The 230,686-nt window shown below is 42.7% G+C and carries 232 protein-coding genes, 2 tRNA genes, 1 other RNA gene and 6 pseudogenes (2 of these 241 running past the window's edge); 46 read left to right on the top strand and 195 right to left on the bottom strand.

Features of this window, described 5'->3' with window-relative positions; translation table 11 throughout:
• The 3 genes from glmS to AB1F57_RS05875 form a co-directional block, all read right to left on the bottom strand.
• A protein-coding gene (glmS, locus tag AB1F57_RS05885; RefSeq protein WP_367986263.1) for a glutamine--fructose-6-phosphate transaminase (isomerizing) crosses the window boundary here: on the bottom strand, window positions 1-762 show its 5' end (the start). The gene continues 1,050 nt to the left of window position 1, outside the view; 762 of the gene's 1,812 nt are visible here — the first part of the coding sequence; its start codon is at window positions 760-762; its stop codon lies off the left edge, out of view.
• A 187-nt stretch (window positions 763-949) separates the two neighbouring features.
• Window positions 950-1,492, bottom strand: coding sequence for a signal peptidase I (gene lepB, locus AB1F57_RS05880; RefSeq protein ID WP_105138012.1), 543 nt, complete (start codon window positions 1,490-1,492; stop codon window positions 950-952).
• A 52-nt stretch (window positions 1,493-1,544) separates the two neighbouring features.
• Complete coding sequence (locus tag AB1F57_RS05875; protein WP_105138013.1) at window positions 1,545-2,162, bottom strand: GDSL-type esterase/lipase family protein; 618 nt, start codon at window positions 2,160-2,162, stop codon at window positions 1,545-1,547.
• 84 nt (window positions 2,163-2,246) lie between these two features.
• Here AB1F57_RS05875 and AB1F57_RS05870 point away from each other — a divergent pair, with 84 nt between their 5' ends.
• Window positions 2,247-3,353 carry an NAD(P)/FAD-dependent oxidoreductase gene (locus AB1F57_RS05870; RefSeq protein WP_367986262.1) on the top strand — a complete coding sequence of 369 codons (1,107 nt, stop codon included), beginning with the start codon at window positions 2,247-2,249 and terminating at the stop codon, window positions 3,351-3,353.
• Window positions 3,354-3,441: 88 nt separating this feature from the next.
• On the opposite strand, the gene pyk is transcribed toward AB1F57_RS05870, so the two are convergent.
• The 3 genes from pyk to AB1F57_RS05855 form a co-directional block, all read right to left on the bottom strand.
• Window positions 3,442-4,947, bottom strand: coding sequence for a pyruvate kinase (gene pyk / locus AB1F57_RS05865; RefSeq protein WP_105138015.1), 1,506 nt, complete (start codon window positions 4,945-4,947; stop codon window positions 3,442-3,444).
• A 64-nt stretch (window positions 4,948-5,011) separates the two neighbouring features.
• Window positions 5,012-6,022, bottom strand: coding sequence for a 6-phosphofructokinase (pfkA, locus tag AB1F57_RS05860; protein WP_318829835.1), 1,011 nt, complete (start codon window positions 6,020-6,022; stop codon window positions 5,012-5,014).
• A 79-nt stretch (window positions 6,023-6,101) separates the two neighbouring features.
• Window positions 6,102-9,212, bottom strand: coding sequence for a DNA polymerase III subunit alpha (locus AB1F57_RS05855; RefSeq protein ID WP_367986261.1), 3,111 nt, complete (start codon window positions 9,210-9,212; stop codon window positions 6,102-6,104).
• Between the two features lie 149 nt (window positions 9,213-9,361).
• Here AB1F57_RS05855 and AB1F57_RS05850 point away from each other — a divergent pair, with 149 nt between their 5' ends.
• Genes AB1F57_RS05850 through AB1F57_RS05840 form a run of 3 tightly spaced genes read left to right on the top strand, consistent with a single transcriptional unit; the run spans window position 9,362 to window position 11,235 of the window.
• Window positions 9,362-9,736 (top strand): GntR family transcriptional regulator, encoded by a 375-nt coding sequence (locus AB1F57_RS05850; protein ID WP_367986260.1) that lies wholly within the window; start codon window positions 9,362-9,364, stop codon window positions 9,734-9,736.
• On the top strand, window positions 9,729-10,436 hold the full coding sequence (locus tag AB1F57_RS05845; RefSeq protein WP_167785247.1) for an ABC transporter ATP-binding protein: 708 nt from the start codon (window positions 9,729-9,731) through the stop codon (window positions 10,434-10,436). The genes AB1F57_RS05850 and AB1F57_RS05845 overlap by 8 nt, the downstream gene beginning before the upstream one ends.
• A gap of 16 nt (window positions 10,437-10,452) precedes the next feature.
• Window positions 10,453-11,235, top strand: a complete 783-nt coding sequence (locus AB1F57_RS05840; RefSeq protein ID WP_367986258.1) for an ABC transporter permease — start codon at window positions 10,453-10,455, stop codon at window positions 11,233-11,235.
• A 96-nt stretch (window positions 11,236-11,331) separates the two neighbouring features.
• Here AB1F57_RS05840 and AB1F57_RS05835 read toward each other — a convergent pair.
• Window positions 11,332-11,419, bottom strand: a tRNA-Ser gene (locus AB1F57_RS05835).
• A 2-nt stretch (window positions 11,420-11,421) separates the two neighbouring features.
• Window positions 11,422-11,771: a transfer-messenger RNA gene (gene ssrA / locus AB1F57_RS05830) on the bottom strand.
• A gap of 105 nt (window positions 11,772-11,876) precedes the next feature.
• Between ssrA and AB1F57_RS05825 the strand changes: the two genes are divergently transcribed.
• The gene (locus AB1F57_RS05825; RefSeq protein WP_167785245.1) at window positions 11,877-12,470 is read left to right on the top strand and encodes a TVP38/TMEM64 family protein; all 594 of its coding nucleotides are present in this window, start codon (window positions 11,877-11,879) and stop codon (window positions 12,468-12,470) included.
• A 60-nt stretch (window positions 12,471-12,530) separates the two neighbouring features.
• Here the strand turns inward: AB1F57_RS05825 and AB1F57_RS05820 are convergent, their stop codons facing one another.
• The 6 genes and pseudogenes from AB1F57_RS05820 to AB1F57_RS05795 form a co-directional block, all read right to left on the bottom strand.
• Window positions 12,531-12,701 (bottom strand): IS3 family transposase, encoded by a 171-nt coding sequence (locus tag AB1F57_RS05820; protein ID WP_367986257.1) that lies wholly within the window; start codon window positions 12,699-12,701, stop codon window positions 12,531-12,533.
• On the bottom strand, window positions 12,695-13,951 hold the full coding sequence (locus tag AB1F57_RS05815) for an ISL3 family transposase (protein ID WP_167785830.1): 1,257 nt from the start codon (window positions 13,949-13,951) through the stop codon (window positions 12,695-12,697). Before AB1F57_RS05815 ends, AB1F57_RS05820 begins: the two co-directional genes overlap by 7 nt.
• Before the next feature lie 69 nt (window positions 13,952-14,020).
• Window positions 14,021-14,862, bottom strand: a pseudogene (locus tag AB1F57_RS05810) (IS3 family transposase); the annotation flags it as partial.
• A 61-nt stretch (window positions 14,863-14,923) separates the two neighbouring features.
• The gene (locus tag AB1F57_RS05805; RefSeq protein WP_367986256.1) at window positions 14,924-15,841 is read right to left on the bottom strand and encodes a hypothetical protein; all 918 of its coding nucleotides are present in this window, start codon (window positions 15,839-15,841) and stop codon (window positions 14,924-14,926) included.
• The gene (locus tag AB1F57_RS05800) at window positions 15,838-16,647 is read right to left on the bottom strand and encodes a hypothetical protein (RefSeq protein ID WP_170239134.1); all 810 of its coding nucleotides are present in this window, start codon (window positions 16,645-16,647) and stop codon (window positions 15,838-15,840) included. The genes AB1F57_RS05805 and AB1F57_RS05800 overlap by 4 nt, the downstream gene beginning before the upstream one ends.
• A 6-nt stretch (window positions 16,648-16,653) precedes the next feature.
• Window positions 16,654-17,433: a hypothetical protein gene (locus AB1F57_RS05795; protein WP_170239135.1), complete on the bottom strand. Its 780-nt coding sequence runs from the start codon at window positions 17,431-17,433 to the stop codon at window positions 16,654-16,656.
• A 169-nt stretch (window positions 17,434-17,602) separates the two neighbouring features.
• Here AB1F57_RS05795 and AB1F57_RS05790 point away from each other — a divergent pair, with 169 nt between their 5' ends.
• On the top strand, window positions 17,603-18,484 hold the full coding sequence (locus AB1F57_RS05790) for a hypothetical protein (RefSeq protein ID WP_170239136.1): 882 nt from the start codon (window positions 17,603-17,605) through the stop codon (window positions 18,482-18,484).
• Window positions 18,485-18,666: 182 nt separating this feature from the next.
• Here AB1F57_RS05790 and AB1F57_RS05785 read toward each other — a convergent pair whose 3' ends face one another.
• The 13 genes from AB1F57_RS05785 to dnaG all read right to left on the bottom strand — a co-directional run bounded on the left by AB1F57_RS05785 (window position 18,667) and on the right by dnaG (window position 30,859).
• A complete protein-coding gene (locus tag AB1F57_RS05785; RefSeq protein ID WP_280921708.1) occupies window positions 18,667-18,858 on the bottom strand; it encodes a transposase domain-containing protein in 192 nt (63 codons plus the stop codon).
• Between the two features lie 170 nt (window positions 18,859-19,028).
• Entirely contained in the window at window positions 19,029-19,235 is a 207-nt protein-coding gene (locus AB1F57_RS05780; RefSeq protein WP_105108462.1) for a hypothetical protein, read from the bottom strand.
• A gap of 104 nt (window positions 19,236-19,339) precedes the next feature.
• Entirely contained in the window at window positions 19,340-19,639 is a 300-nt protein-coding gene (tnpB, locus tag AB1F57_RS05775; RefSeq protein WP_170239137.1) for an IS66 family insertion sequence element accessory protein TnpB, read from the bottom strand.
• A complete protein-coding gene (locus tag AB1F57_RS05770; RefSeq protein ID WP_167785862.1) occupies window positions 19,620-19,805 on the bottom strand; it encodes a hypothetical protein in 186 nt (61 codons plus the stop codon). Before AB1F57_RS05770 ends, tnpB begins: the two co-directional genes overlap by 20 nt.
• A gap of 126 nt (window positions 19,806-19,931) precedes the next feature.
• Window positions 19,932-20,807, bottom strand: a complete 876-nt coding sequence (gene aguB, locus AB1F57_RS05765; RefSeq protein WP_170239138.1) for an N-carbamoylputrescine amidase — start codon at window positions 20,805-20,807, stop codon at window positions 19,932-19,934.
• A complete protein-coding gene (aguA, locus tag AB1F57_RS05760) occupies window positions 20,804-21,907 on the bottom strand; it encodes an agmatine deiminase (protein WP_170239139.1) in 1,104 nt (367 codons plus the stop codon). The genes aguB and aguA overlap by 4 nt, the downstream gene beginning before the upstream one ends.
• The gene (gene nspC, locus AB1F57_RS05755; protein ID WP_170239140.1) at window positions 21,904-23,031 is read right to left on the bottom strand and encodes a carboxynorspermidine decarboxylase; all 1,128 of its coding nucleotides are present in this window, start codon (window positions 23,029-23,031) and stop codon (window positions 21,904-21,906) included. The genes aguA and nspC overlap by 4 nt, the downstream gene beginning before the upstream one ends.
• On the bottom strand, window positions 23,032-24,291 hold the full coding sequence (locus tag AB1F57_RS05750) for a saccharopine dehydrogenase family protein (protein WP_367986255.1): 1,260 nt from the start codon (window positions 24,289-24,291) through the stop codon (window positions 23,032-23,034).
• Window positions 24,288-25,148: a polyamine aminopropyltransferase gene (gene speE, locus AB1F57_RS05745; RefSeq protein WP_024392685.1), complete on the bottom strand. Its 861-nt coding sequence runs from the start codon at window positions 25,146-25,148 to the stop codon at window positions 24,288-24,290. Before speE ends, AB1F57_RS05750 begins: the two co-directional genes overlap by 4 nt.
• Before the next feature lie 2 nt (window positions 25,149-25,150).
• Window positions 25,151-26,599, bottom strand: a complete 1,449-nt coding sequence (locus tag AB1F57_RS05740; protein WP_172016397.1) for an aminotransferase class I/II-fold pyridoxal phosphate-dependent enzyme — start codon at window positions 26,597-26,599, stop codon at window positions 25,151-25,153.
• Window positions 26,600-27,127: 528 nt separating this feature from the next.
• Entirely contained in the window at window positions 27,128-27,451 is a 324-nt protein-coding gene (locus AB1F57_RS05735; RefSeq protein ID WP_170239349.1) for a metal-sulfur cluster assembly factor, read from the bottom strand.
• Window positions 27,452-27,947: 496 nt separating this feature from the next.
• Complete coding sequence (rpoD, locus tag AB1F57_RS05730) at window positions 27,948-29,066, bottom strand: RNA polymerase sigma factor RpoD (protein ID WP_170239348.1); 1,119 nt, start codon at window positions 29,064-29,066, stop codon at window positions 27,948-27,950.
• A 2-nt stretch (window positions 29,067-29,068) separates the two neighbouring features.
• Entirely contained in the window at window positions 29,069-30,859 is a 1,791-nt protein-coding gene (dnaG, locus tag AB1F57_RS05725; RefSeq protein WP_170239347.1) for a DNA primase, read from the bottom strand.
• A gap of 196 nt (window positions 30,860-31,055) precedes the next feature.
• Here dnaG and AB1F57_RS05720 point away from each other — a divergent pair, with 196 nt between their 5' ends.
• Window positions 31,056-32,009, top strand: coding sequence for a DDE-type integrase/transposase/recombinase (locus tag AB1F57_RS05720; protein ID WP_367986254.1), 954 nt, complete (start codon window positions 31,056-31,058; stop codon window positions 32,007-32,009).
• A 102-nt stretch (window positions 32,010-32,111) separates the two neighbouring features.
• Here the strand turns inward: AB1F57_RS05720 and addA are convergent, their stop codons facing one another.
• Both addA and rexB read right to left on the bottom strand, forming a co-directional pair.
• On the bottom strand, window positions 32,112-36,200 hold the full coding sequence (gene addA, locus AB1F57_RS05715) for a helicase-exonuclease AddAB subunit AddA (protein WP_167786404.1): 4,089 nt from the start codon (window positions 36,198-36,200) through the stop codon (window positions 32,112-32,114).
• Window positions 36,172-39,540 carry an ATP-dependent nuclease subunit B gene (gene rexB / locus AB1F57_RS05710; RefSeq protein WP_245170009.1) on the bottom strand — a complete coding sequence of 1,123 codons (3,369 nt, stop codon included), beginning with the start codon at window positions 39,538-39,540 and terminating at the stop codon, window positions 36,172-36,174. Before rexB ends, addA begins: the two co-directional genes overlap by 29 nt.
• 125 nt (window positions 39,541-39,665) lie before the next feature.
• On the opposite strand from rexB, the gene AB1F57_RS05705 reads away from it, so the two are divergent.
• Together AB1F57_RS05705 and AB1F57_RS05700 are read left to right on the top strand one after the other, a co-directional pair.
• The gene (locus tag AB1F57_RS05705) at window positions 39,666-40,577 is read left to right on the top strand and encodes a neutral zinc metallopeptidase (protein ID WP_167786403.1); all 912 of its coding nucleotides are present in this window, start codon (window positions 39,666-39,668) and stop codon (window positions 40,575-40,577) included.
• 217 nt (window positions 40,578-40,794) lie between these two features.
• The gene (locus AB1F57_RS05700) at window positions 40,795-41,406 is read left to right on the top strand and encodes a TVP38/TMEM64 family protein (RefSeq protein ID WP_167786402.1); all 612 of its coding nucleotides are present in this window, start codon (window positions 40,795-40,797) and stop codon (window positions 41,404-41,406) included.
• A 150-nt stretch (window positions 41,407-41,556) separates the two neighbouring features.
• On the opposite strand, the pseudogene AB1F57_RS05695 reads toward AB1F57_RS05700, so the two are convergent.
• The 3 genes and pseudogenes from AB1F57_RS05695 to AB1F57_RS05685 all read right to left on the bottom strand — a co-directional run bounded on the left by AB1F57_RS05695 (window position 41,557) and on the right by AB1F57_RS05685 (window position 47,616).
• Window positions 41,557-43,334, bottom strand: a pseudogene (locus AB1F57_RS05695) (reverse transcriptase domain-containing protein).
• Between the two features lie 699 nt (window positions 43,335-44,033).
• Window positions 44,034-44,612: an NADPH-dependent F420 reductase gene (locus AB1F57_RS05690; RefSeq protein WP_167786401.1), complete on the bottom strand. Its 579-nt coding sequence runs from the start codon at window positions 44,610-44,612 to the stop codon at window positions 44,034-44,036.
• Between the two features lie 259 nt (window positions 44,613-44,871).
• Complete coding sequence (locus tag AB1F57_RS05685; RefSeq protein WP_167786400.1) at window positions 44,872-47,616, bottom strand: HAD-IC family P-type ATPase; 2,745 nt, start codon at window positions 47,614-47,616, stop codon at window positions 44,872-44,874.
• Between the two features lie 195 nt (window positions 47,617-47,811).
• Here AB1F57_RS05685 and AB1F57_RS05680 point away from each other — a divergent pair, with 195 nt between their 5' ends.
• Both AB1F57_RS05680 and mscL read left to right on the top strand, forming a co-directional pair.
• Window positions 47,812-48,765: a DDE-type integrase/transposase/recombinase gene (locus AB1F57_RS05680; RefSeq protein WP_367986253.1), complete on the top strand. Its 954-nt coding sequence runs from the start codon at window positions 47,812-47,814 to the stop codon at window positions 48,763-48,765.
• A 152-nt stretch (window positions 48,766-48,917) separates the two neighbouring features.
• Complete coding sequence (gene mscL / locus AB1F57_RS05675) at window positions 48,918-49,286, top strand: large conductance mechanosensitive channel protein MscL (RefSeq protein WP_105138035.1); 369 nt, start codon at window positions 48,918-48,920, stop codon at window positions 49,284-49,286.
• Window positions 49,287-49,362: 76 nt separating this feature from the next.
• On the opposite strand, the gene galE is transcribed toward mscL, so the two are convergent.
• From galE to AB1F57_RS05620, 11 genes and pseudogenes are all read right to left on the bottom strand, one after another.
• Entirely contained in the window at window positions 49,363-50,376 is a 1,014-nt protein-coding gene (gene galE, locus AB1F57_RS05670; RefSeq protein WP_167786440.1) for a UDP-glucose 4-epimerase GalE, read from the bottom strand.
• A 115-nt stretch (window positions 50,377-50,491) separates the two neighbouring features.
• The gene (gene rpsU, locus AB1F57_RS05665) at window positions 50,492-50,668 is read right to left on the bottom strand and encodes a 30S ribosomal protein S21 (protein ID WP_000048054.1); all 177 of its coding nucleotides are present in this window, start codon (window positions 50,666-50,668) and stop codon (window positions 50,492-50,494) included.
• Window positions 50,669-50,738: 70 nt separating this feature from the next.
• Window positions 50,739-51,395 (bottom strand): TIGR01906 family membrane protein, encoded by a 657-nt coding sequence (locus AB1F57_RS05660; protein WP_167786439.1) that lies wholly within the window; start codon window positions 51,393-51,395, stop codon window positions 50,739-50,741.
• Window positions 51,385-52,158 carry a TIGR01457 family HAD-type hydrolase gene (locus AB1F57_RS05655; protein WP_167786438.1) on the bottom strand — a complete coding sequence of 258 codons (774 nt, stop codon included), beginning with the start codon at window positions 52,156-52,158 and terminating at the stop codon, window positions 51,385-51,387. The genes AB1F57_RS05660 and AB1F57_RS05655 overlap by 11 nt, the downstream gene beginning before the upstream one ends.
• 9 nt (window positions 52,159-52,167) lie before the next feature.
• Window positions 52,168-52,497: pseudogene (locus AB1F57_RS05650) on the bottom strand (NUDIX domain-containing protein); the annotation flags it as partial.
• Between the two features lie 110 nt (window positions 52,498-52,607).
• Complete coding sequence (locus tag AB1F57_RS05645) at window positions 52,608-54,047, bottom strand: recombinase family protein (protein ID WP_167786437.1); 1,440 nt, start codon at window positions 54,045-54,047, stop codon at window positions 52,608-52,610.
• Window positions 54,040-55,656, bottom strand: coding sequence for a recombinase family protein (locus AB1F57_RS05640; protein WP_167786436.1), 1,617 nt, complete (start codon window positions 55,654-55,656; stop codon window positions 54,040-54,042). The genes AB1F57_RS05645 and AB1F57_RS05640 overlap by 8 nt, the downstream gene beginning before the upstream one ends.
• Complete coding sequence (locus AB1F57_RS05635; RefSeq protein WP_174852873.1) at window positions 55,656-57,230, bottom strand: recombinase family protein; 1,575 nt, start codon at window positions 57,228-57,230, stop codon at window positions 55,656-55,658. Before AB1F57_RS05635 ends, AB1F57_RS05640 begins: the two co-directional genes overlap by 1 nt.
• Window positions 57,231-57,328: 98 nt before the next feature.
• Complete coding sequence (locus AB1F57_RS05630) at window positions 57,329-57,469, bottom strand: hypothetical protein (RefSeq protein ID WP_000416124.1); 141 nt, start codon at window positions 57,467-57,469, stop codon at window positions 57,329-57,331.
• 270 nt (window positions 57,470-57,739) lie between these two features.
• Complete coding sequence (locus tag AB1F57_RS05625) at window positions 57,740-57,964, bottom strand: helix-turn-helix transcriptional regulator (RefSeq protein ID WP_167786433.1); 225 nt, start codon at window positions 57,962-57,964, stop codon at window positions 57,740-57,742.
• A 148-nt stretch (window positions 57,965-58,112) separates the two neighbouring features.
• Window positions 58,113-58,685, bottom strand: a complete 573-nt coding sequence (locus AB1F57_RS05620) for a lysostaphin resistance A-like protein (RefSeq protein WP_367986251.1) — start codon at window positions 58,683-58,685, stop codon at window positions 58,113-58,115.
• Between the two features lie 29 nt (window positions 58,686-58,714).
• On the opposite strand from AB1F57_RS05620, the gene AB1F57_RS05615 reads away from it, so the two are divergent.
• Window positions 58,715-59,562 (top strand): IS630 family transposase gene (locus AB1F57_RS05615; protein WP_367985866.1). Its coding sequence is split into 2 segments (ribosomal slippage): window positions 58,715-59,018 and window positions 59,018-59,562, totalling 849 coding nucleotides; the frame shifts between segments, so codons are not numbered across the junction.
• Between the two features lie 402 nt (window positions 59,563-59,964).
• On the opposite strand, the gene AB1F57_RS05610 is transcribed toward AB1F57_RS05615, so the two are convergent.
• Genes AB1F57_RS05610 through AB1F57_RS05585 form a run of 6 tightly spaced genes read right to left on the bottom strand, consistent with a single transcriptional unit; the run spans window position 59,965 to window position 64,937 of the window.
• Entirely contained in the window at window positions 59,965-60,549 is a 585-nt protein-coding gene (locus AB1F57_RS05610; protein ID WP_367986250.1) for an accessory regulator AgrC, read from the bottom strand.
• Window positions 60,546-61,262: an ABC transporter ATP-binding protein gene (locus AB1F57_RS05605; protein ID WP_367986249.1), complete on the bottom strand. Its 717-nt coding sequence runs from the start codon at window positions 61,260-61,262 to the stop codon at window positions 60,546-60,548. The genes AB1F57_RS05610 and AB1F57_RS05605 overlap by 4 nt, the downstream gene beginning before the upstream one ends.
• Window positions 61,263-61,264: 2 nt before the next feature.
• A complete protein-coding gene (locus AB1F57_RS05600; RefSeq protein WP_001098119.1) occupies window positions 61,265-62,008 on the bottom strand; it encodes an ABC transporter permease in 744 nt (247 codons plus the stop codon).
• A complete protein-coding gene (locus AB1F57_RS05595; RefSeq protein ID WP_167786431.1) occupies window positions 61,998-62,921 on the bottom strand; it encodes an ABC transporter ATP-binding protein in 924 nt (307 codons plus the stop codon). The genes AB1F57_RS05600 and AB1F57_RS05595 overlap by 11 nt, the downstream gene beginning before the upstream one ends.
• A complete protein-coding gene (locus AB1F57_RS05590) occupies window positions 62,918-63,811 on the bottom strand; it encodes a lantibiotic ABC transporter permease (protein ID WP_245170013.1) in 894 nt (297 codons plus the stop codon). Before AB1F57_RS05590 ends, AB1F57_RS05595 begins: the two co-directional genes overlap by 4 nt.
• The gene (locus AB1F57_RS05585) at window positions 63,798-64,937 is read right to left on the bottom strand and encodes a ThiF family adenylyltransferase (RefSeq protein ID WP_167786430.1); all 1,140 of its coding nucleotides are present in this window, start codon (window positions 64,935-64,937) and stop codon (window positions 63,798-63,800) included. Before AB1F57_RS05585 ends, AB1F57_RS05590 begins: the two co-directional genes overlap by 14 nt.
• Before the next feature lie 553 nt (window positions 64,938-65,490).
• Between AB1F57_RS05585 and AB1F57_RS05580 the strand changes: the two genes are divergently transcribed.
• Entirely contained in the window at window positions 65,491-66,078 is a 588-nt protein-coding gene (locus AB1F57_RS05580) for a TetR/AcrR family transcriptional regulator (protein WP_167786429.1), read from the top strand.
• 129 nt (window positions 66,079-66,207) lie between these two features.
• On the opposite strand, the gene AB1F57_RS05575 is transcribed toward AB1F57_RS05580, so the two are convergent.
• From AB1F57_RS05575 to AB1F57_RS05490, 18 genes and pseudogenes are all read right to left on the bottom strand, one after another.
• Window positions 66,208-68,091, bottom strand: coding sequence for an SAG1250 family conjugative relaxase (locus AB1F57_RS05575; protein ID WP_167786428.1), 1,884 nt, complete (start codon window positions 68,089-68,091; stop codon window positions 66,208-66,210).
• Window positions 68,078-68,443 carry a plasmid mobilization relaxosome protein MobC gene (gene mobC / locus AB1F57_RS05570; protein ID WP_017768985.1) on the bottom strand — a complete coding sequence of 122 codons (366 nt, stop codon included), beginning with the start codon at window positions 68,441-68,443 and terminating at the stop codon, window positions 68,078-68,080. The genes AB1F57_RS05575 and mobC overlap by 14 nt, the downstream gene beginning before the upstream one ends.
• A gap of 2 nt (window positions 68,444-68,445) precedes the next feature.
• The gene (locus AB1F57_RS05565; protein ID WP_024376479.1) at window positions 68,446-68,808 is read right to left on the bottom strand and encodes an SAG1252 family conjugative relaxosome accessory protein; all 363 of its coding nucleotides are present in this window, start codon (window positions 68,806-68,808) and stop codon (window positions 68,446-68,448) included.
• Window positions 68,809-69,153: 345 nt separating this feature from the next.
• Complete coding sequence (locus AB1F57_RS05560; protein ID WP_167786427.1) at window positions 69,154-71,172, bottom strand: ATP-dependent helicase; 2,019 nt, start codon at window positions 71,170-71,172, stop codon at window positions 69,154-69,156.
• Window positions 71,173-71,175: 3 nt separating this feature from the next.
• The gene (locus tag AB1F57_RS05555) at window positions 71,176-73,449 is read right to left on the bottom strand and encodes an AAA family ATPase (protein ID WP_167786426.1); all 2,274 of its coding nucleotides are present in this window, start codon (window positions 73,447-73,449) and stop codon (window positions 71,176-71,178) included.
• Between the two features lie 12 nt (window positions 73,450-73,461).
• Window positions 73,462-74,232, bottom strand: coding sequence for a type II toxin-antitoxin system toxin PezT (pezT, locus tag AB1F57_RS05550; protein WP_170238744.1), 771 nt, complete (start codon window positions 74,230-74,232; stop codon window positions 73,462-73,464).
• Entirely contained in the window at window positions 74,232-74,708 is a 477-nt protein-coding gene (gene pezA, locus AB1F57_RS05545) for a type II toxin-antitoxin system antitoxin PezA (RefSeq protein ID WP_167785800.1), read from the bottom strand. The genes pezT and pezA overlap by 1 nt, the downstream gene beginning before the upstream one ends.
• A gap of 369 nt (window positions 74,709-75,077) precedes the next feature.
• Entirely contained in the window at window positions 75,078-75,362 is a 285-nt protein-coding gene (locus AB1F57_RS05540) for a hypothetical protein (protein WP_367986247.1), read from the bottom strand.
• Between the two features lie 44 nt (window positions 75,363-75,406).
• On the bottom strand, window positions 75,407-75,796 hold the full coding sequence (locus tag AB1F57_RS05535) for a DUF5945 family protein (RefSeq protein WP_170238745.1): 390 nt from the start codon (window positions 75,794-75,796) through the stop codon (window positions 75,407-75,409).
• Window positions 75,793-76,029 carry a DUF5965 family protein gene (locus tag AB1F57_RS05530; protein WP_167785803.1) on the bottom strand — a complete coding sequence of 79 codons (237 nt, stop codon included), beginning with the start codon at window positions 76,027-76,029 and terminating at the stop codon, window positions 75,793-75,795. The genes AB1F57_RS05535 and AB1F57_RS05530 overlap by 4 nt, the downstream gene beginning before the upstream one ends.
• A 57-nt stretch (window positions 76,030-76,086) precedes the next feature.
• Window positions 76,087-77,175: a toprim domain-containing protein gene (locus AB1F57_RS05525; protein ID WP_167785804.1), complete on the bottom strand. Its 1,089-nt coding sequence runs from the start codon at window positions 77,173-77,175 to the stop codon at window positions 76,087-76,089.
• 43 nt (window positions 77,176-77,218) lie between these two features.
• Entirely contained in the window at window positions 77,219-77,857 is a 639-nt protein-coding gene (locus tag AB1F57_RS05520; RefSeq protein WP_167785805.1) for a peptidylprolyl isomerase, read from the bottom strand.
• 101 nt (window positions 77,858-77,958) lie between these two features.
• A complete protein-coding gene (locus AB1F57_RS05515; protein ID WP_167785806.1) occupies window positions 77,959-78,258 on the bottom strand; it encodes a DUF5966 family protein in 300 nt (99 codons plus the stop codon).
• An 11-nt stretch (window positions 78,259-78,269) separates the two neighbouring features.
• Window positions 78,270-78,569, bottom strand: a complete 300-nt coding sequence (locus AB1F57_RS05510) for a DUF5962 family protein (protein WP_167785807.1) — start codon at window positions 78,567-78,569, stop codon at window positions 78,270-78,272.
• Between the two features lie 70 nt (window positions 78,570-78,639).
• Window positions 78,640-85,407 (bottom strand): SNF2-related protein, encoded by a 6,768-nt coding sequence (locus AB1F57_RS05505; RefSeq protein WP_167785808.1) that lies wholly within the window; start codon window positions 85,405-85,407, stop codon window positions 78,640-78,642.
• Between the two features lie 202 nt (window positions 85,408-85,609).
• Window positions 85,610-86,161 (bottom strand): hypothetical protein, encoded by a 552-nt coding sequence (locus AB1F57_RS05500; protein WP_170238747.1) that lies wholly within the window; start codon window positions 86,159-86,161, stop codon window positions 85,610-85,612.
• Entirely contained in the window at window positions 86,145-86,339 is a 195-nt protein-coding gene (locus tag AB1F57_RS05495; protein ID WP_167785810.1) for a calcium-binding protein, read from the bottom strand. The genes AB1F57_RS05500 and AB1F57_RS05495 overlap by 17 nt, the downstream gene beginning before the upstream one ends.
• Window positions 86,340-91,249: pseudogene (locus AB1F57_RS05490) on the bottom strand (SspB-related isopeptide-forming adhesin).
• Window positions 91,250-91,458: 209 nt separating this feature from the next.
• On the opposite strand from AB1F57_RS05490, the gene AB1F57_RS05485 reads away from it, so the two are divergent.
• Window positions 91,459-92,553, top strand: coding sequence for an Abi family protein (locus AB1F57_RS05485; RefSeq protein WP_167785812.1), 1,095 nt, complete (start codon window positions 91,459-91,461; stop codon window positions 92,551-92,553).
• A 254-nt stretch (window positions 92,554-92,807) separates the two neighbouring features.
• Here the strand turns inward: AB1F57_RS05485 and AB1F57_RS05480 are convergent, their stop codons facing one another.
• The 17 genes and pseudogenes from AB1F57_RS05480 to hemW form a co-directional block, all read right to left on the bottom strand.
• Complete coding sequence (locus tag AB1F57_RS05480) at window positions 92,808-95,612, bottom strand: phage tail tip lysozyme (RefSeq protein WP_170238749.1); 2,805 nt, start codon at window positions 95,610-95,612, stop codon at window positions 92,808-92,810.
• A gap of 1 nt (window position 95,613) precedes the next feature.
• Window positions 95,614-97,950 carry a VirB4-like conjugal transfer ATPase, CD1110 family gene (locus AB1F57_RS05475; RefSeq protein ID WP_349308120.1) on the bottom strand — a complete coding sequence of 779 codons (2,337 nt, stop codon included), beginning with the start codon at window positions 97,948-97,950 and terminating at the stop codon, window positions 95,614-95,616.
• A complete protein-coding gene (locus AB1F57_RS05470) occupies window positions 97,907-98,260 on the bottom strand; it encodes a PrgI family protein (protein WP_167785814.1) in 354 nt (117 codons plus the stop codon). Before AB1F57_RS05470 ends, AB1F57_RS05475 begins: the two co-directional genes overlap by 44 nt.
• A gap of 189 nt (window positions 98,261-98,449) precedes the next feature.
• Window positions 98,450-99,304: a type IV secretion system protein gene (locus AB1F57_RS05465; RefSeq protein WP_167785815.1), complete on the bottom strand. Its 855-nt coding sequence runs from the start codon at window positions 99,302-99,304 to the stop codon at window positions 98,450-98,452.
• 16 nt (window positions 99,305-99,320) lie between these two features.
• Window positions 99,321-99,563: a hypothetical protein gene (locus tag AB1F57_RS05460; protein ID WP_167785816.1), complete on the bottom strand. Its 243-nt coding sequence runs from the start codon at window positions 99,561-99,563 to the stop codon at window positions 99,321-99,323.
• Window positions 99,564-99,581: 18 nt separating this feature from the next.
• Window positions 99,582-101,399, bottom strand: a complete 1,818-nt coding sequence (locus tag AB1F57_RS05455; protein ID WP_367986244.1) for a VirD4-like conjugal transfer protein, CD1115 family — start codon at window positions 101,397-101,399, stop codon at window positions 99,582-99,584.
• Window positions 101,399-101,887 carry a hypothetical protein gene (locus AB1F57_RS05450; RefSeq protein WP_167785818.1) on the bottom strand — a complete coding sequence of 163 codons (489 nt, stop codon included), beginning with the start codon at window positions 101,885-101,887 and terminating at the stop codon, window positions 101,399-101,401. The genes AB1F57_RS05455 and AB1F57_RS05450 overlap by 1 nt, the downstream gene beginning before the upstream one ends.
• An 82-nt stretch (window positions 101,888-101,969) precedes the next feature.
• Entirely contained in the window at window positions 101,970-102,551 is a 582-nt protein-coding gene (locus tag AB1F57_RS05445; RefSeq protein ID WP_167785819.1) for a CPBP family intramembrane glutamic endopeptidase, read from the bottom strand.
• Window positions 102,552-102,553: 2 nt separating this feature from the next.
• Window positions 102,554-102,787 carry a transcriptional regulator gene (locus AB1F57_RS05440; RefSeq protein ID WP_167785820.1) on the bottom strand — a complete coding sequence of 78 codons (234 nt, stop codon included), beginning with the start codon at window positions 102,785-102,787 and terminating at the stop codon, window positions 102,554-102,556.
• Window positions 102,788-102,809: 22 nt separating this feature from the next.
• Entirely contained in the window at window positions 102,810-103,181 is a 372-nt protein-coding gene (locus AB1F57_RS05435) for a hypothetical protein (protein ID WP_170238751.1), read from the bottom strand.
• A gap of 10 nt (window positions 103,182-103,191) precedes the next feature.
• Complete coding sequence (locus tag AB1F57_RS05430; RefSeq protein WP_167785822.1) at window positions 103,192-103,611, bottom strand: hypothetical protein; 420 nt, start codon at window positions 103,609-103,611, stop codon at window positions 103,192-103,194.
• On the bottom strand, window positions 103,595-104,947 hold the full coding sequence (gene dcm, locus AB1F57_RS05425; protein WP_167785823.1) for a DNA (cytosine-5-)-methyltransferase: 1,353 nt from the start codon (window positions 104,945-104,947) through the stop codon (window positions 103,595-103,597). The genes AB1F57_RS05430 and dcm overlap by 17 nt, the downstream gene beginning before the upstream one ends.
• A gap of 99 nt (window positions 104,948-105,046) precedes the next feature.
• Window positions 105,047-105,844, bottom strand: coding sequence for a replication initiator protein A (locus AB1F57_RS05420; RefSeq protein ID WP_167785824.1), 798 nt, complete (start codon window positions 105,842-105,844; stop codon window positions 105,047-105,049).
• A complete protein-coding gene (locus AB1F57_RS05415) occupies window positions 105,841-106,014 on the bottom strand; it encodes a hypothetical protein (protein WP_167785825.1) in 174 nt (57 codons plus the stop codon). Before AB1F57_RS05415 ends, AB1F57_RS05420 begins: the two co-directional genes overlap by 4 nt.
• Window positions 106,015-106,179: 165 nt before the next feature.
• Window positions 106,180-106,470: pseudogene (locus tag AB1F57_RS05410) on the bottom strand (NUDIX hydrolase N-terminal domain-containing protein); the annotation flags it as partial.
• Window positions 106,457-107,197: an acyl-ACP thioesterase domain-containing protein gene (locus AB1F57_RS05405; RefSeq protein ID WP_367986242.1), complete on the bottom strand. Its 741-nt coding sequence runs from the start codon at window positions 107,195-107,197 to the stop codon at window positions 106,457-106,459. The pseudogene AB1F57_RS05410 and the gene AB1F57_RS05405, both read right to left, overlap by 14 nt.
• A 14-nt stretch (window positions 107,198-107,211) precedes the next feature.
• Window positions 107,212-108,348, bottom strand: coding sequence for a radical SAM family heme chaperone HemW (gene hemW / locus AB1F57_RS05400; protein ID WP_367986241.1), 1,137 nt, complete (start codon window positions 108,346-108,348; stop codon window positions 107,212-107,214).
• Between the two features lie 94 nt (window positions 108,349-108,442).
• Here hemW and AB1F57_RS05395 point away from each other — a divergent pair, with 94 nt between their 5' ends.
• On the top strand, window positions 108,443-109,015 hold the full coding sequence (locus AB1F57_RS05395; protein WP_167785828.1) for a VanZ family protein: 573 nt from the start codon (window positions 108,443-108,445) through the stop codon (window positions 109,013-109,015).
• Between the two features lie 56 nt (window positions 109,016-109,071).
• Here AB1F57_RS05395 and ltrA read toward each other — a convergent pair whose 3' ends face one another.
• The 14 genes from ltrA to AB1F57_RS05325 all read right to left on the bottom strand — a co-directional run bounded on the left by ltrA (window position 109,072) and on the right by AB1F57_RS05325 (window position 122,876).
• Entirely contained in the window at window positions 109,072-110,349 is a 1,278-nt protein-coding gene (ltrA, locus tag AB1F57_RS05390) for a group II intron reverse transcriptase/maturase (protein ID WP_367985804.1), read from the bottom strand.
• Between the two features lie 674 nt (window positions 110,350-111,023).
• Entirely contained in the window at window positions 111,024-113,291 is a 2,268-nt protein-coding gene (locus tag AB1F57_RS05385; protein WP_167785156.1) for a glycogen/starch/alpha-glucan phosphorylase, read from the bottom strand.
• Window positions 113,292-113,471: 180 nt separating this feature from the next.
• The gene (locus AB1F57_RS05380; RefSeq protein WP_245169936.1) at window positions 113,472-113,738 is read right to left on the bottom strand and encodes an HIRAN domain-containing protein; all 267 of its coding nucleotides are present in this window, start codon (window positions 113,736-113,738) and stop codon (window positions 113,472-113,474) included.
• 156 nt (window positions 113,739-113,894) lie between these two features.
• Window positions 113,895-114,608: a purine-nucleoside phosphorylase gene (gene deoD, locus AB1F57_RS05375; RefSeq protein ID WP_167785165.1), complete on the bottom strand. Its 714-nt coding sequence runs from the start codon at window positions 114,606-114,608 to the stop codon at window positions 113,895-113,897.
• 73 nt (window positions 114,609-114,681) lie between these two features.
• Window positions 114,682-115,326: a LemA family protein gene (locus tag AB1F57_RS05370; RefSeq protein WP_167785157.1), complete on the bottom strand. Its 645-nt coding sequence runs from the start codon at window positions 115,324-115,326 to the stop codon at window positions 114,682-114,684.
• 68 nt (window positions 115,327-115,394) lie between these two features.
• Window positions 115,395-116,204: a purine-nucleoside phosphorylase gene (locus AB1F57_RS05365; protein WP_167785158.1), complete on the bottom strand. Its 810-nt coding sequence runs from the start codon at window positions 116,202-116,204 to the stop codon at window positions 115,395-115,397.
• 11 nt (window positions 116,205-116,215) lie between these two features.
• On the bottom strand, window positions 116,216-116,572 hold the full coding sequence (locus AB1F57_RS05360; RefSeq protein ID WP_167785159.1) for an ArsC/Spx/MgsR family protein: 357 nt from the start codon (window positions 116,570-116,572) through the stop codon (window positions 116,216-116,218).
• Window positions 116,572-117,783, bottom strand: a complete 1,212-nt coding sequence (locus AB1F57_RS05355) for a phosphopentomutase (protein WP_105136917.1) — start codon at window positions 117,781-117,783, stop codon at window positions 116,572-116,574. The genes AB1F57_RS05360 and AB1F57_RS05355 overlap by 1 nt, the downstream gene beginning before the upstream one ends.
• Before the next feature lie 91 nt (window positions 117,784-117,874).
• Window positions 117,875-118,549: a ribose-5-phosphate isomerase RpiA gene (rpiA, locus tag AB1F57_RS05350; protein WP_367986240.1), complete on the bottom strand. Its 675-nt coding sequence runs from the start codon at window positions 118,547-118,549 to the stop codon at window positions 117,875-117,877.
• Between the two features lie 23 nt (window positions 118,550-118,572).
• Window positions 118,573-119,115 (bottom strand): DJ-1 family glyoxalase III, encoded by a 543-nt coding sequence (locus tag AB1F57_RS05345; RefSeq protein WP_105122533.1) that lies wholly within the window; start codon window positions 119,113-119,115, stop codon window positions 118,573-118,575.
• Window positions 119,112-120,350, bottom strand: a complete 1,239-nt coding sequence (locus AB1F57_RS05340) for an FtsW/RodA/SpoVE family cell cycle protein (RefSeq protein WP_367986239.1) — start codon at window positions 120,348-120,350, stop codon at window positions 119,112-119,114. Before AB1F57_RS05340 ends, AB1F57_RS05345 begins: the two co-directional genes overlap by 4 nt.
• Before the next feature lie 194 nt (window positions 120,351-120,544).
• Complete coding sequence (locus tag AB1F57_RS05335) at window positions 120,545-120,805, bottom strand: type B 50S ribosomal protein L31 (protein ID WP_105110411.1); 261 nt, start codon at window positions 120,803-120,805, stop codon at window positions 120,545-120,547.
• A 111-nt stretch (window positions 120,806-120,916) separates the two neighbouring features.
• Window positions 120,917-121,945 (bottom strand): FAD:protein FMN transferase, encoded by a 1,029-nt coding sequence (locus tag AB1F57_RS05330; RefSeq protein WP_170239102.1) that lies wholly within the window; start codon window positions 121,943-121,945, stop codon window positions 120,917-120,919.
• Window positions 121,932-122,876 carry a bifunctional oligoribonuclease/PAP phosphatase NrnA gene (locus tag AB1F57_RS05325; protein WP_367986237.1) on the bottom strand — a complete coding sequence of 315 codons (945 nt, stop codon included), beginning with the start codon at window positions 122,874-122,876 and terminating at the stop codon, window positions 121,932-121,934. The genes AB1F57_RS05330 and AB1F57_RS05325 overlap by 14 nt, the downstream gene beginning before the upstream one ends.
• 95 nt (window positions 122,877-122,971) lie before the next feature.
• Here AB1F57_RS05325 and AB1F57_RS05320 point away from each other — a divergent pair, with 95 nt between their 5' ends.
• The 3 genes from AB1F57_RS05320 to AB1F57_RS05310 all read left to right on the top strand — a co-directional run bounded on the left by AB1F57_RS05320 (window position 122,972) and on the right by AB1F57_RS05310 (window position 125,271).
• Window positions 122,972-123,424, top strand: coding sequence for a flavodoxin (locus tag AB1F57_RS05320; protein ID WP_105110414.1), 453 nt, complete (start codon window positions 122,972-122,974; stop codon window positions 123,422-123,424).
• 394 nt (window positions 123,425-123,818) lie between these two features.
• A complete protein-coding gene (locus tag AB1F57_RS05315) occupies window positions 123,819-124,094 on the top strand; it encodes a chorismate mutase (RefSeq protein WP_105136911.1) in 276 nt (91 codons plus the stop codon).
• Window positions 124,087-125,271 carry a chloride channel protein gene (locus tag AB1F57_RS05310; protein ID WP_170242263.1) on the top strand — a complete coding sequence of 395 codons (1,185 nt, stop codon included), beginning with the start codon at window positions 124,087-124,089 and terminating at the stop codon, window positions 125,269-125,271. The genes AB1F57_RS05315 and AB1F57_RS05310 overlap by 8 nt, the downstream gene beginning before the upstream one ends.
• A gap of 364 nt (window positions 125,272-125,635) precedes the next feature.
• Here the strand turns inward: AB1F57_RS05310 and AB1F57_RS05305 are convergent, their stop codons facing one another.
• From AB1F57_RS05305 to AB1F57_RS05055, 51 genes are all read right to left on the bottom strand, one after another.
• Complete coding sequence (locus AB1F57_RS05305; protein ID WP_367986235.1) at window positions 125,636-126,844, bottom strand: hypothetical protein; 1,209 nt, start codon at window positions 126,842-126,844, stop codon at window positions 125,636-125,638.
• Window positions 126,845-126,853: 9 nt separating this feature from the next.
• Window positions 126,854-128,107 (bottom strand): N-acetylmuramoyl-L-alanine amidase, encoded by a 1,254-nt coding sequence (locus tag AB1F57_RS05300; RefSeq protein ID WP_367986234.1) that lies wholly within the window; start codon window positions 128,105-128,107, stop codon window positions 126,854-126,856.
• A gap of 90 nt (window positions 128,108-128,197) precedes the next feature.
• The gene (locus AB1F57_RS05295; protein ID WP_367986233.1) at window positions 128,198-128,440 is read right to left on the bottom strand and encodes a phage holin; all 243 of its coding nucleotides are present in this window, start codon (window positions 128,438-128,440) and stop codon (window positions 128,198-128,200) included.
• Between the two features lies 1 nt (window position 128,441).
• Complete coding sequence (locus tag AB1F57_RS05290; RefSeq protein WP_367986232.1) at window positions 128,442-128,720, bottom strand: hypothetical protein; 279 nt, start codon at window positions 128,718-128,720, stop codon at window positions 128,442-128,444.
• Between the two features lie 3 nt (window positions 128,721-128,723).
• Window positions 128,724-128,876, bottom strand: coding sequence for a hypothetical protein (locus AB1F57_RS05285; protein WP_367986231.1), 153 nt, complete (start codon window positions 128,874-128,876; stop codon window positions 128,724-128,726).
• 19 nt (window positions 128,877-128,895) lie between these two features.
• A complete protein-coding gene (locus AB1F57_RS05280; RefSeq protein ID WP_367986230.1) occupies window positions 128,896-129,435 on the bottom strand; it encodes a hypothetical protein in 540 nt (179 codons plus the stop codon).
• The gene (locus tag AB1F57_RS05275) at window positions 129,432-129,611 is read right to left on the bottom strand and encodes a hypothetical protein (protein WP_367986229.1); all 180 of its coding nucleotides are present in this window, start codon (window positions 129,609-129,611) and stop codon (window positions 129,432-129,434) included. Before AB1F57_RS05275 ends, AB1F57_RS05280 begins: the two co-directional genes overlap by 4 nt.
• Before the next feature lie 9 nt (window positions 129,612-129,620).
• Window positions 129,621-132,890, bottom strand: a complete 3,270-nt coding sequence (locus tag AB1F57_RS05270; RefSeq protein WP_367986228.1) for a phage tail spike protein — start codon at window positions 132,888-132,890, stop codon at window positions 129,621-129,623.
• Window positions 132,891-133,613 (bottom strand): phage tail protein, encoded by a 723-nt coding sequence (locus AB1F57_RS05265; protein WP_367986227.1) that lies wholly within the window; start codon window positions 133,611-133,613, stop codon window positions 132,891-132,893.
• Window positions 133,610-137,800 carry a phage tail tape measure protein gene (locus AB1F57_RS05260; protein ID WP_367986226.1) on the bottom strand — a complete coding sequence of 1,397 codons (4,191 nt, stop codon included), beginning with the start codon at window positions 137,798-137,800 and terminating at the stop codon, window positions 133,610-133,612. Before AB1F57_RS05260 ends, AB1F57_RS05265 begins: the two co-directional genes overlap by 4 nt.
• Window positions 137,801-137,914: 114 nt before the next feature.
• Window positions 137,915-138,160, bottom strand: a complete 246-nt coding sequence (locus AB1F57_RS05255; protein ID WP_367986225.1) for a hypothetical protein — start codon at window positions 138,158-138,160, stop codon at window positions 137,915-137,917.
• A gap of 320 nt (window positions 138,161-138,480) precedes the next feature.
• The gene (locus tag AB1F57_RS05250; protein WP_367986224.1) at window positions 138,481-138,786 is read right to left on the bottom strand and encodes a hypothetical protein; all 306 of its coding nucleotides are present in this window, start codon (window positions 138,784-138,786) and stop codon (window positions 138,481-138,483) included.
• A gap of 45 nt (window positions 138,787-138,831) precedes the next feature.
• Window positions 138,832-139,413 carry a major tail protein gene (locus AB1F57_RS05245; RefSeq protein WP_367986223.1) on the bottom strand — a complete coding sequence of 194 codons (582 nt, stop codon included), beginning with the start codon at window positions 139,411-139,413 and terminating at the stop codon, window positions 138,832-138,834.
• 15 nt (window positions 139,414-139,428) lie between these two features.
• Window positions 139,429-139,818, bottom strand: coding sequence for a hypothetical protein (locus tag AB1F57_RS05240; protein WP_367986222.1), 390 nt, complete (start codon window positions 139,816-139,818; stop codon window positions 139,429-139,431).
• Window positions 139,818-140,231 (bottom strand): hypothetical protein, encoded by a 414-nt coding sequence (locus AB1F57_RS05235; RefSeq protein WP_367986221.1) that lies wholly within the window; start codon window positions 140,229-140,231, stop codon window positions 139,818-139,820. The genes AB1F57_RS05240 and AB1F57_RS05235 overlap by 1 nt, the downstream gene beginning before the upstream one ends.
• Window positions 140,224-140,583 carry a phage head-tail adapter protein gene (locus tag AB1F57_RS05230; RefSeq protein WP_367986219.1) on the bottom strand — a complete coding sequence of 120 codons (360 nt, stop codon included), beginning with the start codon at window positions 140,581-140,583 and terminating at the stop codon, window positions 140,224-140,226. Before AB1F57_RS05230 ends, AB1F57_RS05235 begins: the two co-directional genes overlap by 8 nt.
• Complete coding sequence (locus AB1F57_RS05225; protein ID WP_367986218.1) at window positions 140,570-140,770, bottom strand: hypothetical protein; 201 nt, start codon at window positions 140,768-140,770, stop codon at window positions 140,570-140,572. The genes AB1F57_RS05230 and AB1F57_RS05225 overlap by 14 nt, the downstream gene beginning before the upstream one ends.
• On the bottom strand, window positions 140,739-141,047 hold the full coding sequence (locus tag AB1F57_RS05220; RefSeq protein ID WP_367986217.1) for a phage gp6-like head-tail connector protein: 309 nt from the start codon (window positions 141,045-141,047) through the stop codon (window positions 140,739-140,741). Before AB1F57_RS05220 ends, AB1F57_RS05225 begins: the two co-directional genes overlap by 32 nt.
• 2 nt (window positions 141,048-141,049) lie before the next feature.
• Window positions 141,050-142,177, bottom strand: a complete 1,128-nt coding sequence (locus AB1F57_RS05215; RefSeq protein ID WP_367986216.1) for a phage major capsid protein — start codon at window positions 142,175-142,177, stop codon at window positions 141,050-141,052.
• 14 nt (window positions 142,178-142,191) lie between these two features.
• Window positions 142,192-142,923: a head maturation protease, ClpP-related gene (locus AB1F57_RS05210; protein ID WP_367986215.1), complete on the bottom strand. Its 732-nt coding sequence runs from the start codon at window positions 142,921-142,923 to the stop codon at window positions 142,192-142,194.
• Entirely contained in the window at window positions 142,904-144,058 is a 1,155-nt protein-coding gene (locus tag AB1F57_RS05205) for a phage portal protein (RefSeq protein ID WP_367986214.1), read from the bottom strand. The genes AB1F57_RS05210 and AB1F57_RS05205 overlap by 20 nt, the downstream gene beginning before the upstream one ends.
• A 5-nt stretch (window positions 144,059-144,063) precedes the next feature.
• A complete protein-coding gene (locus AB1F57_RS05200; protein WP_367986212.1) occupies window positions 144,064-144,261 on the bottom strand; it encodes a hypothetical protein in 198 nt (65 codons plus the stop codon).
• A gap of 268 nt (window positions 144,262-144,529) precedes the next feature.
• Window positions 144,530-144,805 (bottom strand): helix-turn-helix transcriptional regulator, encoded by a 276-nt coding sequence (locus tag AB1F57_RS05195; RefSeq protein WP_172043531.1) that lies wholly within the window; start codon window positions 144,803-144,805, stop codon window positions 144,530-144,532.
• A gap of 1 nt (window position 144,806) precedes the next feature.
• On the bottom strand, window positions 144,807-145,163 hold the full coding sequence (locus AB1F57_RS05190; RefSeq protein ID WP_367986210.1) for a type II toxin-antitoxin system RelE/ParE family toxin: 357 nt from the start codon (window positions 145,161-145,163) through the stop codon (window positions 144,807-144,809).
• 35 nt (window positions 145,164-145,198) lie between these two features.
• Window positions 145,199-146,845 carry a terminase TerL endonuclease subunit gene (locus AB1F57_RS05185; protein WP_367986208.1) on the bottom strand — a complete coding sequence of 549 codons (1,647 nt, stop codon included), beginning with the start codon at window positions 146,843-146,845 and terminating at the stop codon, window positions 145,199-145,201.
• Window positions 146,838-147,167: a P27 family phage terminase small subunit gene (locus AB1F57_RS05180; protein ID WP_318824131.1), complete on the bottom strand. Its 330-nt coding sequence runs from the start codon at window positions 147,165-147,167 to the stop codon at window positions 146,838-146,840. Before AB1F57_RS05180 ends, AB1F57_RS05185 begins: the two co-directional genes overlap by 8 nt.
• An 87-nt stretch (window positions 147,168-147,254) precedes the next feature.
• Window positions 147,255-147,584, bottom strand: a complete 330-nt coding sequence (locus AB1F57_RS05175) for an HNH endonuclease (RefSeq protein WP_367986207.1) — start codon at window positions 147,582-147,584, stop codon at window positions 147,255-147,257.
• Window positions 147,585-147,797: 213 nt separating this feature from the next.
• Complete coding sequence (locus AB1F57_RS05170; protein ID WP_367986206.1) at window positions 147,798-148,388, bottom strand: tyrosine-type recombinase/integrase; 591 nt, start codon at window positions 148,386-148,388, stop codon at window positions 147,798-147,800.
• Window positions 148,389-148,483: 95 nt separating this feature from the next.
• On the bottom strand, window positions 148,484-148,894 hold the full coding sequence (locus AB1F57_RS05165; RefSeq protein WP_367986205.1) for a DUF1492 domain-containing protein: 411 nt from the start codon (window positions 148,892-148,894) through the stop codon (window positions 148,484-148,486).
• A gap of 76 nt (window positions 148,895-148,970) precedes the next feature.
• Window positions 148,971-149,501, bottom strand: a complete 531-nt coding sequence (locus AB1F57_RS05160) for a helix-turn-helix transcriptional regulator (protein WP_367986204.1) — start codon at window positions 149,499-149,501, stop codon at window positions 148,971-148,973.
• A complete protein-coding gene (locus tag AB1F57_RS05155; protein WP_367986203.1) occupies window positions 149,498-149,704 on the bottom strand; it encodes a hypothetical protein in 207 nt (68 codons plus the stop codon). The genes AB1F57_RS05160 and AB1F57_RS05155 overlap by 4 nt, the downstream gene beginning before the upstream one ends.
• The gene (locus tag AB1F57_RS05150; RefSeq protein WP_167786250.1) at window positions 149,697-149,894 is read right to left on the bottom strand and encodes a hypothetical protein; all 198 of its coding nucleotides are present in this window, start codon (window positions 149,892-149,894) and stop codon (window positions 149,697-149,699) included. Before AB1F57_RS05150 ends, AB1F57_RS05155 begins: the two co-directional genes overlap by 8 nt.
• 3 nt (window positions 149,895-149,897) lie before the next feature.
• Window positions 149,898-150,263, bottom strand: a complete 366-nt coding sequence (locus AB1F57_RS05145; RefSeq protein ID WP_367986202.1) for a YopX family protein — start codon at window positions 150,261-150,263, stop codon at window positions 149,898-149,900.
• A 123-nt stretch (window positions 150,264-150,386) separates the two neighbouring features.
• On the bottom strand, window positions 150,387-150,923 hold the full coding sequence (locus AB1F57_RS05140; RefSeq protein WP_367986201.1) for a DUF1642 domain-containing protein: 537 nt from the start codon (window positions 150,921-150,923) through the stop codon (window positions 150,387-150,389).
• Window positions 150,916-151,107 carry a hypothetical protein gene (locus tag AB1F57_RS05135; RefSeq protein WP_367986200.1) on the bottom strand — a complete coding sequence of 64 codons (192 nt, stop codon included), beginning with the start codon at window positions 151,105-151,107 and terminating at the stop codon, window positions 150,916-150,918. The genes AB1F57_RS05140 and AB1F57_RS05135 overlap by 8 nt, the downstream gene beginning before the upstream one ends.
• Complete coding sequence (locus AB1F57_RS05130) at window positions 151,107-151,673, bottom strand: hypothetical protein (protein ID WP_367986199.1); 567 nt, start codon at window positions 151,671-151,673, stop codon at window positions 151,107-151,109. The genes AB1F57_RS05135 and AB1F57_RS05130 overlap by 1 nt, the downstream gene beginning before the upstream one ends.
• On the bottom strand, window positions 151,666-151,914 hold the full coding sequence (locus AB1F57_RS05125) for a hypothetical protein (protein WP_367986198.1): 249 nt from the start codon (window positions 151,912-151,914) through the stop codon (window positions 151,666-151,668). The genes AB1F57_RS05130 and AB1F57_RS05125 overlap by 8 nt, the downstream gene beginning before the upstream one ends.
• Complete coding sequence (locus AB1F57_RS05120) at window positions 151,883-152,131, bottom strand: hypothetical protein (RefSeq protein WP_367986197.1); 249 nt, start codon at window positions 152,129-152,131, stop codon at window positions 151,883-151,885. The genes AB1F57_RS05125 and AB1F57_RS05120 overlap by 32 nt, the downstream gene beginning before the upstream one ends.
• The gene (locus AB1F57_RS05115) at window positions 152,128-152,427 is read right to left on the bottom strand and encodes a DUF1372 family protein (protein ID WP_367986196.1); all 300 of its coding nucleotides are present in this window, start codon (window positions 152,425-152,427) and stop codon (window positions 152,128-152,130) included. Before AB1F57_RS05115 ends, AB1F57_RS05120 begins: the two co-directional genes overlap by 4 nt.
• The gene (locus tag AB1F57_RS05110; RefSeq protein ID WP_367986195.1) at window positions 152,409-152,660 is read right to left on the bottom strand and encodes a DUF3310 domain-containing protein; all 252 of its coding nucleotides are present in this window, start codon (window positions 152,658-152,660) and stop codon (window positions 152,409-152,411) included. The genes AB1F57_RS05115 and AB1F57_RS05110 overlap by 19 nt, the downstream gene beginning before the upstream one ends.
• Complete coding sequence (locus tag AB1F57_RS05105) at window positions 152,657-153,220, bottom strand: helix-turn-helix domain-containing protein (protein WP_367986194.1); 564 nt, start codon at window positions 153,218-153,220, stop codon at window positions 152,657-152,659. Before AB1F57_RS05105 ends, AB1F57_RS05110 begins: the two co-directional genes overlap by 4 nt.
• Before the next feature lie 3 nt (window positions 153,221-153,223).
• The gene (locus AB1F57_RS05100; protein WP_367986193.1) at window positions 153,224-153,391 is read right to left on the bottom strand and encodes a hypothetical protein; all 168 of its coding nucleotides are present in this window, start codon (window positions 153,389-153,391) and stop codon (window positions 153,224-153,226) included.
• Entirely contained in the window at window positions 153,391-153,606 is a 216-nt protein-coding gene (locus AB1F57_RS05095) for a hypothetical protein (protein ID WP_024399038.1), read from the bottom strand. The genes AB1F57_RS05100 and AB1F57_RS05095 overlap by 1 nt, the downstream gene beginning before the upstream one ends.
• Window positions 153,607-153,798: a hypothetical protein gene (locus tag AB1F57_RS05090; RefSeq protein WP_367986192.1), complete on the bottom strand. Its 192-nt coding sequence runs from the start codon at window positions 153,796-153,798 to the stop codon at window positions 153,607-153,609.
• The gene (locus AB1F57_RS05085; RefSeq protein ID WP_367986191.1) at window positions 153,785-154,666 is read right to left on the bottom strand and encodes a replication initiator protein A; all 882 of its coding nucleotides are present in this window, start codon (window positions 154,664-154,666) and stop codon (window positions 153,785-153,787) included. The genes AB1F57_RS05090 and AB1F57_RS05085 overlap by 14 nt, the downstream gene beginning before the upstream one ends.
• The gene (locus AB1F57_RS05080) at window positions 154,659-154,814 is read right to left on the bottom strand and encodes a hypothetical protein (RefSeq protein WP_367986189.1); all 156 of its coding nucleotides are present in this window, start codon (window positions 154,812-154,814) and stop codon (window positions 154,659-154,661) included. Before AB1F57_RS05080 ends, AB1F57_RS05085 begins: the two co-directional genes overlap by 8 nt.
• 2 nt (window positions 154,815-154,816) lie before the next feature.
• Entirely contained in the window at window positions 154,817-155,071 is a 255-nt protein-coding gene (locus tag AB1F57_RS05075; RefSeq protein ID WP_367986188.1) for a hypothetical protein, read from the bottom strand.
• Window position 155,072: 1 nt separating this feature from the next.
• Entirely contained in the window at window positions 155,073-155,261 is a 189-nt protein-coding gene (locus AB1F57_RS05070; protein WP_367986187.1) for a hypothetical protein, read from the bottom strand.
• 4 nt (window positions 155,262-155,265) lie between these two features.
• Window positions 155,266-155,529, bottom strand: a complete 264-nt coding sequence (locus AB1F57_RS05065) for a hypothetical protein (RefSeq protein WP_172045093.1) — start codon at window positions 155,527-155,529, stop codon at window positions 155,266-155,268.
• A 62-nt stretch (window positions 155,530-155,591) separates the two neighbouring features.
• Entirely contained in the window at window positions 155,592-155,936 is a 345-nt protein-coding gene (locus AB1F57_RS05060) for a hypothetical protein (protein ID WP_367986186.1), read from the bottom strand.
• Window positions 155,937-156,191: 255 nt separating this feature from the next.
• Complete coding sequence (locus tag AB1F57_RS05055) at window positions 156,192-156,404, bottom strand: hypothetical protein (protein WP_024381154.1); 213 nt, start codon at window positions 156,402-156,404, stop codon at window positions 156,192-156,194.
• A gap of 61 nt (window positions 156,405-156,465) precedes the next feature.
• Here AB1F57_RS05055 and AB1F57_RS05050 point away from each other — a divergent pair, with 61 nt between their 5' ends.
• Window positions 156,466-156,672 (top strand): hypothetical protein, encoded by a 207-nt coding sequence (locus AB1F57_RS05050; protein WP_024404519.1) that lies wholly within the window; start codon window positions 156,466-156,468, stop codon window positions 156,670-156,672.
• Window positions 156,673-156,683: 11 nt separating this feature from the next.
• On the opposite strand, the gene AB1F57_RS05045 is transcribed toward AB1F57_RS05050, so the two are convergent.
• Window positions 156,684-156,884 (bottom strand): hypothetical protein, encoded by a 201-nt coding sequence (locus AB1F57_RS05045; RefSeq protein WP_367986184.1) that lies wholly within the window; start codon window positions 156,882-156,884, stop codon window positions 156,684-156,686.
• 608 nt (window positions 156,885-157,492) lie between these two features.
• Between AB1F57_RS05045 and AB1F57_RS05040 the strand changes: the two genes are divergently transcribed.
• The 4 genes from AB1F57_RS05040 (at window position 157,493) to AB1F57_RS05025 (ending at window position 160,014) form a co-directional block, all read left to right on the top strand.
• Window positions 157,493-157,858 carry a helix-turn-helix domain-containing protein gene (locus AB1F57_RS05040; RefSeq protein WP_155971656.1) on the top strand — a complete coding sequence of 122 codons (366 nt, stop codon included), beginning with the start codon at window positions 157,493-157,495 and terminating at the stop codon, window positions 157,856-157,858.
• Window positions 157,859-157,864: 6 nt separating this feature from the next.
• A complete protein-coding gene (locus AB1F57_RS05035) occupies window positions 157,865-158,251 on the top strand; it encodes an ImmA/IrrE family metallo-endopeptidase (protein ID WP_367986183.1) in 387 nt (128 codons plus the stop codon).
• Window positions 158,252-158,273: 22 nt separating this feature from the next.
• Window positions 158,274-158,804 (top strand): hypothetical protein, encoded by a 531-nt coding sequence (locus tag AB1F57_RS05030; protein ID WP_367986182.1) that lies wholly within the window; start codon window positions 158,274-158,276, stop codon window positions 158,802-158,804.
• A gap of 121 nt (window positions 158,805-158,925) precedes the next feature.
• Window positions 158,926-160,014, top strand: coding sequence for a tyrosine-type recombinase/integrase (locus AB1F57_RS05025; protein ID WP_367986181.1), 1,089 nt, complete (start codon window positions 158,926-158,928; stop codon window positions 160,012-160,014).
• 89 nt (window positions 160,015-160,103) lie between these two features.
• Here AB1F57_RS05025 and AB1F57_RS05020 read toward each other — a convergent pair.
• The 3 genes from AB1F57_RS05020 to ccpA form a co-directional block, all read right to left on the bottom strand.
• Window positions 160,104-160,175, bottom strand: a tRNA-Arg gene (locus AB1F57_RS05020).
• 47 nt (window positions 160,176-160,222) lie between these two features.
• Window positions 160,223-160,897, bottom strand: coding sequence for a hydrolase (locus AB1F57_RS05015; protein ID WP_105160575.1), 675 nt, complete (start codon window positions 160,895-160,897; stop codon window positions 160,223-160,225).
• A 236-nt stretch (window positions 160,898-161,133) separates the two neighbouring features.
• The gene (ccpA, locus tag AB1F57_RS05010) at window positions 161,134-162,135 is read right to left on the bottom strand and encodes a catabolite control protein A (protein WP_280921716.1); all 1,002 of its coding nucleotides are present in this window, start codon (window positions 162,133-162,135) and stop codon (window positions 161,134-161,136) included.
• 204 nt (window positions 162,136-162,339) lie between these two features.
• On the opposite strand from ccpA, the gene AB1F57_RS05005 reads away from it, so the two are divergent.
• Complete coding sequence (locus tag AB1F57_RS05005; protein WP_174852878.1) at window positions 162,340-163,425, top strand: Xaa-Pro peptidase family protein; 1,086 nt, start codon at window positions 162,340-162,342, stop codon at window positions 163,423-163,425.
• 54 nt (window positions 163,426-163,479) lie between these two features.
• On the opposite strand, the gene AB1F57_RS05000 is transcribed toward AB1F57_RS05005, so the two are convergent.
• From AB1F57_RS05000 to tgt, 3 genes are all read right to left on the bottom strand, one after another.
• Window positions 163,480-164,825, bottom strand: a protein-coding gene (locus tag AB1F57_RS05000) for an IS3 family transposase (RefSeq protein WP_367985732.1) whose coding sequence is annotated in 2 segments (ribosomal slippage) — window positions 163,480-164,384 and window positions 164,384-164,825 — 1,347 coding nt in all. Because the reading frame shifts where the segments join, the coding sequence is not laid out codon by codon here.
• Window positions 164,826-164,920: 95 nt separating this feature from the next.
• Window positions 164,921-166,258, bottom strand: a complete 1,338-nt coding sequence (locus AB1F57_RS04995; protein WP_367986180.1) for an Ig-like domain-containing protein — start codon at window positions 166,256-166,258, stop codon at window positions 164,921-164,923.
• A 72-nt stretch (window positions 166,259-166,330) separates the two neighbouring features.
• Window positions 166,331-167,473, bottom strand: a complete 1,143-nt coding sequence (gene tgt, locus AB1F57_RS04990; protein ID WP_167786359.1) for a tRNA guanosine(34) transglycosylase Tgt — start codon at window positions 167,471-167,473, stop codon at window positions 166,331-166,333.
• 141 nt (window positions 167,474-167,614) lie between these two features.
• Between tgt and AB1F57_RS04985 the strand changes: the two genes are divergently transcribed.
• Window positions 167,615-168,469 carry a DUF975 family protein gene (locus AB1F57_RS04985; RefSeq protein WP_105136905.1) on the top strand — a complete coding sequence of 285 codons (855 nt, stop codon included), beginning with the start codon at window positions 167,615-167,617 and terminating at the stop codon, window positions 168,467-168,469.
• A 71-nt stretch (window positions 168,470-168,540) separates the two neighbouring features.
• On the opposite strand, the gene AB1F57_RS04980 is transcribed toward AB1F57_RS04985, so the two are convergent.
• From AB1F57_RS04980 to AB1F57_RS04945, 8 genes are all read right to left on the bottom strand, one after another.
• A complete protein-coding gene (locus AB1F57_RS04980) occupies window positions 168,541-168,975 on the bottom strand; it encodes a CoA-binding protein (protein ID WP_105136904.1) in 435 nt (144 codons plus the stop codon).
• A gap of 44 nt (window positions 168,976-169,019) precedes the next feature.
• On the bottom strand, window positions 169,020-169,241 hold the full coding sequence (locus tag AB1F57_RS04975) for a hypothetical protein (protein WP_153050956.1): 222 nt from the start codon (window positions 169,239-169,241) through the stop codon (window positions 169,020-169,022).
• Between the two features lie 30 nt (window positions 169,242-169,271).
• Window positions 169,272-170,048 carry a glucose-6-phosphate isomerase gene (locus AB1F57_RS04970; RefSeq protein WP_367986179.1) on the bottom strand — a complete coding sequence of 259 codons (777 nt, stop codon included), beginning with the start codon at window positions 170,046-170,048 and terminating at the stop codon, window positions 169,272-169,274.
• The gene (polA, locus tag AB1F57_RS04965) at window positions 170,035-172,671 is read right to left on the bottom strand and encodes a DNA polymerase I (protein ID WP_167786361.1); all 2,637 of its coding nucleotides are present in this window, start codon (window positions 172,669-172,671) and stop codon (window positions 170,035-170,037) included. Before polA ends, AB1F57_RS04970 begins: the two co-directional genes overlap by 14 nt.
• 108 nt (window positions 172,672-172,779) lie before the next feature.
• Window positions 172,780-175,977 carry an ABC transporter permease gene (locus AB1F57_RS04960; RefSeq protein ID WP_174852879.1) on the bottom strand — a complete coding sequence of 1,066 codons (3,198 nt, stop codon included), beginning with the start codon at window positions 175,975-175,977 and terminating at the stop codon, window positions 172,780-172,782.
• 9 nt (window positions 175,978-175,986) lie between these two features.
• Entirely contained in the window at window positions 175,987-176,688 is a 702-nt protein-coding gene (locus tag AB1F57_RS04955) for an ABC transporter ATP-binding protein (RefSeq protein ID WP_105136900.1), read from the bottom strand.
• Between the two features lie 88 nt (window positions 176,689-176,776).
• Window positions 176,777-177,112, bottom strand: a complete 336-nt coding sequence (locus tag AB1F57_RS04950) for a helicase BlpT (protein WP_105136899.1) — start codon at window positions 177,110-177,112, stop codon at window positions 176,777-176,779.
• Between the two features lie 225 nt (window positions 177,113-177,337).
• Window positions 177,338-178,210, bottom strand: a complete 873-nt coding sequence (locus AB1F57_RS04945) for a helix-turn-helix transcriptional regulator (protein WP_105136898.1) — start codon at window positions 178,208-178,210, stop codon at window positions 177,338-177,340.
• Window positions 178,211-178,368: 158 nt separating this feature from the next.
• Here AB1F57_RS04945 and AB1F57_RS04940 point away from each other — a divergent pair, with 158 nt between their 5' ends.
• From AB1F57_RS04940 to AB1F57_RS04925, 4 genes are read left to right on the top strand one after another with little or no spacing between them, the layout of a single operon-like run.
• Window positions 178,369-178,659 (top strand): hypothetical protein, encoded by a 291-nt coding sequence (locus AB1F57_RS04940; protein ID WP_153050955.1) that lies wholly within the window; start codon window positions 178,369-178,371, stop codon window positions 178,657-178,659.
• 49 nt (window positions 178,660-178,708) lie between these two features.
• Window positions 178,709-179,926: a hypothetical protein gene (locus AB1F57_RS04935; protein WP_105136897.1), complete on the top strand. Its 1,218-nt coding sequence runs from the start codon at window positions 178,709-178,711 to the stop codon at window positions 179,924-179,926.
• Between the two features lie 2 nt (window positions 179,927-179,928).
• Complete coding sequence (locus tag AB1F57_RS04930; RefSeq protein ID WP_167786363.1) at window positions 179,929-180,789, top strand: ATP-binding cassette domain-containing protein; 861 nt, start codon at window positions 179,929-179,931, stop codon at window positions 180,787-180,789.
• Between the two features lie 12 nt (window positions 180,790-180,801).
• Window positions 180,802-181,683: a hypothetical protein gene (locus AB1F57_RS04925; RefSeq protein ID WP_105136895.1), complete on the top strand. Its 882-nt coding sequence runs from the start codon at window positions 180,802-180,804 to the stop codon at window positions 181,681-181,683.
• Between the two features lie 33 nt (window positions 181,684-181,716).
• Here the strand turns inward: AB1F57_RS04925 and AB1F57_RS04920 are convergent, their stop codons facing one another.
• From AB1F57_RS04920 to AB1F57_RS04910, 3 genes are all read right to left on the bottom strand, one after another.
• Window positions 181,717-182,973, bottom strand: a complete 1,257-nt coding sequence (locus tag AB1F57_RS04920; protein ID WP_167785830.1) for an ISL3 family transposase — start codon at window positions 182,971-182,973, stop codon at window positions 181,717-181,719.
• A 200-nt stretch (window positions 182,974-183,173) separates the two neighbouring features.
• A complete protein-coding gene (tpx, locus tag AB1F57_RS04915) occupies window positions 183,174-183,659 on the bottom strand; it encodes a thiol peroxidase (protein ID WP_105136894.1) in 486 nt (161 codons plus the stop codon).
• A gap of 75 nt (window positions 183,660-183,734) precedes the next feature.
• Window positions 183,735-186,185: a heavy metal translocating P-type ATPase gene (locus AB1F57_RS04910; protein WP_367986178.1), complete on the bottom strand. Its 2,451-nt coding sequence runs from the start codon at window positions 186,183-186,185 to the stop codon at window positions 183,735-183,737.
• A gap of 155 nt (window positions 186,186-186,340) precedes the next feature.
• Between AB1F57_RS04910 and AB1F57_RS04905 the strand changes: the two genes are divergently transcribed.
• Genes AB1F57_RS04905 through AB1F57_RS04895 form a run of 3 tightly spaced genes read left to right on the top strand, consistent with a single transcriptional unit; the run spans window position 186,341 to window position 187,707 of the window.
• Window positions 186,341-187,090 carry a tRNA1(Val) (adenine(37)-N6)-methyltransferase gene (locus AB1F57_RS04905; protein ID WP_367986177.1) on the top strand — a complete coding sequence of 250 codons (750 nt, stop codon included), beginning with the start codon at window positions 186,341-186,343 and terminating at the stop codon, window positions 187,088-187,090.
• Complete coding sequence (locus AB1F57_RS04900) at window positions 187,080-187,349, top strand: GIY-YIG nuclease family protein (RefSeq protein ID WP_367986176.1); 270 nt, start codon at window positions 187,080-187,082, stop codon at window positions 187,347-187,349. The genes AB1F57_RS04905 and AB1F57_RS04900 overlap by 11 nt, the downstream gene beginning before the upstream one ends.
• A complete protein-coding gene (locus AB1F57_RS04895) occupies window positions 187,339-187,707 on the top strand; it encodes a potassium channel family protein (protein ID WP_170239560.1) in 369 nt (122 codons plus the stop codon). The genes AB1F57_RS04900 and AB1F57_RS04895 overlap by 11 nt, the downstream gene beginning before the upstream one ends.
• An 11-nt stretch (window positions 187,708-187,718) precedes the next feature.
• Here the strand turns inward: AB1F57_RS04895 and AB1F57_RS04890 are convergent, their stop codons facing one another.
• The 3 genes from AB1F57_RS04890 to AB1F57_RS04880 form a co-directional block, all read right to left on the bottom strand.
• On the bottom strand, window positions 187,719-188,330 hold the full coding sequence (locus AB1F57_RS04890; RefSeq protein WP_167786368.1) for an NAD(P)H-dependent oxidoreductase: 612 nt from the start codon (window positions 188,328-188,330) through the stop codon (window positions 187,719-187,721).
• Between the two features lie 122 nt (window positions 188,331-188,452).
• A complete protein-coding gene (locus tag AB1F57_RS04885; RefSeq protein ID WP_167786369.1) occupies window positions 188,453-188,860 on the bottom strand; it encodes a GNAT family N-acetyltransferase in 408 nt (135 codons plus the stop codon).
• Between the two features lie 127 nt (window positions 188,861-188,987).
• Window positions 188,988-190,568: a DEAD/DEAH box helicase gene (locus tag AB1F57_RS04880; RefSeq protein ID WP_167786370.1), complete on the bottom strand. Its 1,581-nt coding sequence runs from the start codon at window positions 190,566-190,568 to the stop codon at window positions 188,988-188,990.
• Window positions 190,569-190,918: 350 nt separating this feature from the next.
• Between AB1F57_RS04880 and rplS the strand changes: the two genes are divergently transcribed.
• Entirely contained in the window at window positions 190,919-191,266 is a 348-nt protein-coding gene (gene rplS, locus AB1F57_RS04875; protein ID WP_105110440.1) for a 50S ribosomal protein L19, read from the top strand.
• A gap of 100 nt (window positions 191,267-191,366) precedes the next feature.
• On the opposite strand, the gene AB1F57_RS04870 is transcribed toward rplS, so the two are convergent.
• From AB1F57_RS04870 to AB1F57_RS04860, 3 genes are all read right to left on the bottom strand, one after another.
• Complete coding sequence (locus AB1F57_RS04870) at window positions 191,367-191,582, bottom strand: dihydrofolate reductase family protein (RefSeq protein ID WP_249338997.1); 216 nt, start codon at window positions 191,580-191,582, stop codon at window positions 191,367-191,369.
• A 12-nt stretch (window positions 191,583-191,594) separates the two neighbouring features.
• Complete coding sequence (locus AB1F57_RS04865; RefSeq protein ID WP_249339105.1) at window positions 191,595-191,867, bottom strand: hypothetical protein; 273 nt, start codon at window positions 191,865-191,867, stop codon at window positions 191,595-191,597.
• 143 nt (window positions 191,868-192,010) lie between these two features.
• Window positions 192,011-193,348, bottom strand: coding sequence for a hemolysin family protein (locus AB1F57_RS04860; protein WP_167786371.1), 1,338 nt, complete (start codon window positions 193,346-193,348; stop codon window positions 192,011-192,013).
• 126 nt (window positions 193,349-193,474) lie between these two features.
• Between AB1F57_RS04860 and AB1F57_RS04855 the strand changes: the two genes are divergently transcribed.
• The gene (locus tag AB1F57_RS04855; protein ID WP_167786372.1) at window positions 193,475-194,257 is read left to right on the top strand and encodes an ABC transporter ATP-binding protein; all 783 of its coding nucleotides are present in this window, start codon (window positions 193,475-193,477) and stop codon (window positions 194,255-194,257) included.
• Window positions 194,258-194,314: 57 nt separating this feature from the next.
• Here AB1F57_RS04855 and AB1F57_RS04850 read toward each other — a convergent pair whose 3' ends face one another.
• Genes AB1F57_RS04850 through AB1F57_RS04840 form a run of 3 tightly spaced genes read right to left on the bottom strand, consistent with a single transcriptional unit; the run spans window position 194,315 to window position 197,423 of the window.
• Window positions 194,315-196,315 carry a sodium:proton antiporter gene (locus AB1F57_RS04850; protein ID WP_170242308.1) on the bottom strand — a complete coding sequence of 667 codons (2,001 nt, stop codon included), beginning with the start codon at window positions 196,313-196,315 and terminating at the stop codon, window positions 194,315-194,317.
• A 37-nt stretch (window positions 196,316-196,352) separates the two neighbouring features.
• Window positions 196,353-196,895, bottom strand: a complete 543-nt coding sequence (locus AB1F57_RS04845) for a class I SAM-dependent methyltransferase (RefSeq protein ID WP_167786373.1) — start codon at window positions 196,893-196,895, stop codon at window positions 196,353-196,355.
• 9 nt (window positions 196,896-196,904) lie between these two features.
• The gene (locus AB1F57_RS04840; protein ID WP_024419426.1) at window positions 196,905-197,423 is read right to left on the bottom strand and encodes a TetR/AcrR family transcriptional regulator; all 519 of its coding nucleotides are present in this window, start codon (window positions 197,421-197,423) and stop codon (window positions 196,905-196,907) included.
• Window positions 197,424-197,544: 121 nt separating this feature from the next.
• On the opposite strand from AB1F57_RS04840, the gene AB1F57_RS04835 reads away from it, so the two are divergent.
• Genes AB1F57_RS04835 through nadE form a run of 4 tightly spaced genes read left to right on the top strand, consistent with a single transcriptional unit; the run spans window position 197,545 to window position 201,416 of the window.
• Window positions 197,545-198,363 (top strand): cation diffusion facilitator family transporter, encoded by an 819-nt coding sequence (locus tag AB1F57_RS04835; RefSeq protein ID WP_105110446.1) that lies wholly within the window; start codon window positions 197,545-197,547, stop codon window positions 198,361-198,363.
• Between the two features lie 52 nt (window positions 198,364-198,415).
• Window positions 198,416-199,060, top strand: coding sequence for an A24 family peptidase (locus tag AB1F57_RS04830; RefSeq protein ID WP_367986175.1), 645 nt, complete (start codon window positions 198,416-198,418; stop codon window positions 199,058-199,060).
• 59 nt (window positions 199,061-199,119) lie between these two features.
• Complete coding sequence (locus AB1F57_RS04825; protein ID WP_367986174.1) at window positions 199,120-200,580, top strand: nicotinate phosphoribosyltransferase; 1,461 nt, start codon at window positions 199,120-199,122, stop codon at window positions 200,578-200,580.
• 11 nt (window positions 200,581-200,591) lie between these two features.
• Window positions 200,592-201,416, top strand: a complete 825-nt coding sequence (gene nadE / locus AB1F57_RS04820) for an ammonia-dependent NAD(+) synthetase (protein WP_367986173.1) — start codon at window positions 200,592-200,594, stop codon at window positions 201,414-201,416.
• Window positions 201,417-201,643: 227 nt separating this feature from the next.
• Here the strand turns inward: nadE and AB1F57_RS04815 are convergent, their stop codons facing one another.
• From AB1F57_RS04815 to AB1F57_RS04785, 7 genes are all read right to left on the bottom strand, one after another.
• Window positions 201,644-202,162, bottom strand: coding sequence for a VanZ family protein (locus tag AB1F57_RS04815; RefSeq protein WP_167786377.1), 519 nt, complete (start codon window positions 202,160-202,162; stop codon window positions 201,644-201,646).
• Window positions 202,159-203,271, bottom strand: a complete 1,113-nt coding sequence (gene rlmN, locus AB1F57_RS04810; protein WP_105123534.1) for a 23S rRNA (adenine(2503)-C(2))-methyltransferase RlmN — start codon at window positions 203,269-203,271, stop codon at window positions 202,159-202,161. The genes AB1F57_RS04815 and rlmN overlap by 4 nt, the downstream gene beginning before the upstream one ends.
• Before the next feature lie 8 nt (window positions 203,272-203,279).
• On the bottom strand, window positions 203,280-203,951 hold the full coding sequence (locus AB1F57_RS04805; RefSeq protein WP_167786378.1) for a YutD family protein: 672 nt from the start codon (window positions 203,949-203,951) through the stop codon (window positions 203,280-203,282).
• A 143-nt stretch (window positions 203,952-204,094) separates the two neighbouring features.
• Window positions 204,095-205,132, bottom strand: a complete 1,038-nt coding sequence (locus AB1F57_RS04800; protein WP_167786379.1) for a SepM family pheromone-processing serine protease — start codon at window positions 205,130-205,132, stop codon at window positions 204,095-204,097.
• The gene (gene coaD, locus AB1F57_RS04795) at window positions 205,119-205,607 is read right to left on the bottom strand and encodes a pantetheine-phosphate adenylyltransferase (protein ID WP_167786380.1); all 489 of its coding nucleotides are present in this window, start codon (window positions 205,605-205,607) and stop codon (window positions 205,119-205,121) included. Before coaD ends, AB1F57_RS04800 begins: the two co-directional genes overlap by 14 nt.
• Window positions 205,597-206,136: a 16S rRNA (guanine(966)-N(2))-methyltransferase RsmD gene (gene rsmD / locus AB1F57_RS04790; RefSeq protein WP_105136872.1), complete on the bottom strand. Its 540-nt coding sequence runs from the start codon at window positions 206,134-206,136 to the stop codon at window positions 205,597-205,599. The genes coaD and rsmD overlap by 11 nt, the downstream gene beginning before the upstream one ends.
• Before the next feature lie 368 nt (window positions 206,137-206,504).
• Window positions 206,505-206,861 (bottom strand): MFS transporter, encoded by a 357-nt coding sequence (locus AB1F57_RS04785; RefSeq protein ID WP_167786381.1) that lies wholly within the window; start codon window positions 206,859-206,861, stop codon window positions 206,505-206,507.
• A 419-nt stretch (window positions 206,862-207,280) separates the two neighbouring features.
• On the opposite strand from AB1F57_RS04785, the gene AB1F57_RS04780 reads away from it, so the two are divergent.
• Both AB1F57_RS04780 and AB1F57_RS04775 read left to right on the top strand, forming a co-directional pair.
• The gene (locus AB1F57_RS04780; protein ID WP_367985527.1) at window positions 207,281-208,483 is read left to right on the top strand and encodes an IS110 family transposase; all 1,203 of its coding nucleotides are present in this window, start codon (window positions 207,281-207,283) and stop codon (window positions 208,481-208,483) included.
• Between the two features lie 515 nt (window positions 208,484-208,998).
• Window positions 208,999-209,223 (top strand): annotated as a pseudogene (locus AB1F57_RS04775) (transposase); the annotation flags it as partial.
• A gap of 91 nt (window positions 209,224-209,314) precedes the next feature.
• Here the strand turns inward: AB1F57_RS04775 and AB1F57_RS04770 are convergent.
• The 8 genes from AB1F57_RS04770 to AB1F57_RS04735 all read right to left on the bottom strand — a co-directional run bounded on the left by AB1F57_RS04770 (window position 209,315) and on the right by AB1F57_RS04735 (window position 222,746).
• The gene (locus AB1F57_RS04770; protein WP_367986171.1) at window positions 209,315-213,991 is read right to left on the bottom strand and encodes a MucBP domain-containing protein; all 4,677 of its coding nucleotides are present in this window, start codon (window positions 213,989-213,991) and stop codon (window positions 209,315-209,317) included.
• Window positions 213,992-214,689: 698 nt separating this feature from the next.
• The gene (gene mutY, locus AB1F57_RS04765) at window positions 214,690-215,841 is read right to left on the bottom strand and encodes an A/G-specific adenine glycosylase (RefSeq protein WP_167785641.1); all 1,152 of its coding nucleotides are present in this window, start codon (window positions 215,839-215,841) and stop codon (window positions 214,690-214,692) included.
• A 73-nt stretch (window positions 215,842-215,914) separates the two neighbouring features.
• Entirely contained in the window at window positions 215,915-217,645 is a 1,731-nt protein-coding gene (locus tag AB1F57_RS04760; RefSeq protein WP_367986170.1) for an ABC transporter ATP-binding protein, read from the bottom strand.
• Window positions 217,632-219,368, bottom strand: a complete 1,737-nt coding sequence (locus tag AB1F57_RS04755; RefSeq protein ID WP_367986169.1) for an ABC transporter ATP-binding protein — start codon at window positions 219,366-219,368, stop codon at window positions 217,632-217,634. Before AB1F57_RS04755 ends, AB1F57_RS04760 begins: the two co-directional genes overlap by 14 nt.
• 4 nt (window positions 219,369-219,372) lie before the next feature.
• On the bottom strand, window positions 219,373-220,359 hold the full coding sequence (gene pta / locus AB1F57_RS04750; protein WP_167785644.1) for a phosphate acetyltransferase: 987 nt from the start codon (window positions 220,357-220,359) through the stop codon (window positions 219,373-219,375).
• A 20-nt stretch (window positions 220,360-220,379) separates the two neighbouring features.
• A complete protein-coding gene (locus AB1F57_RS04745) occupies window positions 220,380-221,273 on the bottom strand; it encodes an RluA family pseudouridine synthase (protein ID WP_167785645.1) in 894 nt (297 codons plus the stop codon).
• Window positions 221,273-222,091, bottom strand: a complete 819-nt coding sequence (locus AB1F57_RS04740) for an NAD kinase (protein ID WP_170243575.1) — start codon at window positions 222,089-222,091, stop codon at window positions 221,273-221,275. The genes AB1F57_RS04745 and AB1F57_RS04740 overlap by 1 nt, the downstream gene beginning before the upstream one ends.
• A complete protein-coding gene (locus AB1F57_RS04735; protein ID WP_105138207.1) occupies window positions 222,075-222,746 on the bottom strand; it encodes a GTP pyrophosphokinase family protein in 672 nt (223 codons plus the stop codon). The genes AB1F57_RS04740 and AB1F57_RS04735 overlap by 17 nt, the downstream gene beginning before the upstream one ends.
• A gap of 81 nt (window positions 222,747-222,827) precedes the next feature.
• Between AB1F57_RS04735 and AB1F57_RS04730 the strand changes: the two genes are divergently transcribed.
• From AB1F57_RS04730 to AB1F57_RS04705, 6 genes are all read left to right on the top strand, one after another.
• Complete coding sequence (locus AB1F57_RS04730; RefSeq protein WP_167785647.1) at window positions 222,828-223,403, top strand: CYTH domain-containing protein; 576 nt, start codon at window positions 222,828-222,830, stop codon at window positions 223,401-223,403.
• 112 nt (window positions 223,404-223,515) lie between these two features.
• Window positions 223,516-224,508, top strand: a complete 993-nt coding sequence (locus AB1F57_RS04725) for a ribose-phosphate diphosphokinase (RefSeq protein WP_167785648.1) — start codon at window positions 223,516-223,518, stop codon at window positions 224,506-224,508.
• Window positions 224,509-224,523: 15 nt separating this feature from the next.
• Window positions 224,524-225,639, top strand: coding sequence for a cysteine desulfurase family protein (locus AB1F57_RS04720; protein ID WP_167785649.1), 1,116 nt, complete (start codon window positions 224,524-224,526; stop codon window positions 225,637-225,639).
• Between the two features lies 1 nt (window position 225,640).
• Window positions 225,641-225,985: a DUF1831 domain-containing protein gene (locus tag AB1F57_RS04715; RefSeq protein WP_105110632.1), complete on the top strand. Its 345-nt coding sequence runs from the start codon at window positions 225,641-225,643 to the stop codon at window positions 225,983-225,985.
• Window position 225,986: 1 nt separating this feature from the next.
• The gene (locus AB1F57_RS04710; protein WP_167785650.1) at window positions 225,987-226,187 is read left to right on the top strand and encodes a DUF4649 family protein; all 201 of its coding nucleotides are present in this window, start codon (window positions 225,987-225,989) and stop codon (window positions 226,185-226,187) included.
• Window positions 226,188-226,398: 211 nt separating this feature from the next.
• Window positions 226,399-227,040, top strand: coding sequence for a redox-sensing transcriptional repressor Rex (locus AB1F57_RS04705; RefSeq protein ID WP_125265833.1), 642 nt, complete (start codon window positions 226,399-226,401; stop codon window positions 227,038-227,040).
• Between the two features lie 44 nt (window positions 227,041-227,084).
• Here the strand turns inward: AB1F57_RS04705 and radC are convergent, their stop codons facing one another.
• The 4 genes from radC to gyrA all read right to left on the bottom strand — a co-directional run.
• Entirely contained in the window at window positions 227,085-227,765 is a 681-nt protein-coding gene (gene radC, locus AB1F57_RS04700; RefSeq protein WP_105122590.1) for a DNA repair protein RadC, read from the bottom strand.
• A 111-nt stretch (window positions 227,766-227,876) separates the two neighbouring features.
• Complete coding sequence (locus AB1F57_RS04695) at window positions 227,877-229,133, bottom strand: ISL3 family transposase (RefSeq protein ID WP_174853283.1); 1,257 nt, start codon at window positions 229,131-229,133, stop codon at window positions 227,877-227,879.
• 130 nt (window positions 229,134-229,263) lie between these two features.
• On the bottom strand, window positions 229,264-230,007 hold the full coding sequence (locus AB1F57_RS04690; protein WP_367986168.1) for a class A sortase: 744 nt from the start codon (window positions 230,005-230,007) through the stop codon (window positions 229,264-229,266).
• A protein-coding gene (gene gyrA / locus AB1F57_RS04685; RefSeq protein WP_174853091.1) for a DNA gyrase subunit A crosses the window boundary here: on the bottom strand, window positions 230,007-230,686 show its end. Its footprint extends 1,777 nt past the window's final position; the window shows 680 of its 2,457 coding nt (coding positions 1,778-2,457); its start codon lies beyond the right edge, outside the window — the gene reads right to left on this strand; its stop codon occupies window positions 230,007-230,009. The genes AB1F57_RS04690 and gyrA overlap by 1 nt, the downstream gene beginning before the upstream one ends.

The raw sequence follows: 230,686 nt of genomic DNA, 5'->3' as shown, positions 1-230,686 counted from the left end.
TTTGAGCATGTAGTAAGGATAGGTTCCCTTACCGATATCAGACTGATCAAGCTCAGCAGTATAGCTTCCACGTTCGATAGCATTGCCGTCGTAGTCCATAACTTGAACACTGTCTTTTTTCACGATAACCAATTCTTTGTCGTGAATTTCCATATATTCACTGGTTTCACGAATCATAGCCATGGCATCGGAGCAGACCATGTTGTAGCCATCACCCAGACCAATCAAGAGCGGTGATTTATTCTTAGCAACGTAAATCGTATCCGCATCTGTCACATCAATCAAAGCAAAGGCATAAGAACCTTGGATGATATGAAGTGCCTTTTTGAAAGCCTCCAAAGTTGACAAACCTTCTGAGGCAAATTGTCCAATCAAATGAACAGCAATTTCAGTATCCGTTTGCCCTTTAAAATCATGGCCTGCCAGGTAGTCTGCCTTGATTTCAGCATAGTTCTCAATCACACCATTGTGGACCAGAATATGGCCAGCTGTTTGGGATGTATGAGGGTGGGCATTGTTTTCAGTTGGCTTGCCATGGGTAGCCCAGCGTGTATGGCCGATACCAGCTGTGCCATCTGTCTTATCCCCTACCTTAGCGGACAGTTCTGCAATACGACCCACAGCCTTAACCAGGTGGTCTTCTGAACCACCGGTTACAAAAATACCAGCTGAATCATAACCACGGTATTCCAATTTTTCCAAACCTTGAATCAAAATATCAGTCGCATTTGTATTTCCTACAACACCAACAATTCCACACATATCCTATCACCTCGGTGTTTTCTCCACCGACTTTCATTCATTTTCAATAAATTGGTCTAGTCAGATTTTCAGCTTAAAAGACCGGTAAAAACAGTATATAACAGACTTATAAACTTGTCAATCATTAAATTGGTATAGTCAACTTTTAATTTTCGATGAAAATTCTTGAAAATAAAAGAACCAACCTCTATTGGGTCAGTCCTGTTTCAATAAAGCCAAATTCTGACAAGGGGCTGATTCTAAAGCTCAAGCGCCCTATAATGTCACTCTGATCAATCAAACCAAAGCTGCGGCTATCATTCCGGTCCATTCGATTATCATTTAAGACCAGAATCTTACCTTTGGGAATAACCTGAAACTCCCCGCCTGTTAGGGTTTCAATCGTCAAGTCTTCCGTATAATACTCCTGCTCCGGGATAAGCTCCAAATAATCCTCACGCACAATCTTTTGGTTGCGGTAGAGAACATTATCTAGATAGGTCGCTGTTTCCTCTTCGAGGGCGATAATCCTGCTAACATATTCCTTGCTCTCGTGTTCGTATAGGACAAATTCCCCATGCTTGAGTTCTGTATTCTTTAGGGCGATAATGACATCATTTCGCTTAATGTAGTCATTGGCCATGGTTGAAGTAATACGCACTGGTTCAAACAACCATACCCTCAGCCCAATAATTCCTAAAATCAGCAATACCAACAATAAGAGTTGGCGAAAAAGGTCTCTCTTTACCATAATCTCTCCAATCTCTATTAGTATAGCATATTTTCATGAAAATACTTGACATTTACCCTTGGAGGTGACAATAAATTTCCTGGGCAATGACCTGATTGCCCAGCGGACTGAGATGAAGACCGTCGCTATAGTACTCCAATTTCCCCTTGGTTACGGGATAGAGATTGATGACAGGCAGGCCCAGCTCCTGACCGATTTGAGGAATGATAGCCTGCAACTCTTCCTCGATAATCTGGTTATTGAGGCCGAAGCGGCTGGTTGGCACGAAAGGCGGGATAACCAGGTAGACGTCTGGCTGGCTGGGCAAATTCATATAACGCTCTGCCATTTCCTTATACTCTCGCTGAAAGCCTTCCTTGTTCCAGTAAGGTCCCCGGCTATCATTACTACCAATCATGATGATGACGATGTCAGCCTCGCTCTCCAAGGACAGTTGGGCATTTTCTTCCTTGAAATAGGGAAAATCTGCTGTCGATTGTAGGGAACGACCGCTGAGACCAAAGTTGGACACCTGGTAGTGGTGACCCAATTTTTCAGCCAAAATAGACGGATAAGCATCCTTTTCACGATTGTCCAGCCCATAACCATAGGTCAGACTGTCTCCCACTGTTGCTACTTTGACGGCTCCGCTCCCAAGCGTCAGAACCTCTGGATACATAATATCAGACACAATCTCTCTCCTTGATTTCTAGATTCTATTGTAACATGGGGGAAAAAATAAATAAACTCCTAAATTTGTGATATAATGAACATTATGAAGAAACATGTCATCATTATTGGTGGAGGCATTGTTGGTTCAACCGCTGCCTTCTACCTTTCTCAAGATAGCAATATTGACCTGACCCTGATTGACCACGGTGTTGGTACAGCTACCCGTGCTGCTGCTGGCATTATCTGCCCCTGGATGGCCCAGAAGAAAAACAAGGACTGGTACCGCCTGACCTCACAAGGTGCTGTCTTCTACCGCCAGTTGGTAGCTGATTTGGAAAGTGCAGGAGCCAAGGACATCCCCTTCAAGCAAACTGGAACCATTGGCCTCAAAAGCAAGCCCGAACTCCTGGACAAAATCAAGAAAATCGCAGAAGACCGCAGGCTAGACACCCCTACCATTGGAGACATCACTACTCTTGAAGGACAAGAAGTCAGCAACTATCTACCACCACTCAAGCCTGATTTCTACGGTATCCACCTGGAAGGCGGCGGCCGTATCGACGGTGGAAGACTGATTGACTTGTTACAGGAAAAGTTTTTGGAAAATGGCGGAGCTCTATTGCAGGGACAGGCTAGACTGATAGATAAAGGAACTGTTCAGCTGGATAGGCGAGAACTAACTGCCGACCACATTATCCTAGCGACCGGATCCTGGTTGCCAGATATGCTGGAACCTCTCGGCTATCAGGTAGATGTCCGTCCACAAAAAGGTCAGCTTCTGGAATTGGATACAGATTTTGATACCAGCGACTGGCCAGTCTGCATGCCCTATGGTCAAATTGACATCCTGCCGTTTGAGGATGGAAAAATCATTGTCGGGGCCACCCATGAGGATAATATGGGCTATGATTTGAGCCTTGACCCTGCAAAAATCCAAACCATGCATGAAAAATCTGCGGAATTTATGCCTGATTTGGCCAACTACCCTGTGGTCCGCACTCGTATTGGTACCAGGGCCTATACCTCCAACTACGCACCATTTTACGGAACTGTTCCTGAAATGGACAATATCTGGGTGGCCAGTGGTCTGGGCTCTTCTGGGCTGACTAATGGACCCTTTATCGGCTGGCAAATTGCCAAAGAAATTCTGGGCAAGGATACGAATTTTGACAGAAGTCCTTATGAGCCTGCCAATTATATTAAAAGATAATACGACAATCCTGCCAAATGGTAGGATTTTTGATTTGGTTCATGCAAAAAAGTCTATCGCTTTCGCAATAGACTTCTCAATTTAATTATTATTGTACGGTGCGCACACGCATTGTGTTTGTAGAACCTGCTACACCTACTGGTACACCAGCAACGATTACAATGTTATCACCTGCAACAACAAGTCCTTCTTCCTTAGCAATACGCTCAGCCAATTCAAACATATCATCAGTTGAGTCTGGTCTTTCAGTTACTACTGGAATAACACCCCAGTTCACCATCAATGATTTTTGAACTTTCTCTGTGAAAGTAATTGCAAGAATGTCTGCATCTGGGCGGTATTTAGAAATTTGACGAGCTGAGAAACCAGTTTCTGTAACTGTTACGACCAACTTGATATCCATTGAGTGGCAAGCATCTTTAACTGCAGATGCGATAACTTCAGTTTTAGAAGCACGGTTAAAGTGATCTGAAGTCAAACGACCGTATTCATTCAACAATGTTTGAGCATTCTTAGCAACAGTTGCCATAGTGCGAACTGATTCAACTGGGTATTTACCGTTAGCTGACTCACCTGAAAGCATAGTAGCATCTGTACCGTCGATAACAGCGTTGAAGACGTCAGAGATTTCTGAACGAGTTGCACGTGGCTTGTCAGTCATTGTTTCCAACATGTTTGTAGCTGTGATAACTGCTTTACCAGCTGCATTGACTTTCTTGATGATCATTTTTTGGTAAACTGGAACCATTTCAAATGGTACTTCGATACCCATGTCACCACGCGCAATCATGATACCATCTGAAGCTTCGATGATTTCATCAATATTGTCGATACCTTGTTGGTTTTCGATTTTAGAGAAGAGTTGTACGTGTTCGTTACCTGTCTCTTTCAAGATAGCACGAACTGACTCAACGTCTTGTGCAGTACGAACGAATGAGATAGCGATGAAGTTAAGACCTTGTTCAAGACCGAAACGGATATCCGCATCGTCACGCTCAGCAAGCGCTGGGAAAGGAATCTTAGTGTAAGGAATGTTTACACCTTTTTGCTTAGCAATAACGCCATCATTCTCAACACCAACGATAAATTCACGTTTTTCTTCATCTTTGGCAATAACAGTCAAACCTAGTTTACCATCGTCAACAAGAATTTGCTTACCAACTTCAACGTCGTCGAAGATGTCCAGGCCACCAGCAACGTTCAAGGCAATTACTTCTTGAGTTGACTTGATACCTTGTTTTGTGGCAACACGCAATTGGTCACCAGTCTTATAAGCGTACTCACCTTCGCCTGATTCGAACAATTCAGTACGGATTTCAGGACCTTTTGTATCAAGCAAGAAACCTACTTTTTTGCCAGCGATTTCTTCTGCGCGACGTACAGTTGCCATACGTGCACCTTGCTCAGCATGGTCACCATGTGAGAAGTTGAAACGGAAAACGTTAGCACCTTCAGTAATCAATTGAGCAATTTTTTCAGCTGATGCTTCAACATCCAACTGCTCACCCCAGTAGCCTGACTCACCGAATTTCTTACCACCGCGGAATTCTACCGCAGGTCCAAGGGTTGCAACGATTTTAACACGTTTGTTCATCTTAACTAAACTCCTTCTTATTTCTGGTCTTATGACCTTAATAACTAATTTTCTAGACTATCTATTAGATAGACAAGTTACGGTTCAACTCAGCCATTTCAAGGTCTGCTTTATGCGGATTGTTAACGACAATCTTACCTTCTGCAGTGAGGCTAAACAAGGCACCTTCTTCGGCAGTACCAAGGATTGGGTTTTCCACCATTTGCTCATTGCGGATACCGACAGCAAGTCCACCACGGCCTTCTTTGAGCAATTTAACAGCGTGAGCACCCATACGTGACGCAAGAACGCGGTCACGAGCTGTTGGTGAACCACCACGTTGGATGTGACCAAGTTCAGTCACACGAAGGTCACTTGTATCACCAGCTGCTTTCAATTCTTCAGCAAATTGAGCTGCTGGCATAACACCTTCTGCCAAGACAATAATGCTATGTTTCTTACCATTGTCATAACCTGCCTTGATGCGAGCAACAATATCCTTGATGTCAAACTCTTCTTCCGGCACAACGATAACGTCCGCACCTGAGGCGATACCTGACCAAAGGGCAATGTCACCTGCATGGCGACCCATTACTTCGATCACAAAGGTACGACGGTGACTAGAAGATGTGTCACGAATCTTATCAATGGCATCCATAGCTGTAGTCACAGCTGTATCAAAACCGATGGTAAAGTCTGTTCCTACGATATCATTATCGATTGTTCCTGGCAAACCAATTGCTGGGAAACCATGCTCTGTCAGACGCATCGCACCGTGGTAAGAACCGTCACCACCGATAACAACAACGCCTTCAATACCATGTTTTTTCAGCTGTTCAATCCCTTTTAATTGACCTTCCAATTGGGCAAATTCAGGATAACGAGCTGAGCCGAGGAAGGTACCACCACGAGAAATGATATCTCCTACTGAGCGTGCAGACAATTCATGGATATCTCCGGCAACCATTCCAGCATAGCCTTCATTGATACCGTATACTTCCATTCCTTCTGAGATTGCTTGGCGAACAACTGCACGAATGGCAGCATTCATACCAGGTGCGTCACCGCCACTGGTCAAAACACCAATACGCTTCATTATATGCTCCTTCAATTTTCAATTTAACTGCCTTATTATAACACACTTGACTAGATCTTGCTCGTCTTTTTACGCTTTTTCAACGAAAAACCGTTTTCATAGCAAATTCAGCCAACTCTTGCTCTAATTGAGGCGTTTTCATCACTTGAAACTGGTCTACCTGAATGGTCTGATTGCTGTCTTGGTAATGCAGAACGACAGGAATTGATCCCTTATATTTGGCTAAAATTCGAGCAACTGCATGGTCATGCTCCCGGTTTTCCAGTAAAATCCACAGCTTTTCCAGACTGACTATTTCTAACTTGTCAGCCACCAGTTGTAACTGTCCCTCCCTTTCCTGGACCTTGCCAGTTACATAGAGGATATCTCCCTCCTTCAAGAACTGCCCTGTCTGTTGGTAGAGTTCCGTAAAGACCGTGACTTCCGATTTATCTTTCATATCGGTCACTTGTAGAAAGGCCATGGGCTGACCCGAATTCTTGGTCCGAATCCGGCGGATAGACTGAACTTGTATCAGTATGCTCACTCGATTTCCAGCCACCAAATCGCCTAAATCGGTCACAGGTCGCTGGGTCTCCTGTCGGAGCTTAATCAGAGGATGAGGACTGATACCGATACCTAGCACGGCCTGTTCCAGCTGGTATTTTTCAATATCATTAAAGTCGTCCGACTGGAGCCAGCTATAGGTCTCCTCCGCAAAAAAGCTACCAAAGGCATCTGCAAAGACAAAGAGATTGTCCAGATTTTCTACTATCTTCTTGCGATTGGACTCAAATTCATCAAATAAACCGATGTGAATGAGTGGAGTTAGCAAATCCTTCTTTTTATACTGGGCAGGCAGTTTCAAGATAAAATCTTCGACCGACTTGTAGGGACGGTTTTCAATCAACCAGAGGGAGAAATCCTTGGGCAGACCCTTGATATTTTTCAAGCCTAGATAAATCTTGGACTTGTCGAACTTGTCATAGTAGGGAATGGTGTTCATCGACAACCTAGCCACCTGAAAGTCAAATTGCAGGGCATCCGTGATATAGGTACTGCTAGAGAAATTCAGCATGACATCAAAGAAGATGTCCGGATAATGGGTCTTGAAATAGGCCATTTGGAAGGCCAGGGCCGAATAGGCGTAGGCATGACTGCGGTTAAATCCATAACCTGCAAACTTGGCCATCATGGCAAAAATCTTCTTGGCCTTGGTTTCCTCATGTCCATTGGCTAGCGCTCCTGCCAGAAAAGCCGCCTCCATGGCCTGCATCTCCTCTGCCTTTTTCTTGGACATGGCCCTACGGAGCAAATCGGCTTTCCCCAGAGTAAACCCAGCATAAACCTGGGCTATCTGCATGACCTGCTCCTGGTAAAGCATAATGCCATAGGTTGGTCGGAGAATGTTTGCAATGGACGAATCCAGCAAATCTATCTCTTCCTGACCTTGCTTGCGTTTGACAAAATTATCGATATAGTCGCTGGCACCTGGTCGGTTGAGACTGGTTGTGGCTACCACATCTTCAAATCGGTTGGGCTTGACCCTCTGGAGGAGATTGATAGCTCCCGGTTGTTCAAACTGGAAGATCCCCTTGGTTTTGCCAGCAGCAAAGAGCGCCAAGGTGGGCGAATCTTCCAGGTCAATACCGGCAATATCAATAATTTTCCCATATTTATCAGCCACAGCTTGGGCCATTTTTTGGACAAAGGTCAGGTTACGCAGGCCCAAGAAGTCCATTTTCAACAGACCATTGGCCTCGACAGCATGGGCATCATACTGGGTAATCAGCATGTCCTCACCCATTTTTAGGGGAATAGTATCCGTCAGCTCTTCATCACTCATAACGACACCGGCTGCGTGGATAGAGGTCTGGCGAGGCTGCCCTTCAATCTGCTGGGCAATAGCAAAGGCCTTCTGGTACTCTATTTTACTGTTGATGAGCTGGCGGAAGGAAGCATTGCGCTGATAGGCTGATGCAAGACTGTCTTTAAAAGAAATCTTGCGGGTAATGTTGGTCAACTCGTATTCGGGCGTGCCAAAGCGTTTGAAAACATCCCTTATAGCCTGCTTGGCCCCAAAGGTCGAATAGGTCACAATTTGGGCAGCATGGGTCGAGCCATAACGGTCACGAACATAGTGGATAAAGTCTGGTCGATGAATATCCGGAATATCGATATCAATATCCGGCATGGAATAGCGTTCTTCATTTAGAAACCGTTCGAAGAGCAGATTGTGCTTGACCGGGTCAATGCCTGTGATATTGAGAGCATAGGCCACCAAGCTCCCTACTGCAGACCCCCGTCCCATTCCCATATAGTAGCCCTGGCTACGTCCGAAGCGCAAGAGGTCCCAGACGATAAGGAAATAGTCATCAAAGCCCATCTTGTGAATGACAGCCAATTCCCTATCCAATCGCTCTTGATAAGCCGGCTCAAATAAGCCTTTTTCTCGCAAGCCTACCTCAGCCTGCTCGCGGAGTTCTTCTACTGCCGACCGTTGTCTGTTGAAACGTGGTAATTTGAGACTTTTGTCCAAATCATAGGAAATACCTTGAACCAGTTTTTCCAGATTGACCACTGCCTGTGGAAAGCGGCTGCTAAACAAGTCTTTCAGACTATCTGCCGATAAAAGGACCTGGCCTGGCTCCAAGTCAGGGACTTGGTTGAGCTGGACATTATCCCGAATTGCCCTCAGCACCTGGAGGGCCTGAGCCTGCTCTCGGTCAAACAAACGAACGGGATAGAGAGGCAAGATAGGTCGTGTAAACTCTTGGACAGGGGTTTCCAGGCCCACGCCGATATAAAAATCCAGCCCCAGGTCTAACCGGTCAATTCCTGGAAAATAAGGCAGGATAAGGGCCACATCTTGCAGATACTGACGAATGCTCTCAAAATCATCCTGTCCCAGCATCTTGGCCGTTGATATCTTAAGGAGATTGCGATAGCCTGTCGTAGACAGGGCTACTAATTTCGTGGCAATTGGATGCTCATAGCCAGCCAAATCCCAGTCGCACTCACAACCAATGACAGGCTGTAGACCAACTAATTGACAACTTTCCATAAAACTGTAGGCTGCATAGAGATTATCCCTATCCATCATCCCAATGGTCCGATAGCCCAGCTCTTTGGCCTGCTGGACATAGCGGTCAATGGTGACCATGCTATCCATAAAGGTATAGACGGTTTTGGTATCTAATTGTGCTAGCATGGCTACCTCCTTTTTCTATATTATATCAAAAATTCCTTCTAATTTTTTTCAAAATATCGTCTCTTTTCGCTTGCATTCTAAAAAATATTATTGTATTATGTAATCATAACAAGAACACAGGGAGCCTGTCTCCCGGAAAGGATTCTCTTATGGCTTGGAAATTTGATAACAACATGCCCATCTATATCCAAATCACCAATACAATTAAATTACAAATTGTAGCCAATCAATTAAAACCTGGAGATAAGTTGCCAACCGTGCGAGACCTGGCTGAAATTGCCGGTGTCAACCCAAACACGGTCCAGCGGGCCCTGTCCGACTTGGAGGCAGAAGGTTTTGTCTACTCCGTCCGCACAACAGGCCGCTATGTGACAGACAACCAGGAACTGATTACTCAGACCCGCCTCCACCTGGCGCAAAAGGAATTGGAAAACTTTGTCAACAATATGTTGGACCTCGGTTTTAGCCAGGACGAATTGACCGAACGATTGGATGATTATTTGAAAGGAATTAGCTATGAATAACCCATATACTTTAGTCGAACTGCAACAAGTTTCAAAATCTTATGGCGGAGCTGTTGCCCTCAACAATGTCAACCTGAAATTAGGCACTGGAAAAATCATCGGTCTCTTAGGACCAAATGGTTCTGGTAAGACGACGTTAATCAAACTCATCAATGGACTATTGCAACCTGAGTACGGTCAAGTCCTTATCAACGGCCGCACTCCTTCACCAGAGACCAAGGCTATCGTGTCCTATCTGCCAGATACGACCTATCTGGACGAGCATATGAAGGTTTCAGATGCCCTCACATTCTTCACAGATTTTTACGCAGATTTTGACAAGGAACGGGCCATTCATCTCTTGCAGGACCTGGGAATTGACCTCAACGCCCGCATGAAACACCTGTCAAAAGGAAACAAGGAAAAGGTGCAGTTGATTTTGGTCATGAGCCGCCAGGCCCAGCTCTATGTCTTGGATGAGCCAATCGGTGGTGTAGACCCTGCAGCCCGCGACTACATCCTCACAACCATTGTCAACAACTATTCGCCTACTTCTTCTGTCATCATCTCTACCCACTTGATTTCAGATGTAGAGCAAATTTTGGATGAGGTCATCTTTCTTCATTATGGAAGTGTTATTCGTCAAGGAAATGTCGACGATTTGCGGATTGAAACGGGTGAGTCTATCGATCAACTCTTCCGTCAAGACTTTAAGGCTTAGTTAGAAGGAGATTGCTATGTTTAAGAAATTAGTCAAATATGAATTTCAATCCGTTGGAAAATGGTATTTAGGAATTTATGTCGGGGCATTGGTCCTATCTGCCATACTTGGATTCTGGTTACAAGCTTTGACCTTACGGGCACAAGCTGGAAGTACTGAACCTGGTGGTGCTGAAATGGTTCTTTTCGGTACATCCTTCATGACCTTCGGTATTCTGATTGCTGCCCTCGGCTTATCAACTTTTTTCATGGTCATCAATCGTTTTAGAAAGAATGTCTATGGTCGTCAGGGCTATTTAACCATGACCCTACCAGTTTCAAGCCATCAGATTATCCTCAGCAAACTTGTAGCTTCATTGGTTTGGTACTTTTTGGCAGGAGTTACCACTGTTCTTTCAATCGGAATCATTTTAGCTGTTCTCATGCTCGGAACTGAGGAATTCATGATTCCTGAATTGCATACAGTTGTACAAGCATTAGACTGGCCTGTCATATTTGCACATCTATTCTATATGCTGATTGAGTCAATAACGGGAATCTTGCTGATCTACTTTTCCATCTCTGTCGGACAGCTTTTCAAAGATCACCGTCTACTGTTTGCCATTTTGACCTATATTGGCATTTCAATTGTAGTTGGTGTGTTTAGAACTCTCGTTTTTACCAATTATCTAGAGAACCTTTATAATGCCGCGCTACCATTATACCCAAATCCTATCTTGGCCTTGGTCAATATCATTCTGGCCTTCGCCTACTACTTTGGTACCCATTACATCATGACCAAGAAATTGAACCTGCAATAAGAAGAAAAACGCTCTCTGCCAGTTACTTTTGTAGCTAGTAGAGAGCCTTATTTTGCAAAAGAAAAAGAACAGTCATTGCTGTTCCTTCATTCTATACGGAAGACATGGGATTCGAACCCACGCACGCTGTTACACGCCTACCGCGTTTCCAACACGGCCTCTTGAGCCTCTTGAGTAATCTTCCATATATGGAGCTGGTGGGAGTCGAACCCACGTCCAAACACCTGCTAACTTATTCGTCTACAACCATAGGTTATGCATTTACTTTAATCAGACTGACGAGACATAACTCAACTCTTCAGCTGACGAGCCTATGAAACTCTTTTGATTTAGCTAGGCAATAAATCAACGTAGCTTGCTATTTTAAGACCAATCAACAAAGGCAAGCACTCTGCGATTGGTCACGCAGGCAGGTTATTAAGCTGCTAATGCGTAAGTGTTTGTATTTTTTGCAGTTATATTTAACTGGCATTTTTACATCTGCCGATGAGTTGCAGAACAAGCCTCATAATGCCTGTCGAATCCGTAACAACCCCTTAGGTTTGATACTTGGTTAGTATAACAGATTTTAGTAAAAATTGCAAGACTGCAATCGCTTAATTTCATTTTCAAATTTTCTAGAAATATGGTAAAGTAATATCATGTACAAATTCTCTCAAAAAGCCATCCAGGTCCTAAGCGTTCTAACCTTGATTGGAACGGCTGTTTTCCTCTTTTGGCTCTATAAAATCGGGATTCTAAATGACCAAAATGTCCTCAGTCACTTCATCAAGAGTCAAGGGGCACTGGGTAGTCTGTCCTTTTTATTGCTACAAATCATTCAGGTTGTTTTCCCTATTATTCCCGGTGGCGTTACTACTGTTGTTGGCTTTTTAGTATTTGATTTTTGGTGGGGATTTTTGCTCAATTACATTGGTATTTGTGTCGGCAGTATTATCCTCTTCTGGTTGGCCAGACGCTACGGCAAAAAATTCTGCCTGCTCTTTATGTCTGAAGAAACCTTCAACAAATATGAAAGCAAGATTGACAACAAGCGCGGTTACGAGATATTCTTTATCCTCTGTATGCTATCGCCCATTTCGCCTGCGGATATCGTTGTCATGATTACAGGATTAACCAGTATGAGCTACCGAAAATTCATTCTCATCACCCTCCTCTGCCGTCCGGTTTCCATCGTTGCCTATAGTTATTTTTGGATTTACGGCAGCCAATGGCTAAATCATCTTCTTGGATAAATCAACCCTAGTTCTCATTTGAACAGCTCCCTGTCAAGTGGGCAATGAAATAATAAAAGATTAGGCGACGGCCTTGTTCCTCATTCCAAGAGGGGCAAGGCCGTTGTTGCGTTCTTTAAAACGTTGGTGATTGTAAAAATAGATGTAGGCATCAATATCTGAAACTAGCTCCTCAAAAGCCTTATATTTCGGCTCTTTGTCAACTGTAGTGGGTAGATGAAAAGCTAACACCTAGAGAGGACGAACTTCGTTCTCTCTTTCTTTATGTTCAAAGCAATCAAAATTCGTTTTTTAAAGTTTTCAAAGTTCCTGAAACCAAAGGCATTTCTCTTAATGACTTTGATGAGATTATTGGTAGCTTCCAGTTTGGCGTTGGAATAAGGCAATTCTAGGGCATTCAAAACCTTGTCTTTATCCTTTAGAAATGTCTTAAATACCGTCTGGAAAATAGGATTAACAGTGGCTATTTCCTGTTCGATGAGACTGAAGAAATGATCTGAGTTTTTCTCTTGGAAATGGAACAAGAGAAATTGATAGAGTTGATAGTGTTGTCGTAGTTCCTCTGAAAAAGACAGTAGTTTTTCTAGGATTTCCTTATTAGTCAAATGCATGCGAAACATAGGGCGATAAAATCGTTTATCATTGATTTTACGGCTATCTTGTTGTATCAATTTCCAGTAGCGTTTCAAAGCACGGTATTCGTGCGATTTTCTGTCGAATTGATTCATAATTTGAATACGGACACGGTTCATAGCACGGCTAAGGTGTTGTACGATATGAAAGCGATCAAGGACGATTTTGGCATGCGGAAAAAGCTGTTTAGCCAATTGGTAGTATGGGCTATACATGTCCATAGTGATGACTTTAACGCGGTTTCTAACCTTTCTAGGATAGCGTAGAAAGTGGTTTCGGATGGTTGCTTGAGTTCTTCCGTCAAGGATAGTAATGACGTTTAGGGAGTTGAAATCTTGTGCGATAAAGCTCATCTTCCCCTTCTTAAAGCCATATTCATCCCAGCTCATCACCTCAGGTAAGATATTCCAATCTGTTTCAAACTTGAACTCATTAAGCTTTCGACTAACTGATGATGTTGAGATAGATAGCCTGTGTGCAATATGTGTCATTGCTTGATTTTCGATGAGTAACTGGGCGATTTTCTGGTTAACAGCGACAGAGATTTGGTGGTTCTTCTTGACAAGAGGAGTTTCAGCGACAGCCATTTTTCCGCAATCTTTACACTTGAACCGACGCTTTTTAAGGCGGATGAGGAGTGGATAACCAGCAGTTTCTAGGTAGGGGATTTTGGAGGCTTTTTGGAAATCGTATTTAGCCATTTGTCCCTTACAAGAAGGACATTTAGGGGCTGTGTAATCCAAGTGACCATGTAGTTCTAAGTGAGTTCCCATATCATATTCATCAGTGATAAGGATATTTTTGTCTTTAATTCTGAGAAAATTTGTGATAAAATTTAGTTGTTCCATATGAGCCTTTCTAATGTGAGTTTGGTTGCTTTTCATTATAGGTCATATGGGACTTTTTGTATATACTTAAAAAGCTCCATAATCTCCACGGTGGTTTTACCCACTACAGAAATTATAGAGCCTATATTTCTTCAAATCATTGCACTCCGTCTTAAAGTGCCCAAAGAAACTCTCAATTGGTGCATTGTCAATACACTTACCAACACGAGACATAGAGCGTGTCATCTGATACTGAGTCGTTAGACGATAATAATCTTTCGAAGTATATTGTGAACCTCGGTCGCTGTGAATTAATGGCGTCGCATCAGGGTTAGCTTTCCGTGCTTTACGAAGTGTCTCTAACACCAATTCGTTATCATTAAACTGACCAACCACATAAGCGATAATAGAGCCGTCGTAAAGATCCTTAATAGCACTCAAATAGGCTTTACAGCCGAGACCATACTTCAAGAAAGTCACATCTGTACACCATTTCTGATTTGGAGCAGTAGCTGTAAAATCACGATTGAGAATATTCTCCTCCACATTGACAAAGCTGGTCTTGGTACAGTAGCCATTGGCTCTTCTGATAATCGAGCGAATACCTAGAATGTGCATCAAGCGACGAATCCGTTTCTTGTTGTAGCTTGTTCCAAGTTTGCGATTGACAAATAGCGTCATACGACGATAACCAAGAATACCATTATGCTGGCTATGAAGGTCCTTGATGACATCCATCAAGCCTAAATTTTCCTGTTCAGAAGTTGTTTCTTGATGTTGTAACCACTTGTAATAGCTTGGGCGAGACACATTCAAGAGATGACACAAGTGGCTGATAGAAGCCTCTAGTTTATCAGATACAGATTTTGGACTTCTTTTGGACATTATAAAACTCCCCTTATAGTTTCTAGTGAAAATTTTTATTTTTTCACTGTCCACTATATAGGGAGTATATCATTATGTGATGATAGATGAGATTTTTTTATGGGTAAATTAATTTGAAAAGGTTCCATTTTTTGCGTAAACTCTGTAAATCCCATCTTTTTGTTTAATAAAGCGAAAATCTACGAATGATTGCTTTGAACCCGAGCCATTTTTGTAAAAAATTTGCAGTTCTTTTTTTTCTTCCCAATAAAAACCTCCACCATAAGCAAAAACAGAAGCTTCATATGGAAGACCTCCCAAAGCAATCACCTCTTCATAGCTCATCCCGCCTTGTCCTGTATTGCTATCTCCCACGATAACTTGCTGAAACACTTCTTTGGTCCACAAATTCGTATTTGGATCTGCTTCCTTCGTTGGGAATTGCTCGTCTGGTAAGTTGTAGACATCCTTACTTGATAAATAGTATTCTGAACCATTTTTATAGAAGGCTAATTCAAGCCATCGCCGATCTGCATAAATATCATAGTCAGAAGGAGCATAAGTTAAAAATAAGTATTCTTCTGAATATTCACCGAATCTAGCTGATGAAGGTTTCCCATATTTCTCAATGATATCCGACAAACTGTCCCCTGTAGCATCCTCTTTCATCCCAATTACCAAACTATCATAGTCTTTCAGTGTCCAATTAAAACTAAATTCTTCTTTTGTAGCAGTCAATCCGCGCGTAAAGTCAGTCACGCCTTTGTCACTAGCTTCTGTCCAAGTTTGACTAATCGTTGATGATAACTGTAGATCCGTACTCTCAGAACTTGGAGAATAGGTGGCAACTTCTTCTTTTGCAGGTTGTTGGGCAGTCCACACTAACCCTGCTAATACCAACAATACGAACGCTATCAAAAGATAATAAGTAGCCTTCTGCTTTTTCTTGAGCGATTCTTGGTACTCTCTTTCAAACTCTGCTTTCACTGCTTCTGATAGTTTGGTATAGGTATCCTGTTTTACACTCCTTTTTTGTTTGTTCTTCAATCTCTAAAGACTCCTTCCTTGGATTTTAATCTATATTCTCCTTGATCATTTTGCATAAAAACTAAATGGACGGAATTTATAGTAGATTCTGGATCATTATCTTCCTGATACAGCATCCCTAATTGACGATAGTCTTGCATCCCATTTTGTCGAGCATAGGTCGGCAATCCAAATTGTTCTATAATCTCTTCAGGACTTTGATCCAAAACTAGTTCGTCGATTGCAGCTTGATCCCACTTAAATACAAAATTTTCATCCGTAGCTTCTGGATAGTTTTCATCCACTAAACTATAGAAACTTTTTTGATAAATTCGATAAGCTCCATTTGACATGTTGAACCAAAAAGTAACGTATTGACCAAAATCTTCACTGTGGTAAGTAGCTGTAACAACTGAACTACCATCACTGATCATGGTAGACTCTTCATAACTATTCGCTTGCCCATACTCATGTGTAAATTCTGACAAGGTCATGGAACTCTCTTTCTCGTCTGCAATCTTCACATCATCATATTTCCTAACAGTCCAATCAAATGTATCAGCTGGCTTTACCCCTTCAATCTCATCTAGGTAAGAATGCGTTCGTGAAACAGATTCAACAATCTGATCCTCAACCAGATCTTCTTGGTTAGTTGTTGCAGTCAATTTCCCAATCAATAGATAGAGAATGGCTACACTAATCAATATTATCGGTAGACCAATTTCAACCCATCTCATCCACTGATTACTGGCTGACTGATCTACCGTATTCTTACTAACCCGCTCCAATTCTTCTTCTATTTTCTTAAATCTCGTATTCTTTGTCATTTTTTCCTAATCCCTAATATTTCCTGTTTTTTGAGATAAATAGTATTCCCCTTCCCCATCTTTTGTAAAGCTAAGTGTAATGTTATCACCTTTTTCATCATTTAAATACTGGATCTGGATAGTCCAATAGTCAACACTGCCGAAACTATTTGCAGCAGCTACGGGGCCATATGTAGAAAGTACTTCATCAAGTGAGATACCACCCTCACCATTACTTGCACCAACACGTAAGTCATTAAACTCCTGACTCGTCCAATCATGACTATTCTCACCAACAATATTTTCATAGGGTTCAGGGAAAAGATTACTACTAGATTTTGTAGCTAAAGTCAATTGCTCCCCAAAATCAACAAACAACAATTCTACCTGACGAAATGGTTGCTCTGCTTGGTATATTAATCTCAGTGAAGCATATTCACTGGAGTAGATAGAGGTTTCAAGCGATGTTGGTGCCCCATATTTTTTGATAACTTCCTCAACTTTTGTTTTTGAAACTGTCGAATGATGTGCATCAAGTGCTTCAAATTCCTCGAAGGTCCAAGAAAATGGTTTAGATTCTACCCGCCTGATACTTTCAACATAACTTGCTAAATCTTTATATGTCTCTACAGGTGTATCAATACTCTTGTAGAAAAATCCACAAATTACTAAGACCAGAAAGCCAATCGTCAAAAACAAGTAGCTGGACTTACTTTTCTTATCATCTAGCTCTTTTCTTTCTAGATATTTCCCAAGTTCACCTTCTAAATGCTGAAAATTATTTTCATTCTTTCTATCTTTAGACATTCCAATCTCCTTCACTTATCATTATTATAGCATATTTTCAATTGTTAGACTATGGTCCTAAAGAAATCAAGTCTTGTATCATTACTTATATTCAATAAAAAACACTTGTCATAAGGATAGTTTATAGGATACAATGGAATATATCTACACCCTCTAGAAAGGAAAATCCATGGCTAAGAAACTTCCCTCGATTCGCCACCACGAAACCAATCCAAAACAGACTAAGACAAATAACAATCTATTTGTTGGCCTCGGTCTACTCGGTGGAATTTCCATCCTAAGTGGCCAGACTCACTTTTTGTTTCCTATACTAGTCCTTTCAGCCCTGGCTTATGGTGCGTTTTTTCTTATCCATCGTAACACTGCCAGGTCTACAAAGAATACAGCTCTTCGATTGCAAAATCTTAAGGAGAGCATTTCACATATCGAGCAGGAATTGAAACAACTGAACAACTATTTAACATCAAAAAATTATAGTCAGTATGCGCTTCTTGCCCAAGAGTTGTTACCTCAGTTAACAATGATTAGAGAGGAAACATCGGAACTTAAATATCAGTTGGATACCGATATTTCTTCGGCGATTATCCAACAAACCATTCAAGAAGAGGAAAAAATTTTAAAGCAGTTAAAACTACTTGATTTGATAGCTCCTTCTTCCTTCATTTCAGAAGAAACGAAAAAAATTCTAAGTATTGCACCTGAATTAGCTACTACCTATCAGAATGTCCAAAATGATCATATTGAAATTCTTGAACAATTGAAGAATCTTGAAAATGCGGAAGAATTGAGAGTCATCCACGAAATTAATATGAAACATTATAACGATATTCTCGATGGCTATCTCAAAATCAAGGAGAATCCCAAAAATTTCTACTCGGCAGAAGAACGCTTGGCTCAATCAAGACTTGTACTTGAAAAATTCGATGCTGATTTAGATGAAACCTTACGAAAACTCAATGAACGGCAGTTGAATGAATTTGAGATTAGTCTAAGAATGATGGGAAAAGAAGAAAATATTCAACATCTCCAAACGGTGAACAATAATAAATAAGCAATACCCTAAAAAAAGGTCTCGCCTAGTTTATTATCATACGATTACTTTGTAAAGCCCTCAAGTATGACTTTACGAACATTAGTAGGTGCCCAATAACAAAGTATATTGAAAAACGTTCCAAAGTCGATGATTGACTTTAGAACGTTTTTCTATTTGCATGTTTCCTGAATATGTTCAGCCTATGGTAAATAAGCCTCTAGAACTTCTTTTTTTTCGAGCGTCTCCTCGTTAGGTAAGTGTTCTAGAAGATAGGTCATATATTTATCTGCATCAAGGCCATGCCTCTTGGCTGTTTCTAAAAGACTCAGAATGACAGCTGTTGACTTGGCTCCCTCAAAGCTCTGAGAAAACAGCCACCTTCGCTTTTTCATTTCTAGGCTCAGGCTGAGGCTGGGCAAAAAGCCTAGCACCACTTTTCAGAGTTCGTGTCAACCACTGCGCTGAGATGTTGACACGAACTCTGAGAAGTGACACTAAGCGAGAGCCTTAACCCTGACGAACTCCTTTAGTTTTCTTGCGTTTATAGGTGATGGTCTCTGTTTCAACTGGGTAAGTCAGCTTCTTCTTCAGGCAGGCTTTCCTCCCCAAACAAGCTTAGCTGACCGGGTTGATAGACAACCTTCTCTGATGATTTTCCGTAGAGTTTCTGTCTCAGATACTCAACCTGCTCACGAAGGAGGGTCAACTCGTTGGTAAGTTGTTCAATCGTTGAGGTCTGTTGTTTAATAATTGCCAATAACTCATCCATACGATTGAGCCTCCTTCTTTTTATCGCATTATACACAAAGAAAAGCCATGATTTCAATGGAAATCACGACTTTTTGAAACATTTATTTTTGGGATGATAGAAAATCATTTCATGAGCCAGTCCACCTGCTCGGAAGTGAGGACTTTAACCTCCTCTTCATTGCTTGGCCAGGTCAATTTCCCATTTTCAAAACGTTTATACAATAACCAAAATCCCTGTCCATCCCAGTAAAGAACCTTGAATCGGTCTTTTCGACCTCCGCAGAAGAGATAGACCTGACCGGAGAAGGGATCCAGATTGAATTGACTTTTGACAAGGTAGGCGAGAGAATCAATCCCTTGTCGCATATCCGTTTTCCCGCAAACCAAGTAGACTTGACCTAAATCACTGAGTCGGATGGTCATAATGCAGTACCTTATCCAAGATTGTTTCCATTACTTCAGGATTGATAGATTGGAAGAATGAGACTTCCGTTTTTCCGAAACGAATTTTCATCAAAATATCGTTTCTGCTTTTCTTTTCAAAGCAGCGAGATTTGGGAATAGTCAATGGGACGATGGGCTGTGACATAAAAAATCCTCCAGTTTGTTTTTATAACAGTATACTGGAGGAATGAGTGATTGGATAGGTACCTTGTTATGGGGCGCTTACCTATCAACCAAGTTTTTTAGTATTTTGAAAAATTCTTTCTGTCTTTTATTCCGAAATACGTCGATACATATGTGGTCTGCGGTCTCTAAAGAGTCCCCAATCCAAACGTTCACGCGCTCCCTTATCCAAATCATACGTTGCAAGCAGGACAACTTCTTCATCACGTCCCGCCTTTGTTAAAAGTTCTCCTGTCTCATCAGTCAAGAAAGAGGAACCATAGAAACACAAGCTAGAAGACTGTCCACCATTTTCGTCAGATGGCTGCACTTCTTCCAAGCCAATTCGGTTAGCTGCAATAACTGGCATGATATTGGCCGCAGCGTGTCCTTGCATGGTACGTTGCCAATGTCCTTGGCTATCTGTATCCAAAATTGGCTCTGAGCCGATAGCTGTTGGGTAAAAAAGCAATTCTGCCCCGTTCAAAGCCAGGCAACGAGCCGTTTCTGGAAACCATTGGTCCCAACAGATGCCAATACCAATCTTGGCATAGCGGGTTTCCCAGACCTTAAACCCAGTATTTCCCGGTGTGAAGTAAAACTTTTCCTGATAATAATGATCGTCAGGAATATGAGTCTTACGGTAAACTCCCAAAACATTACCATCCGCATCAATGACCGCAATGGAATTGTAGAGGCTATTTCCATCTTTTTCATAGAAGGAAATAGGCAATACCACCTGTAATTCTTTGGCGATAGGAATAAAGTGCTGAACAGCATCATTTTCCTCTACAGACTTGGCATAGTTATAATAATCATACTGGCGTTCTTGACAAAAATAAGGACGCTCAAAGAGTTCCGGCAGAAGAATAATCTGCGCTCCCTGACCAGCAGCCTGTCTGACCAAACGCTCTGCAGTTGCCAGATTATCCGTCACCTCTTGACTGCACTGCATCTGCACAGCTGCTACAGTAACATTTCTCATTTGTTTTCCTTTCTAAATCGGGGAATCTGCTGGGTGATACAGTGAATATTCCCACCTCCTAGCAGGATGTCGCGGGCTGGTATGCCGACGACTTTTCTGGTTGGAAAAAGCTGCGCTAGGAGATGCAGTGCCTGCGCGTCATGCTCATCTTCAAACCGGGGCACTAAAACCGCACCGTTGCTGACGTAAAAATTCACATAGGAAGCCGCCAAGCGTTCGCCAGCAGTCCGTTCTTCTTCCCCTTCTTCATAGATATAGCCTAGCAAATCCTCTTCTGTTACTAGAATAGGATGTTTTGGAATAGGCAGTTTATGGACGGTCAACTTTCTGCCCTTAGCATCTACTTGCTCATCCAAGTAGTCCAAATCAGCCTTGGACATGGCATATTGGGGGTCTGCCTCATCATCTGTCCAGGCTAAAACTATCTCAGCTGGACCAACAAAGGCCGCAACATTGTCCACATGCTCGTTGGTTTCATCATTGAAAATTCCGTATGGAAGCCAGAGAACCTTTTCAGCACCTAGACTATCTAGAAGCACTTGCTCAATCTGGTCCTTGGTTAGATGAGGATTGCGACCTGGGCTCAGTAAACAGGATTCTGTCACCAAGATGGTTCCCTCACCGTCGCTATGGATGGCTCCGCCTTCTAGGACAAAGGGATGGGCATCGTGGACTGGCAGACCGATGGCCTGACTAAATTGACTAGCCACCTGATCATCTGCCTCATAATCCTGATAAAGACCATCATAGCTTCCTCCCCAAGCGTTAAAGGCCCAATTGACAGACAAAGCTCTGCCATTTTCATGGACCAAAACCGTCGGACCTGTATCCCGCGCCCAAGCATCGTTGGTGGGGATGTCCAGGTAGGTGATGCTAGCCCCCAACATGGATTGAGCCTCCTCACGGTGTGCCTCATCCACCAAGAGATATACCTGCTCACTTTCAGCAATGGTTTTTATGACCTGGCTAAAGGCTTTTTTAGCCCCCTGACCATCAAAGGGCCAGGATCCTGGGCGAGTCGGCCACACCATGAGGGTACCATGGTGGAGCTCATACTCAGCAGGCATGCGGTAGCCAGCCACTTTTGGACTTTCTATCATGACAACCTCCCTTTGAAATCTTCATATCCAAATTCCTTGATAATACGGCAGTCGCCAGCCTTGTCCATGATGGCTAGGCTAGGTAACCCAATGCCATTGAAGGTATTGTTTTTTACAAAGGAATAAATAGCCATATCTTCAAAATAGAGCTTGTCACCAATCTCCACTGGCTTTTCAAAGGAATAATCGCCGATGATGTCGCCCGTCAGACAGGTATTGGAAGATAGTCTGTATGTATAGGCCTTTTCACCTGCCTCAAAGCCATGACGAAGCGGTGGGCGATAAGGCATTTCCAAGACATCAGGCATATGGCAGGTGGCTGATGCGTCTAACACTAGCGTTTCAATACCATTTTCAACGATATCTAAAACTTCTGTCACCAAATAGCCTGCATTGAGGGCAATGGCTTCACCAGGCTCAATGTAGACTTCTAATCCATAGGTTTCCTGCATGTGCTGAATAGAGGAAATCAGCAAGTCCAGATCATAATCCTCTCTGGTCACATGATGGCCTCCGCCCATATTGAGCCATTTAATACGGTGTAGATAGGGACCGAATTTGGCCTCAACAGCACCCAAGGTTGTTTTCAAATCATCCGAATTTTGCTCACAGAGGGTATGGAAATGCAGACCGTCCACCAAGTCCAGCAGGTCTTCTGAAAAGTGGTCAATACGAACACCGAAGCGAGAACCTGCTGCGCAGGGATCGTAGAGGGCATGGTCACCTTGGGTCGAGCACTCTGGATTAATCCGCAGGCCAACACTGACTCCAGCTGCTCGACATTTGTCCACGTGCTTGCGGAGTTGGCGCTCTGAGTTAAAGACGATATGGTCCGCAATTTCCAAAATCTCCTCCAAATCCGCATCCTTGAAGGCTGGAGCAAAGACATGGACTTCGCCCCCAAACTCCTCACGACCCAGCTTGGCTTCATATAGTCCTGATGCAGTTGTTCCAGCTAGGTATTGGCTGATGAGCGGATAGGTGGCATACATGGAGAAGGCTTTTTGGGCCAAAAGGACCTTACAGCCTGTGCGCTCTTGGACCGACTTGAGAATTTCTAAATTGTTGACCAGCTTGGCCTCGTCAATGACATAAGCTGGTGTTGGGACTTGATCAATTCTCATTTAGTCCACCAAAACTGGATTTTCTACTACCTGCCAAGGCAATCCGTATTGATTGAGCAAGTCCATGAATGGATCTGGATCCAATTCTTCCAAGTTATATACACCTGGTTTTTTCCAGGTTCCATCCATGACCAGCTTGGTTCCAATCATAGCAGGAACACCAGTTGTGTAAGAAATAGCCTGTGAACCGACTTCCTTATAGCACTCTTGATGGTCACATACGTTGTAGATGTAGATGGTTTTCTCCACACCATCTTTGACCCCTGTGAAAATACAACCAATATTGGTTTTCCCAACAGTACGTAGGCCAAGGCTGGCTGGATCAGGCAAGAGGGCTTTGAGGAATTGAATAGGCACTACTTCTTGTCCATTAAAGTTGATTGGGTCAGTCCGCAAGAGACCAACATTTTCCAAGCATTTCATGTGAGTCAAGTAGGATTGACCGAAGGTCATAAAGAAGCGAATCCGCTTCACACCTGGAATATTTTTAGCTAGAGATTCAATTTCTTCATGGTGGAGAAGATACATGTCTTTCTGACCCACTTCTGGGAAATCATATTCTCGCTTGATGGACATGGCTTCGACTTCCACCCATTTTCCATTTTCCCAGTAGGAACCTGGTGCTGAAACCTCACGCAAGTTGATTTCAGGGTTAAAGTTGGTCGCAAATGGGTAGCCGTGGTCTCCTCCATTACAATCTAAGATATCGATATAGTGGATTTCATCGAAATAGTGTTTCAATGCGTAAGCAGAAAATACACTGGTCACACCTGGATCAAATCCGGAGCCCAAAAGTGCTGTCAGCCCTGCTTGTTCAAAACGCTCCTTATAAGCCCACTGCCATGAGTAATCAAAGTAGGCTGTAAAGCCCTCTTCAGCACAACGTTTTTCGTAAATAGCACGCCATTCAGGATTTTCAGTATCTTCACTTTCATAATTGGCTGTATCAATGTAGTCCACACCAGTCGCCAAGCAAGCGTCCATAATGGTCAAATCTTGGTATGGGAGGGCAACGTTCAAAACAGCTTTTGGCTGGTAGCTTTCAATCAAAGCGATTACTTCTTCCACCTTGTCCGCATCCACTTGAGCAGTTTCGATTTTTACCGAAGTTTTTCCTTCTAAGGCAGCCTTCATATCATCACACTTGGACTTGGTACGGCTGGCAATCATGACCTCCTTGAAAGTATCTTCTGCCTGACACACCTTGCTGATGGCAACTTGGGCTACACCACCGCAACCAATGACTAATAAACGACTCATTTTCTTTTCTCCTCTTCTTCTAAAATGTCTTCAACATAGCGGGGCAAGAGAAATGCTCCCACATGAAGGTTAGCTGTATAATATTCTGTAAAAAGCTCGCGCGCTTTCCATTTTTCCTTATCATAATCTTCAATTGGATGGTATTTTTTAGAAGCAAATCCAAATAACCAATAACCTGCTGCTGAAGTTGGAATATGGGCTTGATAGACACGACTAATGGGAAATGATTGACTAGCCTTGCGATGCATGGAACGAAAAGCCGACTCATCTTCATCATAGAATGGCGAACCATGTTGGTAGACCATAATGCCATCTTCCTTCAAAGCCCTGTATGCATTACCGTAAAATTCCTTGGTAAACAACCCTTCCGTGTGTCCAAATGGATCTGTCGCATCATTGATGATAATGTCATATTCATTTTCACAATTGCGCAAGAACCGCAGGCCGTCCTGCAAATAAACCTCTACACGCTCATCTTCAAGTCCTGATGCATAGTCTGGGAAATACTGACGACACACTTCAACCAATAACTCATCTGGCTCTACTACATCAATGCGTTCGATTTCAGGATACATACTGAGAACTTGAGCAACTCCACCATCTCCACCACCTAAAATCAAGATTTTCTTAGGATTTGGATGAACTGCCATTGGTACATGTACTGCCATCTCATTGTAAACAAAGTCATCAGCATCCGAGAATAAAACACGACCATTAAGAGTTAAAATTTTTCCAAAGGCTGGCGAGTCCAACACAGCTATATCTTGGTATTCGCTTTTTCCAGCATAAAGTTGTTGACTGGTGCGAATGGACAATTTTACATCAGGTGTTTGAACTTCTGAAAACCACATTTCCATGCCTATTTCTCCTTAATCACATTGATAAAATTAACATCTGGATCCTCTGTTCCTTGAACAGAACAGCCACGTTCCTTGGCAAAAATAATATAATCTACAATTTCTTGGGTCACTCGTTCACCTGGTGCCAAAAGCGGAATGCCAGGCGGGTAGCACATAACAAATTCCCCACAAACCTGTCCAACAGCATCTTGTAGCGAGAGACTCTCACGTTCTGCATAAAATGCTTGCTGAGGGGATAAGACCAATTGAGGCTGGATGTATTCCCCTGAAATTAAATCAGAACCATCACGTGAATACAAGCGCTTGATATCCGCTAAAGCACCCACCAACCGCTCAATATCTTGCAAACGGTCTCCAATTGAAATATAGGCCAAGATATTTCCAATATCACCAAATTCAATCTGAATATCATATTCATCTCGCAGAAGATCGTAGACTTCGATACCAGTTAAGCCAATACCTTGTGTGTAAATAGAAAGTTTTGTCACATCAAAATCATACACAGACTGTCCATCAATCAATTCTTTTGAATAGGCATAATAACCGCCAATTGCATTGATTTCACGACGAGCATATTCAGCCATTTCAATGACTTTTTCAAAAGACTCTTTCCCACGGAGAGCCAGATTTCTCCTTGAAATATCTAAGCTAGACAAAAGTAAGTAAGATGCCGAAGTAGACTGAGTTAGGTTGATAATTTGACGAACATATTCAACATTCATTTCAGGCCCTACCAACAAAAGGGAACTTTGTGTCAAACTACCACCTGATTTATGCATGGAAACAGCAGCCATATCGGCACCAGCATCCATAGCGGATAAAGGAAGTTGATCAGAAAAATGCAAGTGAGCCCCATGAGCCTCATCCACTAGAACTTTCATACCAACTTTATGGGCCATCTCAGTGAGAGTTTTTACATCCGAACAAATACCATAATAAGTTGGATTATTTATCAAAACTGCGACTGCATCTGGATGCTCAACAATCGCCCGTGCAAATGCATCGTTCTCCAGTCCAAGAGCAATTCCAATCCTTGGCTGAACGGTCATATCAACATAAACAGGAATAGCCCCACATAAAACCAAAGCATTCAAGGCTGATTTATGAACATTTCGAGGAAGGATAATTTTATCCCCTGCCTTACATGTTGCTAAAATCATGGTCTGGACTGAAGATGTAGTTCCTCCAACCATAAGAAAAGCATGACTGGCTCCAAATGCTTCCGCTGCCAATTCTTCTGCTTCACGAATGATCGAAACAGGATGCCCTAAATTATCTAAGGGTTTCATGGAATTGACATCAATGCCAACACACTTTTCACCTAGAAGCTCAACAAGCTCTGGATTTCCGCGTCCCCGTTTATGACCCGGAACATCAAAAGGAACTATCCGTTTGCGTCTTAATTTGACCAATCCCTCATAAATTGGGGCCTGGTATTGATTTTTCATGTAGAAAAACTCCTTTGCTTTTACTTATAGTACAACATCTTATCTTTGCCCTTTTTAAACAAGTAAAAAGAGCAGGGTAAAATCCTGCTCTACAATCGTTATTGACGTTTTTTATTCTTCTCTTGAGTTTATGTGCCTACCGTTTCCTACTCTCCAGTGCAAATATATACGTACTTTATTGACCGTTTCACAAGATGACGTGTGCTTTCACCACACTAAAATTTGATGTAAGAATTAGGGTAAACCCTAAAATCAACTTATAAAATTTGAGCTTTTAACTCAATCAATAATGTGGCTTTCGCCACGCTTCGGCATTCGACCCGCCTGTCCGTAGGCTTTGGTTATGACAATTTTCTGTCCCATATAGGTCTGATATTTGCTAGAATAGGTATCGCTACTTTTCCTAGGCCTGTTTATTGTAACACGGAAACTGCCCTTTGACAAGTAGAATTTGTAATATATTATTCAAAAACAACCAACATTCTTTAAAAAATGGTTTCGAACGTTCGAAACCATCACATATCTATATTACTTAATTCCTAATGCAATACGAGCATAACGACTCATTTTTTGAACAGTCCAAGCCGGTGACCAGACCAGTCTCACATCCACTTCAGTCACTTCTGGGACATCTTTTAAAACATCATGTATTTGATCTGTAATCAAATCAGCTAAGGGACAGCCCATTGTGGTCAAAGTCATATCAATTTCAGCTTTGCCATCAATAAAACGAATTTCGTAGACCAAACCAAGATTGATAATATCAATCCCAAGTTCTGGGTCAATCACATCTTCAAGAGCTTGAAAAATACGCTCCTGAACGTCTTTAATCTGATCTTCTGTATAAGCCATTTTCAATCACTCTCTTTCTTTGCTAAAAATATAACTGGTATCAACAGCCCGGGGAAATAAGACTAACGGAAGTCAGTCTGAGTTTGTAGACAAGGTCTCTTTTGGGCTCCACTCACAAAATAAACTAAATTTTGATTTTTTCTTAGCAGAGCTACTTACTTTATTTACCTAGAACATATTTTGTCTACGTTCTAAGACTAACGGAAATCAGTATCCTTGTAGTTCACCGGACATTAGCACACTATCTTATTTTCGGGCGGGTTTCAACAGTCTGGGGAGAGACTGTTGAAAGTGGGAAATAAAACTGACGAAAGTCAGCATCCTCGCGCTAAACATCCATTAGACTCATCTCGCTCTCGAGTTTTAAGCGAACGACCTGATAAGTACCAATGGCATACGCTCCTTTTCCTATTTCAAGGGGAGCGGTTGATCTTGTCTCCCAGACAGCCTGCTCTCTTATTTTCAAGCAGGCGTTAAAAACCTCCCCCGGAGGTTTTTAATCCTCAATAAAATCTCTAAGTGGTTTACTGCGGGATGGGTGGCGGAGTTTGCGGAGGGCTTTGGCTTCGATTTGGCGGATGCGTTCGCGGGTTACGTTAAAGACTTTGCCCACATCTTCCAAGGTGCGCATTTTTCCATCATCCAGTCCAAAGCGCAGGCGGAGAACATTTTCCTCGCGGTCAGTCAAGGTATCCAGAACCTCGTCCAATTGTTCACGGAGAACGACGCGGGTTGTGTAATCAACTGGATTTTCAATTACTTCGTCCTCGATGAAATCCCCCAAATGGCTGTCATCTTCCTCACCAATTGGCGTTTCCAGAGACACAGGCTCTTGAGCAATTTTCAAAATTTCACGCACTTTTTCAGGCGTCATATCCATACGCTCAGCAATTTGTTCTGGCGTTGGGTCTTGACCAAGTTCCTGCAAGAGGTTGCGTTGCTCACGGACCAACTTGTTAATGGTTTCCACCATGTGCACAGGAATACGGATGGTACGAGCCTGGTCCGCAATGGCGCGGGTAATGGCCTGACGAATCCACCAAGTCGCATAGGTCGAGAATTTGAACCCTTTCGAGTAATCAAATTTATCAACGGCCTTCATCAAGCCCATATTGCCTTCTTGAATCAAATCAAGGAACTGCATACCACGACCAACATAACGCTTGGCAATAGATACCACCAAACGCAGGTTGGCCTCAGCCAAACGTTGCTTGGCCTCAGGATCGCCCGCCTCAACAGCAAGCGCCAATTCCTGCTCTTCTTCGTTGGTCAAGAGGGGAACAACACCGATTTCCTTGAGGTACATGCGGACTGGGTCATTGACCTTGGCAGAGTTGCTGCCAAGTAATTCCTCATCAGAAAGTTCTGGCTCTTCCTCTACCTGCATAGCACGCGCAGAAGGATTTCCTTCCTTATCCACAATAGAAATTCCTGCGTCTTGGATACGCTGAAGAAGGTCATCGATCCCGTCCGCATCCAAGGTGAAAGGAATGACAAGCTGGTCATTGATTTCGTCATCTGACGCAGAACCCTGCTTTTTATGGTTGCGGATAAATTCTGCAACTTGGACATCAAAAGTGGTCACTTCGTTTTTCTTGTCTTTTTTATTTGTCATCTTTACTCCATTTGTTTTCTTCGATTGAGGAGTTCTTGCAACTCATCAAGGGCAATGTCTGTATTTCCCACATGGGAATGCTCACGAATGGCTCGTGCAGCATGCTGGTTTTCTTTTTTTAGCAATTCTCGATCCCGACTGACCAGTAATTCCTCTACTTCATGAGTAGCAACCTCCTCTGGCAAGCGTTCTTCCAGGACCCGGTACCAGGCCTGTTGGGCACTATCACTGACTTGGGATAAATCAAAGCTGGAAATCTCACCATTCTTCTTCAAGAGCTGAAAGAGTTCCTCCAAATCAGGCGTCGCAAAGGCAAAATCCTCTCTCAGCCGAAATTCGTTGAGAATGTAGGGATGTTCAGCCATCCGATAGAGCAGGTGATTTTCTGTCCGAACCAGGCTAGTCACTCGCGGAACAACCTGCAGGCCCGGCAATTTTTTTGCCTCAGAAAAGGACTGTTGGGCCTGCTGACTGCGTTGCTGGCGGTGCGTGAGGCGAACGTTGTTGACCGCCTGCTCCACCTGACCATAGTCAAAATCAGACAAGAGGTCTGCTACCTTGTAGATATAGGAATTCTGGGCCGTAATAGACTGAACCTTGGCAATGATAGGGGCAATTTTTTCCACAAAATCAATCTGCATCTGCAAATTATCAGGATTATCCGGCTTGAGATAGTTGATTAAAAACTCAACCGCACTAATGCGCGATTTGGTCAAAACCTGCTCAAGAGCCACCTCAGAGTTCTTCTGCAAAAACTCATCGGGGTCCATATTATCTGGCAGACTGACAATCTCCACTTGGAAATCCTGCAATTCGTCCAAAGCCTTAATGGTAGCAGCCTGTCCCGCCTTATCACCATCATAGGTCAGGACAATCTTCTTACAATACTTAGACAGGTGGGTCACGTGCTCACTGGTCAAAGCCGTTCCCATAGAGGCTACAGCATTCTCAATTCCTGCACGATGGGCCGCAATAACATCCAGAAAGCCCTCCATCAGATAGACCTCGTGCTGTTTCTTGATGACAGCTTTTGCCCTATCCAAATGATATAGTTCGTAACTTTTATTGAAAATTGCAGTGCTACGCGAATTTTTGTACTTGGACAGCTGCTTATTCTCCCGGTCCATCTCTGTCCAGACACGACCAGAAAAGGCAATAACCCGACCGTATTCGTCGGTCAAGGGGAAAATAATTCTACCGTGGAAGGAATCATAGATTCTATTATGGTCACCAGGATGGAAAAGACCCGATTGCAAGAGGGCCCCTTCCTCAAACTGGCTGGACAATTTTTGATAGAGGATATTTTGCTGGTCAGGGGCCAGGCCTATTTGAAAGGTTTTGATGACTTCATCTGTCAGGCCACGCTGGTGGAGATAGTTTCTCGCTTCCTCTCCCATCTTGGTCGTCATGAGCAAGGCATGATAAAACTTAGCCACCTCAGTGTGAATATCGTATAGAACCTGGTTGGGATTGGCAACTTTCTCAGCCCGCTGAAATTGCGGACTGGTTTCTAGGACAATTCCCGCCTTTTGAGCGACAATCTGTACCGCATCCCCAAAGGTCACGCCCTGGATTTCCTCGATAAACTTGAAGACATCCCCTGACTTTCCGCAGCCGAAACAATGATAGAATTGCTTGTCCTCCACCACATTGAAGGAAGGAGTTTTCTCACCGTGGAAGGGACAAAGTCCCAGAAAATTGCGTCCAGCCTTGGTCAGGGCAACCGACTCACCGATAATATCAACAATATTGACAGCCTGTTTAATATCATTGATTTTTTCTTTTGATACCATCGGTCACCTCCTTACAAATACAGAGAATACACACATTTTAACATTCTATATTGTATAACAAATTTCTAGAAATGTAAAATGTTCGAGACATATTACTTGAATGTAGCGTTACAATAGATGTGAGACTTCTAGAAGTCAAAAAGAAGATTCCCTGATATGATAAGAGTACCACCACTCATCAAAAAGGAATCTTCTCATGACTAGTATATCACAAAATCTTCGCTATTTACCACATACTCTAGAAACACGCTACCACGCTGTTAAAACCTACCAAAATGGTGCCTCTGTCGCCTTCATCTGTCGACGTTACAAAGTTTCAAAAGCCTCTCTCATGCGCTGGAATAAGCGATTTGATGGAACTAAAGAATCGTTGAAAAATCGATCCCATCGACCTCTAACACCTCACCCAAAGGCTCAAACCGAGCAAGAGCTAACATGGATTAAAAACTGCATCAAAAGAAATCCAAACGCAACCCTCATCGAAATTTTTTACAAGCTCAAAACGAATAAGGGATATGATAGACACCCTTGCTCACTCTTTCGAATCTTGAGAAAACTGGACTTCTTCAAATCCCCTAAAACAAAGAAAAAACCTTATGTCCCAAAACCATATGACACGCCGACTAAACTCGGTATCAAGTGGCAGATGGATGTCAAATACGTCCCGACTCACTGCTACACAGGAAAACTACCTGACAAATTCTACCAGTATACCGTCATTGATGAGGCCAGTCGAGAACGCTTTATATTCCCTTTCAAAGAGCAGTCGTCCCACTCAACGGTTCAATTTCTCAAAATGGCTATTAAACACTTTGGATACAAACCAAAAATCCTCCAAACGGATAATGGCTTTGAGTTCACTCATTTCAAAGAAACCAAACAAGTTCACCCACTAGACTTATTTTGTCAGGAACTGGGCATTGAGCACAAGCTGATTCGTCCTCGAACACCCAGACATAATGGTAAGGTTGAACGCAGTCATCGAAATGACAATCGACGTTTCTATCAGCACTTGACCTTCTATTCCTATGACGATCTGATCAAGCAGATGAAAACCTATCTTTATCGTTCTAATCGGCTCCCTATGCAAACTTTAGGATGGAAATCTCCTATCGATATCAGAAAAGCTTTACTAGGAGCTAGCTCCTAGTAAAGCTTAACAAATGGATAGCTTCAAAATAACATTTTAGGTCTCACATCATTGACAAAGGTACATAGCCTCGGTCATCACCAATAACATAATATCCTAAGATTAGTCAACCAAGACAACCTCCAAACGCTCACCTCCAAACAAAATGAGGTAGGTTTCAATGGTTTTAATAGAATAAGCTTGTTTTAGGGCTTGTTCATACAGTGCCATTTGGTCGCGGTAGCGGTCAACGATGACCTCTTTGTCCTGATACTTATCTGTTTTATAATCAAATAAAATAGCGCTATCTCCCAAGAGGAGGTAACCATCTATAATCCCACGAATCACAAAAGATTCACCACTGGCCACATCATCTGTTAACATCGCAAAAGGCGCTTCACGATGAAGTTGCTCGCGATGAGTTAACAACTCTTGTCCCAAGTGGGTTTCAAAGAATGCCTCAATTTTGCGGACTGGCATTTTGTCTAAAATGTCACGCCTATCCGTCATCTGATGTAGCGCCTGTAAGATCCGATTAGTCGTTACTCTTTGGGTCAAGTCCAAGCGCTGCATGAGATGATGTAGGGCAGAACCTAGTTCCGCAGAACTTAGTGGCCTATCAGCTGCAAAATCTGGCAGTTGAAAATCCGGTAAGACCTTTTCTGTCGAAGCCGAACTCACAGCAGTCAACTCAACACTTTCCTGGTCGAACAACTTAGCTTTCTTAAGCTGACTAGGCGTTCTTAAGCTAGGCAATTCTATACCCGCAGCATGTAAATCGTTATAAGCTTGAACTTGTTTCAGATTGTCGAGAGCCTTGACAATGTCTTCAGATTGCCGATTAGACCGTAGGTCTTCTAAATCAAGAGTCGTTTCCTCTGACATCTGTGGAACTGCCACCGTGTCATAAACCACGTCAATAACTTGTGAAAAAGCTTGAGGATAGGCTTTGTATAAGCTTAGAAGCCAGTCTTGGAAAGAACGTCCCTTCTCGCGTAACCCTAGAGGTAATACAGGCTCTTGGTAATCACTAGAACTGATGTGATCTGTTTTTTGAGCAGTCCCCACCAAGTACAATTGCTTAACTGCCCGAGTCATAGCAACATATAGGAGTCTCATTTCCTCTGAAAGACTAGCCTTCAAGATCAGATCTCTGTTCGTTTGAAAAGGCAATGTTTCGATACTCACCTTGAGAGGAAGTCCAGAGAGCTGAGTCAAACGCTCATCATTAGTAAGATCAGCTTGGTAAAGCATACCTACTCCCTGCTTGGGATGAGCAATTGCTTTGGTATGAGAGACCTCTTTGAGATTAAATTTTTGGTCTAAGTTGAGCACAAAAACATAATCAAATTCCAAGCCCTTACTCTTGTGAATGGTCATCAAGCGCACAGCATTTTTAGGGAGGGCTACCACGACATCAGCCAAATCATGGTCATGTTCTAAAATATGATCAATCTTGGCAATGAATCGCGTCAGACCACGATAACCATTTTGTTCATAATGATGAGCGCGCAGTGCCAAACTGTAAAGATTCGCTTGCCTCTGCAAACCATTAGGCAAGGCCCCAACATAATCTAGATAGAAGCGCTCATTGTATATTTTCCAAATTAACTCATGGATCAAGTGTGTTCTAGCATAGTCGCGCCAAGAATTGAGGCAATTTAAAAACTGGTCTAATTTTTGAAAAAGACCCGCTGAAATAAGTTCAGGGTGATCGCCAGTTTTTTGGTGAGCCTGCAAGACTTTCTGGTAGAAATCACTCATCCGGTTCTTTTGGATTTGAACAGCGATCCGAGCTAGATCATCTTCATCAAAGGCAAACATAGGAGATTTTAGAAGCGAGACCAGCGCATAATCATTCAAGGGATTATTAATCGTGCGCAAGGTTTCTAGCATAATCATAACTTCTGTTGATTTCAGATAATTCATCACACCATCATCAGCCACCAAGGGAATACCTGCTTCTGAAAAACGCTTCAAAATACTTGTATTTCGCGTTCGTGAGGGAACCAATAAGGCTACACTAGAGAAATCAAAGTCTGCATCCGCAGCTTTCAAAGCCATTATTTCGCGAATAACCAGATCGATCTGACCTGCTGAAAGTTCCGTTTCTGGGGTGTCTTCTGAACTGGTGACATCCTCTTGTGCATCCTGCGAAGAGTCATAAATTAAAAAGCGTGTCTTGAGTTCAGGAGATGCTACTTGTTTTTTAGGATCTCCTGCTACAAGTTCTTGACTGGCATCATAATGGATCTCACCAAGGTCTGGATCCATCAAATGGCTAAACACCATATTGACACTTGCTACAACCTCTTGATGGCTACGAAAGTTTTCTTTTAAAACAATCAATTTCCCAGCTTGAGGGTCTGATTGGTAAAGGGTAAACTTATCCAAAAAGATCATGGGATCAGCCTGCCTAAAGCGATAAATTGATTGCTTCACATCACCCACCATAAAACGATTATACCCATTGGCTAAGAGCTCCATCAAACGTTCTTGAATAGGACTATTGTCTTGATATTCATCAACCATGACTTCAACATACTGCTCTTGAAAGGCTTGTCGGACAGTGTCATGCTCTTCTAAAATCCTAATCGCCACATGTGCAATGTCTGAAAATTCAAGACTAGCTTCCTGAACTTTCAAAGCAAAATAATGCTCACTAAAATCCCCTAGAAAGGCCACCAGCACCTCTAATAAGGAAATAGCTTTAGGCTGTTCATCATAGATAATGCTAATCATCGCATAAAGTCGCTGAAAGCTTTGAATGTTGGGAAACTGGCTTTCCCACTCTTTTTTCGTAAAGAAACGGTCAAAATGCTGATGGAGGGACTCCTCTAATGATACAAATTGCGTTTCAAAATCTTCAGGAGATACCTGACTCACATCGTCTAACATCTCCTGTAAGCAAGTATCTATCTGACCAAATAAGGTATCTAATTGGCGCTCAATGACTGTGATATCACTGGGGATAATATCATCTTCTGTCAAATCTGAAAAACGGTAGTGGTTTAAAAAATGATCCAGTTGATAGGTTTTTAGATGTGTTGCTGCAAAACCAATTTGATCAAAAAGGTCAACGAATTTTGTCATCTCACCTTGGTGTAACAACTTCAATAAGGAAACTTTTTGACCAGCCAAGGTCTGTACTTGACTTGAAACCTTGTCTAGTTTTCCTGCTTTGGTCAGACTAGGTGGACGATTGAGTAAAGCCTCTATATTAGCCTCTATTGCTAGTAGCGTATCAGCACTAACCTGTGATGGATCCACAGCAATATTTTTATAGCGCTCCAGCAGAGTCATCGCTTCAACGTAGTCACTTTTAGCACCAAGTACAGTCGCCTTAAAAGCGATCTGTGTTAAAACTTCGTATGCCAATGCCATCTGTCTTTGTCCCAAGGCCACTTTTAGCTGACTTAATACCGTTTGATAATAGAGTCGTGCTTGCTCAAGGTCGCCAGCAACAGTTTCTAAGGCATTCTTGGGATAGTAACTTCTAGCTTCATAAGCAGAGCGGTTAATAAAGACATCTCTTAACCATTTTTGAGGATCATCTGTGGCTTGCAAAAAGGCATAGAGCTGATAGACCACGTCACGAAAAGCGCGGTTTGATTTAGCGCGTCCCGTCAGGTTTTTCACCAAGTCATTAAAGACCGTTTGATGATGAGAACTTGTCCGATACCTTTCAAATAAATCGTCAAAAACCTTATCCTTGAGCATCACTTGCTCCGTCTCATCTTGCAAGATTGAAAACCGTGGTGAAATTCCTAGTAAGTACCCATATCGCGTCACCAATTTTTGCGTAAAAGCATCCATCGTCCCAATATCTGCTGTCTGAATTTGAGACAATTGCAAGGTTAAATGAGCTTGTAGAACCTGATTATCGGTGCTAGCCAGAACATTTTGCAGTTTGTTTTCAAGCCGCTCTTTTAACTCTGTCGCCGCCTTAACGGTAAATGTTGAGATGAAAAGCTGATCTACATTGATCCCTCGCATTATCATATCAACAATGCGCTCAACCATAACAAAGGTCTTACCAGAACCAGCGGAAGCAGATACTAAGATATTTTGACCATGACTATAGATGGCTTCAATTTGCTCAGGTGTTCTGCGCTGAACACCCTGAGGAAGCTCCTGCTCCTTTTCTTGTAGAGCCAAGACATCTTCCGGTTTTAAATAGGGCTTAAACACGGAAATCACCTCCATTTTCATTCACTGTCTCTTGAATTTTGTTCATTATTAGCTGCCGCTTTTGAGAAGGATTTGCGGTCAGTGTCTCCAACCGTCGAGATTGTCCTAAATGTAGATCTGCTTCAAATCCCGTTAGAGCATTCAGCTGCTCTCCGGATACTGTCTTGCCATCTCTTGTGTAAGGATTTATAGCAAACTCCCCACGTAAAATGGCTTCTGCTGCTTGCTGGTACTGCCATTTGACATAAGCGATTAGAGTTGCCAATTCGGCTTCATCATAAACCACTGCTTGACGGTTCCGACTGTACTTATAATCTTGTTGTGGAAGAAAGTCTAAAAATTCTTCACGAAATAAACCATCATAACGCAACTCTTCCTTAATTTTTTGAGGAAGTTTACCAAATGCCGAAAGTTCTTTTAAGGTCACCGAAGGTTCTTGCATCTGCAAGTACATAGCTCCAAAATAATCCAAACGAGGAAACAAGGTGTTGCCTTGTCGGTCTTTACCTTCTTGTAAGGCGAGGAGATAGGTCATCAATTGTGGGCTCAAACCATTGTAAAAATCGTCTAATCTAAAGCGCTGATGACTCGATTTGTAATCAATGACGCCATAGGCAACCGGCTGATCTCCTGTATAAAGTTGATCCACACGATCAATAATCCCTGTGACGACGATCTCACGATTCTTTAAGGCATGACTAGAACCCGCTAAGGACAATTGAAAAGGGGCTTCCTGTCTGCTCACACGGATATGATCATTGTGCCCAAACAGTGATCCTGTTGCACGAGCGATTCCTTCTAGAAGTTCCCGCGAATAGAGGCTGCCTTGATCTTTCGTATAAATGGCGTTAAAAGTAGGATCTTCCCGCGTCTCCCTAAGCGCTGCTTCTAATTTATCATCAAAAGAGCCTACTTCCTGGTTAGCCAGAGCGCGTTCGAACACCTTATGTAAAAAGTTACCATGACTTCTCGCATCTGGATGGATACTTTCTTGTTGTTGAAGCCCTAAGACCTTCTCAACAAAATAGAGATACTGATTATTGTAGAAACGCGCCAAGCTAGATGCAGACAAGGAGACTGGCTTTTCAGGAGGAAAGAGGACCTCTAAAACATCCTGTGACAAAGGTCGAGAGGACACCTCTTTCGAAATGGCAGTTCGCTTAATACCGTTAGTAGCAAGCTCTTTACTAATCACGCGCCCGAGAACACTCCAGTAAGTCACCTCCTCAGGTGAGAGGCGATCTAACAATTGCGAACGATTAAGCACCACCAAGCGAGCGAGCACTTCCTTATAAGATCCGAGATCGTCGGGCTCAATCGTTTGAAGAGACCTTTGTTTTTTTGTCAGAGGTAGTCCCAACTGTTCAACAAGACGCTTCAAATAAGGAGAAACAGTATCTTGACTCTCACCGATCAACTGAGGATAAGACAGAACCAAGCCTTTTTCAGCCGCATTGAGAAGAGAGATGGCAACAAAATGGTTCTTTTTAAGGTTATCGCTTGTTACAATCTCTAAACGCCCCGTACTCGTTGTTCTTTCATTAATGATATGACGGTCAGCATCGGACAGAAGGCTATTGTTTTGGACAATTTTAGGAAAATGGGCCTGTGTCAACCCAATCGCATAAACATAGGGACTGGAGTGAGGAGCAATCAAATCATAGGAACGCACCTTGACGACATTTACGGTTGCTGGAATTGTACGGTAGTGACTACTTTTCAGGCCATCTGATAAGAGGGTGATCAATTCTGGTATAGACATCTCATGTTTGTTAAAGATGCGCCTTGCCTGCTCTAATAAACTGACAAAGCTCTTCCAAACTTGCTCGTGTTGCTCTAGTTCTTGAACAGTAGTATCTCTGACCAAATGTTTAAAATTGGACACCAAATCAATGTCACCAAAGAAAGTCATTAGTGCGCCAAAGAGATCACGATCATCTTGGTCTGTCATTAGTTTGAGAAGTGGGCTAATGATCTGCTTTCGTATCTGATTTAATCGCGCCAAATCATATTTAGCTACTTCTATTGTCTCACCATTAGCCTCTCTAAGGCGCTGATGGCTGTTGTGTTTGAAAGGCTTCTGAAAGTGTTTCCCTGAAACATCTGCAAAATGACAATAGTCTTCAAAGACATCCACGTCCCGCTGAGAAAACATGCCAAAAAGACCAGATTTGATCAAGTTTAAAACATCATCTCGCTGAAAATAGTAGGTCACAACACGTTCCAAAGTCATCAAAAAATGCGCTAATGGGTGATTAACCATGGCTTCTGAGCGTCCCCAGTAAAAGGGAATGTCAAATTGTGCAAAGATACGCGCTAAAGGTAGTTGATAGGAGGACTCGTCACCTAATAACAGAAGAAAATCTTTGTAATCAGCTCCTTCTTCTCTCATTTTGCGACGAATGTCCCTAGCAACGGCTTCAATCTCATTTTTCTGATTGGGTGCTTCCCAGATCTGTAGAGCCTCTTTCTCTGCCTTTGTCCAGGCCGGGTGCTTGTCTTCTGCCAAAAAGGTGTACGACTGCTCAAAGGCCGTAGAAACCCTTGAAAATAGCGTGTCTTTTGCGCCACCTAGGGGACTAGGTTTAACACCATATTGTACAGCTAAATCTCTTAAAAAAGAAACAGAGGCTTCGTACACATTTCCCGACAGCATATGTGCTTGATAGGCCTTCTCACTAGCATAAGTTCCAATGATGATATCGGCAGCTTTGGGGTGTAAGTGCTCGATGAGACGTTCTTCTTCTTCAGAAAAACGCGTGAACCCATCAATGATAAAAACCACATCTTTGAGTTGATCATCTAAGGCATCACCTGACAAAGACCGTAAGAAAAATTGTAACTTACTGTCTGATGCCAACTCTTCCTTATCCAGCTCTCCCAAGAAAGCCCCTAAAATCATTTTTAGCTCTGAGACTTTGTCTAATGGAGAATTTTTATCAACCAAAACATCAAGATCATCAAGGCTTAGTTGGCTATTAGCTAATTCTTTGTATAGATCCAGAAGTTGCTCAATAAATCCCGGATCATTTTGAATACGCCCAAAGACAGGTAGCTTTTGATCAGGTAATTGTCGTAGGACACGATACAAGAGCATACTAAGCCCCGAATCATCCAGGGCTTCACCTTCCCCTTTTTTAGGTAGGATAAAATAATTAGGGATTTGACCAAAGCGCGTGACCAACATCTGAAAAGTCGCTTTTTGAGGTAGGTACTCTAAAACCTTCCGTTCTTTTTCAAAAGACAGCGAGTTGGGGGCAATATAAAAGACTCGCTTTCCCTCAGTTATATATTGGTTAGCTTTTTGTGTGAGTAATTCAGTCAAATCAGTTGAAATCGGAGTATAAAATAATTGCATCATGTCTCCTAAATTAGTAATCTGCTCTCATTATAACAAAAATTCCTGGTATTTCATGGCGGAAAGAGAGCTATTTAGACAGACTTTTGATACAATGACAGTAGATGAAAAAGTAAAGGATAAGCAGTATGAAAATTGATAATTTACGTAAAAGTAAAAATATTGATGATCGACGAGGTCAGCCATCTTATGGAACCAGTCGTGGATCCGTAGGAGGGGGCGCCCTCCTATCCATTCTCTTCTCAAGAGGATCTTGGAAAAGTAAGCTCCTAATGATCTTTCTCCTTGTCCTACTCGGAGGTGGTGGTACCCTTTCTGGGATCTTTACAGGTGGTAATAGTCAGTCTTATCAGTCCAATCAAATCACCAAACAAAAGGACACCACTGTTAGCGATGCAGATGCAGAGTTTGTGAGTAAGGTTTTAGGATCTACAGAAGATTACTGGAATCAACAGTTTCAAGCAGAAGGTTACGGAAACTACACAGAACCAGAGCTTGTTTTCTATACTGATCAGACAACAACTGCCTGCGGTGTTGGGCAAGCCTCATCTGGTCCTTTCTACTGCCCAGCTGATGAAAAAGTCTATTTAGACCTCACTTTTTATGATGAACTTTCTAATCGTTACGGTGCAGCAGGTGATTTTGCTTTGGCTTATGTTATCGCTCACGAGGTTGGTCACCACGTTCAAAACGAACTAGGCACCATGACCGAGTACAATAAGACTCGCCAAGGATTGTCAAAAGCTGAGGCCAACCAATTAAACGTTCGCTTGGAGTTACAGGCCGACTATTATGCGGGTGCCTGGGCTAACTATGTCAAAGGTGAAGGATTACTTGAGCAAGGAGATGTCCAAGAAGCCATGCAAGCCGCGCATGCCGTTGGAGATGATACACTACAAGAGCAAGCCTACGGTCGTGCCGTCCCAGACAGCTTTACGCACGGAACCTCCGAACAACGCCAACGTTGGTTTGATAAGGGGTACCAATATGGTAATATCAAAAACGGTAACACTTTCTCTGGCGCTTACGGCGACTTATAAGAAACCAAATATTCCTCAATTAACCACTCAAACACAAAAAAGCAAGACCAAAAGGAGAAACTTTCCCGATTCGGTCTTGCTCTTTTTATTATGATACTGCACATGTCCTAGCAACCATTTCTATCCACAATCAGTCTAAGGTCTGATGCCAAATACACCTTCTCCTGATATGATTGATACAAATTAACCCCTATTTTGTAGAACAAGAGGTCTCTTCATGCTAAAAACAGGTTTCCCACTTTCAAACCGACAAATGATCCAAATAATCAGTATTCTTGGCATTCTTGTCAGCTTGATCACCCTCTTTTACGTCAAAACACATTCACAACTTTTTGTTGTCGGTGGCCCTTTTCAGTCCTTCATTAGCCAAATGGGTCTGTTCGGACCTTTGATATTTATCCTACTACAGGTCATCCAAGTGATTTATCCTGTGATCCCTGGAGGGATGACATGCGTTCTTGGCCATGCTATCTTTGGACCTGTTTATGGCTTCATCTATAATGTGATCGGTATTTGTTCAGGATCTCTATTGAGCTTTTACCTCTCAAGACATTATGGCGAAAGCTTCGTCAAATCTTTTGTATCCGACCAAATCTATCAGAAATATATGGCTAAACTAAACCACGGACGTCACTTTGAGTACTTTCTCATAGCTGCCTTTGTCCTACCTGGCTTCCCCGATGATTTTTTATGTATGGTCGCAGGACTCAGCAAGATATCCTTTAAACGCTTCTTCTGGATAACACTTTTAGCCAAACCCGCTACCCTTTACCTCTACACACTCATCAGCTATGAAAGCATGTTATTTATTAACAACACCTTTTTATAATATCCATCAGCTTTTAGTCTCTTAGCGAACTGCATCCCCTTATGTAGGGTAGGATACTAGCGAGGTAGTCATTGCGACCCCTTTTCCATTATCCCCCCACCGAACCGGACATGATACTTTCGCATCATCCGGCTCTCCAGTAATTTCATTTCATAAACGTGTATTTATTGAACCATTATGTATCGCATGGTGACAATCCCGACAGGTCACTAGCGTTTTTCGACGTCTTGCTGACATGACTTCTTTCCACTTTGGAACTAATTTCCCATTGTGTTTGTTCAAGTCTGCTAATTTTCTGATATGATGTACCTCTATGTTCTCCTCACTTCCACATAGCTCACACTTATTTGCGAGTAATCGCTTGATAAGCTCTGTTCGACCACCATAAACTTGATACGGAGCATCTTCTATTACAGTTTTCTTTTTATAAGAAAGTGAAATGCCACCCCACGTTGCAACTAGAGGAGGTTTATCTTCTCGAGGCACAACTACCTGTAAACACGGCACAGTTCGGCCATTCGTGCTAGTTGTGGTAGTCTTATATTTAGCTAACATTTTATTAATGGATGACTTATGTTTAAATGCTAATGTTTTAAGGAGTGATGTTTCCATATACCAATAGACTTTTGAGAACCATGACAAATTTTGTGCCAATATATAATATTGAACCAGCCCTCTATATTCTTGTTGGTAAGTTTGAACGATACTAAAGTCATCATCCTGCAATAAGTTATTACGATGAATAGCTTTACCATTTTTCATGTATTGGCGGCATTTGCTTTCAATAACTGATGCAGGTACAAATAATGCGATAACACCATTGGCACTCCGTCTCCCTTTGTTATCAATATAATCATTGACACGTTGTGCTTTTATCTCATATCCCAGAAATTTAGCTGATTCTCCAGTCGCATGGGTAATCAAAGTCTTTTCTTGAGAAAGTTCCAAAGATAACTTAGTATTTAAAAAGTCTCCAATTTGCTTCTTTATAGCCTTTGCCTCAGCTTTTGAACCTGTAAAGCCTAGAATAAAGTCATCCGCATACCGAACATATCTTAATCTCCGATAGCTGGTATCATAAGTATCAACTGAAGGGAGATTTCTTCTCTCAACAATTAACTGATGAGCTTTTTTATAATCTCCTTTATCCTGATAGCATTTAATTCTTCTACTCAAACGATTATAGGCTGAGTTTGCTTTCTGCTTTTTACCTCTTGTATATTGAGGTATCAGTTCTTCACCGACCCACTTATCAAATTGATGTAAATAGATATTAGCTAATAAAGGACTAATAACTCCACCTTGCGGTGTTCCACTAATAGTCTTGTGAAACTTCCAATCATCAAGATATCCTGCCTCAAGCATATTTTTGATAAGCCTAATAAACCGACCATCCTGAATTTGTCTAGACAACATAGTGATTAATACATCGTGGTCAATCGTGTCAAAATAACTAGAGATATCTCCTTCTATGAACCAACGTGTCCCTTTCCAAGTCTGAATTTCTTGTAAAGCTGTATGACACCCTCTTTTGGTCTAAAACCATGAGAATGTTCACTAAATTGTGGCTAATAATAGGCTTCTAATATCATGCGAATCACTTCCTGAAGAAGTTTATCACTCCATACTGGTATTCCCAAAGGACGGTGTTTTCCATTCTTTTTAGGAATGTACTCTCTCCTAGCTGGTCTCCAGTAATAGGTTTCTCGTCTTAATTGTTCAATAATCCTATCTATTTTTTGAATAGACATACCATCAATCGTTTCCTCTGTAACACCCTTTGTCATTGCTCCGTTATTCGGGTATAACTTTGCATAGGCTATTAGATACAATTCACGATTAAATAGTAATTTATAAACCCTTTCAAGTGGTTTATCTTGTTTTCCACGTTCATGAATGACTGTTAAAATAGTTTTGGCTGTACGCATCTCACGCACCTAATCCTTTCTAACTAATCGAAATTACCTGTCACCCTTCGCCATGTACAAGGTTTTCCCTTGCTCAAACTACTACGGTGACTCCGTTACCATAAGGGTCTCCCCTCTTAGGCAATCCTGCTATTCGTTAAAAATGTACGTTCTAGTAACCCTTAGGTTCCTCACTCATTCCTTTATTCATACTTATCGTATGCTCTTTTACTGTAGAAAGTTATTCGTCCAAAATCACAACAACGAATATACAGTAACATCGGTCTCAGTTACTTTCCGATGGGCGATGCTTTGCACCTAGTCAGAATTGATGTTCAAGCAGTTTAGCCTTAACCATAGGTTACGGAACTTGCGGCACATCAAAGCGTTGTAACTCACTCCTTATCCGCTTTACTAACATGCTATTGTCCCCTTTGGGTTTCCCCGCTAGGTTAGTTAGTTGTTCCTATTATTTACTTTCAATAATATCCCTCTGCGAGGGAGATACATTTTTACGCTTAACAGCGCACGATTTTTAGTATATAATCCCAAAACTCCTAGAAAGGATAAACTCTTTTCAGGAGTTTTTACTTGTCCAAAAATAAAAAGCTTAAAACAAGAATTTCTAATGAACCCTTGCTTTAAGCTAATTTTATCAGCCGCTTTTGAGGATAGTGAGTTGACAAACTCTATGGAGGCCTATCCATCAATTTAATGGCATTACTTAATCAACAAGTAACCACCAGTTGGGCTGACTTTTTGATCTTTAGTCAAGCGCATTTGCAAGAAGCCGAGAGCTTCCATTTCACGCGCACGTTTCAAATCACCAACATCCACAGAATCAAGTCCAGTGGAAGCAATAATGTCTGTCAATACTTTCTTAGCATCGTCATGGTCAGAGGCCATGTGAACGACTGGTATATGTCCCTCACCCACATTTTTAGTTTGGAGCATCATGGCTGATGAGGTGTTGAAGGCTTTGATAACCTTGGTATCTGGCAACTCTTCAGCGATTTGCTCTGCTGATGAGGTACCAGCTGGAACTACCAACTCGTCCCAAGTCTCAAAGTTAACAGGATTTGAAATATCAATCAAAATCTTACCAACAAAATGCTCTTTATTTTCCTCAATCAAACCAGCAATGGCATCATATCTAACCGCAAGAAGAACAATGTCTGCCACTTTGCGACCTTGCAACCCTTCTAAGTCAATGTAGTCAATCGTATGACCACCAGATTCCAATAAGCCTCCAATGGTTTGACCCATTTTACCTTTACCAAAAATTGTAATATTAGCCATAATCATTGCCACCTTTCTAAAATTAGCTAGTAAAATATCACTAGTTATTACTATATTGTTATAGTACTCCTTATCTTAAAATAATGCAAGAGGAAACCCCACTATTTGGCATATTTTTACTCTTTTTTCTTACCTCGTTAAAGTGAGGGAAAATGACCCTCAAACTGTAAGGAAACTAACTCAGCTATTGAGACATCAAAAATAGCAACCCTTGTCCCAAAAAGGAACTTGGATTGCTAATCGTTACAACGATGCTCTTTTAAGACACCGTCTTTTTTCGAAACTGTCTAAAAAGTTTTGTTAGAAGATAGATTAAAGCTGTCACTACAGCACCGCTAGCTAAAATCATTAATAGTGTCTCTACACGCAATGGCTTTGTATGAAGAACGGTATTAAAGAAAGGCAGATAAACTGCAGAAGCTTGAAGAATAAGACTGAAAATCAATGCACCTACTAAAAGCTTATTCTTAAAGAGAGTGCGATCCAATCCAAATCCTCCGGAGCGCCTCACATTAAAGATATGCCCAAGCTGTGCTACCGTCATGTAGGTAAAGGTCGCTGTTTGCGCATAAGCTAAATCCTGACCTTCCCAGAGGTGCAGATAGCTAAAGAGGAGAAAGGCCCCCAAACCAATGATTAAACCACTGATGATAATACGTAACAGAAAGTTCCTGTTGACCAAACCATTTTTCGGATCACGCGGTGGTTTGTTCATGACATCTTCTTCAGCGCTTTCATAAGCCAAGGCGATGGCTGGCCCCACATCAATTAAGAGATTAAGCCATAAAATATGAAGCGGCTGGATTGGCATAGGAAGCACGAAGATAATCGTAAAGAGAATAGCACTGATTTCTACCATGTTACAGGCAAAGAGGAAGGACACGTATTTTTTGATATTTTCAAAGATGATGCGCCCTTCTCGAACAGCATCGACAATGGTCGAGTAACGATCATCCGTCAAGATCATATCAGAAGCCTCTTTAGCTACTTCCGTTCCTCTAATCCCCATAGCAACACCAATATCAGCACCATTAAGAGCTGGTGCATCATTAACCCCATCTCCTGTCATGGCAACCACTTCACCATGCTCTTGTAAGGCATTCACCAATTGTAATTTATTTTCTGGTGATACACGGGCAAAGACTGCTGTGTCATGCACCCGATCAATAAAACCTGCTTGATCATGTTCTTGATCAATTTCTGCACCCGTCATGGTATTCTGCCAGTTAGCGATACCAATGTCTTTGGCAATCATGGATGCTGTCTTAGGGTGATCTCCCGTGATCATCTTAACACGAATACCTGCATCCTGGGTCTGTTGAATGGAGTCAGCCACATCCTTACGCGGCGGATCCACAATCCCAAAGAGTGAGACTAGGGTTAAGGACTGGCCATTTTTCTCTAGCCAAGCTGGCATGTCTGCCTTAACCGCAGCCACATCCTCATCTGATAATTCACCACTAGCTAAAGCTAAGGAACGCATGCCTTTTTCCGCGATGGTTTCGATGCTATCTTGCCAAAAATCGAGCTGAGCCTCAGACGGTGCAACCATATCTAAAAGAACATCTGGAGCACCTTTCAAGATAAAGCGGTGGCTACTATCTGGCCACTGATAAACCACAGCCATGTATTTATTTTCAGAATCAAAAGGAATTTCATTGACCCTGACAAGTCCGTAGTCGTCTACTTTTTCAGGAGTAAGATCTGCTTTATAACCTAAGACTTTCAAAGCGCCATCAGTCGGATCACCTTTGATGAGGTATTCTCCCTCTGTGTCGGAGGCTTTTTCAAGACGAGCATTACTTGATAAAAACCCTTGAAGCAGACTGGCTTTGAGTAGGTCCTCCTCCTCATCAGAAAACTCTTGAAGAAAAATCTGATCAATAGCGACTTCTTGTACTTGGTCCTCATAGCTGATTTGGCCTTCTGGTGTATAGCCTGTTCCTGAAACCTGATAAGATTTTCCATCGGCAGTGATCAGCATTTCGACCATCATTTGATTTTCTGTCAAAGTACCTGTCTTATCACTGGCGATGATAGAGGTTGAGCCCAAGGTTTCAACAGCCGACAAGGTTTTGACTAGGGCCTGGTGTTGTGACATGGTCTTCATCCCATTTGATAAGGTAATGGTCTGCACAGCCGGCATAGCCTCGGGAATAGCTGCTACCGCTAAAATAATTGCGACATGCAGAATATCTGAGAAATTTTGATCATTGATAACCCCAATAATCACAACCAATGCTGCTGCAATAAAGGCCAAGATGATTAAAGATTTACCTAGTTTAGAGATTTCTTTATCCAAAGGCGTCTCGCTGGACTTGTTGCCGGACATGAGGTCGGATATTTTACCAACCTCTGTAGCCATTCCTGTATCAGTGACGATAGCCTTGCCCTGTCCCCGTGTGACAGCTGTTCCTGAAAAAACCATATTGAGGCGATCACCGACAGGAATGTCATCATTAAAGGTAGCTTCAGCATCCTTATCAACAGCCTCGGATTCACCAGTCAAAGCGGATTCAATAACTGCTAAATTATTACTTTCTATCAAGCGACCATCTGCGGCGATGGCATCACCTGTATGTAAGATGATGATGTCTCCCGGAACTAATTCCGCAGAATCAATCTCGGTCTCCCTACCATCACGTAATACGGTAACATGCGTGCTGACCATATCCTGTAAAGCATCCACTGACTTCTGGGCTTTTAACTCTACAAAGAAGCCTGTCAAGATAGAGATTAATAGAGCTAAAAAAACTGCTCCTGCTTCAACCCATTCCCCCATAAAAGCGGAGAGAATCATGGCAAAGCCTAATAAGTAAACAATGATATTATTAAGATTTTCAAAAAGAATTTCAAGAGCAGACTTGCCTTTCGTTTCTTCTAGCACATTTTTCCCATACTGGTCTCTAAGTCTTTCCACTTGCTCTGTGCTGAGACCGACATCGACATCAAGAGCAAACTGCTCCTTGATCTCAGAAAGCTTTTTTTGATAATTTTTCGTCATACCTACCTTCTTTCTAATATTTTTATGTTCTAATCTTACTCTATTTTAACATAGATTTTCTGAGAAATAAATAGGTAACCACATTTTTATTTTTACGAGTTGTAGCGTTACAATAGATGTGAGACTTCTAGAAGTCAAAAAGAAGATTCCCTGATATGATAAGAGTACCACCACTCATCAAAAAGGAATCTTCTCATGACTAGTATATCACAAAATCTTCGCTATTTACCACATACTCTAGAAACACGCTACCACGCTGTTAAAACCTACCAAAATGGTGCCTCTGTCGCCTTCATCTGTCGACGTTACAAAGTTTCAAAAGCCTCTCTCATGCGCTGGAATAAGCGATTTGATGGAACTAAAGAATCGTTGAAAAATCGATCCCATCGACCTCTAACACCTCACCCAAAGGCTCACACCGAGCAAGAGCTAACATGGATTAAAAACTGCATCAAAAGAAATCCAAACGCAACCCTCATCGAAATTTTTTACAAGCTCAAAACGAATAAGGGATATGATAGACACCCTTGCTCACTCTTTCGAATCTTGAGAAAACTGGACTTCTTCAAATCCCCTAAAACAAAGAAAAAACCTTATGTCCCAAAACCATATGACACGCCGACTAAACTCGGTATCAAGTGGCAGATGGATGTCAAATACGTCCCGACTCACTGCTACACAGGAAAACTACCTGACAAATTCTACCAGTATACCGTCATTGATGAGGCCAGTCGTGAACGCTTTATATTCCCTTTCAAAGAGCAGTCGTCCTACTCAACCGTTCAATTTCTCAAAATGGCGATCAAACACTTTGGATACAAACCCAAAATCCTCCAAACGGATAATGGCTTCGAGTTCACGCATTTCAAAGAGACCAAACAAGTTCACCCACTAGACTTACTTTGTCAGGAACTTGGTATTGAGCACAAGTTGATTCGCCCTCGAACACCAAGGCATAATGGAAAGGTAGAGCGCAGTCATCGAAATGACAATCGACGTTTCTACCAGCACTTGACCTTCTATTCCTATGACGATCTAATCAAGCAGATGAAAATCTATCTGTACCGTTCCAATCGACTCCCTATGCAGACTTTAGGCTGGAAATCTCCTATCGATATCAGAAAAGCTTTACTAGGAGCTAGCTCCTAGTAAAGCTTAACAAATGGATAACTTCAATTTCACCTTTCTGGTCTCACATCATTGACAAAGGTACAAAAATGTTCGAGACATATTACTTGAAAAATAAATGTAAGTGTATATAATAGATAGAGTAAAAATTTATGAAAGGACATATTTAGGATATGTTGAAAGATTTAAAAGCATTTTTGTTCCAAGGTAATGTTATTGACCTTGCTGTTGCAGTTATCTTCGGTGCTGCCTTCAAAGCCATCATCGATTCATTCGTTGCTGATTTGATTACTCCACTCTTGTTGAACCCAGCTTTGAAAGCTGCTGGTGCAGAAAAGATTGCTGATTTGAGCTGGAACGGTGTTACTTACGGTAACTTCTTGAGCGCTGTTATCAACTTCTTGATCATCGGTACTGTTCTTTTCTTCATCGTTAAAGCTGCTGAAAAAGCTTTCCCTAAAAAAGTTGAAGAACCAGCTCCTGCTGGACCAACTCAAGAAGAATTGCTTACTGAAATCCGTGACTTGTTGAAAAACAAATAATGATAGTGAAACAGGCTTTCCGCCTGTTTTTTTATGTGCACCAAAAAACGCTGCGAGCTACGCCACAGCGTCTTTTTTATGCCTGATAGCCATTCGGGTTCTTAGACTGCCAGTTCCAGGTATCACGGCACATGTCTTCGATTGTTTTTTCTGTTTTCCAGTTGAGCTCTGCCAGAGCCTTGTCCGCATTAGCATAACAAGTAGCAACATCGCCAGGACGGCGGTCTACAATCTTGTAAGGCACCGGAACACCATTGACTTTTTCAAAAGCTTCTACGAGCTCTAATACACTTGTTCCTTGTCCTGAACCTAAATTATAAGTATATACACCTGTCGTATCCGAAATCTTTTCAAGTGCTTTAATGTGCCCAAGTGCTAAGTCAACTACGTGAATGTAGTCACGAACACCTGTACCATCTACAGTATCATAGTCATTCCCAAATACACTCAACTCCGCCCGTTTACCAACAGCTACTTGTGCAATAAATGGCATAAGGTTGTTTGGAATACCAGCAGGATCTTCACCAATCAAACCTGATTCATGAGCACCAATTGGGTTGAAATAACGAAGAAGAGCAACACTCCATTCTTTATCGGAAACTTCGAGGTCGCGCAAAATCTGTTCCAACATCACCTTTGTATAGCCATAAGGGTTAGTCGCACTTGTTGGCATATTTTCCACCAATGGAGATGGATTGTTAAGACCATAAACCGTTGCACTAGATGAGAAGACAATCTTCTTGACACCAAATTCTGCCATGACTTTGACCAAGGCAAGCGTTGACATGATGTTATTTTCATAGTACATGATTGGTTTTTCTACAGATTCACCAACTGCCTTGTAACCTGCAAAATGGATGGCTGCTTCAATCGATTCTTTTTCAAAAACCGAACGGAGGGCGTCCTTATCAGCTACATCCAATTCATAAAAAGTCGGTCTCTTTCCAGTAATCTCCTCAATACGATCCAAAACCAAAATACTTGAATTAGAAAGATTGTCAACAATGACAACTTCTTTACCCAATTTTAACAATTCAACAACTGTATGGCTACCAATATAGCCTGCTCCACCTGTTACTAAAATACTCATGCAAAACTCCTTTTTTCATGAACAATGTGACTTGATTTAATTCTACATATCTATTATAAGTTAGGTAAGGTAAAATGTAAAATAAAAAACAGCCCAAAAGCTGTTTTAAATTCAATTAGAATTTTTTACGCTTGCGAGCTGCTTCTGATTTACGTTTACGTTTTACAGATGGTTTTTCGTAGAATTCACGTTTACGTGTTTCTTGAAGAGTACCAGCTTTAGTAACCGCACGTTTGAAACGACGAAGAGCATCATCAAGTGATTCGTTCTTGCGTACTACTGTTTTTGACATTTTTTTCACTCCCCTCAATTTCAAAGTCCTAACTATTTTACTACTTAAAACTGTCTTTGTCAATGATTTTTCATGATAAATCTGAAAAATTCTCACGGCTTGTTTTCCTTGTAGATTTCACTGTCCACGCCAGCATTGCCAAAGAAAAGAGTTCGTAGAGAACGAAAAACAAGATAAAACAATGGAGGAAAAAGTCCTGTGGTAAAATGTAGATGACAGGGTCTTTTGCTGGGTCAAAGAGCCAGGTCGAATCACCCGGAAAGAGGACCTTGTGGAAGAGGACAAAGAACGTATCAAATCCAATCAAGACACCGACCAGGCCGATAAGAACAGGCGCCAAGGCAACCCAAGTAAAAACCCGGCGATAGATCTGACCATAGCCCATGTTTAGAACCTGTTTAACAAAGGAAATAAAGGCTGGCAGGCTAATCAGAAAGGCAAACTGGGCAAAATGAAAGAGATACTTAACATCCCTAAAATGCTTGAGACCAGCTGCCGACGAGCGGAAATTTGGCATGTCCAGCACTTGTTGAAAAGGATTGGTCAGGTAATCCAGCAAGGCATTTAAATTATAGGAAATATCCGTCGCCTTCATATAAACGATTTTCTCCAGGCCCAGCCACTCAATTTCCAAGGGGTAAAAAATCCAAGCCAGATAAATCGTTGCCAAGACCGCACTGGCTAGTATGAAGAAAATACTACCGATCACTTGTACTTTAGTTTTCATCGAAACTCCATTCATCTAAACTAGAAAGAACATGGGTCGGAGCAATTGGTAAGTCCGCTACTTCTTCTGGCTTGGTAAATCCAGTCAGGACTAAAAGAGTTGGAAAACCATTGTCAATCCCTGCACGAATATCCGTCAGATAATTGTCGCCGACCATAATCGTTTCCTCTAATTTGGTCCCCAGATGAGAAAGCGCCTTGTTCATAATATAGGCCTGAGGTTTACCAATAATCTGCGGTTTAACCCGAGTAGATGCCTCAAGCAGAGCAATCAGAGAACCCGCACCCGGCAACATCCCACGCTCAGTTGGAATATTCAAATCTGGATTGGTGCCAATAAAGGTTGCTCCTTTTTGAATGGCCAAGGTCGCCGTCGCGAATTTTTCATAATCCACCTGCCAATCTAAACCGACCACGACATAGGCTGGATTTTCGGCATTCTCAACATAACCAGCCTCATAAATAGCAGATTTGAGACCCTCTTCACCGATGATATATACCGTTTTTTCCTTGCCCAAGTCATTCATATAATCAATAGTCGCCAGCGTCGCCGTGTAAATGGTCTCAACCGGCGTTTCAATATTGAACTTGTCCGCCAACATAGCTTGGACAGCTTCTGGACGACGGGTCGTATTGTTGGTCACAAAGAGATAGGGAATGCCGCGTTCCTGCAAGCTCTGCACAAAGTGTTCACCAGCCGGAATCCGTTCTGTACCCTTGTAAATCGTACCGTCTAAATCAATTAAATAGCCTTGATAGGTCATAACTACTCCTTAATCAAATCGTGTTTCCCAATGCTCAGAAAGACTAGCCTTCAAGCAAAGAGCCAACTGTTCAGCTGTATTTTTACCAAGCGAGAGCGGAGGCAAGTCATCTAGGCAGAAAAAGCCGCTAGCAACTGTTTCCGAATTGGGCTGAAACTCCCCGCCAAGGAGACGACATAGAATAAAGACCTTGGTCACACGGTGGGCTGACTTGGCAGGATTGTTCTTGTGCTTATCCAAAATCGCAACGACTCGAAGAGCCTCCACATCCAGCCCCGCTTCTTCCTTTACTTCCTTGACTACATTGTCCTTGACAGACTGGTCCACATCGCACCAACCCTCTTATGTCAAGTAAATGACACTATTTTTCAACACTGAAAACACCCTTATTATACCACAAATCTACTTTTTAAGAAAGAGACTCGCTATTACACAAGTCTCTCATTAGATTATCTATAGACGACTGCAAAAGAACCTTGGCCATTGACGACAATCCTCTCGATATGAGTGTCAATCACTTCCCTGGTTATTTTTTTGTCAAATGCTATATTTTCCCTACCAACTACCTTTAATTGTTCCTCTATTTCCATTATAGAATTATCTAAGTTCTGACGTTTTTCCATGTAAGTTTCTCTTGTCATCAAGCCCTCTTTATAGTCTTGAAAATGAGAAACCTTTTGAGTTTTCAGCCGTTCAGCCTCTCTTATAAGATTCGTTTTTGATAGCTTTGGAGAGTTCTTCGGCAACCGAGACTTTAATTCTTTCTCGATAGCCTCTTCTATTCTATCTATCCGACAGGACTTCATGGTCTGGCCTTGACTTCTACAGTAACGACAATAAAAATAATCATAGTTGTTATAGTGGCTATATCGAAGGAGACGATGCCCGCAATGTTCACAGATAACTAAACCTCGTAATAGAACTTCTTCTGGCTGATTAAAAGTCTGACTTTTAGACCCGCTAATACGAGAGGCCAATGATTGTTGAGCTTTGTCAAAGTCCATACTTGGCACAATTGCCTCATGATTCTTTTCAAGACGTTCCCACTCTGATTCAGGCCGTTTAATCTGCTTGCCATTTACCGTTGTTCTAGTGTTAAACAGGTATGTCCCCTTATAGGCTTCATTTTTGAGTATTTGGAGAACACTACTTCTCGTCCATACATTCCTCTTTTGTTCTGCAGTAATGATAATTGATTTTGTATACCTTGCTTGACTAACCTGCATTTTCCTCTCAGCTGGAGTAATCGTCTGTTCACTATTAAGTAACATCGCTATTTTTTGAGTTCCCATTCCCTCAATGCAAAGTCTAAAAATTCGTCTTACAATTGGAGCGACTTCCTCATCAATGATAATCTTAAATCGGTCATTTGGGTCCTTGATATAACCAAACGGTGGTAACCAACTCATGTTCTTCCCAGAGCGTTTCATACTGTTCATTGCACTCTTGACTTTTTCAGAAACATCTTTGGCGTAGAAATCATTGAGTAAGTTTCTAAAGGGCACATCAATATCCAGTCCATTATGTTCAGACACCAGGCTATCATAATGGTCGTTGAGAGCTATAAATCGAACTCCGAGAAAAGGAAAGACATTCTCCAAATAGTTTCCCAATTCCAGATAGTCACGCATAAATCGAGACAAATCTTTGACGATGATATTACGGATAGTTCCAGCCTTAACATCAGCCATCATGCGTTTAAAGGCTGGACGGTTAAGACTGGTGCCCGAAAAACCATCGTCCACAAACTCCAAACGTTCCCAGTTCTTGAACTTAGGTTCTTGGTCAAGAAAATGGTTTAATAAGTACCGTTGATGAGTAATTGAGTTGCTTTCATCTGTATTAGCCTCATCAACTGACAAGCGGAGGTATAGAGCGATTTTAGTCATACTCGTCCCCCCCAATCCGACAGTTAAAAGTTACTGTGACTGTTTTGTCAACATCAACTTCAATCCGTTCTATTAAAGCATTTAAGAGTTCTACCGTTAAAACTGCTTGATTGTTACTCTTGACTAGATGTCTAACCCAATTCACCTGCTTACTGTGCTCCTCCTCAATCTGCTTTATTGAAGTTTCACATTGGGCTAATTCTTGTGAAATGGTTTTGATTTTTGAGTTTATTTCTTTCTTTTTGGAAAGATAGTCTTCTCGCTTAGACCGGTTAAGACTGTAAGTAGCGTAAAGATCGCTTAGTTCAGCATTCCATTGTACTACTGAGCGTTGATGAACCATCAACTGCTTTCTATATTTCCTTAGACAATCCTCCTTTTTAGTTTCTAACCGTGGCAACAATGTCTCAACTGTTCCCAAACGCTTCATTTCTGATTGTATCAGCTCTACTACTATCTTATCCAGAGCATTTTCACTGATATAAACGGTTTTTCTCTCAGCTGTCTCTGAATCATAGTGATAGTCCATAAAGTAATAGTAATCATAATCAGACTTATTATTTGAAAAATGGCGACGCTTTCGAACCATTTGAGTTGATTTGGTTTTGCCATAAATCAAACCTTTATAGCGATTTGGAGTTTTTACTCGGTCAGTCTTTTTAACAGACTTACGACTAGCAGAATACTGAAGAATTTTTTCGTAGTCATCTTTGCTGATATAGGCTTCCTGTGCATTTTCAAAATAGATATAGTCATCTTCAGATAAGGATTTGTTTCGTGTTCGCTGAACAAGGTCTCCCCTGTAAACAGGCATCTTAATCAGACGAAGTAAATTTCCTGCTTGCCATCTTTTCGTATCCTGCTCACTTCTATATAATTGACCTGTCTTACGGTAGGAATGAGGTACAGCAATTTCTCTACGATTCAATTCAGCAGTAATCTGAGGCATGGATTTACCTTCGATTGCCTCTTGAAAAACAAACTCTAAAATTGGCCTAACCTGATTATCTATGACTAACCTTGCACCAGCTTCATTGCGGTCAATGCGATACCCATACGGAGCAGAAGTTCCAATATAGTACCCTTGACTAGCCTGCTGAATATGATAAGCCATAACTTTCTTTGAAATATCCTTAGAGTATAAGTCGTTGACCAAATTCTTAATTTCCACCTCAAAGGATTTCTTATCTTCTAATCCGTAGAGTGTGTCTAAGTTGTCATTGATTGAAATAAAACGAACTCCCAAAAAGGGGAATACTTTATCAATCAGTCGTCCCATCTCAATGTAGTTACGACCCAAACGAGATAAGTCCCGAATCAAGATACAGTTGATAGTCCCTTTTTTGAGGTCATCCATCATGTCCTGGTAGCCAGGTCGATTAAAGTTTGTCCCAGAATACTCATAGTCGATGTAACACTTGGTTACAGTTAACCCTTTCTCCTTGGCAAAAGCTCTAGCAAGACTTTCTTGCGTCTCTAAGGACTGCGACTTGTTTCTCCAGGTTTCAGTACGTTCTTTGGATAGGCGAATGTAAATGCCCGTACGATAAGTTTGAAGTGGTACCTCATCTATCGTTTCCTTACGGTAGCGGTTCTTGGTACGTGCCATTAGACCACCTCCGTTTCTCGATGAGAAAACTGCTGGAGGACTTCGAGTTCTGCCATATCATGAAACACCAAGGTCAGCTCCTGATTTTCGTGAATGACAATGCGGTCAAGCAAGGAAACTAGAGTGAGGCGATTGAACTCTTGGTTATTTTGTATGGTACTCAACTGATCTAACCACTTCTCCTTATCCTTAAGTTTGTCATACAGGGTTTGAGCCAGTGCTTTCTTTTGAATGATGGTTTCTTCAATGTGCTTTAACTTTTGGCGATAGCTTCGCTGAAACTCTTGGTATTCTGTATCATTGATCAAACCGTCGTCTAAATCCAAATACAAGGACTGGAGCAACTGTTCATACTTCTTGCGATTCTCAAGTAGAGAAGTAAAATCGACTTCCAAAAACTGTTCTTGATTAACATAATCAGGAACTGCTTTAATCAGATAAGACTTCCAGTCAAGATGTTGATGAATAAAGGTCGATACTAAGTCAAGCAATATCACTTGCTTGATTGCATGGCGACTACATCCTCTTCCGTTATTGTAGGTGCTACAAATATACTGAACAGTCTCTTTATCCTTGTAGCGGAGTTTTCGTTGTACAAGCTGAGCTTGACAGTCGCTGCAAAATAATAATCCTGCAAATAGGTCAGGCAGCTTCTTCCCATGTTTGACATCTCTGAGTAAGAGATTATTAGCAAGCTCAAACGTACTTTTTGAGATAATCGCCTCATGTGTATCATCAACTCGTACCCAATCTGCTGGATTCACAGCTACAGACTTTTGAGACTTGTAATTAAGTTTGGTTTGCTTCCCCTGTTCCAAACTACCAGTATAGACACGATTGGTCAAAATACGATTGACTATTTTCGTGTCCCACTTATATCTATGCCCATAAAAGCCTTTAATCTTTTCCTGACAGGCTTTCTTACGTTGCAAGGGAGTTTCTATCCCAGCCTGGTTAAGAAAGCCTGCAATAGCATTTGACGAATAGCCCTCTAGTTTCAGAGCAAAGATTTTCTCGATAGTCGGGCGTATAGTCTCATCTACGACTAAATGATTCCGTTGCTTATCATCTTTGCGGTAACCATAGGGGGCAAAAGCTCCGATAAACTCTCCCTTTTGACGTTTGGCTTTTTGGGTGCTCCGAACTTTGGTTGAAATATCTCGACAGTAGCTATCGTTAATAAGACTTTTAATAGGCATGACCAAATGCGTTTCATTGGTATCAGCCGTCAGGCTATCATAGTGGTCATTGACCGAGATAAATCTGACTCCCATAGCTGGAAAAATTCGCTGGAGGTATTTTCCAGTTTCAATGTAATCTCGACCAAAGCGTGATAAGTCCTTGACAATTATGATATCAATGACCTTATCATTCACCATCGCCATCATACGGTTAAAATCAGGACGGTTAAAGGTTAATCCACTGATACCATCATCCACAAATTCTTCTAAAATCATAAAATCGTGATTTCTGGCATAGTCTCGCAAAAGCGAGCGTTGGTTGATGATGGAATTGCTTTCCACATTATCCCCATCATCTCGTGATAGGCGTAAATAAATACAGGCTTTTGTCATGTGTCTCTCCTTAATCAGTGTTTAGGTGCTTACCGATTAAGGACTGAGGTTCTACTAGTCTATTTTACATAATCTATCAAGACTTGTCCGCTAAAAACTCAAATTTTTTCAAGCTTTCGACCTAGTAAATCATCTAAAATATCCGTCAGGCTTAATGGTTTATCGGTAACTCGCACCGTCACCTTATAGCCCTCAATCATAACTTGCGGTAACTCCGCACCAGTTTGTGTTTTTTCCATAATTCTTATTTCCTTTACGTCAAAATGTTGACCTTAGTGGGCAGAACTGGTTAGGTCCTACATGGGGATTGCACCCGCTGTCCTTTCTCGCTGGCAGCCTAAACGTTTAGAAGTATCATTATCCTCACTTGTATCATGTCAGATAGAGTACCACTCTATTTTATAGTTGATTGTTATCGCTCCTATCACAGCGAATCAAACTAAAATGCTCCACAAATGATTAAAGTCCCACCTTGGTCTATTCAGTTGTCAATGAACAGCTAGGAGGGACTATTTTATATTACCATTTATTCGCTTAGGAAAATCTGTTAGACCTAACAAATAATCTGTACTAACATGATAAAGATTAGAAAGTTTAATTAACACTTCAATAGACAGCTGTCTCTCACCTCGCTCAATTTTAGCATACGCTGAATGAGTTAAAATGAGATGGTCAGCTACATCTTTTTGAGTAAAATCATAATCTTCTCTCAAATCCCTTAGCCGTTGGTACATCTAGCTTTCTCCTATGTCCAGTATAAAGTATATTTCATTCTTTTCTTTCAAATTGTCCAAATTGGACAGAAGGAGGTAACAAGCATTGTGATGTAAATAAAAATGCACCAGGTTCCCCCGTGCATTTTGTTGTTCGAAAAATAATCATTCACCTTTTATAACTTAATTCTTGTCTATAAACTCTTTTAAGAAGAGCAACTGTAAGTATGAAAAATACACACAAGACCAAAATACTGCCCTCAATCCCAAAAATACCACCAGTATACAAATCTCGCCCCGTGACATCTGTACAGAAAAAACTACAAGGAATTTTTATCCCACTCACATTCATTCCTAAAGCAATACACGGTAAGCTATTCCATATAAAATGAAATCCACTCCCCAAAGAAAGATTTTTTGTAAAAACTCTGAACAATGACATCAATATCCCAAAAAAGAACAATGTAAAAAATGAGATAATTGTGAAACCACCATTCAAAGAGTGAACAAATGTAAAAGCAAGGGCTTGAATTCCGCTACTAATATACAAGTTAAAACTTTTCAATAAAATCCCAAAAATTTGACCTCTGAATAAGAATTCCTCTGAGTAGCTTTGTACAAAAAATCCGACTATTAATAATAAATATATTGGTGAATTAGGTAAAAAAGAACGACTAATACTAACTTTTGATACTATTGCAATAGCAAGTAAACAAATCGATAATATAGCACAATGAAACAAAAACAGTACATTTGTGGTATAATGTACTTATGGCATATTCATTAGATTTTCGTAAAAAAGTTCTCGCATACTGTCAGAAAACCGGCAGTATTACTGAAGCATCTGTTGTTTTCGATATTTCACGCAACACCATCTATCAATGGCTAAAATTAATGGAGACTACTGGCGAGCTTCATCACCAAGTTAAGGGAACCAAACCAAGAAAAGTTGATAGAGAAAAATTAAAGAACTATCTTGAAGCTCATCCAGATGCTTTTTTGACTGAAATAGCTTCTGAATTTGGCTGTCATCCAACAGCTATTCATTACGCTCTCAAAGCTATGGGATATACTCGAAAAAAAAGAGCTGTACCTACTATGAACAAGACCCTGAGAAAGTAAATCAGTTCCTTAAAGAATTTAATAACTTAAGTCACTTGACACCTGTTTATATTGACGAGACAGGGTTTGAGACATATTTTCATCGAGAATATGGTCGATCTTTGAAAGGTCAGTTGATCACAGGTCAGGTCTCTGGAAGAAGATTCCAGCGGCTATCTTTAGTCGCAGGTCTTATAAACGGTGAGATTATAGCCCCAATGACCTACAGAGAAACCATGACGAGTGACTTTTTCGAAGCTTGGTTTAAAACATTCTTACTACCCACTTTAGATAGACCATCTGTTATCATTATGGACAATGCAAGGTTTCATCGGATGAGTAAGCTAAAAGAGTTATGCAAGGAGCAGGGTCATAGACTTTTACCACTTCCTCCTTACTCACCTGAGTATAATCCCATTGAGAAAACATGGGCTCAAATGAAAAAACACCTCAGAAAAGTATTGCCAAATTGTGATACTTTTCTTGAGGCACTTTTGTCCTGCTCTTGTTTCAATTGACTATACAATTGTTCCAATCAACATACCCAATAAATACTTACGGGCATATTCCCCAATATTGATTCGTTTACATAATCCGAATTTATAGGAAAATTGACATCCAGATAATAAGATTAGCAAATTTGAATATTGAAAAAACAATATATCCAATAAATTCGACCTTGAGTTTCCGAAAATAGCAAGATAACAAAAACCACTTATTACTTTACAAGAAATAGCATAAAGTAATATCCTAACAGCACTTTTCAATGAATTTCTAATTTCCATTTTTTATAGACGTATTCTCTATCAAATCATCTTTTTTGACCCTACTGTTTAAAATACTAATTGTGAAACAAACTAAAACCGCTACACCTATAGTCAAAAGTACGATAATTAAATTATTCAACTGATATAGGTAGGCTACAAAATTCCCATAATTGATACAATGATTATAGCAACAATAATGGGGACATTTATTGATTGTGTAATTTGGCCTACCAGAATTGAAGATAACACTACGATAAGTACCAAAAAGCCTGCAAAAATAGTCACGCAGATGACTTTTAATACATAAACAAACAATCCAGTTGATAAGAAGCCAAGAGAGTGTCCTACAAAATAAAAAATAAGATTTTCAAACAACAAAACAGGAACTAAGCTCAATAAACAATGAATAGATAAAGAAATAATTTTACTTAGGAATATCTCAAATCTGCCACCAGGAAACAAAAATGTAATTTCCCTTGCATTCCCGATATATTCTTTCAATAACAAGCGATTTAAAATGACAACATTATAAATAACAGCTACTGATACTGTTAATGTTGATGCTAAAGTCATTATTCCAGCAGAATCAGTTAAAATAGAGTTTGACTCAGATTGTTCAAAACGCCCTACCAAACTGAAAAAAATCAAGGCAGACAGGTTGACTAGTATATTTGTCCACATAATTCCTCTAAAATGGCGAATGTGGGTATTTAATTCATAAATAATCTGCTCTTTCATACACTGTGTACCTCTTTTATTTCTCTATAGAATTGTTCGAAAGTGCCGAAACCTTGTCGCTTAACTTCCATAACATTTGTGTCAGCCAAAACTTCTCCTTGCTGGATAACAATAAGGTGATCAGTTATCTTCTCTAATTCGGCAAATGAGTGACTCGAAATGATAATTAATTTTCCTTGTTTTTTGAAATCTTTCAATAGCTGCTGAAGCAAAATGATTCCCTCTCTATCCAGTCCATTAAACGGTTCATCTAGTATCAGTATCTCTGGATTATGCAAACATGCTAAAGCAATATTTAAGCGTAGCTTCATACCCAAGGAAAATCTAGAAATCTTATCACCTGAGGAGACATTTAGTCCAAATTGTTTTAGATAGCTTTCAACATCCACAAATGGACAAGAATAATAACGTGAATGATTTTCAAAAGCCTCTTTTACAGTATAAGCTCCAAAGCTATCTGGAAAAGGAAAAACCACTCCAACTTTTTTAAGGAAGTCATTATAATTGAAAGAATTTACGATTTTATCATCAAGAGCAACGGTTCCAATAGGCTTACTTAAGCCCAAAATACATCGGAATAGAGTTGTTTTTCCTGCACCATTATCTCCGATAACACCATAAATTTGCCCATAATTCAAAGTGAGGCAGATATTATTTAATAGCGTCTTGTCCTTGACAACTTTTGTCAAATTAAAAATCGATAACCTACTCATCTTTATTTCCTCCTTGATAATATTGTTAGTGATAAGATAAACCCTAAACAAGACCATGTAATAAGCACAATAAAATTCTGAATACTAACATTTTCTAGCTGAAAGATAGATGAGCGTATTATCTGACTGGATGGTACAAAGGGTAAATAATCATATAAAGTTATCATCCACGATGGTAGCCTATCTGCTGCATAGAGAATCGGAGAAAACAACAATCCACCAATCATAATAAGCTGTGTGACTAAGGAGACAAGATTCGGTGGGAGAATATAGGCAATCGCAAAACCAACTGACAACAAGGAAAAAATAATCAATAATACAGACAAGGTAGAATTGAGCCCAATTGAAACTTCCAATCCAAAACCAAATTTGCTAATCAATATACTTGATAAAATTCCTGGTAGACATAGTAATCCCCAAATCAATAAATCAGACATCAGTATCTCTATTCTTGAAACAGGCAGAGTTTTCTGATAGTCGTAAATACCATTTTGCTTGGCTTCGCTAATAATTTGAGGTGCTAGCACACAAGTAACGGCAATCACATTTATAGCCATAGCTCCTGTAGACAGATAGAATTTCTCTGCTTGATTAGTTGCATTGGTAATAAATAGAAAACCATAGATAACCGCAAATGATAAAATGATTTGAACAACAACAAAAACCGGAATATAAAACTTGTGACGAAGTAAACTCCATTTTACCAAGCCTCCGAATTTAGATAACCTTTTTTGACTAGTATTCATTTATGTACTCCTCGTAGTCATCAGAGAGATTTTTCAACTTTATCTCGTAACTAATTATTTTATCTGTTTTCAACAAATCAAAAATGACCGATATTACCTCTGTCAAATAGCCATCCTCGACTGTAAACATCAAGCGTTTTTCGACATTATCATATTTCAAATTATCGTGATTCATGAAGTTAGAAATTACTTCTTCATTCGCCCCCGATAGTGAAACTTGATGTTTTAGCTGGCGAGCATTTTTTGTTTCTGATACCAGCACATCTCTTTTAATGCGTCCTTTATCAAACAGTAAGTATCTGTCTGCGTATCTCTCCACTTCAAATAAATTATGACTGACGATGATAACTGTGGCGCCACTATTTGCAAGAGAACGCAAGTAACGCCATATCAAGCTCCTTCTAAATGGGTCAACATCATTAGTTGGCTCATCTAGAACAACAATAGATGGGCTATCAACAACTGACATCGCAAAAGAGGTTAATCGCTGAAGTCCACCCGAAAGCTTTTCGCCAGGCGTATGCTTCCATTTGCTAATCTCCAAGAAATCAATCAATTCTTTGGTACGGCTTTCAATCAAAGAAGAATTCATTCCTTTTACAGCACCAATACATTCGATCGCTTCCTCTACTGTGACTCCCTTAATCGGAACTTGAAATTGTGGCATGGAGGAAACAAGTTCTCTCGCCCTTCCTGGATGATTGGTTACATCTACTCCTTCAATATGTATTGTTCCCTCATCTGATGCTACTGTACCATTTATTTGATTCAAGAAGGTGCTCTTCCCAGCTCCATTATGACCTATAATTGCAACAATCTGACCACTATAAAAAGTAATACTAATATCATTTGTAACAATTTTTTGACCGTAAGACTTTTTCAAATGACTTACAACAATAGTTTCTTGCTTCATAAATACCTCACAATTTTTGCTATAAAAAATAAAAGAAGTAAAAATACTAAGATAGTTATAATAACGCTAAAGATACGAACTACTCTCCATACTATCTTTTCTTCATTTGTTAAAGAGTCTCTACTATTATCAAAATCATTTTTTAAAAATGGATTATCCAATAACATATATATCAGTAAGCGACCATCTGTATGTTGTGTTAGTCTTAACTGCCATAGTAGTCTAAAAATCATAATATAGATAGACATAGTTATATATGCATTGAAATAATAATCACTCATTAGGAATAAACCAGACAGGATAACACTGTCAAGCAATGGACCTGCCAAAACAGCCATGATTCTTTCAAAAAGTGGCCAAATCCAAACATGTGTCAAATCAACTGTTGCTATTGATTTTTTCCAAGAAAAGTGTAAAACTCTACATAGACCTGTAACATTATTTGAAAACAAAATATGCATTCCCTCGTGTATTATTGTAGTAAACAGGGAAAATAATATTCCAAATAGTAATAGTAAAACTTGGTTCACTCTACCAAAATCATATTCAAGAAAGGGGAGATTCGTTATACAAAATAAATTGTAAACTATAGAACTTCCTCCAAAAATGATTACAAAAATTCTAAGAAAAATTAGGTAGCTATTATCAGGTTTAGGGACAGAATTACCACTTTTAAAGAAATTATTCTCTTTCAATAATTCAAATAAAGGCTCGTCACTTAAATGATGATGTAACGAATCTATAATAGATTCATTCCAGGTAATTTCATCAAATACTAATAATTCTGAACCTGTTGAATAGAGCAAGTAATCATTTCGACGAGTTTTCCTAAAGTAAATTTCTTGATTGAGTGACTCTATAACAATTACTTCAGTATTATTTTTTGTCATAATATCTGAAAATTTCCCACTTTTGAGCATCTCCATTGCCACATGTTGGGCAATCGTCAGCGTATCGCTCCCAAGATGGATGAGTAAATGAAGAACCATCTTCATAGTTAATCTCATATTGTGTACTGAGGCTACTTGGTCTCGCATAACCAGTTAGGACACGAACTGCCTCATCAACAATAGCTGCTGTAAGTTGAAAAATAGCTGGTGCATAAGCAATTGTTGGTGGATTAAAATCAATATTTCTAAAGCCTACAAACTGCTCTACAAATTTATCATCATGTAAAGTATAATGGATATTCAAACAATCAAAACAACCAGTCACTTTAGGAATGACAGAAAATACCCGTCCCCGACTAACCTGCGAAGCACCGAATACACAAGGTAAACCTGCTTTAATAATCGCTTGGTTTACTGTTTTTTGTGCTTGGAAAGGAGGTTCGTCAATAACGCAGATGACCAAATCAATACCTTCTGTAAATTCTAGTACATCTTCTGGTGTCTCAATTTTCTTGTTAAAACCTTCGACATTGATTGTAGAATTCATTTCTCGTAATGCATTAACTGCCACATCTACTTTAAGTTTCCCTAAATCAGACTCTCTATACAGCAACTGTCTACCCAAATTACTTCTCTCAACTCTATCATAGTCCACAACTCGTACTGTTTTTGGTCCTAATCCTGATAACAGTGTCAAAATGTTTGACCCACCACCTCCAAGTCCAAGAAGTAAAATTGAGCTGGAGCTAATTTTTTCTTGTATGTCTATTGGATTTCGGTCATAAGTCATGTACCTACTGAAATAACTAATATTTGGATAGTAACGCTCATCTAAGTCATCCAAGACTTTACTAGGAGTCTCTTCAATCAGATTCTCTGCACTAAGAATATCCAAGCCATCTACGACATCTTCTGCCGTTAAATCTGGAAATCTATCAATCATATGCTTGATAATTTCACCCATCTCCCTACCATCCAGAACCTTTACCAACTCAAGCAACTTTCCTTCTGGGTCTTCAAACTCAGTCGTAATAGAAAGTTGAGCTCCAATGCGAAATAATTCATCATTTAATTGATATACTGGATAAATAGGTTTTACTCTTGGTCTAATGTATTGAAAGTTCATATTTTACCTCTATCATAAATACTGTAAAATGAAAACGCATGAATAATACTTCCATGCGTTTAACAAAATTTTGTACAAAAATTTTTAACAAATTGCGAGCTATTTTAGTGCAACAAATACACTTCTACAAACTAATAGCTCGCAGAACCGCATGTAGCAACGTCACAATAAATCAGACAATAATCCACCAAGCTGTAGCATTAGCACTTTCAGCTTTACGTACTTTGATGTTTTTCATACGCTTGTTATCTCCTTTCTAAATTGGTTGGTCGACCATTTTAAGTAGGGCAGACTTGCTCTGCTACATACCTCCAGTATGTAGATTGATAATAACATACTTTTGGTATGTTGTCAATAACTGTACTGGAAATTTTTGTTAATTTTTTTACTAAGGAATGTTTCTAAAAAATTAGCATCAAAATACAACGGACAAAATGATTAGGCAAGTTATATAAAAATGTGTTATAATTGTTATTTAGTTACTCTGTCAACAATAATAATTTATTGATTTTACTGACATAAATAAATTGAAAGGAGAGTTATTTTATAGAATATGGAAAGAACCAAAGAAACGATACTTGAGGTCGCAACTAACCTTTTTTTAACTAAAGGATACGAGCAAACTAGAATTTCTGATATTATAAGTGGCTTAGATGGTTTGACCAAAGGAGCAATTTATCATTATTTTGAATCTAAGGAAGATATTTTTGAGGCAGTTGTCAAAAAAATTGGTTTACAAAACAAAATAACGTTTGATAGGATAAAATTTTCCAAAGATTTAACAGGTTCTGAAAAAATAACACAATTAGTGTCTCTTAGTATAGCTAACGGCAACATGGAAACTATAACTACCATTTCGCCAAAATTACTTGATAGCCCTAAATTACTTGCTTCATTTTTAGAACAAATACAAGAAATTACAATACCTGAATATTTCTACCCCATTATTACAGAAGGTACTCAAGATGGATCAATAAGGACGGAGAATCCTCAACAGCTTGCTGAATTGATAGCCATTCTACTCAATATTTGGCTAAATCCCTTGATATTTGAAAGTTCTAAAGCTACCATTGTCTCAAAAATAGATATGCTAAATAAATGTTTGGAAAGCTTCAGCATTAAGTTTAATATCGATATGTAGCCAATAATGCACCTAGGAATTTTCTAAATGAACTTCTACTTTCTTTGTCATATACTTATACACTACTAAAAACTCAATATCTATCTCATATCTTAATAGTTTGACAAAGAGAGAATAGACCTCCAAAATCTATTCGAGACCTACTTCGCTTTTACTTGGATGGCCTTTACGGTCAAGGAAAGATAGAGACTGACTAATCGTCTGAACGAATTTCTCTAGCCTCCTAATCTTATATTCGTAATCATCTATCCATTTCATCATGGATTTTTGATTTTCTGCTATTTCTTTCTCAACCCCTTCTATTTTTACAGCCGCAGTCAGATTCATCTTGGCATAATCATACCTGGCTAGCCGTCTGTTTTCTGGGTCAGAGTTATTAAGATTGAGCAGGACTTCTGCTACTTTGTTGAGATGAGCGACCTTATCCTGCAACTCCGTAATGGTCAAATCCAGCTGGGCGATGTCCTTGATTAACTCATCTTTGACTTCCTGGTAAGATTTGTTGTTGATGTCTAATTCAATAAGAAGATTAAGCTCTGCTATTTTCTCTTTGAGACTGGCCATAGTCGGGCGTCTGCGTTTAGGGATATGCTTGCTGTCGTGAGTGAGTTGGCGGATTAACTCCCGTCCTCGCATGTAGCGGTTGAGGTCAGAGTTCTCTTTATTGTAAATGAAAAACTGGGCGGTCTCTCGGATAAAGACATGGTAGGTCTTGTCCTGATCACTCTCATGAATATCCAATTTGCGGTTTGGTATAAAGACCAAGCCGTCTTTTTTGATACCATAATTGATTCTGACAAAGAGACCGTCTTTAACTAACTTGTCAATCTGGTGCTCCGCTAATGCAACTTCAAACTCCTGGACCTGGTCTCGTTTTTCTTTGAAATCCTTATAGGCCGCCAAGAGTTCCTCAATTGGGAGCTTGTCCTTGTCCCGCTCTTCTTGGTAGGCTTCAAAGTCTGAGACCAGGTTAGCCAAGTCATGTTCTGGTGTGATGTCTCTTTTATCAAAATAGTCCTCAAAAAACTGGACATCGTAGAGGTGTTTTGTGCTGACCTTTTTGTTCTCAATGGAAATTGTTCGGTCGTCCTCTTTCAAGGTAAAGGTAACATGCTTTTTCTTCGGGGAGATTTTCAGGTTTAACTGCTCTGCTATTTCCAAAAGATGAGAGAGGTTTCGTACTCTGGGCAAGAGAAAATCCAGTCGCTGCTCAATAGCTCGTGTCGCAAAATGCTCTCTGAAATAATCCTCGGTGTAGGGCTGGCGCTTATACAGCTGATGGCCGCGAATGACCTGCTTCATGTCTCGGTCGGTCATGAAAAATCTGGCGTACTTGCGAGAGAAATCCATCTCCACGTTGAGAGCGGAAGCCTTGACCACAAAGTCCTCAAAGTTCTTGCTGTTCTCCATGAGAAAATAGAGACGCTGCTTGAGTTCAAACTTGTGATTGGTCTTGCGATAAGTTTCAAACTTCTCATGCGAATAGCGATTGGGCGGAATAATCTTTGCCCCTGACTCCTTCGCCAAGCGGTCAGAAATCATGCGAAGATTTCTCTCCTGGGCATAGTCCCATCTGAGCTTCTTGTCAGAGTTTAGGTCAACAGAGTTTATCAGGATATGATTATGGATATGATTCTTGTCTGTGTGAGTCGTGACGATGAAACGAAAGTTGCCCCCTGTCAACTCCTTGATAGTCTCGTAACCAATGCGATTGATTTCCTCTGGTGTCAGCTTGTCTTCAGGAGAAAATGATTGAATCAAGTGGTGTGCATGGATTTTGGTCTGCTTGAGTTGCTGGCGGTCGTTTCTGGAATCATAGAGCCGATCATTGTTGGTCAAGTTTGCCTGATACATCTCCACCAATTCCTCATAGCTGGGAAAGTCCAAGTAATTGCTCATGCCAAAATCAGAGACCAGTTTCAGCTTCTTCGTCTTTTCTGGATTGAGAATATACTTGATGAGGCTCTTACGATACTTGGTGCTATGCACCGCAAAGTGTTTAGTGACGACCATAAAACTCCTTCAGCTGCTGACACTTTATGTTAAAGTCCTTCTCCACTTCCTTTATGAGTTGGCCAATGCCTTGCACCAAAAATCCACGGTCGCTTGGTGTTAAGATGTGAGTCTGGTTGACGGTCCGTGCGATTTGATTGAGGTTGTTTCCGATTCGTCTCAACTCAAATACCAAGTCGTCATAGTTACTGGTGTCAATGGTCAGAAAGGTCATGTTGGGATTGAGCAGAACTTTTCTAGCATAAGCAGAGAAATTTTTACAGCCACTCTGACCGATACGGTTGTTCAGGGTTTCCAACTCCTGGTCTGTCAGAAAGACTTTTTTGAGGTTGGTACGGTAACGATTTTCCATATCTAACCTCCCATGTACTTGTCACGAAAATCTGGGCTAAGTGGGATAGCCTTCTCCACTTCTGCCATCAGCTCCTGCACACAGGTTAGGATAATTCGCAAGTGCTCTGCTGTAACCTGATGGGTCTGTTCAGCCATGATAGTCACTTGTAAAATGTCTCGACTGATTTGTTCAATCTTCTGGGACTGCCAGAGGGCAAACCAATCCGTTACTGCCTGCTTCCTCTCAACCAAGTCCATCAGCTTTTGACGGACAAAGGGAGAGAATTGCTCTGCGTGTTCCTGCTTCATCAGCTCCTGAATCTGCTCAAGTTCTCCTGGTGTCAGATTGATTTCCTTACGGATAATACGATAGTGGTCTGTCATCTCGTTATACTCCTTCTCTACTTGCCTCTATCGGGTCAGCCCCGATACCGTATGGGATACGGGTGCTTCCTAAAAGCCTCAACGCTTCGCTTTTCGGCTTTTGCGAGCTCAGTTATTGTGTCCACAATAACCCAAAAATCATATCACCAGCCGACCAAAAACTTCCAGTTTTGACAGCTAACGATATAATAACTTGGTGGCTCCGCCCCCAAACCCCGAGTGAAAAATCAAGAATTGATTTTTTTTAAGTAATAAGATAAGAATAGCAAGGGAGAGTTGGAAAAGTTATCACAGGAAAATTGTATAAGAAAAAGAGAGCTGAACGCTCTCGTATAAAAATTTACATTATGTTAAATATTGAATCTTACCAAAAATACTCTCAATATTCTCTAGCGTATTTTCTTGAATATCTGAAATATAGACTACAAAAAGTTTTATTTTTGCTCTCGAACATGCTACATAAAGAAGATTGCGAACTTCTTGAAATTGTGAATCAAATTCAGTTAAAATATTATAATTTTCAAAAAAATATTTACAGTAATTTCTCCTCCGAGCAAAGTTATCCTCTAACACAACAACTACATTATCAAATTCTAGTCCTTTTGAACCGTGCAATGTATAATAGCTAATACCGTCGTTTTTTAAGTCATCAAAAATATAATTATACCACTTGATAAATTGAGAAATATCTAACATAAAAAATTCATCAATAACTGTCATTTCTCTTTCGGAGTCCTCTTCCGAATCTTGAAAATAGTAAAAATAATCATACGCTCTGTTTTTGATATTCGATAAAATATTTTCGGCACTACCATCTATCGAGAATATTTTTCTTAAAATATCTTCACCTGAGATTCGCCCTTGGATACCAACAATTTTATTAATACATTTATCAATGGTCAATGTCGATAAGTTAATTTCTTGCAAACTACTAATAAACTGTCTCATATCTCCAAATGTTAGTGTTGATTTAGACGATGCTATAAACTGAACAATTTCCTTAACAGTTGAATTAGGAACTAACGACTTTTGAATAAAGTCTATGAAAGTTAAAATCTCTCTTAAAAACCATCCCATATGCTGTAAATTCTTCTGTAAAAATTCATTAGTAACATTTTCATAGTTAGTACCACTAAATCGAGGAAACTTTTTCAAAACTGATAATAGTTTAGGAAATCCTCGAGCATTTGAAATGTCATCATTTTTCATTAAAAGGCAGGCTGTATTATCTATCAGGCTATTTTCCTGTAAAAAAGTATCTAAGTTAAAATCATCATCAGCTACATAAAATTTATAAGAACCATTATCAAAATCAGTATATATAGATTGTTGTCCAAAATTGTCATTTCTAATTTTTTCAATTAATTCTACAATCTGTTTAGAAGAACGACGATTAAAGATTTTCTCAATACTCTTGTATTTTTCTTTATTAGGAAGTTGTCCTATTCCTGAACCATAAATATTCTGTAAAGTATCTCCAAAAAAACCTACCACAAAGTTTTTTTTTAATTTTGAATATTCTCTGATACTATCAATAATCTCAATAACTTTTTCATCCGTATCTTGATACTCATCAACTAATATGTAAGGATAACTATCTGAAAATAATCTCTTTAATAAATCATAACTTGTAATAATATTTTTGCAGTAACGTAACAATGTATCATGGCTAATAACATAATTTTCAAGCTTATCTCGGTTTTGAGTTGGATTATAGTTAATTTTTTTAGATTTTTTATTTTCAATGTCCTTCAATGTTTTTGATAATCTACTCTTTTTATTAATGTCCTTCACTAAATTTTTAAAATTAGAAATATTACTGAGATAGGGTTCAAAGTAGGTATCATAACTTTTCATTGCATCTCTAAAATCTCCAGCAGAAGTACCGTAATGACTATAGAAAGCTTTTATAAAGTCATCCTTACATACAACATTTTGAAACTCATTCTGCTCTAGACTTCCCGAAAGAGAATTATCACTTATCTTTTGCTCAATTCCATTAAGCTCATCTTTGATTTTTTTCTCATGTTCTATCGTCAGCAGCTCTTGCTGGATCGCAATAAATCCCCAAAGAAATTCATGAATGGTAGAAACTACTACCGAAGAATTTTTCCCAAGTCGATCAAGAATCTCATCTTTAGCAGCATTAGTATAAGTGATACATAAGATTTTTTGATTCCTTAACTTTAAATTTTCTCCTTCCGTCTTCAAAATATGCTCAATTGATTTTTGAAGTGCATAGGTTTTTCCTGCTCCAGCACCAGCATCGAAACAAAAGCTCTCAAAGTTATCTAAACATTCATTAATTTCTTGCTGAATATCTAATTCTAATTGCTTATTTTCTGGATTAATTGTATATGTCATCACTCACTCCTCGAAATAATTACAAAGTGACTCTAATCCTGATTTGATGTATTGAGGCAGTTTGAGACTAAATTCATCATCAGTTACAGATAAATATACTAAGCCTGTAGAAAACTTTGATTTCCCATCAGACAATTCAATCTGATACATATAGGACTTTTCTGCAATCTCAGAACTTTCGTCAATATCTTCAAAATACCTCATCTTCGGATGGACATATTGTAGAATTTTAATCAAGGATGGCTTGTATCTTTTTTCCTCATCATCTATAGCATTGGTTAAAACAATTGATTCCTCAAAACTAGTGGCATAAAAGCCATTTATTTTACCTTGAGAATACATCGTAATCTTTTTTCCACCATCATAGTCAACAATTAATTCTTCTCGTTCAGCGATCATTTCAATTATCTTATTATTCACCTCATCTTCCTTAGCATCACTATTATTTAGCTCTTGTCTTATAAAATATCTTAATGTAGCATTTGTGGTTAAATATTTCTCTCTACTATATTTATATTTTTCTTTCAAGTGTTCAGATTGTTCTTGCAAATCAGAAATATTTGGCGGAATAGTCTCGACTTTATCATTATTTTTTATATTGACTTCCTTTTGAGCTTCAGACCTTTTTAAATCTAAATCTGTAAAAATAACAGTTTTGATTCCTAACAAATCTAATAGACTAATAAACTGATGTGCATGTGCACCATCAATGCGATAGACTTTGATATGATGGTTTCTTAAAGTTTCATGGTTATCAATCAAGAATCTCAGATAAGTTTCTTCAGAAACCCCCTCAACCAAAATAACTGCATCAGCAAAGAAAATATCCGAGACCTCTAATCTTAAATATTTTTTGATATATTCATAGGTTTCTTTATTAATATTCCGTCCAGATACTATTGCATCATCGCTTATGTTTTTTATTATATTATTCTCACCTAATTGACCTAAGTAACTAATATTATTTAGAGTGTTTCCCGATTGAATCTTACTGTTTAAAATATGTGTTGAATGAGTTGTGATAATAATTTGAAATGTATCTAGTTGCTGTTTTTTACCTAATAAGGTAGCAATTGCTTTTGAAATATTCTTGATAAATAATTCTTGCATCTGAGGGTGCATAAATGACTCTGGTTCTTCAATACAAAGAATGTTTACTGAACCGTTAATATCTTTCTCACTGTATAACTCAATATAGTCAACAATCTTTGCGATAATAACCATCAAATTTGTATATCCCATACCAAATTGGCTCTCAGGTATATTATTATTTCCCTCTTGGTACTCATAAATAATACTATTGGCAAAAATCTTCTCTAAAGTTACATCTGGATGTAAATTCATCTTTAGATTCTTGGTTGATTCAATGCTAGATACTGCATCTTCAAGAATATCCTTTATTTTCTTATCAACCATATCCTTTACTTGATAATTAATCTTATCAACCAAACTATCAATTTCTACAATATCATTATTCTTTGCATAAGCTGAAACTATTTTATTATAAGCTTGTGAAAGTGTCTTGTCATTTTTAACCGTATTTGCTTCGATTGTCTCTACCTTTAACAGTGAGGATAGCGAAAAATCTTTAGCGGGTTCATCTCTTCCTAGAGGATAAAAATTTAATACAAAGTAATTACCACTAAATAAACTTAAAAATTTTCGATGTTGAATTTCTTTTATATATTTTTGTAATTGTTCATCCTGCTGCTCTCCTTCTTCTAAATAACTAGTCTTTAGTTTAATAAGCTCTTCTGAGAAAGATTGAACATCAGCAACTTCATACTTAATATCGATAGTTATTTCTGCAACCTCTTTATCTTCATGAGTTCCAACTGTTTCTATACCGTCTAAAATTAGTATATCTTCGAAACTTGAAATTATATCATTTTCATCATCAATTCCTAATACTAGCAGAAACTCGAGACTAGGAAACTTATCAATACTTTTTATCTCTTCTTCGGATTTACTATCAATATTTTCTTGATGCCAATCTGATAACATTTTTAAATTAAAATCTGTATACTTGAAAATATTTCTACTACCTGACTTGGTATTTTGCAGTGTATTTAATAATTTAACAATTGTACTTTTACCTGAATTATTTTTTCCTACAATTAATGATGAACTTTTTGATATATACTTTTCTGTTATATTTATCTTTTCCGATTCATCTTCAGCAGGTATTTCTGGCCATTTACTATGAGCAAAGTTAATAGTTTGAACTTCTTCGCCATATTTTCTATAATTTTTTATTGATAGACTTTTTAAATACATAAAAATTCCCTTCTACTTTTTAGTTTCCATACTCAGTTCCTTCAACCGTTCCTGCCCCACCTTCATCATCTCCTCTTCCACCTTACTCCATTTGCCGAAGAGGCAGTCTTGGAGAATATCCGCCGCTGATCCTTCATCTGTTTCAGAATCAAAGACACAACTCCTATCCCTCTGATATATTTGAATCTGCTTGAAGAGTTGTTCGTTCTCTAACTCGAACACATTCTCAACCAAATGGTTCACAATGTAATCATGGTGTTTTTTAGGAGTTGCTCTGGCTTGACTTGGGTCAATGGCATAGAGTTCCTCATAGCGGATCAAGGTACTGAGATAGGATAGCTCTGGCTTTGTCGCAATTAAGGCTAGTGATACTTGATAAACTTTTGATTGCAATAATTGAGTTGTCTTTCGAGGGACTTCCGTGGTTCTTAGCGTTCCTTCAATTAACAAATGATAGCCCAATTGGCTTAGTTCTTTTACTAAATGTTCCACCATTTTTCCTGCGAATTGCTTGGTGTATTCAACGCTGTCCTTGCCGTATGTTTCCTGCAAAGCAGGGTAATTCGGATGCTGAGAGCGGTAACTATCCCCATCAATAATAATGATATTCCCTTGAAATTCCTTTTGTTTAATACGGTGAATCGTTGTCTTACCTGCTCCGCTCTGGCCACCCAATAAGATAGCTTTTGGCTCAGATGAAGCTGTTTTACCACGTGTTAAAGACCGAATCGTTCGTTTCAAGGCTAGTTCAAACTCATCTTGACTAAATTCTTCTAAGCTCATTAAGCCACCACCTGATGACTGGCAAGATCCAACATCCGCTCAATCCCATCCAAATAGCCATTATAGCGTTCTAATTCGCCAAAGGTATCTACAAGGTAGATCTTGGTATTCAATAAGTCAGACAGGTCATCACTCATCAAAACCCACGGATTAAACTCATCATCAAAGGCAATACCTTGTATGTCTTGATAACGATACAATCGGGATAGAATGGCAGTTCCCCGCTCCTTCAACACCTCGATTTTTAAGGTTAACTGATAATCTTCCACAGGGGTAAGCATTTTATCTTCTCCAACCAAGTCGACATAGGACACATTGAACTTTTGACAAATAGTATCAATCAATTCAGTTGTAATCGGGCTTGTACCATTTTCATATCGACTGAGGCTATTGCGTGAAATACCAACAATGTTCGCAAACTCGGTCTGCGTTAGGTCATGCGTTTTTCGTAGTGAGCTAATATTATTTCCAATCATAGTAGGTCCTCCATAGTAAAAGTATAGCACAAAACACCATTTCATGCACCAAAAATGGGGCATTTAAGTGTTGTGTTTTAAAATAGTTTGATATAGAAAAACTAGATCCACTTCAAACGTGAACCTAGTTTCTTTACGATTTATTTTCTTCTGTACATCAAATCAAATAGCCAATCATTGATGACAATCCACATATTAGCCCATGCGGATCCAACGCCAAACAGTCTTTTATAAATTTTCTTCATCATTTCTCTCTCCTTTTCTATAGACTACTTTACCATACCTACGGAAACTTCAGGTACATTTCCCTCAATTGACACAAATTATCCCTAAACTGACAGTGCTTAAATCTACTCCTTCGGTAGAATATTATTTCGGCTTCTTCATCTGCTTAAACTGCTCAATCCGTTTCTCCAGTTGATCGGTATGTAGTTTGTTCTTGGCTTCTGTAATCGTATCGTCAAGTGTTGGTTCCTGGGGAATGGCCTTTTCTTTTGTTTCCGTTGACAAGGAAACTTCTTCTGTTCTTGATTCAAAGACCAAGCTCAACAACTGATCGACCTTGATGAGTTCACTCTCAGACATAGCAGATAGACGATGAATCAAGCGCTTGAAACAATCTGGGTTGGGTGACTTTTTCTGAAATAATCGCATGTTCTCTCCTTTCAAAAAGCAGTCCGTCTCAGGACTGCTCGGCACTATAAATCATCAATCGCTGCTGAAATAGCTTGTAGCTTCTTAGTGTGCTTGTTCTTCTCATCAATCAATTGATGCAATTCTTCAATTTTTTTCTGGCTCTGTGCAATATCATCATTATTTTGAGCGATGATCTGGGCTAGATGTTGTTTATAGTCGTTGGTAATGTTTGGAGCTGGAGCTTTAACAGGGATTGGTGTTTCTTTTTCTTTAGGATCCGCCTTTTCTTTCGCCCGTTGTTGCTCCATTTTAAAAGCCGAAACATAGTCAACTTCTTCAGTAGGTGTTGCCTCAGTTTGATGAAATAGTGCGGCGATTTTCGCACGTTCTTCTGTAGATGATGTTGGTGTCTTCTCATCTAGTGGTTGGTCAAAGTTCCAAGTTTTTGTCATTTGCTTTCCTCATTTCTATGATTAGTTGGCTGTGGTGAAAGGCTCACTTCTTTTCCAAAGGCTTGATTCAAAGCTTCGTCAAAGGTTAAGTGACTGGCTTGTTGCCGTTTGACAAAGGTACTATACATAGCAGCCTGTAATTGCTCACGATAGGTTTCTAATTTTTCAGTTTCCCTAGAAACCTTCTCCTCCTGCCTAGCCACTTTCTCAGCCAGGCGTTCAATAACACTCATAGTGCTGTCCTCCTTGTTCACACTTTCTAGCTTATGCCATGACTCTTGATTTTTTTATCACAATTCTAACGTTCGTGATTGTTTAGGTGGAGGATTGGTCCTTAAAATCTGTGTTTGAGCTGACTGTATGACCTCTGACAAAGAAGGCTCCTGATTCCATTTGACGATGTCATTCCAATCTGTCTTGTCTTTATTTTCTAGTAATGGTGGCAGGTCTGCTTGAATGGGAAGCCCCTTATCCAATAGTTTTTGACAAAATTCTCGTCCAGCTTGGTCATTATCCACGGCTAACGTTATCAGGCCTGTATGTGTCTGAAAATAGGTTGTCGTGTCTTTTATGGCTTGTAGATAGTGGGATAATCGACTAGGATTGATAGTATCTAAAAAAGAGAGCTTGCCTTGTTCTTCTGCGGCTAAACGTAGGATCTGATAGGCAATCACCGACTGTTTTAATCCCTCCATAGAGACCAATCGAACATTTGATAATTTGTCCTTACGACATTGAACATAACTCATCATATCAATCATCGACTCGCAAAAGATAAGACGATTGGGCTTGCCTATATCAAAACTGATTCCCACATAGCCATGCGAATGTTTCATGATTTTCTTGAGATAACCTCGCTCATGTCGCTCATCATTCTTCACAATTCCCTGAAGACTAGCTCCTTTCAAAGCGCCATTATGGTCATAACTCTTACAAACTAAAACGGATTCTCGGTACTCTCTTGTCTGATAGCTTGCTTGAGCTAAAAGCCCTTGGCGTCCAAAGGCATTAATCGTCTCATCAGTCAGTCCACGAATTTGCTTCAAGTAGGTTCTTGCTTGTTTAAAGCTTTCTTCAGGTAAATAATAACGAAATGGCTGAGGAACACTTTCTACTATCTGAACTTGTTCAAATTGGCTAGTTTTAAGAAAAGCTAGAGCTTCCTTAAACGAAACACCTGACATTAATTGAACAAAATCAATCACATCGCCTTGAATGTCCCTTGAAAACCACTTAAAGGTATTGGTATCCGCAAAAATCCGAAAGGAATCATGGTCTGGGTGCTCGTACACCTGGCCTGATACTCTAGTAAACCGATAACCTAAGTTAGCGGCCACATCTAAAATCGAGGTTTGTTTGAGATTTTCTACTACTGTCATCTATGATCTCCTTATCAAAAAAAGCAGAAGAATACTCCTCCTGCTAGTTGCTATCACTTGTAGTTGTGCTTTTGATATCAGGAATGGCAGAGCTACTTGCTTCTGTGTTTGATTTCAAGTCATCGAGCTTCCCATTCCAGCTAGTAACTTGATTGACCAATAACTGATCCCTGATTTTGGCATAGGACACTTTCATCGTCTTCGTCTCTGTCTGCGTCATTTTTTGTTGGTGGTCGCTCATATCAGACACGTAAGTGACGTGATAAGTCACCTCCACAAGCGCTTCATTAGTCTCTTTATTGATAAAGATATCTGCTTCATCAAATCGGTAATCCAGCATATAATCCTTATACACTTGATTGATTGCCTCATCTTGTTGAGAGACTTCCTCAGAATAGGCAGAGTCGGTCATATAAGGTTTGATTCGGTGATTGTTTTCTCCGAGCTTTTCCTTGGTAAAATACTGGTTTAAAAACTCCTTGACCAGATTATCTGATAAGACAGATTCCTGTTCCTTTTCTTTTTCCTTGACAAGCAGTTTTTGAGCTTCTGCTTTGATTTGATGTTCCGTCTGCTTGGTGACAGAGTGTGAACCAAGGCTATACCCTATCATCACCAGAAAACTGGTGACAGCTATTCCTCCGATACCAAGCAAAAGCCTGACCTTTAATTTATTTAACATACTGGTTATCTCCTTTGACATTAAGATAACCTCATCTTAACAAGATTGATTTGGAGATTTTATCACAGAAAAAAGGACTACCAATAAGATAGTCCCGTCATCTATGCTACTTTGTTTCGAATCACTTTTGTCACAATCCCAAGTACCATGAGGAGATTAAAGACAAGATAAAAGCTCGTAAAACCCCAAACACCATTGGTCGCTAAATCTTCGGTGAAAAGGCATCGCTCGGTGAAAAAGAGGTAAATCCCATAGACTTCTATAAAAGCAAGTCCGGCAATAGCTCCGATAAGAAAGAAGCCACTGACTGCCTTTAGAATCTGATAGAGAATGACAAAGATAAAACCGACTACGGCGATAAGAAACACTGCTTGTAAGACTTGTTCTAGTAAACCTTGCATAAACCCTCCTCTTAGCCTAACTGCTTGCGATAATGATTAGCTAGATCCTCGTCTAGCTCCTCTAATTGTGACACCAACTCAAGATACCCGTCACGTGTCACTTCATCTAAGTCTGGAAAGTCATTCTCACGAGTCGTAATGATGACTTCTAGTTGACCAACGATTTCTTGCTTCGAAAAGCTATAATCAAGGGTTTTATCTTCGTATTCCTCCTTTAGAGCTTGATAATTTGCCCTATCTTCTGGACTGGTAAAGCCTTGAGCCAACCACTCCTCTAATTGGTAACGCATATCTTCTACTGTTTGATTCATTTTCTCTTCTCCTTTTGTGATTTCTTGATTTCATTTTACCGCGTTCAAAATTTTTTGTCAGCCATTTTTCTTAAAATTCAAGGGCTATTTGTTCTTCCAGTTCAATCTGAGAAATGGTCTCATTAAATTGAGCAAGTGCTGCGTCAATCTCTTCCATATCCGCTTCTTGTTCCACTAAGGGGGCAAGGACATCATACTTGGCCTTTACCAGCTGATAGTCCTCTTCTTTAGGAAAGACCTTCTCGACTTCCGTTCGTGCAACAGCTAGTTTATCCTTGAGATTATGGACCATATCTTCCGTCTTTTCCTGATCATCTAGGATATGGTCAATGGCGTTGGTAATCCGCTGAATGGTTCCCACATCTGATTTCAAATCAAGGGATACGGAATACTGATTATCCCCTGAAATGGTAAGCGATACCGTCTCTGGTAAGGGCTCACTGAGTCCTCTTGTCGCCATTTTCAGCTCAAAGCCCCTAAAGATGGCAAGAGTTCTCACTTCATTGGTCTCAGAACGGTTATAGGTGATGAGCTTACGCAAATAGTCCCCCGCTTCTGCCCGATTATCCATGACCTGATTATCAAATCGCATGATAAAGTCAAGGTGCTTAGTCGCCAGAGATTGGGCAATATCACGGTCGTACTGACTAAGACGTTTTTCTAAAACGGGTAGATGTTTCTCACAGTAGGATATGGTATGGCGGTATTCATCTTTCGAGCGATTGAAGGCTCGTTTTTGATTCTCCAGAACCGTCAACTCATTTTCCAACTCCATCTTGAGTTTGAGATAGGGGTTCCCCGTCGCCAAAGCCTTAAAATCTGAAGCGGTCATGGTTTGTTCATCAATATCCTCAGCTGACCTGACAGGGTCTTTGGAAGTCATGATTTGTTTAATATAGCGCAATTTATTCTCTTGTGTTGCCCACAAGTAGTTGTCAAATGAACCCTTGGTAATATAGTGATAAATGTCTACTTCGGTATACTGATTTCCTTGACGGATCAATCTTCCGTTGCGTTGGACCAAATCACTTGGTCTCCATGGCACATCCAAATGGTGAACAGCTTTCATGCGAGATTGGACGTTTAAGCCTGTCCCTCCTTTTTCCGTAGAAGCCATGAGAATCCGCACCTCACCACTATTGACCTTGCGAGACAAGGAGTTCTTCTTTTCATCGGTATTGGCGTCATGGACAAAGGCAATCTGCTCCCTAGGAATCCCTCGATCCACTAAAAGGTCTTTGATTTCGTTATAAACGTCAAACCCTCCCTCCTTACTCTTAGGTGTCCCAATATCCGAGAAAATCATTTGCGTGGCTTTGTTCTCTTCTCCTTCTCGATAAATGCGCTCGACATTGTCAACCACCTGCATGATTTTCTGATTGTCTAATAAGGTATAGGATGAATCCAGCAAGCGCATATCAATGGCCAGCTTTCTTGCTTCACCGGTCACCTTTAACATGTTATCCTGACTTGGATCGACACTTCCTGACTTAATGGCGTCTGACCGTGCAACCAACTCCTTCAAATAGTCCTTTTGAGCTGCTGTCAACTCACTTTCTACCGCAATGACCTTGGCTTCTGGGACTGGTAAATCAAGCATATCAGAGGTCTGAATATCGGCTGTTTCCTTGTAAATTCGCATGAGTTCAGGAAGATTGACAAACTTCTTGAAGCGTTTCTTAGGCTGATACTTATCACCAGTAGGGGCTAACTCCATAGAATTTTCGATATTGCCAAAGGCTCCAACCCATGAATCAAAGTTCGCTACCTGATACCGCCCCAAGACATCTGGCTGGATGTAATTCATCATAGTATAGAGCTCACTAATGGAGTTGGAAACAGGAGTTCCTGTCGCAAAAACGACATTACGATTGTCATGTTCTGCCTGAACCTGTCTCACTTTCATTTCCATATCTACATTCTTTTTAGAGGTGGTATTGGTAATGCCTGCGACATTGCCTAAACCTGTAATCGGTCGGATATTTTTGAAATGATGAGCTTCATCCACAAAGAGGAAATCAATCCCTAGATTCTCAAACTCAATAAAGGTATCTCTATCTAGTTGTTGGAGTTCTTCTAATCGAGCTTCCAAGCCCTTGATCGAACGTTCTGCTTCTTTGACTGTGTATTCGCTATCGCTCCCTAGCTTGATTTCTCTGAGTTGCTCTAATTTGTCTTCAATATAAGCCACCTGCTTTTCTTGACTCATGGGAATCTTCTCAAACTGAGAATCTCCAATCACAATGGCATCGTAATCTCCTGTAATAATCCGTGAGACAAACTGCTTGCGCTTGGCTTTTGCGAAGTCTTTCTTAGTTGTCACATAGACCTTTTTAGTCGGAAAGAACTTCATGATTTCTTGACCAAATTGAGCTGTCAAGCTCGACGGCACGACATAAAGGGGCTTGTGCACCATTCCAAGCTCTTTCAATTTAAAGCCTGCCCCAAGCATAGTTAAGGTCTTTCCTGACCCCACCTCATGTGCAAGAAGGGCACGCTTTTCCTCCACAATGCGCTGAATGGCATTTTGTTGGTGGGGACGTAAGGAGATATGTTGGGCCAGTCCGTCAATCTCTAAACGACTACCATCATAAACCTTTGACACTGTCCGATTATAGAGACTGTTATAGGTCGTCTCAATCAACTCCCCGACATCTGGATAGCGGGAGACAAAGTCTTGAAAGAGCTCTTGGAGATTGGTTTCTTTGGCACGAAGAACCGTTGTTTTCTCGACATCGATCACATTCTTTTTCTTATCGCCTTCGACGATTTGTTTGGTAATGGTCGGTTGATTAGAGTTGAGGAGATTTTCAAAGATTTTCCGCCCTGTATCATAGCGTGAAGCAGGAACTCCAAGGCTTCGATCCGTAGCTGTCGAATAGGTATAGGCAAATTGACTATGATACGAAATGGTCCCATCAATCGGACTAGTCGATAAGACCGTATCCAGCACCGAATCCGTCAAGTCTACACTCTGTCCCATAAAGGTTTCATAGGCAAATTTCCCATAGACAGCTAGGGGAATCCAGCGAGAGCCAATACGATAATCAATATCAGCGAGGGTGACTCGCTGTGGACGCACCTCTTCAAGCAATCCCTCATAATAGCTCCAGTTGAAATCATGATTGTCCTGCTTAATGAGTAGGTCCACTACTTCTAGTTTTGTCACCACATCACCTGATAAGAAGTCCTGCCGTGAGACATATCTTACCTCTCCTTTGAGATAAGATTCTGGGTCAGGAATAATCTGGTCTCCTAATTCTTCAATCAGGCTTTCTTTAGACTCTACAGGATAAATGGACATCATATAGTCAAAGTCCACCCCACGACCATCACAAAGGCTAGAGTTGAGAGCGTCTAGGGCAGAAGACACTTCTCTCACTTCTTTTTCTGGGCGCACGAGAGCTTTTTCAAAGGCGAGGGACTTGGTATAGATGACTGTCTTTCCACTCGGGTCAAGACCTTCATCCTCGAGACTTGCAAGAAGCGAATACTTGTCATCACTATCAAAAAGATTGCGGTTCACAGCACTATTCAAATAACCAAATTGCTTCACAAAGCTATCGTAGGTGCGATTGAGTTTTCCGAGTAAGCGTGCAAACTCTTCCTTGTCATAGTCATAATAGCGTTGAATGGCAATCACCTCTTGATAGGCATTTCGGATATCTACCATACCCTTAATTCGGGCGATTTCTTTTTCAGACAAGGGGGCTTCATAAAAGACTGTCTTTTTGAAATAGCCTTTAAACTGCCCACGATTTGCCGCATCCTCTGTCACATAGACATCAAGAGCGGTGCTATCGGTCACTTCTAAGGCATTAAAACGGTCAATCTGTTTCTGAGAATGTTTAGTGTCCCATGCTTTAAAAACTCCTTCTTCATCGACATAGTAGCTGATTTCTTCCGTCTTGGTCCCAATCCGAATCCCTTGATTGTCACGGTAGTAAATGGTGGAACCCTTATAGCCAAAACTATACTGATTAAGACTCTCTCGAATGTTCTGGGGAATGGTCTGGTCCACCACCTGTTTTACTAAAACCTCTGAGTTAATGAGTATTTCAGAAGCATCTATCATTCTTGGTGCTTTGACATTGCCTAAGGCTTCTGATAAGGCGTCAATCAAGTTGGCGTGACTGGCTTTTACAGATAGTGTCCCGCCATTAAAATTCCTAACCTGATAGGTCCCTAAAACCTGAGGATTGTACTCTCCGTCAAAATAGGGATTGAGCCAAATGCGCTCATCTTTGTCATAGCGGATGGAACCTGAAAAGGCCAGTTCATCTGCCTGATAGCCCTTGTTCAAGTGCTTTTGGAAGAACAAGACATCCGTGGTCACATTGGTACCCGCAATAGCCTTAAAGGCTGTATCAGGCAAGCGCACTCCTCCAAGAAAATCTGTTGTCTCCCGAATATCCTGTAGGATATTTTCCGTTCGTTTGTCCATGGTTCCAGTCGAAGAAATCATCACCACTTGCCCACCATCATGGACTAGATCCAGCGACTTTTTGACAAAATAATCATGGATCATATAGGGTTTATCATACTGGCTATCTGCGATACGGATATTCGCAAAGGGTACGTTTGACATCACTAAATCAAAGCTATCATGATTAAAAGGAACTGTTTCAAAGCCCTTTACCTCAATGTGAGCAGTAGGGTGGAGGTAGCTCGCAATGGCTCCTGTTATAGTATCTAGCTCAACTCCGTACAATTCACTTTTTTCTCGTAAGTGGTTGGGCATAGCCGCAAAGAAGTTTCCTGTTCCCATAGAAGGGTCTAGGATTTTCCCACCTCTAAAGCCATCTGCTTCCAGTTTTTGCCACATCTGACGGATAATAGCTGGGTCGGTATAATAGGCTGTAAGAGAGGATTGTTTCATGTCGGAGTATTCCTTATCCGACACTAAGGCTTTCAATACCTCTCTCTCCTTAGAAAACTGAGGGTTGTACTCATCAAAGAAGCTATTGGCTAATCCTCCCCAGCCGACGTATTTGGCAAGAAGTTCTTGTTCACTTGATGTCGCTTGACGCTTTTCTCTTTCAAGTGTTTTCACAAGTTTAATAGCCGCAATATTGGTTTCTACCTTATCCCTTGTTGTCTTTGGATAAAAATCTGTCAAATCTTCTGGAAACTGGAAGTCTATCAAGGGGTCAGAAGTTCTTTCAACGGCGGTGTTAGGTGATGTCACATCTCCTAGCTCTTTTTCGTGAATATCTAAGTTCCCAAGAGGGATAGGAGCTTCCTCCTCTTTCTCATCTAAGAACGAAAAGAGATCTAATTCTTGTGGTTCTTCTACCACTTCAACTTCCTGAGTTGGCACGTGAAGGGCATGGGTAATCTCTTCCAAATTCCGTAAATAAAGGACTGGATTTTCTTCAATCAGATAACTGAAGTCATTTTGAAGTTCAATCCGTATCAAGTCATTTAAACGAGCATCTTCAATGGCTAGGACCTTAAACTCCTGCCCCTTGTAGGTTACCATGGAACCAATAGGATAGATGTCAAGAACTTTCTCAACCAGTGGATTCTCGTGTTCTGCTGTAGAAGTAATGAATTCAGGTTCAGGTTGATGAAGCTCTTCTTTCCAGTCTCGAAAAACCAAATCTGGCTGTTCTAGCTTGGCCTCTTCAAAGGCTTCTGCGTCTTCGAGGGTCACTTGTTCATGTAAGAAGGCAAAGGCAATCGCCCGCAACTCCTCTAATTCCAGCTGACTGGTCAAGAAAAAGCGAACCTTTTCATGAGACAAGCCCATTTGAAGCAATTCCGTAGCTAAGGCTAATTGGGTGACACTTGCCTTTGGATACTCTCCTAATAAGGTTAAATCTTCCGTTTTCAAACGGAAGCGACCAGCCGCATCGAGGAAAATGTCTACCTGTTCAGGCTGAACATCTTTTAAAACAATTCCTGCTTGAAGCAAGGCATTCTGATTTTCTACTCGGATAGCCCGTCCAATTTCACCTAAGACGACTTCTTCGAGACTCGTAAGCGGACGCTTCAATTCAAAGACATCGCCATTTGCCTCTAGGTAGGTAAGGAGATGATCTCCCTCATAGACAGGAACCATTTCCATCTCATTGTCAAACGCACCACGTCTAAAGTCAGGTAGCTTAGGAAGATTGTTTCGTATCTGGTCAAAATGACTCAGAATCTTAAATTTTTGAGTGAGCGTCAGATGTTCATAAGGAGGCAAATGTTCGGTCTGTCCTGTCCGTATATCCAGTTGCGAGAGGTCCTCCTCTAAACTCGCAACGATAGAATAACCAGCCTCTCGAAAGCTCACCTCTTGAATAGCTTCTATCTCCTCTTCTTCCATCGACTTTTCTTCTTGCTCTGGCTCATAAGTTAGGAGAAACTGCTCAATATCACAGCTGATACGGTCTGACAGGTTATTGGCGACTCGGCATACATTGACGAGATTTGCCTGCTCACTTTTTAATAAAAGAGAAGCTATTGAAATGGACTGATAAGCCCCCTCCTTATCCAAGAGTTGAAATCGTGTCGCCAAATTATATAGGGCCACTTCAATGACCAAGGTCTTCTCAATTGCCGACAGTTGAGGGAGCTTTTCTAAACCAGCTTGGCCAAAGCTTTGCGTGTACGTCACTAAATCATGGACACTTTCAAAGGGACTTGCTTTCACAAAAGCAGAAACATTTGTCTCAACGTGAAGCATCTGGACTGGTGTTGGTTGTTCTCGTTTTTCCAGCCTAAACTCCCTTAAAAGCGTCTGCCATTCCTCATCAAAGTGGATAGCTTGATAGCGTAAAAAAGATTCTAATATGCGCTTGTCACGAGGCATACTCCCCCGCAACATATCTAATAATTGTTCTTGATTCATTCTCTTCTCCATTATAAAAAGGGGAGTGAGACAGAAGTCGTTATTTCCTAGAAATCGACTTCGTTGTCTCACCCCCGCAAGATTGACTAGGTTTGTAGAATGTTGATTTATCAACATTTTACAAGCCAGACAACTACTGCGTCAAACTGTTCAATCTATAAAAGAAACAAAACAGAGATTTTGTGATTTCACCCCCTTTGTTTTAGTCTAGGACCAAGGTCCTCTGGTCTTTGGTGGATAATGGTGTGTCGAGGAACCCCGTTACATACTGGTGTAAAAAGAAGCTGTTTCCATCAAGCAAATCTTTTTGTAAGGCAATTAAGGTCACATCCCCAAAATAATCATGACTCGTGAGGGAGAGGTCCTTTTGGATAATGTCCTGTAAGGTTTCTAAAGCCAAGGAAGAATACTCATCAGCTTCTAAAACATTATAGTGTTCCATGGTTTCAGAAATGCTATTGGAAGAAATGGTATCCATGATAAAGCTATAACCTTCCCCTGTTCGATAGAGTTTTTCTAACAAATCTGTGATGTCTAATTTCAATCTCTCCTGATACTGTTCAGCCCTTAGCCGTAAGTCATCATGGACCAAAGACACATCATCTACCGCCATAAAGTCCTGATAGAGCTGATGAAGAAGACTGGCATTTGAAATACTGAGTTCCATGGCAAGTAATGCCTTGACAAAGTCCTTATAGTTGTCCCTTGCCATGTCTGAAAGTGTCGCTTTCATAGTGTCAAAGGTCCAGGTCATAGCTCTTCTCCTTTTCTTGGTCCATAGTAGGAAGGGTTCCTTCCTCTACTTCTTCAAGGTCTGTTTTTCCATCTCCATCGGTATCTGGACTAAAGGGATTAGTCCCAAGTGATAACTCCTGGGCATCCGTTAATCCATCATAGTCAGAATCGGTGTCGTAGATTGTTTTGGCTTTCATCTAGTTTTCCTCCATTTTTCTTTTAGACAAGCCGAAAGCGAATCCAAGGAGGATTCCTCCTCCCACCAAGCCAAAGAGGGAGCTACTTTCTCCCGTACGTGGTAGGATACCTGCAGGAAGAGTTGCTTCTGGAATCGGTGTTAGGGGCTGCAAGGTATCAGGCAAGTCAGGAGTCGGTGTTTCTGGCTCAGGCGTGCTGGTTTGAACCGTATTTGAACGAAGGACATAGCCATTCACCACATGATCATAGGTATTTTCTACCTGACCTGACGCAATCCGCTTCATCTGTAGATAAACGTCTGCCTGAAATTCTGACTTATCTGACACATTCTCCAAAAAGGCTTGGTCAAAGGAAATGGTCACTTTTCCATTTGTTGGATCCACCTGTTGTAGGGTAAACTTGGTCACTTCCGTCCCTTTTGATAAAACCGTTCCATCTTTTAAGGTCACATCCACCAAAGTGTAGGCTTGATAAACGCCGTTATAGGCATCATGCGTCTCATCGTAGTCATCTTCAAAGCGATAATCCACGAGAGCAGTTGCACGATTGCTTGGAATGAGTGAACCTACTAGACGATAGTTAAAAATCTGATGAAGAGAAATAGCTTTCCCATCAAGACTATCCTCTTTATGAGATAGGTCAATCACCACATCTTTTTGCGGGTCTAGTTTTGGTACGTTGTTTACGACCGTCTCGGTCACATAAGCAAGACCAAAATCAATCTGATAGGCCGTATTTTCATACTGACCACCCGTTTTGGTCAGCTCATTTTTGACTGTCATGGGAACAGTGACAACAAGTGTTTGACCTGTTTTAACATAAGTATCATAAAAGGCTTTCGGATCATCAGCCTCAAACACTTGAATAGCTCCTTTTGGGGTAAAGGAACGAGCGGCCATGGCCTCTTGAACGACTTTTGGTGCTTCTGATAGACTAGCATACGCTGTTACAGACAGTCCTTTAACCAAATTCCCCTCCTGATCCATAACCTGAATTCCGTCAGGATTCAACTCAAGCGCCTCTTCTGGATAATCATCGACCATGTAAAAGCCTTTAGCGAGAGCATCTTCTGTCACCACCATGTCCTTATACTGGCTATAGTCTAAGCTAATCTTGTAATAGTTCACCGTATTTGGGAACACGGTTTTGCCATCAATGGAAATTCCCGCTTGATTGGTGTTTGATTTATATGGTGTAATAGTTGGTACGTAGTTGGTCACCGTATTGGTCGCATACGCTATTCCAAAATCAACCTGATAGCCGATATTTTCATAGGACTTGCCTGTGTTATACAGTTCCTTACGAACCGTCATGGGATTGATAAGAGTCAAGCTCTGACCTGTTTTCACATAGGTCTCGTAAAAGGCTTGGGGGTCTTCTGGCTCAAAGACTTGAAAGGCTCCTTTTGGAGTGATTTCTCGTTTTCTAAGTGCGTCCTGTAGGGCTTTCGGTGCTTCTGACAAGCTCGCAAAGTTTTTGACACTAATCCCTGAAACTGTCTCGCCCGTCTGATTGACGATACGAATCCCTGTACTATCTGGAAGAACAGCTTCTTCTGGGTAGTCATCCACAAAGTAAAAGCCTTGTTCAATCTGATCCTTAGCTGCCTGAATGCCTTGATACTGGTCCAAATCCCAGGTTAGGGTATAGAAGTTTTGTGAACCAACCAACATAGCCTTCCCATTGATGTCCACCTTATCCTTGTTCAGGTTTTGTTTCTTAGGATCAGGAGACACCAGCGTATTGACCACTTCTTCCGTTTCGTAGCCATTTCCAAACTCTACTTGGTAGGCCTTGTTTTGGTAGCTTGTAGTCTTGCCATATAGACTGTCTTTCACCATCATTTTGGTCACAATCTGTAACGTTGTTCCTGTTTTGACATACTGGTCATAAAAGGCTTGATTGTCTTCTGGCTCAAAGACCTGAAAGGCACCTTTCGGCGAAATCTTGGCATGAGCGAGTTTATCTTGTAATTCTTTGGGCGCTTCTTGAAGACTGGTATAAGCTTTTGTCGTGATACCCGAAACAATTTTGCCATCAAGGGTCTTTATCATGACCCCATCTTCGACTAAATCAAGCGCTTCCTCTGGATAATCATCGACATAGAAGAAGCCACGTGCAATCATCTTTTTTGAGGAAGTATCCCCTTTATACTGGTCTAAATCCCAGGTTAAGGTATAGTGATTGGTAGTACCAAGAGCAACGACCGTATCATTTATCACTACACCGTCCGCATTCTGGTTTTCCTTGTGTGGCTGAATGTAGCTTGTCGTCTCTCCATCACCTGGAGTCCGAACGGTCACGATATTGGAGGTGACGATATAGGAATTTGGCATTCCCTTATTGATGAGGAGTTTGTAGCTATTTGAGTAGGTGGCGCCATCCTGCTGCACTTGCCCGTAAAGTTTTGGAGTAACGAGTGAATAGGATTTAGTCAGCTCCTTGTTTACCTGCTGGAGAAGGCTTTCTTTTGCGGTTAAGGTCACAAAATTCTTTTCTTCGACAAAGGTCACATCATGGTCAGGATTCTCAAGCTGTGTTTTGGTCAGATCAAGGTGATAACCAGCAGGCAAATAATCCTCAAAGGTAAGACTCAGGGTCTTTTCTCGATTTGGCGAGAGGGCATCCACTGTTAAAGGATAAATAACCGTAGAATCCTTTGCGACCTGCTTCTCATGAATGTTTTCTTGTCGCTATTCACCACTTCTTTCATAATGGCAGGTGTCGTTGTCAGACGATACTCATGGTAGTGAATCGTTGGTACTTGTGGTGTTTTTGGCAAAGGTTCTGGTGTTGGCTTTGTAGGTTCTAGTACCTTCGTAAGCGTCAGGCTTGGCTCTATCACTTTATCCAAGGGTTTGGGTGTAAAGGTCACAGGAGGCTCTGGCGTAAAAGGCTTAGGTGTGAATATCTGAGGGTCAGCTGGTAGCGGATCTGGAACAGGCTCAAGGTCAGCCTTGACATGAGGCTTAGGACGATAAGGTGTGACTGTTCGAGTGACAGGGAGGGTATTTAAGGCAAACCAATAGGTCTTTCCTCCGACCTGCGTAGGCATATCTCCCTGCCCAAAAGTCACCGTGTAGGTGTTCCCCGATGTAGTGGTGGAGACAATCGCTCCCTTATAAGCATATCGACTCGAAGAGGTATCCCATTCTTCGGGTAGGTTTAAGTCACTAGAGCGATTAGCACCTAAGGAGCGAGCCAAACCTTCATTGGTCACTTGAATGGTCGAACCATTGATTGGGACAAACTTCCCAGATGAGTCCTTGACATACTCCAGACCAATATCGTTGTGATTCAGCGATGAGTGAGTAAAGACACCTGGTTTTTCTTTTGTAAAGGTGACTTGCGTGCCGTCTTCTAAGAAATACTTGGCGTTTACACGGAACTCCATTTTGTCTGTCCGCCAATCACCCGTTCCGTCATTACGGTAAGCAATAAAGCCCTCTGTTGGGTCATTAGGGACGACCAACTTGACCGCATCTGTGCCAGTTGGTGAGGTGAGATTGGTAATATCATAAGTGACCTTAGTAATTTTCTTGCCATCAAAGCTCGCCTTCTTTAAATTTTGATAGGTAAATGATAGTGTCTCACCTGTCTGAAAGCTGTCATAGACAAAGAAGCCTGTGGAATCAAGGATGTTAGAATAGCCACCAAGCATGGCATTCCCTGTTGAGATAATCCGGTCAGGATTACGGGTTCCTGCTCCGTGTTTAGCCTGGGGCTCCCCATTATTTAGGTTGAGGGCTTGAGTCAGTGCTTCTGAAATATACCCTTCTGCCCCTTTTGAAATCTCTGCCAACTCACGTTTGTAACGCTCCTGTTCTTTAGCATTATAGGCATCAATAGCCGCATTTTCCTTCTTAGCAGCTTCTTCTTTTTCTTGATTTCGTTTGGTAATTGATGCAATCTCATTGGCACGGTCTGTCACTCGTTGTTGATTTCGTTGATTGGCCTCATCAACCGCTGCTTGACCAGCTTTATTTGCTTCATCAACCGCTCGTTTCTTCTCCTGATTACGCTGCTCAATCGCTTCATTTTCCGCCTTTGCCTTGGCCAGACCTGCTTCATTTTCTTTTTGAATCTGGAGATTCTTTGCGGCTAGTTCGTCCGCAACTTCTTTCTCCTTCAAGTAATTGGCAAGATTGTCTTTATTTTCTTGATTAACCATCTCAACAGTAGCAGTATAGTCCTTATAGCTTGACGGACTTGAGCCATCACCTGATGAAACTTCTCTTGTCGTCACAGTCACTTCAGCCGTCGCATCCTTCGCTTTTACTTCTGAAACCTTCTCAGAAACAAAACTGTTTAGGCTATTGCCTGCTTGACTGGCCTTTTTATAAGCAACGTTTAAGGACTCGTTTTGCGTCTCAACATGAGTCTTTTCACGTTCATAGGTTTCTTTATCAGCATGATAATTAGCTGTGATTTTAGAGATACTTTCCGCCTGCTTAGCCGCGTCTCTTTCTGCCTCTTCCAACTGATGGGCAGTTTCCTTAGCCGTTGTGGTATTTCCCAAATCCATAGGCTTATCCTGAATAGTGGTAACACCTTCGGCTTTTGCCTGATTCACAGCTTGCGTTACGGTATCATGCGGAACTGTGACCGTCATAGCCCCACTTGACTGACCCGTTGAGGCAAGGCTATCGGTCTGTTCCACAAGGCTACTTGGTTGCGCTTCAGGAAGATTAGTAGCTGGATTTTCTGTCAGGCGTACAGTATCCACTGAAGGGGCAGTTGTTTCCACTTCATCTGCCTGAGCGACTGGAGCGCCCCAAGCGACAACAGCTGTCATGACCGTACCAAGCGCAACTGAACACAGGGTGCGGTATTTCTTGCTTTTACGCAAGACATGCTTTTCACCTTTTTCTTGATTGACCAAAAAGTGATGATTCCATTGTTTCGTCATAGACATTCCTTCTTTTCTTTTGATTCGAAGCAACATGAAGGTAGACTCCATGTCACTCTCTTCTCATCATAAAAAAGAAGACTTGATTTTAGTATCACATTACTTTCAAAGGATTTTTCTAAAATCTATTCTAACTATTAATGAATACCAACACAGTACAAAAATATGATATACTTTAAGTTAGGATATTATTGATATAGGAGTAACACATGGCGATTAAACAAAGTGAAGGTCGAGAATCTTTAAAACTGAAATTACACAGTAGAAACTTGCAATTTAAAGACAGAGAGCTTGACAACGCCCTTATAAAATATAATTACTTTAATTTGTTCAATGGCATAGAAAATCTTTTGCTTTCGAGCAAGAATCCAAAACAGTTCAATAAAGTAACATTGGAAGACTTTATTACAATTTATAAATTTAATAAAAAATTAGCCGCTACGATTCTCGAAATTCTCGACAATATTGAATCAAAATTAAAGAATTCAGTAGCTTATCACTTTACTCAAACTCATTGTCTCACAATAAGTGATACAATGAACTACACATTAAAATCAAAATATGTCAATCCAATAAATAGTCAATATGCGAACAACTATCCTTTTGTAAATTACCAAAATAAAAAAATTTACTCTGATTTCGATAATTTTATTTTATTTCAACCTTTTTATCTGACAAAATTAATCAATGAAAATGACCATATTAACTATCAATTTTATACAGACCCCCGCTATACTAGCCAATCTGGGACAACAACTTTTCGAACAGGTCAAAATCCACATTATACTTATCACCGCCATGTTGCTGTCCCATTCTGGGTGGCAATTGAAACAATGACATTAGGTGAAGTTATCCGTTTACTACATTACTTAGAACCTAGTATATTAGAAAAGGTAATGAAGGATTTTGGTATGCCGCTATTTTATCGAAATGAATTTTTAAATATGTTTGACATTATTAAATCACTTCGAAATTTCTGTGCTCACGGATCATTAGTGTATCGCTATCAATCTCCAAAATATATTAAATTAAATGCAAACTTAGTAACATCATTTAACTTAACACCATCTGAAACAGGAGCACCATCCTCCGTTTTATCACTTTTTGATGCTCTACAAATTGTCAATTATTTTGAAAGTACAAGACCATTAAAAAAACATATAAATTCAATTATTTATAGAAACAATAAACATTTCAAATCATCAGATTTTGATTTGAACAGCCGCTTATTAACAAGAATGGGAAACCCCAATTTAAAAGAATGGAAAAAATTTATTTTTACAGAATCTCAACACCGTTTTTAAATAAATTAAAGCTTTTTCTTGACATCTCTATTTAAATATACTAGAATTATTATAGAAAATAGAATTGCTCCTAAGAGCGCTGGAGAATATCAATCTTATATTTTCCTCGAAAAAGACCCCTTGGTAGAAATACCAAGGGGTCTTTTGGTTACGTTATATAAACGATGATTCACACTAACGATTTTGTTACATCTTTTTCTTTGTTCAAGATAACAATTATTTTAACTCAATAATACGCATTTATTCAGCTATCTTTATTTCACCGTATAAGCAAAACTCATAGCAGAATCCGGCCCACTAATTCTACGAAAAGTATAATTGGGATTACCATTGACATTGGTTTCTGAAATAAGGAATGACCCATCTGGATACACTTTCTCGATAAAAGCCACGTGCCCGTATGCTGCTGCAGAACCGTGACTCCCACCCGCAAAGGAGATGATGGCACCAGCTTTTGGTGTTGAGCCTGTTTCGCCACCGAGGCTGGCAGCTGTTCTCACCCAATCTTGGCCGTTACCCATGGTGCTGATAATAGGGATTTTCTCGCCATTTCTGCCCTTTAGTTTCAAGCCAAGTTGATTGATGCGTGCCGCAACTCCCCAGGTACATTGACCGTAGGCATACCCCATACCATCGCCACCGCCTGGGATAGAGTTCTCATATAGGTCACCACGAACAGCTTCCAAAGCCCTTGGATCACTTTGAGCAGTTCCGCCATTCGGCTGGCTAAAGCCTTTTTCGATTTGATAGTACCACTCAGTCGCTCGGGTTTGACGCTCCAAGAGTTTATCCCCTGAATTGCCCTCCCAATAGATTAAAAAGAGTTGAGCTAGACTAGCAGGACTGCCTGTACGGTGAAAGAACTCTTTTAGCCAATTGGTATAATAAGGACTATCGCCATGAAGCATAAAATCAAGCTGTAGATTTAGGTCGTACCACTTCTGGTTCTTCTTTTTGGCATATTCTAACAAAAGCGTATGGCGACGTGAGCCGTCCGCCGTATCTGTCCATTGTCCTAAGCCTAAGCCACGTCTTAGAATATTGGGGTAACGCCCATTGTAGATAGCTGGTCCACTAATTGATAACCAGCCCTCATCATCCCAAGAGGAATCTGTTGCCCCAACAGGAGGATTCAGATAGTCGCCTTCTGCCCGTTTGGGATTGATAGAGGACTCCACTGACCAATTCCCTAACATAGCCGCAATAGCCTGATTGGTCGCTCCTTGGCTTTTTAAATACTCATAGATAGCCTTGGATCTCGCAAATTCATCGCCCCCAAACTGACCAATGGCAGGCAAAATCGTTGTCTGTAATTGAATCACTTTGGGAAAGTAAAAGGCCGGATTGACATAGACAAGTTTCTCCGTATCCTCATCAACCTTTTGATAGGTCACTTTGAGTCCTGTCCCGTCCTTGGTTTGACCAATCACACCTCCTGCCACTACCTGCTGGCCTTCAGCTACTCGACCAGTCGCAATCTTGTAGAGAGTAAGCTTTGCCTTATTTTTCCCTTTTCCAGCTGTCAGAACAATATTTTCCCCATCAAGCGATACTTTTCCATCCATAGGAGCCACAATAACCTGACTTTCTTTTGCTTCTAACACAATATGATGATGTAATGTCGGTTTTTCATCCACTAACTCATACCCATACCGAACGGTCATGGTTAGTGTATCCTCATTCGTCTGCCCTTGAAAGGGATTATCCAACTCTTCTAAAGCCAGATACTTTCCTTCTTCTGTCAATTCCTTTAAGGTTTCCTGATCCTCATCAGAGAGTTTGTAGGGAGGGGTCTGGTATAAGTCAGCCATCGCTTTAATAGAAGAGCCTCCATTTAAGTCTTCCCAGAGCTGACTTAGATAGTCTTGATAGGTCATGTGACCACTATCCATTTTCTCTTCTAAACGGTAGTCTTGGTACTTGAGGTTCATAAAAGCCATGACTTCGTCTATCTTGGTGTAATAGGTAATCCCTTGGTCGCTCTTTCTCGAATGTTCCGCATCTTCCCATGTCATGTGGGTGTAACTCTTGGTGAGTTCAAACTCATCTTGCTGGATCAAACTCGTCCCTGACACACTCATGACAAAACTCATCATCAAAAGAAAAACTAACAGCAGTCCTGAAACAAGCCAAGTCATGGGATTGAGGACTAGGCTTGAAAAGAAACTCACGCTTCCCTTGAGGGCTTGAAGCATTCCTTTCAACCCTGCTGCCATTTGCTTCCTAGCTTCTTTTAGAAAAGTTTGGTAGCGTCTCCTTGGTTGTAAGGGCTTATTTCTGGTCCAACCCCTCCCTTTTTTGAAATTCTGATAGCGTTCTTCGCTATTTGCGACTTTTTTCTTGGTAAAACGAAGGCCCGCCTGCCCTCCTTTGACTAAGACTTTTCCTGATTGATAGGCGAATCGACCATAGCGCCTAGCTTTTAAACTCGTGTCTTTTAGGCTTCGCAATCCGTCCAAGTCATCCTCTTGTGCCACCACATCAACTGCTTCAAGAACCGCAAGGTGCAGACCTCGTTTGACCTTGGTCGAGACCTGCTTTTCCTTATGCACCCTTTTAAGCTGTTTGACCTCACGCCTTGCAAAATCCTTTTCTTTTTCAGCCTGAAGCCGCTCAAGTGATTTTTCTTGTTTCAATCGAAATCTGAAGGATTTTTCATGAGGAGATTCTCTATGATAGGTAAACTTGGGATTGACACTCTTTGTTTTTTCTTCTAGCTTGACTTCTGCCAAGTGTTTTCTCGCTAGCTTCAAGCGATGTCTAGCCTGTGGGAGACGGTATTTTTTGATTTCCTTGGCTTTTAAGGCTCTAGGAGAGACATGGGTGATGGCTTCCTGAAAGGTTTCTTGTGCTGCCGTTTTTTCTTCTTGAAAGGCTTGTTTGAGCGCCGCTTTCTGGCTTCTCATTTCTCCTTTTTCTGCCCGTCTGATGAGAAAGCGTTTCTTAGGGAACAACTTTTTCAGTTCCTTTTTCTCCCTACGATAGTTCATACGACTATCTTTAAGATTGCTTTGAAAAGATTGTCGAGCAGCCTTAACGGTTTTCTTATCGTGTTTCATCTCAACTCCTCATTTTCTCTGGGTCTGTACTCATGATGTCAAAGAGTGCCGTCTGGTGAGGAATCTTATTTTTGAAAGGCACAACGGTTGCGCCCGCTTTGATGAGACCTGCGCCTTTGTCTGGATTCACCAAGTATTTTTCAAGCTCTTTTGATAATCCCAACATGTGAACCAATTCCTCACGGTCATTCTTAGCCTGTTTCAAGAGAATCATAAACTCACTATTTGCGATAATGCGTCTGCCATTCGAATCAAGGAGTAGGGTCTCCACATTTTGCGTAATGCCTGTTGGGGTAGCCCCGTATTTACGAACCCGACTCCATAATTTGAAGAAGAAGTCAGAGGCATACTTGTCCAACAATAGGAGCTGCATTTCATCAAAATAAATCCACGTTTTCTTGCCTAATTGTTGGTTCTTGATCACCCGGTTCCAGATTTGGTCAAAGATAACCATGAGGGCAATCTGTTTCAACTCATCCCCTAGCTTTTTGACGTTGTAAATGAGGAAGTTACTGTCTGTTTTGATGTTGGTCCGATGTGAAAAGATATTCAGAGACCCTTCCACATAGAGTTCCATATCAAGTGCTAGATTTTTCGCTTCTTCTTCTGGTTGTTTCGATAAAACAAAGACCCACTCGACTAAAGAAGGCTGGTCAAAATGTTTGTAGGTCAGTCTGGTTACTCGGTCAATAATGGATTTTTCCCGACCGTCCATTTTACGATCAAGAAGTTTTCCAATAAAGGATAAGAGAAACTCTGATTTGACCTTGACAGGGTCTTCGTCCATATTCTCATCAGACAAATCAAGAACATTTAAGAAGGTGGTTGAGTCCGGCGCAATGTCGATACTCTCTCCACCAAAGGCTTGACCGATAATACCATACTCGTTTTCTGGGTCTACTACGATAATTTCTGTGTTTTCGTTCCCTTCTCTTAGCTTGGTGGAGATGATTTCATGCTTGGTTGCCATGCCCTTACCAGCACCTGACGTTCCTAAAATCAAACCTGAAGGAGTGTTCAATTTTCCACGGTCAATGGTTATGATGTTACTAGAAATCTGGTTAATCCCATAGAACTTTCCACCCTTATCTTGTATATCGACAGATGTCCAAGGAGAGTTGACGGCAATGTTTGACGTCAAAAGAGAGCGAGAGACACCTTCTAAAAAGTTCTTCCCAAAGGGCAAGAGGCTGTTAAAGGCTGCTTCTTGCATATAGGTCAAGTTGTCAATCACAAGGTCATTTGAGCCTGCCACTTGTTTGATGATCTCAAGTGAGTGCTTCAATTCTTCCTCATGATCCGCAAAGACCCCAATCAAAAAGAGGGTGTCAAAGAGCTTGTCTCCTGTTTGGGTCATGGTCTTAAGCAACTCTTCTGCTTCATCAATATTGGTTTCTAGCACCTGACTAACCTTTTCCAGATAGACGCCAGTTCGTGCCATCTTCTGTTGTTCCCCAATCTTTTGCGATTCCATGAGGGTCTTCTTCGTTCTTAGTTTCTTCATGGCTTCTGATTTGGTTGCACCCTTGGCGTGAAGGCTGATGATGACTTCTAAATCCGACTGCATCAAATCACGAATAAACCTATCTCCCAATTCCATACCATAATCCCGCACATAGACTATTTGTAAGAGACGATTGTCTATCTCTAGGTAATTCTTTTGTTTAAAGGATAGACTAGCTGGGGCGATAAAGTGCTTGGTCGTTTGTCCTGAAAGAGCTAGGTCTTGATAGGTAAAGGGCACATGATCTTCCCCTCGTAACATATCCGCCAACTGGTTGACTCTCTCTTCTCCGTGTAGGAGGGTAAAGCTCGCATCAATTTCTGAAAAGCCACTTTTAAAGTATTCGCCAATTTGCGATAGGGAACGAAAGGCGAGTTTTGGATTTTGGTCTTGTTTTCCAAAAGAAATGAGTTTCATAGCTGAAAAGTTATTCTCCCCAGCTTCTAAGTTATTGTCCATGATACGATTCAGTTCATCACGGTAGGTGTCAAAGCCATCTTCATGGAGAGGGTACAAGACACTTTTTCGGAATTTTTCTAAATTGACTTTCTGGTTAAAAATGGTTAGTTGGAAATTGGCTTTCTCATCGAGCGAGTTAATCAAATCTGAATAGGTTTCTACAATCGCTCCCTTTTCTTCTAAGCCAACTGTCTGGTAGTTGACATCACCTAGGAGATAGGTCTGAGAGAAATAATCTGGTGTCACCTGCATGAGGCCACTCGGAAAGAGGCCTTGGTAGGCCAAGGTATTGACGGTTGAAGGTAAGATTTCTCTTTTAGTCGTTTTCGCCTTAGAAGAGGTCTTTGCTTTCATGAAGTGTTTTTGTTTTGTCACGGGAAACTCCTTTCTGTCCTGTTAAGGTGCGTTCTGGTTGTGTCATTTCATAATGAAAACGGTATTTGAGATAAATTTCAAAGGGTAAATCATTGGGGCGATAGACCCCAAAAAGTAGGAGAGGAATGGTAAAGCTACAGACAAAGCCATAGACAAACCAATCCCCGAATTGCCAATAAACAAGATTGAGGCCTAAGACGATAATGGTGAGCGCTAGGGCAGGCAAGACAAAGATGACTTGCCTTGTTGTAAAGCCTAGCCATGCCCTGTGTTGGACTTTTGCGATGTCCTTAAAGACACGTGTGTTCATGTTGTTCTCCTTAGTAAGATATTTAGGGCGTTAAGCGGACACCGTCAAAATAGGAAATTGACCGACGAGTCACCAAGACTCTAGGAAAATTTATCTTTTTGACACTGTCCGTAGCCCGTATTCAGTTTGGATAAAAAGACCAAGACACTTGTCTCAGTCTAACAGTTATTCCAGCAAGTGCTGTCCTCCTTACATGCCCAAGATACTTCTAGCAGTACGCTGACTACCCACTAAGGCAATGATGAGCAAGATAGCCTGCACTAAGCCTCCTACCATAATGGCTAGGGTTTCCATCGCACCTGTCCCATTTGCGACTGCTAACTTTCCAGCTGATTCAAAGAGAGGCACAAGGGAAACAATGAGAAATATCAGGATTCCTTGCACGGCATAGACCATGATATTTTTCAGATAGCCAATTCCGACACTTCGCCACTCATCGCTAAGGAAGGTGGGAATCGTGACTGGCGCAAACGGAATCATCAGGTAGAGCTGGATAAAGCGAATCGTGATGAGGATATTGACCACCATAGAACTAGCCACTCGAACCAGCCAAATCATAATGGCAAATAAACCAACGATCATTTTCCCCACAATCCCTGAGCCCTTGAGTCCTGAAATGGTTTCATAGGTTGTTCCACCGTGCGATACAATCCCTGCCACTTGTTCAATGACATAGGAAGCCACAGCTAAAATCGCTTCCACAATAACCGTCGTATGTGTCAACACGACTGCTACCATGATGTAGCTCACAAGCATTGGTGCAATCGCCTCAAAGGTCATGGCTCCACCTGAGCCTGCTATTTTCTTGGCCATCTTAGAAAATTCAAGGATAAGGATAACGGCTAAAATCGCTACACCAATCGGCTCCATAATCCCTTTGGTAATGGCAGACAGATAAGACCACACGGTTGGGTTATAGTCCGCTAGGGATTTGACGAGACTGGCCGTTGATTCCAAGTCCACATCGAAGCCTTCAAAGAGGCTATCACTTGAGATTTTCTCAGAAGCCAAAAATACAAAAGATGAGGTTAGATCTGTTATCATGTCATACCTTGCCCTCCTAAATCGTAATCTGGGTCACAAAGGCTCCCGCTGCACCGACCATCACGCCACCCACAATTTCAAGAATGGCATTTCGGACACCTGGTCCTCCGTCTTTAATATTGGTGGCTAGGTTGATAATCCCCATCACCACGAGAAAGGCACCTACGGCAATCAAGCCTTTTTGTAAGAGCGCCATGGCTTGCGCAAACATGGAAGTCGCATCGACTCCATACACAAATCCTGTTAGTTGTTTCGTCATAATACATCCTCTTTTCCGTTATGTTAGTGTTGTTTCTTTGGTTAAGTCTCTCGTCTTATGGCCTGTTAAATCCATCATTTCTTCTTGTCCCAAAGGATCAATCTGATAATCCCACCAGCGCTCGTCCGTTTCCTTATCTGCCAAGAACTTCCAGTTTTTGTGTTTGAACGGAAGATACTTCTTGTCCTTAAAAACTGGAACTCCTGCAATCCGAACCAAGCACTCATCTCTCTTCATGGTGCCCACTTCATCAGGAGTCATGAGGTCTCGTGCAATCTTTTGATGAGAGAGCGAGCCAGACCCTGTTTGTCCATAGGAGCGACTGGTATTTCTCACATCAATGGTTTGTTTGCCTAAGAGGTTGCTCATGAATTTGAAGGTCTCTTCGTCATTTCCACCTAAGTAAAGCAGGCTATCGCAGTTTCCTAGAATGGTTTTCCACGCCTCTTTTTCCTTATAGAGTCCTTGGAGCTGGGCGATATTTTGAAGGATTGGCACAAGGCTCATATTGCGTGAACGAACCGTTGAAGTCTGTTCCGCAAAATCAGGTATCTCACCACAGTTCGCAAATTCATCTAGGTGAGCTCTCACATGAATCGGAAGCCTCCCCTTAAAGTCCACATCGGCTTGTCTGGTCAGGGTTGAAAAGACCGTTGAGAAAAAGAGGGCGGAAAGAAAGCGAAAGGTCGTATCATTGTCAGGAATCACTAGATAGACCATGGTTTTCTGTGTCCCCCATGTTTTTAACTCCATGGTATCCCGCTTGGTTAAATCAATGACAGATTGGATATTAAAAATGGCAAACTTAGTGGTTGTCACCGCAATCACCGAATCCAAGGTCTTATCCTTATAATTTTGAAAATCAGCCCAATTGCGCATGGTGAAGTTTTCCGTCCCATACTTCTTGGCATAGTTTTCAAAGAGGACTTCTAGGACACTCTTGTCTTGGTTATCCCCTTTAGAAAGCAGTTTTATGAGTTTTCCTATCTCTGAAAAGCTTGGATAACGACCACGTTTTCTGCGACTGTCTGCCTCTTCCTTAGTGCTACCTGGAGGATTATAAAAATCAACCAGATAGGAGGCTAGGCTTCTAACCAAAGTCATGGAAGCCTCATCCCAAAAGGGATCGCTTCGTGAGCCATTACCTTTGGTGTTATTGAAGTAAACCGTAAGCATACGATTCAAATCATTTTCTGTCTCCACATAGCGAAAGGGATTAAAGCCGTCCGAATTGGTCATATTGACCAAATCCAAGATTTTGACCTGATAACCGTTCTCCAAAAAGAGTTTCCCCGTCTTTTCAGCCAAGTGGTCTTTAGGATCCACAACAATATTGGAACAGTTGAGTTGAATGAGGTTGGGTTTGACAAAGCGAAAGGTTTTTCCTGCACCAGAACCACCAATGACAACTAGATTCTTATTGCGGTCAAACTGAGGCTTTTTCTTTTCTAAGAGGGTCAAGCGCACGTTTCGGGCAAGAATGGTGTCGTTTAAGGGATGTTTACTGAAAAAGGCTTGTCGCTCCTTTACAGTCCCAAACCGAGCCGAACCATACTCAGCTCCTTCTCTATACACCTTTTGGCCAGTTGACACATATAAATAAACCAAGCCCATGGTAAACAGACCTAGGAGAAAGGCTAGGAAGGACCTTCCTGTAAAAGAGAAATTCCAAAGTGGAACCAGTAGCTCTTCTTGGCCATCTCCTAAGAGATAGGCCACTTTCTCTAAAGGTGGCTGATTGGGTAGGCTATCATAAAGCAAGGTCAAGCGATGACAAACATACCCCACGATCAAGCCCAAGCCACCAAAAACAATTCCTTTTTTGAAAGAATACATCAGAGGCTGACCTCCTTGGTTCTCACCGCACGAGGCTCAGTCAGAAGGATTTGTTCTTTGGCTTGTTCGATTTCCTCATCTAAGGTCTTATCAAACGTCAACCCTTCTAGCTTGTCTGGATTAGAGACTAACTTTTTAAGCAAGCTATCCAAGTGCGTATCAAGTAAGGACTTGTCCTTAGCGTAGAAATGGAGGTAATCTCCTTGCCAGCTAATCGCAAGGGGCAAGGCTTCTGACTCCATCAATTCCTTGAATTTCTCACTATCGATTGGCTTTTCTAAGATGTCTGTTGAGATATTAAGGGATTCAATAGCATAGGGACTCTGGAGGAGTTCTTCTAGTTTTTGCACGCCAATCTTATAAGCAGAATCCTGAGCGAGGGCGTGTCTCGCCGACCACTCAAGGAGCTTTAAGAGGGTTCTGACGGTAAAGAGTGCTGTTCGCTCGGCATACTGTACTGCTTGTCTCTCCTGGTGTTCTGATGACATCACGGACTTCCTTTCTGCTCTTTCTTCCCCGAGAAAAAATCAAGGGTAGTCTCATCATACGAAAGCACCCTTGATTTGTTTATCACACCATGGACAAGCTCAGCACAAGGACGTTCCATGAAACATGGAGTAACAGAGCAGTAAAGGCATCGGTCTTTAGGCGGACGAATCCAAGCGTCACTCCTAGTCCCCCATAGGTGAAGTAAGTGACGAGACTACTAGGATGATGAGCGAAAGTAAAAAGAAGACTGGTTATCATCAGCTGAGGTAAAGGACTTTTCAATCTTTCCCAAAGCAGTTGCCTGTAAAGATATTCTTCTGCGATACTGGCATTTAATAAGAACAAGAAAAACGGCACCAAGGGAACTTGACCTTGAACTTCCATGAGCCGTGCTTGATTGTGCGGGACTTCTGAAGCCAACAAACTGACCAAAAGAGATAAGAAGACCATAAAGAAGAGACCTAGCAGTACCCAACGGGCTCTCTTCTTCCAAGAAATGTCTAATTGTACCTTTCTATCTTTAAACACACTGCGCCACAAAATCACTAGGAATCCAACTTGTAGCAGTAACAACACTTCTCTATCCAAATAACCCAATAGATAACAACTCAAAAACAGCACATTCAGATGAATAGCTCCATAGGCTAATACTAATCGAATCATCTTTACCTCCTAAACAGGTCTTCATAATCAATCTCTAAAACCACTACTAGCCTCTCCACCCACTTGGTTTGCGGCATTAAGCGATGTGAGCGATAATGACGGAATGTCTGATACAAGCGATTAAACTCACTAGGATAGACATACTGACCCTGAAACATCAGCCGCGCTAAAGAGGCCCACGTCAGGTCTTTTTCTGCAACAATCAACTCTAGATTTTCCCAAAAGCGTTCGTTCATTCTTCCTCCTTTAGGGTTTTACTTACTTCAAAAGACTGGCCTGATACAGCTGCCGTTTCAAGTCTCTTGGTATAAAGGTTCGCATCTCGTCTAATGTCATATCAGGATAGACCCGCCCCTTACAAACAATCAAAGGCAAGCGAATCGCCTGTTCAGGTTTTTGAAGCACTAAATGAACCAATTCATTCAAACGCATGTGATGTTGGCGCTTATAACATAAAAAAGACGGTGACAAGAGGTCAAAACAATCATTGGTTTTTGAAAATAGCTTGAATAGCATCTCTCGATTAATCTGACAAGGTTCTATACAGGTATAGGCAACTCCATACGCCTCTAAAAAGCCAATGAGACGCTCGTTTCGTTTGGAATTTCTCCCTAGATAAAGCTCAAGCATACGAAACTCCTTACAAGGAAAGTGAGTTGTCTACTGCTTTTTTAGGAGCCGTCAGCACCTTACTCATATCAATCGGCGTCATGCCCTCGCCATAACACTTGACAGTAATCAGCGTTGTGAGGAGGCCTTCTTTTCCTTGAGAAGTATAGTGTTGCCCATACGCCCGAAAGGCTAGATGATTGTCGGAGGTTAATAGGGCATCCACCCCATTTTTGATGTCCTCTGCCTCCACTAGTTCAAAAATTCGATGTAGGTTTGATTCATAAGCCATCGGCTCCTGCTGGCTTCCCTCTTCTACTGTCACAAAGATGTCGCAGTCATAGTTGGGCAAGTCTAGAATCTCCAACATGAGCTGATCCATTTCCGCATGATGAATGGCTTCATCCAATTCTTCTAATCCTAAAATACTTTGTTTATGTAATAATTGCATGTTCTGCTTCCTCTATCTTTCTAAATTCTTTGGCAAGGGCTCGAATGACGGGGACCGTCACGCTATTTCCAGCCTGCTTGTACAATTGGCTCTTACTAGAGACACTTTCTGCTTTTTCATAGGCCCAATCGGGAAAGCCTTGTAACCTAAAACATTCTTTTGGGGTTAATCGTCTGATGCGCAAGCGATAGAGTTTGTCATCGATGACGATACCAGTCACTTCATGCCAACGGTCCTTACGGTATTCTAGAGCCGCCACGACTACCCCCATATTGCTTGAAGTCGTTAGGGTATTTGCGATACCTTTTCCAACTCGTCCTCTTCGTTTGGTTGACTCTGGATAAGCTAAGTTGATTGAATCTCCAAGTCTAGCCTTAGCGTACCCCAACTTTGTGGCTTCCTTGATTTTCAAATGAGGTTCTTCTTCTCGCAAGAGAATTTTGGGAACTTTATCGCCACCTTGCATGGTGGTAAGGGTTGGAGAAATCCCTGAAATGTCATAGACCCGACCTGTCTGCACAAAAGATGTGGGGAGAGTGCCTGCGACCATGACCCCATGCCTGTCTTGGCTCGTTAACGTAAACATCTCCTCTTCATTATCCTTAAATCGTCGCCCATTCTGGCGTTTGGCTACTCTATCAGGAGTGAGGACGGGTATGGCGATTTTTTGGCCCTCGCCTTTCCCTCGAACCAGAGTAGGAGCTAATCCTTCTGACAAGTAAACTTCCCCACTTAACCCCTTTTGGGACGGGTTGATATTTCCTAGTCGTTCAAGATGAGTTGGGCTACCTTCTCCTCTGAGAGGAAATAGGAATCGGGGACGGTAGGCTCGAGAATGTCCGATAATAAAGACCCTTTCTCTGTTTTGGGGAACGCCGAAATCTTTACTGTTAAGGACTTGCCATTCAACATCATACCCCAGCTCATCAAGCGTGCTGACGATTGTTCGAAACGTTCTCCCCTCGTCGTGATTGAGTAAGCCTTTGACGTTTTCAAGAAAAAGAAAACGTGGTTGGATTTGTTTGGTCGCTCGAGCAATCTCAAAGAACAAAGTTCCTCTAGTATCTTCAAATCCCAATCGTCGTCCTGCGAGTGAAAATGCCTGACAAGGGAATCCCCCACAGATGACGTCCACTTGTCCTCTAAGTTGTCTAAATTCTTGGTCTGTGACCTGTCTAATATCATGAAATTCTATTTCTCCTTTCGTGTCATACATGGCTTGATAAGACCGCATTGCGAACTTATCTACCTCACAAAATCCGATACACTTGTGACCTTCCAGTTCCATTCCGAGCCGAAAGCCACCAATGCCAGAAAATAAGTCTAAAAACTTCATCACTCCTCCTCTTCAAAAAAAGTACGTTCACATTCCAAACGAATGATTTCAAAAACGGTATAAACGAGTGAAATGGTCACAATCACGAACAAGATCCCATCAAGCATCTCTTCCTTCCTTTCTCAGTTCTCTATTGGTTTCAGCCAGTATGCCATTAAAGACATACTCCGCAATCGTTTCAGCATTCCGTGCAAATCGCATATTATCAAGCGCCAACTGATACCTCTTCTCAAAATGCATCAACATGGCCATATCGGCAGCTCCTTGCCTGTAACCTTCTGCCCTTAGCTGTTCATGAACCAAGCCCCAAATATAGTCCTTGTCATACTGGCTTGTTTTTTCGACCTTTCTTCTCAAGGATTGAAAGCTGTTTTCCTCCTCATCCTCTCCAAAAAAATCACTATCTTTAGTTTCACTAGTATTAGTCTCACTACTTTCAGTCTCACTAGGGGCTGAATTTAAGACTGGCCCCGGCTGATTTTGAGACTCCCCTCGTGTTTTTTTAACACTAGCCCCGTCTGAATCTAAGACTGGCCTCGTATCCTGTTCCAACTCCCCTAAGTAAATCTTATTTGCCAGTCGTCCTTTTTCACTAGAAGACTGTTGGACTTCCTCAATCAAACCATATTGTCTCAAGGCTTTCTTGATAGACAGGAGCTTAGACTTTGAGCAGCCCAAAAGTGCCATTAGTTTAGAATTGGAATAAATCAAATAGATGGATCCGTCTTCATCAATCCACCCTTTGGTCAAGGATAACTCCAAGCGGTCTTTTAGAACTGCGTAAGCAACCTTGACCTCTAACTTCATGTCCTTGTATCGCTCACTTTCAAACAAGAGTTTTGGCAATTTGTAATACCGCTCTGATGTCTGGTATTGATTTGCGGATATTCGTTTCATACGTCTCCCTCCAATTCCTTCATAGCTACATCTCCATTTTCATAGACCTGAATTAACTTCGCTTCTTCAAGTTCAGCTACAATTTCACTAGCTTCTATGATGTCTAGCTGCATATTAGCAACTAAAAAAGCCATCATCGTGTGACGGCTGGCCTGTTCTTCTGTTTGCATATTTTCTCCATTTCTTTTTACTAAAATAAAAAAGAGAACAATCCTATACTGTTCTCTTCTTACACTATTAAATTAAAACAAACGGCTCCTTTCAGATTATTTGTAGAACACTCAAATCCTTGATTTGACAGCGTTTTAAGCACCTGTCATTATTATGACACAATCCCCACCTGGTAAGGACCAGAGCCCATCGTTTTCCTGGACCAGTAGGATTTTATCCTTTTGGAAAATAGCTGCGCGGGTATCCAACTTAGGGGTCTGATAGCCTGTTTCATTGCAAAATAAGTCTTTCACCAATTCCAAGGGCTGTCCAGACGGCTCCACCAACATTTCCGCCGCAATCTGTCTAATTTCTTCGAAGCGCTCTATGTCATAAACATCTTTTCCATAGGCCAAGCCTGTCTGAGCCAAGGCTTGTAACCGTACGGCCCATTCCAACCACTTATCCATCGACATGACTTTCCCTCCAGTCTATGACAGCTTGCGCATGAATATGCCCATCTACCACAATCTCATGCTGGCTGACACCAGATTCTGCCACCATACGCGAACTCACCCAGCTAGTCGCCTCTACCTCCTTAAGATACTTGAGTTGGATTTTTTTAGGGACATGGCAGAGCAGAAAATCATAGCCTAGTGCTTCATACATCCATTCCAGATACTTGCCATTATTGACATGCCCATTCATGTCCAAATCAAAATAGCGAACAGGAAATTCTTGTACAGATGGGTTTTCCAAGAGCTGATACTTGGGAGCCCGAGGCAGTTTTTTGACCTGTTCAGACTGATAGGGAGCAATCAAGGCCTCTGGCACTGGAGCAACCTTGCGGCTCTCAAAATCAATCAAGACAAAATAGCAAAGAATATCTAGCAAGAGATTGCCCGCTTCATCATAGATGTAAAACATCCGATGACAGAAGAATTTATTGTAGGCAACCGCTTCTGTTTTTATTGTGATGGTTTCATTGTACTTGGGTAAATGTTTAATAGTTAGTTCATAATCCGTAACCACCCAAATCAAACCAAATTCCTGAAAAACATAGAGGTCACTGCGACCTAGTTCTTCCGACTGTCGACCTGACACACCAAGACAGTAGGAAATAAAGTCGGGCAGTTTGATGTCTTGTTTGACATCCACCATATCAAAGGGAATGGTGAAATTTTCTTGGTAGGTTAAGCCCATCGTTTTGCTCTTTTCTAATCTGTAATAATAAATCGTTCAGCAACTGTGTCGCCCAGAAACAATCCTTTTTTGGTCATCCGCAACCAACGGCCTTCTTCTTGTAAGAGGCCTTCATTTTTCAAGTCTCTGACCACCTGACCATAGCGGTCTTCAAAGGAAATGCCAAACTTTTCCTCGAATCGCTCAATAGACACGCCAGTTTTTTTCCGTAGCCCTAAAAACATCTCTTCTTCCATCTGCTCGGTCTTGCTAAGAAACTCTTCGTGCAGGCGGGAATGACCTTTTTCACGGATGGACTTGAGGTAGTGCTGGATGGGGCCGCGATTGCGGTAGCGCATACCGTCGATGTAGCCTGAAGCCCCTGCCCCCAAACCGTAATACTCGGAGTTGTCCCAGTACATGAGGTTGTGGCGGCTTTCAAAGCCGGGCTTGGTGAAGTTGGAAATCTCGTAGTGCTCAAAGCCATTTTTCTCCAACTCTTGCAAAATGTAGTCAAACATATCGGACTCCACATCTTCGTTGGGCAGATGCAAATTGCCACGGCGTTGGCGGTTCATGAAGACCGTATGGTTCTCCAAAATCAAGCTATAGAGGCTCATGTGGGGAATGTCCAACTCCAAAGCCTTTGCGACATTATCGACCACCTGCTCCATAGTCTGACCAGGAAGGGCATAAATCAGGTCGATGGAAATGTTGTAGAAACCTGCTTCCTTGAGGGCAGCGATGGTTTCATAAATCTGGGCCTGGTTATGGCTACGACCGATTTTTTTCAACATACGGTCGTCAAAGGTCTGGACACCCAGTGACACCCGATTGCACTTGGATTTTTTTAGTACTGCAATCTTGTCTGCAGTCAAGTCACCAGGATTAGCCTCAATAGTAAATTCTTCTACTTGCGACAAATCCAGCATGTTCTCCAGATTGGTCAGGAGGTAGTCCAACTGTTCTGCCGAGAGAGCCGACGGCGTTCCACCTCCGATATAGAGGGTCTTAAGAGCTGGCAGGTCGTAAAACTTGACCTCTTCCATAAGGGCGGCCAAATACTCATCAACAGGCTGGTTCTTGATAAAGACCTTGGAAAAATCACAGTAGTAACAAATCTGGGTACAAAATGGAATGTGGATATAGGCAGATGTCGGTCGTTTTTTCATACCAACTATTATAGCACACTGTCTGTAAAAATATTTTCTTGATACTTTCCCCCCCCTCAAATAATGATATAATGAAATAAAAAGGAGGCCCTCTATGAGAAAAGAAGTTATCTACGATGGTATCAACTTGATTCTATCATTTCTGCTTTGTCGCTGGCTCTTTATGACCTTTCTCTTTTACCAGTTCACGACCATTTTCATGACGGTTGATTTTTGGCCGACACTTGCGGCGATCCTGTTAATGACTGGGGTTTGCTTTACACTATTTCGACTGGTCTATAAGTCCCACATTTCGAGACTGACACTTTGGTTTTTCTACGCTTGCTACGGGCTTCTGCTAGTCTATCTTCTCTTTTTCAAAAGCATGGGCGTCAGAGGTGTCAACTTGGATCTCCTCAGCACCTTCTCTCAAGACCTATTTCTCAATCCAGCTATAGTGGTCTTCAACTTCCTGCTCTTTTTGCCATTTGGATTACTTTTTTCATTTTCTTGGAAAAAACTTTCTCTCTTTGTAGGGGTCATATTGCTAGTTGAAGCTTGTCAATTCTTCTTTTCACTGGGCTTCTTTGACCTTGGCGACATCTTGCTGAACACCTCTGGCTTTGTCCTTGGAAACTTCTTGGGAAAATCCGCAATGGCTCTATCTTTCAAAAATAGAATCGAGTAGGGACTAATTTCTAGTCCCTCTCACACCACCGTGCGTGCCGTTCGGCACACGGCGGTTCAACTAACTTTTAACGCATGTCGTTTTAGATAATAATCTAGGCAAGAAACCAGTCCACGTTTAGCGAGGACTGGTTTTGATATGGCACGTTTCAGTACAGACCTCTGAGCCACTAATTGATAATGGTCTCCCCAGCCAGATACTTTATCCGCTATCCACTTCGGTACTCCTAATTTGAGAAGTCCCCATAATCGCCTAGATTTCTTCTTCCATTGTTTCCAGATAATAACTCTTATTCGAGTTCTTAGTCGTTCATCAATGCTTTCCATGACTGATTTCATGTTCGTCATAGAAAAGTAGTTTATCCAACCTCGGATGACCCAGTTTAGTCGCTCAATTCGGCTGTCTAAGTCAATACTCCACTTACGGGCCGTTAGTTTCTTGAGTTTTCTCTTGAAACTCTGTACGCTATCCTGATGCGGACGACTTTTCCAGCCCTCAGATGATTTCCAGAACCCAAATCCTAGGTACTTTAATTTGCTCGGTCTCACAATCTTGGTCTTGGTCATGTTGACTTTCAAACCTAATCGTTTTTCAATATAACGACAAATTGAATGCATCACACGTTTAGCCGCCGCATCACTACCGACTGTGATGACGCAGTCATCTGCGTAGCGAACGAAGCGAAGTCCACGATTTTCCAACTCTTTATCTAGCTCATTAAGCATGATATTGGACAGGAGCGGTGATAGGTTTCCTCCTTGTGGAGTTCCAACTAGTGTTTTATACCGTTGTCCGTTGATGACTACACCTGAATGAAGGTACTTACGAATTAAAGATTCTGTATCTCCATCTTGGATAATGTTATGAACAAGCGACATCAGTCTATCTTGAGGAACGGTATCAAAGAACTTCTCCAGGTCTATGTCTACTATCCACTCATAACCGTCATTAAGGTATTCTAATAACTGGATAATAGCTTGTTCGCATGACCGATTGGGTCTGAATCCGTAACTCCTCTCAGAGAAATAGGGTTCACAAATAGGACTAATGACTTGGACAATAGCTTGTTGTATCATTCTATCCATGACCGTTGGGATACCTAACTGACGGTCTCCGCCGTTAGGTTTGGGAATTTCAACTCGTAAGACTGGCTGAGGTTTGTACTTCCTCTGCTTTATGAGTTCTTTAGTTGAACGCCAGTGTTTGCGGAGATAGTCATCTATTTCGTCAATAGTTACGCCGTCAATTCCTGCTGAACCTTTATTGGCTCTAACTTGATTGTAGGCTTCAAGCATATTGGACCGAGATAGGATATTATCTAGTAACTGTGACATGTGCGTATTCCTTTCTTGTTTCGGTGTCTGAGGGACGTCTTATATTGGTGAACTTTCCTCTAGTCAATACGTGACCGCACCCAGTTCTATCAGACCGCTAGTTTTACAGACACAAGTGAAGTAGGTATACTTCGGTTAATTGTTCAGCCCTTCGCTCCACCTCTATTACAGAAGTTTCATCGCTACTATGGCCTCGGCTGACTTCTCATGATTCGTTGTTACTACGTCTTTGACGCTCATGAGACCTCACGGGATAAGTCGTACATCTTTCCTCGTTTACTCTCGTGATTTACGTCTATAGGTTACGACTACCTTTTTGGACTTTAGAGTTGTATGCCCCCTCATCCCCTATATACGCCTTGTTATCACGTTTCTGTTCGTAGAGCCACGATTTCGCTATCCCTTCCTCTCCCCGCTACCTCACGATAGTCAGGCTTGGGAGTCGCTTTGGGGTTCACCGGTAGCGGGTGTCCACGGAGGACTTTCACCTCAGATGTACGACATGCCCGTCGTACATACAGAAAAAATGACCCCGCAAGGTCATTTTTAGTTTATGTAAACTCAATGAAAATCAAAAGTAGCCTAGGAAACGAAGCCGACGATAGAGACGATAGAACTGAAGTTCATCTAGGTAAGTTGACAACGGATAGTTTTGATTTTCGAAGAGTATTAGCTTACTTAGCTTCCAAATGCCAAATATCTTCGTTGTACTGTTGAATGGTACGGTCTGATGAGAAGAAGCCTGCTTTGGCAATGTTGACGATGACCTTGTCCAACCAGCTGTCACGGTCTTCATAGTCTGCCAACATTCTTTCCTTAGTTGCAATGTAGTCTTCCAAGTCTAGCAAGGTCATGAAGTGGTCATTATGCTTGAGGTTGTCCTGCAAGCGCCAGAGGCGTTCATCAATACCACCAGCCTGACGAATGGGGTCAGATGTGATGAAATCGATCAATGGACGGATAGCTTCACGCTCATAGAAGGCATAAGGATGATAGGTTCCATTTGCATAGTGGTTAATAACAGTCTGGCTATCTTGACCGAAAATGTAGATATTTTCATCACCAACTAATTCATGAATTTCCACATTGGCACCGTCGTCTGTACCGATAGTCAAAGCACCGTTGAGCATGAATTTCATGTTACCTGTTCCAGAAGCTTCTTTAGATGCAAGAGAAATCTGCTCTGAAATATCTGCCGCTGGGATGATGAAGCTTGCTTCTGTTACATTGTAGTTTTCAATCATAACCAGCTGCAAGTGTGGTGCCACTTCTGGATCATTTTTAATAACCTGTGACAAGACCAAAATCAAGTGGATAATGTCTTGGGCAGTTGTGTAAGCTGGTGCTGCTTTTCCGCCAAAGAAGACTGTCAACGGGCGAGTCGGGATATTGCCTGCCTTGATATCCAAATACTTATGAATAACATAGAGGACATTCATCTGTTGACGCTTGTACTCATGCATACGCTTGATTTGTACGTCAAAGATAGACTCTGGATTGACATCTACTCCTTGAGTTTTGGCAATGTGGCGTTGCAGTTTACGCTTGTTGTGCTGCTTGGTTTCTTCCAACCATGCCTTCAATTCTTTACTATCTTTGTGGTCCAAGAGTTTTTCCAACTCGCTAGCATCGTGGTGATATCCATGTCCAAGTAAGCCATCAAGGTAACTTGCTAAGCTTGGGTTGGCATGCATGAGCCAACGGCGGAAGGTGATACCATTAGTCTTGTTGTTAAACTTCTCTGGATAGAGCTCATAGAAGGCTTTCAACTCTGATGTTTTCAAAATCTCCGTATGCAGGGCTGCCACACCGTTGATAGAATAGCCATAGTGGATGTCCATGTGAGCCATGTGAACACGGCCTTGCTCATCGATGATATTAACCGCAGGGTCATTTTTTACCTCTTTTGCACGACGGTCCAATTCCTCGATAAATGGTACCAAGTGTGGAACTACACGATTCAAGAAGTCAAGCGGCCATTTTTCAAGGGCTTCAGACAAGATTGTGTGGTTGGTATAGGCAGTCATTTGCTTAACAATTTCGATTGCCTCATCAAAGGAGATACCGCGAAGCTCCAACAAACGAATCAACTCTGGAATCACCAGCGATGGGTGGGTATCATTGATTTGAACTACGGCGTAATCCGGCAAGTCATGAAGATTAGAGCCTTTGGCGATAGCCTCATCAATCAAGAGCTGGGCAGCATTGGACACCATAAAATACTGCTGGAAGATACGCAGCACCTTGCCCTCATCTGTCGAATCATCTGGATAGAGGAAGAGGGTCAAATTACGAAAAATGTCTTCCTTGTCAAACTCAATGCCATCATAGATGATATTGTCATCTACTGAACCAAGGTCAAACAAACGCAAACGGTTCTTCCTCTCTGTCTTATAGCCTGGCACATCGATATCGTACAACTTAGACGTCAAGGTAAAGTTAGCAAATGGCACTTGGTATGAAATTGGGGATTCTGTCAACCAAGAACGTGGCGTAATCCACTCATTTGGCACTGCAGATTGTTGGTGGTATTCAAACAACTGACGAAACAGTCCAAAGTGGTAATTCAAACCTACACCATCACCGTTGAGGCCAAGACTAGCAATCGAATCCAAGAAACAAGCTGCTAAGCGACCCAAACCACCGTTACCAAGAGATGGTTCCATCTCCACATCTTCAATGGCAATCAAGTCCTTCCCTGCAGCAGCTAACTGGCTCTTCACCTCATCGTAAACACCCAAGTTAATCAAGTTGTTAGACAAAAGTTTACCAATCAAGAACTCCGCAGAAATGTAGTAGACTTTTTTCTTCTGCTCATTGGTATATTTAGCCTCACTCTGTTGCTTGGTAAATGCTAGAAGTGCATAGTAGAGTTCATGGTCAGAACAGTCTTCAATCCGCTTAGCGTACATGGACTGGACAAAATTTTGTAAATTAATCATTTCTAATCTCCTAAATGAAACCAATATATGTAAGTATTCATGTTTATTTCGTTACGATATGTAACCGTTTTCTATTGTACACTAAAAAACAAAAAAAGACAAGCTAAGTTCCATACAAATAGAACTTAGTTCGTCTTTCAAACGGTACAGTTTAACCTGATAACTTCTCTGTCTACTGATTTAGGCTGTCGGACGATTGTCCTTAAACTTAACAACCACGCGTAGTTGACGATCAGGATGTTCCGTCAAATCAATCATTTGAACGCGAGCTTCCAAAATATCCCCGTGTCCATAAAAAAACATCCGGCTGATCAAACTATTCTTGTGCTTGGGAATGTAACCAAGCTTTTTCCCTTGATACAAAATTACAACAGCCTCTGAATCATAGGGATTGGTCGGCTCTGCAAGCATTTGTAATGAGGTTCCTAGCTTCAATTCTTTTAACAATCGCTCCCTTCTCGTTTTCAAGGAGCGAGCTCAGACAGTCCACTGGACTATCCGACTAATAAGCAAATCCTGCTAAATGGAAGTCTTCAACATGCCGTGTAGGTTCAAAGTTGGCAAACGTCATAAGTAACCTCCTTAATAAAAAAATCGTTCAGCTTATTCTGCAATCAGTGTCTCTAAACCGACCTTCATCATGTCTGTGAAGGTATTTTGGCGTTCTTCTGCCGTTGTATCCTCATCTGAATTGACCAAGCTATCAGAAATGGTCATGATAGCCAGGGTTTGGACACCGAATTTAGCACCCAGATAGTAGAGAGCAGCCGCCTCCATCTCAACAGCCTTGACACCGATTTGTCCTAGCTCCAAGTTACGGGCAAATAGTTTTGGAGAATAGAAACTGTCTGATGAAAGGACATTTCCCACGTGAGTGGCCAAGCCAAGGTCTTTAGCAATGTGGTAGGCCTTGTCCAGCAAATCAAAGTCAGCGATTTGTGGCAAGTCGTATTCTGGCCAATCGATGTTAATCATCTTAGAGTTGGTCGCAGCGGCCTGAGCCAAGACCAATTCACGGACATGGACATCCTTGTTCATAGACCCCGCTGTTCCCACACGAATCAATTTTTTCACACCGTATTCGTTGATGAGCTCGTGGGCATAGATGGAAATGGATGGCATCCCCATGCCAGTTCCCATGACAGAAACACGGTGACCCTTATAGGTACCAGTGTAGCCGAACATATTGCGGACCTCGTTGAAGCACACAGCGTCTTCAAGGAAGTTTTCAGCGATAAATTTAGCACGAAGCGGATCACCAGGAAGCAAAATCTTATCAGCGATTTCGCCTGGTTTTGCGGAAATATGGATACTCATTTTTTTCACAAAGGGCTACTAGCCCTTCCTTTCTTTTCTCTATTTATGTAACACAGATTTCAAATTGACTAGGTTACATATAGGCTTGCTCCTTGAAACCAAGTGTCCCTCTTAAAAAGGCAAATGGCAAGGCATAGATTGATTTATTGTATTGTGAAACCGTATCGTTGTAATACAGGCGTTGGTTGGTCACTAGAGCTTCAGTTTCTTTGATTTCTTGCATCAAATCCCGCAAACTCTCATCAGCCCTTCCTTTTGTATCCCGTTCGATCCGTTCCACCAACTTTGTAACTTTTGCAGATTGTTGCGACAGATGGTCATGGAAATTGTTTGAACCCGAATTGGAAGTGAATTTCTTCTTAGTTTGATGATGATTGGCATCATTTCCTTCTGCAGTCAGACGGTCTGACTGCTTCTCCTCTTCAATCAACTCGGAAAAGGTATTCTTCACAGACATTTTTAACTCGTGATCTACAATTTTATCCGTCACTTCTTGCAGTTGGTCCAACAACTTTGTAACATGTAGTTGTTTAATCTCTATTGCATTGTAAGAAGTGGTAATCTCCTCTTTTAAGTGAACAACCTTATTATATTGCAGTATAAATAAAATAATCAGATAGGAAATCACTGCACAAATAATCGAAGCACCATTGAAAGGCTCATAGTTGGTTTCAGAGCCACTTGTATCAATAGCCGCGAAGAAAAACAACCATACCATTGTAAGTAGCGCAATAATGCCTATCCTTTCAGAACACTGAACCAGGGGTTGTTGGTCATTGGTCCCTCCTACAACTCAGCCAAAATCGCCTTAATCAAGCCCTTGAAATTTTCTTTGATTTGTTCAGTCACTTCTACCACTTCTTCGTGGTTGAGTTCTGATTGGAAACCAGCTGCAAAGTTAGTGATAGCTGAAATTCCCAAGACATTCATGCCTGAGTGAGCTGCAACAATGACTTCTGGCACGGTTGACATGCCGACGGCATCGGCTCCCAGGGTCTTGAAGGCACGGATTTCTGCAGGCGTTTCATAGGTCGGGCCTGTTACACCGATGTAGACACCATTTTCAAGCTTGATGCCCAATTTTTCAGCAATAGCATGCGCTTTTTCACGGTAAGCTGGAGTGTAGGCATTGGACATATCTGGGAAACGAGGACCGAACTCTTCCAAGTTTTCGCCAATAAGCGGATTTTGACCAGTCATGTTGATATGGTCTGTGATAGCCATGAGGGTACCAGGACCGTAGTTGATACCACCAGCAGCGTTGGTGACAATGACGCCCTCACAACCCAAGGCCTTCATGACACGGACAGGGAAGGTCACCACTTCCATCGGATTTCCTTCGTAGAAATGGAAACGCCCTTGCAAAGCCAAGACCTTGCGACCAGCCAAGTCACCGTAGACCAGCTTGCCTGCATGCCCAACAACTGTTGACTTGCCCCAGTTTGGAATATCCGCATAGTCGATGACAATCGCATTTTCGACTTCTTCTGCCAATTCGCCCAAACCTGAGCCCAAAATCAAGCCAAATTCTGGCTTAATCAAGCCTTTTTCTTCTAAAAAAGCCTTTGTTTCATTGATTTTTTCTAATAGTGACATAATTTCTCCTTTTACAAATATCTTGACCAGTCGTATTCTGGCATTTTTTCTACGATTACGTTCAGCGGTCTGCAGAGAAAAGCGTTACTTTCTCGCTCGATAATGGGTCTGTTGACAAGACTGGGTTCAGCTACCATGAGTTCCAGAATTTCTGGCTCGGATTTTCCTGCAAAATCGTCCTGTGCCAGGCGGATAAGCTGGGAAGGCTGGGCATCCATTTTAGCCAAAATCCTTTCCAAATCTGCCTTGGACAGGAGATTTTCCAGATAATTAACCCAGGTCACTTCCAGATCTTGATGAGCGAGAAGGACCCGCAATTTCTTGCACTTGCTACAATCGGGATTGTAATAAACGGTTACTTTTTCCATTAGACTAATTTATCCAAGAATGACTCCCCAATCATGGCATTGTCCACACCGAAGTTTTCAGCAATAGTCGCCGAAATATCCGCAAAATGTCCCTGTGGAATCAAGCCGTTGCCAGTAAAGGATGGGCTGTAAGCCAAGAGCGGAATGTACTCACGAGTATGGTCCGTACCGACATAGGTCGGGTCATTCCCATGGTCAGCTGTGATGAGGAGCAGGTCGTCCTCACGCATGGCAGCTATAATCTCTGGCAAGCGTGCATCAAACTCATGCAAGCAATCACGGTAGCCCTTGGCATCACGGCGGTGACCAAAGTTGGCATCAAAATCCACCAGATTGGTGAAGGAGAATCCTGTCTCAAACTCAGCCAGACCCATGGTTGTCAAGAGGGTATCGACACCATGGTTGTTATTTTTGTTGTGGCCCATGTCGTTGGTAATGCCTGAGGCGTTGAAAATATCGCTAATTTTACCAACAGAGTAGGTCGAGATACCAGCATCTGCCAGTTTATTGAGAACAGTTGGCTCAAATGGAGAAACGGCATAGTCGTGGCGGTTGGCCGTGCGGGTAAAGTTACCTGGCTCACCAACATAAGGACGAGCAATGATACGACCCAGAAGGGCTGGACGTTCTAAGGTAATAGAACGCGCGTACTCACAGATACGATAGAGCTCCTCAAGCGGAATAATGTCCTCATGGGCTGCAATCTGAAGAACAGGGTCTGCGGAGGTGTAAATGATGAGCTCCCCAGTTTCCATTTGACGAGGACCAAAATCATCAATTACAGCCGTTCCAGAGTAAGGTTTATTGGCCTCGCGGATGACCTTACGACCTGAAAATTCTTCGATTTTGGTCAAAATTTCCTCAGGGAAACCATTCCAGAAGGTATCGAAAGGTTCGGTAATGTTGAGGCCCATGATTTCCCAGTGACCCGTCATGGTATCCTTACCAAGTGATACTTCTTCCAATTTTGTCGCATAACCTGTCGGATTTTCCTCGGCAGGAACTGTTTTCAGAGGTGTTTCACGAGGGATATTGCCGAGGCCCAGCTTAGCCATATTTGGCACATCCAGGCCGACTGTTTTTGAAATGTGTCCTAAGGTGTCTGAGGCACCGTCTGGCACGCCTGCATTGGTAAAGTTGTTGGCATCTGGCGCCGCACCGATTCCCACAGAATCCAGGACAACCAGGTGAATACGTTTAAATTTAGGCATATTGCTCTCCTTTTTTTTGTAAATAAACGTTCGTCTTTTAATTATAACATAAAAAAGCTCTCATTTTCTAAAAAATGAGAAGCGTTTTCAACTATTCTTTAGTAAGGATTTTGGGACCTTCTGCTGTTCCTACGATGACTCTTGAAATCAAGTTGATGAAGAGACCGTGCTCTACTACTCCAACTGTGTGGTCCAGTTCATTGGCCAAAGCAAGCGTATCCAAAATTCGTTGCAAATCCAGGTCAATGATGAAATTCTGCATATCGGTCACCAATTTCTGGCCGTCCTTCATACGGAAACTTGGTCGATAGCCCTTCTTCTCAAACAGTCGGAAAAGATTTTCAGAACCGTATTGAACCACTTCAACCGGCAGTTTGAAGGCTCCGAGTGTTTCCACTAGCTTGCTTTCATCCACAATCCAGATAGAGTCCTTGGAATAGCTGGCAACGACCTTTTCCATGAGCAGGGCTGCACCGCCACCCTTGATGCCGTTAAAAGCTCCGTCTACTTCATCTGCTCCGTCCACCGTCAAGTCAACATAATCCACCTCATCAATATTCTTCAGAGGAATCCCCAGTGAAGTAGCGTGTTTCGCTGTGGCATGCGAAGTCGTCACACCGATGATGTCCAGACCTTCTTCCTGGACCCGGCGACCGATTTCCTGGACGAAATAATAGGCAGTCGATCCTGTTCCCAGGCCCACAATCATCCCGTCCGTGACAAATTCAGCTGCCTTAATCCCAACTTGTTCTTTCAAATTTGACATAGTTTACTCCTTTGCTTTCTTAACTAGCCCTGTTGGTAAACCATGGTCTGCGCAAGTGCTTGACCGTCACCACCCAGCAACTCAACAAGTTTATAGGCAAATGGCAGACTGGTTCCGGCACCTCGACTGGTCACGATATTGCCATCGACAACCACCTCATCCGTCTGGTGAATCCCTGAGGCAATCTGCTCTTCCATGCCTGGATAGCAGGTAAAATGACGGTCCTTGAGAAGCTCCGCTCTCTCTAAAACAATGGGTGCCGCACAGATTGCTGCCACAAATTTACCAGCCGCAGCTTGAGTTTTCAATTCCTCAATCAAACCAGAATGGTCACGTAGATTGGTCGCCCCTGGCATACCGCCTGGCAGGACAATCAAATCATAGGCTGACAAATCGCCATCAAAGACAGAATCAGTCTGAACAGGAATCCCATGAGAACCTGTCACCGTCTGGCTGGTCAAGCCAACCATCTGGCAATCCATATTGGCCCGACGAAGGACATCAACCGGTGTCAGGGCTTCGATTTCTTCAAAACCTTCTGCAAATAAAACCGCTACTTTTTTCATTTTTCCCTTCTTTCTACACGCTTTATCGTGATTTTCTTATAGGATGATGCTTGGCGAGTCTGAGCCTCGTCAAACAGGGTAAATTGGTAACTCATGGACAATATCAGGCCAATGCCAATCAAGTTGGAAACCATAGAAGACCCACCCTGAGATATGAAAGGCAAGGGAATCCCGGTCAGTGGCAAGATACCTGTTGCTGCACCGATATTTTCAAAGACGTGAAAGAGCAACATGACAATGAAACCTGTCGAAATATAGGTGTAAAAACGATTGTTGGACTCGACAGTTATTTTCAGCATGCGATAGATTAAGAGCAGATAGAGCGCAATGACCACCGAGGCTCCGATAAAACCAAAATCTTCTGCAATAACCGTGAAAATCATGTCACTTTCGCGAACAGGAATCAGCAGATTGGTTTTATTGATGCCGATACCCGTCAGACCGCCACTGCCAATCGCAATCAAGCTTTGGGCTTGCTGATAGGTCGTTGATAGGGCATTTTCAAAGGGATCTAGCCAGCCCAAAATTCGGTTGATTTGATAGGTGTCCATCCCCATATTATGAAGAAAAGACCGCCCACCAGGACTGATGAATATCAGCAGAAAAACTCCGACCAAGACGACAGCTGTCAAGACGGCTGGTAATAAAATTTTCCAGGAAATTCCCGACAGGAGCAACATGCCACCGTATATGGCCACGAAAACCAAGGAAGTCCCCAAATCTCGCTGTAGATAAAGCAAGCCCAGGACTGGCAAGGTCAAGAGGGTCAGAAAGGTAATCAGACGAAAATCTTCCTTTAACTGCCGCACTGGATTCCGCTGTTGAAAGCTGACAATCAATCTGGCTGACATGACAATGTAGGAAATCTTCATGAATTCCGACGGTTGAAACAGTGTCATATCACTGACCGTTACCCAGTTTTTAGCCCCTGTAGAGGCAACCAACTCTGGACTAAAATAATAGAGAGGCAAAATCATCAATCCCAGTCCCAGCATGTAAAGAAGCGGAGCCATTTTCCATAAAAACTTATTGGAAAAGAACATAACTAGGAAGGCCAAACCGATACCTAAGGCGATCCACAGCAGCTGCTGGCCGACTATCCGCACCAGTTTTTCCGGAAAATCAATGCTAACGGCGATATAGAGGGATAAGATACCTATCAACAATAGTAAAAATACAGGTAATATCAGACCGTAATCAATCCGATTATCTAAATCAATCTTTCGAGTACTCATGTCTCCTGCTTTCTAAATCTAATCTTCTACTATTATAGCAGAAAATAACGCACCGTATTTTATCAAACCCAAGATTCCTATCAAAAATCGAAGATGCGGCTGGCTAACTATAGTCTAGAGCAATCAAAATGGCAATCACGCGCACAAAAAAGCCCTCTCCGAAACTCGGAAAAGGCTTAAAATCAATGTTTCTCTTAGTTCGCAGCGTTTGCGTCTTTGAGACCGTATTTTTTGTTGAACTTGTCCACGCGGCCGTCTGCTTGAGTGAATTTTTGACGTCCAGTATAGAATGGGTGTGAATCTGATGAAATTTCCACACGGATCAATGGGTAAGTTTCACCTTCAAACTCAACAGTTTCATTAGAGTTCTTAGTAGAACCGCTAAGGAACTTGTAACCAGTAGTTGTGTCCATGAAGACAACAGTGCGATATTCTGGATGGATATCTTTTTTCATTATAAAAATTCCTTTCTGCCATGGACTCTTTCCGAGCCATAGATTATAACCATTTAAGTTTACCAAAAGTTAGGCAGACTTGCAAGTCTTTTCCCCTATTTTCTCAACATTTTACAAAGCAGAGGCTCCGGAGGCCACATCCGAGGTCACACGCACCCCAAAACCGCCTCTTGAAGGGCTGGCCAAACCGTCTGACAAATGCTGTTTCCCAGCCACAACCCTGTCCACCAATCCCGGCGTCACAAAAACCTTGCCATCCAGGCCAATCAGCACAGCCTCAATACCCTCCGTCTGGCAAACCGTCCTGTAAATCTCCGTAATGGACTGACCAAAGAGACGTGTGGTCCAAATCTCGCCCTCGACCGACCACTTGGAGACAATGGAAATACTGGCCAGTTCAGAGGCAATGGGATAGCCTGTCTGCGGACTGAGGATATGGTGATAGGTCTTGCCTTCAACCGTTAGGCTCCTTTCGTAAATGCCAGAGGTGACCACCGATTCTTGAATGATTTGCAGAACCAAGATGTTCTTCCCTCGTTCTTTTCTAGGATCCTGAATACCGATTAGCCAGTTACCATCAGGATTATGAGGTGCCTGTCCAAATGTCTTTACATTGCCACCCAGGTTAATCAAGCCAGCAGTCACACCCATTCGCTCCAAAAATTCGACGATGCGGTCTGCCACATAGCCCTTGGCTAAGGCTCCCAGGTCAATGGCCATGCCCTCTTTTTCCAGATAGACCAGCATGTCCTCATCGTCCAATTCAATATCAGCTGGGTCAATGATAGCCAGCTTTTCATCAATTTCTTCCTGACTAGGCAGCTTGGCATCGGAAAAACCAATCCGCCAGGTCTGGACCAGCGGACCAATGGTGATATTGAGAAAACTCTTGTCAGCCAGGCTGTGTTCCTTGCCCAGCTTGATCAGTTCGTACAAATCCTCTGCAACAGGAACCGCCTGTACACCTGCATTGAGATTGACTTCCATGAGTTCCGAAGTCAGGTCATTGGCTGAAAAACGGTCCTTGTACAGAATAAGGAGGTTTTCCACCTGGTCTAAAATTGGCTCAGGATTCTCATGCCAAATCTTGGTTTCAATGACCGTCCCCATGAGACGGACGCTTCTGCTACTTGCTTGCATCTCGGACAACCTGCTGGATTTCTTGATAAATGGCTTCATTTTCGGCTAGGGAATAGGAATTAGCACCGCTGGCTAATGGATGCCCCCCGCCGTCATGTCGCTGGGCAATAGCCGAAATAGGAATATACTTGCTGCGGAGACGGACACGGTAGTTACCATCGGCTTGTTCCACAAAAATCCCCCAGGACTGGACATCACCGATACGACCTGGAGCGCCAACGATAAAGGAGGTTTCCGCATCTGTCACGCCGTATTTTTCAAGAGTAGCGCGGGTCAAGGTCACCCGAGCAGCACCATGTTCATCCACCTCTAAATTGTCGTAGACATAGCCTGTCAGCTTGGCAATCTTGTAGTCAATGGTGTCCATTTGGCGGCTCATCCTGGTAAAATCAAAGTCCTCCTGACGCAGGCGGGCCGCAATTTCAAAGGTGCGAGCAGTCGTCGCAGGGTAAAGGAAACGACCCGTATCTCCGACGATTCCTGCGTAAAGCAGGCGGGCGATTTCCCCGTCTAGTTTGAGATTGTTGGCCAGAGCAAACTCCGTAATCATTTCGCTACAAGAGCTGGCAGCTGTGTTGACCCAGAGCAGGTCACCGTAAGGCTCTTCGTTTGGATGGTGGTCGATTTTGATGAGAAAATCCCCAGTGGTATAGCGATTGTCATCCACTCGCGGCGTATTGGCCGTGTCTGTCACAATGACCAAGGCTCCGTGATACTCCTCATCTGCGACTGAGTCCATGCTAGCCAGCCAAGCCAGGGTTGGTTCATTCACACCTGTCGCCTTGACGTTTTTTTCAGGAAAATTGGCCTGCAATAATTTCTTCAAACCCACCTGACTACCAATGGCATCTGGGTCTGGCCGCTGGTGACGGTGAATGATAATAGTGTCGTACTTCTTAATGGTTTCTAAAATATCTGTAGTAATAGTCATAGCAACTCCTTTCCCAATATTTTAGCACAATCTCCCCCTTTTGAAAAATAAGGGAGTGTGGTATAATGGGATTACTATGTAACTTGGAGGAAATTATGGCACTAGCAAAAATTGTTTACGCTAGTATGACTGGTAACACAGAAGAAATTGCGGATATCGTAGCTAGCAAACTAGAGGAATTAGGTTTGGAGGTACAGGTTCATGAATGTACCACAATTGAGACGGAAGAAATCCTAGATGCTGACTTGATTGTCGTTGCGACCTATACTTATTCTTATGGTGGCGACGGTGAATTGCCAGATGAAATCATTGATTTCTACGCTGACCTAGCTGACCTGGACTTGACTGGTAAGGTTTACGGTGTCTGTGGTTCTGGCGATACCTTCTATGATGATTTCTGTAGTGCGGTAGATGATTTCGACACTATGTTGGGGTCACGTGGTGCGGTCAAAGGTGCTGAAAATGTCAAGGTAGACCTGGCTGCTGAAGACGAAGACATCGTTAACTTGGAAAAATTTGCCAGCGATTTAGCCGCAAAATTAGATTAAGATGCAGAACAAAATAACCAGTAACAGGTGTTACTGGTTCAGAACGTAGACAAACTAAACTCTGGATAAATAAACTGAGTAGCTCTGCTAAGAAAAATAAAAATTAAGTTTATTTCGCGAGCGGAGTGAGCCTTAAGTCGGGACTTTCTGCTGTGATGAAAACGCTAGAAACGTTGTCGTTTCTAGCGTTCGGATTCATTGAGACCTTAGGCTCAATGACTAGGTATGGAATTCCGTAGGTAGCTCAAACAGTCTGGGGGACTGTTTGAGGAGTAAACCCAGAAACAAGAAAGTTTACTACCGTCCGACATCACCCCAGGAAAGTCCGAAAAGAGACTTTATCTACAAACTCAACCAGTAACACCTGTTACTGGTTTTCTTAAAGGAGAATGGGATGCTATTAGAAGACATTCGAAAAGACATTAACAACTTGGACTGCCAACTTGTCAGCTTACTGGAACAACGCATGGAATTGGTCGATCAGGTCACAGCCTACAAACGTGCGACTGGAAAGCCAGTCCTGGATGCCAGCCGCGAACAAGCTGTTCTAGATAGAGTCGGTAGCCTAGTGGAAAATCCAGCTTACCGCTCTGCCATTGTCGCCACCTTCAGCGACATTATGGCCCAGTCCAGGGCCTACCAGGCGGAAAAATTGGCTGACTATGAATAACAAGATTTCACGCACTGGACAGCTCAGTCTCTTTTCCCTCATCATTGGTCTCGCCGCAGGAGTGATTGAAACAATTTTTGGCAGAGTCTTGTTGGCTATAGGCACTATCCGTACCGATTACTTCTCCTACCTCATTCCCTTGCTCAGTCTTGCTGGACTTCTCATCATCTTTGTCTATCAAAAATGGGGGAAATCCGTCGAATCTGGGATGAATTTGGTGTTTCAGGCAGGACAAGGACAAGACACCACTATTTCCCCTATTCTAATCCCACTGATTACCACAACCACTTGGCTGGGACATCTGGTTGGCGCATCAGTAGGACGCGAGGGGGTCGCTGTTCAATTGGGTGCCAGCATGTCGCACTGGCTGGGTAAGCACTGGAAAAGCGCACTTCCTAAAGACACTATGACACAAATTGGGATGGCTGCTGGCTTTGCTGGGCTCTTTCAAACGCCTTTGGCAGCTAGTTTATTTGCTGTTGAGGTCTTGGTGGTCGGGAGCATTTCTTGGGTTGCCCTGCCTTACTGTCTCCTTGCTGCTATCATCGCCTCTTCTACCTCGCATTGGCTAGGCTTGGAAAAATTCAGCCATTCCCTGTCAGCTTCTCCCTTCCAATTTGAAGATCTATTCAAGTGGATGTTAGTGGCCATCTGTCTCGGACTGATCGGTAACTGCTTCGCTTGGATCCTCACACATGCCAAAGCAGAAATATCTACTATTCTTCCCAATCCTTACTGGAGAATGCTTGCACTGGGTTTGTTGCTCTCGCTCTTTCTCTATTTAGCACACCTCGGTCGCTATTCTGGTTTGGGGACTAATTTAATTGAGGCTAGTCTATCTGGAAATACAATTTTTGCTTATGACTGGCTACTCAAGTTGGTCTTTACCTGCTTGTGCTTAATTGCAGGTTTCCAAGGCGGTGAAGTCACCCCACTCTTTGCCATCGGTGCAAGTGCAGGACTTGTTTTGGCACAGTGGCTTGGTCTCCCACCAGAATTGGTTGCTGCACTAGGTTATTGTGCTGTATTTGGCACTGCGACCAATACACTCCTTGCTCCTATTTTGATTAGCTACGAGGTGTTCGGTTCTGCTATTCTTCCATATGCCCTACCTGTGCTCGGAGTCGCTTATTTCCTCAACCGTAAACAAACCATCTACGGGCAACAAATTCATTGAATAGATAAAAAAGTCTGATTAGTAGGCTTTTTTCTTTCTCAAAAATTCAAAAAGAAACGCTGATGTTACAACGTTTCTCAAGTCGTATCTATCTCCCTCGCAGAAATAACGCAAGGAGCCGACTAATCTAACCAAGTTGCTGCAAACCTTGTCAAATCAATGCTTTTAGACGTTTTATTTTTATATAAAAAATCAAAAATATTCAAAAATAGAAAAAGTTTGCCCCTTTTTTGCCCCTTGATTATTCCTTATCTAGTAATTTCAAAAAAGTTTGTAAAAATACTTAACTACTATTATAAATAATAGTCTAAAAAAATAAAGTCCGTTATAACACAAAAAAGCCCAGCAAATCGCTGGGCTAAAATTATAATCGTACTGCGCCAAAAGATTCCACGGTCGCATCGCCCCAAATCCCTAGAGCGTAAAAGGTGCGGATTAAGTACTGCTGGTTATCAAGAGATACTGTGAGTGTATCTGCAGGGTTATATTTTGCATTAGACCAATCATAGATTGCTACATCATTGACTGGATTAAGCACAATATATCCATCACGATACCATTGTGCTACCCCGTTTGATGTCTTCCATGTATTGAGCTGGACAGACCTACATGCTGTTCGAATGATAGCATAAGTTAGCGGTGCGGCAGCCAATGTCGTGGTTGACGCTTCGAGCGCAGCAGCCTGACCAATTCCAAGCACACCACCAGTCTCTTGGACAGGGATTTTAAGTGATTTTCGCAGCTCTAAAATACAGCCGTTGTCGAAATATACTTGATAATACTCGCCCGCATCGTCAGATAGCGGTTCGCTGATAGCATATCCGGTCGGCGCATGTCTTAATACTTTGACAACAGCTTGACTTTCTGATGGTACTTTTAAACTATCCAACCACTCCTGCTCACCGCCGACAAAACCATTATCAACAGCAATCTGATAAGCAGATTTGCCGTCTTGGCCATCATTGTCAGGCAATCCTTGAGGACCTGGTGTCAGCTGGATATTTTCTAAGCGTTCGGAAAGGGCGCTAATTTGACTTCTAAGCTCGCTATCATCGTACTGGACTGATTGTTCCTGAGACTGTTTTAAGACGCTAATTTCCGCCAAAATATCGCTAATTTGAGTAGTTAAAGGCCCGTCATCATATTGCGGGATAGTTAACTTACTCGCTAGTTCATCCAAATCAATCTGGCCAGTTTGAAAATCCGCTAATTTCTGTTTGATATAGTCATCGACAGTCAACAGCTCGGCAATCTCATCTGTGATGACATCCCCTAGATTTTCATTGACCGTCAAAACGACCGAGTTAGTCGATGGAAAGACATATCCGGCATGTTCAACCTCAACGATGTAACTGCCGACTGGCAGTGTATTTGGCAAATTAAATGTGACCTGGTTATCAACGACCTCAGCATCATACTCAATCTTGGCTTGACCTTGGACCAGTTGGATTTTAGCCGGACCATTCAATACGGCATTATCATCCGTCTTTAATTTTAACTTAAAGATCGATGATGTATCACCTTGCTTAATAACGGATCCGTTAACCCATGTTAATCTAGTCTTATCAGACATACTACCTCCTTATAATCTGCTCGTATATTTGAGAGCGATCCAACCAGCACCACTTTTGAGTTTACCCCATTCGTAGCCGTCAGCAGATTTAGTTTCCGTAATAGTGTATACTCCAGTTTTAGCTACACCAGCTTTACCGGCTTTTAAACTAGGAGACTTACGGATGTTCAAATCAGTAACCGAAACTTTCACACGAAAAGACCCAGATGGTTTTTGTATTGTTGCAGCTTTTGTGACTGCTACACCTTTTGAAACTTCCTGAGCCATTCGGATTAACTTATTCATATCAATACCACCGGGACATTCTGTAGCTGAGACTTGCTTATGTGGGATAATATGTTTTGCATCGATAGGTATGTTATATCGCTTACAGATATCCGCAATCAGCTTAGCTGATGATTTATAGGTCGTTTCCGAAATCGTCCAGTGTGGTGCTCCTGTGGCATTTAAGTGCTCAATACCGATAGACCGACGATTCATCGTAGCGTCGCCTGAGTGGAAAGCAGAATATTGCTCCCCGACGCAACCCCAAATTTCGTTGTCTGCAATTTCGTAATGAGCACTAGTCCAGTTGCCTGACGATTCGTACCATGTCTGCATAGCCACGTTTTTATTGGTAGTTGCGTTATGATGAATGACGATACGGTCAATCTTCATGCGACTATACCCGGTTACACCTTTTGATAGGTTAGAATACATCACATTTGGATTGAAGTGTGTTGTAAGAGATGAATATATTTCTCCGTTATGATTTATTGCGCCTGTTGAAGTCGTTGGTTTTGGTTTATTATCGTAAGGAAGTCTGAACCAACCAATAACATTGCTATAGTCTCGTTGATGTTTACGAGTAATACCGCCACCACCAATCTCCAACTGGTCATTGATACCGTTTCGATTGTGGTCAGAATAGCCGTCGATATTCTGCTCAACAGTCGACATACCATTCACATTGGCAGAGATACACACACCGATATGACCAAAAGGGTCATTGGCCCCAAACTGCATGACAAAGAAATCACCAGCCTGCGGGATTAAATCAGGCTTGCTCGTATCATTATAAACCACAGGCAATCCCAGCTTCTTAGCCCTGACCAGGCAATCCTTGGCGTTTGTATAGGCCATATTCAGTTGGCCACCCGTCAAATGTTGCATGATATGGTCAATCAAGGCCACACACTGTCCACCGTAGGGATTAGTTGGCACAGTGACCTTACGGCCGACTAAAGAAAGGGAATAGCTTACTACATCATTTACTGTTGTCATCTTCTTCCTCCTCCAAAAACGGATAAATCACAAAGGCAATGGGCGCTAAAACAACTAGCGCCACTACTACAAATATTGCCTTGACTACTTTCATCGATCCACCTTCGGCTCGTAGTAGCCTAGAGCCTGCTCGCTATCAGCAATCCCGTTTGTCGTTGGGTCATTGATGACACCGACCACAGTCAAAATGGACATGATTGTGCCAAAAGTGGTCTCCCAATCTTTCGGAACCCAGCTAAAACCTAATTGCTGTGCCAATAGTACAATCAATGGCACCAAGGTCCACCAAAATGTCGCGTTTCGTAATCGAACGCCCCAATTTATTTTATGCATATCAATTCTCCTTCATAATTACACGTTTCAGTTCCCGCACATCGTCGCCCAGGCTTTTGACCTGCTCCGCAAGGACCAAGATAGCTTTGTTCTGCTCGTCATGATTATCAAGTCGGCGATTAGCACTCTCTTTAAATTCCTTGAGATTTTCGATGTCCTTTTCCAGGATTGTGATGCGGTTTTCCTGCTTTGTGATTTTGGTCGAAAAATTGGTCCACAATCCGACGACTGTGGACACAAATCCGACCAAGGCATATACATGCTCTGGTTTAATGTGCATTCACTATTCTCCTTTCGGAATATAGTTCACCACATTCTCATCTGCAAGTTCAGGGTGTCCCATCAATTCCAACTGCGCCTTCACTTTCTTTTTAAAGATGCGTGGAACATCCTTGAATGCGAAATCAAAGTGCTCATCTACAATATTCATTGCCATTAACATTACCATCATTTTATTACTCCGTTTCTGTATCTGTGTTATCGGTAGAATTGTCGCTACCGTCGACTGTATCAACGTTTTCAATACTTTCATCTTCTGGGACCTCGCCTTCTTCAAAGCTAGCATAGAACTCTGCCAGCATTTCCATTACAGAACCATTCAGAATCCTAAATTTATCCTCAACCGCTTGGAATCGGCTGTTCCGCTCTTCCTCAGCCTTGCTTAGACGCTCAATTAGGTCTTCCTGGACAGACTGCATGGCCTCAAATTTCTCAGCGGATTCGGCCATAAAACGCTTAGCTGATTTAACAACAGCTTCCATCTCTTCAATCTTCTGCACACTCTCAGCCATAGCACGGTCAGCATACTCAGACTTAAAGTGAGCTTCACGGGCCAATTCGACCAATTCATTTTCGGTCTTGTCCATGTGATTGCCGACTACTTTTTCGGTATAGGTTGCGTAGCTTCCTGTTGTTGATGCTATAGCGATTTCTGTATGTGTGATTTCTCCGTCCTGTAAAAACGGATACTTCCCTATCACTTTCCAGGCTCTCATTCAGATACCTCCTCTGGTTTCGTAACCTCGTCCAGTTGCTTGGTTAAGTCAGCAATCTGCGCCTGCAGACTAGCAATGGTCTGCTGGCTTTCTTCCAGTTGCGCTTCCACTGTTGCTTTGTCCAAGGACAATTGAGCAATCTGTATGGCTAGTTTTGATTGGATATTTTCGTGCATATTTTCCTCCTAAACTTGTAATTTGTTAAAGAAATTAGTTTTGTTAATATAGCTGTCCATCAGGCCAGATACAGCTGATTGTAAGTTTGGCATTTTCCAATCCCAGTTATTCGCCCTCAAATGGTTTAAGCAGTGTGCAATAGCTTTGATCGCATTAATGTACAGATTCATGTCGATTGTTTGGTTTACCGTTTTAACTGTCTTAAACACATATCCCCTGCTTTCGTCAAAAGCATCTTTAAAATATATCGTGTCTCCATAAATCTCAACGCGGTCGAGTGTAGGATTATGATTATACCCGATAGCACTCCGAAAAATTCGGATGCCCGAGAAGCGACCAGATGATTGCGAGTTAATACCATCGCCAGACGAAGTCACGCCTAGCCCTGCATACACACCGCCAGCATTTGCGTCAGCGGAAGATGCCACGTCATTGAAATGCAAAAATGCTGTATGTGTTCCGCGTCTGCGCACTAGTGCATTATTAGCCGAATTAAAATTAATTGCAGCATTTTTGTTAAATGAGATGTTAGCATTATTCAGGTCCATCCGCATCGCACCATTCGTCGCGGACAGAATCCCTCCTGATATTTTACTAGCCGACAAGGTCACAGCCTGCACCTGCGTGATAAAAGCGTTCTTAGCAAATATCTGTTGCAAATAGGCTTCGTTTGCAGTCATTTTATTGACAAAGGCTTGGTCAAAGACCATCTTACTACCATCGATACTATTCGCTTTAATCCGTGCAGCATCCAGCGTACCGGTAGTTATCTTCCCAGCATCTAAGCTACCGATTTTGGCGGATGATATGACACCATCCTGTATATAAGTCGTACCAGTTATCTGCACTAACTTACCATCAATCTTGACAGAGCCATCTTTGTTTAGGTTTATCTGACCCAACACATCGCCGGCCTTAGTCAGACTTTTAATCGCATATGACCCAGCTAACGTGCTGACTTGCGTCTTAAGCCCATTATCACCAGACACCTCCTGCACCAAACCCGCTGCAGTCTGAGTAACTTTGCTAACGTTGTCCAAAATACTGCCTGCAGTACCAACAGCACCGATAGTACGAGTGTGGCCATCGACCGTGGATTTGACATTGTTAAAGGCGACGGTGGTGGTTAGGTCTTCAGGAGCTGGAGACCATGAGCTAGTCATGCTGCCAGCTTCCAACTGCCACTCGCACAAGTCTAAGTAAAACTCAGCCAGATTTGGCACAGGAGGCAAAATTTGAAGCGGATTGGCTCGTAAAATAGTCATCCCTTTTACAAACTCAAAATCAAATGAGTATGTCTTCCATTCCGTCCCGATAAAGATTTGGCTTCTATCCCACGGCAAATTGGTTGATGTACTACTTATCAAAATACCCATCACATTCATGTTGACTGGAGTGCTTGCCCTTGCTTTAAAGCTGATTTTTCCTTTCCCAGACGTAGGTATTTCTGAGCTAAATCCCCTAATTTCGGTGTATAGCGATATGAGACTAGGATTAAGCGAGGCGTTTGACCGTCTAATTCGTATAAACTCTCTGCTTCCATCTTTTAATTGTTCCGTTGATATTGGACAGGTCTGTGGATTATTTGTATTGATCCGGACGGTTCGGCTACCAAGGATATAATTTCGTCCCCCTGCCTCCGTTGGTATCTGACTCTCCACCCTACTGATGGTCCGCTCAAAGCTGGTCGCGGTCTTTGTGACCTTGTTTTGCATCTCAGTGATGGTAGGATAGGAACGGAGACTATTCTGCAAGGCGCTATTGGTGATGTAACCCTTAGCATCCAGATAGCCGTCTACCTCCACCCTGCTGAGTTTGGTACTGAGCTGACCATTTAGCTGGTTGTATTGTTGAGTAAAAGCATTACTCAAGCCGCCATAAGCATCCATAAAGTCCTGTAGGGACACCTTGTCAGACAAGCCAGACTTGACCTCGTCACTGATACGCTTGGCATCCGTAGCCAAGTTCTCCGCCACGCCAGCCTTTGCTAAGACTGCTGCGACCTTCTGACTCTGCTCCTCCTGATTGGCTTCCATGGATTGGGTGACTGCGTTAATGTCAGCATCAATACTTTGCTTGATGTTATCTGCGTAAAGCTCCGCCTCCGCCTTAGCCTGCTCGATACCATCATGGATGGATTTAACTCGCTTGTCAAATTCGGCATCAAAGGCTTGATTGGCATTTCTGATAGCTCGTTCCACTGCAATTTCTTGAGTGTTTGCATTTACTCCCAAAATCACATCAGCAGCATTAGACACGCCACTAGATACACCAGAGCCACCAACACCAGGCTTATCATCAAACGTGATAGAGATGTACTCTTCCATCAAAGCATTGTATTCATAAGCAATAGCCTTCTTGTAGATGTCTACATCGTGCTTCCTGCTCTTGATGTTGACTGTATCGCCCAGATGGATAACTTGACCATCAAGCTCATAAGCCTCAATCTCAATGGCATCGGATATCTTATCAATACCCTCGTGCTTAAACTTCGCCTCAGCCCACTTTCTCAGCTCATCCACTGTCTTAGCGTTATTATTCTCATACTCTTTTTCATTGATGTATGGATAATTACCGATAAGTGGACTGTCCACTGTTACAGCCAAGACCGTATCAGTTTCAGCGCCTTCTGCTCGAAAAGTAGAACGGGCATGGATTCGTGTGACCACGCTTTGAGAGTTTTTGGTCCGTTGATAAGACTTGAGGTTCTTATGTGTTGTGACAACTACTCCACGATCAGCCCCACGGCTACGTTTGACAGTTAGCGCAAAGTTATCACGGACAAGCTCGCCCTCCCATGTTCCAACGATGCTGTGCTTACCGTCCATCAGGACAGTGTAGAGCGTTTCAGTTTCAGTCGTGTTAAAGGTCCGACTGTCCATAATATCGCTAGTAAATGAAAAAGTCCCAAGATCCGTCTTGGCATTTTGGACCATTTGAGAGAGCGCCATAGCACAGCCTTGACCAACTACACTTACAGGAGTGATAGACCGTTGCATGACATCGTCAGAAATATGGTAGGCGGTGATGTCCAGACTGTCATCATTTTCTACAGGTTTTTTAATCCTAAAAAGCTGTGGACCAAGGACAGGAGTCGGTGCCTTTATCAGCATATCCTCTTTGATAAGCTGATAGATACTCGAGTCAGTGATAGGATAGCAAACAGTTATGTAGAAATCACCGTTGGTTTCTTCTTTGACAATGGCAGAGCTAGCTTCATGTAGTGGGATACCATTCCATTTGACCGTTCTCACATCTTTATCTAGCAAATAAAGCAACTATGCCCACCCCCAAACTGTTTCAAATTTTAATGACGTTATGCCCGGTCCCAATACCACACCGACATTCTGCCTCTTAGCAGGATCAACTGTGATAAAATCACCAGCCCACTTGATGAGGTTGCCGGTTTCCGTCTTAAAGCTAGGATTATCAGGATCATTGGTCATCACAAGCGATTCTGAGAGCTTTTCAAGTTTAATTACTTGGTCACCTATCGTAAACGATGTCTCAGAAGCGCTCTGACCGACCACTGTTATCTTCGGAAAAGCAAGAGCTGACCCTTGTACCCTCAAAACCCCGTTCCCAGTCAAAGTCTGGGTGTCTGTAGTTTTGAAAAACTTAGTAGGGTGGCAATAAAAGACAGCCCTACATATATACAAGTCAGGTCGTTCTTGGTTGACCTGCAATTCTCCAACCTTGTAGCACCACCGACGTGTTGACTTCAGTGCCTCACTCTCCAACCAAAATCCCTCACGGGTAAATAAAGCCAGAAAACGATTCATTTCCACCTCTGTGGGATTGATTAGTTGCAAAGTATATTCCTGCTTGCTGATGGGACGATGTTTGTTTGATTGCACCACAGCCCCGTTTATCCCATCATGTTCCAACAACTGCGTTTTACTTTCCATCACATCATAAGACGGAGGTTCTTTAATAATGATTTGAAAAGGAAAAGACGATGTTCGCACACCGTCTATGGTTAATTCATTATGAACCGTCATTGCCACACTCCTTTCAGTTGAGATTTCCGTTGAATTTCTTGAGCCAGTATCAGCCCCACTCGCTCAGCCAATTTCTGATAATCTTCTCTAGGTTCTTTTGATACATGGACAGTGATTGGTTGCTCGCTGCTATCCTTTTGTTTTAATGCCGATAAGATATCTTTTAAAACTTGCACGATAACACTATTGTCATTGTTTACCGTGATATCATTTTGATACCGCTGTTCCACTTGATCCAGAGACTTAAATATAGGCGAATCTGTCGAATATCCCACCCCTTCAGCATATCTAGGTACACCATACCGATCCATCAAGTCCCTCGTCTGCCGTGCAGGCAGCACCTTAGACCCGCGAGGCAAAGGAAGGATGACGTCTCGACCCTCAGGGATAAAACTCTCACCACTTGGAAGAGTGACCAACTCTTTATAAAGTGGGCCCTTCTGGTCATTGACCATCGCAAGACCACCAGGGTGGAAGTCTGTCCCTTTTTCATTCTTGAAAATCTTTTGAACAAACGTAGTAATCGTTGAGGTAATGGTCCTTGGAATGCTGTTCAAGTCCCATGTTGCTTGTCTTGCTGCCGAGCTAGCATTGTTGACAGCATTGATAGCAGCTGGGCTGTGTTGTCTAGGACTGTTTACAGCCTGCGTTGCCTGTGCCACTGGCCCAGCTGTATTGTTTTGAGCAAACATCCCAATAGGCTGAAACTGTTTCGGACTGTTGACACTCGCACTCGTTTGAGCGACGGCAGGTCCCGTACTGTTCAGACCAAACATAGGGATTGGACTGTTTTGTTTCGGACTGTTGACACCATCTTGCGCCTGTGCAACCGCTGAGCCAGTACCATCAACTGCATTCATAACAGGAACATTGGTCTGTTGTAAGCTATTCACAGCCTGATTAGACGTTACAACTTTTGACAACAAAGGCAAATCATTTGCATCCAAGCCGACCGTTTTCCCGGTTAAAGCATTGATAGCCTGTTGAGCATTTGCTGCGTTCCCGCTCGCCAAGTCATTTGCGATCAAGTCTTTCTGATAAGGTTGAAGCAGGTTCCAATTTTGCAAGGTAGCTTTTGCGGTTTCAGCGCTGGACAGGAATTGCTGATTTTCCCCCAGAAGTTTCTTAACCCCTTCTGGCATACTGTTCCAGATAGCCAAGTTTTCCTTACTCTCTATAATCGCCTTGATAGCTGGTTTTCCGTCCACGACCAGAGCTTTTTCCCGTGGACTCAGACTCTCCCATTGACCAGTTGCCACTAAGGCTTCACCGATAGCGACTTTTGCCGTCGTAGTCATCCGCCCTTCTTTGAGTGAGAGTTGCATAGCCTCCCAACCGCCTTCAGCTTGAAGAGCCTTTTGGATTTCCTCTTGCGCATTGGTCTTGACTTCCCCGGTCACAGGATCTAGCACGATCCCGTTCCAATAGTCAACTGCCGTTCGTGCTTCCTCACTCATTCCCTGCCAGTAACCAGTCACCAAAGACGATGTTGCCGATACCTTCTCAGCAACTCCCTCCATCTTCGCTTGGAACTCCTCATAAGACAGGCCTAGAGCCTCCATCGTTGACTTGACTTGGTTGAGGATTAGTTTTTGAGCTTCAGGACTTGACTTGGCGAGCGAACCGTTGACTTCCAACAACCGCTTTTGGATTTCCATGTACTGTTCGCCAAAAGCACCCATCTTTGCGTTGTGCTCAGCATTTAACTGCTCCATCTCCCGATAATAGGTTTCTTCAGAGATTTTTCGGTCATTATACAACTCTTGAATAGCCTTCTTTTGCTCCTTGTAGGCCTTGTTTTCCTCTTCCAGCATCTTTTTAGTGTTGGAGAGAGCCTTAGTAAGCTGCGTTGCATTCAATTCCTCGATACGACCGTTCATCGCCTTGGTGAGGGCCTCTTTTTCCTTGCTAGAAAACTTCATCAACTCCAGCTGTTCTTGAATCAGAGCATTTTGAGCAGACAAGACAATTTCTTTTTCCTCAGCGGATAATTGACGCTTCTGTTCATTGGCACGCTTGTAGATGTCCACGACATCTTGTGCCATATTTTGAGTGACTTGCTTAGTTTCCTCAGCTCGGTCTTTCATGTACTGGATTTCTTCGTTGCTCAATCCCAATTTCTCAGCCAATTTCAAATCCTTAGCCAGATTTTTATCAACCAACTTTGCGATTTCGCCTGTCAATTCAGAGAAGGCTTGCTTGACATTCTCCACACCCTGCACACCCTCTGTACCAAACAGAGTCATAGCCTTGTTGGTTTCATCCACCTTAGACTTAAGCTTGGACAGTTCTTGGGCTTCCGTCTTACTGACGGCGGTACCCCATTCTGCGGTTCGTTGTGCTGCTTCTCTCGCTTTCTCAGCCCACATAGCCACTCCAACAAGAGCCGCACCACCGAGGAGGACGCCCCACGTTACAGGATTTCCTAACAAACCAACGGCGCTAGATAATAAGCCAGCACTCCCTGCTGCGCCTGCCATGGCAGTGCCTGTTGCAGTTGCAGAAGTCGCCACAGAAGACAGAGTACTTGCCACCGCTTTTTTAGCTAAAATTCCGCTCATCTTGGTGGACAAAAAACCGAAAGCACTTGAAACATTCCCGATGCCAGTCGCTAGATTGCCCACAAAATTCAATGCAGGATAAGCAACCGCAAGACCACCAGCTATCGTCATCCAAAACTTCTGAGTCCCCTCATCCGCTTCAGCAAACTTCTCTACCCAAGTCGTTATCTTTTCGATAATCGGCGTCAATATCGGCAACAGTTTCTCTCCAACCGTTATCTGTAAGACCTCCAAAGAAGAGCGAAAACGCTCAACAGCAGACTTGCCAGAACCTGACATTTTCTTGTAGAGCTCATCCGTGTAGCCAGCTGCTCCCTTGGTTGCATCCGTCAAATTGTTCAACTCATCCGCACCAGCACTTACCAAAGCATTGATACCTGACTGAGCTTCGATACCAAAGGCTTGAGCGATTATGGCCGCCTTTTGGGCATCAGTCATCCCTTCCGTATTCTTACGGATGCGGTCGATGACATCAGGAAGCTTAATCGCACCACTACGAAACTCCTCAGCAGAAAAGCCCAGTTGTTTAAAGGCGGTCGCATTTTCCTTAGACGGATCTAGGAGTTTAGACAAGGCACCACGCAGGGCAGTACCAGCCTTTTGACCGTCAATACCCGCATTGGACAAGATACCGATAGCAGCAGCCGTCTCCTCAATGCTCATCCCGACAGAGTTAGCGACAGGTCCGACATACTCCATGGCCAGACCCATATCAGAAAAGCCCGCCTTTGTCTTATTAGCAACAAAGGACAGGCTATCGGTTACCCTATTGGTATTTTTGAGCATCTGGTTGGTATCTGACGTAATCAGATTAAACTGACTCATGATAGAAGTCGTAGCCCCCATGACTGTACCAAACGCTTCACCAGTTGCCTTGCTTGCTGTCAAAATCGCAGGCATAGCACCGATGGTTTGGTTGGCATCAAAACCAGCTTTGATAATCTCCTGCATTCCAAGGTTGATGTCAGAAGTTGAAATACCAAACTGCTTAGCCCATTTTTTCGAGTTGTCCCCAAGCTGGGCAGTTGTATTATCTAGCACTTTAGCATCTGTTACCGTATCGCCAAGCAAAGCCTTGACCGTCTGCATCTCGCCACCGAAGTCAAGAGCTTTCTTAGTAGCTAAAGTAAAACCTGCTGACAAAGCTGTAGAGACAGGCATCATAGCATTGCCCATAGTTGTCAAGACGGAGCCGACTTTTTTAGCTCCTTCCCCAAAATTTGTCAAGGAAGCCCCTAATTTCCCCCACTTAGAGTTTTCAGCATGAACCTTTACCAAGGCAGTTTCTACCCTACCAAGTTCTGCTCTCAGTTGCTCCAGCTTAGCATTCTCACGCTCGATTTCTATAGCAGCACTTTCCCATTTCTTAGACCCGACATCCAGACTATTGAAATTCTTTTTTAATCGTGCCAATACCTCGCCCTGCTTATCCAGAGCTTGTGTCAATGTCTTTTGTTTAGCACCCAGCAAGGTCATTGTATTCCCACTGCTTTTCATCGCAGCATCCAAAGCCCTTGCTTCCGCTTTGAAATAATTGACAGCCTTCTTGCTAGCGTTCAGATTACTTGCAAACTTTGAGCTATCCAGCTCAAGCTCAATCCGCATCGCACCTAAAGGTGTAGCCATATCTTCTCCTTTCCAAATTTTGAGTATAAAAAAACACCTAAAAATAGGTGTTGGGATAAATGAAAACTATCTAACAAAGTTAAATGACTTCTAACACTCAGGTTCATCCATACATCACAGCTTATCCCCGTACATCCTAGTAAAAATTGCAAGGAAACACCCCAGCATCAGATACCAGAAAAAAGGTTGAAAAACCGCAGGAAGAACAAGAGCTGTTAAAATCATTTGAGTAAGCAAGTTGTAATCTATATCTACGATCATCCAATAAATAAAGAAACCAATGTATGGGATCCAAAGAAAGCACAAAACATAGAAAATTTTAACATTACGTTCATATGCTTTTCCCTTTTCTAGGTTCATGATCACTCACCTCTCTTACCCACATTATACTCCTTTTTCCTATAAAATCAAGTAAAATTAGGCGCTGAGAGGGCGATTCTGAGCGCATTTCGACCATGTTTATGACCTAGTTATCACCAACTATTGCGAGAGTGACCCGACAAACTCACCAATAGACATTACCTTCTCATCAGTCGGCTCACTTCTATCGGTATCCGCCTGCAAGATAGCCATCAGATGTTCATAGTCGGTATCCATTACATCCCGTATACTCATGCCAAAGTCAGACCGAACCACAGCTTTTAGAAAGGTATCGAACTTCCTCAGACTATCCTTGGCGCTCAGCCGTTCCCCTTTGGGTCACCTTCACCGCCAATCAACTTGACAAAGACCCTACCGATGATGTCATTTAGCTCTGCCATTTCCAGACCGCTATACATGGCATCAACCGTTAAGCCTTCAAAAAGACTAGCGATAAAGCTCAATTGCTCATCCAATTTGACCGCCTCAGAAAGCGCAAGTTCCTCATCCTCATGACGTGCCGCCATCTCCAGATACTCACGATACTTAGACACAGGCAGATAGCTGTTTTCATAGACAACCTTCTCCCCTTTTTCGTTTCGAACCTTAACCTCAAGAATAGACATTTCTTCCTCCTTAAACATAAAAAGAGGCGGACGAACCGCCTCGACCTATCCAGCAGCTACCATATTTAACAATTGTTTCAATTTGGTTACTTCTGACGCTTCTTTACCGATGTAGTAACCCACATACTGACCAGCAGAATCACCCGTTTCGCCAGGCAAGACAGTGTATGCTAATTTATCGCTACCAAGTTCTTCCTGTTTCTCCTTGAGTGTTTCCGCATCCAAATCTCCTTTCGAGAAATTTCCACGGAAAAATGCAAAGTAAGCAGGAGTCCCGTCTGCCTCTTCTGATTCAAGCAAGATAGAGCAGTATGGAGCTTCGGTATCTGCACCGATAAAGCCCAGACTACCCGATTTCTTATAGCCCAGCAACTTCTCAAGAACTAGCATACGCAAGTCCAACAGCTCAAAATCCGCCTCAACATTTCCCACACCTTTACGGGACACATGATAAGCAATGTTTGACCCATATGTTTTAGTGACATCAGGCGAAAGCCCTTTGATATTCACCTTTTGAGTCGCTCCCTTATCCTGCTTCCCCTCAAAAGTAAACAAGTTTGTCCCTTCTGTTGGATTCTCCTTATCCAAGATACGAACCGTCATTGATTTAAAACCAACTAATACCATGTATATACTCCATTTCTAATATTCACTATAGAGGGAACTTCTCCCCCTGTACGTTCGGACATCGACATACCGCCCAATGTCCGCAATGTAATCTTCTAGATTGCTGATAGCATCGGTAACTTGATAAAACCGCTTGCCCTCAAAAATCTCTTCCACTATCCTTTGTAATTTCTTACACTCCAAACGTTCATCACTTTCCACATTGACCTGTATCAAGTAGCGTTTGGCAAGGCTGGTATTGGAGCCCATTGCAGTCTGGATAGGAGAGCTGACAGGCTTCAAGACGATACTCGCCTCCTTGCTACCCAGACTCTCAGGACGTTCAAAAGACTTGATAGACACACCAGCCAACCGTTCATCAGCCACCAGCAACTCATACAAGTCCAGCAACATATCCCTTTCCACTACAAATCACCTCCAAAGCCGTCTTGAAGATGCACCTTTATCTTCTCAGGATAGGTGGTTTCTAACCCTTCTGAAAAACGACGGATAACGCCAAAACCACGAGGGTTGGGATTTCTAGCATAGCCTAGCTCGTTCAAATGCACCAACTGCCAACGAGTAGGCTCTCCCTTTCCAAAACCTAGCTTTATCTGGGCAACACCAGTAGCCCGACTAACACCAGATACCACAATAGCATTGACTGTCGCCCCAGTATCACGATAGCTAGAAATAGCCTCTTTAAAATCAGGCTCGATTTCCTTGGCGACCTCACGAAGAGCCTTATTGGTCACTCGTCGCACCTTGCTCTCGCCAAGTTTTTCTTCCATCTTGGCAAGAACTTCCTCAAAGCCTACTAAGTTTGCACCACTAGCCATGACTACCACCTCCAAGCACGATGGTCAAAAAGAACCGCTCGTCAAATCGTGGACGGATATCCAAAATCTCCCACTTCTGACCAGCATAACGATGGTCTAAAATTTCAACAAAGTGCTGATTTTTAGGCACATAAGCCGTCAAGGGATCGCGAATGGTCAGTGTCAAGCTAGCCTTGACTCCCTTACTTTTTGAAATCTCCAAATCCTTCATACTCGGATTGTAAACCTCAGCAAAGGTTGAAAAGACCTTCTCAAAAGCCATATCCCGACCATCCAGCCCCTCTTCTACAGTAGCCGAATAAAAGACCACTGGTGTCCGCAAGTCCCCGTTAGAAGTCTCACGCTTGGCCATCTTCTTCTACCGACTTCTTCTTCCGACCAGACTTCTGAACTGGCTTCTCTTCAAGCACTACAATAAATCCAGGCAGCTTTTCTTCAATTTCCTTAAAACGCTCTTCAGTCACCTCAAAGACGTCCCCCTCAAAGTGGATGACATCTTCCTTCCTGTCATGAAAAATCTTCTTCGTCACTACTTTCATCATCAAATCCTTTCAAGGTATGTACAAAGGCAAAGCGATCCAATTCTGGTGCAAAGGCGATTTCGAACAACTCCAACTTGTCATTGTAAACAAATCTAGACCGCTCCAAAATCAACTCCTGACCAGAATCAATCACATCAACGGCCACACCAAAACGCTCAGAAAGAGCGGCTTGCGAACCAGCCAAAATCTGTCTCAGATTGTTATCTTCAACATCATGAAAAATCCGCATCCGCTCCTTGAACGCTGTCAACAACTTATCGCTGACCTCAACCATCACTAAGCACCAGGAATAGCATCAGGCACTTGCAAAGTCCACACTGCAGCCGCACGCTCGTCCTTGGCACGACCATAGGCAAACTGTTTAGCCGTGTACAAGTCTTGGTCATTCAACGCATAGGTTTGGTCGTATTTCTTAATTTCAATACCACCAGCTACATATGCATCATAACGACCTTTGACAAAAGTAGTCACCTTTCCAGCTACTTGAGCGACAGACTCAACAATGATCATATTGTAAGGCATAGCAGTGACAAAAACACCGTTAGCATTGAGCGAGGTAAACTGTTTTTTCACATCCCATGCATCAGCTGGATTGACCACCATGACCAAGTTGCCCTCAACTGGTACAGGTGTCACCCCGTCTTCTTTTACAGAGTGGTGTTTGTGAACAACTGTTAGATCACGAACAGTAGTCGCAGCATCCTTAAATGTTAAAATCGCAGTTGGTTCTTTAGCTTTGTAGGTTGTCTTTTCTCCAGCAACTTCGCCCTTCGTTGACATGGTCAATCCTAACGGCTTGTCGTCACCATCACCATTCAAAAATGCTGCTTCCAAAGCTACCGCAAAAGCTTCATGAATTTGTGTCATGACAAAAGATTGAATCCAAGCAGGACCAAATTTTGATAGGTCTTTCGGTAGTACCACATAAGCAGTCAATTTATGCTGGATAGCTTTACTTGATTTGAATGCTTGTTTTAATTGCCCCTTGATTTCACCAAAGAGTTCTCCCCACTCTGCCTTACCAGTAGCTTCAGAGTCGATAAATTTCAAACGAAGCCCAGCATTTTTTAGACCAATATGCTCAAGCAATGGGTGCTTGGTTGTCAAATCTTCAAAAATACGGTCAACCGTTTCTTCCGGCAAGATTTCCATAACACCAGCCGGGATACCTGACTGAACATCATTAAAGAATTTACGTTCATGAGCTGTCATTTTTGATTCCGCAGGAGTCATAGCGACCGCCGTTTCAACTTCGGATTTCGCCACTTTCTTACTTTCTTCGACAACTGCCGCCATCAAGTCAGCAAAGAGCCCTTCCTGCACAGTAGCATCCTCGCCATTGGCCACAGATGCTAAGAATTTTGCTTGAATGTCTGATACATTCGTAGATAATTTCATTGTCATTAATGTATTTCCTTTCATTTTCGATTAAAAAAAGCCCCAAACCCTTTTGGAACTTCCCTCACTTCTTCAACTATTTCTTTTACCGTGGTATTTTCCATTTTGGAAACAACCGCCTCAGCCAGCTTATCATAGTCAATCTCCTGTTTCTGATGGACTATCTCAGCAATCCGAGCCACCACACGACTAGGCACCATATTCTCCAGACTAGCCACCAACTGAGGAGCTGTGTTATCCTCAAACATGACCTTATCCGCAAAACCATGTTCCACCGCCTGCTGGGCAGTAAACCACGTTTCCTTGGCCATCAAATCAAGCAGAGCAGACATCTCCATCCCAGTTTTAGCTACATAGCTATTGGCGATGGATTGATTAAACCCTTCAAGAACACCAGCTTCATGCAACATATCCCGATGGTCGCCAGATACGACTGTTGATACATTGTGGATCATGATTTGAGCCGTTGGACTGATTTCAACCACATCCCCTGCCATAGCAATGACAGAGGCAGCACTAGCAGCAATCCCCACCACCTTGACCGTCACTTGACCAGCATAATCACGCAACTTGGTATAGATTTCACTACCAGCATAGACATCACCACCACCAGAGTTAATAACTACCTCAATCGGTTCACTAGTCTCAGGCAGGACAATATCCTTTGGAGCAGTTGCAGGCATGTCAAACCATTCGTAAAACCAACGGTCACTATCTGACACAATCGGTCCATTAACGTGAATCCTCTTCACTCTCTTCTCCTTTCTCATCTCTTCCAGCTACCTCGTAATTCTTCGTACGGATGATAATATCCCCACCCTCAATAGGCGCAAAACCAAGCTCACGACGTACCTCATTGACCATAAAGGCACCACTGGAAGTAATCTTATCGATACTAGACGACAAGTCCAGCATATCACGGTCAACCACCTTAGCAATCCCAAGTCTCACACCTGCCTGATAATCAGACGGATCGATCAGAGCAGCCGTCAACTCATCCGAAACCTTCTTGACCAAAGGTTTCAAGCAATCAATCGCAAAAGACTTCCTAGCCTCCTCAATACCAGCCACCTCACCATGCAGAACCACAGCAGGAATACCGATTAAGTCAGCCACCTCATCTTCAAATTGATGCTTGAGCTTTTTCAAATCATCGATTGACGTATTGGACACACCCACCTTATTCGTCAACTCAGCATACTCCAACTGATTGACCATAGGGACGATAGCTACCGAGCGATTGCTAAAGGCCTGAAACAACTTCTCACTATAGGATTTCATCAAGTCCAAGTTATCCTTGGAGAGCTGACTAGCCCCCTTGATATTCAATGTCCCACGGATTTGATTATTTCGAGCCATCGTCTCTACCAGACGGTCATAGAGCTTCTGATAATCCTCAAACAACCGATTGAGATAAGCCTCCAGATGACGATTATTGTACTGGAGATAGATGACCTCACTTCTGCCAAATGACCACTTAAACTGAAAGTCCTTAACAACCACAGACTCAAACCTATCCTCATAGAGAGCGTACTCCTTACGAACATAAGAATCAGCTATCAGCAACTGGTCATCTTCCGACAGGACAATCAAGACTTCATTGTGCACCAGCAAACGATACAGAGCCTTTTGCCAAAACTGAGAAGCACTATCATCCGTATTCGGACGCACATTGAGCAAGTATTCCCATGGACTAGCAAAAGCCTTTCCATTCTTCACAAAAGAAAACTCAGCCTTTGAGAAAATTCGAGCCACAAACTCAGCCGACTTGTCAATCGCTAAGGTCTTCAAGTATGCCTTGTTGAACTCCTCGAACAAGACCGAAAAATCCTCCAAATCAACCGTCGGACTCTTATTGCGACTCACGAAAAAATCAAGTAAGCCCAATCACATCACCCCTTTCTAAAAAACTTCTCAAAACCACGCTTCTTGCCAAACTTCACACGCTCCAACTCCTTATTGGTAGCCAAAGCATTCCGCTCAACAACTTCACGTAGCTCCGTGATTTCCTGCGACAGCTCCGAAATGATCTTATCCTGCTCCGCCAACTTCCTTTTAAGCCAACGCTTTATCCCTTTCCGAACGCTCATAGCATTCTCCTTTCAGCTTTTTTAAAAATACGCATTTTATACACATTTCTTCTTGACAAACTTTAAAAAGCAATCCCATGATAGTGACATTGCTTTGGTTGCTATTGACATACTTGCCTACAAGAAAAAATACCAGTCTCTGAGCCCGACAAGGCTCTTTTTTCGTACAAGAAAAGCACCCGATTTCTCGAATGCCCAATATTTGATACTACCATTCTATCACATCAAAAATGCCAAATGCGACATTTCGCGACAAGATGACAAAAAATTATACAAAAGATACCTTCAACTCTTTGCCCAAAGCCTTGGCAATTTTACTCAAAGTGTCAATACTCGTATTCGCACCTTTCTCAATCCTAGCTATCGTCGATTGAGGAACATGAGCCAACTCAGCCAGCTCACGCTGACTATAACCAGCAGCTTCCCGAGTAAGCAAAAGTTGAACCGCTTGCTCAGTCTGTGCTCTCGCCTGAATAAACTCAGTTTTAAATTCCTCGTCTTTTAACTGCTCAGCCAAATAATCATCAAATGCAATAGTTGTCATGTCATTCACCTCTTTTTTCAAATTCAAGTTTCATAGCCTTGGCATGCTCTATCTGTCCCTTTGGTGTCTTTTGTGTTTTCTTTGTAAATCCATGAGTAATCACATACCGATTATCAACCACATGGAAATACAAGGCTCTCTGGATATTACTAGAAACCTTTGAACGAATTTCAAAAATCTCCTTATCTAACTTCTTCACCCACTCCATTCTCTGAGCGACCAGTAAACCATGTTCCTGAACATGCTGGATAATATCCAATAACTTCGCCCTATCCTTCACAGGCAAACTTTGTAAAAACTCAATAAACTCCACCTGCCCATTCGGACGCTCATAAAACTCAAATTTAGGTTTTTCCATAAACTAATGATAGCAAATATTGTTCACTATGTCAATCAAAAATCCCAATCACTCACCATCTCAAGGAAATCCAAAGCCGTCCCCTCCTCGATACGATCACGCTTATAGAGAGCAGCCAACAAGGCATGGAAACCATCCGTCTTCCTCCGAACCTGCTCCTTCTTATCATAGCGAATATTCCCAGACTTATCCTTCCGGACAAAGGTATTATCCGTGTACCAGAGCATCATATTATCCTGACCAAAGACAAACCGCTCATTCTCAAAGTTATCCTCGATAATAGGCGACATCTTAGCCTGAATCGCCCCAGGATTCCGCAGAAACTCAAACTCAAAGCCCGCCTCCTCCAGCAACAACTTCAAATAGTCCATCTTATGACTATCCGCACAGACCACCTCAATCTGATACCCCTCATTCCGCCACTCCACCAGCTTATTCACAATCAAGCTGGCAGAAATACTTGGTTCATCCACAATTGTCACCAAGCCCATCTGCGCCCACTCATTCAGCGGTGCCTTGATATTAAACTTCCTGATAATCTCTCGACGAGCAAAAGAATGCTGCTTCCACACATACTCATCCCCAATCTTGAAAAGCAAACCAACAGAAGCAAAGTCACGAATACCCGCAAAGTCAAAACCAGCCACACAAGACCGACCGACCAAACTCTCACCAGGCTCCCGCAACGTCGCCAGTAACTTCTCACGACTAGTTACATCCTTCTCCAAATCCATCTCAGGGAAGTTCATGTGCTTGTTCATGAAATTCTTCCGAGAACTCGGATTCTCAGCCAGATCATAATAATCATTGACCCGCTTATTAAACAAACGAGTAGCCCGACGATTCATCGGCTTAGCAAAGACAGGATTTGCCTTCTCCCACTTATCGAAGTCATCTACCTCATCCGCTCGGTCAAGCTTACAAATAAAAGGGAAAATCCTCTCTAGACTCTCCCCCTTCAAAAATGCCACACACTTAGTAAACAACTTGTCATAATACCCATCACGGACAAAACCATTTGTAGAAATAAAAAACTCCCGAGGAAAATCCACCTTACCAAGACCACCAGAAAATACATTTACAATCGCCTCATCCACCATCTCATGAATTTCATCATAGATAACAGCACCCTCACGACCACCATCCTTAGTCTTGGCGTTGGAAGTCGCAAACTTAAAGGTACTCTTAGTCTTCTTGTCAACAATCTTTGCCTTGCCGTTAGTAAAGAACTTCTGCATGACCGGCTTCTCATCAATCTTGTAATGAGCCTCAAGGAAACTTCGCTGTGCCTGCTCCTCCGAGTTCGCCACAATTGTCACATCATACAAAGGAACACCATGTAAAGGACTAATTAAAAAATTCGCCAAAGTGGTGATAAAACCATTCTTACCACCACCGCGACCCATTGTCACAAAGAACTTTTCAAAAACCAACTCCCCGCTGTCCTTGAAGAAACAAAAAACAAACGGTGCTAAAAACTTTTCCCACTCATCAAGTTGAAAATAATACTTTTCCGAAAAAGTCACATAATCCTCAATCAGCTTCTCATCAAAATAAATATCGTCCCTAACCAGCAAGTCAGTTTTCAGGTAATTGTACAGCAGCTTTCGCTCCTCGTTGAATAAAATCTCCCCACGTTCATACCGACCAAGATAGTCATCAATAAACTTATGACTAACCATCTAACAGCCCATCGCTTCCAGTATCCTTGATGGGAGAGTTGTCAACGTGGAAACTGAATGATTTTTCAATGGCCAATAATTGTGCAGAAATTTTAAGCTGGGCACCAACTGCAGGGTTCTCCTTGAAGAATGTCTGAGAAGCATTTCGTGTTTCAACAATCAGCCCCTCCGTGTCAATCGATTTTTGAAGCTCATAATATTTTCTGGTCAGATTGATGTAGCGATGTACTTTTTCAAGTTCCACTGCATCTTTTTTCTTTGGACTGAATTGGGCTACCTTAGAAAGTAGCTGTTTTTCTAATTCTTGGATAGTTTTTTCCATTTTACCCCCCTCTAGTACGTATTTTAGTCATATTTCTTGCGAGTTGCCCCTCCCCACCGGTCTCCATTTCCATTTTTTTAGTGGTTTTTATTTGGTGGGGGGTATGCCGAACCATTCATCTTCTCTGAAGGTTCTCTCTTTCTTCGGTTTTCGTTTTTTAAATTCGAAGCGTTCGTGCCGTTGATTGTGATGATAATTACATAATGTTCTTAAGTTATCGATATCCAAAGCCAGCTCAGGATAATGTTCCAACTCCATGATATGGTCAACTTCTAAATCATCAGTAGATACTTTCCCTTCCTCTGCACACCAAAGACATTCATGGTGATCACGTTCCAAGACTTCGAGTCTCAATCTCTTCCATGCTGTCGAATGATAAAATGCTCTTCTGCTTTCTCTTGAAGTTGTATCAATCATTTTTAAAATCCTTCTAATTCTGGTTTTACAGTTTCATTTTGTTTAGTTACTTCACTTTCTGAACTAGACCAATTTGTTTTTTAGTTCATTGTTTTACATAAAGTATTGAACTCGCTAAGTAGCCGTAAAGCATTGTGGCTCTAGGCAGTTCATCACATACAGAATTTCAGTTCCGCCTACCCTTAAAATGATGAACTAAAATAAAACAAAAAATTAAAAACCCTCATACTTGGTCATTGCCTTGTCTTGAGAGTCTTGATTTTTCCCGATATACCTGTAAGTTATGCTTTGACTAGAATGGTTCAGCATTCCCATCACAATTGCCACATCTCTTGTCTGATCGTATAGCATCATACCAAATGTCTTGCGTAGTGAATGAGTTGCAATATTTTCCAGACCTAACCTGTCTGCTGCTGTTTTCGTGATTTTATAAACTGTGTTCGGTTGGATATGTTTTTGACGTTTCTTAGTTTTACCTAAGCCCTTGCCTTCTCGACTTGGAAATAAGTAATCATCTGGCTTCATGCCCTCAATATAAACCTTCAAACGTTCCTTGAGAGTTCCAGCCATTTTTCGCTTGGTAAACTTCCCTGTCTTCTGGTCCTGAAATGCGATATGCCAGCCCAGAATATGTTTCCTTTGTAGCTTGACAATATCCCCAACACGAAAGCCAGCATTGACGCCGATGGATATAATCAATGCATTCCTCATGCGTGTACGCTCTGACACAGCACTTTCATTTTCCATGTACTCAATTAAGTCGATGACATCCTGTCTGTTTCTGATAGGCTCTACAGTTGCCACAGATTATCCCTCCTTCCAACGAAAATAGCACTGTCTTGCTAACAGTGCCAAATCTTGTACAATACCATACTATCACAATAGAAATGCCAAATCGGTCATAATGCGACAAGTTTCTCTAATTTTTGAACAGCATTTTCCTTAATACGTTGTAATTGCCTTACGCTCCAATTCAATTCTTTACTAATGTCTTTCCATGGATAATTGTTTAGATAATGCAATCGAACGACATTTCTCTCCATACTATCTTCCAGTTTATTGATAGCCTGGGTTAGCACTTGACGTTCTTGATAGAGTGCTTCAATCTCCTTGTTAATTTTTGCAATATCATCAATAATCTGTGCATTTAAGTCTTCTATAGCATTTCCGAGCTTTTGCCCTTTTGGCATCGTTGAATACTGTGGACTTTTTAAAGCCTTTGAACGCAAAGAAACAATTTCCTGCCGTTTAGACATAATCTCTACGTCAATCGTCTTTAAATTCTTAAGCCTTTTAATCATTTCTTTCATCTCTTGCCTGCTTTCTGTGATATAATAGTTTTAGAATTTGTATTCACAAAAAGTCAGTATTGGGGTGCTGGCTTTTTTATTTCCACACAACAACCGGATTTTCAATTTTCACTTTCCACGAAGTCTTGTTCAGCGGGTCTAACTGACAGAAAGTCGGTCTGCGCTTTTGTGATTTTGGTTTATGTCGGTCCTTTAATTCATAGTACATGCGATTGATTTCCGCTACATATTTCAATTTTGGTTCCACCCCATCCATCCAAGCTCTAACGGTCTTGCCACACCCAACACCTATTAACTGCGCTAGCCTGTCATACGATAATCCGAGTCGATGTCTGACGTAACTGACTTTCTCGATGATATCTATGCCGTCATCTTTGATTTGGTTCTTAGTGTCTTCGTATAACTTCTGCAATTTATGCATAACTTCGGTCGGTGCAGAGTTAGAATACTCCCATTTAATTATCGTTGTCACCGAATACCCAATTATTGTGCTAAGCTCTTTCTGGGTCATACCAAGTTTTAACCGCAGGTCTTTCAACGAACCCTCAGCGTACGGTTCTGATCCAGGTTTCGGTGCGTGTTTATTAAAACTATGCCGTTTAATCATAACTCCTCCAACGCTACCCAACGGAATTGTGGGTATTTCTTCGCTTCTTCTTGGGTGCATTTGTAAGCAGAAAGTTCAACATCAAGCAACCCACTCGATTCCATTATTGCAAATCTTCCTAATACCACTATTAGAAATGTGTATCCCCAATGCTTCGGCTCTGGCACATTGACCAGTAGCACGCCTAGTTTTTCGTTAGTCATTGGTTGCCTCCTTAAATTGAAAATCAATAAGTCTAATGTGAGCAGGATTTATTACAGTGTTGCCAATGATAACCGCATGTCCGTTGTTCAATTGAGAAATCACTTTTTCTCGGATTTTTATTGCTTCATCATCAGATTTTACTGTACATACAGTTTTTGAACAATCTGTACAAACTGTTATTTTACACATATTCTACCCCTCCCTAAAATCTGGATGTTCTAATAACTCAGGATTTTCAAAAACGTTCCCAACCCCTTCATAGACATTGCTGATGTAATAACAAACAGGTTCGAACATGCCGTGGTGTAGCTTTACTGGTAAAAGCTCGCCTGAGTGCATTCTAACCACATCCCCCTCAAAAATCTCCTTGCCGTTTTTATCAAACAGACCTGTGGATTGCATGAGAGTAACTTGATTTAATCCATATACGCTATCACCTAGATATTCTCCATCTCCTTTATCGTAAACAGGTATTGTTACGGTTTCATCGACAAAATCAATCGACCCAACCTCACCTATAATTTTGTTTTTAAAAGCAACTCTAAACCTCGGTATCATTTTCTGCCTCCTGCTTCTCAGCTCTCACTACCCAAACTCTACCACCGCAAATCTTTTTCACTAGCCTATTTTTGAGAACCTCCTTCATTTCGTTAGTAGATAAGCTACGTTTTTCCGACCTCATCACTTCACCTCCTTCGCAAACCCTGCGTTCCACGCCCACTCAAAATCCTGTTTGATTTCAGATTCGGTGAGTTGATTATCTGGGTCATTTTTCCATTTATAGTTGGGGACCTCATCCAAAAAGATATCACTTCCAATAAATACCTTTCCATTTTCTTTATACAAGAATGTGACAGCATCTGAGCGATTTGGGTCAGGTATCTCCACCGTGTACAACTTCTCCTGCTCAATCTCAAAGCCGTCCAGCCAGGCACGAGCGAAAAGGTCTTGGTTCTCATAAATCCATTCTTCCACGCCTGTTTCTGCATTGTTTACCCTCGTGTATCTCATAGCATTATCTAAATCTAGGTTACTTTGTTTGCAGTGTTCAATCCACGTTGCCACAAACTTCGGCACCACAACCTTCTGCGGTTCGTCGATTTGGGAGATTAGCTCGATTGCTTTATCCGCAAAAACCGCATGAACAAATATTCCTGGACCATAAGGAACTTGGAATTGTTCGCGTTTCATTCTCCTAATCACTTCCTGTTTATTCATCTGTTTCCTCCAATTTTTTAAGTGTATTTTCCAATCTGATTCGCAAAAAGAATGCCTTGGTCAATTCAGGTGACAACCGCTCATGCTTTCTCTTGTGGAAAAGCTTCAGTTCTTCCGTTGTCACTTCAAAAAGATTATCCGTCTTCACGTTTTGCCAATTCCCGTCCAAGTGAATAAAAGCCATTAAAATAATCCTTGCTCACGTAACGCTACATACTCTTTAAGCGTAGGCTGTAGTTCTTCTGGTTCGATTTGAAATTCCTTTATCCAGGCACCACTTTGACTGATGTGTAAGTCTTTTTTGACCTCGATAAATGCCATTGGCAATAATAGAATAATTGGGTCATTTAATTGTTCTCCCTCTGCACGTTCCAGGAATGCACAGATAAAATCTTGTTCTCCACGAGCCCCTACACTCCAATGCGACTTTCTGGTTCTATAGCGCTTGTCTATATGTAACGAGCTATATTTGACATCGACCGTCACATCTTTCAGGATAAAGTCATAGACAGGATTGTTTTTTTGAAAATAGCGATTAGCATCTACTGCATCAGGTACCAAAGTCTGAAACAATTCCTCTGCCTGACCACCTAATTTTGCACCCTTTGAGCCATAGCGGATTTTATCCTGTATCTTCAAACAACCACTTTTTAGCAACTTCAAATGAGCTACATGAATCGGTAAACCAGATTGTTTTACTGCTGTATGGAAATCGCCACATTCCATATAAATATCTACAATGTCAGCCATTTACTCCTCCGCCTAATAACATTTTCGGAGGTATTACCTCCTTACTCGTGACCTCCGATAAGGTCTCAACCACTCGCAAAGCCAAGGCCTGAGTTTTCAGAATTTCATCTGTCAAATGCACCATAGCCTTGCTACGAGTGACTTCTAATTCCAATTCTTCTGGCGATAAATCGTCAAAACTTAACTTTTCCAGCTGCGCAACAAGTAGATTATTCACATCTTCGATTGTGTTTTTGACCATCTGTTTCCTCCAAAAAATCAAATATAGTCATCTGTTCCTCGGCTACCTTATTGCCAAATCCTTCGAGGTTTTCATTCATATCTTGGATGATGTAGTCGATAAAGTGTTGACGTTTTCGCGTAGACTTGTTTCTGTAACTACGATAGCTGTACTTTTTCCCATCAATCTCCAATCGATAAGCAAAGGTGTACCGCTCAATCGCTTCTTGCTTATTCATTGTTTCCGTCCTTTCAAATAATCAGGCATCTCCTGCCCGATTTCAATTTCTTCATACTGTTCCCTGGTGACCAGGAACTTACCATATGGCTTGACCTCGACATAGTAATGACCGTCAATCACATCCTTAGCCGTGACCTGGCCAAACATCTCCGTGCCTGCGTTGTCTACCTGGTAGATGATTACTGGCTCACGGGATTCCAGGGCGTCAATCTTGCTTCGCATGCTATGCACTTCAATCAATGATACAATCAACGCAAAGCTTAGTGCTCCCACTATTAATCCTTCTTTTCGCATTTCTCCTCCAAATCCTCAATAAGCCAACCTAAATTCTGCTGAGCTTTCTTCAGGTCCTCGACACCATTTTTCCATTGGAATCGCAAGATGTATTTCACTGTGTTAAAGAAGTACGCAGCTTGCATACCACGCAAATTGCCGATAAAATTTCTGACGACATCAATTACTTCTAAACCATATTTACCTTGGTAGTGTTTGGGTTTGGTTACGTTATCATAAATTTCTGGTTTCATCCCCTCGCATTCTCCCTTCTAGGTTTTGGCAGGTACAGATCATAAATCCGCCGCCGAATTGCTCCTTTACTCCTACCGAATTCAGCCACCAGCTCATTGTAAGAATACCGATTGGCAAGACAAACAGCCAACCTCTTATCCTCTGCCGCGGTCCACTTTCGATAGCGTTCTTTTAGACTTTTCTGATCATCGAACCAAGCAGGCTCAGGCAAGAAGACGTACCGTGGAAACCTATCCCAATCAATGTACTTCTTATTCTGCTCTGCCCATTTCCAAAAATCTTCAATTTTAAACTTCATTTCCTTGCCCCGCTTTCTAGCAGGGAAGCCCTTAGCCCGAATCCAGTTACGAACCTTTGCAGGTTTCACACCTGTCCACTCGCAAAATTCCATCAAGCTGACAAAATCTTCTGTGCTCTGGATAGTCAAGTCCAATCGCTGCATCTTACAACGAACAGCAAACACCGACCGTTTCAACTTCTTAGCAATGTTCTTGAGTGGCATCCTATCGCAATGCTTTTCTAAATAGGCGACTTCATCCGCCGACCATCTACGTCCCATTGCTCAAAATCCTCCATACCTAGTCCGATGATATTCCTCGGCCATACGATCCAGCTCAGCTACAAAATCAGCACCAGGCAAAGCCATCAACCGAGCCTTTTCAGACATACGTAGTGTATCATTAGCTGCCTGCCACTCCTCCAGCATCTTCAATCTCAAAAATCCATCCATCAGCTCTCAACCTCCTTCACCAAAAAATAACAATCACAAGCACCATAATCCACCCGCTTCACTTCATCCGAACCACTTGTCCGAAAGACTGGACGTTGAATAGCCGAGTAAGAATAGATATGCCAGTAGATAGCCTGCTTGACATCTTCCTTGGTTTCGTAGACACCTATCGGAAAAATCCAGCCGCCATTCACAACAAAATCCAGCTTGTACATTCATTCCTCCTCAATCAAGTAAAAATTTCCATACTCTTTCAAGGCTCTTGAAACATGGATAGCAGCCGCACGACTAGCGAACCGCATAGCCTGACGCTCATTACCATAGAAAATATCAATTCCCGTACAGTTGACCCGTACCTCTCTGATGAAAGGTCTATCTTGCTTTGAACCATGTTTAAGTTTCACCATTTTCCATCGCCTCCAGCTCAGCATACAGATCAGCTAGCACAGCTTGACCTTCTTCAGTCTGCTCATTCTTGACTTCATCATTTGCCCAGTCTGGTATATTTGATTGTTTTGGTTTTGGGGCAATAGCAGAGCGACCATTTTTCTTTTGTTCAAAAGATAAATCATCTGCGATAACCTGTTCCATGGTCTGTATACCTTTCTTAGCCCAGTTTCTGAGAATGCCCTGCAAGTAATGGAAATTTGCATTGTTATTCGATGTACGCTTGATAGCCTCAATCATAATTTCAATGCTTAGCCCATCTTCCTTGTGGAATTTTTCCAAATCCTCGTACTGGAATGGTGTTGGAGTGTGACCACGAAACGCCTTCTGAAATGCAGAAATTAAGTCCGTCATATCAGTATCATAATCATTACTATATTCAGTCTTACTCTTTTCAGTCTTACTAGTCTTAAGATTTTTGTCATCTAGAATTAAAGAATTTTTACTTCTGCATTTAAAATTTTTAACTTCTTGACTAAAAGGATTTGGTCCCATTAGATAGATTCGATTGGACAAAGTAAGCCCTTGACGAACCTCTTTCAGTAACCCAATACTAGTCAACTCCTTCTTAGCCTTAATAACTGTTGGGATGGAGCAACTCAGCCCTTCCTTGCCAGCCAATTTCTCGTTGGAATAATAGACAAAAACCTGCCCATCATCATCCATCCACTCATTTTTCAACGACAAACTCAGACGATTGAAAAGAAACATATAGACAGTCTTGGCCTGCAATGATAGTTCACAATATGGCTCAGCAAACAACCATTTGGGCATCTGGAAATATTGAAACTTCTCGACCTCTTTCTTAAAAAACGGCACATTATTCATCTCTCTCCTCCCACATCTCAGCATTTACACCTTTATTAAACAAGTCCTGCTGATAAATTCTAGCCTTCTGCCAAGTATCAAGCGACCGTTTTTGGTAAAATCTATAACCACGCTTAGTCTTGGTTTTCTTTGCCACAACCCAAACCATAGCTAGACCTCACGATCTGCCAATAGCTCGTCCTGGCACTGGTTGACGTTCTCCAAGAAGTCAATCCGTCTGCGTAGCTCATCAATCAGCCTAGCCTGACCAACGCATTCCTGATTTTTTAGTAATGCCAACTTCTTGTATTCCCTGGCTGTGTGCCTAGCGTTGGTCAATTCATGTTCCAGCTCATATTGGCTTTCAGGAATGTAGTCATCTTCCTCAACACTAAAAAATTTTTTCATCATATCCCAAAATTTCATATCATCCTCCGTAATATCTGTGGATTTGCAAGTAGCGCAAATTCCGTTCTGGTTGCTTTTCTTCAATCACAGGCTCCTTGACCTTTATTTCAATCTCAATAGGCTTTCGGATCAGCCAGATTAAGATTATGGTCAAAATAGCAATGACTGCCAAACCTTGTTCAACTGTCAACATCAACTCTTCTGTCATAAAATCACCCATTAAAACTAAATGTCTCTTTACTACGACCGTACTTCACACGGTCACGATATTGCATAAATGCGATAAATGCTTTGTAGCAAGTGCTTCGACCTCTATGTTTGGAAATAAATTTCCGTCCAACAGGGTCTTTCTGCATCTCACGTAAAATGTATTGCGTTTGGTCTTTGGACTTGCCAGAATATTTAGATAAATTCTCATCGTTCATCCAGCCGTCTGTAATCGGAACTTCAACGACTTTAGTAATCACTGCTTCCATTGTCTTTTTTCCTTTCCTGTGTTATAATTTAAGTGTATATTTAAGTAAGGGCCTGATTGCCGTCAGGCTTTTTGTGTTGTATTCCAGTAGGCTTCCAAGTTAACCGACAAGATTGCTGCTAGGTTTTTCTTCTCTGTTTCAATTTGTCGCCTATACGGAGCCAACCCGTCCAATCTTTCCTGTTCTGACTTCGGCAGGTAATATCCATTTGGCTTGGTCTTCTTTGCTACTATCGGATGATTAAAATTAACCCGCAAGCTTTCAACCACTTCTTCCAAGCTGCGCTTTGAAATGCTGAATATTAGCCGTAGTTCACTGGCTTGGATTGGCAAGTCATAGCTAGCATTATTTTTGATAGCATTGAGAACTTTGATTTCCAAGTCATTCATTTCCCTAGATACTGTCATGCTGCTTCCTTTCTAATTTTGTCGGTTTTCCTAAAACTTGAATCAGACGGAAGTTACACTCCTGTAATAGATTGAGCCTTGATTTCAATCTTAGTCCCAGAGAAAGTAATTTCCGAATTCTTGGTTTTAAGCACTAAACGCTCTACAAGACTAGAATCACAAAGCAGCCTTGTCTTCAATTTTGGGTCTACCGTTAACTTGGTAGGTCCTTTTTGCATATACGGATACCGTTTTGGTCTCATGTCGTTCTCCTTTCTACTCCTCTTCAAAACTTTCCCAGCTCTCAGAAATTCTGAGTTTCTTGTTTACTTTCAATTTGAGGTCATCACTTCCATGACCCTCTTTTAGTAAACGAGTGACCATAGCAGGTGAAACACCAAGCACAATCGCAAAATCCGACTGCGACCAACCACGTTCATGTAGTCGCTTTTTAACCAAATCAATCCATTTTTGATGTTGTTGGCTCATATTTTCCCTTTCTATTTTTGGTATAATTGACTTGAAATCTTTAAGGAAAGGAGGACAAGTCATGAAACAATTTATTCTCGATTGTATTGGTGACCGTGATGATTTTACAATCACAATCACTTTCTCAAACGGGGACAAGATTGATTTTTTCCAAGTCTATGACGACTGCTCTGAAACTGCTAATGCCATAGACCTTGTTGAAGTCGGAACAGATTTCCGTCATCTAGTCAATCTTGACTACGTTGTTCACGTTCGACTGAACGTTTGATTTCTTGACACCTAATCCTTGTGACTAGGTGTTTTTTGTAGATAAGCCCTGCGCTTGATTGCGATTTCTAAACATTTGATAAGACCCCCTGGCTGATCAATGTCTAGGACCAAAATCTTTTTCAAGCTTGAAATAGCTTCTTCATAGGTTTCTGACGAAAGCAAAATCTCATCAACCATATTCTCAAAATGTCTTTCAATGATTTCTTTCATCACTTTCTCCTTTCCTTTCCACAAAATAAAAAACGCTCCTATCCAACTGATAGAAACGTGGTATAATATTTAATGGCACTTACTATACGCCTTAGAAAGGGAGGTATAGAAAATGTTGCTAACAATTCTCATCATCCTTGCAACTGCTATCATCGACAGCATTGTCGGCTGGATAGTTCATCGGCTGCTAGACCGATTAGTTGACAAAGATAACTAGTGCCTTCTAGCACAGAAAAAAGCCCCTAAGTCTGGCAGGACCTAGGGGCTTTCTGTTGGCACAATGTGCTAACAATTCTCATTTCTCCTATATCTTACCACGTTTCTATTCACTTGTCAAAGAACTTAGTTAAAAAGTTAGTAAATCTCTTGACATAATTTAGCTTATGGTTTAAAATCAAACCATAAGGAAAAACGCTTGATAAAACCCAGTTCAATCAATACAATCTGCTCGCCAAAGCTTTTATTTTTTGAATTAGTTTTAACTCGTGTACTTACTAACTCTTTAACTTTACAAAAACTATTTTAAACTAACGGCTAAAATATGTCAAGTATTTTTCGCCTGAAATTTAAATATTTTTTGTCAATCTCTTAGAAAGGTTGATAATATAATGTTTCCGACATTTGAAAGAATCAAGCTTTTGGCTAAAAAACAAGGATTATCTCTTAATCAATTAGAAGAAAAGCTTGGTTTAGGAAGAAATACTTTATATGGTTTAAAAAATAAAAAACCAAACGCTGAGCGTATTGCAGAGATTGCTGACTATTTTAATGTTAGTACAGACTACCTGCTTGGACGGACAGACAACCCACGGATTGCCAGTGATGAAACAGCGATCATTGACGGTCAAGTTGTGGACTTGAGGGAAGCAGCTGCCCATACCATGCTCTTTGACGGAAGGCCACTTGATGAAGATGATATAGACTTTATCACAGCAGTCTTGTCTGCACATTTTAAAAATAAACAGAAGGACTAATTGCCTATGAAACTAGACCAACTCTGTAAAGAGTTTGGGGTGGAATTGTGCCTGTTCGATGCCAGCGACTGGCATAGTTCGGGATTTTACAATCCAATAACCAAGGTCTTAGGGGTTGATGTGAATTTGTCTGAGCAAGAACAAAAGCAGGTCGCCCTACATGAGTTACAGCATAAAAATCACTTTCCATACCAGTATCAGCTTTTTAGAGAAAAGTGTGAACTCGACGCAAATAGGAATATGATCCATCATCTTTTGAAAGAAGAATTAGAAATTGCCGAAGACCACACTCAATTCAATTACCTGGTCTTTATGGAAAAGTACAAACTAAAGACCATAGCTGATGAGGCTATGATCAAGGAAGAGTACTATAATTTAGTAAGTGGATATTAGATAAAAATAAAAGGAGTTTACTATGAAAAGAATAATAACAGGAACAATTACTCTATTATCTGTTGTAACACTTGTAGCGTGTTCACAATCAAATAAAGAGACTACTACATCAACCAGTAAAGCACAAACAACACAATCAGAGACAACCACAGAAGTCAAGGTTGATAATAGCCAATACGACAGCGTTGTAGCTGAAATCAAGTCAGCTTTGGATCCAAATAATACTGGAGAGGTCACAGTTGAAATTGAAAATAATGTTATTGATTCCGAATACCCAGACGGACATAGCATTATCCAAGTTTTGCTGACAGGTGAGTCGCAAAAATCAGCCAAGGAGGCACTTGATGCAGTTTATTCAAATACCGCAACAACAGAACAAAGCAATGCTATCACATTGCTTCGTATGACTATCTCCGAACTGGCTAAAAAATTACCAGATGACACCACTGTGATAAATTTTGGATATGAAATCTCTGCTGATCAGTATGACTTGATTGCAAAATCATCAAAAACTCAAGACATCATTCCAGTTGGTGAATTGATTGTAGAATAAAAAAGCCCTACGCTCAAATTTTGGTAGAGGAGAGCGTAAGGCGAATTAAGTATAGTAAAAACCTGCTTTGCAGTAGGTCTCTTTACTATACCCATTTTAACATAGAAACGAGGTGAATGCAATGTGGATAGAAGAATTGCCGAGCGGAAAGTACAAGTACACCGAACGCTACAAAGACCCTTTGACAAACAAATGGCGCAAAACATCCATCACTCTTGAAAAGAACAGTCCACAAGCTCGCAAGCAAGCTCAGGCGATTTTAACAGAGAAAATACAATCTTTATCCTCTGCTACCTCTGACTATTCTGAAATGACTTATAGCCAACTAAAAGAGGAATACCTAGCTCAATGGTTGCCGAAGGTCAAAGACAATACCAAGCGCAATAATCTAATTTTTGACAAGCATCTGTCTGCATTTCTGCCAGATGATACCAAGATAGCAAATATCACAAAGCGAATTGTCCGACAACTCATTACCAAATTATCAGAAAAACACAATTATCCCGTTGTTTACAAATGCAGAAAACGACTTGCTGCGATACTCTCCTATGCGGTAGACATGGAATACCTAACTACTAACCCGACCAAGAACGTACTTGTTCCAAAACCTGTCAAAGAGTATTCAGATGAAACGATTGAATTTTTGAATAAGTCAGAAATATTGGCTTTATTTAAGCAAATGGAGGATGCAGAAGATTTCCAGACACTAGCTATCTGTCGCTTTATGTTCGCAACTGGTGTCCGATACGGTGAGCTTGCGGCACTCACAGTAGATAAGATAAACTGGACAGACCAAGTAATTACAATCAATGCTACTTTTGATTTTAATACAGGCAAACGAACAACCACAAAAACCGAAACATCGACTAGAATTATCTCTGTCAGCCAGAACATCCTAGAAATCGTGAAGCAAGAAATCACAGAAAATGCAAGGGCTGGAATAGAAACAGATTACATTTTTGTAGGAAGAAACGGCAAGCCTGTCTTTAACTCTGAAATCAATAGGCGACTGAAAAAATATAACCCAAATATCACCACTCACATCTTCAGGCACTCCCATATCTCATATCTAAGCGAGAAAATGGTCCCAATCAAAGCTGTTATGGATCGCGTAGGGCATTCAGACCCTCAAACCACCCTCAAAATATACTCACACACTACTCACGACATGATAGACTACATCAACAAGAGTACAGCTGAACTCTTTTAGTTTGCCCCTTTTGTGCCCCTTGGTCACATTTTAGATAAAACAAAACCCTTAAAAACATTGATGTTCCAAGGGTTTTGTTATTTTCTCTATCTCCCCTGCAGGAATCGAACCTGCAACTAATTCTTAGGAGGAATTTGTTATATCCATTTAACTAAGGGAAGGTTACCCTTCTATTGTAACCTAGAAGGGAAAGGATTGCAAGACTGGATTAGTCTGCTGCGTGCTTACGGTATTTTTCCATTTTGGCTTTGAACAATTCCCCATTGCTAGGTGCCGTGTAGGTAACCGCATTCGCTCCAGCCTCAATGACTGCGCGAATGCTGTCTTCGGTCGGACCGCCTGTTGCAATAATCGGAAATTCGGGGAAATCCTGACGAATCTTGGCCACAACCCGCGCAGTATCTGCTCCACAGGAAACATTGAGAATATCAACACCAGCCTCAATTCGGGCCTTAATATTTGATTTCTCAGAAACTACCGTATAGATGATAGGAATATCCACAACCTTGTTGATTTCCTGAATGGTATCAACATTGGTCGGACCATTGACAACAACCGCATAGGCACCTTCTGATTCCGAAAAGAGGCTCATATTAGCAGAGCGGAGACCTGTGGTCAAGCCACCACCCACACCTGCAAGTACAGGAACTGAAGCTACCAGCATGATGCTCTTCAGGATAGCTGGACTAGGCGTAAAAGGATAGACTGCTAGCACAGCGTCCGCATTATGATTGGCAATAATCGCAACATCCGTCGTAAACAAAATCGAGCGGATTCTGCGTCCGTAAATCATGATACCGCTACATTCTTTGATAATATTAGGCATCTGCACAATATCCTGGCGCAAATCTGACAAGATTGACGGTGGAACTGGCTTGGTCATAGGTCACCTCCATTTATATATTTTAGAACATCAAGACTAGTCGCAAAAGGAAACTCCTCATCTCAGCAAGAACATTTCCCATCCTTAGCTGAAAATTGAAAACCTGATGTCCACTTATACTTCTAGCTTAGTTAGATTTCGGTTTAATAATATTCATTATAACACATTTTTATCAGGAATGGGAAGCTATCCCTGAAAAAATCAAAAAATCCGGAAGATCGTCCGGATCCTTTGAACTATTTGGTAGATTTGCGAACCTTAATGCCGTGATTCAGAATGACTTCACGGTTTTCCAATTCTTCCTTGTGCATGATTTTGGTCAGCATCCGCATGGCAATGGCACCAATATCATACAATGGCTGATTGATAGAAGTCAGGTTAGGTCGTGTAAACTTGGTCACCAGTGAATCATCGCTTGTAATGATTTCAAAATCTTCTGGAACGCTGAGACCCTTGTCTGAAATACCATTCAAGAGACCTGCTGCAATTTCATCTTCTGCCACCAAGGCTGCCGTCGCACCTGCGTTCAAGATACGTTCAGCAAGAGCATAGCCTTCTTCATACTTATACTTAGATTCAAAGACTAGGCCTTCGCTAAAGTCCAAGCCCGCTTCTTGCAAGCCATCCTTATAACCAGCAAAGCGGACCTTGCCATTGATATCATCAACCAACGGTCCAGATACAAAGGCGATTTTCTTGTTGTTTTTAGCCAACAGGGTAACCGCATCCTTGCTTGCTACAGCGTAGTCAATGTTAACGCTCGGCAATTGTTTTTCCAAATCAACCGTACCAGCCAGAACGATCGGTGTACGTGAACGAGAAAACTCCGCACGAATCTTATCTGTCAAATGGTAGCCCATAAAAATGATACCATCCACCTGTTTTGAAAAGAGGGTGTTGACCACATTAATCTCTTTTTCATCGTTCTCATCGCTATTGGCAAGGACGATATTATACTTATACATATCAGCAATGTCATCAATCCCCTTAGCCAGGGTTGCAAAGTAGGCGTTAGCAATATTTGGGATAACCACACCAACAGTCGTCGTCTTCTTGCTGGCCAAGCCACGGGCAACGGCGTTAGGACGGTAATCCAAGCGCTCGATGACCTCTAAGACTTTTTTGCGGGTATTTTCCTTAACGTTCTTATTTCCATTGACAACGCGGGAAACGGTCGCCATAGAGACCCCGGCTTCGCGGGCAACGTCATATATCGTTACCGTATCATCAGTATTCAACATATTTGTGTTTCCTTTCATCTTTCTTTTTCTATGAAAATTACGCTTTCACTCTCTTATAGTGTATCACTTTTTGTAAACACTTTCAAGAGAAAAATAGGACTTTTTTCGCTAGGACTTGCAAATTTTTTGATTTTTTGAAACAATAGTCCATATAATAAACGAAAATTTCATTTTTCTTATCATCAAAAGAAAGGTATGCCTATGTCTAAATTACAATATGTACAAGATTACCTAGAAAACAATCAACTTGAATTGGCCATTTTCTCAGATCCTTCCAGTATCTACTACCTGACCGGCTATCACGCTGACCCACACGAACGCCACATGTTCCTCTTTGTCATGCCAGACCATGAACCGCTCCTCTTCCTACCAGCTCTCGATGTCGAGCGCGCTCGTGCAACTGTTTCATTCCCCGTAGCTGGCTACATGGATTCTGAAAATCCTTGGAAAATCATCCAGGCAAGTCTGCCAAGCAAGACCTTCAAGACTATCGGTGCTGAATTTGACAATATGAATTTGTCCCGCTACCATGGTCTCCAGTCTATTTTTAATCAGCCTTTCTCAGACATCACTCCGCTGATCAATACCATGAAATTGATTAAATCCCGCGATGAAATTGAAAAAATGTTTATCGCAGGTGAATTTGCGGACAAGGCCATGCAGGTCGGATTTGACAATATTTCCCTTCATGTCACCGAGACTGACATTATCGCCCAGATTGAATTTGAAATGAAAAAACAAGGCATTTCAAAAATGAGTTTCGATACCATGGTCTTGACAGGCAACAATGCTGCCAACCCTCACGGTATTCCAGGAACAAACCGCATCGAAAACGATGCTCTGCTATTGTTCGACCTAGGCGTCGAAACCTTGGGCTACACCTCTGATATGACGCGGACAGTCGCTGTTGGCAAGCCAGACCAGTTCAAGAAAGACATCTATAACCTGACCCTTGAGGCCCACATGGCTGCGGTTGAGATGATCAAGCCGGGCGTGACTGCTGGGGAGATTGACCACGCTGCTCGGTCTGTCATTGAAAAGGCCGGTTATGGCGACTACTTCAACCATCGTCTTGGGCACGGTCTGGGCATGAGCGTCCATGAGTTTCCGTCGATTATGGAGGGCAATGACCTGGTCATCGAGGAAGGCATGTGTTTCTCTGTTGAGCCTGGTATCTATATTCCTGGCAAGGTCGGCGTCCGCATTGAGGATTGCGGGCATGTGACCGAGAACGGCTTTAACGTCTTTACCAAAACGCCTAAAGAACTCCTGTATTTTGAAGGATAAAACAAATATAAAAAAGCCCTATTATGTACTGACCCCCAAAAGTTGGACAAATAATTATTGAAAGGATTTAGTTCTGTATTGGACAGGACTAAGTCCTTTTAATTTTGCTTTGATGCGTTTGTTGTTGTAGTAAAAAATATAGTCTGTAATGGCTTGCTCAAGCTCATCAAGCGACTGGTAAGATGTCTCAAATCCATAGAACATCTCTGATTTGAGTATCCCAAAGAAGGATTCCATCATGCCATTATCTGGACTATTTCCCTTGCGGGACATGGACGGACGAATGCCTTTGGTTTCCAAAAAGTAATGGTAAGATTGGTGCTGGTATTGCCAACCTTGATCGCTGTGAAGAATAGTCCCACTGTATAAATCTGCTGGAAAAGCCTTCGCAAGCATGGTTTGAACCTGTTTCAAGTCAGGTGACCGAGACAAGGTAAAATCAATAATCTCACTATTATAGCCATCAAGAACAGGTGATAAGTAAAGTTTACCCTCCGGCAAAGCAAACTCCGTCACATCGGTATAACACTTTTCATAAGGCTTAGAGCCTTCAAACTGACGTTTAATCAGATTATCAGCCTTCTTACCAACCTCACCTTTGTAAGAAGCATACTTGCGTTTACGACGAATACGAGCGGTCAAGCCCAACTCTTTCATCAAACGCTGCACCTTCTTGTGGTTGATGATGAAACCACGATTTCGTAATTCTAAATGAATCCGACGATAGCCATAATTACCTTTATGGTAATCATAAATGGCTTGAATTTCAGCCTTAATTGCTTTGTTCTTGTCGGGTTTATCCAGTTGCTTGACTTGATAATAGTAAGTTGAGCGAGGCATTTTAGCTGTCGCAAGTAGGAGGTCTAGTCGGAATCCTCCTTGGACCATATCTCTAATTGTTTCTGCTGTTCGCGCACGAGTGTTTCGTCCCTCAAGCGAAGTTCTCTCAACTTTTTTAGGAAGGCCACCTCAGTTCGAAGACGTTCATTTTCCTCTTGAAGGCGCTCTAATTCAGTCATCTCTTCCCAGGTTTTCTTGCGTTTACGTCCCATCTTGCTCGGTCTCCCTCTTGGTTTTTCAAGAATAGTATACCCGTTTTTCTTGTATTGTGCTATCCAATTGGGAAGCATTCCTCGATTTGAAAGAGCATAATCAAGGGAAACTGAGAGTTGAGAACACCCATGAATCAAGACCTTATCCATTATTTCTTGCTTTAGTTCAGGTGAATAATACCTATTTTTACCTTTTTTAACGATTTCCACGCCATATCGATCCATGAGATTTATCATGTAGGTGAGATTGGCAATAGTGACCTTGTATATCTGGCTAAGGTTGACCCACGACACGCCACTCTTTCTCAGCTCATATATTTCTAGTTTATCTTCATAACTTAATTTCATAAGAAAAACACCCCAATCGTTAGATTTTGTGTCTAACTTTTGGGGTGCAGTTCAATAAGCTAGGGCTTTTTTCAGTCAACAAGAATTAACAGATGTCACTTAATGTTGTTTTTTCTAAAGCTATACAGTCCAAAAACAAAGCTACTAATGCCGACTAAAATTACAGTAGCAGATGTCCGCTCACCTGTCGAAGGTAGTACTTTCTTTTGAGTACCCGACAGAGGCGTTACTCCACCAGCCATATTCGACTCAGTTGTCGAACTTGTGCTTAACTCTTCCGTAGTAGTTGTGCTGGCACTTGGCTCTTCTGTAGTTGTGCTAGTACTTGGCTCTTCTGTAGTTGTGCTGGTACTTGGCTCTTCTGTAGTTGTGCTTGATGCGTCGTAGATGGCTTCTCCAGTCGCATTTTTCCAATAAGCTGTATCTGTTTTGACTTCAGGATACTCTGCTGATGTAAAACTTGCTACGTTAGTGATTTCTGCTGTACCGAACGGAATGAGAGTCATATAAGATAGGACAATCTGATCTTGACTTGGAGTAGCAAAACTTGCGTCAACCTTTGTTAAATCCAAGGTAAAACCATTATCTGACCACTCGATAACATCCATGATCTGACTGCTATTTGCAACAACTTGTCCATTGCGAACGAGTGAGAATGATTGTTTCAAGTAAGAACCATTGAAAAGGCTAGCATAATCAATTGTTTGCCCCGCTCCATTTGTAAAGCCTGAAAAATCAGTTACAACTGTACCATTCATCTGATCACGGATAACAAGTTGGGAGAGGTCTGCTTTGGTTGCATCTCCATTAATACTGATATGCCACCAAGAAAGATAATCCTTCCCAGTATTCATCCAAGGTCCCCAGTTACCATTAAGTTTGAAATCCTTAGTCACATGAGAGCCTGTTTGGTTATACTTATTAACGAGAGTTTCAAAAGGTATCGGTCCGGTTCCAGTCTTTTTGATGACAATTGATTCTGTTCCGACAGTAACCTCTGCTGTAATCGTCTCACCTTCGGTTGGTTGGGTCTTGAATATGACATTGAAAGCCATAGAGCCCGAGCCGTTAGTATCACCTGTCACAGCATCATTGAAGGTAACCGTCACCTTGTCTCCACTCGGGACAGCCTGACCGATAACCACTCCGTTTTGAGTGACATCAAAAGGAATGAGATTAGCTGTCTCTAGTTCTGCCGGCAAGTCAATCGTAAAAGTGTCTCCTGATTTAGCCGCTAGACCACTGAGGTTGTAGTCAAAAGAAATACGATAAGTATTTGCAACAGTTTCCTGTTGTAAATTACTAATAACTGGTGTTAATTCTGCAGCTGCTACAGATTGTACACTAAATGTGGAAACAATCGTTCCAAACAGTAGGGTCAAGAGCATTACAACTCTTGTCCAGGTCATTTTATTGGTAGTTGAATGAACCATAAAAATCCTCTCTATTTTTCATAAATTCTTATGTACTTTACTATAAATGTTATGATTTGTCAATCATCTACATTAAAAATTACGATTTGAGTGGTTATAACCGTATTTTTCCATGAAATCTTGGCGGAATTCCAAGAGATTGTCATCCATAATGGCCTGACGAACATTTTTCATGAGGTTAATCAAGAAGAAGAGATTGTGGTAGCTGGTCAAGCGGATACCAAAGGTCTCATCTGCCTTGAGCAAGTGACGCAGGTAGGCACGGCTGTAGTTTTTACAGGTGTAGCAATCACAATTGGGGTCAAGCGGGGTGAAATCTTCTGCGAATTGCGCATTTTTCACGACCAAGCGACCTTGGCTGGTCATGCAGGTGCCGTTACGGGCGATACGAGTTGGCAGCACGCAGTCAAACATATCGACACCACGAATAACCGCGTCGATCAAACTATCTGGTGCCCCAACTCCCATGAGGTAACGAGGCTTGTTTTCCGGCAAAAGCGGCGTTGTGAAATCCAAGACTGCATTCATCTCATCATGGGTCTCACCGACAGCCAAACCACCGATGGAATAGCCCGGAAAATCCATGCTGACCAGGTCGCTAGCTGATTGGCGACGGAGGTCTTCAAAACCAGCTCCTTGGACAATCCCGAAGAGCCCTTGGTCATGCGGGCGACGGTGAGCCTTTAGACCACGCTCCGCCCAACGGCTGGTCCGTTCAATGGACTTCTTGACATAGTCATACGGTTGGTAGAATTGCGGGCATTCATCAAAGCTCATCATGATGTCAGAACCAAGATTATTCTGGATGGAAATGGCTTTTTCCGGCGACAGGAACATCTTACTACCATTGAGATGGTTTTTAAAGGTCACACCTTCCTCGGAAATATTGCGGCTATCTGCCAGCGAATAAACCTGGAACCCGCCCGAATCCGTCAAAATCGGCTGGTCCCAATTCATGAATTTGTGGAGTCCACCGGCACGCGCAATCAGCTCATCACCAGGACGAAGCCAGAGATGATAGGTATTGGACAAAATAATGCCCGACCCCATTTCTTTCAGCTCCTCAGGCGACATGGTCTTGACCGTCGCTTGCGTTCCCACTGGCATAAACATAGGCGTTGGGAAGGTCCCGTGTGGCGTGATAATCTCACCCAAACGAGCACCTGTGTGCTTTTCTTTCTTGATCAAGCGATACTTGATTGGTACATCTGTCATATATATTTACCTCCTACCAGGAAAAACAGTCCTGGGAAAATCAACAGAGGCTCAGCTGAGCCTGCAACTAATCTAGTCTATCAAAATTTACCTTTCTTGTCACTTGAAACTGTGTTAAAATATGGAGGAAAGGAAGGCTTTATGTTTACACTATCATCTATTCGCCAAAAAGCTCGCCTGAGCCTGAGAAGGAATCCTACTAGCTTTAAAATCGTTTTGCTTCCTGTCCTGCTCACTCTGCTGATCAATCTATTTACAAATTCCCAGACAGATATGGAGCGTGTTGCAGACATTAGCCAGGACACCCAGGCTAGCATCTATTACCTACTGTCCATTTTAGGATTTACAAGCTTCTACAGGTTGCTCCTTGCCCTTCTGCTGCTCTCCGTCTCCTACAGCCTGTTCCTATTGATGTTGGGCAAAAAAACGACAGGGAAATTTTCTGATAGCCTAGCTATCTTCAGCCATCCATCATTTGGAAAATTCTTGGCGGTTTTCAGTTTAAAAACAATCCTGCTCATTCTCTGGGGCTTGATCTTCTACATCGGTTCCTTCTTGCTGCTAGGGTCTAGTATCCTCATCGGCAACCTGTCCGCAGAACTGCTTCAAGCCAACTCGGTTGAAGTACAGGAAAGCCTGACTGGCATGATAGCTATCGGCTTTTTGGTTTTTATAGCTGGTTTGTTCCTGGTCTGCATTGGTCTGGCCATCTATTTGCCACAGGTCTATGCCTATTCCCAGGCTGAGAACATTCTCTTCCAACTCTTGGAAGCGGACACTTATACCAGTGCCAGAGCCATTTTGAAGGAAAGCCGTCAATTGATGAAGGGCTACAAATGGAAACGATTCCTCTTGGATTTGAGCTTCTTGGGATGGCTTATCTTGACCATTATCACCGGCGGACTTGCGGATTTCTATGTTCTTCCCTATCACAAGACTGCCCAGATTTATTTCTATCAGGCTATTCTGGAAGAAAAAAGGACCAAATCAATATAATTCGACCATTCAAAAAGCGATGTCCGCTCACACTTTGCGGTATCGCTTTTTATTTATGTTCTCAGTTACTACTATGCTCCTGTCATGACCAAGTATTCAATCTTGATGCACTTGTTCATGACAATGGCAGAGCGACCAGCCTGACGCAGGATTTCTTCTGCTTCTTGGCTCTCCAAGCCCAGCTGAGACCAAAATATTTTAGCATCTGTTTGGATAAATTCACGCGCTACATCGGGCAAGAATTCACTGCGACGGAAAATATCGACAATGTCAATCGGCTGGTCAATATCCAGCAGACTAGCATAGACTGGCTCACCAAGAATGGTTTGGCCAACTGCCGTCGGATTAACAGGAATAATCTTGTAACCAGCCTCCTGCATGAGCTTGGAAACCCGATAGGATGTGGCATCCTCACGAGCAGACAAGCCCACAACCGCGATGGTCTTGGCGTTTCTCAGATAATCAAAGATGACATTCTGATCTGGATTTTGAAAAGAATAGGTCATAACTTCCTCCTTTTAAGGGTGATAATGATAGACAAATAGGAAAATCAAGAGGTCAAGAGGCACACCAGGCGGATAAGCCTGACTTCTCTCTTGCTCAGTATCGAACGACCTGGCATTTGGGGAAAGAGGGCATCAAAACTGCCGTAGCAGCCAGACCTATATTGGCCAGATAGGCCATCTTGATCAGGCTTGCCAGTAGGAAGTCCAGAAATATAAGTCCTACCCCCAACAGAATCATTTCCCCATAGGTCCGTGTTTGTAGCCATTCTTGCATCATAGTCGTCCTCTGAGTGTTCTTATTTCTTAGAAAGGGAATAAACTACATCCTTAAGCTGACCGATAGCCTTCTTGAGTGCTGTCCGGTCCTTGTCCAAGCCTGGATCCAACGAGTAGTAGATAGAGCCTACAACAACAGAATCATCATACTCTCCAGTCGATTCCATCCGATAGAAGGTCAGGCGGGCCATTTTTTGATCGTTCATAATCTGACGGCCGGCCTTCCACTCCTGGTCATTGATGATCACAACTGACTGCTCAATGAAATTGTGCTTGGTTTCCGCCATACGGACAGCCAACTCTTCTTCGTTCATGTTAACACCTTCTTCCAGTGGTGACTTGTTGAAGGCATTGATATTGTAGAGTTGAACCATGTAGTTGTTAGCGCCTTCCTTGACATCGTAAACCGCAGCTAGGGTCTCGTCTTCTGTATTTTCTTTATTGATGGTCCAGTTGGCAGGCACATCGTAGTAGCGCCAATTTTCTTTGATATTGCCGTTTTCATCACGTTCCGCAACACCATTGTTGGCCGCATGTATCTTGTGACCTTTTTGCGTCTCATCAGCTGGCGGATTGTCATTGACAGCAACGACTGGGACATTGACAAGAACATTGAACTGTTCATTTGTGGTGTCTTGTTTTTCTTTTAAAATAGGCAATTGAGTTGAGAAATCATCACCCGAAGGATTGGTTCCCTTGTTTTCTTTCTTCTGGCCACAGCCAACGAGAATCACACTAAACAAGGCAAGTAGAAGAATTGATTTTTTCACGTTATTTCCTTTCTTATTTGGCTTCATACCAGGTCTGACCGGCATTTTCATCCGCAAGCAGTGGTACAGACAGGGCAATGGCGCTTTCCATCGTTTCCTTAACCATAGCTTTGACCGTTTCCAGCTCTGCCATTGGTACCTCCAAAACAATCTCATCATGGACCTGAAGGAGCATGCGGGTAGATAGACCAGCCTCGGTCAGGGCCTTGTCCAAGTTGATCATGGCCACCTTGAGAATGTCTGCGGCCGACCCTTGAATCGGTGAGTTGATGGCTGTCCGCTCCGCAAAATTCCGGACATTGAAGTTGCGAGAATTGATGTCTGGCAACTCACGGCGGCGCTTGTAAATGGTCTCGACATACCCCTTGTCACGCGCCTCGCGAACGATGGTCTCCATGTAATTCTTGATACCAGGGAAGCGTTCGAAATAAGTGTCGATGTAATTCTTAGCCTCTTTTCTCGTGATTCCGAGGTTGTTAGAAAGTCCGAAGTCAGAAATGCCGTAGACCACACCAAAGTTTACTGCCTTGGCATTGCGGCGGTCATTTGCTGTCACATCTTCTGCTTTTTCAATGCCGAAGACCCGCATAGCTGTCGAGGTATGAATATCTGCCCCCTGCTGGAAGGCCTCAATCAAGTGTTGGTCTTGAGAAATATGGGCCAATACACGCAATTCAATCTGTGAATAGTCTGATGCCAAGAGGACACTGTTTTCTAGCGAAGGAACAAAAGCCTTCCGAATCAAACGACCTTGTTCCAATCGAACAGGAATATTTTGCAGGTTAGGGTCCGTCGAAGATAGGCGACCTGTTTGTGTCAAATCCTGTACATAGCGAGTATGGATCTTACCGTCTTCTAAAATGGCATCCTGTAATCCGATAACATAGGTTGATTGGAGTTTTGTAATCTGACGGTAGTCCAAAATTTTCGACACGACTGGGGCAATAGGCGCCAGACGCTCCAGGACATCAACGGCCGTTGAATAGCCCGTCTTGGTCTTTTTAGTGTATTCCAATGGTAGGCCCATATCTTCAAAGAGAATAGTCCCTAGTTGCTTAGGCGAATTGATATTAAATTCTTGACCAGCTAATTCATAGATTTCCTTGGTCAGCTGCTCTATCAAGACTTCATTTTCAGCCTGCATGGCTTGGAGAGTCTCTTTTTCTACCTTGATACCGGCAATTTCCATCTTGGCAAGGACATCCGCCAGGGGCAATTCCATCTCGTAGAAGAGCTCCAATTGCTCATGTTCTTCGAGTTTTGCCAGCATAGCTTGCTCGGTCTCAATCAAGACCTGGACCTTACGAGCCAGATGCGGGAAGAATTCCTCACGGGCTGGTAGGGCCAATTTGGCTCCCTTACCATAGACCGCCTCATCTGGCACTAAGCTAGTCTTACCGTAGAGGTTGGCAATGGTGGTCAAGGTATTGTCCTCAACTGTTGACAGGAGATACTTGGCCAAGCGACTGTCAAAACTGGCAAGAGGGAGGTTCAGGCTCTTTCTAGCCAAGAGAACCTTACCACGCTTGAAATCATAGGTCTTAATGGTCTGATGTTCCAAGAAATCACGCAGGATAGGGTTGTCCAGTAATTCTGGACCACCGACATAAATCCCGTCCTTATCGCCCCAGGCCAGGCCAACAATCTCCTCTCGGTGGTAATTTTCACCTAGAATCTCAAAATAGAAGAACTGGTCCTTCTTAAGCATATCAGCCGTCACATCTGTAACCGTTTGGAAATCCAGTGCTACTTCCTCTTGGGTCTCGGTCACTCCCAGCTGGGCCCTGAGTTGCTTAAAGCCCATGTCATCGTAGAATTGAGCCAGCTCCTCAATATTTGGGCCAGTGTAGGCAATGTCGTCCAGGCCAATCTCAATCGGAGCATTGGTATCAATGGTCGCAAGGGTCTTAGACAGGAAGGCCTGGTCCTTGTCGTTGATGAGGTTTTCCTTCATCTTGGAGGCCTTCATGCTGTCGATATTTTCGTAAATTCCCTCTAAGCTGCCGTGTTCAATGAGGAGCTTGAGACCCGTCTTTTCACCGATTTTAGTCACTCCAGGGATATTATCCGACTTATCCCCCATGAGGGCCTTGAGGTCGATAAACTGGGCTGGGGTAATCCCCATTTTTTCCATGAGGTAGGCTGGGGTAAATTCCTCAAATTCTGCCACGCCTTTCTTGGAAATCTCCACAACTGTATTTTCATCTGTCAGCTGGATCAAGTCCTTGTCACCACTGACAATGGTTACATCAAAAGGAGTCTCTATCCGCTCTGCCATTTTGTCCAAGGTACCGATAATATCATCTGCCTCGTACTGCGCCAGCTCATAGTGCTTGACCCCCATGGCATCCAGCATCTGGCGGATAAAAGGAAACTGCTCGCGGAACTCGTCCGGTGTCTTGGCGCGGCCCGCCTTGTAGTCGGCGTACATCTCCGTCCGGAAGGTGGTCTTACCAGCGTCAAATGCCACCAAAATATGTGTCGGCTGGACCCGCTTCATCATGTGGTCCAACATGAGGTTAAAGCCATAAATCGCGTTGGTATGGAGCCCAGTCGGACTCTTAAAACGGTCAATTTGGTTATAGAGTGCAAAGAAAGCACGGAAGGCTACAGAAGAGCCGTCGATTAGTAAAAGCTTGTTTTTATTCATAGGTCTATTATAGCATGAAAAGGAGGTTTTAGTGGGCTGGGGAGGGCTGGAAAAAGAAAAATCCTAGCTAGGCTGCTAGGACTTCCTGAAGGTTTCATCAAATAAATTCTACTCCACTGACTTGAGGGCTTCCAGCATGTCGACCTTTCTGAGCTGGTGGTTGACATACCAGCCCAAGCCTGCCAGAATGCCCACTATGGCTAGGACAGGGATGATGTAGACTTCTGCACCCACATGGGGATTAAAGCGAATGGAGTCTGAGCCAATCATGGCCAGGAGCAGGCGGTGCAGGTAAAAACCTGATACCAGACCGACCAGCACGCCAATCAAGGACAGGGCAATGGTTTCCCGATAGATATACATGGTCACTTCCTTATTGTGGAAGCCCAGCACCCGAATGGTAGACAGCTCCCGGATTCGCTCGGACATGTTGATGATGGTCAGATTGTAGAGGATGACCAAGCCCAGCAGGATAGAGAGGACCACTAAGATAGTCATGACCGACTGCAGGGAGCCTGCCATGGCCGTCAGCATGTTCATGAGCGAGGTATTTTGCACCAGACTCTTGACTCCAGGCATGGCTAGGAGCTGACTGGCTGTATCTTGGACCTGGTCGACTTGCCCCCGCTTGAGCTGGACCAGATGGCCATTAGCCGTCCGCCGCTTGCCCGTCACCTGCTCATAGTAGGCGTCCGTCATATATATGAAGTGACCCGCATACATCTCGGCCACATCGGCCACACGGACGGTCACTTGCTCATCTTCCAGAGTCATCTTGAGCTTATCACCCCTTCCGACACCGTAGAGCTGGGCCAGTTTTTCCGTTAGGACAATGCCCCTGCCACTAAGCTGGATGGACTGACCAGCCTTATTTTCCAGGCTGACCAGATTTCCTACATCCTCTCTGTCCGTCACATAGATACCAACAGACAGGTTTTTTTTCTCATCGCCAATCTGCAGGGTCTGATTGGCCTGTTCAAAGGCAATTGGCAAGGACTGGCGGACCTGGTTTGACTGGAGAAAGGCAGTCAACTTGTCCAAGTCCTCCTCAGAAGCTCTGCCATTTTCCACCACCAGTAGGTCATAATGGAGCAGGTCCCCAAACTGGCGATCGACCACCCCAGAGATAGAGGAACGAATCCCCAGACCGCCAAAGAGGAGGGCGACGGTGCCGGCCACGCCAAAGATGGTCATGAGCATGCGGAGCTTGTAGCGGAAGATATTGCGGGCTGTCACCTTGTGAGTAAAGCTGAGACGAGACCAGACTGCCTGCCACTTCTCCAAAAGAATCTTGGAGCCCGCTGCTGGAGGTTTGGGCAGGAGCAAATGGGCTGGCTTTTCCTTGAGTTCCCGGTGGGCCACCAGATAGGCCGGCAGGACCGAGGAAATGAGGGACAGGACCAGGGCTAGCAGGGTCCAGAGGGGATAGAAATGGAGCTTGGCAGGGCCAATCACCGTGGTCTTGGTGATGATATCCGAAATCATGGGCGACAGGACGAAATTGCCTGCCAAAATACCAACCAAGGTGCCCAATAGACCGGCACCTAGACCATAGAGGATGAACTTGGTCATAATCTGACGGTTGGTGTAGCCCAGGGCCTTGAAGAGACCCGACTGGCTGCGCTCCTCATCGACAAATCGAGCCATAGTGGTAAAGGTAACCAGGGCCGCTACCAGATAGAGGACTACTGGGAAGACATTACCCACTGCGGCAATAGAGCGAGTAGCATTGCTGTAGGTCGTATAGCCGTCTCCACCTGGTAGGCTGGACCGAGTAAAGACCTGATAGGGTGATTTCTCCAGCTTGGTCAAGTCTTCCTTGGCATGGGCCAATTCATCCTCGGCCTCCTTGATGTCCTTGGTGGCATCTGCTTTTTTGCTGCTGAGCTCTGCTTGGGCCTGGCTCAAGTCCTGGTCCGCCTGATTGAGACGGAGAGCCTCTTGATTGAGGGTCAAACTGGATGATTCCAGAAGACTAGCCCCCCATTCATAATCAGCGAGACCAGCCTGATAGGCTGCCAGGCCTTGCTCGTATTGTGCCAGACCCGCCTGGTATTGGGCTAGACCTGCTTGGTGCTGGGCGTTCCATTCATTGAAGCTGGCAAGACCTGCCTCGTACTCGCCTAACTTAGCTTGGTAGAGGCTGTAGCCTGACATGTAGGACTGATAGGCTGTGTCGTAATCCGCAGCATTGGGATCCAATTTTTCTAGGTCTGCATCCAGCTGGGCCTTGGCCTGGTTAAGCTGATTGGCAGATACTTCCAGCTGGGCATAGTTTTCTTCTAGGAAGGCACCTGTCTGGTCCAGCTGGAGCTTGCTGGCATCCAACTCTGCTTTGCTGGCTTCTAATTGGGCCTTGCTGACCATGAGTTGGTCATAGGCCGCTTGCAATTCTGCTTCAGATTGGATGAGCTTGGCTCTGCCACGGGCAAATTCTGACCGACCCGTTTCCAGCTGCTCTTTACCAGACTGGAGGTCCTGCTCTGCCTTTTCCAAATCAGCCTTGGCCTTAGAAATATCCTGCTCTCCCTTGGCAATCTCTTCCTGGCCTTCCGACTGGATGCTGGCCAAACGGAGCTCGTCGTTATCAGACAGGAGCTTTTCCAAGTCTTCCTGGTGCTGCTCCAACTTGTCTTCATAGGCTGGACTGGCATAATCCAAGCCTGCCAAATCATCGTAGCGGATCCGGGCAATGGTGTAAACATCCGAGTCGAAGGCTTCTTCCATGACCAGACCGTAGCCAGCCAGCTGCCCATTGCCGCTAGAGGCCAGACCCATGGTCGTGTTGTCCAAGATTTCCGAAGAGGCCACAAAGCCAACTACCTTGAACTGTTTTTGCGTGAGAATGGTTCCACCCTTGTCTGGCTCCGTCATGTCTATCCTGTCACCGATTTTGAAGGATGATTGAAGCGAGGGGGACAGGGCAATTTCGTCTTTTTGCTTGGGAAAATTTCCTTCCAAGAGCTGATAGCCTGAAATGGTCGGACTGGCCGAAAAGAGGCGAACTGCCTGGTCCTTTTCAAGAGTCACATCCTTAAAATATCCAGCCTCAACCCGCGCACCCTCGACAGACTCTAGCTCCTTGATGTCATCCTGAGAAATTCCCAGACCAGATAGGACAGCCAAGTCCATGGTCTGATGCTCTTGCAAATACGCCTGGGCAGTTCTCTCCATATTTGGGGCTGTAACCTTGAGCCCTGTCAGAGCAAGTGCTCCCAGCATCATGAGGCTAAAGATAGACAGGAAACGCCCCTTGGAAGTCGTCAGGGCCTGACCAATGTCCTTCCAATAAATCTTCTTTTTCATAGCCACCTCCTAGTACTCCAGACTGGCGATGTCCTGGGGATGAGGATTGAGAACAATCTCATGCACACGCGCATCCCGCATCCGAATGACCCGGTCCGCGATAGGAGCAAGCGCCGCATTGTGTGTGACAATAATCACGGTCGCCCCCTGCTTGCGGGACATGTCCTGGAGGATTTGCAGGACCTGCTTGCCTGTCTGGTAGTCCAGGGCACCTGTCGGCTCGTCACAGAGCAAGAGCTTAGGCTTTTTGGCGACGGCTCTGGCAATGGCAACCCGTTGCTGCTCACCGCCTGACAGCTGGGCTGGAAAATTATTGATACGGTGACCGAGTCCGACCTCTTCCAAGACCTCCTCAGCATCCAAGGCATCCTTGACGATTTCCGCAGCCAGTTCCACATTTTCCTTGGCGGTCAGATTGGCAACCAAGTTATAAAATTGAAAGACAAAACCTACATCATCTCTACGATAATTGGTCAGCTGGTGACTGGTCAATTGGGCAATATCAACACCGTCAATCAGAATTTGGCCCTCATCAGCCGAGTCCATACCACCCAAAATATTGAGCAGGGTGGATTTTCCCGCACCTGAAGACCCCAGAATAATCACCAACTCGCCTTTTTCAATGTCAAAAGAAACCTTATTGTTGGCTACAATGGTCCCTTCTCCCATTTGGTAGTATTTTGACGAATTGATTACTTGGATATAGGACATGCTGCACCTCACTTCTTCTCTTCCTAACAACTATATTCTTACTACCTATTATAACACAAAAGAAGGTTTTCACCCCCTTCTTCATCCTTTACACTTGGGCAATAGCAGAGCCGCCATAGAGTTTGAGTTCTTCTCTGATCGTTTCGTAATAATATCGATCAAATGCCCTCCAAGCCTGCCTGCTGGTTTCACTCAATCGCAGGTCGCCTAATCCAACTAGAAAACTGGTCGAACGATAAAATTTCTCAATCGCAATCAGTTCTGTATTGGTGACCGACTCGGCCTCCGACAATATGCGTGTCGTCTCTGTCAGATTATGTTGCAATCGCTGTTCATCAGCTGTTCCTCGTTTGTCTGCTTGAAAGGCCCGATTCAAGTCTTGAATGAGGGCCAAAACGTCTTGAATAATCTGTGTCTTTTCCATAAAAGACCCTCCTTGTTTTTGATAATTTTAGTATATCAAATTTAACAAAGATATTCAAGTTCTTTATTTTTTCATAATATTAGTTCCCCCAGGATCAAATCCATCAGAAGTTCTCGTAACGGTTCGTTTAAGGGGAATGATTACTATTGCGATTGCGAGAAACAGACACACGAATTTAATTATCCGTTTCATAAATACCTCCTTTTTGATATAACTAATTTTTCACTATATTTCCTTACCCATTGTTACTAAAAAATTCTTCAATGACAAATACAACTTTGTATTTCCTTGTAACTTGTATAAAACTAGTGCCTGCTCATACAGATCTAAAACTTCATCTTCTCTCAATAAGCCTTTGCTGATATTCCCCAACAAACATAGTAAATCTGGCAATAAAAAACTACTGTTGTAGGCATTCAATTGGTTAATCAGTTCTGTCACTTCATCTAAAGCTAAGTTCGTCTGTTTTCGTTTTAGAAGAAATCTAGCATAATTGTAACCAATCTTTATATAGGTTTGAAAGTCAGCGTTAATTGATAAATCAAGCTTATGCACCTCTGATTTTACATTGCTGATTAACTCCATATATTTGTCATCTTCACCAACTTCACCTAGAAAAATAGTGTAACTGTTCAAAAAATCTAAATAAAAATAGTAATGAGGAGCAATAATGGCACTTAGTCTATCAAACTCTTTTGTCGCAAAATCCCTTTCATTGTATAAGTAAAATCGAACCAAGATAAAAATATAATCTAAATAGGCCTTATCTTCCTCATTCAATAAGTGCCTGCTTTCCACCTCTTTCACATGCAATTGCTCTACAATTTCATAATTTCTGAGAAGCAATTGTTGGGAGAAAATAGTTCGTATTTTTCCTATACTATGTCTACTTTCTTGAACGAATTCCTCAAAAAAATAATTCATGGTCACACCCATCCTATTAGACAATAGGAAAAGAATTTCCGATGACGGAGAAAGGTTGGTATTTTCGATTCTACTAATCAAACTCTGCTCACAAATATCCTTAGCTAAGGCACTCTGAGTCAGTCCAAGTTCTTTTCTTCGTTGCTTAAAACGACTACCACTTATACTATTCATACATACTCCAGATTTATTTAATAATATTATACACTATTTCAAAATGAATTTATTCATTTTTATATTAAAATTTTCATTTTTGTATTGACTATGTCCAAGAAAATAAATATAATAGTATGCAGAGAAGAGATTTTCTATAAATGAATAGAGAATATAACATGAAAAAGATTATTTTGCGTTCAGCCTTGCTACTATCTATCATTAGCCCGATACTAGCAACAACTACAACTCTATCTGTAAATGCTGAAACCTCGCTAAGAGTGGCAGCAATCCCTCGTTCCTATTATCTTAACAAAAGATTTTTTGTAATTAGTAATCTAACTCAAACCAGATACCACGAAGAGTTTCGAAATGGTGTAAAGTACTCTGGTTATTTACGCTTAACCGATTATCAAAAAACTAGTGACGGTTATTACTTAGCCTACTATTCGGGAACCATCTCTAGATAAAAATTAAAACCTGCCCGCCCCTACAATCTCTTCTCTTTTGGAGGTATCTATGTTTCAAATTGAAGGAAAGCTATTTTTCCGTAGCAAGAAAACCTTGGTCGCTATCTTGGTCATGCTGATTGTAATCCTAGCTAGTTCCCTTCTAGCAGGCTACCACAATCGCCAGGTCAAATTAAAGGTCATCCAACACTATGAAGAGTCTATCCAAAATTTTGAAAATATCATACAAGATTTAGAAACACAGTATCAGACTCAAACTCTCAGTGAAGAGGATTATCAGGCTGAAAAAACATTCTTTACAAACTATATTGCCAACCACCAGAAGGAGATTGAAGCGGTCAAGAAGGAGGACTGGACCTATTTTTATGAGAAAAATATCCAGCACTATCAGAAGGATGGTCAATACATCAGCCTTTCCTACCAAAGCTATGATTTTACCCCACAAACCATCGAAAATACCTTCTTGATGTCCAAGTATCTGCTAGAAAAGGAGATACCCTCAGCCTTTCCCACTGAGCTTTACCTAACAGCCTTTGAGAATCCCCAAACACCAACAGATAGAGAAATCGTCAAGAGCCTGGGCCAGCAGGCCTTAAAAGGTACTAGCCATGAAATCTGGCAGGGGCAAAAACAGCTAGGCCTTGTCATCACCCTTCCCCTCTTTCTCCTGGCTTTCACCAATTTTTTCATCAAAGACCAGCAGGGAACTAGCCGACAGATTCGCCTCTTACAGACCCTGGGGCTGACTAGAATTCGAATTACAACCAATAAATACCTAGCCTTCCTAACACTATATACTGCCCTCTTTCTCACCCTCTATCTGAGCCATTTTCTCATCGCATTTTTGCTAAATGGCAATAGTAGCTGGATCTATCCCGTCACAACCTATAGCGGTAGGGGACTGGCTTACAGTTTTATCACCACAGCCATCAAACCTATTTACCAAGTCATCTTATTGGCCTGTGGCATACACTATCTCTACCTTCTATTTCTGCTGGGACTGGCACAGACCTTGGCTAGAGTCTTAAAAAATGGACTGGCTGGACTGGTTGTCACACTGGGACTTGTTATCTCTGCCAACTTCTATCCCCATATCTTCAATCCATTCAGCCTTTGGAATGCAGGCAATCTGGCAGACGGAAGTGCTATCATCTACCAGCAATTAACAGGATACAACATTCCAAAAGTCTTTACAGTCCTGCTCATCAGTAACCTGCTCATCTATTGCCTGCAATTCTATCTCCTGACAAGAAAAAGTGAGGTCTAACCATGCGATTATCCATTCACAATTTGTGCAAATCCTACGGGAAAAAGAAAATACTAGACCAGCTAAACCTAGAACTGGTGGATCCTGGAATCTGGGCCTTGATTGGACCAAATGGAGCTGGAAAGACAACCCTCCTAGACTGCATTGCCAACCTGCAAACCTTTGATTCGGGAGAGATTTCTATAAACGGCAAGAAGCACAATGATCCAACTATCTATCGAACCTTTGCCTACCTGCAGGACAACCGGGTCCTCTACCCTGAATTGACTGGACTGGAGCATTTGCGATTGGTTCAAGCTATCCAAGATTTACCAAAAGAGCGGATTGAAGAAGTCATTGAAGAAATCGGTATCCGTGATTATGTGAAGATCCCTGTCAAAAATTATTCACTGGGAATGAAACAACATCTCCTGCTGGCTATCGGTATTATGAACAAGCCCCAGGTCATGCTCTTGGATGAACCCTTGAACGGATTGGACCCGACCAGCTACATCCAGACCAGAAAATTGCTCCAGAAACTAGCCAAGAATGGGTCAACCATTATCGTGTCTTCTCACCAATTAAACGAAGTGGATCAACTAACCGACCAACTGCTCTTTCTCAAACAAGGAAAAATCATCGAGCGAAAACTGGAACAGATTGGGCGACAATATACCGTTCAGACTAGTGACAATCAGACAGTTTATCAGAAACTTAGACAAGTAAATGGATTGACTTTGGTCAATGATAGCATTCAGGTAGACACGAGTGTTCATAGTCTGCATTTCTACCTAGACCAAGTCATGACGTGTCAGGTGGAAATTCTGGAAATTACACTTCAGGAACACCAGTCCGAAGAGATTTATAAAGAACTATTTGAATAGGGAGGTCTGACCATGAAGCTACTATCCCTTTTCATCCTACGACTGAGACGCAATGCTATTTTTCTATCCCTGATAACCGCTATCGCCCTTATCCCACTTTCCCTGTCCTATCGGAATGTCCTAGAGTCCGAAAACCTGCGATTTGAGGATCGAGCCCGTATCATACAAGTCAAAAAAGAAGCTGAAGTGGCCTTGTACTCTGACGATAATGAAACCCAAGCCTTAGACCAGGAAAGCATGGATTATTATAAAAAACTCTTGGAACTGGCGACCGCCTACTTAGAAAAGGAACATATACAAGGAAAAAGTCAGGAGGTATTGGAAACGGAGTTAGAACTCTACCAGACCTTGCAAAACTGGGAGGCAAAGGGAAATAGCGTCAATCATTTTACGAGCAGCGAACTAGCAGAACGTATCACAGTCTATAAAAAAGTTCTAGAGCAAACTCTTACCTTTCACTACCCTACTGCTCCCAAGGATTTTTATCTGACCTTGTTACAATTTCTTCCAGCCAGTATCTATATGATACCTCTCGTCATCTGCTGTCTCTTAGTCTGGCTTCTGATAACTGACCTTTCCAAACATCGTGGTCTCCTCTTTATCAACGGACTATCCCCTGGTCAATATGCCACTAGCCTGACCTTACTTGCTTTTCTCCTCCAAGTTGCTATCTATGCCCTCATCCTGTTCATACTACTTCTATTGGCACATCAGTTCCAATTTACCTTCCAAGAAAACTATCCTCTACTAGTCGGCACAAATACACTATCTACCATATCTATCAGGGAACAATTACAGAAACTCCTGCTGGAAATGGCTGGTGTGACAGGTTTCTATCTGACCTTTATCCGATTAGCAACCGCTAAAGTCCTACAAACATACAAGCGAAAATAGGCTCTTTGTCAACTGTAGTGGGTAGATGAAAAGCTAACACCTAGAGAGGACGAACTTCGTTCTCTCTTTCTTTATGTTCAAAGCAATCAAAATTCGTTTTTTAAAGTTTTCAAAGTTCCTGAAACCAAAGGCATTTCTCTTAATGACTTTGATGAGATTATTGGTAGCTTCCAGTTTGGCGTTGGAATAAGGCAATTCTAGGGCATTCAAAACCTTGTCTTTATCCTTTAGAAATGTCTTAAATACCGTCTGGAAAATAGGATTAACAGTGGCTATTTCCTGTTCGATGAGACTGAAGAAATGATCTGAGTTTTTCTCTTGGAAATGGAACAAGAGAAATTGATAGAGTTGATAGTGTTGTCGTAGTTCCTCTGAAAAAGACAGTAGTTTTTCTAGGATTTCCTTATTAGTCAAATGCATGCGAAACATAGGGCGATAAAATCGTTTATCATTGATTTTACGGCTATCTTGTTGTATCAATTTCCAGTAGCGTTTCAAAGCACGGTATTCGTGCGATTTTCTGTCGAATTGATTCATAATTTGAATACGGACACGGTTCATAGCACGGCTAAGGTGTTGTACGATATGAAAGCGATCAAGGACGATTTTGGCATGCGGAAAAAGCTGTTTAGCCAATTGGTAGTATGGGCTATACATGTCCATAGTGATGACTTTAACGCGGTTTCTAACCTTTCTAGGATAGCGTAGAAAGTGGTTTCGGATGGTTGCTTGAGTTCTTCCGTCAAGGATAGTAATGACGTTTAGGGAGTTGAAATCTTGTGCGATAAAGCTCATCTTCCCCTTCTTAAAGCCATATTCATCCCAGCTCATCACCTCAGGTAAGATATTCCAATCTGTTTCAAACTTGAACTCATTAAGCTTTCGACTAACTGATGATGTTGAGATAGATAGCCTGTGTGCAATATGTGTCATTGCTTGATTTTCGATGAGTAACTGGGCGATTTTCTGGTTAACAGCGACAGAGATTTGGTGGTTCTTCTTGACAAGAGGAGTTTCAGCGACAGCCATTTTTCCGCAATCTTTACACTTGAACCGACGCTTTTTAAGGCGGATGAGGAGTGGATAACCAGCAGTTTCTAGGTAGGGGATTTTGGAGGCTTTTTGGAAATCGTATTTAGCCATTTGTCCCTTACAAGAAGGACATTTAGGGGCTGTGTAATCCAAGTGACCATGTAGTTCTAAGTGAGTTCCCATATCATATTCATCAGTGATAAGGATATTTTTGTCTTTAATTCTGAGAAAATTTGTGATAAAATTTAGTTGTTCCATATGAGCCTTTCTAATGTGAGTTTGGTTGCTTTTCATTATAGGTCATATGGGACTTTTTGTATATACTTAAAAAGCTCCATAATCTCCACGGTGGTTTTACCCACTACAGAAATTATAGAGCCCGAAAATAGGCCACCTCGAAAATGGTGGCTTTTTTAACGCAAAAAACGATGCCTGTTCAGACACCGTTATCTATTCTTTTATTTTACAGCTGCGAGGGCTGCTTCATAGTCTGGGTGTTCGTTGACATTGTCCAGGTATTCCACATAGGTGATTTCATTGTCGGCATTGAGGACAAAGACCGCACGCGCCAGCAAATTCCACTCTCGCATGAGCACACCGTAAGATTTACCAAAGGCATGGTCATAGTAATCAGATAGGGTGATGGCATCTTCCAAACCTGCAGCGCCGCACCAGCGTTTCTGGGCAAAAGGCAGGTCAGCTGATACAGTGATGACAACCGTATTATCGCGGTCAGCCAACTCCTGATTGAAGCGACGAGTTTGGGTATCGCAAATCCCTGTATCAATAGAAGGCACAACACTGATGACCTTGGTCTGCTTGCCAAAGTCCTTCAAACTTTTCAAACTCAGATCATTGGCCATGAGGACAAAGTCCGGAGCCGTATCTCCCACTCGCAACTGCGGACCTACCAAGGTCACCGGTTTTCCAATAAAGGTTGTCATAAACATCTCCCTTGCATTTAATATATCTATTGTAAGCGTTTATGTAAAAAAATACCAGTTTTTTGACTGGTATTTTTAGTCTATTTTCACTCTTTTCAATCGCAGAGCGTTTAAGAGGACGGATACCGAACTCAGACTCATAGCTGCTCCTGCTAGCATAGGATTGAGCAGGGGGCCGCCAAATAAATGAAGAATCCCCATGGCAACTGGAATGCCCAATACATTGTAGGCAAAGGCCCAGAAGAGATTTTGTTTAATGGTTCGCATGGTTGCTCGGCTGAGTGTGAGAGCTCTCGGTACATCTAACAAGTCACTCCGCATCAAGACTACATCTGCGGACTCGATAGCCACATCGGTACCAGAGCCAATAGCAAGACCCAAATCTGCCTGTGCCAAAGCAGGTGCATCGTTAATGCCGTCTCCGACCATGGCCACTCGTTTGCCCTCTGCCTGCAAGACCTGGATCTGACGAGCCTTGTCTTCTGGTAGAACATCGCTAATCACTCGGTCAATGCCGACTTCTTGGGCAATAGCCTGAGCAGTTTTCTCGTTGTCGCCTGTCAGCATGACCACTTCAACTCCTTGCTGATGCAGTTTGGCGATGGCTTGACGACTGGTGGGTTTTACCGTATCGGCTACGGCGATAAGTGCCAAAAGCTGACCTGCTTCTGCTAGATACATAGGAGTTTTTCCTTGACTGGCTAATCGCTCTGCCTGCTGGCTGGCAAGTGCCGTATCCACACCTGCCTCCACCATCAGCTTGGCATTGCCAAAGAAAATGGTCTGCTCTGCTATGGTCACCGACAAGCCTCGACCTGCATGGGCCTGGAAGTTGGTCGTCGGCAAGAGATCCAAATCTGCCAGCTTGGCCGCATCCAGAATGGCCTGGCCTAGAGGGTGCTCTGAGTTCTGCTCGCTGCTGGCTGCCAGCTGGAGCAGTTCCTGCTCTGTCCGATCCGAGAAGGAAATTAGGTCTGTCACCTCCGGCTGACCTTGGGTGATGGTGCCTGTCTTGTCAAAGACCATGACCTCAATCTTAGGCAGGATTTCCAAGGCCTGACCGGACTTGAAGAGGACGCCGTTCTCCGCCCCCTTGCCCGTACCAACCATGATTGCCGTTGGTGTCGCTAGGCCCAGTGCACAAGGACAGGCGATGACCAAGACCGAAATGGTGATAGACAGAGAGAAAATCCAGGAATGTTGCCCCAAGAGCAACCAAGCTAGGCCTGAGAGGACCGCAAGACCCATGACAATGGGTACAAAAACAGCTGATACTTGGTCCGCCAACTTGGCAATAGGAGCCTTAGAGCCCTGTGCTGCCTCAACCAGCTGGATAATCTGAGCAAGACTGGTATCCTGACCCACACGGGTTGCCTGAAAGCGAAAGGCACCGGTCTTATTGAGGGAGGCACCGACCACCTTATCTCCGACAGACTTGCTGACGGGCAGACTTTCTCCTGTCAACATGGACTCATCGACAGTCGATTGTCCCTCAACCACGACGCCGTCCACCGCAATTTTTTCACCCGGTCGGACGATGACAATGTCGCCCACGACCACATCTTCTAAGGCCACCTGTACTTCCTGCCCATTCCGCAGGACCTGAGCCGTCTTAGGTGCTAAGTCCATGAGGTGCTTAATGGCTTCTGACGTTCTCCCCTTGGACACGGCCTCCAGATACTTACCTAGAGTTATCAGGGTCAAGATGACCGCCCCTGACTCGAAGTAGAGCTCTGGGTGCCCACCATGGGACATCACTACCTCGTCTTTGGCAATCAAAATCATCATAATAAGACCTTGGATAATAGCAGAGCTGGTACCAATGGCAATTAGGGAGTCCATATTGGGATGCCCTGCTAGCAGGGTCTGAAAGCCCTTGGTAAAGAAGCTTCTTCCAAGATAAACCACTGGTAAAATCAGGATAAACTGAGCTAAGGCAAAAGTCATGGGCTCATGTAGCCACTGAGGTAAGGGCAGGCCAACCATAGGCCCCATTGCGATATAGAGTAAGGGAAGGCTGAAAGCAGCTGACCAGATAAAACGAGTCCAGAGGCTGGCAATTTTCTCCTCCTGCCTGTCTGTCACCTTTTCCTGACTCTTTGTTTCTGGCTTGATAGCCTTGTAACCAGCCTGCTCAACGGCTGAAAGGATTCTTGCTGGACTCAAGTGGTCCTTATCATAGGTGATAGTTGCCTTTTCCGTTGCTAGATTGACGGCGACTTCTTCTACAGCAGCCAGTTTTCCCAGAGCCTTCTCCACCGTCATAGCACAGGAAGCACAGGTCATGCCCTCAATAGCATAGGTTTCCGTCACGAGATTGCGGATCATACCATAACCAGCCTTTTCAACTGCTTGACCAATGTCGCTCAGGCTCAAGAGGTTTTCATCAAAACTGACACTCAATTTTTCAGTTGCCAAATTGACACTGGCTTCTTCTACTCCTACCAATTTCTCGACAGCCTTCTCGACCGTCAAGGCACAGGTGGCACAGGTCATTCCTTGAACAGGCAGGGTCATTTTTTTCATAGAATTTCTCCTTCGACTACATTTGTAATTATATTGTACAACAATTGACTACAATTGTAAACAAACTTGTTTTAAAAAATCCATTTGAAAGAAAAATCTAGACCTCCGTGTTTCCTTCCCCACCTAATCAGCCTGCGATATGCTATAATAATCTCATGCACAATCCAGTTTTATTAGACGGGGAGCGGATTGACCAGCTCTTCTCAACAGATGTCCAAATTATTCAAAATCGGGAAGTTTTTAGTTATTCAGTTGATAGCGTCCTCCTATCGCGTTTTCCGAAAATGCCGGCTAAAAAAGGATTGATTGTCGACCTTTGTAGCGGAAATGGGGCAGTAGGCCTGTTTGCCTCCACACGTACCAAGGCTCAGATTGTGCAGGTTGAATTACAGGAACGCTTAGCGGACATGAACCGGCGATCCATCGCACTCAATGGTTTGGAGGAACAGGTATCAGTGATTAACGACGATTTGGCAAACTTACCTCAATATGATTTACGATCAAAAGTTGATTTAATGCTCTGCAATCCTCCCTACTTCAAGGTGGATAAAGAGTCTAATCTCAATGAAAGCGAGCATTACCTTTTAGCCAGACACGAGATTGCAACCAACCTAGACAGCATTTGTCAGGTAGCCCAACAGGTACTCAAGTCCAATGGTCGCTTGGCCATGGTGCATAGACCAGATCGATTTTTGGATATTTTAGATAAGCTACGTACCTACAAACTGGCTCCCAAACGCATCCAGTTTGTCTATCCCAAGGCCAGTAAGGAAGCGAATATGTTACTGATTGAGGCTATCAAAGATGGTTCTGTAGATGGATTACATATCCTGCCACCTCTGGTTGTTCACGAGGAAAACGGCGACTATACTCCGGCTATTCGTGAGATTTATTATGGAAAATAAGGCTTACTTTTATGTCTTGGAATGTGCCGACGGGAGTCTTTATACTGGTTATACGACTGATGTGGAGAAACGGCTTGCTACCCATAATCGTGGGAAAGGGGCCAAATACACCCGCGGACGCTTGCCTGTCAGCCTACTCTATCAAGAAGCTTTTGCCAGTAAGCAGGAAGCCATGTCTGCCGAAGCCTTGTTTAAAAAACGTAGCCGGCAGAGCAAGTTGAATTATATTGCAGAAAGCAGAAAAAATGATACGAAATAAGAAACAAATCCATCGCCTTCGCATCATTTGGCATATCTTGAGAGTGACTGGTTTTGCCACTTTTCTCACTTCCTTTTTCAGTTTTATCTTTCTGGCAGCTGGTTTGCTACTCTGGTTGGAGCCTGATTTTACCAGCTACGGTGATAGTTTATGGTACAGCTTTGTGACGGCGACGACTGTTGGCTATGGAGATATGCTGGTCACCACTGCTTTTGGACGGATTATCAGCATTATCTTAGCTATTTACGGCATTCTCTTTTTGGGTAGCCTGTCTGGATTGGTCGTCAGCTACTATACCGAGGTCAGCAAGCATTATTCTTTAGCAATCGAACAGGACAAGCAAAAAACTGGCTCTTAGGAACCAGTTTTTTAATAGCTTTCCAAAATCTGATCAATTTTAGCCATTGCCTCTTCAAAAATAGCCTGAGCCTGGCTCGGATCGGCAGATTGCCCTTCAATAAAGACTTGATGAATATCTTCAAAGCCTAAAAATTCAAAGATAGACTTGATGTACTGGGCAGCTGGATCCTGACCTGCATAAACACCACCATTGGACTGGATGTGCAGGAGCTTTTTGTCCTTGACCAAACCGATAGAGCCTTCTGGGCCATACTTAAAGGTCAGGCCTGCTACATTAATTGTATTTATCCATGAAACAAGCTGACTTGGTACATTGAGGTTCCAAAGGGGATTGACGACAACAATCTTATCTGCTGCAAGAAATTGTTGGGTCAAGGCATTGTAGCGGTCCAACTGCTCTGCTTGTTCAGGGCTGATAGCTTCGCCTTTTTTAGCTGCTCCCATAGCCTCTAACAAAGGCTTGTCCAGAGCTGGAACCTGATCTTCAAAGATATCTAAGACCTCTACCTTATCATCTGGATGCAAGCTAGCATATCGAGTTTTAAACTCTTCTAAAGCTCGCAAGGCGTAGGACTTTTGTGCGTCAAGGGGGTGTGCTTTTACAATTAATACAGTTGCCATTGTTCATCTCCTTTGTTACTAATTATTGATAAATATATTCTACTCTTTTTGATTTGAAATTCAAATCATTTGCCCGAAGCAAAAGGCTGGTCTCCCAGCCTCTGCTTTTTTAGATTATTTTATTATTTTAAATAGGTGTAAGCGACACAGTCCAGGCTATCAACGGCTGTAAAGCCAATTGCCTCATAGAAAGACCGTGTTTTCTCAGTATTGTCCGTCAAGAGATGGAGTTGATAAATACCTGGAAAGTAGGCAATGGCCTGCTCCAAAAGCTGACGCCCAATTCCTTGTCGCTGATAGGTTGGTAGGACCAAGATGTCCTGTATAAAAACGATTGAATGCCCGTCGCCAACTGCTCGCAAGAGACCAACTAGACGGTCACCGTCAAAGGCAGCAAGAACGAGCAGACTATGTTCCAAGGCTTTCTGTAACATGGTAGGCCGGTCAGTATAATTTGTCCAACCAACTGAATCATAGATTTCAAGGACTGCTTGAAAATCAAGTTGAGGATTTTGTTTGTAAGTAATCATGTCTTTCTCCTTTGTATTTTTTTAGAATACAAGGCTCTATCCATTGTCAAAATGCCCATGGTCAACCCTCCTGTTTTACTACTTCTAGTATAACAAAAACTGCTCCAATTAGGAAGCAGTCTCAACTTTATCTCTCACCTTTATTTCGGATAACAAAGCCTGTTTTCTTTTCACTTGATGTGCGTTGATGTGGTTTTTTGTTATCCTGACGGCGGTTATCGCGTTTAAACCTGTCATCGCGACGGTTGCGGTCGTTACGATCACCACGGCGTCCTCCGCGGTCTCGGTTGCGGTCACCATCGCGACGACCACCGCGATCACGGTCGCGACCTCCACGACCACCCTTACCCTTAGCTTGACCAGGAGCAAACTTGAATGGCAATGGTTTTTCACGTGCGATTTCCACTTCTGGCAAGCTATCTGGATCTTGTACGGTCAGGCTGAGTACGTAGAGAGCAAGCTCTTCAGGGGTAAATTCGGCCGCCAACTTGACTGCGTCTTTCTTAAACTTATCAAAGTTTCCACGAATGGTCTCGTCTGCGAAGTCTCGCTCAATCTTTTTCAGAGCAACTTTTTTCTTAGCTTCAAAAGCCTCTTCAGCTGTCGCAGGCTTGAGCCCCTTCATACGTTTCTTGGTCAAATCTTCGATGATGGCCAAGTAGCCCATTTCATTTGGCGAAACAAAGGTGATCGATTGACCAGACTGGCCAGCACGACCTGTACGACCGATACGGTGAACATAGCTTTCTGGGTCTTGTGGAATATCGTAGTTATAGACGTGGGTCACACCTGAGATATCCAAACCACGTGCTGCTACGTCCGTCGCAACGAGGACATCAATTTGATCTCCCTTGAAATCGCGGATAACACGCAGGCGTTTATTTTGATCCAAATCTCCGTGGATACCCTCTGCACGGAAGCCACGCAGTTTGAGTCCACGAGTCAATTCATCGACACGGCGTTTGGTACGACCAAAGACGATAGACAATTCTGGCTGGTCAACATCCATGAGGCGAGTCATGGTGTCGAATTTCTCATTTTCTTTGACGCGGATATAGTATTGATCCACGTTGACGTTGGTCAATTCCTTGGCCGCAATCTTAACGTGTTCAGGCTCTTTCATGAACTTGACACCAATACGCTTGATTGGTTCTGGCATAGTCGCAGAAAATAGAAGAGTCTGGCGACTTGCTGGCACACGTTCGATGATGGCTTCAATATCGTCCAAGAAGCCCATGTTAAGCATTTCATCTGCCTCATCAAGAATGAGGGTTTCAACACCATCAAGCTTGAGAGCCTTGCGTTTTATCAAGTCCAAGAGACGACCTGGTGTACCAACTACGATATGGGCACCTGAACGGAGGGCCTTGATTTGTTTTTCAATGCTAGAACCACCGTAAACAGAGCGAACTTTTACACCCTTTTCACGACCAAATTTGAAGAGTTCTTCCTGACTTTGCACCGCCAACTCACGCGTTGGGGCAATAATCAAGGCCTGAACAGCTTGATTGTCGATGTCAATCTTGTTGAGGGTTGGCAGACCAAAGGCTGCTGTTTTCCCTGTCCCCGTCTGGGCCTGACCAATCACATCCTTGCCTTCAAGAGCAAGTGGAATGGTTTGTTCCTGAATAGGCGATGGTGTTTCAAAACCAGCCTTCTCAACGGCAAGCAAAATGTCTTCTGACAACTGTAAATCTGTAAATTTCAATGTTTTCTCTTTTCTAACAAGACAGTGCGAAGCTGTCTTATACGGCTTTTTTTGTAACAATACATTCTATCGGTCGCGAACGAGCCGACATCAGACTTGCAACTTATCCAGTATAACACAAACCCGAGAGAAAGGTTGGGATTTACCTTGAAAAGAAAAATAATACGTTTTCATGATTTATCCCAAAACCGAGCACATCCTTCTTTCACTTTTTTCTAAAATCCAGCATATTTACTTTACAAATCTATCAAAATACGGTAAAATATTCTTCGTGTGTAATGGACGCACAAAAATACAGTTTATCCGCTGGGTTTAAAAGCACCTATGATTGACAAAGATAGGAGAAAAAAATGAATCCATTGATCCAAAGTTTGACAGAAGGTCAACTTCGTACTGATATCCCTTCTTTCCGTCCTGGTGACACTGTGCGTGTTCACGCGAAGGTTGTCGAAGGTAACCGCGAACGTATCCAGATCTTCGAGGGTGTTGTGATCGCTCGTAAAGGTCAAGGCATCTCAGAAATGTACACTGTACGTAAAATCTCTGGTGGTGTAGGTGTTGAACGTACATTCCCAATCCACACTCCACGTGTTGACAAGATTGAGGTTGTTCGTTACGGTAAAGTACGTCGTGCTAAATTGTACTACTTGCGTGCTCTTCAAGGTAAAGCAGCTCGTATCAAAGAAATCCGTCGTTAAGATAGTCCCAGAGGCTAGCTTAATCGGTAGAAAAAGGCATTCCAATCGGGATGCCTCTTCTTTTTACCAAATTTTATTTAAAATCCTATATCCAGGATTTTTATTTTATCTCATAAGTCACAGCCAGCACGCCAGACTTCAGAACCGGGCTCTCTTGAAGCTGAAATTCTGCTGCAATTCCCTCCAAGAGACGGAATCCTCCACCGACAGATACAGGAGAAATGCTTAATTTCAATACATCTACTAGGCCTTCTTCCATGAGAAATTTAGCCAGGCGTGAGCTACCCAAAACCAGAATATCTCCATCTTCCTGCATTTTTAGCTGCTTCTACTGTCCAACAATGTCACCTTTAAGCAAGGTCGTATTGTTCCAACCCGCTTTCTCTAGGCTGGTCGAGCTAACCAACTTTTCAACCTTCTCAATCCAGGCAGCATGGTTTCTCTCATGGTCACTAGCATCAGGATTGTCCAGCACAGTCGGCCAGTAGCCATACATCATCTCATAGGTCTTTCGTCCCCACAAGATTGTATCGACAGTAGACAGGACCTGATTGGCTACCGCCTCCAATTCTTCATTGTAAGCTACAAAGCCAATATCCATGCACCATTTGGTCCCTCAACCATACCATCTACTGATGGATGCAAAAATACAACCAAATTTCGCTAACACTTCTCCACTTTTCTTAAAAAGCTATTAGTCTAGCCTATTTCCGATAAAAATGCAAAAAAAGAAGGACTAGTTTCCTAATCCTTCTCGTTTGAATCTTCTTCAATCGGTGTGATAAGAATCTTCAGCTTGGTCACACGACCATTTTTCACCTTATCATTGCTGAGAACCAGGTGGTGGTCCTTGCTGTCCACCTCAAAGGAAACTTTTTCCTCCTGGCTTGGAATGGTACCCACACCTGTCAGATAATAGCCGGCAATAGTATCCACATCATCGCTCTCCAACTCCATATCAAAATGTTCATTGAAGTCGTTGAGGGTCATATTCCCCTGAACGATAAAGGTATTGTCTGCAATTTCACGGACAAAGACTTCTGTCTTATCGGTCTCATCATCGATTTCACCGACAATTTCTTCCAGAAGGTCTTCCAAGGTAGCAAGACCAGCAACGCCACCGTATTCGTCCAGCAAAATAGCCATTTGGTTTTGGGTATTGCGAAGGGCCTTGAGCAAATCATCCACAAAAATTGTCTCCGGTACGAAGAGCGGTTCTTGCATGATGCGGCGAATATTGAGATTATCAAAGCCGTTGGCAAAGCCTTCCGCCAAGATTTTCTTGGTATGAATCAGGCCAATCACATTGTCCTTGTCGCCTTCGTAGACTGGGATACGAGAAAAGTTTTGCTTGAGAATTTCAGCCATAATGGCGGCAATTTCATCATCAATATCCACCATGAAAGCATCGGTACGAGGAACCATAACCTCACGGGCCATGAGCTCGTCCAGATTGAAAATTCCCTGCAGCATCTCGATTTCTTCCGCATCCAAGGTCTGCTCGCTCTTTGTCAAGATGTACTCAATCTCGTCACGGGTCATCTGGTCATCCGGATCATCAAAATTCATAGGTGTGATACGGCTAATCAGGTTGGTCGCAGCTGAAAGCAGCCAGACAAAGGGGCTGACAATCTTGCCAAGAAAAATAATGACAGGAGCCGTTACAACTGCTAGATTTTCCTTCATATTCATGGCAATCCGCTTGGGATAAAGCTCACCAAGGACAATGGAAATAAAGGTCAAAAGTGCCAGAGCCAACCAATAGCCAGCTGTCTGAGCTGTAGCCGAATCGCCCAGCCACTGGGCCAAAATCGCACCTAAATCACTAGCCAAACTTGCACCCGAAAGAATGGAGATGAAGGTGATGCCGACTTGTATGGTCGATAAGAAGTTATTTGGATTTTCCAAGACGGAAACCAGGCGAATGTACTTCTTCTCCCCCTCGGCTGCCTTCTGCTCCACACGAGAGCGGTTGAGTGACACCAGGGCCATCTCTGAAGCCGAGAAAAAGGCGTTGAGCAGGGTCAACAAGAGCAAAACAAGTAATTGAATGTAAATGGTCTGACTACCGGGGTCTTCCATGATATGAATGTCTCCTAAAATAAAAGTTATAGCATTCCTATTATACCACAATTTCTAAAATTTGCTAGAAATGTGCTGAATCTTTCATTCTGTGGTAAAATAGTCAAAAAGATGAGGAGATGGGTCATGATTATTTCAATGAAAAATGTCAGCTACCGCAGACAGGGTAAAAACTTACTAGAGGACATCAACTGGGAATTCAAGGAAGGTGAGCGCTGGGCCATCCTGGGTCTCAACGGGGCTGGAAAATCTACACTGCTACGCATTCTCATGGCAGAATTTTGGAAATCGTCTGGGGACCTGACTGTTCTCGGAGTTGAATTTGGCAGAGGGGACATCCCCAGCCTCCGTACAAAAATCGGTGTGGTTGGCTCCTTTCTAGCGGAACGTTTTCCTATCGACCTGACGGCAGAGCAGATTGTCCTGACAGGAAAGTATAAGTCCTCCATTCTTTACAAGGAATACGGTCAGGCAGAAATCGATGAGGCCGCAGCCATGTTGCGGGAAATTCGTGCGGGGCATTTGATTGGGCGGACCTATGCTAGTCTGTCGCAGGGGGAGCGTCAGCTGCTGCTGATTGCCCGCAGTCTTATGGAAAATCCAGCAATTTTGATTTTGGACGAGGCGACGGTTGGTCTGGACCTCTTGGCTCGTGAGCGCCTACTCCAGCATATCGACCATATCTGTCAGCTACCGACTGCGCCTGCTATCATCTATGTGACCCACCATGCGGAGGAAATCACCAGCAACTTCAGCCATGTCCTCCTACTCAAGAAAGGCAAGGTTTTGACCCAAGGACCAAAGGAGAAAATCCTGACGCCTGAACTTTTGGGTGACTTCTATGGCAATCAGGTCGAACTGATTGAACTCGGTGAGGAACGGATTTTTATCAAGCCAATATTAGACTAAAAAACCAGGAAAACCTGGTTTTTTGCTGTTTATTTGAATTAGCTTACGAGCCCACTATTAAAATGAATCAAATTCCCGTAAACTGTAGCTTTCCAGCTGGTTGATATTGCGGCGCAGGTCCTTGGCAACCTGATTGGAAATGAGCTGGTCTGCCTCGTATTCCGCCACAATCTTCCTTTCCAAGTAAAATCCTCGCAGCAAATCCTCCAAATTATCCGGCTTGAGACGACCAATCAGATCTTCTACTCGAACCCCAGCCAAGACAAGCTTGGACTGGTAGACCCGGTAGTGCTTGAGAATAGTCAGATAGTCCTTGGGATAGTTTGACTGGCAACTATTGAGGAAGGCAATGATATCAACCGTATTTGCAATAAACAAATCTGACAGGGCTGGATGACCATGTTGATTGTCAGCTTTCATCCGTCGTCCCTTGTTTTTCAAAAATTCCACCCATTCATGGTACCACTTGGCCAGGACCCGGCGACCAATCATAAAGAGATAGGTCCAGGTAGCTACCAAGTCTCGGTTGATGTCCTGCTCCATTTCGCTGAGATAGGATTGGTAAATCCGGTAGGAAGGCATATCCAACAGGCCCTCTTCAAACCGTTTTTCAAGACCAGCTCGTTCAATTTCTAGGATTTTCAAACGTAATTTGGCAACTTCACGTCGTCGCTCCACAGGAATGAGCTGGCGTTGCAGATTTTCCATCCGCTTATAGTATTGACCGATAACTGCATAGATAGTACTAGGATTGTTGGCATGCTCCACATCCATTTCCAAGACATCAATCACTTCCTTCAAAATCGCCAAGCGTGCTGGACCTTCTGGGATGGTCGCCTCTGTTCGAGGTTCTGCTAAAAGGGGCAGGACAAGGAGACCGGTCAGGAAACTAAAGAGGGTAACCATGCCGACCGTAAAGAGGATGAGACTGTAGGTTATCTGATCTACTTCTGGCAGCAGGAGAATGGTTGCTATGGAAACCGAACCCTTCATTCCAGAAAAGGTCAAGATAAGCAGGTTCTTAAGTTGGTAATCGCCAGATTTCTTGACTAATTTCAACAGGAAAATACCCACAAAGCGAACCAGAAAGAGACTGGCAGTCAAGACCAAGACCGTCGTCATCAGCCAAGCATTACTGATGAAGGGATTCTTCAAGGCCGGCTGGACAATCCGGGTAAATTCATAACCAAAAACGATAAAGACAAAGCCATTGAGAATAAAGCTCAGGGTTTCCCAGATAATAACCGTCACTCGGTTGACACGCGCATCAAAGAGGGATATTTTCTTCAATTGCTTGGACTGGAAAAGACCAGCAATCACGACGGCGATAATGCCTGACCCGCCTAGATAACTAGCTACTAGATAGGCCAAGAGAGGCAAGGATATTTCCAACAAGAGGACCCCAGCAACATCAGCCGCATCTAATTTTTCCAGAATAGAAACAGCCGCTCGGTGCAAGAATACAAAGAGCAAGCCAACAAGGGCACCAGCAAGCAAAACCCAGACCAATTGCCCACTGGCCTCCAGGAGGGAAAAGGTCCCGGTCGTCAAGGCCAGGATAGCAAATTGGAAGGCAACCAGGCCACTCGCGTCGTTGAGCAAGCCTTCCAGGTTCAGGATTTCTTCTAACTTCTTGGGAAACTTAAAGCGTTTGGACAAGGCCAGAAAGGCCACAGCATCCGTCGGAGCTAAGGCAGCTCCCAGGGCAAAGCTAAGTGGCAGGGGAATTTCCACTGGGAGAAGATAGCCTGCCAAACCACTAATAGCCAGAGTGGTCAAAAAGACCAGAGGAAAAATCAAGTAAGCAATGGTGGACTTATGTCGCTTCAAGCTCTCAATATCACTCTCCTGTCCCTCACGGAAGTTAAGGGGAGCAATGACCAGGGCCAGGAAAAGCCCGGCGTCAATCCCCACAGTCTCGTCACCAAACAAGGCACCGACCAGGACCCCCAAGAGCAGCTGGACAAAGGGCAGGGGCAGTTTTGGGTTGAGCCTATAAAGGGTATTGGACACAATCAATAGAATCAATAAGAGTATCAAGATAAATGTATGACTGATAAAATCACCTCCGCTTTCTCAGTAGGATAGCACTAAACTATTTCATCCGTTCTACCATGACCAAAAATGGCGGTGTATTGACCTGATTGAGGGGCTGGTAGAGCATGGCTGTAAAGACAGTCTGGTCCAATCCTTTCACAAAGTCCAGCACAGCATCCTTTTCTCTACTTCCACCCTCATGACCATAGTAAATCATGATGGCCAGACGGCCACCTACCACCAGGCGGTCCAGGACTTTTTGAATGGCCTCCAAGGTCGTATCAGGTAGAGTGATGACCGATTTATCCGCTGACGGTAAATAGCCTAGATTAAAAATGGCTGCCTTACACTCATCTACATACTGGTCCAGGTTTTCATGGCCAGTCAAGACCAATTTGGCATTGGTCAAGCCAGCTTTTTCTAGTTTTTCAGCTGTTGTGGTCAGGGCTTGTTCCTGAATATCAAAGGCCACAACTTTTCCTGCTCGCTGGGCTAAAAATAGCGTGTCATGGCCATTTCCCATAGTCGCATCGACCGCTAGGTCCTGGTCTGTTAAAATCTCTTCTAAAAAGGCATGAGCCATGTGTAAAGGTCTAAGCATTTTCACTCCTTAAGCTAATAATCTTACATAATATTCGGTCAAGGTGGCTTCGTCCACCTTTTTGCGTTGCTGCAACCACCAGCTGACCGTCTCCACAAAAGTGGTCACAACAAAATGTACCAGCAAATCCTCTGGAAGATTCCCCTTGCCCTGCATGTAGTCTTCAACCACTTTTGGAAAAATGTCGTGTTTCAGCTCCGCTTCCAGTTCTCTTAGAAAATAGGCATTGCGGGACAATAAAAGGCTGGCAACTCGGTCTTGATTGGTTCGAAAGTGTTTGAAAATATGAGCCAACAAAGTCTTCACATCCGCATCTTCACGACCTGTAAATAAGTGGTGAAAGAGGTCATGACAAAGTTCTTCCAAAAGAGCCTCTTTACTGGCATAGTGGGCATAGAAAGTGGAACGCCCCACATCTGCCAGGTCAATAACATCCTGCACGCGCATGTCATCATAACCTTTATCATTTAATAAGGTCAAAAAAGCCTGAAAAATAGCTCTTTTTGTTTTTGCAATTCGTCTATCCATTTTTCGTACATTTCAAACAATTTGTTCAGAAAAAGACAAACCGTTTCTCTTGTTTCTAGTTTTTCGGCTCATTACAGTACATAATAAACCTATAAACAGTATAACACAGAAAGGGAATCTCATGTCATCTTCTAAAAATACATTTATCGCTTTTCTCCTCAATCTCAGCTTTTCTATCATCGAGTTTATCTTTGGCTGGCTCTTTGGTTCCAGCGCCATCTTAGCAGATGCTGTTCATGATTTGGGTGACGCCCTCGCCATCGGAAGCTCTGCCATCATGCAAACCTATGCCAATAAACCTGCTGACAAGTTCTATCCTTTTGGCTACAAGAGATGGAATATTTTGGCTGCTCTCTTGACTTCCAGCATTCTGATTATCGGCTCCAGCTTGATCCTTGTAGAAAACATTCCCAATCTTTTCCATCCCCAGCCTGTCAATCAGGATGGGATGCTGATACTTGGGATTATCGCTGTCATCATCAATTTCTTTGCTTCTCGTATTGTAAAAAATGGCCATAGCCATAATGAATCCATTCTCAGCTTACACTTTTTAGAGGATATTTTGGGATGGCTGGCGGTCATCCTTGTTTCCATCATTCTTCAATTCACTGATTGGTACTTTCTAGACCCATTACTCTCACTCGGTATTGCTATCTTCATCCTCTCCAAAGCCCTGCCAAAAGCTTGGAACAATGTTAAGATTTTACTTGAAACCAGTCCGCAAGGAGTAAATCTTGAAGAAGTTAAAGGAGTCCTCCTGGCTCTTGAAAATGTTCACGAAATCACTCAGCTAAATGTCTGGACCATGGATGGATATGACCATTGTGCGACTGTGACGGTCAAACTGACAAATCCTGCTGTAGCAGACAAGACCAAAGCAAAAATACGGAATTCTCTCCATTCCTTTGGCATTATCCAGAGTACCATCGAAATTTTGTAAAAAAATTTTAAAAAATATCTCATTTTCCTCTCCCATTTGCGAACTAATAGGTATGAAAGCAATTATCTTATTTTTCCTTGGAGCCTCTATCGGTTCCTTCCTCGGTCTGGTCATCGACCGGTTTCCCGAGCAATCTATCGTTGCACCTGCCAGCCACTGCAATGCCTGCAAGCGTAGGCTCAAGGCCTGGGATTTGATTCCCATTGTTTCCCAAGTCCTGACCAAATCCAAATGCCGCTACTGCAGAGCCAAAATCCCTTATTGGTATCTGGCACTGGAAGTCTTATCTGGTCTCTTGGTCCTGCTCTGCCATTTTCAAGTCCTTTCCCTTATGGAAATGGTGCTGGTCCTTGGCGGCCTGGTCTTGACTATTTATGATATCAAACACCAGGAATATCCTTTCATGGTCTGGTTGGTCTTTACCCTTGTAGCCCTAATCTTGTCCCAACTCAATTGGCTCTTCTGTGGCTTTTTGGTCCTAGCCTTTGTGACAGAGAAAATATCCAAGTCTATCGGCTCAGGCGACTTCCTCTATCTAGCCAGCCTGTCCCTGCTTTTTGGCTTTACCGAAATTCTCTGGATTATCCAAATCAGCTCCCTCCTGGGTCTGGCTATCTTCTACATCTTTAAATCTCGGTCCCTGCCCTATGTCCCCTTCCTCTTTTTGGCCAGTATTTTGGTGACTATTGTTCTTTAAATCGGGTTTTCCCGATTTTTTTTGTTATAATGATATTATTGTTAGCAAAGGAGAATACCATGACGCTATATACAGACGACAGCCTGACCATGCACACCGACCTCTATCAAATCAACATGATGCAGGTCTACTTCAAGCAAAACATTCACAATAAAAGGGCGGTTTTTGAAGTGTATTTCCGTAAGCAACCCTTTGAAAATGGCTACGCAGTCTTTGCAGGGCTAGAGCGGGTTGTCCACTATCTTAATAACTTGACCTTTAGCCAGACAGATATTGACTACTTGACCGAATTGGGCTATCCAGAGGATTTTCTGGATTATTTAGCCAATTTAGAGATGAAGTTGAGCCTTCGTTCAGCTAAGGAAGGGGATTTGGTCTACGCCAATGAACCGATTATGCAGGTTGAGGGACCGCTGGCTCAGTGCCAATTGATTGAAACGGCTATTTTGAATATCGTCAACTACCAGACCTTGATTGCGACCAAGGCCCGTCGCATTAAAGCCGTTATCGAGGACGAACCCTTGATGGAATTCGGGACACGCCGGGCCCAAGAAATGGATGCAGCCATCTGGGGAACACGCGCAGCCTTTATCGGTGGTGCTTCAGCCACTTCCAACGTCCGAGCCGGCAAAATATTTGGTATTCCTGTAGCTGGTACCCATGCCCATGCCTTGGTTCAAACCTATGGCGACGATTATCAAGCCTTCAAGGCCTATGCAGAAACTCATAAGGATTGCGTTTTCTTGGTCGATACCTACGATACGCTCCGTGTTGGTGTGCCAGCCGCTATCCGTGTCGCCAAAGAAATGGGCGACAAAATCAATTTCAAAGGTGTTCGTATTGACTCTGGTGACATGGCCTACATTTCTAAAAAAGTCCGTCAACAGCTGGACGACGCTGGTTTTACTGAAGCCAAAATCTACGCTTCTAACGACTTGGATGAAAATACCATCCTCAACCTCAAGATGCAGAAGGCTAAAATTGATGTCTGGGGTGTCGGAACAAAATTGATTACAGCCTTCGATCAACCAGCTCTCGGTGCTGTCTACAAGATTGTTTCCATCGAAGAGGAAAATGGAGTCATGCGTGACACAATCAAACTATCGTCCAACGCAGAAAAAGTGTCTACCCCGGGTAAAAAACAGGTTTGGCGCATTACTTCTAAGGAAAAAGGCAAGTCAGAAGGCGATTATATTACTTTTGCCGACACAGATGTGACCAAGATGGACAGCATCTACATGTTCCACCCGACCTACACCTATATCAAAAAGACGATTGAGAATTTTGAGGCTCGTCCGCTCTTGGTTCCTATTTTTGAAGAAGGCAAGCAGGTCTATGAATTACCAAGTTTGGCGGATATTCAATCCTATGCCAACCAAGAAATTGACCAACTCTGGGACGAATACAAGCGCGTCCTCAATCCACAGCTCTACCCTGTTGACCTTGCCCAAGATGTCTGGGATAACAAGATGGACCTCATCCACCGTATTCGCAAGCAAAGTCAAGCAAAATCTATCTAAGAGAGGCTCCTATGACCTTACAAAAAACGATTATCCAACAGCTAGGCGTCAAGCCCGAAATTGATCCACAAGAAGAAATCCGTACGTCTATCGAATTTCTCAAGGATTACCTGAAAAAACACCCCTTCCTAAAAAACTATGTTCTGGGCATCTCTGGCGGTCAAGATTCGACCTTGGCTGGTCGTCTGGCCCAATTAACCATGGAAGAAATGCGGGCAGAGACAGGGGATGAGGACTACCAATTCATAGCGATTCGTCTGCCTTACGGCGTTCAGGCTGATGAATCCGATGCCCAAGCCGCTCTCGCTTTCATTCAGCCAGATGTCAGCCTGACCATCAATATCAAGGATGCGACGGATGCTATGGCAGATGCCGTCAAATCGGCCGGCCTGCCCTTGTCTGATTTTAACAAGGGAAATGCCAAGGCCCGCATGCGGATGATTGCCCAATATGCTGTCGCTGGCGAACGCAAGGGTGCCGTGGTCGGAACCGACCATGCCGCAGAAAATATTACAGGCTTTTTCACCAAGCATGGCGACGGCGGTGCAGACATTCTGCCGCTCTTCCGCCTCAACAAGCGGCAAGGCAAGCAACTCTTGGCTGCTCTCGGTGCCGACCGCAAACTCTATGATAAAGTTCCTACGGCTGATTTGGAGGAAAACAAGCCCGGTCTGGCAGATGAAGTAGCCCTCGGCGTGACCTATGATCAGATTGATGATTATCTAGAGGGGAAAACCATCGACGTCCAAGCCCAAGAAATCATCGAAGGCTTTTGGAAAAAAACAGAACACAAACGCCACCTACCAATTACGGTATTTGACGATTTTTGGAAATAAATCACTTGAAACACAGAAAAAACCTCACTGTAACAGCTAAACAGTGAGGTTTTTCTATGAAACAAGACGAATAAACATACATGAATATCCAAGTAATTCCATCATTATTTCATCCACTAACCAAATCCCGTAAGTCATTTGATTAATTATACATATTTTACAAGATTTTATGAAAGCCGTCAATGGTTTTTACGGAATTTTCTGAAAATTCCGAATAATCATTCGTTTCATTTCTTCTGCTTATAGATACGGTACCAGAACCGATAGAACAGGTAAGCCAACACCCCACCCAGCGTATTGATCCAGAGGTCATCAATTTCAAAGACACGGCCGGCATCAATCAGAAGATCCAACAAGAGTTGGGTGCACTCAATGAAGAGGCTGATACAAAAACTATAGAGGGCAGCTGCTCGAAGGCTCCGCCATTTTTCAAAAAGAAAAACAAGAGCCAAAACGAGAGGAAAGAGCAGGAAAATATTGGTGGCATTTTGCAGGAAAATCCAGCCCAAATCCGCCAGACTGTCGACCTTGTCACCGTTGACGATGCTATTAAAAGGAACCGGCAGAAAATAGAGGCGCCCGACCTGGATGATGCCCGGAGTGGAAAAATCCTTGTACTGGGGATACCAGGACTGCGGGAGGAAACACATGAAAACAATAGCCAGAGCATAGGCTCCAGCTAAGATTTTGTATATCTTTCTTCCAAGACCAGTCAAATTGCCGTCACTGAGGAATAATCTTCTCATGCCTGAATACCTGCCTTGGCCTTGGCTGCAGCGATGCGGGCACGCGCCTTTTCACGGTCTTTCTTGAGCGTATTGGAACGCAGCTGACCACAAGCGGCATCAATATCCGTACCATGCTCTTGACGAACGACACAGTTGACCCCATTTTTCTTAAGCAGGTCAAAGAAGGCAAGGGTCCGCTCACGGGTCGACCGGCTGTACTGGTCATGCTCAGACACCGGATTGTAAGGAATCAGGTTGATATAGGACAATTTGCGGATATTCTTGGTCAAGTCTGCCAATTCCTGAGCCTGTTCCAAACCGTCATTCACTTCATTGAGCATGATGTACTCGAAGGTCACGCGACGGTTGGTCGTTTGGATATAATCCTCGATCGCCTCAAACAAAACCTCAATAGGGTACTTACGGTTGATGCGCATGATGCTGGAACGTAGGTCATTATTTGGCGCGTGAAGGGACACGGCCAGGTTGACCTGAACGCCTTCGCGGGCAAAATCCTTGATTTTTGGTGCCAAGCCAGACGTCGACACAGTAATGTGACGGGCACCGATAGCCAGTCCCTTGTCATCATTGACAACCCGCAAGAAAGTCATGACGTTATCGTAATTATCCAGCGGTTCACCAATCCCCATGACAACGATGTGGCTGACACGTTCACTCTGTCCACGTTCGTCCAAATATTTCTGCACCAGCATGATTTGAGCCACAATTTCACCACTGGTCAAGTCCCGTTGCTTGGGTATGAGACCAGAGGCACAGAAGGTACATCCGATATTACAACCGACCTGGGTCGTCACACAGACAGACAAACCGTAGTGCTGACGCATGAGCACCGTCTCAATCAGCATGCCGTCTGGCAACTCGAACAGGTATTTAATCGTACCGTCTTTTGACTCCTGCACAATCCGCTGTTTCAAAGGATTGACAACAAAGTTCTCCTCCAGTTTTTCAATCAAAGATTTGGGCAAATTGGTCATCTCTTCAAAGGACTGAACCCGCGAACGGTAGAGCCACTCCCAAATCTGAGTTGCGCGGAATTTCTTCTCGCCATTTTCTAATATCCAGTCCACCAAATTGGCCTGGCTAAATGAATAAATTGATGGTTTCATGTTTCTCCCTACTTCTGACGAATGACAAAACTACGCTTGGTCTCTTTGGCATCCGATGCTTGTCTACGCTCCTGCTTGGGCGCCTGCTTGCCAGCTTTCTTATCATGGTGGACCGTAAAGTGCCGAGACTGGTCAGCCACCTTTTCCTGGCGTGCCCCCTTCTTGCGGTCATTCCGGTTGGACTTGGCACGATTGTCCCGCCCCTTCTTCTCCGGTTGAGCCTTTTGCTGTTCCTTATGGGAAATAGGCTCCGTCCGCTGCTGGTTGCGATTGCGGTTTCGAGACCGGCTCCGCTTACGACGTGGTCTGTCGTCCACCTCTTCAGGCAGCTCCTGTGGATTTGGATTTTCCAAGACAAAATAAGCACAACCAAAATTACAAAACTCGGTCAGATAGTCATCCAAGCGACCGATTTTCAAGTCAGACTTGACCGTCTTATCATCCTTGTAGAATCCCTTGAGACGCAATTGTTCATTGCCCCAGTCGCCCACAATATAGTCAAACTTGAGCATAAGCTGGGAAAAGCGTTGACCGAAAATGGTCTGATCAAAGGCATCCTTATGATTTTCTAGCAAGTCCAACTCGATATTTTCAGAGACAACCTTGTCCCCAACCCGAGCAAAACTAGGACCAGGATACTTGTTGTAGTTATACATTTCTGGTGTAATTTCTTTTTTCATTGGGCCTCCATTCTATTAGTTTCTCATACATTCTAACCTTACCATTATACCATGATTTTAACAGGAATGCTCCTCCTATCAGTTTTCAAAGAAATTTCTGACAATTTTAAGAAAAAAGGAGCAACTAGGTTACTCCACAAACTCTATTTCTTCAAATAATCAATGGCATCTTGGACTGTTTTGACAGGTACGACCTCGATGTCTACTCCCGCTTTCTCTACAGCCTCCTTGGCCTCCTCATAATTGGTCTTGGCATCTGGATCTTCTTTTAGGATTTCCTTATCCACAGGATTATTAGGAACAAAAAAGATGCTGGCACCGGCCTTGGCAGCAGATAGGACCTTCTTGTCCGCCCCGCCAATGTCGCCGACCTTGCCGTCCTGCTCAATGGTTCCCGTTCCTGCAATGGTCCGGCCATCTCTTAAATCTGGCTCAGCCAGCTGGGTATAGATAGCCAAAGTGAACATGAGACCTGCACTAGGACCGCCGATATTGCCCGTCTGGAAGTCAATAGGTACTGAGGACTTGACCTCTGTGTGGTCCACCAGGGTAATCCCGATACCATTTTTTCCATTGACCAGCTTGATAATCTTACCGTCAGCTGATTTTTCCTGACCGTTTGTCACATAGCCCACCGTCACAGGACTGCCCAGTTCCAAACCGCTGACATACTTAATCAAATCAGGCGACGACTCAAAGGTCTTGCCATTGATACTGACAACCGTATCCGCAATCTTGAGAACGTCCTTAAAGGTCGAATCCTCCGCCAAATCAAGCACATAGACCCCAAAGAAATCCATTTCAACATCTTTTTTGGCCAGGGTTAATCCCTGGTATTTGGCCATATTCTGCGAAGTTTCCATGTAAAATTGCGCAATCCGGAAATATTCCTCGCTGTCTGCTCCTCCCGTCATCTCCTCAGCCGAAGTAATATCCGCATAGGGATCAAACTGGGCAAATAGCAGCTGCAGAGCCGTTGCCTGCTGGACAGAGACATAGGTAAACTCATAAGAACCGTCCTTCTTGTCCTCTTCCTCATTAACCGTCAGGACCTGTTGCACATCCATGGCTCCGCCAGGACTCTCGATATAATAGGGCAGGGGAACAAAGACCGTAAACCAGAGCAAGAGTACTCCTAAAATGATAGATAAAATTAAAATGAGACCTTTATTTTTTTTCATGCTTTTCTATTTCCTTACTAACAAGCTCGGGCACATAAGGACTAATATCCTGCTTGTAGGCTATCAGTTCACGGATTTGGCTGGACGAAATATTGCGGTATTCCGGCTTGGAAATCAAATATACCGTCTCCAAGTCTGGGGCCAACTTGCGATTGAAATAATCAAAATTGGCCTCATATTCCAGGTCAATTCCATTGCGCAAACCGCGGACAATATGGGTCACTCCCCGTTCATGGGCTGCATCGACCACCAGCTCTTGACCCGCTAGAAAGACCTGGATCTTCTCATCTTTGGCAAAGACCTTTTCCAATAAGTCCAGCCGCTCTTGACCAGTAAAGAGACCATTTTTATTGGGATTGTAAAAAATCCCCACATAAAGCCTGTCAAAAAGACTACTGGCTCGTTCGATAATGTCCAAATGTCCCTTGGTAATGGGATCAAAGGAGCCTGTAAACATTCCAATTTTATCTAACATAGACTGTTACCTTACTTATTCCGTAGACTTTTTCCTTCCAGATGCCCAGCTCTGCGATTTCTTCAGGAAGTGTGACAGATTTATCCGTCTCGCAGACTACCATGACATCCTCGGACAGAAGTTTTCGCTGACAGAGTTCAGTGACCATTGCCTCAATCTCCTGCTCCGCATAGGGCGGATCCAGAAAGACCAGGTCAAAGACTCCTTCCAGTTGAGTCAAGGCCTGACGGGCCTCCGTGGGCAAGAGCCGGAACTTACCTTCCTCCTTGGTCATGACTATATTTTCTCGGACAATGGCCTGGGCCTTGCGATCACGTTCGACCAAGACCGCCTCATCCATGCCCCGAGATACTGCCTCAATGGACAAGCCACCGCTACCAGCATACAAATCCAGCACTCGCCCACCTTCAAAATAGGGACCAATCATATTGAACATGGCTCCACGAACCTTGTCCGAAGTCGGTCGTGTCGTCTTGCCATCTAAGGTCCTGAGGAGCCGTCCGCCATAGTTTCCTGATACAATTCTCATAGAGTCTATTATAGCACAAAACAACCAATCTTTTCCTTAAAACACAGTTGAAAAAACATCAGCAAGGCTGATGTTAAGATTTATTATCAAGATAATAAAGGCTGGTCTGCCACATTTTGTTGAACAGGCGACTGGTCCGCCAAAACCAAAATAAGGTAGTTGGAATAAGAAAGAGATTGAAAATGAGAATGAGCGCTAGATTGCCTTTACCTATGGAAAAAAGGGTATAACCTACTAAGAAGGTCAAGAAAGCTCTCATAATCAGATTCACCAAAATCCCTAGCCAGCCCAACCAATGGCGACCTCCGAAAGGCTTGTGCTTTTTGGGATCAAAATCTGGCAATTCCGTCAAAAATTCAACGATTAATTCACCAATTAAATTCGTAATAGTCCCTCCTCGTCATTGACCGATAAAACCGTGTACGAGCAACAACCCTTTTACAGGCAAAATAGGCATAGCTCACTAAAGCAAACGTCATCAGAAAAAATAGAATTCCGAGCAAAACGGTGCCATTACCAAATCGATGATAGAGCATCAAGGAAATGCTAGTTACAAAGATTAAGCAGGAAATTAGGGCAACCAAAACCAGACAGAAGGCACCAACAACACTTAGCCAATAGCGAAAGCCGAAAGTCTTATACCGCATGTCATCATAGAAGACAGAACTTGCAATCACCAAGACCAATCCAAGCCAGATAAGATACCACATATTCAACTCCTCCATAGCCTACTCCTTTTTTTCAGTATAGCAAATTTTATCAGAAGAAACAAAAAAAAAAAAAAAAAGAGGGGTTCCCTCTTCAGAATTTATCTAGAATTTACTTTCTCATACCTCCAAAGGTCCCCAAAACCTTTGGAAGTTGGAGATAATGGGAGTGGGAAAGAACTCGACCAGTCTAAAACATACTAAGATTAGTAGTGAGGAAATCTCCGACGGGAGAAAGTACTCACTACTTTTTCTTTATGATAAAGTAGAGGTGTCTTGTTAAGTCGAGAACTCTTTTGACGCTAGACGTCGCATCAAAAACTGGCAAGGCACCTGTTTTAGAAAGAATGTTATCAAAGTATGTGGGACGCCAGACGTCGAGTATTGAAAATGACATCACTAAAACAAGGAATCATTCAAGACAAAGAGGTAATATCATGCGAGTAGTATTTGGGATTGACGTGAGTAAGGTAAGTTCAGAAGTAGCCATTCTAGTCAACGGCGAGAAGGTTCATAACTACACCATGTCCAATGATGCCATTGGCTTTTCTCGGCTACTTGGCGATTTGAAAACCGTCCACAAGCCAGAAATCATCTTTGAAGCAACAGGCGTCTATTCTCGTCGTCTTCAAGCTTTTCTGGATGAACATAGCTACGCTTATACACGACTCAATCCCTTAGAAGCCAAGAAGCAACTGGATAGCTTGCGTGTGAGAAAAACAGATCAAATTGACGCCGAAAAACTAGCTCAATCTCAGTTTGTACTGAATCGTAAATCGACGTATGTCCAAGAAGAAGTCTACCAAAACTTGCGGGATCTCAGTCGATTCTATCAGAACTTAACTGAGGACATCGTTCGAGCTAAAAACCGCCTGCACAAGGTCTTACAGGTCACTTTCCCTGAATTGGAAACTATCTTGTCAACACCAACTGGGGAACAATACTGGAACTTAGTTATAGCTTTTCCTTGCAAGGACTTCGTGCTTGAGTTAAGCAAGGATGAACTCTCAAAGAGCATCCGTCTGTCCACTTCAAAACGGATTTCTGACAAGCGTGTGGCTTACTTAGTTGAGAAGCTGACAGCACTAGCTAATCAATCTTATTGTGCCGTTAAGAAAACCTCTCCGATCATGGAAGAGGTGCGTTACTATGCAAAAGAATTGCTTAGACTTTCTGAACAGAGACAAACTGTCTTAGACGAAATGGTGGAACTAGCTCAGCCATTACCAGAATATGAGATTCTGCTTTCTATTCCTGGTATCGCTGAGACGACTGCAACAAGTATTATTGGCGAACTGGGAGATATTCGCCGTTTTCAGTCTGCCAATCAAATCAATGCCTTTATCGGTATTGACCTAAGACACTATGAATCTGGAAGCTTCCTCGCTAAGGAGCACATTACCAAGCGTGGCAATCCCTACGCTAGAAAGATTCTGTTCAAGTGCATTCACAATATCGCTTCAGCTAGTCACACTAATCCTTGCCATATCGCAGACTTTTATGAGAAACGAAAAAGACAATCGCAAACGACTTCAACCAAGCCACACACGATTGCCTCCATACATCGACTCATTCGGACAATGTATTACCTCATTATGCATAACAAACTTTACGATTACGCTTCAACCCAAAATCGATAAAACTGTTTATGCTCTATCATTGTAACACCTTATCAAAAAATTTCAACATAAGGTGTTGGTTTTGTATACACTTTTTTCACTAAACTTTAGTCCAAAAGAAAACAATTTCCTTATTTTGACTATTGAACTCAAAATATTTTTCGTCAAATACCTTGATGGACTTGACAAATGGTAGAAAAAGAGTTCGTCAACAAGTCCTTATTTCCAGTTGTTGAGCTGAAACAGTCTATCCCCAGACTGTTTCACTCCCACCCCCGCACAGCTCAAACTGTCTGGGAGACAGTTTGAGGTTGGAGATGAAGCGAACTCTGTTCGCATCAGTCGTATAGGTCAGATTTGGAGTGTAGAAAACGAACAAATCTGCCAATCAACCACTGCGCTGAGATGTTGACACGAACTCTGAAGAGTGGTGCTAGGCTTTTTGCCCAGCCTTTATCCCCGAACCAAGAAATAATAAAGCGAGGATAGTATCACAAACTTACTGGGAACGAAAGACCCCAACATCACTATTTTGGATTATCAACACCCTCGAACTGCCCTATTCAAACGCAAAACTGGAAGCGACCAATAACCTTATCAAAGTCATTAAGCGAAATGCCTTTGGCTTCAGGAACTTTGAAAATTTTAAGAAACGGATTTTGATGACAGTGAACATCAAAAAAGAGAAGACCAAACTGGTCCTCTCGTGAATATAACTTTTCGCCTACCTACAACAGTTGACAAAGAGCCTAAAACTGTGAATGGCTTTTGAGCTTTCTAGAGATAGGTCTGGTGATTTGTTCTTGAAAAATAGGGAGAACTTTCTTGAAACGTGTTTCTCCAAATGGAGAATTAGTCTAGACCTAAACTTCTAAATGAATGCTGGATGTTGTGACGCCGACGTTTGCCAGCAAGTGCAAAAGCTGCCATAAGCATGCTTGTTCCAAGAACAGTTACAGTCACTGAGCTTGCTTCACCAGTATTTGGCAATTGGTCAACAACCGGACCTGCAGGAGCTGCTGGACTAGCTAGCTGAGCAGGAACTGGAGTTTCAGGTTTAGCAGGTACAGTTGGTGGAACAACTGGTTGTCCTGGTACTGGCGTTGGTGTTGGCTGTGGCTCAGGTTCCGGTTCTGGTTCTGGTTCTGGCTCCGGCTCTGGTTGTGGCTCCGGTTCTGGTTCTGGCTCTGGTTGAGGCTCTGGTTGAGGCTCTGGCTCTGGTGTAGGAGCCTTATCATAGATAAAGGTAATCTCTGTAATACCTTCGACCACCTTACCGACTGGCTCGCCAGTATGCTCGCCTGCCTTGACATAGCCATCAATGTCCGTGTACATCGCATCCACATCGTAAGGCACATCCGCTACAGGTTCCAACGATTCGCTTGTTCCGCTTGGCAGGCTAGTCGTCACCTTATAGCCAACAAGGACATTATCGACAACTGTCTCGCTATCCTTGACAGAATTGCCATCACGGTCGTGGAAATGAACCAAAACACTTCCATAAACTGGCGTCCGTTCAACCTTAGCAAGCGGTTTATAAACATGAGTGACAATGGTTTCACCTTCCACGAGAATTCCTGACTGCTCGCCTACTGTACGAACCAGCTCATAGGTGAAGCCATCTTTTTCTACTGAATCTTTCAAGAGTGGTGTAACGTCATACTCAGCTCCCGTCGGATTTTCAACGCTGGTTGAGCCATCAGGTGTCGTTGTGGTCGTAATGGTTGTCACCACAACTGGCTTTGTCGAAATTGCATTCGACAGTGGAGTGCCATTTTCGTCCACATAGCGAACCGTTACGAAGCCTTTTTTAGCGTCCTCAGTAGTGATTTTTTCAACTGGCTTGTAGACCAGGGTGATTTCAGTCACGCCTTCCGGTATAAGGTCCTCAAGTGGCTTATCATTGCTCAAGAAATTGTAGGTGAAATCGTTGAACAAGATGGTTTCATCTTTATAGGGATTAGCGTCATAACGGACATTTGTCGCTACTTCACTTGTTTCCGTTGAACCTGGCAAGGTCTGGGTGGCCACTGTCTTAACAAGGACATCTTTCTCCACGGTCAAGCTAGTCTTGATAGTCTTGCCAGCTTCGTCCACATAATGAACGATGACTGTTCCACGGATTTCCTCTATTGTGTCCTTGGCAAGCGGTGTATAAACGTAGGTGATAACTTGCTCGCCTTCTGCAACTTTACCAGTTTCTAAAGCTGATCCGGATTGAATTTGCTTGAATTCGTAGGTGAATCCTCCATGCTCGATACTATCTGGTCTAGTAGATACATAGTCTGTTCCTATCTGAGTGTCTGCTGGCTGAACTGTCACAGGCGCCTGCAATTCATTACCAGCTTCATCGACGAATTTGGCGATGACAGAGCCACCAAGTTTCGGAGCATAGATATAGACGATTTCCAAATCACCTTCGACGACCTTACCTTGAGCTGGCGCCGTGTTTGAATCCCATTCCTTAAAGACATAGACCAGACCATCTGGACCTGTCAATTCGCTCGGGTATGTTGAACGATAATCTGTCCCCACTTGAGTAGCCGCTGGTTGGATAGTCACAGAATCTTGCAATTCATCACCAGCTTCATTCACAAATTTGGCGATGACGGAGCCACCCCGCTTGGCTTCATAGACAAAGACAACTTTTTGCGGATAGCTAGTTACAGTACCTTCAGCTGGCTCGGACGATTCTTCCAGACGGGAATAAATCCATACCAAACCATTTTCATCTGTCAACTCACCCTTATCCTCCGTCTTATACGGTGTTCCGATTTGTTGAGGTGTGTCAAATAGTGCCTTTTCATCAATCAGAATATCTCCGTCTTCAGTGATGTGCATCACTGTCACTTGTTCCCCAAGTAACTTTTCATATTCAAAGATAACCGTTGTAATAGCCTTGTCGGTGCTTCCACTAGCTGGATCTGACCCTGTTGCCAATCCCTTATAGGTCCAAGACAGACCGTTCTCATCTACCAACACAAGGTCATCATGAGTAACCTCATAGGCAGACCCCTTGAGAAGCTTTTCAAGGGCATCTCCAGATGCAGTATCCGTCGCAATCTTATGCGCTACCAGGACAGCACCATCCACCGTACGGTGCTTGACAGTGACAACCCCTTCCAATTTGCGCTCGTAGACGTAGTTGAAAACAATCTTACCACCATCATCTAGCTTAGCCACAGCAACATCCGTTGCATAATCCGCAGGCGTCAAGGTCTCAGTTGAAAGCTCTACCCCATCTGGTCCATAAACCGTCTTGGTCACAGAAACCAACTCGTAGCCAGTCTTGTCGCTCGTTGGGGGCAACAAATCTTCAATGGTCGTCGTACTGTCACCCACCAACTTACGGGTATCATCTGTCTGGTACTTATTGTCTACATCATCTTCTGTAGGCTGACCAGCTGTTAGATTAACAGTATCCTCATCGACCACTTCAGCGCTAAATTCAACGGTCTTGTAGGTATGATTTTCTTCTAAAAGCGTACCAACAATGGTCACCGTTCGGACAATCGGCACCGCATAGGCACCTGCGTTTGTTGAAATTTCAATCGGCAAAAGCCCGTCAATCGTTTTCTCCGTGTCCAAGGCCGCATAGGTATAGAAGAGTTTGAGTTCCTTATTCAGATAATCCGACTTCAGCAAGGAAGCGTTAAGCGCATCAATGGTGAGATTGCGTTCCTTAATTTCCCCATCAAGGGTAATCATGACACGAACATTATTTTTATCCGTACCGATGGCAAATCCATCCTTGTCAATCCCCTTGTCTTCCAAACCAAAGGATTCGTAGCCAAACTGCTCGGTCAATTTCTCTGCCAATGCAGCATCTGTCACATCAAACTTGTGAGCAACCGTCAAATCACCAAAGTTTGTGAAATAAGGACGGGTGGTCTCAATTTGGAAGACTGACTTGGCAGGCGAATACAGTTTTGTCTGATCACCAGCCTTGTACATGTAGTATTCTACGTCAACAACATGGCTAGATTCTGCCGCACGAGCCGCCTGATCCGCCAAATAATTGGCATAGTCTGAAATGACATTGGCATCTAAGGTCGCTGCATCCAAATCTGACAAACGGTACAAACCGGTCAGCTGGATCTGACCGCCGACACCAAGGTTAATCCCTGTCGCCGCATTTTCATAGTTGGCCAAGTTGGTATTGACATCCGTCATAAAGTTGGTAATCAAACGATTTCTCAGGTCTTGGAAGGTATAGGACGAGACCGTACCCCCATTATTGACCTTTTCAAAAATCTTTCGACCACCGACAACTGATTTTCCACCTAAGAAGCCTTCTCCCAAGGAGTCAAAACCTTCATCTGTAATACCGATTTTTGTCGTCGTATTGATATAGAAATCATCTGACGCCGTCGTGGTCGCATCGCTCTTTTCAGCCATAGTCTTGCCATCTGCCGACACCGCCGATAAATAAGCGCGAGCACCTGTCAAATAGGAACCATAACGATCCGGACTGCCTCCCCGCATGGTCAACCAAACATCATCACGCTCAGTATTAAAACGAGTTGGAATAACAAATTTATTATTGTTGTTTGGATCTAGTAGATAATCATCGACTGTATTGTCCCATCCGTAGCCAATCAAATCCTCCATGACCTCCAGGCCTTGGACTGAACTAGCAAACCATCCTGAGCCCCAGGTCTTATCTACCACATTCCAGATGTCAGGCTGGTCACCAACTGTCAAACGAGAAAAGAGGTTGGGAACCTTGACCGTATGAGTAGCCCTATTTTTCACGTAAGTTTCTGTAGTGAAAGGCAATTCAAAGGTTGTTTGATTGGCTTCACGATTAGAAGCACGAACCTGGCGTCCCTGCTGATCAATAACATTATTCCTTGAATAATAGCGATCTTCAGGAGCATAGCCAAACTTGGTCCAAAATTCAGCAACCGTCATGTCTGCTGTCAACTCTGCACCATAAGTTGTCTGCAAGCGCGCAAAATCAGCTGTTATCTCACTAACTTTCGCACCAAGTACATTCCCTTGATTGATTGCTGGATCTTGGTAATAATTCTTGCCAACCACTAAGTAATTAGAGTCTGGACTAACTGCCGCACGAATCTCTGAAACTGGTTCTGCTCCCTGACCAGACAAAACTGTTTCAGTCACGGCTGTCTCGGTCGAATCCAGTGCTGCAGCTGGATTTGGTAATTCCTGAGCTTCAGAAATAAGTCCAGCTGCAGAATCACTCTCAATTGACACAACTTCATTCTCTTTTACTAGGGATTGCTGAGCATCAAGAGCAAGATTCTGACTATTTTCTGCTGGTGCGGGCGATACCTGGACTTCAACTAGTGGCACATCAAGACCAGTTTCCACATTGACAGGCTCTCCTGCTACTAGTTCCGTTGGAGTCAATTCCTCCAAAGGCGCTTCCGAAGCCTGAACGGTAACTCCACCGAAGACCAAAGAAGCCCCTAACAAGATACTGGCTGCACCAAAATGATATTTCCGAATAGAAAAATACTGCCTTCTGTCACCAAAATAAAACGATTTATTGATTCTTCTCATATTCCCTCCTTTATAAAAGTCGAACAATAAAAGACAATTTTATATATACAATCATATACTATCACATATTGTATCAAATAGCAATCAATATGAGTTACCCGTTGTGCTAGTTAATCAAGCGTAAGCAAGGGAATATTTTAAGCTGATACCAAATTCAGTATGACTGCTTTTAAGCAAAAGAGAATTGATAAGTAACCGCTTCTGCTCGGTCACTAACCCAATCAATGACTTGTGGTTGGAAGAACCTATAAACTCAAAAACCGAGCTTCGTTTGAAACTCGGTTAGTGGTTATTATCAGGAAGGTCCGACTCCAGAAGTTAATGATTAAAAACTAATATGCTTCGATTGCTACCCATTTTCTATTAATTTTCAATTGTCTAAAGTGTGGAGATTGCTTTATTTTTTACAGTGTTCTAAATATAATATCCGAAAATCAATCAATGACTGACGATCTTCTCTGAAAATACCAGGTCAGTATTTCCCAAATTCGAACGGGCAGCAAGCCAATGAAAATAAGGTTGTGAATAAAGAATATCATAAATAGATGGGTGGAACTGAAGCAGACCTTCCTCTAGTTACTGCCTTAGGGGGGCAATAGCTAGTTTGCGAAAGAATAAATGAAATCATCTTTCTATCTACAATGTTAATATAACACTTTTTCAAAATAAGTTCAAATAATTGTGTGCAAAAAACAAACTTATTTTTTAAAATTTTTGTTAAACTCATCCCACATTTTCTGCTGTGGCTTGGCAAAGGGATAGGTATGGAAATCTTCAACCGAAACCCATTTTAATTCACGATTAGCTGGTAAATCCGACTGACTTGCCACTCCTTCTATCAACTCAATCTGCCATTTGCGGTGGCTGAAAATATGCTGAACGGTCTCAAATTCTTGCTCCTGCCAGTCAATAGTCAGACCATATTCTTCTGTAAAGCGCAGCTTCATATCAGGCTGCTCCGGCTCTTCTGCCACTTCAAACAAGGAAACTTGTTTGGCTAGGATAGCCCCTTTTTCCAAAAGCGGAAAAGACCAAAATCCTGATAAGAGTCCAGCGTCGGTATTTTTCTCAAGGAGAAATTGATTATCCTGATTGCGAATGAGAAAGCCTTGATAGGCGACTGGGATAGGCTTTTTCTTGGGTACCTTGATAGGATATTTGTCCATTGTGCCATTGAGATAGGCAGCACTAAAGTCCTTCACGGGACTTTCTTCTGGCCGTGGATTGGCAGGCGCCTCAATATCTGAACCCAAATCCATCAGGGCTTGATTAAAGTCTCCCGGTCTAGCTGGGTCAATCAAGATGTCCATCATGGCTTGAAAAATCTTGCGATTCGCAGGGAGACCAATGTCATAATCCACTTCAAACAAACGGCTGAGCACGCGCATGACGTTGCCGTCTACCGCAGGCTCCGGCAAACCGAAGGCAATACTAGAAATAGCACCAGCTGTGTAGGGACCAATGCCTTTTAGACTGGAAATTTCTGCGTGTGTCTTGGGAAAGGAACCATCGAACCGTTCAACCATATCTTGGGCCGCTTTTTGCATATTGCGGACACGAGAATAATAGCCCAACCCTTCCCACAATTTGAGAATGACTTCTTCCGGCGCCACTGCCAAGTCTCTGATGGTCGGCAGATGGTGGAGAAAGCGCTCATAGTAAGGAATGACCGTATCCACACGCGTCTGTTGCAACATAATCTCCGACACCCAAATGGCGTAGGGATCCGATGTTCGTCGCCAAGGCAGGTCTCGTTTGTTCTCATCATACCAATCAAGAAGAGCCTTGCGAAAGGCGACAATCTTCTCTTCTGACCACATGTCAATTCCATATTCTTTCAAATCTAACATAATTCTAGTATAGCACAAAGAAAGGGAGCTAGCTGTGACTAACTCCCTGTCTGTAGTATGAAATGTTGCTTACCTACTGTTCAGCAGCCTGCTGGCTCATCTGCATCTGGTAATAAAAACCTTGCGCATCCATCAATTCCCTATGATTGCCTTGTTCGACAATTTTTCCATCTACCATGACCAAAATCAAGTCAGCTGATTGGATGGTTGATAGGCGATGGGCAATGATAAAGCTGGTCCGTCCCTGCATCAATTTGGCAAAGGCTTCTTGAACCAATAACTCCGTCCGTGTGTCAATCGACGAGGTCGCCTCATCCAAAATTAAGATTTTAGGGATTTTGACAAAAACGCGCGCAATCGACAGCAATTGCCGTTGACCCTGCGATAGAGAGGCGCCACCATCTGTCAGGACAGTATCATAACCTTGGGGCAATTGACGAATAAAGAAATCCGCATTGGCTGCCTTGGCCACCTCGATAACCCATTCCCTAGTCGCATGAGGATATCCATAGGCAATATTTTCATGGATAGTTCCTGATTTTATCCAGGTTTCTTGGAGAACCATGCCAATCTGCCGCCGCAAATCCTCTCGGCTGTATTGGGAAATAGGCACACCGTCCAGGACAATCTGGCCAGCATTGACATCGTAAAAACGCATGAGCAGATTAATCATGGTCGATTTCCCTGCGCCAGTCGGACCAACGATAGCCACCTTTTGACCAGAGGTAACATCAATCGTCAGGTCCTCAATGAGCGATTTTTCAGGCTGATAAGAGAAAGATACATTTTCAAAGGAAATAGCCCCCTGCAACTGATCCGAGTCAATTGTCCGCTCTGCCCTATCCTCTTCGCTAGCTAGATTAACAAGGGCAAAGAGCCTGTCTGCACAAGCTAAAGCGCTCTGCAATTCCGATAGGACAGAAGAAATATCGTTAAAAGGCTTGCTGTACTGGCTGGCATAGTTGAGAAAGGTGGTCAGAGAGCCGACTGTAAAGGTCCCCTGCATGATGCGAAGTGCTCCAAGACCTGTCAAAAGCGCATAAATCAAGGCATTGACAAATCGGGTAGTCGGATTGACCGTAGACGAAGCAAATATTGCCTTCTGCAAATATTGAGCGTAGTCGCCATTGACCTGCTGGAACTGCTTCTTAATCTGGTCTTGGGCATTGAAGGCCTGCACCAGACTGAGCTGACTAATGGTCTCCTCTAAGAGCTGAGCTTGCTGCCCACGCGCCTGGGTCTGGCGACTGTAGTAAGTATAGCTCTTCTTGGCAATAAAACGCGCCACAAAAAGAGACAGCGGGGTCAAGGCAACAACCAAAAGCATCATGACAAGATCCAAACCTGCCATGGTAAAAATGGTCAAGAGAATGGTCAAAATTCCAGCGAAAAACTGGTTGAAGACCATCAAAAGACCGTTAGTCAGCTGTTCACTATCACTGGAAAATCGTGCAACCAAGTCCCCCGTTGACTGCCTATCCAGATAGGAAAGGGGCAACTGGTGCAATTTGACATAGACCTGCTCCCGCAAGTCTGCCACCATATCATAGACCAGGCGATTGGTGACCAAGGGCAGATACCACTGGACCAGGCCATTGGCCAGAATGACGACAAACATCTGCAGCAGAATCTCCAGCAAGACCTGGCTATCTGCTACCAAGACCGCGTCGACTGCCCGACCGATAAGGATAGGAAGATAGACGGTCAGAAGGACCTGAGCCAGTGTCGCCAGCAAGAGCAGAATCAGACGAATGGGCTGTTTTAGGACCAGGCTTGTCAATTGATGCAGACTAGTTTTCTTCATGGCTGCCCTCCTCTCCATGCTGGGATTGGTCAATTTCACGGTAAATAGCAGAGCTTTCTAGCAAGTCTTGATGACGACCTAGCCCCACCTGCTGTCCCTGGTCCAGAACCAAAATCTGATCCGCAGTCTTCAGGCTATTGGTCCGTTGAGACACCATAATCAAGGTTTGGTCAGGCAATTCCTCCTTGATAGCCTGCAAGAGACGGCTCTCTGTCAGATAGTCCAGGGCCGACGTCGCATCATCCAAAATCAAAACAGGTGCTTCTTTCAAGAGAGCACGCGCAATGGTCAACCGTTGCCGTTGTCCACCGGAAAAATTCTTCCCAAAGGCTGCTACAGGACTATCCAAACCGCCCTTTTCTGCCACAAATCCATCCGCCTGAGCAATCTTCAGGGCCCACCAAATGCGTTCTTCGGAACTATCAGCCAGTCCCAAGGTAAGATTTGAGCGGACAGTTCCAGCAAAGAGCTGAGCCTGCTGGGCAACGGTGGCACAATTAGCCCGCCAGGTTTTGAGATTCACAGGACTCTTTCCATCAATAAAGTGCATCAATTGATTAGCTGGCATCGGATAAAAGGCCTGCAAGAGATTGACCAAGGTCGTCTTACCAGCACCCGTACCACCGATGATGCCGATAAACTGGCCTTTCTTTATCTGAATAGAAATTCCTGACAGGGCCTGTTCAGCAGCATTGGGATAGGCAAAATCCAGCTTGTATAGTGCAAAAACATCAGCTGGGTCATTGGCTTGCAGGACTGGCAGAGTGCCTTCCAGGTCTTCGGATTCTTGCTTGAAAATTTCCTGAATCCGTTGACCAGCGATATAAGACTGGTTGATAGATGAGACAACCATGACCATCTTGACCAGCTCCGCCAAGATTTGCAGGAGATAATTGATTAGGGCAACCAGCATCCCTTGCTCTAGCAGATTGTTAGAAATGGCTAGATTTCCTTTCCAAATCAAAATCATCAAGGTCGCATTAACCACCAGAAAAGTCAGTGGCGACAGCAGGCTAGACCAGTAACCAGCCTGTAACTGTCTATTTTTATAGGCCAGATTGAGTGCTTGAAAATGAGCAACTTCTCTCGCTACCTGGCCAAAGGCACGAATGACCCGCCAGCCCGTAACCGTTTCACGCACCTGCCCTACCAAGCTGTCCAAATCTCTACGAATCGATAAGAGATAGCGACTGACAGCCGCCGTAATACCTGCCACAATCACCAGCAAAACAGCAATCATCCCCAGAAAATAGAGAGAAAGGCTAGGACTGATATAGAAGGCCATGAAGAAAGCACCAAAGACCACAATCGGAGCCCGTAGAAACAGGCGCAAGAAAATATTGATTCCTGCTTGAATCTGCAAGGTATCACTGGTCAAGCGCGTCAAAATTGATGAGCGGGACAAAGTATCCTGACTAGCTTGCGGCAAAGATAAGACTTTTTCAAACAGGTCCTCTGTCAACTGCTTGGTCACCCCAACTGCTGCCTTGGCTGAATAATATTGCCCTAAAATAGATACTAGAACTCCCACAATTGCCAACCCTGTCAGGAGTAAAAGCATAGCAACCAGGTCCCCCTGATTGCCATGTGGAATAATAGTATCAACGATATGGGCAATAGCCAAGGGAACAAGGAGTTCAAAGCAGGCCTCCAACAGTTTGAAGAGAGGAGCTAGCGTAACTTCTTTCAGGTAATCCCTGACATATCGTAGGATAAATGTCATTAGCTTACAAAGCGTCTACAGCCTGAGCTGCTGTGATAATACCAAGTTTGTAGACGTCTTCTGAACTACATCCACGAGAAAGGTCGTTGACTGGCTTGTTCAAACCTTGCAAAACTGGACCAACTGCTTCATAACCACCAAGACGCTCCACTACCTTATAAGTAATGTTCCCTGCTTCAATTGCTGGGAAGATAAAGACATTGGCTTGACCAGCAACTGGACTGTTAGGTGCTTTCAAGCGAGCTGTATCAGGTACTAAGGCAGCATCCATCTGCAATTCACCGTCAATCAAAAGATCTGGACGGAGTTCTTGAGCCAAACGAGTTGCTTCGACAACCTTATCAACACGTGGACCTGAACCTGACCCTTTTGTTGAGTAGGAAATCATAGCCACTTTAGGATCGATACCAAATGTCTTAGCCGTTTCTGCTGATTGGATGGCAATCTCAGCCAAGGTCTCAGCATCGGGTTCAATGTTAATTGCACAGTCACCAAAGACAAACTTGTGCTGGTCTTTCACCATCAAGAAAACTCCTGATGTACGCTTAACGCCTGGCTTGGTTTTGATAATTTGAAGAGCAGGACGAACTGTATCAGCAGTTGAGTGGATTGCACCTGAAACCATACCTTCTGCTAATCCCATTTGCACTAACATCACACCAAAGTAGTTGACATCACGCAAAATTTCATCGGCCTGTGCTTCGTCAACTTTACCTTTACGAAGAGTAACAAATTCATGCTTCATGGCATCGAAGTTTGCGTAATTGTTAGGATCAATAACTGTGATCCCAGGGTTTGAGAAACCAAAGTCTGTCAACAAAGTATGAACATCTTCCGGCACACCAAGGATGATAGGCTCTACCAAACCTTCAAATTTCAAACGAGCTGCTGCACGCACGACGCGCTCATCTGTACCTTCTGGGAAAACGATACGTAGTTTTTTACCTACGATTTTTTGCTTCATTTCACCAAATAAATTCCGAATTTCCATTTAAATTCTCCTTTTAAATATTATTTATTAGTTAACGATGTAATAACAGCCTGAAAATCGTCTGGAAGTGGAGCTTCCAAGTCAATCCTTTGGGCTGAAAAAGGATTGTCAAAAGCCAAATTGTGACAATGCAAGGCCTGACGTTGAATACCACATTCTAAACTGCCACCATACATATCATCCCCTAGCAAAGGAAATCCAATGTGGGAAAAATGGACACGAATCTGGTGTGTTCGACCAGTGTGCAACTGAATGTCCACCAGGTGAATGTCGCCCCAGGACTGGACCACCTTATAGGAAGTATGGGCATATTTACCCGTCTTAGTCACACAACGGGTAATAATACTATCTTCCGGTCGACCAATCGGAGCGATAATCTCCCCTTCTGCATCCAGCTTCCCCTCACCCTTGACCAGAGCATAGTAGCGTTTATGGATAAGCTTTGCCTGCAATTGCTTGTCCAATCTAGCATGGGCATAGCCGTGCTTGGCAAAGAGCATGACCCCAGATGTATCCCTATCTAGACGAGTCACTATGTGGACCTGCTTGTTTTCATAGTCCTGCTCGACCAAGTAACCCTTGACAAAGTTGGCAATGGTCGACGAATGAAGACTGCTAGGAATGGAGGCATAGCCCACCGGCTTATTGATAGCTAAAAAATGGTCATCCTCGTAGACAATGTCCAGGGGAAAGGAAATAGGTTCCAAACTACCTGTCAAATCCTCTTCAGCTGGTATATCAATTGTAACCCTATCGCCAATATCAAGCAAGTAAGTAGCATTCTGTGGCTGGTCGTTAACCAAAATAGCACCACCAGTGTACTTGATTTTAGCCAGCAATCCCTTGGACACCCCGTGTTTCTTAAGGAAGGTCTTGATTTTGGTGTGCTGGTCTGCTATAAATTCAAACCGCATTACTCCACCTCGCCGATAAAGGCATCTTTGACCCGATTCCAAAAGCTAGTATGGCTGGGCGATGCGACAAAATGGATTTTACTATTGTCAATCTGGTATTCAATGCTCTTAATATTGTCGTAGACATAGGTCTTATTGTCCACTGCAATAGAATAGCGGTCATCATGCTGGGGCTCGATAACAATCTTGTCCTTTTTCGGTACTACGACTGATGACCCTAGCGTCCGGTAGACCCGATTGTTCAGGCTGGCCACTTCTGCAATCTGCAGAGCCTCAATAGTCGGATGAAGGACAGCGCCCCCCAGCGACTTATTGTAGGCCGTTGAACCAGTCGGTGTCGATACCGATATGCCATCCCCACGAAAACGCTCGAAGGGAACATGGTTGATGATAATATCAGCCACCATGGTCTTGGTCAGGCGCTTGATAGTCGCCTCATTGAGGGCACGCGCCGTGATTACCCGGCCATCATTGAGTTTGACCTTGACATTAAGAATGGGATAGGAAACACGAGCTCCCCTGTCCAACTTCAAATTCTCTACTAGCTTGTCCACTTCAAAATCTCGATAATCCGTGTAAAAACCCAGATGCCCCGTATGAATACCGACAAAGCGGACCCTATCGATGAGTTTCTCATACTTATGAAAGGCCGACAGGAGCATGCCATCTCCACCAATGGAAATGACAATATCTGGATTCTTGGGTGTCAGGATAAAATTCGCCTCTTTGAGCTTGGTCCAAAGTTCCTTGGACACCGCCTCACTCTTGGGATTTCGGCTGGCGAGCAGAGCGATTTTTTTTCTATCTATATTCTTCATCTGTATCATCACTATTTCCGACACCGTCATTCAACTTGCGGTGGGCGGGGTCAAAAAGAGCCTGAGCCTCCTGAATGTCGTTGCGGATTTTACGCATCTCCTCGTCTAGTTCGTAGGCAATCTTGGCTGTAATTTCCAGCCGTTTCTTGATTTCCTCAGGGAAATTTCCCTTATACTTGTAATTTAGCGAATGTTCAATAGTCGCCCAAAAGTTCATAGAAAGTGTTCGAATCTGGATTTCTGCTAGGACGGTCTTGCTGCCATTGATCGTATCCACCGGATACTCAACGACCACATGATAGGAACGATAGCCCGATGCTTTCATGTACTTGATATAGTCCCGCTCATGGACAATCTGCATGTCCTTGCGCTTGCGCAAAATAGCCAAGACCTCCTCAATGTCATCCACAAACTGGACCATGATCCTCAGACCGGCAATGTCCTGCATGTCCTGGGCCAGATTTTCCAGCTTGATATGCCGCAGAGCCATCTTTTCCTGAATAGACTCGATAGGCTTGACCCGCCCCGTCACAAATTCAATGGGAGAATGGCGGTTAAACTTGCGGTACTGCTTTCGAATACCACGCAGCTTAATTTTCAACTCCCCGACAGTCTGAATGTAGGGGTCTAAAAATTCTTCCCAATTAAACTCCATACGGCTCCTTTCTTGTCAAATCCTATAAATTGTATTAGAATAACACAAAGATTATTATACCATATGAAAGGGGTTTACAGTATGAAAAACCATCTGGAAATTGAGTACAAAACATTATTAACCAAATCTGAATATCTTCGACTGCTACCCGATTTCGCAGATGTCCAGCCTGTCATGCAGACTAATCACTACATAGACACGCCGGACTTAGATATGAAAAGCAACCGATTTTCCCTCCGTATTCGGACCTTTGAGGACATGGCAGAGCTGACCCTAAAAATTCCCCAGGAGATTGGCAATCAGGAATACAATCAAGCTCTAGACATCGATACTGCACGAAAATTGCTGACCAATTTTCAACTACCAAAAGGACAGATTACTGACATCATTTCAGCCACCGATGTCCCTCTTGATAACCTAGCCGTCTGGGGTAGCTTGACCACCAAACGCTATGAAAAAGAGACCTCTATCGGTCTCATGGCCCTGGATGAAAATGACTATGCCGGCATCCATGATTATGAACTAGAGGTTGAAGTGGCCGATGCCGAAGTAGGCAAAATCCTCTTTGACGACTACCTGAAAAAACAATCCATCCAATTCAAATACGCCAGCAGCAAGGTCGCCCGCACCGCAGCCCAGATAAAATCAGCCCAATAAGGCTGATTTTTGACTTTACTACTGAAAATTGTCCGTTTTTTTGGTAAAATAAATCTATCTATGTTTCATTGCTTTTATGAAAAAGTAGGGTTATAAAAAGGAGTTAGTCAAAATGGTACAACCACTTGGTGAACATAACATTAAATTATTCTCGCTCAACAGTAACCGTGATATCGCTGAAAAAATTGCAGAATCAGCCGGTATTCCTCTTGGAAAAATGTCTTCACGTCAATTTTCTGACGGTGAAATCCAGATTAACATTGAGGAATCAGTCCGTGGTGTTGATGTCTATATCATCCAATCAACTAGCTACCCAGTCAACAATCACTTGTGGGAACTCTTGATTATGATTGACGCTTGTAAGCGTGCCTCTGCCAACACCATCACCGCTGTCATGCCGTATTTTGGCTACGCTCGTCAAGACCGCACAGCCTCTCCACGCGAACCAATCACTGCTAAACTAGTAGCAAATATGTTGGTAAAAGCCGGTGTCGACCGCGTTCTGACCCTGGACCTCCACGCATCACAGATTCAAGGTTTCTTTGATATTCCAGTGGATAATCTCCTGACAGAGCCACTCTTTGCGTCCTACTACATGGAAAAAGGCCTCTGCAACGACGATGTGGTCATCGTTAGTCCAAAAAATTCAGGAATCAAGCGCGCTCGTAACATCGCAGAATTTTTGAATGCACCGATTGCAATCATTGACTACGCCCAAGACGATTCGGAACGTGCCGAAGGCTATATCATCGGTGATGTTGCTGGGAAGAAAGCCATCCTGGTCGACGATATTCTAAATACAGGCCGCACTTTCTCTCAAGCATCCAAAATTGTTCAAGACGGTGGTGCAACTGAAATTTACGCCGTTGCCAGTCATGGACTTTTCGCTGGGACTGCTGCGGAACTCTTGGATAACTCTCCTATCAAGGAAATTTTGGTCACAGACTCTGTAGCCAGCAAGGAACAACATCCTAATAATATTGCTTTCATTACGGCTAGCGACTTGATTGCTGATGCTATCCACCGCATTCAAGAACACCAGCCATTGAGCCCACTTTTCAAATTTAACAGCCCACTTTTCAAATTTAACAGCCCACTTAAATAAAACTAGGAGTTACACTTGATTTATTTAGATAATGCAGCTACGACTGCCCTGTCACCGGCTGCCCTAGAAAGGATGACGGAAGTCGCTGCAGACATCTATGGCAATCCGTCTAGCATCCACGGTGCTGGTCGCAAGGCTAATCAGGTTCTCAGACAGGCACGACAGGATATAGCTGATATCTTGTCGGTCCGTCCTGATAACTTAATCTTCACATCTGGAGGCTCTGAGGCCAATAATTTAGCCATTCAAGGCTATGCTCTGGCCCATCAAGACAAGGGCAAACACCTTATCACTACTGCCATTGAACACCATGCAGTCCTCCATACCATGCAGTATCTGGAGGAACGTTTTGGCTTTGAAGTGACCTATATCCAGCCAATCGACCAAATCATCACAGCCCAGCAGATCAAAGATGCACTTAGACCAGACACCATTCTGGTCAGCACCATGTTTGCCAATAATGAAACTGGCCAACTGCTCCCTATCCAAGAAATTGGACAGTTACTAGCAGACCACCAGGCAGTTTTCCATGTTGATGCAGTGCAGGTCATGGGAAAATTGCCTGTCCAACCTGAAGAACTGGGAATTGATTTCCTATCTGCTGCTGCCCATAAATTTCATGGCCCAAAAGGTATTGGTTTCCTCTATTCAAGATTGCCTAAATTTGATGCACTCATACATGGCGGTAAGCAAGAAAATCAACATCGTGCAGGAACAGAAAACCTCCCTGCCATTGCGGCGATGGCCACAGCCCTCAAAGAGCAAACTGCTAAAAGGGACCAAGATCTTCAATACATCACTTCCCTAAAAGAACACCTCATCCACCACCTGGCCGACACTGACTACTACATCAATCAAACTGGCGACCACCTTCCTCATATCATCAATCTGGGCTTTCCTGGTCAACTCAATGAACAGGTTCTCATGCGCCTAGATCTAGCCGGAATCGCAGTTTCAAGTGGTTCTGCCTGCACAGCAGGTGTTGTACAAAACAGTCATGTCCTTGAGGCTATGTATGGAAAAGATTCTCCACGACTGAAAGAATCCATCCGCATCAGTTTCTCAGAAAGCAATACGACTGCTGATATTGATGCACTCATCACTGAATTACACAAGATAATAGGAGGATAAAATGGCATTTGAAAAAACTGTACGCTTAAAAGATTGTAACTTTACCTATCATATCAGCTCTGGTATCAAAAAATACACCCTACGTGACAATACCTTTGAGCAAACCAAGGCTGGCCACTATCAGCTGGAACGCCTACTAGAAGAAGTTCCCAATTCTGGGCAAGGTTTCCTCTTGAAAATTATCATCAACCAAGATTTGACTGGTTTTAAAATCAACATCACAGACAAGTCTGGTCTTCGTTTGATTAACATTTTCAAACCAGGCAGCAATCCAGTTATTCAGGAAAAATTCTACTTCCTCATGGATAGCCTGGTCGACCGAGATATATTTACAAAAGAGGCCTAAGATGATTGAAATCTACTACACTGATGCCTACAAACTAGAACGGGTTCAACAATTTAATAATCTGGATGAGGCTAAATTGGCCTTTGCAGGCTGTGTCACCCTACCAGATTATTACCCTGTTACCCGCATTCTCAAGGACGGACAAGCTCTTGACTTCCAAGGCACCGTCGGAGACCTCTATCGCTATTTTCAAACCCTATAGAAAGACCAAGTTGTTTGGTCTTTTTTTCAAATCAATCTGTTGATTTTTTCACAAACATAGACTAAAATAGAAGAAAGAAGTGAATTAACAAACAAGCTGATAGTGATGTTATCGGTTTTGCAATCCCTTGCAAATTTTTGATACGATTTACAAAAGATTGTGAAATCTATCTGACCAGTAACCGGTGTCCTACAGCTAGAAGGAGAAAAGAGTGAAGAACATAAAAAACGCTGACATCCCTCGGGCCACGGCTAAGCGACTTTCCTTATATTACCGCATTTTCAAGCGATTCCACGCTAGCAATATTGAGAAGGCCAGCTCAAAAGATATTGCAGAAGCTATCGGAATTGATTCTGCAACTGTCCGCCGTGATTTTTCTTATTTTGGTGAACTAGGTCGCCGTGGTTTTGGCTATGACGTCCAAAAATTGATGGAATTTTTTGCTGAAATTTTAAATGACAATTCCATCACCAACGTTATGCTCATAGGGGTTGGTAACATGGGACGTGCCCTACTCCACTATAAGTTCCACGAGCGAAACAAAATGAAGATTGTTATGGCTTTTGAGGCAGATGATAATCCAGCTGTGGGCACAGTTGATGAATCTATTCCAATCTATGCCATTTCTGAATTGAAGGAACGGATTGCCGAGGCTGATTCACAAACTGCCATCTTGACCGTCCCAAGTGTTAAAGCCCAGGAAGTAGCTGATGTGCTAGTTGAGTCCGGTGTCAAAGGAATCCTCAGCTTCTCACCAGTTAACCTCTCTGTACCAAAAGATGTGGTTGTCCAATATGTGGATTTGACCAGCGAACTGCAAACACTCCTATATTTTATGAGAAAAGGCGAATAAGAGAGCAAAACAGAGTTAGTTTCGACTAGCCCTGTTTTTTGATACTAAAATAATTCACTCTCTTCCCTGAAAGAATAATAGTCCTTCTGCCCGACAATCAGATGATCCAAGAGAACCAGACCCAAAGTCTCACAAGAATCCTTCAAATTTTCAGTAAAGAGCAAATCGTTTTTACTCGGCTGTACAGAGCCTGACGGATGATTGTGAACGATGATAATCGAGGTCGCCATACACTTGACTGCATAATGCAAAATCTCCCTGGGCTCTGCAATACTGCGATTGACACTGCCGATAAAGACTGTTTTTTGGTGGATGACCTGATTCTGAGTGTTGAGATAGAGGGCGACCAAATGCTCCTGCTTCTGCTGTCCAATCTCCTGAATCATTTTACGCCCCAGTTTTTCACTACCCAAAATACGATCGTTGAGCAAAATCTCAGACTGATTGATGCGCTTACCAAGCTCAATCATGGCCTTTATCTCAATCGCCTTGACCCGACCAATCCCAGTCAAGCTCTGCAATTCCTCAATAGACAAATCCTTTAGAGCCGCCAGATTTTCCAGCTGATTGTGTAGATTGTTGGACAAGATAGAAACCGGCTCCTTTTTTGTACCCGTACGGATGAAAATAGCCAGGAGTTCCTGGTTACTCAGGCGTTCCGGCCCCAATTCTAACAAGCGTTCACGGGGCATCAGTGCTTCTTCCTTAAAATCAATTTGATACATAAAATCCTCCTCACCTATCTGTTCGTAAAAAAATTGAAAAAAGGATAGAAATTCTACCCTTTTGACAAATCAATTTAGGCTCTTTGTCAACTGTAGTGGGTAGATGAAAAGCTAACACCTAGAGAGGACGAACTTCGTTCTCTCTTTCTTTATGTTCAAAGCAATCAAAATGCGTTTTTTAAAGTTCTCAAAGTTCCTGAAACCAAAGGCATTTCTTTTAATGACTTTGATGAGATTATTGGTAGCTTCCAGTTTGGCGTTGGAATAAGGCAATTCTAGGGCATTCAAAACCTTGTCTTTATCCTTTAGAAATGTCTTAAATACCGTCTGGAAAATAGGATTAACAGTGGTTATTTCTTGTTCAATTAGGTCAAAGAAATGGTCTGAGTTCTTCTCTTGGAAATGGAATAAGAGAAGCTGATAGAGTTCATAGTGCTGTCGTAGTTCCTCAGAGAAAGACAAGAGTTTTTCCAGGATTTCCTTGTTAGTCAAATGCATTCGAAACATAGGGCGATAAAATCGTTTATCATTGATTTTACGGCTATCTTGTTGTATCAATTTCCAGTAGCGTTTCAAAGCACGGTATTCCTGCGATTTTCTGTCGAATTGATTCATGATTTGAATACGGACACGGTTCATAGCACGGCTAAGGTGTTGAACAATATGAAAGCGGTCGAGTACAATTTTTGCATTCGGAAAAAGCTGTTTAGCAAGTTGATAATAGGGACTAAACATATCCATGGTAATCACTTTGACTCGATTTCTAACCTTTCTAGGATAGCGTAGAAAGTGGTTTCGGATGGTTGCTTGAGTTCTTCCGTCGAGAATGGTGATGACATTTAGGGAGTCGAAATCTTGAGCGATGAAGCTCATTTTCCCCTTCTTGAAGGCATACTCGTCCCAACTCATCACCTCAGGTAGGGTATTCCAATCCGTTTCAAACTTGAACTCATTGAGCTTTCTCATAACTGATGATGTTGAGATAGCTAGCCTGTGTGCAATATGTGTCATTGCTTGATTTTCGATGAGTAACTGGGCGATCTTCTGACTAACAGCGACAGATATTTGATGGTTTTTCTTAACAAGAGGAGTTTCAGCGACAGCCATTTTCCCACATTCTTTACACTTGAAACGACGCTTTTTAAGGCGGATAAGGAGTGGGTAACCAGCAGTTTCTAGGTAAGGGATTTTTGATGCTTTCTGGTAGTCGTACTTAGCCATTTGTCCCTTGCATTCTGGACATTTAGGAGCCATGTAATCCAAGTAACCGTGGAGTTCTAAGTGAGTTCCCATATCATATTCATCAGTGATAGTAATATTTTTGTCTTTAATTCTGAGAAAATTAGTGATAAGATTTAGTTGTTCCATATGAGTCTTTCTAAAATGATAGTTTGAGCACTTTTCATTATAGGTCATATGGGACTTTTTGTATATACTCAAAAAGGCTCCATAATTTCCATGGTGGTTTTACCCACTACAGAAATTATAGAGCCTCAATTTATAGTTGAACCTGATTATATGTTTGTTCAAAGTATTTGAGTGTTTCGCCATCAGCCTGGTCATAAGGAATCACTTCTTCTAAGTCGCCCTTAACAATGGTCCGCATGGTGGCAGCCAAGTCTTCACAGGTAACCAGCGTAATCTCATTTTGCCCTTCAACATCATCGATGACATAGACACTATCAGGCGTCACTGACTGAACACTTTTCACGTTATAAACGTAGATGTTTTCCTTGTCAGTCAAATAAATCTTCATCCCCTCTTTGGCATTTTCAAGAGGAGAAAAGAGAGTTTCACTGGCTCCAGCCATACCAAAAATATGGTGGCTGGCTAGCGAATAGTTGCCTTTACCCATTTCTTGCGTTTCTTTCATGGTGCCCGCTCCATACATGAGGGCAACGTTTGAAAGACCTTTGAAAATTGGCAAGTTAATCTTCAAATCTGGGATAGCAATCCCTCCAATAACTGGCAGCTGCTGCGCTTCCCACTGGGCCTTCATAACAGCTTCCGTAGAGATAGATTCTACTTGAGCAAAATCAAATGTAGTCTCCACCTCTTTATTACTAGCAATTTCTTCCTTGGATACTTTGGTTACCTGATACTTATTACTGTTCCAGGCAATCATCATATTGCGGATAGATGTGTTGAAAATCAAGGCTAGCGAGATGAGCATTAGGAGACCTATTGCAAGATTTCTCAACCATGACCCCAGTCTTGCTTTTCTTTTCTTATCCTTTGTCATTACTTATCCTCTTCTTCCGTATTTTCTTCGTCTTCTGCAGCATCAACCAGTGCAAAGGTCATGATTTTCGCTTCCTGATCCAGTCTCATTACCTTGACACCCATAGTCGAACGACCTGTTTGCGAAATATTGGCAACGCTGGTCCGAATAATGACACCTGTATCTGTAATCACCATGATGTCCTCAGTGCCTGACACCGTAATCAATCCAGCCAATGGACCATTCTTTTCTGCCACTTTCATGGTGATAATTCCCTTACCACCGCGACCTTTTGTCGGATACTCACTCGCAGGCGTCCGTTTGCCAAAGCCCTTCTCGGATAGCACCAGAACTTCCTGGTCATCGAAAATCATGGTCGCTCCGACCACCTGGTCACCGTCTCGCAGGGTAATCCCTTTGACACCCGTTGCAATACGGCTCATACCGCGGACAGCTGTCTCCGTAAAGCGTACAGTATAGCCAAACTTGGTTCCCATAATGACGTCTGCCTGACCATCTGTCAAGAAAACATTGATAAGTTCATCATCTTCTTTCAAATTCAGAGCCTTGAGACCATTTTGGCGGATATTGCCAAATTCGGACACGCTGGTACGTTTGACAATCCCCTGACGGGTCGCAAAGAAGAGATAATGGCCATCTTCCTGCTCCTTGGTCACATTGATAATGGTCTGGATGGACT

The sequence above is a fragment of the Streptococcus nasisuis genome, assembly GCF_040836615.1.
Classification (GTDB): domain Bacteria; phylum Bacillota; class Bacilli; order Lactobacillales; family Streptococcaceae; genus Streptococcus; species Streptococcus suis_V.
This window is presented reverse-complemented; position numbering and strand designations above follow the sequence as displayed.

Bases quoted from the DNA above. Each gene is read 5' to 3' on its own strand.
- lepB (WP_105138012.1), bottom strand. From the start codon at position 1,492: ATGGTAAAGAGAGACCTTTTTCGCCAACTCTTATTGTTGGTATTGCTG.
- AB1F57_RS05870 (WP_367986262.1), top strand. From the start codon at position 2,247: ATGAAGAAACATGTCATCATTATTGGTGGAGGCATTGTTGGTTCAACC.
- pyk (WP_105138015.1), bottom strand. From the start codon at position 4,947: ATGAACAAACGTGTTAAAATCGTTGCAACCCTTGGACCTGCGGTAGAA.
- pfkA (WP_318829835.1), bottom strand. From the start codon at position 6,022: ATGAAGCGTATTGGTGTTTTGACCAGTGGCGGTGACGCACCTGGTATG.
- AB1F57_RS05855 (WP_367986261.1), bottom strand. From the start codon at position 9,212: ATGCTAGCACAATTAGATACCAAAACCGTCTATACCTTTATGGATAGC.
- AB1F57_RS05850 (WP_367986260.1), top strand. From the start codon at position 9,362: ATGGCTTGGAAATTTGATAACAACATGCCCATCTATATCCAAATCACC.
- AB1F57_RS05845 (WP_167785247.1), top strand. From the start codon at position 9,729: ATGAATAACCCATATACTTTAGTCGAACTGCAACAAGTTTCAAAATCT.
- AB1F57_RS05840 (WP_367986258.1), top strand. From the start codon at position 10,453: ATGTTTAAGAAATTAGTCAAATATGAATTTCAATCCGTTGGAAAATGG.
- AB1F57_RS05825 (WP_167785245.1), top strand. From the start codon at position 11,877: ATGTACAAATTCTCTCAAAAAGCCATCCAGGTCCTAAGCGTTCTAACC.
- AB1F57_RS05815 (WP_167785830.1), bottom strand. From the start codon at position 13,951: ATGGAACAACTAAATTTTATCACAAATTTTCTCAGAATTAAAGACAAA.
- AB1F57_RS05800 (WP_170239134.1), bottom strand. From the start codon at position 16,647: ATGACAAAGAATACGAGATTTAAGAAAATAGAAGAAGAATTGGAGCGG.
- AB1F57_RS05795 (WP_170239135.1), bottom strand. From the start codon at position 17,433: ATGTCTAAAGATAGAAAGAATGAAAATAATTTTCAGCATTTAGAAGGT.
- AB1F57_RS05790 (WP_170239136.1), top strand. From the start codon at position 17,603: ATGGCTAAGAAACTTCCCTCGATTCGCCACCACGAAACCAATCCAAAA.
- AB1F57_RS05785 (WP_280921708.1), bottom strand. From the start codon at position 18,858: ATGAAAAAGCGAAGGTGGCTGTTTTCTCAGAGCTTTGAGGGAGCCAAG.
- AB1F57_RS05780 (WP_105108462.1), bottom strand. From the start codon at position 19,235: ATGGATGAGTTATTGGCAATTATTAAACAACAGACCTCAACGATTGAA.
- tnpB (WP_170239137.1), bottom strand. From the start codon at position 19,639: ATGACCATCCGACTCAGTGATTTAGGTCAAGTCTACTTGGTTTGCGGG.
- AB1F57_RS05770 (WP_167785862.1), bottom strand. From the start codon at position 19,805: ATGTCACAGCCCATCGTCCCATTGACTATTCCCAAATCTCGCTGCTTT.
- aguB (WP_170239138.1), bottom strand. From the start codon at position 20,807: ATGAGAAATGTTACTGTAGCAGCTGTGCAGATGCAGTGCAGTCAAGAG.
- aguA (WP_170239139.1), bottom strand. From the start codon at position 21,907: ATGATAGAAAGTCCAAAAGTGGCTGGCTACCGCATGCCTGCTGAGTAT.
- nspC (WP_170239140.1), bottom strand. From the start codon at position 23,031: ATGAGAATTGATCAAGTCCCAACACCAGCTTATGTCATTGACGAGGCC.
- AB1F57_RS05750 (WP_367986255.1), bottom strand. From the start codon at position 24,291: ATGAGTCGTTTATTAGTCATTGGTTGCGGTGGTGTAGCCCAAGTTGCC.
- speE (WP_024392685.1), bottom strand. From the start codon at position 25,148: ATGGAAATGTGGTTTTCAGAAGTTCAAACACCTGATGTAAAATTGTCC.
- AB1F57_RS05740 (WP_172016397.1), bottom strand. From the start codon at position 26,599: ATGAAAAATCAATACCAGGCCCCAATTTATGAGGGATTGGTCAAATTA.
- AB1F57_RS05735 (WP_170239349.1), bottom strand. From the start codon at position 27,451: ATGGCTTATACAGAAGATCAGATTAAAGACGTTCAGGAGCGTATTTTT.
- rpoD (WP_170239348.1), bottom strand. From the start codon at position 29,066: ATGACAAATAAAAAAGACAAGAAAAACGAAGTGACCACTTTTGATGTC.
- dnaG (WP_170239347.1), bottom strand. From the start codon at position 30,859: ATGGTATCAAAAGAAAAAATCAATGATATTAAACAGGCTGTCAATATT.
- AB1F57_RS05720 (WP_367986254.1), top strand. From the start codon at position 31,056: ATGACTAGTATATCACAAAATCTTCGCTATTTACCACATACTCTAGAA.
- addA (WP_167786404.1), bottom strand. From the start codon at position 36,200: ATGAAAATGGAGGTGATTTCCGTGTTTAAGCCCTATTTAAAACCGGAA.
- rexB (WP_245170009.1), bottom strand. From the start codon at position 39,540: ATGATGCAATTATTTTATACTCCGATTTCAACTGATTTGACTGAATTA.
- AB1F57_RS05705 (WP_167786403.1), top strand. From the start codon at position 39,666: ATGAAAATTGATAATTTACGTAAAAGTAAAAATATTGATGATCGACGA.
- AB1F57_RS05700 (WP_167786402.1), top strand. From the start codon at position 40,795: ATGCTAAAAACAGGTTTCCCACTTTCAAACCGACAAATGATCCAAATA.
- AB1F57_RS05690 (WP_167786401.1), bottom strand. From the start codon at position 44,612: ATGGCTAATATTACAATTTTTGGTAAAGGTAAAATGGGTCAAACCATT.
- AB1F57_RS05685 (WP_167786400.1), bottom strand. From the start codon at position 47,616: ATGACGAAAAATTATCAAAAAAAGCTTTCTGAGATCAAGGAGCAGTTT.
- AB1F57_RS05680 (WP_367986253.1), top strand. From the start codon at position 47,812: ATGACTAGTATATCACAAAATCTTCGCTATTTACCACATACTCTAGAA.
- mscL (WP_105138035.1), top strand. From the start codon at position 48,918: ATGTTGAAAGATTTAAAAGCATTTTTGTTCCAAGGTAATGTTATTGAC.
- galE (WP_167786440.1), bottom strand. From the start codon at position 50,376: ATGAGTATTTTAGTAACAGGTGGAGCAGGCTATATTGGTAGCCATACA.
- rpsU (WP_000048054.1), bottom strand. From the start codon at position 50,668: ATGTCAAAAACAGTAGTACGCAAGAACGAATCACTTGATGATGCTCTT.
- AB1F57_RS05660 (WP_167786439.1), bottom strand. From the start codon at position 51,395: ATGAAAACTAAAGTACAAGTGATCGGTAGTATTTTCTTCATACTAGCC.
- AB1F57_RS05655 (WP_167786438.1), bottom strand. From the start codon at position 52,158: ATGACCTATCAAGGCTATTTAATTGATTTAGACGGTACGATTTACAAG.
- AB1F57_RS05645 (WP_167786437.1), bottom strand. From the start codon at position 54,047: ATGACTAAAATCGCTCTATACCTCCGCTTGTCAGTTGATGAGGCTAAT.
- AB1F57_RS05640 (WP_167786436.1), bottom strand. From the start codon at position 55,656: ATGGCACGTACCAAGAACCGCTACCGTAAGGAAACGATAGATGAGGTA.
- AB1F57_RS05635 (WP_174852873.1), bottom strand. From the start codon at position 57,230: ATGACAAAAGCCTGTATTTATTTACGCCTATCACGAGATGATGGGGAT.
- AB1F57_RS05630 (WP_000416124.1), bottom strand. From the start codon at position 57,469: ATGGAAAAAACACAAACTGGTGCGGAGTTACCGCAAGTTATGATTGAG.
- AB1F57_RS05625 (WP_167786433.1), bottom strand. From the start codon at position 57,964: ATGTACCAACGGCTAAGGGATTTGAGAGAAGATTATGATTTTACTCAA.
- AB1F57_RS05610 (WP_367986250.1), bottom strand. From the start codon at position 60,549: ATGAAAGAGCAGATTATTTATGAATTAAATACCCACATTCGCCATTTT.
- AB1F57_RS05605 (WP_367986249.1), bottom strand. From the start codon at position 61,262: ATGAGTAGGTTATCGATTTTTAATTTGACAAAAGTTGTCAAGGACAAG.
- AB1F57_RS05600 (WP_001098119.1), bottom strand. From the start codon at position 62,008: ATGAATACTAGTCAAAAAAGGTTATCTAAATTCGGAGGCTTGGTAAAA.
- AB1F57_RS05595 (WP_167786431.1), bottom strand. From the start codon at position 62,921: ATGAAGCAAGAAACTATTGTTGTAAGTCATTTGAAAAAGTCTTACGGT.
- AB1F57_RS05590 (WP_245170013.1), bottom strand. From the start codon at position 63,811: ATGACAAAAAATAATACTGAAGTAATTGTTATAGAGTCACTCAATCAA.
- AB1F57_RS05585 (WP_167786430.1), bottom strand. From the start codon at position 64,937: ATGAACTTTCAATACATTAGACCAAGAGTAAAACCTATTTATCCAGTA.
- AB1F57_RS05580 (WP_167786429.1), top strand. From the start codon at position 65,491: ATGGAAAGAACCAAAGAAACGATACTTGAGGTCGCAACTAACCTTTTT.
- AB1F57_RS05575 (WP_167786428.1), bottom strand. From the start codon at position 68,091: ATGGTCGTCACTAAACACTTTGCGGTGCATAGCACCAAGTATCGTAAG.
- mobC (WP_017768985.1), bottom strand. From the start codon at position 68,443: ATGGAAAATCGTTACCGTACCAACCTCAAAAAAGTCTTTCTGACAGAC.
- AB1F57_RS05565 (WP_024376479.1), bottom strand. From the start codon at position 68,808: ATGACAGACCACTATCGTATTATCCGTAAGGAAATCAATCTGACACCA.
- AB1F57_RS05560 (WP_167786427.1), bottom strand. From the start codon at position 71,172: ATGACATATACAATTAATCCAGAAAATAAGCAATTAGAATTAGATATT.
- AB1F57_RS05555 (WP_167786426.1), bottom strand. From the start codon at position 73,449: ATGTATTTAAAAAGTCTATCAATAAAAAATTATAGAAAATATGGCGAA.
- pezT (WP_170238744.1), bottom strand. From the start codon at position 74,232: ATGAGCTTAGAAGAATTTAGTCAAGATGAGTTTGAACTAGCCTTGAAA.
- pezA (WP_167785800.1), bottom strand. From the start codon at position 74,708: ATGATTGGAAATAATATTAGCTCACTACGAAAAACGCATGACCTAACG.
- AB1F57_RS05540 (WP_367986247.1), bottom strand. From the start codon at position 75,362: ATGCGATTATTTCAGAAAAAGTCACCCAACCCAGATTGTTTCAAGCGC.
- AB1F57_RS05535 (WP_170238745.1), bottom strand. From the start codon at position 75,796: ATGACAAAAACTTGGAACTTTGACCAACCACTAGATGAGAAGACACCA.
- AB1F57_RS05530 (WP_167785803.1), bottom strand. From the start codon at position 76,029: ATGAGTGTTATTGAACGCCTGGCTGAGAAAGTGGCTAGGCAGGAGGAG.
- AB1F57_RS05525 (WP_167785804.1), bottom strand. From the start codon at position 77,175: ATGACAGTAGTAGAAAATCTCAAACAAACCTCGATTTTAGATGTGGCC.
- AB1F57_RS05520 (WP_167785805.1), bottom strand. From the start codon at position 77,857: ATGTTAAATAAATTAAAGGTCAGGCTTTTGCTTGGTATCGGAGGAATA.
- AB1F57_RS05515 (WP_167785806.1), bottom strand. From the start codon at position 78,258: ATGCAAGGTTTACTAGAACAAGTCTTACAAGCAGTGTTTCTTATCGCC.
- AB1F57_RS05510 (WP_167785807.1), bottom strand. From the start codon at position 78,569: ATGAATCAAACAGTAGAAGATATGCGTTACCAATTAGAGGAGTGGTTG.
- AB1F57_RS05505 (WP_167785808.1), bottom strand. From the start codon at position 85,407: ATGAATCAAGAACAATTATTAGATATGTTGCGGGGGAGTATGCCTCGT.
- AB1F57_RS05500 (WP_170238747.1), bottom strand. From the start codon at position 86,161: ATGACCTGGACCTTTGACACTATGAAAGCGACACTTTCAGACATGGCA.
- AB1F57_RS05495 (WP_167785810.1), bottom strand. From the start codon at position 86,339: ATGAAAGCCAAAACAATCTACGACACCGATTCTGACTATGATGGATTA.
- AB1F57_RS05485 (WP_167785812.1), top strand. From the start codon at position 91,459: ATGGCGATTAAACAAAGTGAAGGTCGAGAATCTTTAAAACTGAAATTA.
- AB1F57_RS05480 (WP_170238749.1), bottom strand. From the start codon at position 95,612: ATGAAACACGATAAGAAAACCGTTAAGGCTGCTCGACAATCTTTTCAA.
- AB1F57_RS05470 (WP_167785814.1), bottom strand. From the start codon at position 98,260: ATGAACACACGTGTCTTTAAGGACATCGCAAAAGTCCAACACAGGGCA.
- AB1F57_RS05465 (WP_167785815.1), bottom strand. From the start codon at position 99,304: ATGATAACAGATCTAACCTCATCTTTTGTATTTTTGGCTTCTGAGAAA.
- AB1F57_RS05460 (WP_167785816.1), bottom strand. From the start codon at position 99,563: ATGACGAAACAACTAACAGGATTTGTGTATGGAGTCGATGCGACTTCC.
- AB1F57_RS05455 (WP_367986244.1), bottom strand. From the start codon at position 101,399: ATGTATTCTTTCAAAAAAGGAATTGTTTTTGGTGGCTTGGGCTTGATC.
- AB1F57_RS05450 (WP_167785818.1), bottom strand. From the start codon at position 101,887: ATGTCATCAGAACACCAGGAGAGACAAGCAGTACAGTATGCCGAGCGA.
- AB1F57_RS05445 (WP_167785819.1), bottom strand. From the start codon at position 102,551: ATGATTCGATTAGTATTAGCCTATGGAGCTATTCATCTGAATGTGCTG.
- AB1F57_RS05440 (WP_167785820.1), bottom strand. From the start codon at position 102,787: ATGAACGAACGCTTTTGGGAAAATCTAGAGTTGATTGTTGCAGAAAAA.
- AB1F57_RS05435 (WP_170238751.1), bottom strand. From the start codon at position 103,181: ATGCTTGAGCTTTATCTAGGGAGAAATTCCAAACGAAACGAGCGTCTC.
- AB1F57_RS05430 (WP_167785822.1), bottom strand. From the start codon at position 103,611: ATGCAATTATTACATAAACAAAGTATTTTAGGATTAGAAGAATTGGAT.
- dcm (WP_167785823.1), bottom strand. From the start codon at position 104,947: ATGAAGTTTTTAGACTTATTTTCTGGCATTGGTGGCTTTCGGCTCGGA.
- AB1F57_RS05420 (WP_167785824.1), bottom strand. From the start codon at position 105,844: ATGAAACGAATATCCGCAAATCAATACCAGACATCAGAGCGGTATTAC.
- AB1F57_RS05415 (WP_167785825.1), bottom strand. From the start codon at position 106,014: ATGCAAACAGAAGAACAGGCCAGCCGTCACACGATGATGGCTTTTTTA.
- AB1F57_RS05405 (WP_367986242.1), bottom strand. From the start codon at position 107,197: ATGGGCTTAACCTACCAAGAAAATTTCACCATTCCCTTTGATATGGTG.
- hemW (WP_367986241.1), bottom strand. From the start codon at position 108,348: ATGAAAAAACGACCGACATCTGCCTATATCCACATTCCATTTTGTACC.
- AB1F57_RS05395 (WP_167785828.1), top strand. From the start codon at position 108,443: ATGAGAAAAGAAGTTATCTACGATGGTATCAACTTGATTCTATCATTT.
- ltrA (WP_367985804.1), bottom strand. From the start codon at position 110,349: ATGTCACAGTTACTAGATAATATCCTATCTCGGTCCAATATGCTTGAA.
- AB1F57_RS05385 (WP_167785156.1), bottom strand. From the start codon at position 113,291: ATGATTAATTTACAAAATTTTGTCCAGTCCATGTACGCTAAGCGGATT.
- deoD (WP_167785165.1), bottom strand. From the start codon at position 114,608: ATGAGTATCCATATTTCCGCAAAACCAGGCGAAATCGCTGATAAGATT.
- AB1F57_RS05370 (WP_167785157.1), bottom strand. From the start codon at position 115,326: ATGGTATGGTTGTTTTTCTTCGCGGCTATTGATACAAGTGGCTCTGAA.
- AB1F57_RS05365 (WP_167785158.1), bottom strand. From the start codon at position 116,204: ATGTCACTATTAGAAAAAATCAATGAAACAAAGGCTTTTTTAGAAGAA.
- AB1F57_RS05360 (WP_167785159.1), bottom strand. From the start codon at position 116,572: ATGGAAAAAGTAACCGTTTATTACAATCCCGATTGTAGCAAGTGCAAG.
- AB1F57_RS05355 (WP_105136917.1), bottom strand. From the start codon at position 117,783: ATGCCTAAATTTAAACGTATTCACCTGGTTGTCCTGGATTCTGTGGGA.
- rpiA (WP_367986240.1), bottom strand. From the start codon at position 118,549: ATGTCAAATTTGAAAGAACAAGTTGGGATTAAGGCAGCTGAATTTGTC.
- AB1F57_RS05345 (WP_105122533.1), bottom strand. From the start codon at position 119,115: ATGAAAAAAGTAGCGGTTTTATTTGCAGAAGGTTTTGAAGAAATCGAA.
- AB1F57_RS05340 (WP_367986239.1), bottom strand. From the start codon at position 120,350: ATGAGTACTCGAAAGATTGATTTAGATAATCGGATTGATTACGGTCTG.
- AB1F57_RS05335 (WP_105110411.1), bottom strand. From the start codon at position 120,805: ATGAAAAAAGATATCCATCCAGAATATCGCACTGTTGTCTTCATGGAC.
- AB1F57_RS05330 (WP_170239102.1), bottom strand. From the start codon at position 121,945: ATGCAAGCAAGTAGCAGAAGCGTCCGTCTCATGGGGACGGTCATTGAA.
- AB1F57_RS05325 (WP_367986237.1), bottom strand. From the start codon at position 122,876: ATGACTATTACTACAGATATTTTAGAAACCATTAAGAAGTACGACACT.
- AB1F57_RS05320 (WP_105110414.1), top strand. From the start codon at position 122,972: ATGGCACTAGCAAAAATTGTTTACGCTAGTATGACTGGTAACACAGAA.
- AB1F57_RS05315 (WP_105136911.1), top strand. From the start codon at position 123,819: ATGCTATTAGAAGACATTCGAAAAGACATTAACAACTTGGACTGCCAA.
- AB1F57_RS05310 (WP_170242263.1), top strand. From the start codon at position 124,087: ATGAATAACAAGATTTCACGCACTGGACAGCTCAGTCTCTTTTCCCTC.
- AB1F57_RS05305 (WP_367986235.1), bottom strand. From the start codon at position 126,844: ATGTCTGATAAGACTAGATTAACATGGGTTAACGGATCCGTTATTAAG.
- AB1F57_RS05300 (WP_367986234.1), bottom strand. From the start codon at position 128,107: ATGACAACAGTAAATGATGTAGTAAGCTATTCCCTTTCTTTAGTCGGC.
- AB1F57_RS05295 (WP_367986233.1), bottom strand. From the start codon at position 128,440: ATGCATAAAATAAATTGGGGCGTTCGATTACGAAACGCGACATTTTGG.
- AB1F57_RS05290 (WP_367986232.1), bottom strand. From the start codon at position 128,720: ATGCACATTAAACCAGAGCATGTATATGCCTTGGTCGGATTTGTGTCC.
- AB1F57_RS05285 (WP_367986231.1), bottom strand. From the start codon at position 128,876: ATGGCAATGAATATTGTAGATGAGCACTTTGATTTCGCATTCAAGGAT.
- AB1F57_RS05280 (WP_367986230.1), bottom strand. From the start codon at position 129,435: ATGAGAGCCTGGAAAGTGATAGGGAAGTATCCGTTTTTACAGGACGGA.
- AB1F57_RS05275 (WP_367986229.1), bottom strand. From the start codon at position 129,611: ATGCACGAAAATATCCAATCAAAACTAGCCATACAGATTGCTCAATTG.
- AB1F57_RS05265 (WP_367986227.1), bottom strand. From the start codon at position 133,613: ATGACGGTTCATAATGAATTAACCATAGACGGTGTGCGAACATCGTCT.
- AB1F57_RS05260 (WP_367986226.1), bottom strand. From the start codon at position 137,800: ATGGCTACACCTTTAGGTGCGATGCGGATTGAGCTTGAGCTGGATAGC.
- AB1F57_RS05255 (WP_367986225.1), bottom strand. From the start codon at position 138,160: ATGAACCTAGAAAAGGGAAAAGCATATGAACGTAATGTTAAAATTTTC.
- AB1F57_RS05250 (WP_367986224.1), bottom strand. From the start codon at position 138,786: ATGTCTATTCTTGAGGTTAAGGTTCGAAACGAAAAAGGGGAGAAGGTT.
- AB1F57_RS05245 (WP_367986223.1), bottom strand. From the start codon at position 139,413: ATGGTATTAGTTGGTTTTAAATCAATGACGGTTCGTATCTTGGATAAG.
- AB1F57_RS05235 (WP_367986221.1), bottom strand. From the start codon at position 140,231: ATGGCTAGTGGTGCAAACTTAGTAGGCTTTGAGGAAGTTCTTGCCAAG.
- AB1F57_RS05230 (WP_367986219.1), bottom strand. From the start codon at position 140,583: ATGGCCAAGCGTGAGACTTCTAACGGGGACTTGCGGACACCAGTGGTC.
- AB1F57_RS05225 (WP_367986218.1), bottom strand. From the start codon at position 140,770: ATGAAAGTAGTGACGAAGAAGATTTTTCATGACAGGAAGGAAGATGTC.
- AB1F57_RS05220 (WP_367986217.1), bottom strand. From the start codon at position 141,047: ATGGTTGAGGTCAGCGATAAGTTGTTGACAGCGTTCAAGGAGCGGATG.
- AB1F57_RS05215 (WP_367986216.1), bottom strand. From the start codon at position 142,177: ATGACAATGAAATTATCTACGAATGTATCAGACATTCAAGCAAAATTC.
- AB1F57_RS05200 (WP_367986212.1), bottom strand. From the start codon at position 144,261: ATGAGCGTTCGGAAAGGGATAAAGCGTTGGCTTAAAAGGAAGTTGGCG.
- AB1F57_RS05195 (WP_172043531.1), bottom strand. From the start codon at position 144,805: ATGACAACTATTGCATTTGATGATTATTTGGCTGAGCAGTTAAAAGAC.
- AB1F57_RS05190 (WP_367986210.1), bottom strand. From the start codon at position 145,163: ATGGAAAAACCTAAATTTGAGTTTTATGAGCGTCCGAATGGGCAGGTG.
- AB1F57_RS05185 (WP_367986208.1), bottom strand. From the start codon at position 146,845: ATGGTTAGTCATAAGTTTATTGATGACTATCTTGGTCGGTATGAACGT.
- AB1F57_RS05180 (WP_318824131.1), bottom strand. From the start codon at position 147,167: ATGGAAAAAACTATCCAAGAATTAGAAAAACAGCTACTTTCTAAGGTA.
- AB1F57_RS05175 (WP_367986207.1), bottom strand. From the start codon at position 147,584: ATGATTGATACAACTTCAAGAGAAAGCAGAAGAGCATTTTATCATTCG.
- AB1F57_RS05165 (WP_367986205.1), bottom strand. From the start codon at position 148,894: ATGAAAGAAATGATTAAAAGGCTTAAGAATTTAAAGACGATTGACGTA.
- AB1F57_RS05160 (WP_367986204.1), bottom strand. From the start codon at position 149,501: ATGATTAAACGGCATAGTTTTAATAAACACGCACCGAAACCTGGATCA.
- AB1F57_RS05155 (WP_367986203.1), bottom strand. From the start codon at position 149,704: ATGACTAACGAAAAACTAGGCGTGCTACTGGTCAATGTGCCAGAGCCG.
- AB1F57_RS05150 (WP_167786250.1), bottom strand. From the start codon at position 149,894: ATGTGTAAAATAACAGTTTGTACAGATTGTTCAAAAACTGTATGTACA.
- AB1F57_RS05145 (WP_367986202.1), bottom strand. From the start codon at position 150,263: ATGATACCGAGGTTTAGAGTTGCTTTTAAAAACAAAATTATAGGTGAG.
- AB1F57_RS05140 (WP_367986201.1), bottom strand. From the start codon at position 150,923: ATGAATAAACAGGAAGTGATTAGGAGAATGAAACGCGAACAATTCCAA.
- AB1F57_RS05135 (WP_367986200.1), bottom strand. From the start codon at position 151,107: ATGGCTTTTATTCACTTGGACGGGAATTGGCAAAACGTGAAGACGGAT.
- AB1F57_RS05130 (WP_367986199.1), bottom strand. From the start codon at position 151,673: ATGGCTGACATTGTAGATATTTATATGGAATGTGGCGATTTCCATACA.
- AB1F57_RS05125 (WP_367986198.1), bottom strand. From the start codon at position 151,914: ATGGTCAAAAACACAATCGAAGATGTGAATAATCTACTTGTTGCGCAG.
- AB1F57_RS05120 (WP_367986197.1), bottom strand. From the start codon at position 152,131: ATGAATAAGCAAGAAGCGATTGAGCGGTACACCTTTGCTTATCGATTG.
- AB1F57_RS05115 (WP_367986196.1), bottom strand. From the start codon at position 152,427: ATGCGAAAAGAAGGATTAATAGTGGGAGCACTAAGCTTTGCGTTGATT.
- AB1F57_RS05110 (WP_367986195.1), bottom strand. From the start codon at position 152,660: ATGAAACCAGAAATTTATGATAACGTAACCAAACCCAAACACTACCAA.
- AB1F57_RS05105 (WP_367986194.1), bottom strand. From the start codon at position 153,220: ATGGGACGTAGATGGTCGGCGGATGAAGTCGCCTATTTAGAAAAGCAT.
- AB1F57_RS05100 (WP_367986193.1), bottom strand. From the start codon at position 153,391: ATGGATGGATTTTTGAGATTGAAGATGCTGGAGGAGTGGCAGGCAGCT.
- AB1F57_RS05095 (WP_024399038.1), bottom strand. From the start codon at position 153,606: ATGTACAAGCTGGATTTTGTTGTGAATGGCGGCTGGATTTTTCCGATA.
- AB1F57_RS05090 (WP_367986192.1), bottom strand. From the start codon at position 153,798: ATGGTGAAACTTAAACATGGTTCAAAGCAAGATAGACCTTTCATCAGA.
- AB1F57_RS05085 (WP_367986191.1), bottom strand. From the start codon at position 154,666: ATGAATAATGTGCCGTTTTTTAAGAAAGAGGTCGAGAAGTTTCAATAT.
- AB1F57_RS05080 (WP_367986189.1), bottom strand. From the start codon at position 154,814: ATGGTTTGGGTTGTGGCAAAGAAAACCAAGACTAAGCGTGGTTATAGA.
- AB1F57_RS05075 (WP_367986188.1), bottom strand. From the start codon at position 155,071: ATGAAATTTTGGGATATGATGAAAAAATTTTTTAGTGTTGAGGAAGAT.
- AB1F57_RS05070 (WP_367986187.1), bottom strand. From the start codon at position 155,261: ATGACAGAAGAGTTGATGTTGACAGTTGAACAAGGTTTGGCAGTCATT.
- AB1F57_RS05065 (WP_172045093.1), bottom strand. From the start codon at position 155,529: ATGGAAGCAGTGATTACTAAAGTCGTTGAAGTTCCGATTACAGACGGC.
- AB1F57_RS05060 (WP_367986186.1), bottom strand. From the start codon at position 155,936: ATGACAGTATCTAGGGAAATGAATGACTTGGAAATCAAAGTTCTCAAT.
- AB1F57_RS05055 (WP_024381154.1), bottom strand. From the start codon at position 156,404: ATGAGCCAACAACATCAAAAATGGATTGATTTGGTTAAAAAGCGACTA.
- AB1F57_RS05050 (WP_024404519.1), top strand. From the start codon at position 156,466: ATGAAACAATTTATTCTCGATTGTATTGGTGACCGTGATGATTTTACA.
- AB1F57_RS05045 (WP_367986184.1), bottom strand. From the start codon at position 156,884: ATGAAAGAAATCATTGAAAGACATTTTGAGAATATGGTTGATGAGATT.
- AB1F57_RS05040 (WP_155971656.1), top strand. From the start codon at position 157,493: ATGTTTCCGACATTTGAAAGAATCAAGCTTTTGGCTAAAAAACAAGGA.
- AB1F57_RS05035 (WP_367986183.1), top strand. From the start codon at position 157,865: ATGAAACTAGACCAACTCTGTAAAGAGTTTGGGGTGGAATTGTGCCTG.
- AB1F57_RS05030 (WP_367986182.1), top strand. From the start codon at position 158,274: ATGAAAAGAATAATAACAGGAACAATTACTCTATTATCTGTTGTAACA.
- AB1F57_RS05025 (WP_367986181.1), top strand. From the start codon at position 158,926: ATGTGGATAGAAGAATTGCCGAGCGGAAAGTACAAGTACACCGAACGC.
- AB1F57_RS05015 (WP_105160575.1), bottom strand. From the start codon at position 160,897: ATGACCAAGCCAGTTCCACCGTCAATCTTGTCAGATTTGCGCCAGGAT.
- AB1F57_RS05005 (WP_174852878.1), top strand. From the start codon at position 162,340: ATGTCTAAATTACAATATGTACAAGATTACCTAGAAAACAATCAACTT.
- AB1F57_RS04995 (WP_367986180.1), bottom strand. From the start codon at position 166,258: ATGGTTCATTCAACTACCAATAAAATGACCTGGACAAGAGTTGTAATG.
- tgt (WP_167786359.1), bottom strand. From the start codon at position 167,473: ATGACAGATGTACCAATCAAGTATCGCTTGATCAAGAAAGAAAAGCAC.
- AB1F57_RS04985 (WP_105136905.1), top strand. From the start codon at position 167,615: ATGTTTACACTATCATCTATTCGCCAAAAAGCTCGCCTGAGCCTGAGA.
- AB1F57_RS04980 (WP_105136904.1), bottom strand. From the start codon at position 168,975: ATGACCTATTCTTTTCAAAATCCAGATCAGAATGTCATCTTTGATTAT.
- AB1F57_RS04975 (WP_153050956.1), bottom strand. From the start codon at position 169,241: ATGGCTACAAACACGGACCTATGGGGAAATGATTCTGTTGGGGGTAGG.
- AB1F57_RS04970 (WP_367986179.1), bottom strand. From the start codon at position 170,048: ATGAAGCCAAATAAGAAAGGAAATAACGTGAAAAAATCAATTCTTCTA.
- polA (WP_167786361.1), bottom strand. From the start codon at position 172,671: ATGAATAAAAACAAGCTTTTACTAATCGACGGCTCTTCTGTAGCCTTC.
- AB1F57_RS04960 (WP_174852879.1), bottom strand. From the start codon at position 175,977: ATGAAAAAGAAGATTTATTGGAAGGACATTGGTCAGGCCCTGACGACT.
- AB1F57_RS04955 (WP_105136900.1), bottom strand. From the start codon at position 176,688: ATGTCCTATATCCAAGTAATCAATTCGTCAAAATACTACCAAATGGGA.
- AB1F57_RS04950 (WP_105136899.1), bottom strand. From the start codon at position 177,112: ATGGAAAAGACACAGATTATTCAAGACGTTTTGGCCCTCATTCAAGAC.
- AB1F57_RS04945 (WP_105136898.1), bottom strand. From the start codon at position 178,210: ATGAATAGTATAAGTGGTAGTCGTTTTAAGCAACGAAGAAAAGAACTT.
- AB1F57_RS04940 (WP_153050955.1), top strand. From the start codon at position 178,369: ATGAAAAAGATTATTTTGCGTTCAGCCTTGCTACTATCTATCATTAGC.
- AB1F57_RS04935 (WP_105136897.1), top strand. From the start codon at position 178,709: ATGTTTCAAATTGAAGGAAAGCTATTTTTCCGTAGCAAGAAAACCTTG.
- AB1F57_RS04930 (WP_167786363.1), top strand. From the start codon at position 179,929: ATGCGATTATCCATTCACAATTTGTGCAAATCCTACGGGAAAAAGAAA.
- AB1F57_RS04925 (WP_105136895.1), top strand. From the start codon at position 180,802: ATGAAGCTACTATCCCTTTTCATCCTACGACTGAGACGCAATGCTATT.
- AB1F57_RS04920 (WP_167785830.1), bottom strand. From the start codon at position 182,973: ATGGAACAACTAAATTTTATCACAAATTTTCTCAGAATTAAAGACAAA.
- tpx (WP_105136894.1), bottom strand. From the start codon at position 183,659: ATGACAACCTTTATTGGAAAACCGGTGACCTTGGTAGGTCCGCAGTTG.
- AB1F57_RS04910 (WP_367986178.1), bottom strand. From the start codon at position 186,185: ATGAAAAAAATGACCCTGCCTGTTCAAGGAATGACCTGTGCCACCTGT.
- AB1F57_RS04905 (WP_367986177.1), top strand. From the start codon at position 186,341: ATGCACAATCCAGTTTTATTAGACGGGGAGCGGATTGACCAGCTCTTC.
- AB1F57_RS04900 (WP_367986176.1), top strand. From the start codon at position 187,080: ATGGAAAATAAGGCTTACTTTTATGTCTTGGAATGTGCCGACGGGAGT.
- AB1F57_RS04890 (WP_167786368.1), bottom strand. From the start codon at position 188,330: ATGGCAACTGTATTAATTGTAAAAGCACACCCCCTTGACGCACAAAAG.
- AB1F57_RS04885 (WP_167786369.1), bottom strand. From the start codon at position 188,860: ATGATTACTTACAAACAAAATCCTCAACTTGATTTTCAAGCAGTCCTT.
- rplS (WP_105110440.1), top strand. From the start codon at position 190,919: ATGAATCCATTGATCCAAAGTTTGACAGAAGGTCAACTTCGTACTGAT.
- AB1F57_RS04870 (WP_249338997.1), bottom strand. From the start codon at position 191,582: ATGCAGGAAGATGGAGATATTCTGGTTTTGGGTAGCTCACGCCTGGCT.
- AB1F57_RS04865 (WP_249339105.1), bottom strand. From the start codon at position 191,867: ATGGATATTGGCTTTGTAGCTTACAATGAAGAATTGGAGGCGGTAGCC.
- AB1F57_RS04860 (WP_167786371.1), bottom strand. From the start codon at position 193,348: ATGGAAGACCCCGGTAGTCAGACCATTTACATTCAATTACTTGTTTTG.
- AB1F57_RS04855 (WP_167786372.1), top strand. From the start codon at position 193,475: ATGATTATTTCAATGAAAAATGTCAGCTACCGCAGACAGGGTAAAAAC.
- AB1F57_RS04845 (WP_167786373.1), bottom strand. From the start codon at position 196,895: ATGCTTAGACCTTTACACATGGCTCATGCCTTTTTAGAAGAGATTTTA.
- AB1F57_RS04840 (WP_024419426.1), bottom strand. From the start codon at position 197,423: ATGGATAGACGAATTGCAAAAACAAAAAGAGCTATTTTTCAGGCTTTT.
- AB1F57_RS04835 (WP_105110446.1), top strand. From the start codon at position 197,545: ATGTCATCTTCTAAAAATACATTTATCGCTTTTCTCCTCAATCTCAGC.
- AB1F57_RS04830 (WP_367986175.1), top strand. From the start codon at position 198,416: ATGAAAGCAATTATCTTATTTTTCCTTGGAGCCTCTATCGGTTCCTTC.
- AB1F57_RS04825 (WP_367986174.1), top strand. From the start codon at position 199,120: ATGACGCTATATACAGACGACAGCCTGACCATGCACACCGACCTCTAT.
- nadE (WP_367986173.1), top strand. From the start codon at position 200,592: ATGACCTTACAAAAAACGATTATCCAACAGCTAGGCGTCAAGCCCGAA.
- AB1F57_RS04815 (WP_167786377.1), bottom strand. From the start codon at position 202,162: ATGAGAAGATTATTCCTCAGTGACGGCAATTTGACTGGTCTTGGAAGA.
- rlmN (WP_105123534.1), bottom strand. From the start codon at position 203,271: ATGAAACCATCAATTTATTCATTTAGCCAGGCCAATTTGGTGGACTGG.
- AB1F57_RS04805 (WP_167786378.1), bottom strand. From the start codon at position 203,951: ATGAAAAAAGAAATTACACCAGAAATGTATAACTACAACAAGTATCCT.
- AB1F57_RS04800 (WP_167786379.1), bottom strand. From the start codon at position 205,132: ATGAAAAAAAATAAAGGTCTCATTTTAATTTTATCTATCATTTTAGGA.
- coaD (WP_167786380.1), bottom strand. From the start codon at position 205,607: ATGTTAGATAAAATTGGAATGTTTACAGGCTCCTTTGATCCCATTACC.
- rsmD (WP_105136872.1), bottom strand. From the start codon at position 206,136: ATGAGAATTGTATCAGGAAACTATGGCGGACGGCTCCTCAGGACCTTA.
- AB1F57_RS04785 (WP_167786381.1), bottom strand. From the start codon at position 206,861: ATGGAGGAGTTGAATATGTGGTATCTTATCTGGCTTGGATTGGTCTTG.
- AB1F57_RS04780 (WP_367985527.1), top strand. From the start codon at position 207,281: ATGCGAGTAGTATTTGGGATTGACGTGAGTAAGGTAAGTTCAGAAGTA.
- AB1F57_RS04770 (WP_367986171.1), bottom strand. From the start codon at position 213,991: ATGAGAAGAATCAATAAATCGTTTTATTTTGGTGACAGAAGGCAGTAT.
- mutY (WP_167785641.1), bottom strand. From the start codon at position 215,841: ATGTTAGATTTGAAAGAATATGGAATTGACATGTGGTCAGAAGAGAAG.
- AB1F57_RS04760 (WP_367986170.1), bottom strand. From the start codon at position 217,645: ATGAAGAAAACTAGTCTGCATCAATTGACAAGCCTGGTCCTAAAACAG.
- AB1F57_RS04755 (WP_367986169.1), bottom strand. From the start codon at position 219,368: ATGACATTTATCCTACGATATGTCAGGGATTACCTGAAAGAAGTTACG.
- pta (WP_167785644.1), bottom strand. From the start codon at position 220,359: ATGGAAATTCGGAATTTATTTGGTGAAATGAAGCAAAAAATCGTAGGT.
- AB1F57_RS04745 (WP_167785645.1), bottom strand. From the start codon at position 221,273: ATGCGGTTTGAATTTATAGCAGACCAGCACACCAAAATCAAGACCTTC.
- AB1F57_RS04740 (WP_170243575.1), bottom strand. From the start codon at position 222,091: ATGAAGAATATAGATAGAAAAAAAATCGCTCTGCTCGCCAGCCGAAAT.
- AB1F57_RS04735 (WP_105138207.1), bottom strand. From the start codon at position 222,746: ATGGAGTTTAATTGGGAAGAATTTTTAGACCCCTACATTCAGACTGTC.
- AB1F57_RS04730 (WP_167785647.1), top strand. From the start codon at position 222,828: ATGAAAAACCATCTGGAAATTGAGTACAAAACATTATTAACCAAATCT.
- AB1F57_RS04725 (WP_167785648.1), top strand. From the start codon at position 223,516: ATGGTACAACCACTTGGTGAACATAACATTAAATTATTCTCGCTCAAC.
- AB1F57_RS04715 (WP_105110632.1), top strand. From the start codon at position 225,641: ATGGCATTTGAAAAAACTGTACGCTTAAAAGATTGTAACTTTACCTAT.
- AB1F57_RS04710 (WP_167785650.1), top strand. From the start codon at position 225,987: ATGATTGAAATCTACTACACTGATGCCTACAAACTAGAACGGGTTCAA.
- radC (WP_105122590.1), bottom strand. From the start codon at position 227,765: ATGTATCAAATTGATTTTAAGGAAGAAGCACTGATGCCCCGTGAACGC.
- AB1F57_RS04695 (WP_174853283.1), bottom strand. From the start codon at position 229,133: ATGGAACAACTAAATCTTATCACTAATTTTCTCAGAATTAAAGACAAA.
- AB1F57_RS04690 (WP_367986168.1), bottom strand. From the start codon at position 230,007: ATGACAAAGGATAAGAAAAGAAAAGCAAGACTGGGGTCATGGTTGAGA.